We start from the raw sequence: 204,000 nt of genomic DNA on the forward strand, positions 1-204,000 counted from the left end.
AGCACCAGACCGAGGAACTGCGCCTGGACACGAGACGCCCTTCGAGCACATGGCGGTGGTGATGAAGGACGCCCCCGAGGCCAAGGTGCGCGCCCAGCTGGGCCGCTTCGGCTTCAGCAGGACCGCGCCGACGTCAAGGTCTGGTGGAGCTGGGCGGCGAGAAGTCGCGGCTGACTCTTCGCCCTGATGAGCCGCGAGGCCCCCCATCTGATGATTCTGGACGAGCCCACCAACCACCTGGACATCGACGCCCGCGAGGCGCTGGTGGCGGCGCTCAATGCCTATGACAGGGGCGGTGATCCTGATCAGCCACGATCCCCACCTGATCGAGCTGGCCGCCGACAGCCTGTGGCTGGTGGGCGACGGCAAGGTGCGGCCCTTCGACGGCGATCTGGCCGCCTATCGCAGGACTGCTGACTGGAAACAGGCCCGCGACCGCCGGGGCGCCAGGCCCGACAAGGGGGGCGAGGGCAACCAGCGCAAGGCCGACCGCAAGGCCGCCGCCGACCTGCGTGCCCAGCTAGGCGCCGTTGCGCAAGGCCGCTCAGGCGGCGGAAAAGACACTGGAACGGCTGCATGCACGAGCAGAAGGCCCTTGCCGACAGGCTGGCCGACCCCAAGCTCTATCAGGGGCCGCCGGCCAAGGTCACCGAGCTGCGCCGCCAGGAAGCCGATCTCGCCCGCAAGGTGGAGGAAGCAGAACTGGCGTGGCTGAGCGCGCAGGAGGAGTTGGAGGCGGCGCAGGTATAGGGATCATGCCGCTTCCGGCTCTCGACCTTTAGGTATAGTCTGAATGGTGACGTCTTTCGCCAGGGGGATGCCTCGGTGACTGCCCCCGAGACAGCTGCATATGCCGCCCATTCGCCGGGCTCGCACCGGACTCCCGGCGATCTGCGCCGCCGCCTTTACCTGCTGATGGCGGTCATGGCGGTGGTGGTGGTCGGCTCCGCCACCGCCCTCCTGGTGGAATTGCGCGCCGCCGCCTTCGAACAAGGCGGCCTCGGCCACGGCGGGTGCCGCCCATCTTCTCGACGACAGCATGACCCGGACACTCGCCAGCACCAACGCAACGCGCTGGTGCGCCTGGCGCCGTCCGCCCAGGCCTTCCTGGCGGGAAAGGTGCCCAAGGCTGAAATCGAGCGGGAACTGGCGAGCCTGGAAGCGGGGGCTGCCCCGGAGGGGGGCCATGCTGGTGGTCGACGCCAAGGGCGACCCGAGTCGGCCGCCGCCTCGCGGCCGCCCAGGGCCGGCGGGCCGGTCAACTATGCCGGCCGCGACTATTTCGCCGCCCATCGCGACGGAGCGGAAAGGGTAGGATCGGCCCCATGGTCATGGGCTCCTCAGCCTGGTGCCGGTGTTCACCGTCAGCCGTCGCCTCGACGCCCCGGGCGGCGGTTTCGGCGGGCTGGTGGTGGTCGGGGTTCTACGCCAACTTCTTCACCGATTTCTACAACACCCTGGGCCTGGGGGCGTCCTCCTAATAATCGGCGCCAATACCGGCGGGCGGGTGATGCTGCGCCAGCCCGACCCGAGAAATACGTGGGCCGCCCCACTCCCAACAATCCCATCTTCGCGGCGGCGGCGGTCCAAAGGGTGGGAACCATCCGCGTTCAACTCGCCGGTGGATCAGGTGGAGCGGGTGGTCTCGTACCGCAAGCTCACCGAGTTCGAAGTCATGGTCAGCGCCGGCATGGCGGTGGACGACATCCTTGCTCCCTGGCGGCAGACCGCGCTGGTGCTCGGGGCCGTCGTCGGCGCTGGTGCTCCTGGGGCTGGGCGGCATGGCCGCCACCACTTTCCGCTCGCTCGGCCGCGAGGAGCGGGCCATCGCCACCCTGGAGCAGAAAGTGCCGGGCGCGGACCGCCGAGGCGGAACAGCGCGCCGACGAGGCCCGCCAGGCCAACGAGAGCAAGACCCGCTTCCTGGCAGCCGCCTCCCACGATCTGCGCCAGCCGCTGCAGGCCGCGGGCATGTTCGCCGAGGTGCTGGCCGGCCAGTTGGAGGACGACCCGCGCAAGCTGAAGGTGGTGGACCGCCTGCGCCAGAGCATCGAGGCGACCAATTCCCTGCTGGCCACCTTGCTGGACACGTGTCGGCGCTGGAGGCCGGCAAGATCAGGCCCAATGTCAGTTCCTTCCGCCTGATGCCCCTGCTGGCCGGGCTGGTGGACCAGATCGAGCCCGAGGCCAGCGCCAAGGGGCTGGCCATCGGGGCGGTTCCCACCTCGCTGACCATCCGCAGCGATCCGGTGCTGCTGGAACGGCTGCTGCGCAACCTGCTGGTCAACGCGGTCCGCTATACCGAGACCGGTCGAGTGCTGATCGGGTGTCGCCGCCGGGGCGCGATGGTGGCGATTCAGGTGCTCGATTCCGGGATCGGCATTCCCGCCGACAAGGCGCAGGCGGTGTTCGATGATTTCGTCCGCCTGGACAGCCCCGCCGAGCGGGGCGGCGACCGGGGCCTCGGCCTCGGCCTTGGCGTGGTGCGGCGCATGGCCACCTTGCTGGACCATCCCCTCGAACTGCGCTCGATACCCGGAAGAGGCTCGTGCTTTGGGGTGGTGGTTCCCAAGGCGTAGAGCGGGCCTCAGCGCGCGGTATCTTGATACCGCTTGACTAACATGTTGATTTATAATGATTTAATTGCTGTTGACTTGGGCGCGTGCTGTGGCATCTCCGCGCCCTCGACGCCCCGGCTTTTCGGGGCGACGCCAACTGGTTTTGCCGTGGGTGCCATGAAGACCTTTAACGCCAAACCGTCCGAAGTCTCGAGGAGTAGAGGGTCGTGATCGACGCGGACGGCGTCGTGCTCGGCCGCCTGGCCAGCATCGTTTCGATGCGCCTGCGCGGCAAGCATCTGCCGACCTACACCCCGCACGTGGACATGGGCGATAACGTGATTATCGTCAATGCCGAGAAGGTCAAGCTGACCGGCAACAAGCTCGCCGACAAGCGCTTCTACCTGGCATACCGGCCATCCCCGGCGGCATCAAGGACCGTACACATGGGTCAGCTGCTGTCCGGCCGCTTTACCCAGCGGGTCATCGAGAAGGCCGTGGAGCGCATGATCACCCGTGGTCCGCTCGGCCGCCAGCAGATGAAGAACCTGCGCGTCTATGCCGGCCCCGCCCACCCGCACGAGGCCCAGGCCCCCGAGGTGGTGGACGTCGCGTCCATGAACCCGAAGAACAAGAGGTAGTCCCATGGCCGATCTCTCCAGCTTGGCTGACCTGAAGGCCGCCTCGCCGGTCCAGGCTCGCCCCGTGCATGAGCGCAAGGTCGATGCCCAGGGCCGCCCCCCCTCCTACGCCACCGGCAAGCGCAAGAACGCGCGTGCGCCCGCGTCTCGGGTGAAGCCCGGTTCCGGCAAGATCATCGTCAACGGCCGCGAACTGCCGGTGTACTTCGCCCGTCCGGTGCTGCGCATGATCATCAACCAGCCGTTCCAGGCGGCCCGCGTCGAGAACCAGTTCGACGTCCACTGCACCGTCACCGGTGGTGGTCTGTGGGTCAGGCCGGCGCGCTGCGCCACGGCATCAGCCGTGCGCTGACCTTCTTCGATCCGGGCCTGCGCCCGGCGCTGAAGGCCGGCGGCTTCCTCACCCGCGATCCCCGCGTGGTCAAGCGCAAGAAAGTACGGCAAGCACAAGGCCCGTCGTTCGACCCAGTTCTCGAAGCGCTAAACTGGGTTGGCCATCGGCCGCAAGGATCAAGGGCCCGGAGGTTTCCTCCGGGCCCTTTTTCATTTCCGGCGCGTGCCGCCTACTGGTAGCTGGCGGTGGTCTTGTCGGTGTTCTTGTTGTAGCGGATGGTGATCTTGCTCACCGAGCACAGATCGATGTCGTGCCAGACGGCGCTGGAATCATCCTCGGTGTAGACCACCTTAAGATCCCGAACTCGCAGCTCTTTTCCGCGCGCTTGAAGGTGATGTGGACGGATTCCCCGTCCCCCAGCGTGTCGCGGCCCATGACGTCCTCGCCCCACGCGTCGGCGTGGCCGGGCGAGACGAAAACCGCGTTCAACTCGTAGCCCCGGCCTCCTGTTGACCAGGGTGAAATCCTGCTTGGCTTCGGCGGCGAGGGCCGAGGTCGCCACCCCGGACAGCAGAAGCGCGGCAAAAAACCGTCCCATCGATACCCCCTTTGAAAGATGCATTCTATATGACCATTCATATAGAATATGGGTTATGAATGATGATGGCGGTCCGATGTTCCGGGTGTCAATCGCAATGCCGGGCCGTAGAGTGCCGGATTGTGGCGGAATGTATCCCACTGTTTATTGTCCTGTCCGTATGGGATGCGGAGCGGTAAGGGATGAGTGGGCGGGAAAATTGGATCGGCAGGCTTGGCGCCCCCCGTTCTGATGGCGCTGTGGCTGCTGCTGCCCGGGTGGCCCGGGCAGGCAGAGTTGCCGCCCGTGGTCGTGCTGGCCGGGAATGCCGCGTCCCATTCCCTCGATGGCCGGATGGCCGCCCATCCATGACGACGGCTCCGGCACCATCTCCGACATGGTGAACAAGGCGTTTTCCGCGCCTGTTCCCGCCATCACCACCGGTGTGCTGTGGCTCCGCCTCCAGGTGATGCGCGAGGCGGGGCAGCCGGCCGACTGGATCCTTGCGTTCGGCGAGCCCGACATGGATGACGTCCGGTGTCTACGTCCCCGATGCCGCCGGCACCATAGAGCGAGACGCGGCTGGGCCGCCGCATTCCCAATCGCGACCTAGGATCTGGCCGCCGGCCTGCACGCCGCCCGCCTGACCCTGCCCGAAGGCCGGCCGGTCACCATCCATCTGCGCCTGGCCTCCCACCACAAGATCCGGGTGGAACAGGCGGCCCTGTGGCGGCCTTCGGCGCTGATCCAGGAAGAGGCGCGGCGCTCGGCGCTGTACGGCCTGCACATGGGGGCGCTGCTGGTGGTGGTGGTGGTCGCCGCCCTGTTCGGCGCCTGGCTGAAGGATGAGGCTGATTTTGGCCTATGCCGCCTATGTCGCCACCATCTTCTGCCGGGGAATGGTCCATACCGGCCTTGCCCCGCTGATCTTCTCCTCCGTAGGCGCGACACCAACTACCTGCTGGGCGGCATCGGCCTGCTCGGCGGCAGCGCGGCCTGCCGCCTGCTCTTCTTGGGACGCGGCCGACCTCGACCTGCACGCCTTCCTCGTCGCGGCTGTTTGATCGGCGAAGCTCGGGCTGATCCTTCTCGGAATGGCCCTGGTGCTGCATCCGTCCTTTCATCTGGTGGTGCTGCCGACCCAGGCGCTGGCGGCGGCGGGGGACTGGCCGGGATGGTTCCTGGCCGTCCGTCAGGCTGTCCGGCAGCCCGACGACGTGGCGATCCGCATCTACATGCTGGCCTTTCTGCCGGTGGTGATCGCCTGGGGTGTCGAGGTGGCCGCCAGGATGACGCCAGCAGTTCCGCCAATTTGGGGCGGAGCATGGACATCGGCGCCAGCATCCTGCACGTCGCCCTGCTGTGCGCCGCCCTGGCCTATCGGCTGCGCCTCATTCAGCAGGCCCGTCTGCGGGCCGAGGCGGCCCTGGTGGGCGAGCAGGTCACCCGCCAGCGCCTGCGCACCTTCTTCGACATGGTCGCCCACGAGTTCAAGACGCCGCTGGCCATCATCGACAGCGCGGTGCAGGTGTTGGAACTGGATCTGGGCAAGCCGCGGCCCGAGGTGTCGGAACGCTTCACCGCCATCCGCCGGGCGGTGCGCCGGCTGGTCAAGCTGATCGAGACCTGCCTGGCGGGCGAGCGTGACACGGCGCTGGCCATGCGGTTGCAGCCCATGGCGCCGGCCGATCTGCTGGAAGCGGGTGGTGGAGCGCAACCGCGAACCGGACCGGGCCGACATCCTGGTCACCGCCTCGGATCTGCCTGAATAAGCTGCGTCGCCGACGCCGAATTGCTGGGAATCGCGCTGGACGCCCTGATCGACAACGCTGCAGGCGCTATGGCCCCGCCGACCAGCCGCTGGAGATTCACGCCCGGGGAACCCGGGACCGCCTGGAACTTCTGGTGGCCGATCGAGGGCCAGGGAATCGCCGATGCCGAGGCCGAGCGGGTGTTCGAATGACTTCTGGCCGAGCTGGCCACCAGGGGCATTCCCGGCACCGGCATCGGCCTCCATCTGGTCAAGGCCATCGCCGAGATGCATGGCGGCAGCGTCACGTGCCGCCGCCCGCGAGGGGGGCGGCGCCGAATTCGCCGTTTCGGTTCCGCTCAGAGCTTGATGCCGTAGCGGATGGCGCCCCAGTGGCGCTTGCCCACATGGATTCGGGCAGTCGATCTCCTTCAGCACCCCACGAAATTGCCGCCGCCCATGTCGCGGGCGTAGGTCTGCGGGCCAGGTATTCCTTGGTGTTGCGGGCGGCCAGGATGCCGGTGCGGTCGTCGAACATGCGGCGGTTGCGGCAATTGGCGGTGTTCCACACCGGCTCGCCGGGGCGTTGCGGCTGGGAATAATCTTGTTGTGGGTGGCGATGTAGCCGTTGCGGTCGGCGACGCAGCAGAACACCCGCGCGGATCGGATAGCCAGCACGGTGTCGATGATTCCGGGCACCACCTGGTCGGTCAGCGCGCTGTGCGGCGCCAGCATTCTGCTGGGGGTCGGTGTCGGGAATGGGGGTGTACTGGCTTTTCGAACAGATCGGCCAGGCTGATGCGGCCGGCGGCCACCGCCTGCTCGAAGGCCTGGGCGACGTCGGCGGCGGCCTTGCGGGCCGCGTCGATGAAGGGGGTGCTCCCTTGGCCCTGGGCGGCCTCGATGGCCTCGGCCAGCCTCTTCCTGGAATCCGACCCCACCTTCAGGTACTGGCACTGGATGCCGAGCTTGCTGCCCAGGATGGCCTTGGTGGGAATCTCGCCGATGCCGGGGAAGGTGATGGAGCCCGTTTCACCCTCGAGCTTGGGGGCGTTGCCCACCACGAGGAGGGCGCCCATCACCGAGATGTCGCCGGTATGGCCGGTGAAGGTCTGGCCGGCGAAGTTGGCGGTGAATTCCAGCGAGGCCGGGATGCGCTCAACGGAACGGCGGTTGCCGCCGTAGGAGGTGCGCAGGATGACGTTGAGGCGGCGCTGCAGGGCGCCGATGTCGTGGTTGACCAGCATGGACAGCTCGCTGACCTTGCGCGCCGTGACGCCGGTCTGCTCCGACGCCTTCAGCACGTCGGCGGCGGCTTCGGCCACGTCGCGGGTATGGTCGGCGGCCTGGACGGCGCTGGACATGATCTCGCCGGTGGCGGCGCGCTGCTCGTCGGCGGAGGCGGCGATCTGGCCGGCGATCTGCTCCATGTCGCGGATGGTGTCGGCCACCGCCTCGACGGTGGCCACCGCCTGCTGGGTGGTGCTTTCGATGTCGCGGGCCTGGGCGTTGACCCGGCCGATGGCGTCCTCGGTCTGCTCGGCCAGTCCCTTGACCTCGGAGGCGACCACGGCGAAGCCCTTGCCGGCGTCGCCGGCTCGGGCCGCCTCGATGGTGGCGTTGAGCGCCAGCATGCGGGTCTGCCCGGCGATGGTCTGGATCAGGCTGACCACGTCGCCGATGCGCGCCGTGGCCTCGGTCAGGGTTCCGACGCTGGCGCTGGCGTCGTCCACCCGCCGGCGGGCGGCCTCGCTGTGCTCGGAGCTGCGCTGGATGCGCGCCGTGATCTCGCGCGACGAGGCCTCCAGTTCCTCGGTGGCCCCGGCCACGGTCTGAACGTTGCCGCTGGTGATCTCGATGGCGCGGGCCACGGTTTCCGACTTGCCGCGCACCTCCTCGGCGGTGGAGAGCAGGCGGGCGGCCCCTTCCTTCAGGCGCTCGGCCTGGGTGGAGATTTCCGCCACCGTGTTGTCCACCTCGCCTTCCAGCAGCTCGGTGAGGTTGAGCATCTCGCTGCGCAGCTTGTCCTGCGCCTTGCGGGCATTCTCGCCGCGTTCCTGGACGCCGTAGGCCAGCTTGGCCTCCATGGCGCGCAGCATGGCGTTGGAGCGGCGGAACTCGCGCACCGGCTCGCTCGGAATTTCGTGGGTGAAGTCGCCCCGCGCGATGGCGTTGAAGTGGTACTCCAGCGAGCTGATGGGACGGTTGAGGTAACGGACCAGCAGCCAGGCCATCAGCGCGGCGAGGGCCGTGCCCAGAACCAGGGTGACCAGCCCCAGGCGCATGTGGTGGCCGTAATCGTTGCGGGCGCCCTCGGTAAAGCTCGGCCGCCTGGCGCAGCTGCAGGGTGATCAGGTCCTTCTGCACCTCGTGCACCTGCTCGAACAGCGGCTGCACGGTGGTGGCGTTGTGGCGGCCCAGCGCCGGGGCATCGCCTTTTTCCGCCAGTTCGATGGCGGCCAGCAGCCCCTGCTGGATGAAGTCCTTGCGCCGCGTTTCGAAATCGCCGGCCAGTTCGGCCTCGTCGCCGGCCAGCGGGTTGGCGCGATAGGCCTGCCAGACGGCGGAGATGTGCTCGACATTGGCGCGGATGCGCAACGCCCGGCGGGCGACCGCGTCCGGCTGGCCGTTGATCAGGTCGATATGCATCTGCTGGGTGAGCAGCATGTTCTCGCGCATGCGATCGACCATCTCGACGAATTGTCCGGCCGGGACGGTGCGCTGCTCGTAGACCGTCCTGAGGGCGTCGTTGGAATCGGCCATGCCGTCCAGGGTGAACCAGGCGACGGTTCCCATCACCATCACCAGCACGGCGATGATCAGGGCGAGGCGGCCGGCGATGGAGTGAAAGCCCCTTCCGAGGCGGGCGCCCAGGGTGGTGCTGACCACCTGGCCTTCCTCGACCTTGATGTCGCGGGCCCTGCCGGCCCGGATGTCCTCGTAGAGCCGTTCGGCGGCCTCGACCTGGGCGCGGGTGGGGGCGGTGCGGATGGAGATGTAGCCGGTGATCTCGCCGCCTTCCATTTCCGGAGTGGCGTTGGCGCGGACCCAGTAGTGGTCGCCGTTCTTGGCGCGGTTCTTGACGATGCCTTCCCACGGCTTGCCGGCCTTGATGGTGGCCCACAGGTCGGCGAAGGCCGCCGCCGGCATGTGGGGATGGCGGACCAGGTTGTGGGGGGCGCCGATCAGCTCTTCCTCGGAATAGCCGCTGATCTCGACGAAGGCCTGGTTGACGAAGGTGATGCGACCGCCAAGGTCGGTCTTGGACACCAGGATGGTGCCTTCGGGGAGTTCGATCTCGTGGTTGGTGATCGGCTCGTTCACACGCATCTGAAGGTTCACCCCGCCTGACATATACCGGGGGTATGTATGCCCCGCCGAAAGGGCTGCTGTCTACCTGCCCGTTCGTCCGGTCGGGGCTGTAAGCCTCTTATACGCAAGAAACATGATGTTGGGCCGGCTCCGTCATCTCCACGTCGTCCTGGGCGGCGAGAGGCCGCGCCTGCTGCTGGCGCTCATGGTGCCGGCGGTGTGCGCCGGGATGACCGGCGCCCTGGTCCTGCCGCCCGAGGACCCGTTCTCCCTGGATTAATCCAGGAACCGTTCGGCCCCCACCACGCCCAGCTTGGTGACGCCCTGGTGCTGGGCGGCAGCCATCACCCCGGCCACGTGGGCGTAGGCCACGGCCTTGTCCGGGCGGACGTGGACCTCCGGCGGATTGGCGGCGGTGGCCGCCCGGCGCAGCCTGGCCTCCAGGTCGGCGCGGTCGGCGACCAGGTCGCCGTTCCAGCCCACCCGGCCCTCGGCGTCGATGTCGATGCGCACCACCTCGGGCAGGATGGCGGCGGGCGGCGGCGGGCCGTCGGGCATGTCGAGGCGCACCGAATGGGTCTGCAGCGGAATGGTGATGATCAGCATGATCAGGAGCACCAGCATCACGTCGATCAGCGGCGTGGTGTTGATGTCGATCAGCACGTCGGGGTCGTCTGTTTGTTCGTCGAACATGGTGGCCTCAGCGTGGCGGCGGTTCGGTGATGAAGCTGACCTTGGTGATGCCGGCCCGTTGCGCGGCGGCCAGAACGCGGCCCACATGCTCGTAGGCGACGTCGCGATCGCCGCGGATGTGGATTTCCGGCTGGGGAACCTTGGCGGCGGCGGCGTCCAGGCGGGCGGCGAGGTCGGCGCGGGCGGCAAGGCCTTCCTCGTTCCACCACACCTTGCCGGACCGGTCCACCGCCACGGTGACGTTGCCGGGCTGGGTGATCGTGGGCTGGTTGGCCTCCTTGGGCAATTGCAGCGGCACGGTGTGGGTCACCACCGGAATGGTGATGAGGAAGATGATCAGGAGCACCAGCATCACGTCCACCAGGGGCGTGGTGTTGATGGCCGACATCACGCCGTCCTCGTCGTCGCCGTCTCCGGCCGGGCCGAGCGAGATGGCCATCAGCGCACCACCCTGAGGCCGGCATTGCCGCCGGACCCGGCCAGCAGCACGGCGTGAAGGTCGGCGGCGAAGGCGCGGACCTTCTCGGCCACCAGCTTGTTCCTGCGGACCAGCAGGTTGTAGCCCAGCACGGCGGGCACGGCGACGGCCAGACCGAAGGCGGTCATGATCAGCGCCTCGCCCACCGGGCCGGCCACCTTGTCGATGGCCGCCTGGCCGGCGATGCCGATGGCGGTCAGCGCGTGGTAGATGCCCCAGACGGTGCCGAACAGCCCGACGAAGGGGGCGGTGGAGCCCACGGTGGCCAGGACGGCCAGTCCACCCTGCAGGTCCAGACGATCTCGCCCACCGAGCGCTGGATGGACATGGTCACCCAGGTGTGCAGGTCGATCTTCTCGGTCAGCGAGCCTTCGTGGTGGCGGGTGGCCTCGAGGCCGGCGGAGGCGACGAAGCGGAAGGGGCTGTCCTCGGCGAGGGCGCGGGCGCCCTCGGCCACCGAGGCGGCCTTCCAGAACCCGGCCGCCGCCGCCTTGGCGTGGCGCAGCATGCGGGCCTGCTCCACCAGCTTGACCGCCAGGATGTACCACGACGCCATGGACATCAGGGCCAGGATGATCAGGGTGCCCTTGGAGACGAAATCGCCCTGGGCCCACAGGGCGTCCAGGCCGTAGGGATTGTCCACCACCTGCTTGGCGGCGGCATGGGCGTCATCCGCGTGGGCCGCAAGGGCGGGAACGGCCAGCAGCAGGACGGGCAGGGCGGCGAGGGCGATACGGAGCATGGTGTTGGTTCCGGTCATTGCAGTTTCCAGACATAGCGGATGCGGGCCCAGGAGCGTTCGGGGCGGCCGTCGGTGGTGCCGGGCTTGAAGCGGCAGAGCGCCAGGGCGGCGCGCGCCGCCTCGTCCAGGCGCTCGAAGCCGCTGGAGGATTCGACGAGGCTTTCCATCACCGAGCCGTCGGCCTCGATCAGGAATTTCAGCACCACCGCCCCGCTTTCCTCGGCCCGGCGGGCGGCGGGGGGATATTGCGGCGGCTTGCAGGGCCGGCCCTGGTCGAGGGCGGGCTGCACCCTGACGGGCGCCTCGGCCGCCACAGGGGCGATGACCACCGGCGGCGGGGGCGCGACGGGGGCCTCCTGGGTGACGGCGGTGATGGCGGCGGGCGGCGGCGGCGCCTGGGGACGCACCTTGGGGGGCGGCACGTAGGCGGGCGGCGGCGGCTTCACCACCTTGGGCGGCGGCGGCTCGGCCTTGGGGGGCTCGGGCGGCTTGACCAGTTCGGCGACGATCTTGGTCTCCAGCGGCGCCTTGATGAACTCCACCGCCTGATGCCCCAGCCCGTTGACCAGGGCGTAGATGGCGGCGGCGTGCAGCAGGGCGACGACGGTCAATCCCGTCAGTCGGCGTCTGGGCGGTTGGCGGAAGGGGGGGCGTAACTCACGATGCGTGTCTTCCCACGATGACGGCGGTCTTCGATGGTGCGGAATGCCATAGCCGCAGCCGCCGTATTCCCAGCAGCAGGCCGGTGACGCAGAGCACCAGTCCCGCCGCCAGCAGGCCCAGTTCGACGCCGATGCGCAAGGGCTCGGACGTTCTGAGCCCCGGCAGGTCGAAGGTATGCAGCCCGTTGTACAGCCAGCGCTGCAGGCGCCTTTGCGGCCCCATGACGGTGACGATCCGCCCTTCGGCGGCATCCACCTGGACCCAGGTTTCCCCCGAATCGTCCAGGGTGGCGCGCCACAGGGCGTCGTTCCGGCTTCGCGAGACGGCGACCAGATGGGCATGGAAGTCGCCGGGGGGGATGGGGGCGAAGGCCCGCAACCCGTCTCCGGGCCAGGCCGTGCGGATGGCGGCGGCCAGCGCTTCCGGCGGACAGCGGGACGGGCCGGGCGGCGGGATCGTCGGCGGGCACCACGGCCCGTCCTTCCGCCGCCTTGCCCAGCAGCCAGGGCCGGCCGGCCAGGGCCACCACTTCCAGTTCGGCGAAGGGGGCGACGCGCCCCAGATCGGCCAGGGAGATTGTGGAGGCCGCCGCCGCCGGGGACATCCCCCGGAAGGCGTGGACCTCGTGTCCGTGGGGGTGGCCCGAGGGGAAGATCCGGCCCCGGTCCACCGCCAGCAGGCCGCTGAACATCCAGGTCAGGGTGACCAGCCCGGCGCCCAGGCCGAACAGATGGTGAAGGCGGTGATTGCCGCGAAACACCGTGACGGCGCTCCGCCCCGGTATGCGCAGCGCCTTGGCGGAGCGCCAGACGCCCACGGCCATGCCGGTGGCGGTCAGGGCAAGGCCGGCCCACGACACCCACCACAGGATGTCGCCCCACAGCACCGGATGCCGGCGCAGGGGGACGATGTAGACCCAGTGGACGACCGAGCCCAGCCAGTTCCAGGCCCTGGCCGCCCGATCGGTACGCTGGACCACCTCGCCGGTGCGGGCCGAGACGTAAAGCTCGGTTCCCGCCGAATCCACCATCTCCACCCGGTGGAAGGGGCGGCGGGAATCGTAGCGCTGATGCACGGTCCACAGGTCGCGGTCGAGCGGCCCCGCCACCGTCCCGGCGGGACGGCCGGCGAAGGCGGCGGCCACCGCCGCCGCCTCGTGCCCCGAGAGGAGGGGGGCGGGAAGTCCGTCCGTCGCCTGCACCGCCACCACCGGCCCGGTCTCCGGCTCGATGAGGTAGAGCGGAACGCCCGGCCCCGCCGCCAGCCGGATGCGGGCGGGCTCGGCCACGCCCGAGGCGGCGACGGCCCGGGCGGGGGTGACCCCCACCGCCGCCAGATCCACCGCCGGGGCGTGGGCGAGCCGTTCCGCCGGCTGCAGCCGGGGATAGGGGACGAAGATCATCACCGCCCCGCTGACGAACCACAGGGTGAACAGCAGGCACAGGCCCACCCCCAGCCAGCGGTGCGTCAGGGTCAGGATGCGGTTCAGCCGCTTCATCAGAACTTGACCGACACCGAACCCAGGACGGTCAGGGGCTCGCCGGGCATCACCCGCAACGGGCCCAGCGCGCTGGAATAGTATCCCTTGTCCAGCAGGTTGTTGACGTTGAGCGCGAACTTCACCCGGTCGTCCAGCTTGTAATAGCCCAGCAGGTCGATCTTGGCGTATTCCGGCATGTAGACGGTGCTGCCGTCCGCCACCACCCGCTTGCCCACATAGGTGACGCCGCCGCCCAGGCCCAGGCCGGCCAGTTCGCCCTTCTGGAACTCGTAGACCGAGAGCAGGGGAATGGAGTGCATGGGAATGTTCTGCAGGTTGGAGCCCCGGGGCAGGCTGGGGTCCTGCAGGATTTCGGCGTCCACATAGGCATAGCCGCCGGTCACCCGCCACTCGGGCGTGATGTTGCCGGTGACGGCGAGGTCGAAGCCCCGGCTCCGCACCTTGCCCGAGGTCTTGGCGTAATTGGTGTCGTCGGGGTCGGTCACCGAAGCATTGTGCTTGACGATGCGGTAGACGGCGGCGCTCACCGACAGGCTGTCGTCCAGCAGGTCGGCCTTGACGCCGGCCTCGGTGCCCAGGCTCTTTTCCGGCTCGATCATCTTGCCGCTGCGGTCGGTGGCGGCCACGTCCGGGTTCTTGTTGAACGACTTGGAGACGTTGACGTAGGTCGAGACCGTCGGCGTGATCTTGTAAAGCAGGCCGGCGCGGGGGCTGACGGCGCTGCGCGACTGATTCATCTGCGGCCCGAAGGGGGCCAGGGCGCGGTTGCGCTGTTCGTTGTGCTGGTCATAGGCATCCCAGCGCAGGCCCACCTGCAACTGCAGCGCCTTGGTCAGTTCGATCTGGTCCTGGGCGTAGACGGCATATTTGTTGGTGCTGTCGTACGAATCCGAGCGGTTGGTCAGGGCGGGCCGCGCCGTGTTGGTAATGGGCGACCAGATGTTGATGGACGTGGCGGTGGCGTAGTCCCGCCGCTCGGTGGACTGGCTGATTTCCAGTTCCACCCCGGTCAACAGGGTATGGCCCAGGCCGAAGGTGGAAAAGTGCCCGACCGTCTCCACCTGGGCGGCCCCGGCGCTCCAGTAGTAGTCCCGCAGATGGGCGCGCCGGGTCAGCACGCCGGTGGTGGCGTTCAGGGACACCGCGTCGGTGGCGTAGCCCCACATGCTGCCGTTCTTGGCCATCACCAGGGTGCGCAGGGTCCAATCGGCGTTGAGGTCGTGCTCCAGCCGCAGCGACCCCATCAGATTGTCCATGGCGATGCGGTTGTCGTTGGGCTCGCCCAGGAAGCGGTTGGCGGGCAGCGCCTTGACGTCGCCGTTGACCGCCACCACGCCGCGATCGAAGGTCCGTTCGTCGTGCAGGTATTCCAGGTCGAACACCGCGCGGGTGTCGCCGCTGCCCTGCCACGACATGGTGGGCGCGAACAGCCGGCGGTGGGAGCTGACATGGTCGCGGAAGCTTTCCCTGTCCTCGACCGCCAGGTTGACGCGGCCCAGGATGGATTTGTCCGCCTCGGGGGCGATGTTGACGTCGGCGGTGCCGCGATAGGTGTTGAACGAGCCGAACTCGGCCTTGATCTCGGTGAAGGATTCGTTCAGCGGCTTCTTGGTGATGATGTTGTACATGCCGCCGGGATCGCTGCGGCCGTAGATCTGGGCCGACGGCCCCATCAGCACCTCGACCCGTTCCACGTTGGCGGCATCGGAGGAGGAATCGTAGCGCCGGCCGGCGGTGAAGCCGTTGCGCGCCGAGATCGAGGTGCGGAAGCCGCGCATGATGCTGTCATAGGTGTTGAGGCCGCCGAAGGTGTTGCCCTTGGCGGTGCCCGGCACGTATTCCAGCGCCTTGTCGGCGGTGGAGGCGTTGGTGTCCTCCAGCACCGCCTTGGGCACCACCGTGACGCTCTGCGGCGTGTCGATCAGGGGAGTGTCGGTCTTGGTGGCGCTGGCCGAGCGCTTGGCGCGGTAGCCCTGGACCGGGCCGTCGGCGGTTTCCCTGCCGGTGGAGATCACCACCTCGGGCATATCGGGGGCGGCCTCCTGGGCGAGGGCGGGAACGGCCAGCAGAAGGGCGAACAGGGACACGGAGGCGCGCAGCGGCGCGCGGCAATGGAATGCGGCAGGCATGGGAATCCTCGAAAAACCGAACGGGAACCGGGTTCAGGCGATGCGAGGATCGGCGGGAGGCGCGCGGGAGCGGGCGAAGACCGGGCGCGTGGATGCCGGGGTCTGGTCATCGACGGCGGGAAGGCGCGCTTCTTGCGCCCGACCGGGAAGAGGAGTCTGGGGGACGGCCCCGGCGGCGGCCGGCGTTCCCGCCATGGGCAGGCAGAAGATGCAGTGCTTGACCTGGGACGGCGAGGCCGGATCCTGGTCCGGTGCCGCCTCGCTCTTGCCCTCGTGGCACAGCGAGGATTGCAGGTCGGCGCGGAAGGCCGCCTCGCCGGCCTGGGCGGCGATGCCACCCAGGTCGAGCAGCGGCACGGCCAGCTGCAGGCAAAGGGCGAGCATCAGCAGGCGGGCGACGGACGAGGCCCGGCTCCGCAGATGATGCATCACTCCGTACATGCGCAAAGCCATAATATAAAAACACTCTAATTCGCTATTGCGAAAGATTATCGTGTAGGCCTCGCCCTTCCTGGAGTCAATGGCGAAGTGTTCGGGATGAATTGATCCCCTTCCGGCGCCGATACTGACACCGTGAACGGCGCTCCGGCAAACTTCATCTTTTGAGTGCTGACGTCTGAACATTGGAGTCTGGCCGGGCCGGAAGGGAATATAAGTATATTCTTAAGGACGAACGATGGTCAGGGCGGCGGCCATCTGGTCCTTGGCGGCGAGATTGGGAAAGGTTCCCGGCCCCTGGTGCTCGACGAGCAGCACGGTTTCCCCCGGCAGAAGGTCCACGGCGATGAGCCCCCGGCCGTCGGCGGCGACCGTCACCGGCGGGTCCGCCTCGGTCTTGCCGTCGCCGATCTCCACCTTGGCTCCCGCCAGGGGCTTGCCGGCGTAGTCCACCCGCAGCCGCAGCTTCTCGCCGGGCTTCAGGCCATAGGGGTCGGCCAGGGGCACCAGTTCGAGACGGTGACCGGCGGGCCGGGTGCTTCCCGCTCCGTCGAGCAGCAGCTTGGCGTACTTCTCCGACCAGACGCTGCTCAGATTGTCGGGCAGGTTGTGGCGGCTGGTGTTGCGGTAGCCGTCGGCGGTCTTGACCCAAAAGCCGTTGTCGTAGCGGGCGACGACCATGGATGTTCCGGCGGGCAGCGGCACCGACAGGCGGCCGCCGGCCACCTCGAAACGGTCGCGCGGCACGGCGGACTTTCCGCCGCCGCCCATTGCCGACAGCTCGTAAAGGCGGGCCTTTTCCGGCAAGGAAAGGTCGCCGGGATGGCCGTAGCGCACCTCGACGCGTCCGGCCTCGACCCCCAGCCACATCTCGTGGGCCGAGGCCGGGGCGATCCCGGCGAGAAGAATCACCGTCCCCAGGGCGGCGTGGGCACGGACTTTGAACTGGTGAAGGGAAATCTTTCGCATGGTGGACTCCGGGCAAGGATGGGCCTGCTCCGCGGCCAGGGGCGGCCGCGGATGGACCGGACACGCGACGGCGGGCCGGTCAGGACAACGACATTCGATCCGGTCGGAGAGCGGGCGGGCACCCGGAATCCGAACGGGACGACGACAAACACGTCACCACGTTCGGAAGAGACTTCCGTACCGCTGAGACACCCCGCTCGAACGGATGGGCGACGGCGTGAGGCAGGTCTCCTGGCTTGCGGGTCACCGTCTTGGTCCAGCCTTCCCGGGGAATCCCCAGTGGCATCTTCGGACAAAGACTTACCGCTCACAGTTGCGGGGGCAGCCACGGTTTCGGCCCCGATCGGGTCGTCCTCACCGCGTTCCCATTTTAATCCCCAGGACTTTGTCCGGCGGGGAACCAGCACGCGCTTCAAGAGGTACACTCGCCGCGTCGAGACGGTCAAGCCGGCGGATCGGGCATAGACCGAATGGGGCGTGCACGTGGATCCGGCATAGGACTTCGGATGGAGTCATGCCTGAATCCGTCGGACTGCGTCACATGGACTCACAAATCCTTTCGCTTCGAAGCTGGCCTGCCCGATCAATGGGTTCCATCCTGAAGTGGACAGATTCCAACGGACGGCATTCGGGGCAGGACATGAACGGCTCACTCATCGGGATCATCGGCAGCGCCATCGCCGCCGCTCGGCGGATGGGCCTGGATTGCGCCGAGGAGCGCGACGCGGCGCGGGCGGTGCTGCTGGCGCGCGATTCGAGCCTGACCCCGGGTGTCGCCCGTATCCTGGTGGACGAGCTTTATTCCCAGGCCACCGGGGACTGCCCCGCCTCCTGCTAGAGGTCGGCCAGTTCCACCGCCGGCGACGGCCCCATGGCCGGGAACAGCCTGCCCACCATGCGGGAAAAGCGTTCCGGCGCGTCGGTGGAGATCAGCCGCAGGCCGCCGCCGCTTCCCTTGGGAGCCTCGCGCCCCCGCAGCATGCGGACCAGCATGGAGGACGTCGCCTCGGCGCAATCCACCAGGGTAACGTCCGGCCCGGCCAGCCGGGCCAGGGCGGGGGCCAGCAGCGGGAAATGGGTGCAGCCCAGGACCAGGCAATCGCCCTTCTCGCTGCCCTCGAACAGCGATTCCAGGTAGTGGCGGGCCACGCTCTCGACGATGGGGCCGTCGGTCAGCCCTTCCTCGGCCAGGGCGACGAACAGCGGGCAGGGGACGCAGCGGACCCGGGCGTCCCCGCGCCGCCGCGCGATGGCGCGCTCATAGGCCCGCGAGCGGCAGGTTCCTTCGGTGGCGGCCACCACGATGCGCCCTTGGGCCGATGCCCGCGCCGCGCCGTCGGCCCCGGCCTCGACCACGCCGAGGACCGGCAGGTCCGGAAAGCGTTCGGCAATGGCGTCCAGCGCCACCGCCGAGGCGGTGTTGCAGGCCACCACCAGGGCCTTGATCCCCTTCTCAACCAGAAATTCAGCCGCCTGGACCGCGTAGCGGGTCACGGTGCGCGGCGACTTGGTGCCGTAGGGCTGGCGGGCCACGTCGCCCAGGTAAAGCAGGCGTTCATCGGGCATGCTGCGTCGAATGGCTGCGGCGACAGTCAGTCCGCCCACCCCGGAGTCGAAAATTCCGACCGGATATGTCGCTTGTATAGCATCGGATGAGGTGAACACTGTATGCCCTTGTGGTGAAGTCATTGGAATCTTTTGCTCGAGGTTCCATATCATTGGTCAAGGGGAGAAGATTCTCCGAAATTCCTGGGAATTCAGCCCGCCGCGCTCTTGGACGGCTTCGGTAAATATCCTATAAACGGAACCTGCTTCTAATCGCTTCGGCGGCCGGGTTCAACCGTTGCCCGGTGGGAAGGATACGGGTCTTGGAATTGATGGGGCAATCCAGTATCGCGGGCGGAGGTGGCGCCTGCCTTCCTCCGGCGCGTCCCGTGCGCTGGTCGCTGGCGCGCAAGGTGTCGCTGGCCCTGGTCTCCATCCTGCTGTCCACCCTGCTGGTGACCGCCTTCTTCGCCTACTACAAGTTCGAAAGCGTCTATTCCGCCCAGGTGCAGTCGCGCTATTCCTTCGTGGTGTTCACCATCAAGAAGCGGATCGAGGACAGTCTCAACCTGGGGTTCGCCCTGCGTCAGCTGCGTCAGGTTCAGGAGATCATCGAGCGCGAGAAATCCCGCGACGCCCAGATCCTGGCGGTGGAGGTCTACGACCACCGGGGCGAGGTGCTGTTCGACACCGATCGCGGCGCCATCGGCACCAGGGTGCCGGATTCCCTGGCCGAGGCCATCCGCAGCGGCATGCAGCAATCGTTCAGCGTGGTGGACGAGGACAACCTGATCGTCGGCCTGCCCCTGGTCAACAGCCTGGGCAAGGTGGAAGGCGGCGTGGTGCTGCGCTATCCCACCGCCTATGTGGAGAAGGGCGTTTCCGGCCTGCTGGGCCAGTTGCTGAAAAGCATCGCCATGGCGTTGCTGGCGGCCTCGGCGGTGGCGGTGGGCGGGCTTTACATCCTGTTCGGCGTCGTCGGGCGCAAGCTGGGCAGCATGGAGAAGGCCATGGGCGAGGTGCTGTCCGTGGGCGGCCACGCCGTGCCCGAGGCCGGCGGCGATTCCTTCGAGGAACGTTTCGCCGAATTCGTCGGCAAGACCCGCGAGACCATCGACCACGTCAGGGACGCCACCGACGAGGTCGGCCGTCTCGACCGGCTGATGTGAGGGGGCGGCCATGATCCTCGACCGCACCCGGCCCCTGTTCGTCCGCCTGCTGCTGCTGGTGATCCTGGTGCTGGTGCCGCCGGTGGGGTGGGTGGCCCATCAGGCCACCGACGAGTTCAGCCGTGGCCTGGTTCCCGAGATGGACAAGAAGGCCGAGGCCATCGGCCGCGACCTGGAAGCGTCGGTGGAGCGGGCGGTGGGCTACGGCATTCCGCTGGACCAGCTGCGCGGGGTGGGGGAGTTCTTCGCTCCCGTCCTGGCCGCCAATCCGGAGCTGCGCTATCTGGCGATCACCGATCGCGGCGGCAAGGTGCTGTTCGCCGAGGGCGCCGAGCGTTTCGCCCTGGAAGCCGTCTATGGCGGGGCCGATTTCTCCGCCGAGATGGAGCATCCGCGCAAGGTCTCGGTGGGCGGCTTCATCGACATGGCGCTGCCGCTGACGGTCAAGGGCGGGCGCATCGGCCACATCCACGTGGGCATGGACCAGGACTACGTGCGGGGCCGGCTGCAGGAGATTCTCATCGACTTGGGCGTCGTCACCCTGGTGGCGCTGCTGGTGGCGGTGGAAATCCTGCTGTTCGTGGTCACCTTCAACATCACCGGCCCCATGCGGGTGGTGGGGATGGTGATGGACCGGGTGCGGCGCGGCGATTTCAGCTGTTCCGCCGGAGTGACCTCCGACGACGAGGTGGGGCGTTTCGTCCACGGCTTCAACGGCGCCATCCGGCTGGCCGACCAGCTGTTCCGCCGGCTGGAGGCCTACATGGACGAGGTCAAGGCCGCCCATTTCGACCAGGGCGTGGTGGAAAAGGTCAGGGACATCGAATCCCGGGTGCGCTTCCTGTTCCGCTTCGCCCGCAGCGGACAGCCCGAGGTCATCAACGAGCACCAGGCCACCGACATCCGCCTGCCGCTGTTCCTGTTCGTGTTCGCCGAGGAGATCTCGCGCTCGTTCATGCCGCTCTACATCCGCGATCTCTATGCCCCCATTCCCGGCCTTTCGCCCGAACTGGTCATGGGGCTGCCCATCGCGCTGTTCATGCTGGTGATCGCGCTGGCCTCGCCGTCGGCCTCGCTGATGGCCAACCGGCTGGGGGCGCGAAGGGTGTTCCTGATCGGCCTGGTGCCGGCCACCATCGGCTTCGTCATGTCGGCGCTGGCCATGACGGTCTACGACCTGATCCTCTGGCGCCTGGCCACGGCGCTGGGCTATGCCTTCATCACCATGGCCTGCCAGGGCTACATCGCCCAGGTGTCCAGGCAGCAGAGCCGGACCCAGGGACTGGGCGTCTATGTGGGCGCCGTGCTGACCGCCAGCGTGTGCGGCACCGGCATCGGCGGCGTCCTGGCCGAGCGGGTGGGATACCGGGTCACCTTCCTGGTGGCGGCGGCCCTGACCGTCATCACCGCCATCCTGATCTGGCGCCTGCTGGACAGCGCCCAGCCGGTGGGCGAGGGGCCCAGCCCGCGCAAGCGGGACTTCCTGCGCCTGCTTCGCAACTGGCGGTTCTCGGTGCTGGTGGCCTTCGCCGCCATTCCGTCCAAGATGGCGCTGACCGGCTTCCTGTTCTTCCTGGTGCCGCTCACCCTGTCGCGGAACCCGTCGCTGGACCTGGGCGACATGGCGCGGATGATGATGGCCTACCCGGTGGCGGTGGTGCTGCTGTCGCCCCTGGTGGCCCGCTTCGCCGACCGGGTGGGCTGGCGGGCCGGGCTGGTGGCGGCGGGGGGGCTGATCGGCGGCGCCGGGCTGGTGCTGCCCGCCTTCTGGGGCGAACCGGTGCTGGCCATGCAGGCGGCGATCCTGCTGCTGGGCATCTCGCACGGCCTGTCGGCCTCGCCGCAGCTGGCGATGATTCCCGATCTGTGCTGGACCGAATGCCGCGCCATCGGCCAGACCAACGTGCTGGCCTTCCTGCGTCTGGCCGAGCGCATCGGCAGCTTCGCCGGCCCCCTGCTGGCGGCCGCCCTGATTCCCGTCTGCGGCTACGAAGGTTCGGTGGTGGCGCTGGGCTGGGTGGTGCTGGCCATGGCGACGGTGTTCGCCCTGTTGTCCTTCGCCTATCACGCCGGTCCCCACATCGAGGCGGAGTGGGACGCATGAGACGCCTCTTCGCCCCGATCCTGATGCTTTGCGCCCTGCTGCTGGCGGGGGCCGCCCCGGCCGCCGAGCCGCAGGCCAAGCCGTTCCGCATCTACATGGCCCTGTGGCGGGGCTGGGAGGACGCGGCCCAGGGCTTCAAGGACTATTTCGCCAACCAGGGCATTCCGGTGGAGCTGATCGTCCGCGACGCGGCGCAGGACAAGAGCAAGCTGCCGGGCTTCGTCGCCGAGGCCAAGGCGCTGAAGGTGGACCTGGTGTTCACCTTCGGCACCACGGTCAGCGAGGAGATGCTGGGCCGTTTCGACACCGTCGACCCGGCGCGGCACATCACCGACATTCCCGCCGTGTTCCTGGCGGTGTCCCAGCCGGAGGGCGGCGTGGTCCCCAGTCTGTCGTCGTCGGGGCGCAACATCACCGGAACCCTCTATCTGGTGCCCATGGAGACCCAGGTCAACCTGATCCAGTCCTACCGGCCGCTGAAGCGGCTGGGGATGATCTACAATCCGCTGGAGCGCAATTCCCAGGTGGCGGCCACCCAGCTGGAAGGCATCGGCAAGGCCTCCGGCTTCGAGGTGGTGGCGCTGCCGGTGGAGGTGGAGGGCGGCAAGCCCCGGCCCGAGAGCATTCCGGCCAAGGTGGCCGAGATCAAGGCGGCGCGGGTGGATTTCATGTACTTCCCCCCCGACACCTTCCTGACCATCCACCGGGACGTGCTGACCCAGTCGGCGCTGGACCTGGGGCTTCCCATCTTCGCCGCCGCCGAGAACCCGGTGGTCAATTCCAAGGCCATGTTCGGCGGCGTCTACCGCTATTACACGGTGGGCCAGCTGACCGCCTACAAGGCCGAGCAGATCCTGGTCCGCAGGATTCCGCCCAAGGACATTCCCATCGACGCCCCCAAGCGGCTGTCGGTGCTGATCAACATGCCGGTGGTGCGCCAGATCGGTCTCTTCCCCCCCATGAAGCTGATGGGGCTGGCCGAGATCATCGACCGCGCCGAGGCCAAGGAGAACAAGCCTTGATCACCCCCCAGCCGCCGCTCCGCATTCTCGTCTGCACCAAGATGGACCTGGCGGGGGCCTTGATTCTCAACACCCTGCTGCCGCATCTGGCCGGCGACACGGTGACGGTGCTGATGAGCGAGAAGACCCGGCCGGTCGAGAACACCGTTCCCGAACTGGCCGAGATCAAGTTCCACGAGCGCGACCTGCCCATGGACATCCTGTTCCCGCTGATCGACCGGGCGGGAATGGAGGGCGCGCCGCTGCTCACCTTCGCCGGGCTCTCCGCCCGCTACGGCGTCGCCATCCAAAGCATCTCCGACCTCAACGGTCCCGAGGGCGAGGCCCGCATCCGCGCCTTCGCGCCCGATTTGACCATTTCGGCGCGGTTCTCGCTGATCTTCAAGCCCAACACCTACGACATTCCGCGCCTGGGCACCTACAACGTCCATCCCGGCGCCCTGCCGCGCTATGCCGGGCTGTTCGCGCCGTTCCGCTGCATGCTGGACGGCTCGGACTCCATCGGCTGCACGCTCCACCGGGTGGACAAGGGCATCGACACCGGCCCCATCGTCGGCATCGGCTACCTGCCCATCCGGCGCGACCGTTCCCTGCTGTGGCACGTGGTCAACACCTACCGGCCGGGGCTGGACCTGTTCCTTGCCATGCTCGACGGGCTGCGCCAGGGCCGCCTGCCCGAATACGCGCCGCAGGACTTCACCCAGCGCCAGTACGGCTCGCTGCCCGGTTCCGAGCCCTTCGCCGCCTTCAAGGCCAAGGGGCTGAAGCTGTTCGAGCCGGCCGAGTACCTGGAGATCCTGTCGGGCTTCCTGCCGCCCAACATGGCCATGCCCAGCGCGGTGGCCGACGCGGTGGCCAACGGGCGGGGGGATGCATGCTGCTCCGCACCCGCGTAACGCTCATCGTCACCGTCACCTATTCCCTGCTGGTGGCGGGGCTGTTCTTCGCCGGCGTCAAGAACGAGGAGCTGGCCGACGAGCGCTATGTCCAGGCCACCCTCAACGGCCAGCAGATCTTCTGGGACAAGCTGGTGGAGAACACCGTCCAGCGCCTGGAGGCCGCCGCGCCGCTGCTGGCCGCCAACCACGAGATGATCGCCGCCATCGCCCGCAAGAGCCCGAGCGAGGCGCGCGAGGCGATGGCCCCCACCCTGGCCGGGCTGAGCCGGCGCGGCGTGGGACGGGTCGAGATCGTCGGACTGGACGGCGACCTGCTCTTCACCTCGCAGGGATCCCTGCTGGACACGCCGCTGGTGGATGCCGGCACGGTGCGGCAGATCGCCGAAAGCGGCAAGGCGCGCACCGGCATCACCCAGAACAGCGACAAGCAGTTCATCGCCGCCATCACCCTGCCGCTCGCCGGGCTGGACGGGACGGTGGCGGGCGTCGCCACCGTCCTCTCCGACCTGCGGCCGCCGCTGGAGGAGTTCAAGGCCTCCACCGGCTCCGACGTCTTCCTGGTGGACCGCGCCGGAAGCATGACCGACGGCACCAACGACCTGCTGTGGAAGGTGTTCGAATCCAAGATATCGGTGCGCAAGAGCCGGCTGGAGACCTGGCGCGACGGCTCGCGCTTCTATTCCGTGGTGGTGTTCCCGCTGGCCGACGGCGAGGGACGGGTGATCGGCGCCCTGGTCAGCGTGCGCGATTCCACCGACACCCAGGCCCGGCAGCATGAAATCCGCCTGATCGCCATCGGGGCGGTGGGCGTGTTCCTGGTGTTCGTGCTGGCGGTGTTCTCGCTCTATCTGCGCCGCTCGTTCGATCCCCTGGACCAGGCCATCGCCGTGCTCAACGCCCTGTCGCGCGGCGACACCTCGGTGATGCTGGACGTGCGCCACGAAAACGACGAGATCGGCCGCATCGCCAGCACGGTGGGCGTGTTCCGCGAGAACGCCATCAAGATCGACCTGCTGGAGGAGCGGCGCGAGCGCCAGCGCCGCCGCCAGGAACTGTTCATCCGCCTGCAGATGCTGCGCCTGTCCGAGATGCTGGAGCAGGACGCCCGCGAGGCGGTGCTGGACGATCTGCGCCAGATCGAGGCCCTGTCCAACCGGACGCTGTCGGGCGACGAGAGCGGCGACGGCTCCAAGGGCGAGCTGGAGGTGCTGGCGGTGGCCTTCCAGACCATGTCGTCGCGCATCCGCGAGCAGCACGAACGCCTGGAATCGCTGATCGCCGAACGCACCCGCGACGTGGAGATCCTGCGCGAGGCCCTGCGCACCCGCGACCAGCTGGCGGCGCTGCGCCAGGAACTGGATTTCGCCCGCGAGCTGCAGCTGTCGTCCCTGCCCCAGGTGTTTCCGCCCTTCCCCGACCGGACCGAGTTCCAGATTCACGCCTCCATGGTGCCCGCCAAGGAGGTGGGTGGCGATTTCTACGACTTCTTCCTCATCGACCGCCACCATCTGGGCTTCGTCATCGGCGACGCCTCGGGCAAGGGCGTGCCGGCCGCCATGTTCATCGCCATCACCCGCTCGTTGGTCAAGGCGGTGGCGCCGCTGTCGAGCAGCCCCGGGGAATGCCTGGCCTTCGTCAACACCATGCTGGCCCGCGACAATCCCCAGACCCTGTTCGCCACCTGCTTCTACGGCGTGCTCGACACCCGCACCGGCGAGGTGGGCTTCTGCAACGCCGGCCATCCGCCGCCCATGATCGTGCGACGCGACGGCATGGTACAGGCCATCCGCGACGTTTCCGGCGTGGCGCTGGGCGTGCTGGAGGACCTGGAATACGAGACCGGCGGCTTCCGCCTCGATCCCGGCGAGGTGCTGCACCTCTACACCGACGGCGTCACCGAGGCCCAGGATTCCGACGACGTCCTCTATGACGAGCCGCGCCTGATCGCCGAACTGGGCCGCATCGAGGACAGCGACCCCGAGGCGGTGATCGCCGGAATCCTGCGCTCGGTCGAGGCCTTCGTCGGCACTGCGCCACAATTCGACGACATCACCATGTTGACGCTGCGCTTCGATCGGGCTTCCATGGATGCGGATGCGCCCATGGAAGCCCGGCCGAGGCTGATGCTCACCGGCTTCCCGGCGACGGGAGGGAACGACATGGATGGCGGGCCGACGGCCAAGCCGGGACAGGATTTCGTGGCGCCGCCGCCCGCGCCCGCCACTTCGTCCGTTCCCGTGGAGATGGAGCCCGACCGGGTGGCCATGGTCATCGCCAATGACGTCGCCGAACTGGAGCGTCTGGCCGAACTGGTCGACATGTTCATCGAGAAACACGCCCTGCCCGAGAAGCTGGCCTTCAACCTCAACGTCTGTCTGGACGAATTGATCACCAATATTATTTCCTATGGATATGACGACGAGGAGGCCCATGAAATCCAGGTGGAGTTCGTCTACGATGGCCGCGAATTCGTGACCCGGATCATCGATGACGCCAAGGAGTACAATCCCTTCACCGAGGCGCCCATTCCCGATCTCGACCTGGACGTCGAGGACCGCCCCATCGGCGGGCTGGGGGTGTTCCTGGTCAAGGAGTTCATGGACGGCACCGAGTACGCGCACGAGGGCGGGCGCAACACCACCACGCTGCGTAAGGCGATTGCGGCATAGGAGAGTTTTTGCTGATGGAAATCCGTGAAGAGCAGGCTGGCGACGCCACCGTGCTGGTTCCCCTGGCCAGGGTGGACAGTTCGACGGCCAAGGCCTTCGAGGCCCGCGTCCTGGCTGTGGTCAACGCCGGCGCGCCGAAGATTCTGATCGATTTCGGGGAACTGGACTACATCTCCAGCGCCGGATTGCGGGTGGTTCTGGTGGGCGCCAAGATGACGCGCGGCACCCGCAAATTCGCCCTGTGCTCCATGAAGCCCCATATCCGCGAGGTGTTCGACGTCTCCGGCTTCGCCAAGATCCTGTCCATCTACGCCGACCGGGCCGCCGCGCTGGCCGCCCTGTGAGCAGGCGATATCGGATCTGCATCGGGGTGGCTGGAATGTCTTCCTGGTCTGCGCTACCATGGGCAGGTACGCCCCTAACCGGTTCGCATGGATAAGAACCGGCCAGGACGGTTGGCCGAGGAGGGCAAGACAATGAGCGATCCCTATAAGACCATGGTCGAGATGCAGCGGGCCATGCTCGAAGGCTGGATGAATTCAGCCAACCAGATGATGCAGTACTGGCAGCATCTGATCGAGCTGCAGGAGAAGCTGATGCGTCAGGCGACCTTCGGCCGCGACCACGTGGAGATCGACGACGGCCCGTCCTTCACCGGCAAGTACGGCAAGCGCCGCTTCGACATCGACCCTGAACGGGACGTGTGAACGCATTCGAAGAAAAAAGCCCCGTGGCCTCGGCCCGGGGCTTTTTCCATGCCGTCCATTCCTCGGCCGGGGCCGGTCATCGGTAGAGCAGGACGAGGATGATCGCCAGGCCGGCCAGGGCCACGGCCGTCATGAATCCCGAGGACGCGATTCCGGCCAGGTTGCCCCGGGGGCCGTGGAGGGTCCGGAGCCGTTCCATTCCGGCCTGGACGAACGTTCCCACGGCGGCGGCGGCATCCTTGCCGAAAGCGGATATCCCGCCGCCCAGCCACGCCGCCAGGGCGGGGCCCAGACGGCGGTAAACCCAGTCGGTGTCCAGGGTGATGGTCAGGGTGCGCTTCATCTGCGGCAGCAGCAGGAAGAAGGCGAGGCCGGAGAACCCCAGCAATTGCAGCATCTCCACCACGTGGGCCGGGGTATAGGGCTGGTAGGACACCGGGTGCGGCAGCAGGGCGTAGAGCCACTGGGGCGCGACGCCGATCATCACGCACAGCAGCGACAGCAGCACCATGGCCAGACGCATGTTCCACGGTGGATCGGCGGGGCGCAGGCCGGAATCCTTCTGGAAAAACACGAACCAGGGGAACTTGATGCCGGCATGCAGGAACACCCCGGCCGAGGCGGCGGTCAGCAGGAACCAGACCGGGGCCAGCCCGCCATCGGCCGCCGCCTGGCCGATCATCGACTTGGAGACGAAGCCCGACGTCCAGGGAAAGGACGAGATGGCCAGGGCGCCGACGATGCCGCAGACAGTGGTCACCGGCATGGTGCGGAACAGCCCGCCCAGATCGGTGCACAGCCGGCGTCCGGTCATCAGCAGCACCGAACCGGCCGCCATCAGGAGCAGCGCCTTGTAGAGGATGTGGGCGAAGGCGTGGGCGGCGGCGCCGTTCAGGGCCATGTCGGTGCCGATGCCCACTCCGGTGACCATGAACCCCACCTGATTGACGATGCTGTAGGCCAGGATGCGCCGCATGTCGTTTTCCAGAAGGGCGTAGATGATGCCGTAGAACACCATGAACAGGCCGACGAAGATCAGGATCTCGGCGCCGGGAAAGCCCCGGATCAGGGCGTAGACGGCGGTCTTGGTGGTGAAGGCCGACAGGAACACCGTGCCGCTCCACGACGCCTCGGGATAGGCGTCGGGCAGCCAGGCCGAGAAGGGCGGCGCCCCGGCGTTGATCAGGAAACCGGCGAGGATCAGCCAGGTCCCCAGGGTTTCCGGCCGCATGGCCTGGAAGGCGGCGTCGCCGGTGGCGGCCACATGGGCGATGATGCCGATCATCAGCAGCACGCCACCCAGCAGATGGATCTGGGCATAGCGCATGGCCGCCCGCCCCGCCAACGGCGTGCCCGCCGACCACAGCACCAGGGTCGAGCCGATGGCCATGGCTTCCCAGAACACGAACACCGTGATCAGGTCGCCGGCCAGGACCACGCCCACCGCGCTGCCGGCATAGACGAAGGCGGCGACGCCTTCCAGAACCCGGCTCTGGTTGAGGGCGAAAAGGGCGCCCGCCGCCGCCATCAGCAGGAAGATGGTGGCGAACAGCCGGCCCAGGGCGTCGATGCGCACCGGAACCAGACGCTGGTCGAGGAAGGTCAGGGCGGGACCGCTTCCCTCGGGCAGGGTCCAGACCAGGGCGAGGACGGCAAGCGGCAGGACCAGCGCCGCCGCCTTGCGGAGCGGGCTTCCGAGGAACGGCAGCAACAATGCCCCGGCGATCATGACCAGACCCGGCGGTATCGCCTCAACGGTCATAATAGCTGTCCTTTCGCTTGAGGAGGATTCCCAGCGCCTTGGCCGCCACCACCATGGCGGCGCAGGCGGCGAAGCCGTACCAGGCGTTGAAGGCGAACAGGCCGTCGAGGGTGAAATAGGCGTGGCCGTGGACCAGTCCCCCCGCCGCCACCAGCCCGGCCAGCAGGGCGATGCCGCCGATCCACAAGCCCCGGATGGTGGCGGGGCGGACCAGCCAGTGGTCGCCGGATGGGCGTTCGACGTGGTCGCTCATGGCATCCTCCCCACCAGATCGCCGCCCAGGCCGATGGCCCAGCCGGGGGCCAGGAAAAACGCCACCGTCGCCGCCGCCGTGGCCACCACCGCCACCACCGCCGGCCAGGGGGCCTCGCCGTGGCCGTGGTGGTCGTGGCTTCCATCATGCCTTTCCTCGCCGAAGAAGGCGGAATGGATGATGGGCAGGAAATAGGCGGCGTTGAGCAGGGTGCTGACCACCACCACGCCCACCGCCGCCAGATGCCCGGCCTGGATGGCGCCGTTCAGCACGTACCACTTGCTGACGAAGCCGGCGGTGGGCGGCAGGCCGATCATGGACAGCGCCCCGACGGCGAAGGCTCCCATGGTCCACGGCATGCGCCGGCCGATGCCGCCCATCTGGCTGATCTCGGTCTTGTGGCTGGCCACCATCACCGCCCCGGCGGCGAAGAACAGGGTGATCTTGCCGAGGGCGTGGGCGGCGATGTGGACGGCCGCGCCGACGATGGACAGCGGGGCCAGGATGGCGGCCCCCAGCACGATGTAGGACAGTTGCGAAACCGTGGAATAGGCCAGCCGGGCCTTGAGGTTGTCCTTGGTCAGGGCCACCAGCGAGGCGGCGACGATGGTGAACCCGGCCACCCCCGCCAGCCAGGGCACTCCGCCGCCGGCCCCGTTCAGCAGGTCGAGGCCGAAGACGGAGACCGTCACCTTGAGCAGCGAGAACACCCCGGCCTTGACCACCGCCACGGCGTGGAGCAGGGCGCTGACCGGGGTGGGGGCGACCATGGCCGCCGGCAGCCAGCGGTGGAACGGCATCAGCGCCGCCTTGCCGATGCCGAAGACGTAAAGGGCGAACAGCGGCGCCACCGCCCAGTCGGCGACCTTGCCCGCCAGGATGCCGCCCGGGGCGAAGTCCAGGGTTCCGGCGATGCTCCGGGTCCAGACGATGGCCAGCAGCAGGAAGCAGACCGAGGTGCCCACCAGGATGCCGAGATAGACCCGTCCGGCCCGCTTGGCGGCGTGGGTGCCCGAATGGGTGACCAGCGGGAAGGTGCCGATGGTCAGCGCCTCGTAGAACACGAACAGGGTCAGCAGGTTGCCGGAAAAGGCGATGCCCAGTGCGCTGGCGATGGCCAGGGCGAAGAAGACGTAGAAGCGGGTCTGGTTGCCTTCGTGGTGGCCGCGCATGTAGCCGATGGCGTAGAGCGTGGTCACCGGCCACAGGCCCGAGGCGACCAGCGCGAACAGCATGCCCAGCGGCTCGACCCGGAAGGCCAGGGGCAGGCCCGGCAGCATCTCCCACAGGACGATTCCGGGCCGCTCGCCCGCCGCCACGTGCCCGTACAGCAGGGCGACGCAGGCGAAGGTGGCCAGGCCGGCCAGCAGGCTGAACGCCTCGCGCAGGTTGGGCCGGTGGCGCGCCGCCAGGATCGGGACGACGCAGGCTGCCGGAATGGCCAGGGCGAGAAGGATCAGGGACTGGGCGGTCATGGCGTTGCCCCCGCCAGCAGGAGTGCCGCCGCCGAGCGCGCCACCGCCAGGGTGCCCGACGCGTCGATGCCGAACCACAGGGACGCCCCGGCCAGAAGCCAGATGGGCAGCAGCAGGGCGGCCGGGGCCTCCACCACCGAGGCGGCGGCCGGAGACGGCGAGGCGAACCACACGGTCTCCACCACCCGCCAGACGTAGACCACCGCCAGCAGCGAACTGGCCAGCACCAGCACCGCCAGCGGCCACATGCCCTTCTCGAGGATGGCTTCCACCAAGGCCCACTTGCTGACGAAGCCGGTGGTGAGCGGCAGGCCGATCAGGCCGAGGCCGCCCACCAGGAAGGCGGCCATGGTCAGCGGCATGCGGCGGCCCAGTCCGGCCAGATCCTCCAGCCGGGTCGATCCCGACTGGATGGCGGCGGCTCCCAGGGCCAGGAACAGGGCGGACTTCATCACCGCGTGGTTGAACAGGTGGACGATGCCGGCCGCCAGTCCCGCCTGGGTCAGCAGGCTGATTCCGAGGACGATATAGCCGATCTGCGCCACCGACGAATAGGCCAGGGCGCGGCGGACGTCGCTTTGCCAGATGGCCGCCGCCGAGCCGAAGAGCATGCCGAGCACGGCCACCACCATCAACACCTCGGCAATTCCCGAGGAACCGACCAGGGCCGTTCCGCCGAACATGCCGACCACCACCCGCAGGAAGGCGTAGACCGCCACCTTGGTGGCGGTCCCCGCCAGGAAGGCGGCGGCGGCCGATGGCGCCCGGGCATAGGCCTCGGGCAGCCAGAAGTGCAGTGGAAAGACCGCCATCTTGAGGCCGAGTCCGATGATCAGGAAGGCCAGGGCGGCGCGCACCGTGGTGGTGTGGGCCACCCCCGGCAGGCGGGCGGCGAAGTCGGCCATGTTGAGCGTGCCGGTCATCATGTAGGCCAGCCCGATGCCGATGACGTAGAAGGTGGCGCCGATGGTGCCGAGGATCAGGTAGCGCAGGGCGGCGGTCAGGGCGCGGCGGTCGCGCCCCAGGGCGATCATGGCGTAGCTGGCCAGCGACGAGATCTCGAGGAAGACGAACAGGTTGAAGGCGTCGCCGGTGATGGCCATGCCCAGCAGGCCGCTCAGGCACAGGACGGACAGGGCGTGGAACAGGTAGCGGCGCTCGGCGCCGATCTCGTGGGCGATTCCGGTCCGGGCGTACTGGGACACCACGGCGGCGACGGCCGAGACGATCACCAGCATGAAGGCCGAGACGGCATCCACCCGGTATTCGATGCCCCAGGGCGCCGCCCAGCCGCCCATGGCGTAGCTGAACGGCCCCTCGGCCAGAACCCGCGACAGCAGCAGGGCGGACATCACCAGGCAGGCCAGGCAGGCGGCGGCCGCCACCGCCCAGGCCGCCCCTTCCCGCCGCAGCATGACGCAGACCGGTGCCGCCATCAGCGGAACCACCACCACCAGGGCGGGCAGATGTTCCCGCACGCTCATGCCTCGCCCCGCTCGATGTCCTGGATCTCGTCCTCCTCGATGGTGCCGTAGGCCTCGCGGATGCGGACGATCAGGGCGAGGCCGAGGGCGGTGGTGGCGACCCCGACGACGATGGCCGTCAGGATCAGCACGTGGGGCAGGGGATTGGAGAACACCAGCGGGCCGTCGCCGTAGATCGGCGCGGTGCCGCCGGTGACCTTGCCCATGGTGATGTAGAGGACGAAGACCGAGACCTGGAAGACGTTGAGGCCGACGATCTTCTTGACCAGGTTGCCCCGCGCGATGACCGTGTAAAGCCCCGCCATCATCAGGACCACCACCATCCAGTAATTGAAGAGACCGGGAAGCTCCATGGCTCAGTCTCCCGGCGGAGTCTGGGGGGCGCGGCCGGCGAAGACGAAGAAGATGGTCGTCATGGCGGCGAAGACGCACAGCCCGACCCCCAGCTCCACCAGGATGATGCCCAGGTGCTGACCGGCAACCGGGGTCCCGGCGAGGGGGGAATAGTCCAGGTAGTTCCCGCCGGCCAGGGTGCCGGCCACCCCCACTGCGGCATAGATCAGCACGCCGAGCGAGACCGCGACGCGGCGCGCCGACGCCGGCAGGGCGGCGCGGGCGTGGTCCAGGCCGAAGACCAGGGCGTAGAGGATGAAGCCCGAGGCGAAGATCACCCCGGCCTGGAATCCCCCGCCCGGTCCGAAATCGCCGTGGAACTGGACGTAGAGGGCGAACAGCAGGATGAAGGGGGCGAGCAGCTTGGTCCCCACCCGCAGGATCGGCTTTTCCCTCATGGGCTCTTCTCCCTGCCGGCGGTGCTGCCGCCCTTCCGTCCGGAACGTCCGCTCCGGCCCAGAAGAGCCATCACCGCGATGGCGGCGGTGAAGATGACGGTGGTTTCGCCCAGGGTGTCGTATCCCCGATAGCTGGCCAGCACCGAGGTGACGATGTTGGTGGGGCCCACCTCGTCCAGGGAATCCTGCATGTAGCGCGGCGCCACGTGGTGGTGGATGGGCGCTCCGGGATCGCCGAAACGCGGCATGTCGACGGTGGCGTAAAGCAGGAGCAACCCCGCCGCCGCCGTGACCGCCAGCCCGGCCGTCCGGCCCGCCCCCCGGGGGGGCTTTTCGTCGTGGGGCAGCATGGTCAGGGCGCCGAGCATCAGCACCGTGGAAATCCCGGCGCCCACCGCCGCCTCGGTGAAGGCCACGTCCACGGCGTCCAGGGTCACGTAAAGGGTGGCCGCCATCAGGCTGTAGCCGCCCGACAGCATGGCCACGGCGAACAGGTTGCGCAGCCACAGCACCGCCAGGGCGGAAACCGCCATCATGACCAGGAGGGCGATGTCGATCAGCTCGATCATGGCTCGTCCTTCCGGGCCGGCGGCGTCCATGGAACGAGGCCGCCGTGGAGGGCGGCGCTGGCCAGGGCGTAGGAGGTGGTGGGGCTGGTGATGACCAGGAAGATCAGGATCAGGACCAGCTTGACCGCCACCAGCCAGCCGGGGGCCTGGCACAGCATGCCGAGGATCAGCAGGCCGGCTCCCATGGTGTCGGTCATGCCGGCGCCGTGCAGGCGGGTGTAGACGTCCGGCAGGCGGAGCAGGCCCAGGGTGCCGATCAGGATGACCAGCGAACCGGCCAGGATCAGGCCCCAGCTTGCCAGGTCGAGCAGGGTGGCGATCATAGGTCTCCCTCGCTGTCGGGGCCGGCCGGGTGGCCGAGATGGCGGTAGCGGACGTATTTGGTGACCGCCACCGTGCCGATGAAGTTGATCAGGGCATAGACCAGGGCGATATCCAGGAATTCCGGCCGCCCGGTGAGAAACCCCAGCACGGCGATCATCAGCAGGGTCTTGGTGCCGATGGCGTTGACCGCCAGGATGCGGTCGTAGACCGTCGGCCCCAGCAGGGCGCGGACCAGCGCCATGGCCATGGCGGCCAGCAGGGCGAGGGCGGCGGCGGCGAACATCATGCTTCCCCCATCCATCATGCTTCCCCCATCAGGCGCGAGACCCGCCGGTCCATCTCGCCGCTCTCCACCCCCTCGCGCGACGCGCGGGTCAGGGCGTGGATGGTGAGGGTGCCGTCGGCCGTGACGCCCATGGTCACCGTGCCCGGCGTCAGGGTGATGGAATTGGCGTGGATGGTCCGGCCCAGGTCGTCCTTCTGGCCGGCCTTGAAGGTGAAGACGCCGGGGGTGATGGCGGCCGGACCGGCCAGGATCGCCCTGGCCACGTCGATGTTGGCCCTGACGATCTCCACCGCCAGCCAGCCCCAGTACGGCATGCCGCGCCAGGCCAGATGCAGGGGGTGGCCTTCCCGGTCGATGGCCTCCAGCCGGCGGGCCAGCCAGACGGTCAGCGCCACCGAGGCGGCGCCCAGGGCGAGCAGCCAGCCCTCGGTGTGGCCGGACATGATGAACCAGAACCCGAACAGGACGAGGAAGAGGCTGACGGTCCGCTTCATGGCGCCTCCGGTTCCCATGGGACGACGAATGGCGACCGCTTCAGCGGAGCATTGGATAGCGAGGGCGAGATGTGGGCAGGCGGGAAGGAATACGCAACCATCGGCACGAATTGTCCCGTGCGGCGGCCCGACCTGCACGAAACCTGCCTGCGGAAAATGCAGGCACCCGAGATCAGGCTACACATCCCTGGCGGCGGACGCAACCCGTTGATGACGTCCGGCGGGGCCACGGCCTGATGCTATTAGAGCATCGAGCGTCAAATCAGAGACTGATTGTCACCCTGAGCCTCGGCGAAGGGTCTTTCAGGCACCTGCGGCAACCGCCTCCGGCTGAAAGATGCTTCGCTGCGCTCAGCATGACAGTGCGTTTCATATTTGACGCTCGTCGCTCTAGGTCGATTCGCGCGCCGCCCAACCTGCATTTCGCCTCACGGATGGGTGGAATGCCCAGGAAGGGGAAGACGGGATGAAGCGCCCCGGCTATCCTGGCGGACCGGTCGGTGGGGAAAGCTGGAGTCGCTCGGAGTTTGACGTCGTCGTCCTGGTATGAACTGTCCTGGCCGCCGCTCTGGCCGTTCGCGTGGCGCCCCAGCCTGGCCGCCTGGGCCGAGCCGCGCCTGCAGGACGAGATTCTGGCCGGCGCGGCCCTGGCCGTCGCCGCCCTGGTCCTTTGCCTGGCGGCGTGGCGGTGGCGCTGGCTGGTCCTGGGGGCGATTCCCCTGGCCTATCTCGCCTCCACGCGTCTCGACCTGCTGCTGGTGCCGGCGACGCCCTCCAGCTTTCACACCTCGCCCACCGGCTTCACGGCCCAGTCCGTGGTTCGCGGCCAGGGTGTCTACCTCCGGCACTGCCAGGGCTGCCACGGCGCCGAGGGGCGCGGCGACGGTCCCGAGGCGTCCCGCCAGCCGGTGCCGCCCGCCGACCTGACCGCCGACCATCTGTGGGACCACCCCATCGGCGACCTGTACTGGTGGATCAGCCGCGGCATGACCGGAGTGGACGGGCGCACGGCCATGCCCGGCTTCGCCGACAAGCTGTCCGAGGGCGAGCGTTGGGCGGTGATCGACTTTCTCCACGCCAACGCCGCCGGGGCCGAACTGGCGCGCACCGGGCGCTGGCCCCATGATTTCATGGTTCCCGACATGACGGCCAACTGCGCCGACGGCAGCCGGACGCAGCTTTCCGCGCTCAGGGGCAAGGCGGTCCACATCATCGTCGAGGGGGTGGATGGGCTGGCCGAAGGGGGAAGCCTGCCCACCATCCTGGTCGGCGGCCCGCCCCGGGATTCAGGCTGCGCCGTCGAGGAGGGCGAGGCGCGCCGGGCCCTGGCCGTCACCCTGAACCTCGCCCCCGACGACATCGCCGGCAGCCAGTTCCTGGTCAGCCCCGAAGGCTGGCTGCTGGGCCACTGGTACCAGGGCGGCGCTCCCGCCCCGGACACCCTGCCCTTCGTCGCCGAGACCCTGCGCAGCGTCTGCCTGTCGGACCCGCAGGGCAACCGCTTCCGGGGCCATCATTGAATCAATTGATCTTGAAGCCGTACTTGGCGAAGACGCCCTTGGCCTCGGCCCCCTTGACGTAATCCAGCAGCGCCCGGGCGCCGGGGGTTTCCTTGCCGGCGACCAGGGCGAAGGGATAGGTGATGGGGTCGTGCATGGAATCGGGGAACACGCCGACCACCTTGACCTTCTTCGACACCGCCGCGTCGGTGGCGTAGACCACCCCCAGCGGCACCTCGCCGCGCTCGACGAAGGCCAGGGCGGCGCGCACCGAATCGGTGGCGGCGATCCTGGGAGCCACCGTCGCCCACTGCCCGGCCCGTTCCATGGCCTGCTTGAAATAGAGGCCGACCGGCACGGATTCGGGATTGCCGGTGGCGATGCGGCCCGCCCCGGCCAGGGCGGCGATGTCGGTCTTGGGGGAGAGCTCGATCCGGCCCAGCTTGGAATCGGCGGGCGCCACCAGCACCAGGGTGTTGCCCAGCAGGTTGAAGCGGGTCTCGGGGTTGATCAGTTTCCGCTCGGCCAGATAATCCATCCACTTCAGGTCGGCGGAGGCGAAGACCTGACCGGGGGCGCCCTGCTCCACCTGCCGGGCCAGGGCCGACGAGGCGGCATAGGAGGGAAGCATCCTGTGCCCGGTCCTGGCGGTGAAGGACTCTCCGATCTCGTTCAGCGCATTGGTCAGCGATGCGGCGGCGAACACCACCACGTCCTCGGCATGGGCCTGGGACGCGGCCAGAGAGAGGGCGAGGCCGGCGACGGCCCCCAACAGGCGTTTCACGGGCATGGAAATCTCCTGCTCATTCAGATACCGCGCATTTCAGCCGTCAGGCCTTCTTGACGAATTCCGACTTCAGGTTCATGGCGCCGATGCCGTCGATCTTGCACGAGATGTTGTGCCCGTCGGCGCCGTCCACCAGGCGGATGCCCTTGACCTTGGTGCCGCCCTTGACCACCAGGGACGAGCCCTTGACCTTCAGGTCCTTGATCACCGTGACGCTGTCGCCATCGGCGAGCACGTTGCCGTTGGCATCCTTGACCACGAGGTCGTCGCCGGAATCGCCTTCCGCCGTCTCCGGGTTCCATTCATGGGCGCATTCCGGGCAGATCCACAGGCTGCCATCCTGATAGACGTGTTCCGAGCCGCATTTGGGGCAGGTCAATCCGTTGCTCATCATTTTCCTTTCGGGGTTCAGCCGCTCCAGGCCATGGCGTCGCTGGCGTGGCCGGGCGCGGTCCGCCATTGCAGGGCCGGCAGGACGATCACCCGCTGGCCGTCCAGTTCCTCGTAGATCTCCACCACGCCCATCTGCTGCATGCGGGCCAGCGCCGCCAGGGCGCGGCGCGGCGAATGGCTGCCGAAGGCCTGGGTGATCATGGCATCGCTGGGGCAGGGCAGGGATTGGGCGGCGGCCGCGGCCAGATGCAGGTAGATGCCCTGGAACTGCTCCTCCAGCCCATTGGCGATGGCGGCGGCCTTGTCCCAGCCGGGCAGCGCGGCCACGGCGGCGGTGACACCCGCCTGGGCCAGCACCAGCCGGCGGCGGAAATGGGTGATGTCCAGCGCCCGGCCCGGCAGCCTCTGGGCGCGGCAGCGGGCCAGGAAGTCGTCGTAGAGGCTCGACACCGAGCGCCCCAGGGCGCTGCTTTCGCCGAACAGCTGCTCGAGCACGGCATCGATCCCCATGGCGCGATCGGCGGGTTCGGGCAGCGGCGTCACCTCGGCGGCGGGCGCGGGCTCGGGCGCGGGGGCGGGCATGGGCGGCGGCGGAGGCGGCGGCGCGGCGACGGGCGGCTGGGTATGCTCGATGGCGTCGAGCAGAGCCTCGGTCCCCGGCCCCTGTTCCGGCACATAGGGCGGCGGCGGCGGGGTATTGGCCTTGAACAGCAGCCCCCGCGCCTCTTCCTGGGTCAGTTCGGGCAGCGGCACCAGTCCGGCTCCGCCGGCATGGCTGCGGGTCCGGACGTCGCCGATGCGGATGGTGATGGAGCGCCGCGACAGCGCCGGACCCAGCCCGACGAAGCGGCCGCGCTCCAGGTCGCGGAACACCTCGGCCTGACGGCGGTCGATGCCCAGCAGGTCGGCGGCCCGCTGCATGTCGATGTCGAGGAAGGTGCGGCCCATGAGGAAGTTGCTGGCCTCGGCGGCGACGTTCTTGGCCAGCTTGGCCAGGCGCTGGGTGGCGATGATCCCGGCCAGCCCGCGCTTGCGTCCCCGGCACATCAGGTTGGTCATGGCCTCCAGCGAGGTCTTGCGGGCGTCGTCGGCCACCTCTCCCGCCACGGCGGGAGCGAACAGCTGGGCCTCGTCCACCACCACCAGGGCCGGAGTCCAGTACTGGCGGTCGGTGTCGAACAGGCCGTTGAGGAAGGTGCCGGCGTGGCGCATCTGGCGCTCGGTGTCGAGATTCTCCAGGTTGACCACCACCGACACCCGGGTCTGGCGGGTGCGGCTGGCGATCAGGCGCATGCCGTTCTCGCTCTGGGCGGCGGCGTCGATGACGATGTGGCCGAACGCCTGGGCCAGACTGGCGAAATCGCCCTCGGGGTCGATCACCACCTGCTGGACGGCGTGGGCGCTCTGCTCGATCAGGCGGCGCAGCAGGTGCGACTTGCCGCTGCCGGAATTGCCCTGCACCAGCAGGCGGGTGGCAAGCAACTCCTCGAGCGACATGAGGGCGGGGGCGCCGGAAGAAGTCGTGCCGAGTTCGATGTCCACGTCTGGGGAGCCTGTGAAGGTTAAAGGGGGACCATAGACCATAACCGCCCGGCTTTTTCCATGGCGGAGATCACGATGGCGCGGAAGGCGTCAGGCCTTGCGGCCGAGATCGGGCAGAAAGCCGCTCATGGTGTTGTTGGCGGGAGGCGGCGGCGGCGGCGGCGCGGCGGCGGCGACCAATGCGGCCTCGGCGGCGGCGTCCGGAGGGGGCGTTTCGCCCGCGGCGGCCTTGGCGGCGGCCAGGCTGGCCATGGCGGCGTCCAGGGAGGGGTTGCTCCCCTCGGTGATCTGCTTGAACTCGCGGCGGAGGGCGCCCAGCCTGGCATCCATCGCCTTGATCACCTCGCGGTCCTCGTTCAGAGCCTTGGTCCAGTCCAGCCGGTCCTTGCGCAGCATCTCCTCCATGGCTTCGAGGCGCTTGTTGAAGGGCTCGGTCAGTTCGGCGAATTTCTGGGCGTTGGAGGTCTCCATGGCGATCTTGATCTTCTCGATTTCCTCGATCAGGTCGCGCTTGATCCAGCGGCTCTTCTTGTCCAGGTCCTCGGCCATCTTGGTCAGGCGCTCGTCCACCTCCGAATTGATCTGGATCTTCAGTTCATAGGCGTTCTTGACCAGCTGGGCCATGTACATGAGCAGGCCGCCGCCGACGACCAGGATCACTCCCGCCGCAAGGCTGATGATGAGGACGGTCGACATGCTCATGAAACGAAACCGCCGGGGCCGGAGAAAATGGCGAATGCATCAATGTCGTTCAAAGCCGGGGGCGATGCAAGCGCCCCGCCGGTCCGGACGGTTACGTTCATGTTGCTTTGCACTCGGCGGCGGTGCCAAAGTGGTCCGACCACCGCCGTTCCGCCGAGTCCAGTTTCATGTCGTCCGCCGTTCCCCTGCGTTCCGCCCAGGCGTCGCTGGCCTTTTCCTGCGCCGGCCACGCCTATGCCCATATCTTCGAGCCCATCTTCTTCATCGTCGCCCTGGTGCTGCCGGCCGAACTGGGCATGAGCTACGAGGAGGTGCTGGCCCTGATCATCGCCGGCAAGCTGCTCTACGGCCTGCTGGCCCCCCTGGCCGGCTGGCTGGGCGACCGCTGGAGCACGGTGGGCATGATGGCGGTCTATTTCATCGGCCTGGGGCTGTCCGCCATCGGGGTCGGGCTGGCCCAGGGGCCGGTGATGCTGGCGGTGGCGCTGGGCTTCCTGGGAGTGTTCGGCTCCATCTACCATCCGGTGGGCATTTCCTGGCTGATCAGGAACGCCGTGGACAAGGGCAAGGCCATCGGCCTCAACGGCGTGTTCGGCGGCATCGGTCCCGCCCTGGCCGGATTGGTGGCCGGCGGGCTGATCGCGCTGTCGGGCTGGCGCGCCGCCTTCATCGTCCCCGGGATCGTGGTGCTGGGGACGGGATTGCTGTTCCTGGTCATGGTGGCCCGGGGCGTGGTGATCGAGACCAAGGGCGACCGCAAGCCCGAACCGGTGGCCGACCGGGGCGACACGGTGCGGGCCTTCATCGTGCTGTCGGTCACCATGCTGTGCGCCGGCCTGGTCTATCAGGCCACCCAGCCCTCGCTGCCCAAGCTGTTCGAGGAACGCCTGGGCGAGTTCGGCCTTTGGTCCGCCGCCGGCGGCGTGACGGTGGTCTACCTGCTGGCGGGGTTCACCCAGATACTGGCCGGCCATCTGGCCGACCGCTACAGCCCCCGGCGCCTCTACATGCTGGTCGCCGCCGTGCAGGTGCCGCTGCTGCTGGGCATCGCCCATGCCAGCGGGCTGGGATTGCTGGTGATCGCCGTGTTCGCCGTCAGCTTCAACATGGCGGGCATTCCCGCCGAGAACCTGCTGCTGTCGCGCTACACGCCGGCCAAGTGGCGGGGCACCGCGTTCGGCATGAAGTTCATCCTGTCCTTCGGGGTCTCGGGCCTGGGCGTGCCGCTGGTGTCGCTGATCCGTGGGCATGGGGGCGGCTTCGAGACGGTGTTCACCGTGCTGGCCGTCGCCGCCGCCCTGGTCGCCCTGGCCGCCTGGCAATTGCCCACCGAGCGGGAACGGGGCGCCGTTCCGGCCGCGGCGGAGTAATCAGAACCGATTTGTCATCCCGACGCCCGGAGGGTGGAGGGATCTCATCCTGGCACGACATCTCGTAAGCCGGCACCACTGGTCCAGGCGGAGATCCCTCGCATGCGCTCGGGATGACATGAACAAACAGATCAAGGGCCAACTGGAATAGCTACCGCCAGTCCAGCGGATAGCTGACCAGCCCGTCGGCCAGCTTGGGTTCGAACCAGGTGGATTTGGGCGGCATCACCTGGTTGGAATCGGCCACCGCCACCAGATCCTCCATCTGCGTCGGGAACAGGGCGAAGGCGGCGGCCATCTCGCCGGAATCCACCCGACGCTCCAGCTCGCCCAGGCCGCGCTTGCCGCCGACGAAGTCGATGCGCTTGTCCTTTCGGAGGTCCTTGATCCCCAGCACCGGCCCCAGCAGGCGGTCGGACAGCAGGCTGACGTCGAGCCGCGCCACCGGGTCGGCGGGCGGCGGATTCCTGAGGCCCAGCCGGTACCACCGGCCCTCGAGGTAAAGGCCGAACTGGCGGGCCTGGGTGGGACGGGCCTGTTCCGGGGCCGCTTCCACGGTGAACTCGGCCTCCAGCGCCTTCAGGAAAGCGTCGGGCGACAGGCCGCCCAGGTCGGTGACCACCCGGTTGTAGTCGAAGATCTTCATCTCATGGATGGGGAAGGTCACCACCAGGAAGCTTTCATAGGCCTCCTCGCCCGAGGCGCAGCACTTGCGTTCGCGCCGCACCATGGCGACGCGGGACGCGGCGGCCGAGCGATGGTGGCCGTCGGCGATATAGACCGCCTTCATGGAATCGAAGGACTTGGTCACCGCCTTCAGCTGGGCCTCGTCGTCCATCACCCACAAGGTATGCTCGATGCCGTCGGCGGCGGTGACCGCATAGGCCGGCGCGCCCGCCGTCACCGCGGCGATGGCGGCATTGATCTCGGGCGTGTCGCGATGGGCCAGCAGGACCGGGCCGGTCTGGGCGTCGCAGGCATCGATCTGGCGGACGCGGTCGTCCTCCTTGTCCGGCCGGGTGAATTCGTGCTTGCGGATGCGGTTGGCATCATAGGCCGCCACCGAGCCGCCGCCGACGATGCCGGTCTGCACGTGCTCGCCCATCCTGATGCGGTAGACGTAGAAGCAGGGCCTGGCGTCGCGGACCAGCACGCCGGCCGCCACCATGGACCGCAGATTCTCGGCCGCCTTGGCGTAGACGGCGGGGGAGTAGATGTCGGTGCCGGGGGGAAGGTCGATTTCCGGCTTGGAGACGTGCAGGAAGGAGTGCGGCTTGCCCGCCGCCATCTCGCGGGCCTCGTCCGAGGACAGGACGTCATAGGGCGGCGCCGCCACCTGGGGCGCGGTCTCGGGCGTGGGGCGCAGGCCGGGGAAGGGGCGGAGCAGCGGCACGGACACTTGGGGCCTCCTGAATCGATGGGGTCATCCCGAGCGTATGCGAGGGATCTCCGCCTGGGGCAATGGTGCCGGGTCGGCTCGGTCCGTCCAGAACGGGATCCCTCGGTCGCGTTGCTCTCTCGGGATGACAAGAAAGCGGCCCTACAGGTTTATCCCCAGGGAAGGATGCCGCCAAGGGCTTCGTGCTTGCCAATCCGTGCTGCGGTGCAGTAAACGGGACCGTTTTTCTTCTCTCCCCTCAAGGACCCGCCATGATCAACGTTCTGACCCTGATCGCCGGACATGGCGGAGAGGGGCTCGATTCCTCGCTGGTGTTTGAGGTGCGCGGCGCGCTCCGGGCGTTGGGGGCCGAGGTGGGCCATGCCCGCTGGCTGAGCCCGGAACACGCCTGCGACCTGGACTTCTCGGAACTGGCCCCGCGCGAGGCCGATCAGGTGGCCGCCCGCATCCTGGAGGGCTGGAACATCGACGTGGTCGCCCAGAAGGCGGAGGGACGCAGGAAGAAGCTGCTGGTCGCCGACATGGATTCCACCATGGTCACCGGCGAGACCCTGGACGAACTGGCCGATTTCGCCGGGTTGAAGGACCATATCGCGCGGATCACGGCGCGGGCCATGAACGGCGAGATCGGCTTCGAGGCCGCGCTGCGCGAACGGGTCGGCCTGCTGAAGGACCTGCCGGAAGAATGCCTGCAGAAGACCTGGGACCTGATCGAGTTCACGCCGGGCGCCCACAAGCTGGTGCGCACCATGACGAAACACGGGGCCTATGCCGTGCTGGTGTCGGGCGGCTTCAAGTTCTTCACCACCAAGGTCCGCGAAGCCTGCGGCTTCGACCGCGACATCGCCAACGAGCTGATCGTCGAGAATGGCCGACTGACCGGTCAGGTGGGCGACACCATCATCGGCCGCGAGGCCAAGCTGGCGACCTTGAACGCCGTCTCGGCCGAGCTGGGCATCACCCCGGAGCTGGCCGTGGCCGTGGGCGACGGCGCCAACGACCTGGACATGCTGCGCGCCGCCGGCCTGGGCGTCGCCTTCCACGCCAAGCCGGTGGTCGCCGCCGAGGCCCGCGTCCGCGTCGACCACGGCGACCTGGTCACCCTGCTCTACGCCCAGGGCTATAGCGACGACGAGATGGTGGGGTAGGGGAAAGTGATCGGCGGATCAGCCGTCAGTCCTTGATCCAATGACGCTTGAGGTACTCGTCAAACATCGGGACTGTGAATGTGATGTCGCCGTGGGCTGGGCTGTAGATCATCCCTTTTGCGATGATCTGTGCGCGTCGAGGGCCGAGTGTCGTGAGTTTTTCTCCCAAAACGTCGGCCACGTCCGATGATCGGTATGGACCCGCTCCTAGTCGGGCCATGGCGATTACATATTCTTTTTCCTTGGGAGTCAGGCGGTCAATTCGAACCTTGAAAAAGCCCTCATCGAGTCTCCTCAGTGCTTCTTTCTGTGCGGCTTCGATGCAGTTGGCGGAAATTGGAGATTGTGGGGATACATTCCACACTTGATACCCCCATTCTTGCAGGAAATAGGGATAGCCTCTCGTCAGTGTGACTATCTGATCAAGTAGCTCCTCGTCTATAGCCTCGCCTTCATCTTCGATTGGTTGTCGGATTGCATTCGTGGCATCGGCCTTGGAAAGAGCATCGACCCTGGGAAATATGAACAGCCTTTCCGCGTATGACTTCGCATCTCCAGACAGGGCTGCAATTGCGGGAAGACCTGCTCCGAATAAGAGAATCGGCAATGCTTTCTGGTTGACGCGATGGATGGCGACAATCAGTGCGCCTAGTTCCTCAGACGAGAGGTATTGCACCTCATCGATCAGCAGGCACCATCCCCGGCCTGCTACTCTTGCAGCCTCACCAACTTTCAGAAAGAGCTCGGTGAGATCGTACTCAATGTTTCCGCTGTCGGCCACTCCCGGCTCCGGATCGACAGCCATTTCGAAATCACCGACAGTGATTCTGAATGCACTTGCGAAGCTGCGAAGCGCTCGCATAGCGCTATGTGCAGCTCCCCTTGCCGCCTCGATGGCAGACATCTTGCGAAGAACTTGGTGGATTCTCGGATAAACCAGATCGACAAGCTTCTGATTTTCCGGGGCTTCTATAAAAGAAGTCAGATATCCGAGCCCTTCGGCAATCTGCTCGATCCTGTTGAGAAGGACAGTCTTGCCGACACCGCGCAATCCCAGAAGCATTTGCGATTGTGCTGGGCGCCCAATCAGAACGCGTCGCAACGCCGTTTCGGCCGTTGCGATAATCTCTTCTCGGCCGGCCAGTTCGGGCGGCTGAGAGCCCGCACCGGGCGCAAACGGATTTCGAACCGGGTCCATAAATTTATCTCTTTAGGTCAATGTATAGCATAGTATGGCTATAATCGTATATAATTCCCTATTAATCAATGCCCTCGCAGGTGGCTTGCGGTCAGCCTCACGGCTTCTCGGACGGTATCGGGGAGGCCCCCGCGCTACCGTTCCCGGAACGCCTCGTGGCGCAGCTTGATCACCGGCTTGATCAGGAATTCCATGATGGAGCGGGTGCCGGTGTGAATCTCCACCGTGGCCTGCATGCCGGCGCTGATCAGGCGCTTGGCCTTTTCGTCGCCGATGAAGGCTCGGTCGGTCTGCACCACCACGCGGTAATAGGGTTGGGCGTTGGGGGTCTGGGGCACGGTGGTGTCGGGGGCGACCAGGATCACGTCGCCGTCCAGCCCGCCATAGGTGGTGTAGTCGTAGGCGCTGATCTTCACCGTGGCGCGCTGGCCCACCTGGACGTAGCCGCGGTCCATGGGATTGAGCTTGGCGTCCACCTGCAGGCGTTCGTGCAGAGGCACGATTTCCATGATGGGGTCGCCGGGCCGCACCACGCCGCCGATGGTGTTGGAGCGCATGTTCTTGACGATGCCGTCGATGGGGCTGGCGATCAGGGTGCGGCGCTGCTGGTCGGTGGCCTGGATGAACAGCTCGCGGGTGCGCGCGATGTTCAGCTCGGCTTCGCTCATCTCGCTCTGGGCGGTGCGCTGGAAGCGGGCCTTTTCCTCGTCGACGCGGCCCCTGGCCTCCTCCTGGGCGGCCTGGGCGCGGGGGATGGAGGCGCGGATGGAGTCCAGCTGACCCTTCAGGTCCTCCACCTGGGCCTCCATCTGGACGTGCTCCATCTTGGAGGCCAGACCCGACTTGATCAGGTCCTTGGACATGGCGAAGCGTTCCTGGGCCAGGCGCAGGCTGGTGGTGATGGAGCGCTGCTTGGTCTCGTATTCCTGCACCTCCAGGCTTTTCTGGCGGGCCTGGTCGTTGAGCACGGTGAGCGTGGCCTTCAGCGCCTGCCGGCGGGCCTCGAACGAGCGGCGCTCGGATTCCACCAGGGCCGGCTGGCGCCTGGCCTCCTCCTCGGGAAAGACCACCGGCTTGTCGTGCAACTCGGCCTCGAGGCGGGCGCGCTGCAGGACGTAGCCGTCCAGGCGGGCCTGCAGCTCCTCCTTGTTGAGCGAGCTGACCGGCAGGTCCAGCAGGATCAGCGGCGTGCCCTCCTTCACTTCGGCTCCGTCGGTGACCATGATCTCGCGGATGACGCCGCCTTCCAGGTGCTGGATGACCTTGACCTTGCCCTCGGGCACCACCTCGCCCTCGGCGATGGCCACCTCGTCCAGGCGGGCGACGAAGGCCCAGACGATGAAGACGGCCGAGAGCGTCATCACCACCCGGGCCAGCGGCCGCCAGGTGGGCAGCGGATAGGAATTGGCCAGACTGTAAAGGCGCGAGCCGAATTCGGGGGCGTGATACTCCTGCAGCGGCGCCGGGCCGATGGGATTGAGGGGCGGCAGGAACCAGTCGCGGGTGCCGATCAGGACGCGGCGCGGCCAGGCCAGCAGGCCCTTGGGGGCGTTTTCGGGGGTCTCGGGGGCGGCCAGCAGCCAGCGGGTGACCTTCCAGACGGTGCGCAGGCCCCCCATCAGCGACCCGCTGGCCGTGGGGGGAGGCGGCGGCGGTCCGCCGGGTGGTCCGCCGCCGCCCATCATGGCGGCCATGGCCTGCATCAGCTGCTCTTGCGACATCTGGGGCTGGGGCGACATCTGCGCCTGGGGCGGCGCCGGCGTGCCGGGAACGGCCTGATCGGCCGGGACCTGGGCCGGGGTGATCCGGGCCAGCGGTTCCTGCGGTGGCGGCTGGGTCATGGCTTGGCCCCCACCCCGATATGGATGCCGCCGCCCAGGGGCTGGGCCGGCTGGGCCACCACGTGCGGCGGCTGGTGCGGCGGCTGGGCCGGCTGCGGGGGCTGCTGAGGCCGCGCTCCGAACAGGCGCTGCAGCGTCTCGGCGGCCGGGCCGGCGGCGGCGACGGTGCCCTTGTCCAGCACCACCACGTCGCGGCAGATGGGCAGCAGCACCGGCGAATGGGTGACGATGATCACCGTGCGGGTCTTGCCCAGTTCGGCCAGGGTGGCGCGCAGATCCTCCTCGGCCTGGCGGTCCAGGCTGGCCGAGGGCTCGTCCAGCAGCAGGACCGGCGGGTCGCCCAGCAGGGCGCGGGCGATGGCGATGCGCTGGCGCTGGCCCGCCGACAGCCGCGACCCGGCCTCGCCGATGGAGGTGCCGTAGCCGTCGGGCAGATCGACGATGTACTGATGCACGCCCGCCACCTTGGCGGCGGCCAGGATCTGCTCGTCACTGGCGCCGGGGCTGCCGTAGACGATGTTGTCGCGGATCGAGGCGTTGAACAGCACGCATTCCTGCGGCACGTAGCCCATCCATCCCGCCAGCTCGGCGCGGGTGAACTGGGCGATGTCGGCGCCGTCCAGCAGCACGCGGCCCTTGGCCGGGTGATAGAGGCCCAGGATGATCTTCAGCAGCGTGGTCTTGCCCGAGCCGTTGCGGCCCAGCACGGCGGTGATGCCGCCCGGGCGGATTTCCAGGCGGTCGATGGAGGATGCCGCCTGGGATTTCTGGTCATAGGCGAAGGAGATGTCCTCCAGCGTGATCAGCCCGGCGGGGCGTTCGCGGGTGATGGCGCTGTGGCGGCGCTCTTCCTCCTCGGCGAAGATGTCGCCCAGCCGGTCGACGGATTCGCGGAACGAGGAGAAGCTCTTCCAGGCCCCCACCAGCTGGTTGATGGGACCGTAAAGCCTGGACGACAGCATGTTGCAGGCCACCAGGGCGCCCATGGTCAGCTGCTGGTCCATGATGTAGACCGCGCCCACCGTGGTCAGCAGCACGCTGCCCAGCATGGTCAGCATCTGGCCGAGATTGACGTATTCGTCGTTGGTGGCGCCCCGCTGGATGGATTGCTCGATGGCGCCCGCCTGCTTTTCCTCCCAGATGGGGCGGATGGCGCGGTCCAGCGCCACCGCCTTGACCGTGGCGCGCCCGGCGATGATCTCGGCCACCAGATTGTCCCTGGCCTGCTGGACGTTCTTTTCCTTGCCGCTGCTCTCCTTCATGGCGCCGCCGGACTTCCAGGCCAGCACCAGGAAGGCCACGAACAGCAGGATGAACACCATGGCCAGCGGGCGGCCGATGACGAAGATCACGGCCAGGAAGATCAGCACGAAGGGCAGGTCGGTCAGCAGCACGGCGGTGGAGCCCGACACCGTGTTGCGGACGGAATCCACGTCGCGGAACAGGGTCTGCCAGAACGAGGCCGGGCGGCTTTCCAGGGTGCGGAGCGGCAGGTGCATGATCTTGTCGAACAGCCTGGTGCCGATCTCCACGTCGATGCGCAGCGCCGCCGTCTGCATGATCCGTCCGCGGGAAGTGCGGATGATCCAGTCGAAGGCCAGCAGCACGGCCACCCCGATCACCAGCCCCTTGAGCGTGGCGATTCCGTTGTGGCCGATCACCCGGTCGTAGACCTGCATCACGAAGATGGGCACCGCCAGCGCCATCAGGTTGATGAACAGCGAGGCGGCCAACAGCTCGCGCATCACCGGGCGCAGCGGCTCGATGACGGATTTCAGCCAGGATGTCTTCTCTGTGCTCATCGCCGCCGATTGTCGCCTGCCTCGGCCGGGATGCAAAGGGGTAAGTATGGCGCGGAGCGCGTAGGTGGAAACTCATATATGGTGGATTTAAGAATCCACTTTTTGGTAATGTCTTTTGACGTACGTCAACGATTGTTGCCCTTGACGCATCCGTTTGGGCTGGGATGCGGCGGGGCCGTGCATGTGTGAGCGGGGGACAAGGGAATGCGGATCGGAAAGCGGTTGTGGCTGGGCTTCGGTGTTCTGTGCGCGCTGATCGCGGTGGTGACGGGCACCATCATCTTCGAGGCGCTGGGAGTGAACAGGGCGACCGACCGCATGATCGGTCTGCGCATGCCGGTGGCCCAGACCAGCTCTGCCATCGAGGGGCACATGTACGCCTCGCTGGCCGCGCTGCGCGGCTACCTGCTGACCGGCAAGGACTCCTTCAAGTCCGAACGGGCCGAGGCGTGGTCCGACCTCGACGTCAAGATGGCCGAGATGGATCGGCTGGTGGCGCGCTTCACCAATCCGCGCAACCAGGATGCCTGGAAGGAAGCCCGTGCCCTGCTGCTCGAGCTGAAGACGGCTCAGGCCAAGGCCGAGGCGCTGGGCGCCGGCAAGGAGGCCGTCGAGGTGCTGGTCACCGAGGCGGTGCCGCGCGTCAACCGGCTGGTCACCGTGTTCGAGGGCGAGAAGGGCGCCGACGGCAAGCGCACCGGCGGCATGATCGACAATCAGAAGCACATGCTCGACCAGGACGCCAAGGAAGTCTCCGATCTGGTCCAGATGATGATCACCGTGGCGGTGGTGGCGCTTATCGCCGGTCTGGTCGCCGCCATGATCACCGCCCAGCGCACCGCCGCCTCCATCGTGCCGCCGCTGGTGGCCATGACCGGGGCCATGGACAATCTGTCCAAGGGCGACACCGGGGTGGTCATTCCCGCCTCGGGGCGCGCCGACGAGGTGGGCGAGATGGCCGCCGCCATGGAAGTGTTCCGAGCCAACCTGATACGCCAGCGCGAACTGGAGGAAAGGCAGAAGCAGGCCGACGAGGCCGCCCGCCAGCGGGCCCTGCGCATCGAGCGGCTGACCGCCGAATTCGACGCCGCCGCCTCGGCCATGGTGCAGCAGGTGGCCGCCGCCGCCGGCCAGCTGCAGGCCACCGCCGGCGCCATGAGCGCCACCGCCGCCCAGACCAGCCACCAGGCCACCTCGGTGGCCGCCGCCTCGGAGGAGGCCTCGGTCAACGTCCAGACCGTCGCCGCCGCCGCCGAGGAACTGTCGGGCTCCATCAACGAGATCGGCCGTCAGGTGGCCCATTCCTCCTCCATCTCCCAGGATGCGGTGGGCGAGGCCTCCAAGGCCGGCGAGGTGGTCGGGCAACTGGCCGAGACCGCCCAGAAGATCGGCGAGGTGATCAACCTGATCACCGACATCGCCAGCCAGACCAACCTGCTGGCGCTCAACGCCACCATCGAGGCCGCCCGCGCCGGCGAGGCGGGGAAAGGGTTCGCCGTGGTGGCGGGCGAGGTGAAGAACCTCGCCAACCAGACGGCGCGCGCCACCGACGACATCGGCCGCCAGATCGCCGCCATCCAGGACCAGACCCATCGGGTGGTGGAGACCATCGGCGCCATCGTCAAGGTCATCGAGGAGATCGGGCACATTTCCGGCGACGTGGCCGCCGCCGTCGAGGAACAGAGCGCCGCCACCCAGGAGATCGCCCGCAACGTCGAGCAGGCGGCGGCGGGCACCGCCGAGGTGTCGGGCAACGTGGTTCAGGTGCAGGACGCCGCCGACCAGACCGGCGCCTCGTCGCGCGAGGTGCTGGAGGCGTCGCGCACCCTGGCCGAGCAGTCGTCCAGCCTGCGCGCGACCATCGAGACCTTCCTCAAGGAGGTGCGGGCGGCCTGATGGCGGCCTTAAGTCAGCCTCGACGCAGCAGCCCCGGTCGGGTATGAAAGGGCTCCGGCCGGGGAGGGCCGGAAGCCGGCCCGGTCGCGGATGGGGGAAACATGAAGACCTGCGTCGCCATCCGCCATGTGGCGTTCGAGGATCTGGGCAGCTTCGAGGCGCCCATCGCGGCGGCGGGCCATTCCATCCGCTATGTGGAGGCCGGGCTCGACGATTTCGCCGCCCTGGACGATGGCGCCATCGACCTGCTGGTGATCCTGGGCGGCCCCATCGGCGCCTACGAGGACGACAATTATCCCTTTCTCGCCTCCGAGCTGGCGCTGATCGCCGCCCGCCTGCGGGCCGGACGGCCGACCATCGGCATCTGTCTCGGCGCGCAGCTGATGGCCCGCGCGCTGGGGGCGCGGGTCTATCCCAATGGCGGCGTGAAGGAGATCGGCTGGTCGGCGCTGGACCTCACCGAGGCCGGGCGTGCCTCGCCCCTGGCGGCCCTGGACGGCGTTCCGGTGCTGCACTGGCACGGCGACACCTTCGACCTGCCCGACGGCGCGGTCCTGCTGGCCTCGACGCCCATCACCCGCAACCAGGCCTTTTCCTGGGGCAAGGCGGCGCTGGGGCTGCAATTCCACGTGGAGGCCACCGGGGCGGGGCTGGAGCGCTGGTTCATCGGCCACGCTTGCGAGATCGGCGGGGCGCCGGGACTGACGGTTCCGGGCCTGCGCGCCGACACGAAGCGTTGCGCCGCGGGGCTGGAGGCGCGCGCCCCGCAGGTGCTGCGCCGGTTTTTGTCTGATATGATGTAAGTCACTTCCCGGGGGCTTCCCGCCTGTTCAGGGTGAGGGAAGCGTTGTATAGTCCGCCCAAAGGGGCAAGAGAACACAGCCGTGGACCAGAAGCTCAACGAAGACGACGTCAAGCGCCTGCTCTCCAATCCGACCGGGGACGTGCGCGCAGAAATCGCCGACAAGATCGCGTCTCAGCACCAGGGGTTGAGCGATGGCGAGCGCAAGCTCGCCGAGGACATCTTCCGGCTCATGGTCCGCGACGCGGAGGTCCGGGTGCGCGAGGCCCTGGCCCGCCAGCTCAAGGAAAATCCGACGGTCCCCCACGACGTGGCGCTGTCCCTGGCCCGCGACGTCGAGGACGTGTCGCTGCCCATGCTGCAGTTCTCGGACGTCTTGACCGACGAGGACCTGATCGAGATCGTCCGCAGCCAGAGCCCGGAAAAGCAGGTGGCGGTCGCCGGCCGCAGCCACGTTTCCGCCACCCTGGCCGATGCCCTGGTCGACACCGGCAACGAGGCGGCGGTGGCCACCCTGGTGTCCAACGAGGGCGCCGAGCTGACCGAGAACACGCTGACCCGGGTGGTCGACCGCTACGGCGAGTCCGAACGGGTGGGCACCGCCCTGGTGGAGCGCAAGGTGCTGCCCATCACGGTGGCCGAACGCCTGATGACCAAGGTGTCGGAGAATCTGCGCCAGCACCTGATGGCGCGGCCCGACCTCACCCCCGAGGCCGCCGCCGCCATGATGATCCAGGCCCGCGAACTGGCGGTCCTCGGCCTGTCCAATTCCGAGGGCGACGTGGCCCAGCTGGTGGGCCATCTCTACAATGTCGGCCGCCTCACCCCGTCCATCATCCTGCGTGCCGTGTGCATGGGCGACATGACCTTCTTCGAGGTGGCCATCGCCAAGCTGGCCAAGATCAAGGTGGAGAACTGCCGCACCCTGATTCACGACGCCGGCAAGCGCGGCTTCGAGGCGCTGTTCGAGAAGGCGGGCCTGCCCAAGGCCTTCTACGCCGCCATGCGCGCCGCCATCGACGTGTCCTACGAGATGGAATACGACGGCGGACCCAACGATCGCGAGCGTTTCTCCCGTCGCATGATCGAACGCATCCTGACGCAATACGGCGATCTCGGTGTCGATTTCGAGAACGACGACCTGGAGTACCTGCTGTCCAAGATGAATCAGCTGCCGGCCACCATGCTCGGCGACTGAGGAGAGGGGAAAATCATGTCCGGCAGCGCGAAGCCCGCGGCCAAGCCGCTCGACAAGGACGCGGCCAACCGCAAGGAAATCATCACCACCATCAAGGGGCCGGTGACCGCCCGGGTCACCCAGCTGATTCCCGCCCTGGCCGCCTTCCCCAATCCCTATGCCGCCGTGCTGGCCACGCCGGACCTGCTTTACGCCTGCATGCAGCTGGTCAAGACCAAGCGCGACCAGTTCCAGGACCTGCTGGTGGACAAGGACGGCAATCCGGTTACCACCGATACCGATCTGCTGCGCTGCGAGCGCTCGCTGGATCAGGTGATTTCCATGGTGGTGCGCTCGGGCGCCAAGGCATATGCGGAAAAGCGCTTCGGCACCGCCGACAAGCCCGCCGCCCAGGTGGCGGTCAAGAAGGAGCCCAAGACCCTGCTGGAGAAGATCCAGTCCCTGGTCTCGGGCAAGTGGGGCGACATGGAGGTTCCCAAGCCGTCTCCCACCCAGGCCGATCAGTTCTACGGCGCCATCAAGGATTACCTGGATTACGACTGGCAGGTGCCGCTGATCCCCTGCTTCGCCGAATTGCCGGTCAAGCTGATCCGCGAGATGGGCCGGGGCGTCACCACCCTGCGCACCCCCGAAGGCATCGCCGCCCTGGCCGACATCGGCCGCCATTCCATGGACTCGGCCAAGCGCATCCTGTCCGACGAGATGATGCGCGAGATGCTCGACACCCAGCCGCTGGCCGCCAAGGGCGTCGCCTTCCTGGGCAAGGACCGCTACGACTACCTGCACGGCACCGTCTACGACAAGATGGGCGAGAAGTTCTGGGAAATGTGCGTCGATTGCGACCGCCTGGAAGCCATGGAGGTTCAGAACGCCAAGGATCTGGAGCAGTTGGCCAGCCACCTGCACATCCTGTCGGGCGAGGCCATCAACCAGATCGTCCGTTTCCTCAACTACTCGCAGATTCCCATCTTCCTCGAGGTCGGCACGCAGAAGCTGGGCGAGTCGATCTTCGCCGAGATCTTCGGCGTTCCCGGCAACAAGAAGCTGATCAAGATCTTCTGCGAGAAGATCAAGCTGTGGAAGCTGGACCAGGAGGACCCCGACGCCGACCTGCGCGCCAAGCTGCCCGACGTGTTCGGGGCCTATCTGCGGGCGCCGGCGGATTTCGAACGGGGCCTGTAGCGCTCCCTACGCCGTCCTAGAACGGCGAGCGTCGAATATGAAGCGCGCTGTCATGCTGAGCACAGCGAAGCATCTTTCAGCCCGAGGCGGTTGCCGTGGATGCCTGAAAGGCCCTTCGCCTTGCTCAGGGTGACAATCCGTCTCTGATTTAACGCTCGATGCCGTAGCGCATGGCGGCGTCCAGGAAGGCGAACATCCGTGCCGCCGAATCCTCGGTGGTGTTCCGGTCGTAGCGGTAGACGACCTGATTGCCCCGGACATCGACCTTGGAAAAGCCGTTCAACTGGCGGCAATCCCAGCAATGGGTGGCGTCGGGGTAAAGGTGCCACTCCACCGGCGCCCCGGCCGCCTTGGCGGCTTCCAGGCGGGGTTGGCAATCCCTGGGCGGGGTCTCGGTGTCCTCTCCCCCCATCAGAACCAGCAGCGGGGTCGCCACGTCCGATCCGGCGATGTCGAAGGCCGAGGCGTTGCGCGGCCGGATGGTGAAGCAGCCGGGATACATGGAGACCACCGCCCGAAAGCCGTCACCGTCGCCCAGCGGCCCGGACCATGAGGGGCGGGACGCCAGCAGGCCGACCATGGCGCCCCACGACCAGCCGGCCAGCCCCACCCGCCTCGCATCCACATAGGGCAGGCTCCGCAGGTGGCGGGCGGCCTGGAAGGCGTCGCGCACTCCCCGGGCGAAGACCAGGCCGTTCTTGGGACCCATGCAGACCGTGTCCACGTTGCGCTGGTCCAGGGCATCGATCAGCAGCACCACGTAGCCCTTCTCGACGCCGCGCCGCGCCCAGTCCAGCATGGACGTGTTGGCCCGCTTGCTCTGGCCCAGGCCGCCGCACTGGTGGAACAGCACCAGGGCGGGGAAGGGGCCGGGGCCTTCCGGCTTGAACACCGCCATGCGGGGCGCCGCCGCCGGGTCCAGGGCCGAGGCCTCGGCGGGAAAGGTCAGGTCGGGCGCCTGGGCGGCGGCGCCGCGCAATTCGCCGGACGTCGGGATTTCATCCGCCCGGGCGGGCGCGGCCCAGGCCAGAAGCGCGATGAGGACGAGGACGCCTCCGACCATTGCTATCCCTCCGAACCGTTGTCCTTGCGCATGGAGGCCATGAACTGATGCACCTCGCGGTCCAGGGCCTGCGTCTCCGAGGTCAGGCGCCGGGCGATGCCCTGGACGGAATCGGCGCTGGTTCCCGCCGAGGCGGTGGCCGAGGCCAGATGTCCCAGAACGGAGGAGACCTCCTGGGTGCCGGCCGAGGCTTCCTGCACGTTGCGGGCGATCTCGGCGGTGGCGGCGCCCTGCTCCTCGACCGCCGCCGCGATGGCCCCGGCGATCTCGTTGATGCGGCCGATGGTGGCGGCGATGGAGGCGATGGCGTCCACCGCTTCCCTCGTGCGGGTCTGGACCGTGCCCACCTGATTGGAGATTTCCTCGGTGGCCTTGGCGGTCTGGGTGGCCAGATGCTTGACCTCGTTGGCCACCACGGCGAAGCCCTTGCCCGCCTCGCCGGCGCGGGCCGCCTCGATGGTGGCGTTCAAGGCCAGCAGGTTGGTCTGGGCGGCGATGTCGTTGATCAGGGTCACCACCTCGCCGATATGGCCGGCGGCCTCGGCCAGCCCCTTGACCAGGGCGTCGGTGCGCTGGGCCTCGGCCACCGCCCGGCCCGAGGTGTCGGAGGATTCGTGGACCTGGCGGGCGATCTCGTGGATGGAGGCGGACAATTGCTCGGCCGCCGCCGCCACGGTGGCGACGTTGCCGGAGGCCTGCTCGGCGGTGGCGGCGGCCGAGTTGGCCTTGTCCCCGGCCTCGCCCACCGCGCCCGAGACGATGTTGGCGGCGCTTTCCATCTCGCCCACCGCCTGGACCACCACGTCGGTGACCCGCTTGATGGAGGATTCGATGTCGTCGGCCAGTTGCAGCCGGGCCTGCTTGCGCTGGGCGCTGGCCGCCTTGTAGCTCTCCTGCTGGGCGGCGCGGGCCTGGGCGGCGCTGGCCGCCTCGTCGCGCAGCACGGCGATGGCGGCTACCAGGGTGCCGATCTCGTCGGTGCGGCCGGTGGTTTCCACCTGGGCGGAATAGTCCTGGCGGGCCAGGCGCTGGGCCACGTCGGCCAGATGCTTCAGCGGCGTGGCGATGTTGCGGGCCAGGGCGGTGACCAGGGCGAGGGCCGCCAGCACGACGCCCAGCGCGATGGCCGAAAACTCGATGGCGGTGGCGCGGAACTCGGAATCGATGTCGTCGATGTAGATGCCGGTGCCCACCGTCCAGCCCCAGGGCTGGAAGGGCAGGGTGTAGGAGAGCTTCGGCACGGGAACGTCCGAGCCCGCCTTGGGGAACTTGTAGTAGGTGGTGCCGCCGCCGGCCTGGGCGGCCTCGATCAGCTTGCGGATGAACGGCACGCCGTCGGCATCCTTGGCATCGATGAAGTTCTTGCCTTCCCGCTCCGGCCGGGGGGGAACCATCAGGGCGGTGCCGTCGCCGGTATAGATGAAGAAGTATTCCTCGCCCTGGTAGCGCAGATGGCGCAGGGTCTCGATGGCCTGGGCCTTGGCGGTGGCCTCGTCGAACTCGCCGGCCTTGGCGCGGTCGTGGAAGGATTTGATTGTGCCCCGCGCCACCTGGGTCAGGGCGGTGACCTTGCCGATGCGGTCGCTCAGCATGGAGTCCCGCAACTGGCTCAACGCCACCACCGACAGGATGGCGAATCCGACCAGCGCCAGGACGGCGGTGGACATCAGCTTGAGTTGAATTCCCGACCCCTTGGCCATGACAGCCTCCTCTCCCCAATCGGCTTATGCATGCCGTTGGTAAGAGAGAGTATTCCTCTCCGGGCCTCACTTCCAGTAATGAACCGTTACGCTATTCAGCCGGGATTGCGCCGGGCGATCATGTTGACCGCCCGCATGCTGAGGACGATTTCGTTCTTCTGGTTCAAGACCTCGATGAACGACGTCACCACGCCCCGGTCGGGCTTGGACCGGGAGGGAACGGCGTCCTGAACGGTGACCCGCACCGACAGCGTGTCGCCGGGCCGCACCGGGCGCACCCAGCGCAGCTCGTCCACCCCGGGCGAGGCCAGGCTGGCGCATTTGGTCAGGTAGTGCTCGGCATAGAGCCGCATCATCAGGCCGCAGGTCTGCCAGCCGCTGGCGATCAGGCCGCCGAAGACGGTGTCCCTGGCCGCCACCGGGTCGGTGTGGAAGTCCTGGGGGTCGTAGCGTTTGGCAAACGCGATGACCTCGTCCTCCTCCACCGTGATGGCGCCGAATTCGTGCACGGCGCCGGGCACGTAATCCTCGAACCAGCGGTCGGTGATGGGGGAGGCGAAGGTCATGGGATATCCCGATACGCTGAGTTGGCCAAAAGAAGCGCAGCGATCACGCTTCTCCGTCATACCCGGACTTGTGCCGGGTATCCACGCCTGTCTGCCGGTTGCGCCGCTTCATGCGCCATTCCGGTGGATCCGCGTGGATGGCCGGGACAAGCCCGGCCATGACGAAAGAGAAGGAGGAAGGTCTCAGCCCTTGCGCTTGGCCTGCGCCTTGGCGCGCAGCAGGGCGCGTTCGTCCTTCAGCTGCTCGGCGATCAGGAAGGCCAGTTCGAGGGACTGGGTGGCGTTGAGCCGGGGGTCGCAGGCGGTCTGGTAGCGGTCGCCCAGATCCTCCTCGGCCACGCCGGTCATGCCGCCCAGGCACTCGGTGACGTCCTGGCCGGTCATCTCGAAATGGACGCCGCCGGCATGGCTGCCCTCGGCCTTGTGGACGGCGAAGAAGGCGCGCACCTCGGCCAGGATGGCGTCGAAGGGACGGGTCTTGTAGCCGCCGGCCGCCTTGATGGTGTTGGCGTGCATGGGGTCGCACGACCACACCACCTTGCGGCCCTCGCGCTCCACCGCGCGGATCAGGCCGGGCAGCACCTGCTCGACCTTCTCGGCGCCCATGCGGGTGATCACCGTGATGCGCCCCGCCTCGTTCTCGGGGTTGAGGCGGTCGATCAGGCGCAGCAGGTCGTCGGCGCTCATGCCCGGTCCGGCCTTGAAGCCCAGCGGGTTCTGCACGCCGCGCAGGAACTCCACGTGGCCGGCGTCCAGCTGGCGGGTGCGTTCGCCGATCCACAGCATGTGGGCGGAGCAGTCGTACCAGTCGCCGGTGGTGGAATCGATGCGGGTCAGCGCCTGCTCATAGGGCATCAGCAGGGCTTCGTGGCTGGTGAAGAAGTCGGTCTCGCGCAGCTGCGGCGTGGTCTCGCTGGTCATGCCGCAGGCCTCCATGAAGGCCAGGGTCTCGTCCAGACGGTCGCACAAATCCTGGTAGCGGGCGGCCTGCAGGGTGCCGGCGACGCAGCCCAGCGTCCACTGGTGCACCTTGTGCAGGTCGGCGTAGCCGCCCTGGGCGAAGGCGCGCAGCAGGTTCAGCGTGGCGGCCGACTGGTTGTAGGCGCGGATCATGCGCTCGGGGTCGGGGACGCGCGCTTCGGCGGTGAACTCGCTGCCGTTGACGTTGTCGCCGCGATAGCTGGGCAGCGTCACGCCGTCGATGGTCTCGGTGTCGGCCGAGCGGGGCTTGGCGAACTGGCCGGCCATGCGGCCCACCTTGACCACCGGCATGGCGGCGCCATAGGTCAGCACCACCGCCATCTGCAGCAGCACCCGGAAGGTGTCGCGGATGTTGTTGGCGTGGAACTCGGCGAAGCTTTCGGCGCAGTCGCCGCCCTGCAGCAGGAAGGCCTTGCCGTCGGCCACGTCGGCCAGCGACGCCTTCAGGCGCCGCGCCTCGCCCGCGAAGACCAGCGGCGGAAAGTTGCGCAAGCGCTCCTCGACCTCGGCCAGCTTGTCGGCGTCGGGATAGGTGGGGACCTGATGGATCGGCTTCGCGCGCCAGCTTTCCGGCGACCAATTCTCGGACATGGGACTTCGATCTCCTGGCGTTCCGCGCCTCGCGAAACGGAAAGGGGTTCTCTATACGACGCTCCCGGCTATATTTCCAGCCCGGACGACGGGATACGGCCATGAAAAATCCGAGGATCGAAATGAGCGACGCCGCCACCCACTGGCAGAATGTCTGGACCACCAGGCAGCCGGAAGAGGTCTCCTGGCACCAGGAGGATCCGGCTGTGTCGCTCGCCATGATCCGGGCGGCCGGCTTGCGCAAGGACGCGGCCATCATCGACGTGGGCGGCGGGGCCTCGGTGCTGGTGGACCGCCTGCTGGAGCTGGGCTACGTGCACGTGGCGGTGCTCGACATCGCCGGGGCGGCCTTGCAGATCGCGGCGGAGCGCCTGGGGCCGCTGGGCGACGACGTCACCTGGATCGAATCCGGCGTGCTGGACTGGCGGCCGGTGCCGGGGCTGTTCGATCTTTGGCACGACCGCGCCGTGCTGCATTTCCTCACCGACGCGGGCGATCAGGCCCGCTATGTGGAGGTGATGAAGGCGGCACTGGGTCCCGAGGCCACGGTGATCCTCGCCACCTTCTCCCCCGACGGGCCGGAAAAGTGCTCGGGCCTGCCCGTGTGCCGCCATGATTCCGCCAGCCTCGCCGCCCTGCTGGGGCCGGACTTCCGGCTGGTGGAGGAGATCCGCCAGGACCATATGACGCCGGGCGGCAAGGCGCAGAAGTTCCAATGGGCGAGGTTCGTCAGGGTATGTGAATGTTAACCAGTTGGAAGGGGGATTGGCCGTAGATTCATGATTCAACTATTTTTTGAGTCCCGTGGCGGCGGGAGAGGCATGTGAGCACGAATTCAAAAATCGAATGGACCGAGCAAACCTGGAACCCGACGACCGGGTGCACCAAGATCTCTCCTGGCTGCAAGCATTGTTACGCGGAGGTGATGGCGCGTCGTCTGCATGCCATGGGGGCTCCTGGCTATGATTGCGGATTCAATCTGGCGCTTCATCCTGGGCGGATAGACCAGCCAATGAACCGTCGTAAGCCGACGGTCTATTTCGTGAATTCCATGAGCGACTTATTCCATCACGACATTCCAGATTCATTTCTGGATAGCGTGTTCGCTACGATCGACCAGACCCCTCAGCATACATATCAGATTTTAACCAAGCGGGCTGAGCGTTTGCCTGAATACTTCGCCTCTCGCAAATGCCCGCCAAACGTCTGGTTGGGCGTTTCTGTCGAGGATCGCTCCTATGGCGTGCCACGCATCGACCATTTACGGCAAGTGGAAGCAAAAATCAGATTTTTGTCTGTCGAGCCGCTGCTGGAAGATCTTGGGACAGTCGATCTTACAGGCATTCACTGGGTGATCGTTGGGGGGGAATCAGGACACAACGCCCGGCCGATGGAAGAGGCCTGGGTCGAAAACATCAAACGACAGGCGGACAAGGCCAACGTCGCCTTCTTTTTCAAGCAATGGGGGGGCTGGGGCGCTGATGGTGTGAGGCGACACAAGAAGGCTAATGGCCGTGAATTCAAGGGGCGGACCTGGAACGCTTATCCCGAGTTCATCAGTCCTGCGCTTTGATAATGTCATTTGCAATCTTCATCGCAAGTCCGAATGCTTTTGGACTGGGATTCGATGCCGCAAAATATAATGCGAAGAGTGGAGCGCCCGTTGATTGATATAGAATTTTTGGTGTAGATATGGCTGCGAATAGCCTGCCCAGACGCTTCGAGACATAGCTGAGCATATCTTTGTGGCTTGCTGCTCTCGTCTCTCCAGCATCCCCAAGGAGTGACATTTGTTTTGCTGGTTCATAGAATATAGACCTCCACTCGTCTGTGCCTAGGCACCGAGTGATGGCGGCTTCTTTCTTTGGGTCGAGTTTGTCGGCGTTCCTTGCTGCCTGACGGTATAATGCAGAGTATGGAAAAAGGTACCAGACGTCGATAGCTGGACGCCTCCGGAAACTCGATTTCTGACGTTCAGAGACGGTCGGCGTGGGCGCGTTCCGGCCTGGCCGTGATCTGAAGAGGAACTTTTGGTCCAATTCTGAGGTTGAATTGCCTCGGCATTCCCCTTCCTTGGGGTCATGCGGCGGCCGTTTTCTCCAGCCAGCACCACCGTTTCATATTGTAGGCAATATTGACCAGGGTGATCGTCGCCTCGGCCCTGGCCTTGCCGATGGTTCGGATGAAAAGCCCCATGCGGTCCTTCTGCTCGGCAAAGACGTGCTCGACGCGGGCGCGGATTTTGGATTTGACCGCATTGGCTCTCGCCGTGGCCTTGGCCATTGGTTTGCCTCTCGGCTTCTTGCGGTGGATGTGGCTGACGCGGCCATGGTCGGCCAGGAAATCGTCGTTGGCCTGGGAGCGGTAGGCGGTATCGGCCCACACCGGTGAGGCGGTATTGTTCGGATCGATCAGCCCCTCCCGCAGTCGGGCACCGTCCGCCGCCGCCGCGTCGGTCACAATGCAGCGGCGGATGATGCCGTGCAGGCGGTCGATGGAGATATGGCTCTTGTAGCCGAAGACCGGAATGGCGATGTCGATCTGCGGCTTGCCATCCGCCGTCGGCTTAGCCTTGGCGAATTTCACCGTCCAGCGGGCATCTCGATCCTTTTGCCGCAGCTTGGCCGGCTTGTCCGTCCACGCCTCGGGGATCTGACCGGCCTTGATCGCCTCCTTCTCGCCATCGCTGTTGCGCTGCTTGGGCGCCGCTACCAGGGTGGCGTCGATGATCTGGCCGCCCATGGCCAAATAGCCGGCAGCGGAAATCGCCTGGTCGAGCGTGTTGAACAGCCGGTCCAGCGCCTTGGTCTTGATCAGCGCCTCGCGGAAATCCCACAGCGTGTTGGCGTCGGGCACCGCGTCTCCGGGGCGCAGGCCGCAGAACCGCAGCCAGGTCAGGCGATCCCGCACCTGAAACGCCGTCTGCTGCAACGACAGGCCATACAGCCCTTGCAGGACCAGCATCTTGAATTTTAGCACCACGTCGAACCCGGGCCGGCCGCCCTTCGACGGATCGGAGCGCCGAACCGCCTTGGTCAGCGCCGGGCGAAATTGCTCGAAGCGAACCGTCCGCTCCAGTTGCTCCAGCGGATCGCCTTCCGCCGACAGAGCCTCAAGGCTGTGCTCGAAATCCCAGAAACCGGCTTGCCCCTTCATCTCGACCTCCCGGTGATCCCAGGGAGAATCGAATCACAAAACCGTCAGAACCGCCAGTTTCCGGAGGCGTCCAGCTTTGGTCTTTGAAATTGCCTCAAGCGTTGACCATTCTAGATTGAGGCCATATGGGTCAAGAAATAAAACGGCTCTGGTGTTTTTCCAGTCAAATTTTCCGCAAAGCTCTTTTAATGATATGTTTGCATCTCCTTGAATTGTGTCTATGCGCGTATTTTTGTATTGAGATGATAGTGATTGAAGTGCGGATGATTTTTTAGCTGATAATTCAATAAAGCAGCATTGATCAAATGGTGGCGAGGTTTGGAGCGCTATTCGCGCTGATCCGTCAATTGATTCTAAGTCGCCGTCAATTTTTACATCACATCGCCCTGTCCCAGCGAAGGCATCTATATAGACTAATTTAAAATTTTGTTTGCTAAGCGCTCTCGTAAAAGCGGAAAGGTATTTTTCTAAGACAGACAGCTTTAAAAGTGTCCATACTCCTCCGAAATTATGGCGGCCATCTTCAGTGCTTTCATCCATCAGAGAGTATCTCCGTCCATCAGTCGCGATGGCGCCAGAACGTTCGGGGGCGCATCACTGAAAGAGTATTGCTCATCCGCAACTCCGGCAACCAAAAAGATAGTCAATCTCTATAAAAATCTCCTTTCCGATCTTGCGGTGCCCAGGGAACTATGAATTAAATTGTACCGCTCTCGGCCCGCGCCTGCGCTTTGGCCAGTTCCTCGCCCAGGGCCTCGTCCCTTGGACCTTCCCAGCGGTCCAGGGTGACCAGGTCGGCCAGCTTCAGGCGTTCGCGCCAGCCCCGGGTCTCCAGCTCGGGCTGGGCGAAGAAGTGGCTGACGCGCCCCAGGCAGAGATAGGCCACCGGCACCACGCGCTCGGGGATGCCCAGAATCTCCTTCAGCGCCGGTTCCGAGATGATGGAGACCCAGCCCAGTCCCAGGCCCTCGGCGCGGGCGGCCAGCCACAGGTTTTCCACGGCGCAGACGGTGGAGTAGAGGTCCATGGTGGGAATGTGGGTGCGGCCCAGCACCACCGGGCCGACCCGGTCGCGGTCGCAGGTGACGCAGATGTTGAGCGGCGAGTCCAGGATGCCTTCCAGCTTGAGCGAGCGGTAGGTGGCGCGCGCCTCGCCCTCGAACATGCCGGCCGCCTCGTCGTTGGCCCTGGCGAAGGCGGCCTTGATGCGGCCCCGGATTTCGGGCGAGCGCACCAGGATGAAGCTCCACGGCTGCATGAAGCCCACCGAGGGGGCGTAATGGGCGGCGGTCAGCACCCGGGCCAGCACCTCGTCGGGGATGGGATCGGGCAGGAACTGGCCGCGCACGTCGCGCCGGGACAGCAGCACCCGGTAAAGTCCCTGCCGGTCGGCCTCGCTCAGTGTGTCGTCGCCCTGGATGGCGGCGGCCCGATCTGTCATTCTTCGCTCCCTTTCCTCGCCCCGGCAGGGGCGGGGGCTCACTGTAGCGCCACTGTTCTTCCATGACCAAGGATTGCGATCTCTGGGTATTCGGCTACGGCTCGCTGATGTGGCGGCCGGGATTCGATGCCGATGAAACCTGCCGGGCCCGCCTGGACGGCTGGCACCGGGATTTCTGCGTCTATTCCCGCCACTGGCGCGGCACCCCGGAACGGCCCGGCCTGGTGCTGGGCCTGGACGAGGGCGGCTCGTGCCGGGGGATGGCCTTTCGGGTGGCGCAAGCGCGGGCGGCGGACGTGATCGACTACCTCAATGAACGCGAACTGGTCGGATACGCCTATGTGGCACGCTATCTGCCGGTGATCTGTGACGATGGTCGCGTGGTCGAGGCCTATACCTTCGTGGCCGACACCACCCATCACCACTACGCCGGGCAGCTGCCGCTGGAGCGGGCGGCGGCCATCATCATGGATGCCGAGGGCCAGGGCGGGCTGAACCGCGACTATCTGATCAACACCATCCGCCAGCTGGAAGGCGACGGCTTCGCCGAGGCCGAGCTGCACGCCCTGCTGGTCGAGGTGGAGCGCCAGACCGGCATCATCGAGGCCGGCGCGGGCATCTGAGGCGCGGTTCCGGGTATGCGGGCGTCCCGCCCGCATTTGCCGTCCTAGCGGCAGTAGCGCCGGTCCTCGGACTGCACCACGTCGCCCAGGTCGAGGTTGATGCGGAAGGCGCGGCAGGGGCTTGCGTCGCGGGGAAGCTGGCGGACGGTGCCGGCCAGGGTGCCGTGGCGCCACTGCACCGGACGGTCGGGATTGTCCCAGGCCACCTCCAAGGCGCTCTTCACCGCCCATTCGGCCCTGACCGGAATGAAGGCGGGAAAGGCCTCTTCGACGTTGGAAGTGGAATTGCGCCGGTTCCGGCGTGAGCGCCCTGCCTACCTGTAGCTGAATATCCCCTTGTTCGATTAATCCGCTGACCATCCCCTCGTCCCGACCTGCCGTCTGGCAGGCCATCGAGCGGAGCGGTGGTCAGGGATGGCCGCAGGCCACCGCGTCAGCGGCGTGGGACGCGTCCTTGACCGGCGTGAGCACGATGGCACTCTGCGGTGGTCTGGGAGGAGAGGAGATCGACGTGGACGCCAATACGATCATGGCTTTGGGGCTGGGCGTTTCCCCGCCGTGGAAACTGGTCGAGCAGCGACTGGACACGACGGTTCATCCGCACGTGCTGCACCTGGAGATTGCGGTCGATCGCGGCACCATGTTTGCCTGTCCCCAGTGTGGCCGAGCCTGCAAGGCGCACGACTTCGCGGAGTTCACCTGGCGGCACCTCAACTTCTTCCAGCACCATTGCCACATCACCGCCAAGGTGCCGCGCACCGACTGTCCGGAGCATGGTGTGCTTCGGATCGGCGTGCCGTGGGCGAGAGAAGGCAGTCAGTTCACTCTGCTGTTCGAGCAGGTGGCGCTGGTTCTGGTCCGCGAGATGCCGGTGCTGGCGGCGGCTCGCATCATCGAGGTCACTGACAACCGTCTATGGCGGATCGTTCATCATTATGTCCGCAAGGCGGTGGAGCGCCTCGACCTGTCCAAGCTCGCCGCCGTCGGCCTTGATGAAACCGCCGCCAAGCGCGGCCATACCTATGTCACCGTGTTCATCGATCTCGACCGCAAGGACAAGCCGGTGGTCTTCGTCACCCCCGGCCGGGGCAAGGAGACCGTCACCCGGTTCAAGGCGTTCATGATGGACCATGGCGGCCAGCCGGGCCGCGTCGTCGAGGTGGTCTGCGACATGAGCCCCGCCTTCATCGCCGCCATCGGGGAAACCTTCCCCAACGCCGCCGTCACCGTGGACTGGTTCCATGTGGTCCAGTTGTTCACCAAGGCCCTCGACGAGGTCCGACGCGCCGAAGCCAGGAGCAACAAGCTGCCCAAGGCGCTGCGCTGGGCCATCCTGAAGAAGGCCGACGGCAAGATGACCGAGGCACAGGCAGAGGCTCTGGCCGAACTGGAAGCCTCCGACCTGTTGACCGCCATCGCATGGCGGCTCAAGGAGAAACTCCGCTGGGTGCGCAAGGCCGACACCGTCCAGGCTGCCCGCTGGCGGATCACCAACTTTCTGCGCCATGCACTCGAGGTGATCGGCGACAACACCATCCTCGATCCCGTCCGCAAGGCGTTGGGAACCGTCGAGCACCACCGCCAACGCATCCTCGAACGCTGGACATCAACCCACAGCAACGCCCGACTGGAGGGCTTCAACGGCCTCTTCCAGGCGGCACGCGCTCGCGCCAGGGGCTACCGCAATACCACAACCTTCGCGACCATGATCTACCTGATCGCCGCCCCACTCGGGGATCTCTTCAAATCCATTTGAGGCGTCGAAGAACCCGGGAAAGGCGAAGACGGCGCGGCCGTCCTGAATTCTCTTCTCCTGGCCCCGGGGCAGGCTGGGGTCCGAGCCGACCCGGTCGGAGATCAGGGCGAGGATCAGGGCGGCGGCAAGGCCGGCGGCGACCAGCGCGCCGCCCTGCCGCAGAAGCGCGGCGCGCCCAGGCGCGGCCGGCTCGGTCAAGGCCGCCAGGGCCGTCTTCATCTCGAGGCGCAGGTCATCGGTCAGGGGCGTCGCGGCGGGGCGGTCCAGCATGGCGCGCCCCACCCATTCGCCCAGGCGGCCGAGATCGGCGTTGATCAGGACCCGGCGCTCGGCCGAGGCCAAGTCGATGCCCGGCGTGTAGCTGGGCGTGGTGTCGGGCAGGATGTGCAGCAATCCCCGTCCGAACTGATCTGTCCGGTGGCGGTGGCCGGACGGCAGCATGGTCAGCAGGCGGCGTTCGACGATGTCGGCGGCACGCTGCAGGCCGTCGGCGGGGAAGGCGCCGATGAAATAACCGTCATCGCCGCGATGGGTCCAGATCACCCCGGCCGCCGGCGGGGCTAGGACGTCGAGAATGCCGGGGGTGACGGCGATGTGGACGAGACCCGGGGGGCCCAGCACGACGAAATCGGGCGACGGCTCGCCGGCAGGGGGCGCGAAGGCGAACACCGTGTGGTCGTCGGGCAACTGGTCGCGCAGCGCCGCCCAGACCAGCCGCTTGGCCTCCAGGCGGCGTCCGCTGAAAACGGCATCTGTCCTTGGAACCATGATCGCCACGGCGACACGCTTCTCCCCTAGTGCGGGCGGAGAATGCATAAACAATCATGAGAAGAAAAGATGTTATTTTGCCACCCCTGAAGGGCGGCACATGGGTCAGGTCATGGGGCGTTCAAGGTGCAGGATGAAGCGGCAAAGCGCCTCGTGGGCGGTGTCGCCCCACCGGTTCCTGATCCCGGCGGGATCGGCGTGGGCCCGGCCCCCCAGATCGGCGAACAGGGCGCGCATCAGGGCGGCGAAGGCGCGTTCGTCCATGCGCCAGCGTTCATCGTCCGCGCCGCTTCCGGCCGGGCTCAGGCGGGAATTGACCAGATCCATGAACCAGGCGCGGCGCTTCCTGAAATCGGTGAAGGACTGGGCGACGACCATCAGGACGTCGTCGATCAGCCGGCCGGCATCGGCATCGGCGTGCACGGCGCGCCAGTCGTGATGGCCCCGGGCCGTCCTGTGCCGCTCCAGGATGGCGGCGGAGCGGTGGCGGCACTGCTCGAACAGGGTGGGGCCGATCATCTTGTCGATGGCCATGTGGAAACCCGGGATCATCCGCCGCGACAAGATGCCCTCGCCGCCGTCGTCGCCGCTTCGGGGCGGGAACAGATGGGCGAAGCGGCGCATCAGGATGCGTTCGAAGGGCTGGTCGCGCTCGCCCTCCCAGCGCAGAGCCTCGCGCTCGCTGGTGCAATCGTCCCAGGCCCGCTGGTAATAGGCCTTGAAGCGCGGCTGCTCCGCCTCGACGAAGCGCTGGGCCAGGGCACGGATCTGGGCGGCGGTCAGGCTGCCCCCCGCCTTGGCCGCCTCCACCTCGAGGCGGGTGGCGAAGTGGCCGACCATGGTGGAGCCGACCGTCCGGCAGCATCGCGGACCGGAACTGGCCGGTGGGCTCGGGGGCGGGGGCGGCGGGCGGGTGACCATGGCCCAACCATAGCGCGCCCGGCCAGGACAGTGAACCCGCTCTCGCACTTCCGCCGGCAAGGTGCTCAAATGGACCCCTGATCCCGGGAGTGGCGGCGCCATGTTCGAAATGCTCAAATCCATGACCCGCGTGACCAACGTCTTCGAGGACGATTACTACCGGCCGGCGCCCCCCGACTGGCTGGCGGTGTCCACCGACGTCCAGGGCTCGACCGAGGCGGTGGAGGCGGGGCGGCAGAAGACGGTGAACTTCGTCGGCGCCTCGGCCATCGCGGCGCTGCGCAATCTCTGCGCGCCCGCCGACCTGCCCTTCCAGTTCGGCGGCGACGGCGCCATGGCCCTGGTGCCGCCCTCTCATGCGGACAAGGCCCTGGTGGAGCTGGCCCGCGCCCGCGGCTTCGCCAAGCGCGAGTTCGGCCTGTCGCTCAGGGTGGGCGCCGCCCCGGTGGCGGCCATCAGCCGGGCCGGCGGCACGGTGCTGGTGGGGCGTTACGAGCCCTCGCCCGGCAATCCGTTCGGCATGTTCGCCGGCGGCGGCATGGACATGCTGGAACTGGCGGTCAAGGAGCGCGGCGACGCCGGTCTGGCCCGTTCGTGCCGGGTTCCCGAGGATCTGGACGATGGCGAGCCCCCCGACCTCACCGGCCTGTCGTGCCGCTGGGAGCCCCTGGTCTCGCAGCGCGGCGCCGTGGTCGCCCTGCTGGTGGTGGGCGACAGGGACCATTGCCGCCTCTACCGCGACCTGTGCCGGCTGTCCGACAGCGTCGAGACCGGTCTGCGGGTCGCCTCGCCGGCAAATCTCGATCCCGGCTGGCCGGGCGAGGGAACCATGATCGAGGCCCGGCTGGGCCGTGGCCGGGGAGGCGTGTGGCGCCGCTGGCTGGAGGTGGCGGCCCAGACCACGCTGGTCAAGCTGATGTATGTCTTCGGGTTTTCCCTGGGCGGCTTCGACCCGGTGCGCTACCGCGAGGAGACGGCCACCAACACCGCCTTCGTCAAGCACGACGACACCCTGGCGGTGGTGTTCGACTGCCCGTCGGAGCGGGTGGCGGACCTGCGGGCCTATCTGGAGGAACGCGAGGCGGCGGGGGATTTGCGCTTCGGCTTCCATGTTTCCGATCGGGCGCTGATGACCTGCCTGGTGGGCAACGCCGCCGAGGGGCGCCACGTCCACTTCATGGATGGCGGCGACGGCGGCTATACCGTGGCGGCGAAACGGTTGAAGGCGGCGGCAGCGGCGCGTTGACAGGGCCGAATCCGCTCCCTAGTGTGCCTATATATTGTTCACCAGGGCCGAATCGCCTCATGTCCGATACCTTGTCCATTGCCCTTGCCCAGATCAATCCCGTGGTCGGCGACATCGCCGGCAATATGGCGCTGATCCGCGCCGCCCGCGCCAAGGGCGCCGAGTTGGGGGCCGATCTGGTGGTGTTCGGCGAACTGACCATCTGCGGCTATCCGCCCGAGGATCTGGTGCTGAAGGGCGCCTTCCTGGATGCCTGCGAGGCGGCGGTGAACGCGCTGGCCGCCGAGACGGAAATCGGCCCGGCGATGCTGATCGGCGCGCCCTGGCGGGTCAAGGACAAGCTTCATAACGCCGCTCTGCTGCTCGACCACGGGCGCATCGCCGCCACCAGGCTGAAGCATCACCTGCCCAATTACGGCGTGTTCGACGAGATCCGGGTGTTCCAGCCCGGCCCGGCCCCCGGCCCGGTATCGTTCCGGGGCGTGCGCCTGGGCGTCATGATCTGCGAGGACATGTGGTACCAGGACGTGGCCGAGACCCTGGGCGAAAGCGGCGCCGAGATCCTGGTGGTGCCCAACGGCTCGCCCTTCGAGATGGACAAGCCCACCAAACGCCTGGACCACGCCCGCGCCCGGGTCGAGGAAACCGGCCTGCCCCTGGTCTACGTCAATCAGGTGGGCGGCCAGGACGAACTGGTGTTCGACGGCGCCTCCTTCGTGCTGGACGGCGACGGCAAGACCGCCGCCTCTCTCGCCCCCTGGCAGAGCGAGGTGGCGCTCACCAGATGGACGCGCGAGCCCAGCGGCTGGCGCTGCGAGGGGCCCAAGGCCCCGCCCGCCTCCCGCCTGGAGGGCGTCTATCAGGCGCTGGTCACCGGCCTGCGCGACTATGTGGGTAAGAACCGCTTTCCCGGCGTGGTGCTGGGCCTGTCGGGCGGCATCGACAGCGCCATCTGCGCGGCCATCGCCGCCGACGCGCTGGGCTCCGACAAGGTGTGGTGCGTGATGATGCCCTCGCCCTACACTTCCGCCGAAAGCCTGGAGGACGCCGCCGAATGCGCCCGTCTGCTGGGGGTGCGTCTCGATACCGTCAATATCGGCCCGGCCATGGGGGCCTTCGACCAGATGCTGGCGCCGCTGTTCGCCGGCAAGAACTCCGACATCACCGAGGAGAACCTGCAGTCGCGCTCGCGCGGGCTGACGCTGATGGGCATCTCCAACAAGTTCGGCCCCATGGTGCTGTCCACCGGCAACAAGAGCGAGATGTCCTGCGGCTACGCCACCCTTTACGGCGACATGTGCGGCGGCTACGCGGTGTTGAAGGACGTCTACAAGACCACGGTGTTCGCGCTGTCGTCCTGGCGCAACCTCCATCGCCCGCCGGGCTGCCTGGGACCTTCGGGCCGTGTCATGCCCGACCGCGTCATCACCAAGCCGCCCTCGGCCGAGCTCAAGCCCGACCAGAAGGACCAGGACACCCTGCCGCCCTATGACGAGCTGGATGCCATGCTGGAAGCCATGATCGAGGAGGAGAAGAGCGTCGCCGAGATCACGGCCGCCGGCTTCGACGAGGCGGTGGTCAGGCGGGTCTGGCGCATGCTCGACCGCGCCGAATACAAGCGCCGCCAGGCCCCGCCCGGCGTCAAGATCTCGTCCCGCTCGTTCGGCAAGGACCGCCGCTATCCCATCACCAACGCCTTCACGTCGCTGATATGATGGCGGAATTTGTCATGCTGAGCTCAGCGAAGCATCTTTCACGGACGAGCGGCGAAGGGTTGAAGCTGAAAGATCCTTCGGCTTCGCCTCGGGATGACAAGGCATGAGTCCCGTCGTCCGTTTCGCCCCCAGCCCCACCGGGCTGCTGCACGTGGGCAATGCCCGCGTGGCGCTGCTCAACCTGCTGTGCGCCCGGTCCGGCGGCGGCCGTTTCATTCTGCGCCTGGACGACACCGACCTGGAGCGCTCCAAGCCGGAATTCGCCGAGGCCATCCAGGACGATCTGCGCTGGCTGGGCCTGGACTGGGACAGGCTGGAGCGCCAGTCGGCCCGGCTCGACGCCTACGCCGCCGCCGCCGAGCGGCTCAAGGCTTCCGGGCGGCTCTATGCCTGCTACGAGACGCCGGACGAGCTGGAATTGCGGCGCAAGGTGCAGCTGGGACGCGGCCTTCCCCCCGTCTACGACCGCGCCGCGTTGAAGCTCACCCCCGACGATATCGCCCGCTACGAGGCGGAAGGCAGGAAGCCCCACTGGCGCTTCAGGCTGGAGCACGAGGAGGTGCGCTGGGACGATTGCGTGCGCGGCCCCAGCCATTACCACGGCGCCAACCTGTCGGACCCGGTGCTGATCCGGGGCGACGGCTCGTTCCTCTATACCCTGCCCAGCGTGGTGGACGACATCGAGTTCGGCATCACCCACGTGATCCGGGGCGAGGACCACGTCACCAACACCGCGCCGCAGATTCAGCTGTTCCAGGCTTTGGGGGCAAAGCCGCCCGCCTTCGCCCATCTGCCGCTGCTCACGGGGGCGAGCGGGGAGGGGCTGTCCAAGCGGTTGGGCAGCGGTTCGCTCAGGGACCTGCGCGCCACCGGCATCCATCCCATGGCGCTCAGTTCCCTGCTGGCCAAGCTGGGCACCTCGGATGCCATCGAGATCAGGCATTCGCTCGCCGACCTGGCCGCCGAGTTCGCCTGGGACAAGTTCGGACGCGGCACCCCCAAATTCGATTCGGCCGAGCTGGAGCGCCTGGACGCGCGCCTGATGCACACCGCTTCCTTCGCCGAGGTGCGGGACAGGCTGGGCATCGATGGTGCCGACGAGGAATTCTGGCTGGCGGTGCGGCCCAACCTCAACCATCTGGCCGACGCCGCCGAATGGTGGGCCATCTGCCGCCAGACCCTGGTCCCGGTGATCGAGGATGCCGACTTCACCAACGCCGCCGCCGGATTGCTGCCGCCCGAGCCCTGGGACCACGCCACCTGGGGCGCCTGGACCGAAGCGGTGAAGCAGGCGACGGGCCGCAAGGGCAAGGCCCTGTTCCACCCCTTGCGTCTGGCGCTCACCGGCCGCGAGAATGGACCGGAGCTGAAGACGCTGTTGCCGCTGATCGGGCGCGGGCGCGCCGTTTCCCGTCTGTCGGGACAGGCTGCTTGACATCGGTCACTGGTTTGGGCCGTCTTTCACGGCAATATCCACATTCGCCATAGGAGTTCGGCAGGTGCCGCTGGTTCTCTACAACACCCTCACCCGGACCAAGGACGTGTTCGAGCCGCTGGTGCCCGGCCATGTGGGCATGTATGTCTGCGGCCCCACCGTCTATGACCGCGCCCATATCGGCAACGCCCGGCCGGTGATCGTCTTCGACGTGCTCTATCGCCTCTTGAAGACGCTCTATCCGTCGGTGCGCTACGTGCGCAACATCACCGACGTGGACGACAAGATCAACGCGCGGGCAAAGGAAACCGGCGAGCCCATCTCGGCCATCACCGAGCGCACCACCGCCATGTTCCACGAGGATATCGGGGCGCTGAACTGCCTGATGCCCGACGTGGAGCCGCGCGCCACCGCCCATATCGGCCAGATGATCGCCATGATCGAGCGCCTGATCGCCAAGGGCTACGCCTACGAGGCCGAGGGGCACGTACTGTTCTCGGTGGGCGCCATGGCCGATTACGGCATGCTGTCGCGCCGGTCCAAGGACGAGATGATCGCCGGCGCCCGCGTCGAGGTGGCCCCCTACAAGAAGGATGCCGGCGACTTCGTGCTGTGGAAGCCGTCGTCGGACGACCTGCCCGGCTGGGATTCGCCCTGGGGCCGTGGGCGTCCCGGCTGGCACATCGAGTGCTCGGCCATGAGCCTGCAGCACCTGGGCGAGACCTTCGACATCCATGGCGGCGGCCAGGATCTGGTCTTCCCCCACCACGAGAACGAGATCGCCCAGAGCACCTGCGCCAACGGCAAGCCCTTCGCCCGCTTCTGGCTGCACAACGGCTGGCTGATGGTGGAAGGCGAGAAGATGTCCAAGTCCCTGGGCAACTTCTTCACCGTGCGCGACCTGCTGGACCAGGCGCCGGGGGAGGCCATCCGGCTGGCCATGCTGGCCACCCACTACCACCAGCCCTTCGACTGGACGGCGGAGGGATTGAAGCAGGCCAAGGCGACGCTGGACCGCCTCTACACCGCCTTACGCGGTGCCGCCGACATCGACGCCAACGGCTACGAGGAAGAGGCGCCGCTGGAAGTGCTGGCGGCGCTCAAGGACGATCTCAACACGCCGCTGGCCATCAGCCATCTGCACGAGCTGGCCGGCGCGCTGAACAAGGCCACCGGCCTGGAGGACAGGGCGCGCAAGAAAGGCGCGCTGCTGGCGTCCGGTCATCTCCTGGGCCTGCTTTACCAGGACCCCGAGGCGTGGTTCAAGGGAACGGGCGCCGCCGGCGGTCCCGCCGATGCCGAGATCGAGGCGGCCATCATCGCCCGTACCGAGGCCCGCAAGGCCAGGAACTTCGCCGAAGCCGACCGCATCCGCCAGGACCTGGCGGCCAGGGGCGTGGTGCTCGAGGACGGGGCCGGCGGCACCACCTGGAAGCGGGCCTAAATCCATGAGCAGGGTGCCGCTCACCGGCTGGAAGTTGGGGTATCACGCCCTGACCTTCGTGCTGGTGGTGGCCCTGCTGATGGCCCCCGCCCTGTGGAACGGCTATCCGCTGATCTACTTCGACAGCGAGGATTACGTCGAGATGGCGTTTTCCTTCCAGCCGATCATCTGGCGCATCATGACCTACGGCGTGTTCTGCACCATCGCCAAGGCGTTCGGCACCTTGTGGGCCTTGCCCTTGGCCCACGCCATCCTCACCACCTGGGTGCTGCACGAGGCGGTGATGGGCTTCATCGGCCGCTGGCGGCACATGGTGTTCCTCGGCGTCGGGCTGGCGCTCGCCCTGTTCACCGGCCTGCCCTGGGTGTCGTCGCAGGTGCTGGCCGACGTCTTCGCCGGCGTGGCCATCCTGGGCGTCGCCGCCCTGGCCTTCGGCGAGGGGCTGCAGAACTGGCGGCGCTTCGCCCTGGTGGTGATCACCGCCATTTCCGTCTGCGTCCACATGAGCCACGTGGCGGTGGCGGCAGGCCTGTTGCTGGTGCTGGCCATGGTCTGGCTGGGATCGCGTTTCCTGCGGCGGATGCCGAGGCCGCGCATGCTGTGCCCGGTGGCGGCCCTGGTCGGCGGCATCCTGCTGGTGCCGGTGACCCACAAGATCTTCATGGGCCGCTTCGTCTTTTCCGAATCGGGACAGGTGCTGCAGCTGGCCCTGTTCGTCCAGACCGGCATCGCCAAGAAATATCTGGACGAGGTCTGCCCCCAGGGCGCCGAGCTGGAAATGTGCGACCACAAGGACGAGTTGCCGCGCACCGCCGATGAATTCCTGTGGGGGCCGTCGCCCTTCAACGAGATGGGCGGCTGGACCGCCATGCACGACGAATCGGGCCAGATCGTCGCGGGCGCCATGCGCCTCTTCCCGCGCGAGGTGCTGGAATCGGCCCTGATCAACACCTGGGAGCAGCTGGACCTGATCGAGAGCGGCGAGGATCTGGTGCCCATGACCTGGCACTTCGTCAAGACCCAGCTGAAGCGCTATCCGGCCGAGTTCAAGCAGTTCCGCTTCGCCCGCCAGCAGCGGCGCCCGGCCATCGACTTCCACGCCATCAACGCCTTCCAGGTGCCCATCAACCAGGCGGCCGAGGTGGTGACCCTGATCCTGCTGGCGGTGGCGTGGCGCAGGCGCGACCGCACCACCACCGGGCTGGCCATCATCGTGGTGGCCGGATTGCTGGGCAACGCCATCGTCTGCGGCGCGCTCTCCAATCCCCACGACCGCTACCAGAACCGGGTGGTGTGGCTGGCCCTGTTCACCGCCATCGTCGGCGCGGTGCGGCTCGACCAGCGCTTCGCCGGCCAGCGGCGGATTTCCATCCGCATGGAGAACGACGCGCTGGCGGAAGAGGCGGCCCTGGGAAAGAATCTGTCATCCTGAGCAGAGCGAAGGATCATTCACCCTGATACGTCCGCTCTCTGGCCTGAAAGACCCTTCGGCTTCCCCCACTGCCGTCCGGTTTAACAGGCTGCGGAAAAACTCGCCCACCACTCTATTTATTCGTCACCCCCGCGAAGGCGGGGAGATGGACTCACATTTCAAGTGCAACACCGAGATCGATGGCTTTCCCGAGGAAAGCCTCAAGCGGAGTTCGATATCCGAGGCACTTTCGCGGGGTGAGGTTGTAGTCCATGGCCAGGTCGTCCAGATCGGCCTGGGAAACTGCCGCGAGATCTGTTTTTCGCGGCAGTCCCCGCCGCATTCGCCCGATGGCGTTCTCGACGCCGCCCTTCTGCCAGGGGCTATGGGGATCGCAGAAATAGGTTTTCATGCGAAGCCTTGTCTTCAGGCGGCGATGGGCCGCGAATTCAGAGCCGTTATCGAAGGTGATGGTGCGGCGCTGCTCGGCAGGAAATCGCCGCAGCATGGCGGTCAGGCTGTCGGCGATTGGCTCGGCGGCTTTGCTGAGGTGATGCCGGAGCAGAAGCAGGCGCGAGCTACGTTCGTGCGCCACCAGGACGGCTTGGCGATAGCGGGAGAACAGCATCAGATCGGCTTCCCAGTGGCCGGTCTGGCGCCGGTCGGCGACCTCGGCGGGACGCTCGGCTACCGGCACTCGCTGGGGAATGAAATGCACCGAGCTGCCGCCCTTGCGGCCACGCCAGCCACGCTGAAACTTGGCGCGCGGCAGCAGCCGGTGCAGATAGTCCTTGTGGCTGTTCACGCGCCAGTAGATGTAGCGGTAAATTGACTCGTGGCTGATCACCGGCCTACCTTGCTCAAGCTCGAGCCGCCCGGCGATCTGCTCCGGGGACCATCCCATCGCAAGGCCGTCCAAGGTCAGTTTCCTGAGCGCGCTCGAGCGCTCCAGTTTGTAAAGCTTGCGCCGCCGCCGGGCGCGGGCCTGGATCATCGCCCAATCCACCTTGTAGCCGACTTGGGCGCCACTGTTGCGCTCCAGCTCTCGGCTGATTGTTGACGCCGCCCGGCCCAAGGCCCGGGCAATGGCTCGCCGAGATTTACCGTCTGCATGCAGACGGTAAATCTCGCACCGCTCATCCAGACTGAGCTGATTGTATCGTTGTCCCATCGCAGCACCCATTATAGCGGGTGTTGCACTTCGATCGTGAGCTTAGGGGGTCCATGTTGACGCAATTTGGCGACATCAAAACAAGATATAGTTTGCTGATGCATGGATTGTCCGCTCCGCGTTCCCTTCGGTCCCGCTTTCGCGGGAATGACGACGTCTTGGGACGAGTATTTCCGCAGCCTGTTAATTTCGGCCAGCACTGGTCTCTTGCCTTGCCCAGGCTTGGTTTGAGATGGCTCCACCGGAATGGGGATACGGAAAAGCCTCTTCAACCACCAAGACACCAAGGACACCAAGAGGACGGAGCTGATCGCCCCGCCCAACCTCACCGTCATGGCCGGGCATCGTCCCGGCCATCCACGCGGATCCGCTGGAATGCCTCATGAAACAATAGTACTGCCGATGGGCGTGGATGCCCGGAACAAGTCCGGGCACGACGCACCAGAAATGTCCTCTTGGTGTCCTTGGTGTCTTGATGCTGAAAAAACCCGTCCGCCAGCACCCAGGCAATTAAACCGGATGCCCGGAACAAGCCCACGGCTGTCCGGTTTACTTCGGCCAGCACTGGTCTCTTGCCTTGCCCAGGCTTGGTTTGAGATGGCTCCACCGGAATGGGGATACGGAAAAGCCTCTTCAACCACCAAGACACCAAGGACACCAGGAGGACGGAGCTGATCGCCCCGCCCAACCTCACCGTCATGGCCGGGCATCGTCCCGGCCATCCACGCGGATCCGCTGGAATGCCTCATGAAACAATAGTACTGCCGATGGGCGTGGATGCCCGGAACAAGTCCGGGCACGACGCACCTGGAATGTCCTCTTGGTGTCTTGGTGTCTTGATGCTGAAAAAACCCGTCCGCCAGCACCCAGGCAATTAAACCGGATGCCCGGAACAAGCCCACGGCTGTCCGGTTTACTTCGGCCAGCACTGGTCTCTTGCCTTGCCCAGGCTTGGTTTGAGATGGCTCCACCGGAATGGGGATACGGAAAAGCCTCTTCAACCACCAAGACACCAAGGACACCAGGAGGACGGAGCTGATCGCCCCGCCCAACCTCACCGTCATGGCCGGGCATCGTCCCGGCCATCCACGCGGATCCGCTGGAATGCCTCATGAAACAATAGTACTGCCGATGGGCGTGGATGCCCGGAACAAGTCCGGGCACGACGCACCAGAAATGTCCTCTTGGTGTCCTTGGTGTCTTGATGCTGAAAAAACCCGTCCGCCAGCACCCAGGCAATTAAACCGGACGGCAGTGGGCTTCACCTCAGGGTGACAATCAGGCCAGCTCCAGCACCATTTCGACCACGTCGGGGTCCTCCGAGCGCTGCTTCTGGAACCCCGCCTTGGCGGCCAGGCGGATCATGGCGTCGTTCTCGATCATGATCTGGGCATAGATGGCCCTGGTCCCGCGCGCGCGCTGGTAGCGGACGATCTTGTCCATCAGCATGGACCCCAGGCCGGTGCCCTTCATGTCCGAGCGCACCAGCACCGCCAGTTCGGCGCGGCGGTTGTCGGGGTCGGTGACGGTGCGCACCACGCCCAGGGTTTCCGGCTGGCCGTCCCGGTTGGCGCGGGTGGCGATGAAGGCCATCTCGCGCTCGTAATCGATCTGGGTGAGGCGCGCCATCTGGTGATGGTGGATCTGCCGCACCTGGCCGAAGAAGCGCAGGCGCAGGTCCTGCGGCGTCATGCGGGCCATCATCTCGGCATGGGCGACGGTGTCCTCGGGCCGGATGGGGCGAAGGGTGACCGGCGAGCCGTCGTGCAGGCGGGCGGTCTCCTCCAGTTCGGCGGGGTAGGGCAGGATGGAGAAGTGCCGCAGATCGGTGTCCTCCCACGGCGCCACCCGGATGCGGGCGTCCACCGCCAGAGCGCCGTTCTCGTCGGCGAACAGCGGGTTGATGTCGCAGGCGACGATCTCGGGATTGTCGGCCAGCATGCGCGACACCCGCACCAGCACCTCGGCCACCGCGTCGAGATCCACGGCGGGGCGCCGTCCGTGGGCCTTGAGCAGCCGCGACACCCTCGTCCGCCCGATCATGCCGCGGGCCAGCGGCAGGTTGACGGGGGGCAGGCCGACGGTGTGGTCGCGGATCACCTCGACGGCGCGGCCGCCTTCTCCGAAGACCAGGACGGGGCCGAACAGCGGGTCGCAGGCCACGCCGACGATCAGCTGGCGGGCGTTGGGGCGAAACGCCATGCGCTGGATGGTGAAGCCGTCGACCCGGATTTCCGGCCGGGTCTCCTCGACGCGGCGCATGATGCCCTCGGCCGCCGAGCGCACGGCGGCCGCGTCTTCCAGGTTCAGCGCCACGCCGCCCACGTCCCACTTGCGGGCCACGTCGGGGGACGCGATGGTCAGCGCCACGGGATAGCCCACCTGATCGGCGGCGTCCACCGCGCCGTCGATGGTGGCGGCCAGGCGGGTGTCCTGGGTCTCGATGCCGTAGGCCGACAGCAGGGCCTTGGCGTCGGGCTCGGTCAGGTTGCCCCCGGGATCGTTGAGGCCGCGCGCCACGATCAGGCGCGCCGTGCCCTTGGCGGCGGCGAAGCCCTCGATCAGCGACGGCGGCGTTTCCAGCAGCATGTCCTGGTTGCGCTGGTAATTGACCAGATGGCGGAAGGCGCGCACGGCGCGGCCCGGCGTGTCGTAGGTGGGCAGCGCCGCCTCGCCGAACAGCTTGCGGGCGGGCGCCGCCGCCTCCTCGCCGACCCACGAGGTCAGCACCGCGCCGCCATGGCGTTTCTGGGTGTCGATCACCGCCTGGGCCGCCTCCAGCCCGTCGGCCATGGCGTTGGGGGCGTGGATCACCAGGGTGGCGTCCACCTCCTCGGCCTCGATCATCACCCGGGTGATCTCGGCGTAGCGCTTGCCGGTGGCATCGACGCCCAAATCCACCGGATTGCCCGCCTTCCAGCCGCGCGGCATAAGGGCGGAAAGCTTCCTCAGCGTCTCCTCGGACAGCTGGGCCATCTGGCCGCCGCCGGGACCGCCCATCTCGGCCAGCGCCATCATGGCGGTGCCGCCGCCATTGGACAGCACGGCCAGGCGCTGTCCCTTCATGGGCTTGGCCCGGGCCAGGGTCTCCACCGCGCCGAACAGCTCGTCGATGTCGTGCACGCGCAGCGCGCCGGCCCGGCGGATGGCGGCGTCGAAGGAATCCTCGGGCCGGGCCAGGGATTCGGCCAGGAACGGCCCGATGGGATGGTCGTCGGCCTGGGGCACGGCGCGGACCAGCAGCACCGGCTTGTTGCGGGCGGCGGCCCGGGCGGCGGGGATGAAGTTGCGCCGCTCGCCGATGGATTCGATGTAAAGCAGGATCGCCCGCGTCTGGTCGTCGTTGGCGAGGTAATCCATGACGTCGGCGAAATCGATGTCGTGGGCGTCGCCCAGGCTGATGAAGTGGGAAAAGCCGATGCCGCGTGGTCTGGCCCAGTCCAGCACGGCGGTGGACAGCGCGCCGGACTGCGAGACGAAGGCCACCTTGCCCGGCAGGGCGGTGACGTGGGAGAAGCTGGCGTCGAGGCGGATGCGCGGCACCAGCACGCCCAGCGCGCCGCCGCCCAGGATGCGCAGGGACCAGGGCCGCGCCGCCGCCAGCATGGCTTCCCTGTCCACGTCGCCGGCGATGACCACCGCCGCCCGGGTTCCCCGCCGTCCCAGATCATCCAGCAGCCTGGGTACCGTCTCGCCCGGCGTGCACAGCACCGCCAGGTCCGGGGTCAGCGGCATGGAGGCCACGTCCTTGTAGGCCAGCACCCCGGCCACCGCCCGGTGGGAGGGGTGGACCGGCATGATCGGCCCCTTGAAGCCGGCGGCCAGCAGATTGCGCATCACCACGGCACCCGCCGAACGCGGCCGGTCCGAGGCCCCGATCACCGCCACCGAGGTGGGCTCGAACAGGAAGGAAAGGTTGTGAATGCTCATGACCGACGAGTTTCTGCCGCAGGCGCGAAAAAGCAAGGAAGAAGTGGGGGCTTTTAGCCATCTTCCCGGCGGGGCGGGCTTGGTCTATGGTGCCGGGTTCCAGGGGTTCGCCATAAATTCGGGATTGTGTCCAGATGTTCAGAATGGCCGTTGCCGCATTGGTCGTTTCCCTTGCCTGCGCCGTGCCGGTCCTGGCCGCCGACGAGGGACCGGCGCCCTCTCCCCTGGTCCAGCCCCTGCCGCCCGCCCCCCTGGCTCCGGCAGAGGAAACCCCCGGGTTCCAGGCGGTGCGGCCGCTGCCCGCCGCCGAGGCGCCCGCGACGGCGCCCGCCCCCGCTCCGGCTCCGGTTCCGGCTCCCGTGGCTGCTCCGACGCCCGCTCCGGCTCCCATCGCCGCCCCGGCTCCCGTCGTCGCCCCGCCGGTCGTCCCGGCTCCGGCCGAGCCCGGCCCGCTGCCCCTTCTGGTCCAGGCCGGAATCGCCGCGCTGATGATCGCCGTCGGCGCCCTGGTGGCCGGGCTGGTGGGTATCGCCACCGCCAATGCGGGCCGCCGCCGCGAGGAGGCGCTGCGCCGCAAGTCCGCCGCCGCCACCCTGGTGATCGAGCTGGAAGCCCGCATCCAGGCCTTCGAAGCGGTGCCGGTGCCGCCCAACGCCGATGCCGGGGTCTCCTTCGTTTCCGCCACCGTCGCCCTGGCCGACCTGGATTACGGCTGGCGGGCGGTGCAGGCGTCGCTCTATCTGCTGCCCGAGCGTCTGGCCGGTCATCTGGCGGTGCATTACGCCGCCGTCCACCATGTGGCCAAGTTCATCAAGGGCCAGTCCCTGGCCGCCGGTCTGCGCATGCTTCAGGCCAACCGCATCGGCGGCCATCCCTGTCCCGACGCCGGCACCATGCGCGAAGCCCACGTGGAACTGGCCGCCGCCTTCCGGGGGCTCGACAAGATCGTCATGGGTCTGAGGTCGGTTTCCTGACGGCCAATCCCATTGCCTGCCTTTACCGTGCACACTATCTTAGTGCCATGCGACAGGTTCTGACCGATATCGAGGCGGGTAAGCTGACCGAGGAACTGCGGCGACGCGGTATTCCGGCAGGGCAGCGTCTGCGCGTGGTGGTCGAGAGCATCGAACCGGAAGAGCCGTCCGTCACCGCCATGAATGCGGCGGGTGGCGCCTTCGACTGGCTGGCGGATGAGCCCGACCTTTACAGCGATGCCGATCTGGTGGAGCGTTTCCGGCCGTGAGCGGTATCTCCTTCGGAACTATCGTACTCACGGATTTCCCCTTTACCGATCTCACCGCCGCCAAGCGTCGTCCGGCCTTGGTTATCTCCACCGACAACGACCGGCGCACCGATGTGGTGGTCGCCTATATCACGTCGGTGGCCCGCATCGAGTCCGATGCCAAGGTCATGGAGCCGACCAGCGGAAACGGACTCAAGGTGCCGTCCCTGGTGCGATTCGACAAGATCGCGACCATCCACAAGAACATCATCGCCGGGCGACTGGGCGAGGCGGATGCTGCGTGGTTGTTCGATGCGCGTCGGGTGTTTCTCGATGTGTTCGGATTCGAGAATCAGAATAACTGATCGGCCTGTCGCGAATATGGTTTGTGACGCCAACGTCGGTATGGCGTGACAAAAATAAGCAAATCAGTACCGGAATGCATAAAGTCATTCCCGCCGGCGGACTTGGTGTCCGGCGGCCAGTTATGTGTGGCTGATCATTGGCGGGATGGAAGTGATCCTTTCCCGATTCAAGTTGTATCGCTCTTGTTGTGCGATGCATCAAGATCGGGGTTTGGGCAAAGGGCCTGGAACAAGAATTTTGTGGTTATTTCAAGGACATTTCTGCCATGCGGCAAGCTGTCGACCGCTGTCATCTGATACAAAACTTTTGACACAAGCGCTGCGGATGTAATATAACGGAGGAAATCAAAGGGGCGCCGCAACAGGTCCCCGCCATTCATCCGGGAGGGTTTCCTTATGAAGAGCACGCTGGTCGCCGGTCTGACCGCCACCCGCCGCTACGAGGTCGACAAGGGCCGCACCATCGGCTTCATGGGCGACGAGGCGCGGGTCTACAACACCCCGGCGCTGATCTACGACATGGAAGTCACCGCCCGCGACCTGCTGCTGGAGCATTCCGAGGCGAACGAGGATTCGGTCGGCACCCGCGTCGAGGTCGATCACATGGCTCCCACCCTGCTGGGCCAGTGGGTCGAGATCACCGTGACCGTGGAAGAGGTCAAGGGCCCCGGCGTGACCTTCTCGTTCACCGCCAGGGACTCGCTCGACAACATCGGCAAGGGCGTGCACAAGCGGTTCGTGGTCGGCGTCGAGGCCACCAAGGCCCGCCTGCTGGCCAAGGCCGAAAAGGCCCAAGCCCAGAAAGCTGCGAGCGCGTCATGAGCGCCGCCCCGCCCCGTCTTGGGGAACAGGGGGGTGGGGGAAGCAAGGTCGAGAAGGTCCAGACGTACTGCTACCAGTGTGTGGCGGGCCCCGACCTGATGACCGTGAAGGTGGTCGATGGAATCGCCACCGAGATCGAGCCCAATTTCAAGGCGGCCGATACCCACCCGGCCGAGGGCAAGGTTTGCGTCAAGGCGTTCGGACTGATTCAGAAGTCCTATACGCCGCACCGCATCCTGACCCCCATGAAGCGGACCAACCCCAGGAAGGGCAAGGACCAGGACCCCGGCTTCGTGCCCATCTCGTGGGACGAGGCGATGAGCACCATCGCCGAGAAGCTGAACACCATCCGCGCCGAGGGGCTGCTGGACGAACACGGCTATCCCAAGGTGGCCGCCTCGTTCGGTGGCGCCGGCACGCCGACCCAGTACATGGGCTCGCTCACCGCCTTCCTGGCCGCCTGGGGTCCCATCGATTTCGGCTTCGGTTCGGGCCAGGGCGTCAAGTGCTATCACTCCGAGCACCTGTACGGCGAGTTCTGGCATCGCGGCTACGTGATCACGCCCGACACGCCGCGCGTCAATTACATCATCAATTGCGGCGCCAACCACGAGGCGTCGGGCGGCGTCTGCGGCGTCTACCGCCATGCCGAGGCGCGCGCCAGGGGCGCCAAGCGCATCCAGGTGGAGCCCCATCTGTCGGTGACCGGCGCCTGCTCCGCCGAGTGGCTGCCCATCAAGCCCAAGACCGACGCCGCCTTCCTGATGAGCCTGCTGCACGTGCTGGTCCACGAGGCGTCGCGCGACCGGCTCGACCTGGATTTCCTCAAGAACACCACCTCCAGCCCCTATCTGGTCGGCCCCGACGGCTGGTACCTGCGCGATCCCGAGACCAGCAAGCCGCTGCTGTGGGATGAAAAGACGGCAAAGGCCGTGCCCCACGACACCCCCGGCGCGGTTCCCGCCCTGGAAGGCCGCTTCACCGTTTCCCACGCCGTGACCCTGGGTGCCGACGACGAGCGCTGGGAGCACCGGGAGGTGGAGGGCGTCACCGCCTTCACCAAGTTCGTCGATCACGTCCGCACCTATACGCCGGTCTGGGCCGCCAAGGTCTGCGACGTGCCGGAAGCGCGCATCCGCAAGATCGCCAATGAATTCCTCGACAACGCCTGCGTCGGCCAGACCATCGAGATCGACGGGGTGGAGATGCCCTACCGTCCGGTGGCGGTGACCCTGGGCAAGACCGTCAACAACGGCTGGGGCGGCGCCGAGTGCTGCTGGGCCAGGACCATGCTGGCCGTGCTGGTCGGCGCGCTGGAGGTGCCGGGCGGCACCATCGGCACCACCATCCGCATCAACCGCCCGGTGATGAACCGCCTGGAAAGCTTCGACGGCTGCCTGGACGGCTTCATGGAATACCCGTTCAACCCCACCGACAGGGACACCTGGGCGGCCAAGCCCATCATCCGCAACGCCTACAAGATGCTGGTGCCGCTGGTGGGCAATTCGTCGTGGAGCCCGGCGCTGGGGCCGACCCAGTTCTCGTACATGTTCCTGGACGAGCCCCAGGACGAGATTCCGCGCGCCACCTTCCCGGAATTCCTGCTGGTCTACCGCACCAACCCGGTGATCTCGTTCTGGGACACCGACCGGGTGGCCGACGTGGTGGCGCGCATGCCCTTCGTGGTGTGCTTCGCCCATACCCGGGACGAGACCAACCACTTCGCCGACATCCTGCTGCCCGACGCCACCGACCTGGAAGGCATGCAGCTGATCCGCATCGGCGGCACCAAGTTCCAGGAGCAGTACTGGAAGACCCAGGGCTTCGCGCTCAGGCAGCCCAGCGTCAAGCCCCAGGGCGAGGCCCGCGACTTCACCGACATCGCCACCGAACTGGCGGTGCGCACGGGCTTGCAGGAAAAATACGTGGCCGCCATCAACCGCGGCTCCCACGGCGTGCCGCTCAAAGGCGCCAACTGGGATTTCAGCCTGCCCCTGGACAAGGCCCCGACCCTGGAAGAGGTGTGGGACGCCTCCTGCCGCTCGGCTTCGGCCGAATTGACCGGCGGAGCCGAAAGCCATGGCCTGGACTGGTGGAAGCAGAACGGCTTCCGCACCATCCCCTTCCCCGAGGCCAACTGGTTCCTCACCCCGGCGCTGAAGGCCAAGGGCCTGCGCTACGAGCTGCCCTACCAGGAACGCCTGGCCCGTATCGGCCGCCAGCTGGCCAACCGTCTGCGCGAGGCCGGCATCACCTGGTGGGACAACCAGCTGACCGAATACCGGCCTTTGATGGAATGGCACGACTTCCCCGGCTATTGGGAACAGAGCGTGGTGGAGTTCGGCGGCAAGGTGGAGGACTTCCCCTTCTGGGTGGTCACGGCGCGCTCCATGCAATACGCCTGGGGCTCCAACATGCACATTCCGCTGATGCGGGAGGTGTCGGGCAACGTCAAGGGCCATGACGGCGTGATGATGAACCCCGAGGCCGCCCGCAGGATCGGCGTGCGTGAGGGCGAGCGCATCGTCGTCACCGCGCCCACCGGCAAAAGCGTCTCGGGCCGCGTGGTGCTGACCCAGGGCATCCGCCCCGACACCATCCTGATGATGGCCCAGTTCGACCACTGGGCCACGCCGGTGGCCAAGGATTTCGACGTGCCCAGCATGAACCGGCTGACCGCCATGACCATGCAGCTGACCGACGCCACCGGCTCGGCCGCCGACCTGTCGCGGGTCGCCATCCGGAAAGCGCGCCCCGATGAGCAGGGGAGGCGGGCATGACCAAATGGGCCATCGTCGCCGACCTGGGACGCTGCGTCGGCTGCCAGACCTGCACCACCGCCTGCCGCCACGCCAACGCCACGCCCCCCGGCGTGCAGTACCGCAAGGTGCTGGACATGGAGGTGGGCACCTTCCCCGACGTGCGCCGCGTCTTCGTGCCGGTGGGCTGCATGCATTGCGACGAGCCGCCGTGCCGCGACGTCTGCCCCACCACGGCGACCAAGAAGCGCGCCGACGGCATGGTCACCATCGACTACGACATCTGCATCGGCTGCGGCTACTGCATCGTCGCCTGTCCCTACCAGGCCCGCTACAAGGTGTCCAAGCCCACCTTCGCCTTCAAGGACCAGGCCACCCAGAACGAGCGGGCGCGCTACGATGAACGCTTGCTTGGCGTCGCGCAGAAGTGCACCTTCTGCGTCGACCGGGTCGATTACGGGCTGGCCAACGGGTTGACCCCCGGGGTGGCGCCGGAAGCGACTCCCGCCTGCGTCAACGCCTGTCTGTCCAAGGCGCTGACGTTCGGCGATACCGATAATCCTGACAGCAACGTCAGCAAGCTGCTGAAGCGGTACAAATCGTTCCGCATGCACGAGGAACTCGGGACCGGTCCCAACATTCACTATCTGTGGGAGACCGAGGACGAATGAACGCCGGAAACAACAGCGCCACAGCTCTTCTGTCATTCCGAGCCTTGCGAGGAATCTTTCAGGCAAGGACAGCGGGTGAAAGATCCTTCGCTTCGCTCAGGATGACAACTGTCGCGGGAGAGCCGGCATGAGCGACGAGATGGAAGACGCCCCGGCCATGCGCCACCAGGGCCTGGCGCCCTGGCTGCAGACCGCCTGGGACATGCGCGCCGCCGGCAATTTCATCGGCGGCGGCTCGGGGACCGGCCTGCTGATCCTCACCTCGCTGGGGGCTTTCGCCGGACTTTACAGCCCGGTCCTGCTGCTGGCCGGTCTGGCGCTGGTCGGCCTCGGCCTGTTCTCCGTCTTCCTCGAGATCGGCCGCCCGCTTCGCGCCATGAACGTCCTGCTGGGCGGCAAGCGCAGCTGGATGACGCGGGAAGCCTTCGTCGCCGCCGTGCTGTTCCCGCTGGGCGGCGCCGCGCTGATCTGGCCCGATCTCGCCAAGCTGGTGTGGATTCCCGCCGCCGCCTATCTCTACTGCCAGGCCCGCATCCTGGAATCCGCCAAGGGCATTCCCACCTGGCGCTCGCCGCTGATCCTGCCGCTGACCGTGGTCACCGGCCTGGCCGAGGGCGCCGGCATCCTGCTGCTGCTGGGCACCCTGTTCCTGGAGGCGGGCGCGCCGGAATGGGTGGCCGGCACCCTGGTCGCCACCATCGCGGGCCGCATCTTCGTGTGGATGTTCTATCGCCGCCGCATGGTTGGCGGCGAGGCGCCGGTGGAAGCCGCCGCCATGCTGATCCGCCTGTCCATGCCCTTCACCCTGGGCGGCAACGTCATTCCCATCGCCTTCCTGGTGATGGCCGGCATCCAGCCCGACATCCGGGCCGCCGCCCTGGCCGCCGCCGGTCTGGCCGCCATGGCGGGCGGCTGGGCCATGAAGATCGTCATCGTCACCAAGGCGGCCCACAACCAGGGCTTCGCCATCAACCATTCCCCCGCCCGCGGCGGCGGGGAATCCGGTCCGGGCTTCAAGCCGGGCTGGCGTGAGGTCCCCCCCGGGGAGGCCAAGGACCAGGACAAGAAATAAGCACCGCCCGGCCGGGTGGGGAGGCTTCCCCTTTTTCCGAGCACGCGTGCGGGCAAAGAGAGGAGAGGCTTTGATGGTCAAGGAACTGGACGCCGCCCGCCTGGGCATCACGGCGGGCGACAGCGGCGACGACCTGCGCGTCGCCCTGACGAACACCCGGGAATTCGGCATGGTGATCTCGGCCGGACTGGGGGCGCGCGAAGCCGCCCTGGCCGAGGGCGCCTTCCGCAAGGATGGTGCCGCCGTGCATGCCTCGGTGGAGCTGACCGACGGCGCCGGTTTCCTGGACCGTTTCAGGCGCACCTTCGCCTATCGCCGCCTCGCCGCCCGGGGCGACGCCCCCGACGCGGCGCTGGAGAAGTGCTTCGCCGCCCTGATCGATTTCGGCCGCTCCGAGGCCGCCGCCACCACCGGCGAGGTGGTGCTGGACCTTTCCGCCGCCAGGGACGGCCTGAAGGGTTCGGTTTCGACCAAGGCCTGCGAGGCCGCCCCCACCCGTCTGGCCCGGCCCATCGCCAAGATCGACAAGCTGATCCACCCGGAAAAGATCGGCATCATCGGCGTCTCGGCCAGCGGCATGAATTTCGGCCGCATCATCCTGAAGAACCTGATGGGCAGCGGCTGTCCCAAGGAGCGTCTGGTCATCATCCGTCCCGAGGAGACGGAGATCGACGGCGTCAAATGCCTCGCCTCCCTCGCCGACCTGCCGGCCAAGCTGGACCTCTTGATCGTGGCGGTGCCGTCGGGCGCGGTCTACGCCCTGGTGGACGAGATCATCGCCACCGACAAGGTGCACGCGGTGATGCTGATTCCCGGCGGCATGGGTGAGACTGAAATCAGCAAGGAGCCGGCGGCGGCCCTGGCGGCCCGCATCAACGCCGCCCATGGCCATGGCGACGGCGGCCCGGTGTTCCTGGGGGCCAATTGCCTGGGCGTGGTCAGCCATCCCGGCGGCTATGATTCCTGGTTCATCCCCTTGGAGCGCCTGCCCAAGCCGGCCAAGAAGGCCAAGCGCAACTCGGTGATGCTGAGCCAGTCCGGCGCCTTCATGATCACCCGGCTGAGCCGCAATCCGTGGCTGGACCCGGCCTACGCCCTGGCGCTGGGTAACCAGACCGACCTCACCCACGGCGACATGCTGACCTATTTCGCCGCCCGCGACGACATCGAGACCATCGGCGTCTATGTGGAGGGCTTCAAGGACGGCGACGGCCTCGACTTCGTGCGCGCCGTGCGCCGGGCCGTGGCGTCGGGCAAGCAGGTGGTGGTCTACAAGTCGGGCCGCACCGAGGCCGGGGCGGCCGGGGTCATGGGGCACACCGCCTCGGTGGCCGGCGATCCCGCCCTGTTCGAATCCGTGGTGCGTCAGGCCGGTGCCATGGTGGCCGAGGACGTGGACGTCTTCGACGATCTGTTCTACATCGCCGGCGCCTTCCACCATAAGACCATCGGCGGCAACCGGGTGGGCGGCATCTCGGGCGCCGGGTTCGAGGCGGTGGGCATCGCCGATTCCACCGTGACCGAGACCTTCCGCCTGGAGATGGGGCAGCTTTCCCCCGACACCGTGGCGAAAGTCCAGCAGATCCTGGTGGACAAGAAGCTGGATTCCCTGGTCACCGTCAGGAACTCCATCGACATCAATCCCGGCGCCGACGACGAATGCCATCTGGCCATCACCGAGGCCTTCGCCCAGGACCCCAACATCGACGCCGTGGTGGTGGGCATGGACCCCACCGCGCCGTCGGTGATGGGGCTGGTGGAAAGCAAGTTGCGGCCCGGCTGGGACATCAACAATCCCAAGAGCAGCCTTTTCCTGTTCCCGCCCATCGTCGAGCGCAACGCCAAGCCCATCATCGCCATCGTCGACGGCGGGCCGCTCTACGATGCCATGGCCGGCGGGCTGATGGACAAGGGCGTCTGCGTCTTCCGCAACTGCTTCCGCGGCACCAGGGCGCTGGCCCGCTACGTGGAGGCCCGCCTCTACGCCGCCAGCTTGAAGGCATGACGAACCTGTCATCCTGAGGCGGAGCCGAAGGATCTTTCAGCCTGGGGCCGCCGTCATCGGGTGAAAGGCCCTTCGGCGTCGCCTCAGGGTGACAGACCGAGCGAAAGGCGATAGATAAGGCCCCTTAAAGCGGGATGGGAGGGATCAGGCCATGAGTGCGGACTTCATGTATGCGCCCGAGGTGGAGCGTCTGGACCGTGCCGGCCTGAAGCGCCTGCAGCTGGAACGGCTGCGGGCGCTGCTGGCCCATGCCTACGCCAACGTCCCCCATTACCGCGCCGCCTTCGACGCGGCCGGGGTGAAGACCGACGATCTGCGGCATCTGGAGGATCTGGCCCGCTTTCCCTTCACGGTGAAGGCCGATCTGCGCGACAACTACCCCTTCGGCCTGTTCGCGGTGCCCAGGGAGCAGGTGCTGCGCATCCACGCCAGCTCCGGCACCACCGGGCGGCCCACCGTGGTGGGCTATACCAGGGGCGACCTCGACAATTGGGCCGACCTGATGGCCCGCACCCTGGCCGCCGGCGGGGCGCGGCCCGGCGACGTGGTGCACAACGCCTATGGCTATGGCCTGTTCACCGGCGGTTTGGGCTTCCATTACGGCGCCGAGCGCCTGGGCTGCTCGGTGGTGCCCATGTCGGGCGGCAATACGGAAAAGCAGATCACCCTGATCAGGGATTTCGGCGCCCGCGTGCTGACCGCGACGCCGTCCTACGCGCTCAACATCGCCGAGGTGGCCGAGGGCATGGGCGTCGACCTGGCCGAATCCACGCTCCGGGTCGGCTCGTTCGGCGCCGAGCCGTGGAGCGAGACCATGCGGGCCGAACTGGACCGCCGTCTCGGCATCCGCGCCTGCGACACCTACGGATTGTCCGAGATCATGGGGCCGGGCGTCGCCGCCGAGTGTACCCACCGGGTCGGCCTGCACGGCTGGGAAGACCACTTCCTGTTCGAGATCGTCGATCCCGAGACAATGGAGCCGCTGCCCATGGGGGCCGAGGGCGAGCTGGTCATCACCACGCTGACCAAACAGGCTCTGCCCATGGTGCGCTACCGCACCCGCGACATCACGCGCCTCTCCGACGAGCCCTGCGCCTGCGGCCGCACCCATGTGCGCATCCTGCGCGTCACGGGCCGCAACGACGACATGATGATCATCCGGGGCGTCAACGTCTATCCCAGCCAGATCGAGGCGGCCCTGGTGGGCTTCCCCGGCGTGGCGCCCCATTACCTGCTGACGCTGACCCGCCAGGGCTCGCTCGACCACCTGACCGTGGAAGTGGAGGCGGCGGACGGGCGCGGCGAGGACGACCGCGCCCACCTGGCCCGCCAGGCCCGCCATCACCTGAAATCCCTGGTGGGCATCACCGCCGAGGTGATCGTGCGCCTGCCCGGCGAATTGCCGCGTTCCCAGGGCAAGGCGGTGCGGGTGCGGGATTTGAGGAAGCAGGCGGAATAGGTCGCCGCTCGACCCGACACATCATGTCATCCTGAGCGAAGCGAAGGATCTTTCACGCAATGGCGGCAGCCGCCTGCAGATGAAAGATCCTTCCGCCCTGCGGTCGTCAGGATGACACGTCAATTCAATCAATACCGCCCGAACACCTGCGACCCTTCCGGGCCGAAGGTGTGGATGACGTTCTCCTCCTTCGGCCCCCCCATGCCGGGCGAGCCCATGGGCATGCCCGGCGAGGCGATTCCCCGGGTCTTGGGCTTTTCCCGGAGCAGCTTGTCCACCGCCTCGGCCGGCACGTGGCCCTCGATCAGGTAGCCGTCCACCTTGGCGGTATGGCAGGACTGCATGGGACCGGGAATGCCGTAGGCGCGCTTGATCTGGTCGATGTCGTCCACATCGATGGACTTCACCTTGTAGCCCGATTGGCGCATGTGATCGGCCCAGCCCTCGCAGCAGCCGCAGGTGGGCGACTTCCACATGGTGACCTCGCGCTCGGCGGCCATGGCCGGCAGGGCGGCGAGCAGGGTGAGCAGGAAGGCGAACACGGTCTTCATGGTGGTTTGCTCCTCAGTGCTTGTGGCCGGCATGGGGATCGGCGCCCGCCGGCACGCTGCCCAGCCCGTTGGCCGCCTGCATGGCGCGGATATAGGCCAGCACGTCCTTCTCCTGGCCCGGCTTCAGGCCTTCGGGCTTGGGCATGTCGCCGAACCGCCACATATGGGCCTTGGCGCCCTTGGTGATGGCGTCCAAGATGACGTCGTCGCCATGGGCCGAGCCCAGGGCGTAGAAGGGATGCAGCAGCGGCGGGCCGTTGTCGGTGCCGCGCAGGGCCGGGCCGTGGCAGGTGGCGCACACCGCCTCGAACACCTTGCGGCCCGCTTCCGCCTGGACCGGCAGGTTGGTGGGAACGATCAGGCCGGGCTGCTGGAAGCGCAGCGACAGCGGTTTGCCATCGACGGTGAGCCCCAGCACGGCGGCGACCTTGTCGCTGGCCTTGATGGGAATCTCGGCGGCCAGCCCGTCCTCCTTAGGCGCCAGCGTCACCTCCTGCTTCTGGCCGCCCACCAGCAGGGTGGCCTTGCCCTCGGCCTTGACCGGCCTGTCGTTGCGGTCGCGGACCCAGACCTTGACGGCGCCGTCGCGCACCGCGAATTCGGCGCGATAGCCGCCGCTTTCGGTGATCTGGCCGCCGAAGAAGGCGGCGAGGGTGCCTTGGGCCAGGGCCGAGGGCACGGTCAGCAGGAGGGCCAGGGTGAGCAGGCGTGTCTTCATGGTCGGAAACCTCATATCCGTGTCTTTTCGCCAAGTTCGGTCAGGGCCTTGCGGCCCACAAGAAGGACCACCACCGGGGTGACCAGGGTGTCGAGCAGGGTGGACGACATCAAACCGCCGAAGATCACCACCGCCACCGGGTGCAGGATTTCCTTGCCCGGCTCGCCTCCGGCCAGGACCAGGGGCATCAGCGCCAGGGCGGCGACCAGGGCGGTCATCAGCACCGGAGTCAGGCGTTCCAGCGAGCCGCGCACGATCATGGCGGGGCCGAACTCCTCGCCCTCGTGGCGCAGCAGGTGGATGTAATGGGTGATCTTCATGATGCCGTTGCGCGACGCGATGCCGGCCAGGGTGACGAAGCCCACCATGCCCGCCACCGACAGCGGCAGATCGGCCAGCCACAGGGCCGCCACGCTGCCCACCAGGGCCATGGGAATGTTGGCCATGATGATCAGGGCCAAAAGCCCCGAACGGAAATGGGCGTGCAGCAGGGCGAAGATGGCGCCCAGCGACACCAGGGCCAGCAGGCCGATCAGCCTGGCCGCCTCCTGGCGGCTCTGGAACTGGCCCTCATAGGCGATGGAATAGCCCGGCGGCAGTTTCATCCGGCCCAGGGACGTCTGGACCTCCTCCATGATGCTGCCCAGGTCGCGCCCTTGCGAATTGGCGAACACCACCACCCGGCGGCGCAGGTTGTCGCGGTTGATCAGGTTGGGGCCCTGGGTCTCCACCACCTCGGCCACCAGGGACAGCGGCACCTTGCCCGCCGGGGTGTCCACCAGGATCTGGCGGAAGTCCGAGGCCTGGGCGCGCCAGTCCTCGGCCAGGCGCAGAACCAGATTGGTGCTGCGTTCGCCGTCCCTGACCTGGGACACCACCTTGCCCTGCAGCGCCGCCTCCAGGGTCTCGGTCAGCTGGCCGAGGCCCAGGCCGTATTTGCGCGCCTCGGCACGATCCAGCCTGATCTGCACCTGGGGGATGAGGACCAGCTTTTCGATCTGCAGGTCGGCGACGCCCTTGACCTCCTGCATGCGGCCCCGAGCCTCGGCGGCCAGGGTGCGCAGCGTGTCCAGGTCGTCGCCGAAGATCTTGACGGCGATCTCGGCCCTCACCCCCGACAGCAGGTGGTCGAGACGGTGCGAGATAGGCTGGCCGATATTGATGCCGATACCGGGAATCTGGGCGAGGCGGGCGCGGATGTCGGCCAGGATCACCGCGCGCGGACGCTCGGATTGATGCAGGTCCACGTCGATTTCCGAGGTGTGGACGCCCTCGGCGTGCTCGTCCAGCTCGGCGCGCCCGGTCCGCCGCCCGGTGGAGATGGTCTCGGGCACCTGACGGATCAGGGTTTCGGCGATGGTGCCGATGCGGTTGGATTCCGACAGCGAGGTTCCCGGCGGCAGCACCACCGAGATCATCACGGTGCCCTCGTTGAAGCTGGGCAGGAAGGTGCGGCCCAGGAAGGGCACCGAGGCCGCCGCCGCCACCATCAGGGCGACGGCCGGAATGATCACCGCCCTGGGGTTGGCGAAGGACCAGTCCAGCAGCCGGCGGTCCCAGGCCTTGAGACGCCGCACCAGGGCGGAATCGCCATGGCCCACCACCTTGGCGCGGGGCAGCAGCAGGGCCGACAGCGCCGGGGTGACGGTGAGCGACACCGCCAGCGAGGCCAGGATCGACACCACATAGGCCACGCCCAAGGGCGCGAACAGCCGTCCCTCGATCCCCGACAGGGCGAACAGGGGCAGGAAGGCCAGCACCACCACCAGGGTGGCGTAGACGATGGAATTGCGCACCTCGCTCGACGCGTCGCGCACCACGTCGAGGATGGGGCGCGGTTCGGGCAGCGCCGCGTTCTCGCGCAGGCGCCGCAGGATGTTCTCCACGTCCACCACGGCGTCGTCCACCAACTCGCCGATGGCCACCGCCAGGCCGCCCAGCGTCATGGTGTTGATGGACAAGCCCAGCGCCTGGAACACCAGGGCCGCCACCACCATGGACAGCGGAATGGCGGTCAGGCTGATGAAGGTGGTGCGCATGTTGACCAGGAAGGCGAACAGCACGATGGCCACCAGCACGGCGCCGTCGCGCAGGGCCTCGGCCACGTTGGCCACGGCGCGGGCGATGAAGTCGGCCTGGCGGAACAGCACGCGGTCGGCCTCGATGTCGGGCGGCAGGGTGCGGGCGATCTCGGCCAGGGCCTCCTCGACCTTTCGGGTGAGATGGACCGTGTCGGCGCCGGGCTGCTTGGAGACCGCCAGGATCACCGCCGGATGGGCGTCGATGGCGGCGTCGCCGCGCTTGACCCCGGCGCCGATACGCACCTCGGCCACCTGATCGACGGTGACGGGGGCGTTGTTGCGCCACGCCACCACGGTGTTCCTGAGGTCGTCCAGGTCGGTGGTCTGGCCGATGTTGCGGATCAGGAACTCGGCCGAGCGCTGTTCCAGGAAGCCGCCGGTGGTGTTGCGGGCGAAGCCGGCCAGGGCCTTCTCCACGTCGGCGTAGCCCAGGCCCAGGGCCGACATCCGGGACGGCGAGACCAGCACCTGAATCTGGCGCACCTCGCCACCGATGGGAATCACCTGGGCGATGCCGGGAATGGAGAGCAGGCGGGGGCGCAAGACCCAATCGGCCAGGGAGCGCAGTTCCATGGGCGGCGTGGCGCCGGCCTTGGAGCGCACGCCCACCAGCATGATCTCGCCCATGATGGAGCTGACCGGCCCCATGACCGGATTGATTCCGGCGGGCAGCAGGTCGCGGGCCGAGGACAGGCGCTCGGCCACCAGCTGGCGGTTGCGGTAGATCTCGGTGCCCCAGTCGAACTCGACGAAGACGATGGCAAGGCCCACGCCGGAATTGGACCGCACCCGCACCACGCCGGGAGCGCCGTTCATGGCGGTCTCGATGTGGCGGGTGACCATGGTCTCGGTCTCCTCGGGGGCGAGGCCCGGCGCCTCGGTCATGATGGTGACGGTGGGGCGGTTGAGGTCGGGGAAGATGTCGATGGGCAGCCGGGCCAGCACCAGCGAGCCATGGACGGTGAGCGCCAGGGCGGCGGCCAGGACGAACAGCCGGTGACGCAGGCTGAGGGCGATGATGGAATCGAACATGGCGGCTACCTCAGCGCCTTCAGTTGCTCGACACCTTGAATCACCACCTTCTCGCCGGCCTGGACGCCTTCGATCTCGGCCAGGGGGCCGACCACCCGCTCGACCCGGATGGGCCGCGCCTCGAAGATTTCCGGCGCGGCTCGCACGAACACCACCTGACGGCCGCCGGATTCGGCGATGGCCGAGCGCGGCACCGCCATGCGCAGGCGGGTGGCGCCGGTGGCCAGGAAGACGTCCACCGGCATGCCGATGCGCAAGGCGCTGGAATGGTCGGTGGGAACCGAGAAGATGGCGTGGACGCCCTGGTCCAGGGCATCGACCCGAGGGCTCACCCCCAGAAGCGACAGGGGCACCAGATGGTCGGGCAGCAGCTTGGTGGCGGCGGTGGCGGCGCCGATGCGCGGCGCCAGGGCCAGGTCGTGGACCACCGCCTCGACCCGCACGCGGGAGGGATCGACGATCTCGATCATGGCGCGATCGACCGCCACCACCTCGCCGGGAACCACATGCACGTCGGTGATCACGCCGTCGACGGGAGCGCGCACCACTTCGCGGCCCAAGGCGGTGCCCAGCAGCTGGGCGCGCTCGCGCCGCAATTGCTCGAGACGGGTGCGGGTGTCCTCCACCAGCTTGACGGCGACCAGACCTTTCAGCGCCTCCTGGCGGGCGGATTCCCGCTCGGCGATGGCGATCTCGCTTTCCACCCGATAGAGCGAGGCCCTTTTGTCCGACCGCTCCAGGCTGGACAGGGTCGGCTCGAGGACGGCGATCACCTGGCCGCGTTTGACCGGCTGGCCGGGGACTGGCAGGGGGAATTCAGGGTCGGCGACGATGCGGGCCGGCTGCGACGGCTGTACCCTGGCATAGCCGGCGGGATCGGGGACCACGCGGCCCACCACCCGGACGGTTTCGGCGGATTCGGCGGAATCCACCTTCTGGGTGCGGATGCCCAGCAGGAACTGGGTGGGCTTGGCCATCACCAGCATGGCGCCGGGCTGGGCGGTCGGCGCCTCGGCCTCGGCGTGGGCGTGGCCCTCGTGCGCACGGGCGGCGGGAACGGACAGCGCCAGCAGCAGCAGGGCGGGAACCGCCCGGCGGCGACCCAGTCCCCACGCCGCCACCACCAGCACCGCGCCGATGGCGGCGCCGCCGGCCCAATGCCGCCAGTGCTGCTCCGGCGCCGGCGGAGCGGCGGGCGGGGGCAGGGGCGCGACGCCGCGGGCCAGCAGCAGGTCGTCCCGTCCTTGCGCGCCGATCATCAGGGTGAGGTCGGCCCCGGCGGCGGGCGGCGTCCAGGCCAGGGCGTAGACGCCCGGTCCGGCGGCGGGGGCCGCCTTGCCGCTCCACCCCTCGGTCTCGACCTCGATGGCGGCGTCGGCCACGGGGGCGTTGCCATCCAGGTCGGCGAGGTAAAGGAGGGTGCGGCCATCGGTGCCGGGGACCAGCACCACCTGGAAGGCATCGCCTTCGGCGCCGATGCCCGGTGTGGCGGGCTGGGCCAGGACGGCGGGAGCGAGCGCGGCCCAAAAGGCCAGCGCCAGGAAACGAGCGAACATGGGAGATCATCCCCGAAACGGTGAATCCGGACAGACTTCAGGCGTGCGGATTCAGAGTCTGGGAGGTTCGGCGGGCGGGCCGACCAGCGCCTGGGTCTCCAGACGGGCGGCGGGAACGGCCCTCGGCGGGGCCGGGGTGAAGGTCCGCGCCTGGATGCCGGTCATCCCGGGCAGGGCGGCCGAGGCGCAGCCGGCGGACGGGCAGAGGCAGTCGGGACAGCCGTGGTCGCCGGCATCGTGGTGTTCGCCGGGAAGGGCCTCGGCCGCCTGCTCGTGGCAGGGCACGGCATCGGCCCCGGCGTGCATGGCGTGGGTGCCGTCCTGGTGATGCATGTCTCCGCCGGCCGGGGCGCCGGAACTCCACGCCACCAGCCCCACCGCCAGCAGCAAGGCCGGCAGGCACAGTCTCGACAGGCGGGAGAGAAGGTCACGCATGGACCCACTATGCGGGAAGGGGAGGGGAGCGGGCAAGGGGTAAGCGCAGCCGCGCTATCCTTCGGTATAGGACCTTGGATATTTAAGGCTTTCGTTTCCATGTTAAAATATCGGCGTTTGAACAGGTCTGGATCCCAGCCATGCCCGATGACCAAGGACACGAGCGGCGGCGCTATCCCCGCTTCCACGGTCTGCACCTGATGGCCAATATCGGCGGCAAGCTGGTGCGGGTGGCCGAGATCTCCGCCGGCGGCATGACGCTGGAGGCCGGCTTCAAGGTGACGGCCAGCACCCTTCGCTTCACCCTCTACCCCAGCGACAACGGCAAGCTCGACATCAACCACGGCATCGGCGGCAGCTGCCGGGTGGTGCGCGAGGACGGGCAATACGTGGCGCTGCGCTTCGACCCCGCCACCTACAGCCTGGTCAAGTTCATCGCCGAATGCTCGGACGTCGGGCCGGACAAGGATTCCTTCCTGGGGCGTTAACCCTCTTTCCGCCGCCAGCCATCGGCCAGATACAGGCCGATGGCCGCCCAGATGCAGGCGAAGGTGATCTGGTGGTGGGGGCCGGGGCTCTCGCCGTAGACCAGCACCGCCAGCAGGAAATGCCCGGTGGGAGCCAGGTACTGGAAGAAGCCCAGCGTGGTGTAGCGCAGCCGCGCGGCGGCCGCCGCGAACCACAGCAGCGGCAGGGCGGTGACCGGACCGCCGGCCAGCAGGGCGGCGGCCAGGGCCGGCGTGCCGCCCAGGACGGGGGAGCCCTCGGCCATGCGCCAGGCCAGATAGGCCAGGGCCAGCGGGGCCGTCAGCCCGGTCTCCACCGCCAGCCCGGTGAGCGGCGCCACCGGCAGCTTCTTGCGCAACAGGCCGTAGATTCCGAAGGTAACCGCCAGGACCAGCGCCGACCAGGGCGGGGTGCCGGTGGCGACCGCCAGCTGGACGACCCCGACCAGGGCCAGGAGGACGGCGGTCCATTGCAGCGGGCGCAGCCGCTCCTTCAGGACGATGACGCCCAGCGCCACGTTGACCAGCGGGTTGAGGAAGTAGCCCATGCTGGCTTCCAGCACGTTGCCCTCGCCCACCACCCGGATGAACACCAGCCAGTTGGTGCTGATGCAGAGCGTCGAGGCGGCCAGCACCAGGACCCGGCGGCGCGAGGCGAGCAGGACGAAGACTTCGTCCCAACGCTTCGTCCAGCTCAGCATGACCGACACCGCCAGCAGCGACCACACCACCCGATGGGCCAGCACCTCGGCGGGCGGCACGGCGGCCACCAGCTTCCAGAAGGCGGGAAACAATCCCCAGGTGCCGTAACAGGCCAGGGCGAAGAGAACCCCCCGGCGGTGTTCCGCGCTCATGGCGAGGGGGCGGGGGGGAGTGGGAATGCGGGCGGGAGTGGGAATGCGGGCGGGAGTGGGAATGCGGGCGGGACGCCCGCGCTCCAGCGGTCATCGGAGCGCGGGCGTCCCGCCCCGGAATCTTTTTCGGAGCGCGGGCGTCCCGCCCCGGAATCCTTCTCGGAGCGCGGGCGTCCCGCCCGCAGGGGAGTCGTCAGTCGGCGACCAGGGCCTCGTCCGGGTCCTCGGCCCAGTCGTGCTCCGGCTTGGGGGTTCGGGCAATCCATTTTTCCAGTTCCGCCACGTGCTCTGCTTCTTCATCGGCCATCTCGGCGGCCATGGTCCGGACTTCCGCGTCGTCGCTGCCGGCGGCTTCGTCGGCGTAGAAGCGCTGGCCCCGCTTCTCGTTCTCCAGGGCGAAGTCCAGGGCGTGCCAGGCGGTCATCATGTAATGGGCGGCGCCGGGCGTGCCGACTTCCGGCGGCTCGGGGGTGTTCCAGCGGTATTGCCACGACTTCAGCTTGGGCAGGTCGTGCCCGTTGGCACGGGTGGCCACCGACGCCCCGTGCAGGCGCGAGAATTTCGCCATCTGACGGAACAGATCGGCCACTTCCAGGTTGTTGTGGACTTCCATGGTGTCGGCCAGTTCGTCGTAGCGATCCGCCGCTTCATTCTCCATGGCCAAAGCATGGGCCAGGAACAGGGCTACCTTGGTGGTCATGGGCAGTATCCTCCTGCTTGAACCGAGGCGACGGGTGGCGGCGGCACCTCTCCGATGCCGACAGTATGCCCCATGACCACACGTCCGGCCATGCCCCTTCCGCAGGTGGGGGCATGACCGAAAGGTCAGGTTGAACGGAAGGGAGGGACTAACGGGACTCCCGGCCCTTGAGGTAGAAGGCCACCGCCTGGGCGCGGTTGCCGACGCCCAGCTTGTCGTAGAGGTTCTTCAGGTGGAACTTCACGGTGTTGAGCGAGATGTCCAGCTGCCCCGCCATCTGCTGGTTGGTCAGCCCGCCGGCCAGGGCGGCCAGCAATTCGCGCTCGCGCGGGGTCAGGCCGGCGAGCGGGTCGCTGGCCAGGGAGGAGACGTCGATGAAGGGGAAGACCATGCGCCCGGCGGCCACGGCGATGATGGTGTCGAGCAGCTGTTCGGGCGGTTCGCGCTTGGAGCAGAACCCGGCGGCGCCCAGCGTCATGGCCTGGCGCGGCACGTCGGGATTGGGGCTGCCGGTATAGACGATCAGCCGGGGCGCGTCGGTGCGGGTCCGCAGGGTCTGCAGCACGCCACGGCCGTCGAGGTAGGGCATTTCCCACCCGATGACCCCGACGTCGAAGGGGGTCTTGTCCACGGCCTCGACGAAGCGCTCGCCATCGCTGGTCACGGCGGCCACGGAAAAGCGCTCGTCGCCCGAGAACAGCTTGATCAGGCTGCTCTGAAGCAGCGGATTCTTCTCGGCGATGACGATGGTGATCGGTCGGCTCTGCTGCACGGCCATAGATCCAGATCCTTCCCCCAGGAGCCCCAATGGTAAAGCCCTCAGACCCCGCCCTCCTGAGGCCGTGATCTTACCGTTTGTGCGGAAAACCGCAAACCTTGATCGCGAGTTACCCACACTTTTCCTACACCACGGCGGGGGGAAGGGGCCATCCTGCCGCATGCCCCGCCCGCAAAGGAATGAGGCCGGCGCCCCAAGGGATGCCGGCCTCATGGCGTGGGTTTCGGGATCAGGCCTGTTCGGCCCAGGCCCGGGCGTCGAACTTGCCCATGTCGCCGTCGGCGGCGGGAGCGGCGGCGGCCGGCGGCGCGGCGGGAAGCTCGGCCGGGACGCTCATCTTGGCTTCGATCACCGCCGCCGGAGCGGCGGACGGCGCGGGCACCGCGGCGGCGGGAGCCTCGATGGCTACGGCCGGAACGGCGGGGGCCACGGCCGGAACGGCGGGAGCCTCGACCGGAGCGGCGGGAGCCTCGGCCGCCGACGGGGCGGCGGGCTCGGCCTTGCGGGCGGCCTTGGACGGGGCGGGCGCCTCGGTGCGCAGGGAGGCCGGCACCACGGTGTTGCCGGGACGGTAGACAAAGCCCTGGGTCTTGTAGGTGCGGCTGCCGTATTCACGGGACGGCTGGTACCAGACGCGGACCTCGCTCCAGTCGTTCTTGGGCGAAACGTCCAGCACCGGCACCGCCTTGGTCACCTTGCCGCGACCGGCGCTGCGGAAGGGCGCCCAGTTGGCGTGGTCGACCAGCACCACCCGGCTGCCGGCGGTGCCGCGCACTACCGACACGTGGCCGTGGGACATCTTGCCCTGGCGCTTGAACACCAGGACCGAGCCGACCTTGGGGGTGTTGCCGCGGTCATAGACGCCCTGGGCGGCTTCCCACCACTTCCAGGCGTCTCCCTTGAGATTGAGGCCGGTGACTTCGCGGGCGTAGGTCACGCACTGCAGGGTGGCGTTCGCTTCGAAGGGCAGAGCCAGAAACAGCGCCGCCACGAGCAGGATGATCACGTTCCGCACCGGTCTCCCTCCCTCCGGTTATTGGTGATGCCGATTGTGTATATGTGAAAAGCCGATGGCAACCCGATTCGTCGCCATATCGCCAAAATTTTGAAACAAATTGAAACAATACATACGCAAGGCATGGTTACAGGCGGGGCTATCGGAGTGGGCGACGCTTGGCTATGATCCGGGCGGAACCTGGAGGACATGCGAGTGAAGCGGATATTAGTTCCGGCCCTGCTGATTGGATTGGCCTTGGCTTCGCCGGCTGGAGCGGCAGAGCGCCGGACTCTGGTCATCGCGGGCGGCGAGGTCACCGGTTATTACTTTCCCGTGGCCGGAGCGCTGTGCCGGGTGATCAACAAGGATCGTCCCCTGGGCCTGGGCTGCGCGGTGATGCCCAGTTCCGGCTCGGCCGCCAATCTGGCGGCGCTGAAGTCGGGCGACGCCGATCTGGCGCTGGTGCAGTCGCGCGCCGCCCAGATGGCCTCCATCGGGGCGGAGGGGTTCAAGGAATCCGGTCCCATGGCCGATCTGCGCGCCGTCATGGCGCTGCATGGCGAGGTGTCGGTGGTGGTGGCCCGCCCGGGGGCGGGGATCGAGCACCTAGGCGATCTGAAGGGCAAGCGGGTCAACCTGGGCAAGCCCGGCTCGTTCCAGCGGCTTTCGGCCGACATGGTGATCGAGGCCTCGGGCCTGTCCCAGGGCGACCTGTCGGTGCTGGTGGAACTGGATCTGGCCGAACAGGCGGCCGAACTGTGCCAGGGCAACATCGACGCCGCCATCTTCACCGGCATCCATCCCATGCCCGAGGTGCAGGTGGCGGTGGAGGAGTGCGGCGCCTCGCTGGTGCAGATCCGCTCCAAATCCATGGATTCCTTCTTCAAGAAGGTGCCGTGGGCGGCACGCTTCGCCATCCCGAGCGGCACCTATGACGGCCAGAAGGAAGAGGTGGCGGCCATCGGCTTCAGGACCCTGCTGGTGGCGACCCGGCTGACGGCCGAGGAGGTGGCGGCCGTCGCCAGGACCGTCTGGGCCAATTTCGGCGCCTTCACCCGCCTGCATCCCGCCCTGAAGGGCCTGTCCAAGGCCGATGCCCGTGGCGACGGCATTCCCATCCGCCTGCATGACGGGGTCGAGAAGGCTCCGGGGGAACGCTGAGCCATGACAGGCGCGTCCGGGGCCGGCGGGGGCGGACTTGCCGAATGCATCGCCGGACGCGCCGAGTGGCTGCGCGCCAGGGCGGCGGGCGAGCATCTGGCGGCCCTTGCCGCCGGTCTGGGCGGCGATCCCGTCTCGCTGCTGACCCGGGGGCAGGCGGGGGAGGCCTTTCGCCATTACCCCACCGGCGACGTCTACGACCTGTCGTCGCACGCCCAGTTCTACTACCACGGCCACCGCGACGGCGAATTCGGCCACATCCACCTGTTCCAGCGCCCGCGCGGCATGCCGCGTGGTCTGACTCCCGCCGTGGCCACCGATGATCCCGCCGCGCCCTGCCATCTGGTCGCGGTCGGATTCGGGGCCGACGGCGAGGTGACGCAACTGTTCACCACCAACCGCTGGGTGACCGGCGAGGCGTGGTACGCGGCCGGGGCGGTCAAGGCCATGGTGGCCGGATTGCGGCTGGCTCCGTCCGGGCCATGGGGGCCGGTGGCCCGATGGCTGGCGGCGCTGGTGGCCTTCTACCGGCCGCTGATCGAGGTGCTGGTCGACGAGCGCGACCAGGCGGTGGAGGCCTGGCGGCAGGCCCATCCCGGCCGGGACCCGTTGTCCGACGAACGCCTGGAGATCACCTCGTCGCGCGCCATCGACCCGGCCGCCGACCTGGCGGACTTGGTGTAGCTGTCATCCCGGGCGCATGCGAGGGATCTTTCAGCCTGAAGCGGTGGCCGGTCTGGCGTGAAGATCCTTCGCTGCGCTCAGGATGACATCTGCTGCAAAAACAACGCCGCCGCCCCGTTTGCCGGGGCGGCGGCGCCAAGGCCCTGGAAAACCGGAAGTCTTACTTCACGGTCTTCAGATAGGCGATCACGGCGGCCAGGTCCTCGGGCTTCTTGATGCCGGCGAAGGCCATCTTGTTGCCGGGGATCGCGCCCTTGGGATCGGCCAGGTACTTGGTCAGGCCGGCCTCGTCCCAGGTCATGCCCGAGTTCTTCATGGCGTCGGAATACTTGAAGGTGGCTTCGCCGCCGGCCTTGCGGCCGAACACGCCGGCCAGGCTGGGGCCAACGCCGTTCTTGCCGGCTTCGACCTTGTGACAGGCCTTGCACTGGTTGAAAGCGGCCGGGGCCTCCTGGGCGGAAGCGGCAAACGGGGCGGCGAGGAGGGCGGCTCCGAGGACGAGGCCCAGCTTCTTGGTGTTGAGCATCAGAATCTCCAATTGCGCAGGTATGGATGAGTGGCGCGATGCGTCCCTTATCCCCTAGGATTGTGTCGATTTCAAGAGGTTCAGGCCTGCCTTTGGTCTAAAGTTCGGCGGCGCGATCGTATAAGTACGAAAAATGCATGATTTACCCATAGATGCGGTCGTTCCGGAAATCCGTGACGCCCTGGCCTCCTCCCACGGATTGGTGCTGCAGGCCCCGCCGGGGGCGGGCAAGACCACCCGCGTGCCGCTGGTCCTGCTGGACGAGCCCTGGCTGGCGGGAAAGCGCATCCTGATGCTGGAACCGCGAAGGCTGGCGGCGCGGGCCGCCGCCTCGCGCATGGCCGCCTCCTTGAGCGAGCAGCCGGGCGAGACGGTGGGCTGGCGCATCCGCTTCGACTCCCGCATCGGCCCCGCCACCCGCATCGAGGTGGTGACCGAGGGCATCCTGGGCCGCATGATCCAGGACGACCCGTCGCTGGAGGGCGTCGGGCTGGTGATCTTCGACGAGTTTCACGAGCGCTCGCTGTTCGCCGATCTCGGCCTCGCCCTGGCGCTGGAATGCCGTCAGGTCTTTCGCGACGACCTCAAGCTGATGGTGATGTCGGCGACGCTCGACGGCGGCCCGGTGGCCCGGCTGATGGGCGACGTGCCGGTGGTGACCAGCCAGGGACGCGCCTATCCCGTGGAGACCCGTTTCCTCGCCCGGCCCGAGCCCCGCGCCTTCATCGACGCGGTGGCCGCCGCCGTGGCCCGCGCCCTGGACGAGGAGGAGGGCGACGTGCTGGTCTTCCTGCCCGGCGCGGGTGAGATCCGCCGGGTGGAGGCCTTGCTGGCCGAGCACCGGGCGGCGCGCGGCGTGCAGCTCGCGCCGCTTTACGGCGACCTGTCGCAGGAGGCGCAGGACGCCGCCATTCGCCCGCGCCGGGACGGCGGACGCAAGGTGGTGCTGGCGACGGCCATCGCCGAGACCTCGCTGACCATCGAGGGCGTGCGGGTGGTGGTGGATGGCGGGCGCATGCGGGTGGCCCGCTTCGATCCCGGCTCGGGCATGACCCGGCTGGTGACCCTGCCGGTGTCCCGCGCCGGCGCCGACCAGCGAAGGGGCCGCGCCGGGCGGCTGGGGCCGGGGGTGTGCTACCGCCTGTGGTCCGAGGCCGACGACCGCGCCCTGTTGCCGTTCACCGCCCCCGAGATGGCCGAGGCCGACCTCGCCCCCCTGGCCCTCGACCTCGCCCAATGGGGGGCGGGCGACGCAGGCGCCCTGGCCTGGCTCGATCCGCCGCCCGCCGCCCATCTGGCCCAGGCCCGCGAACTGCTGACCGAGCTGGGGGCGCTGGACGGGGATGCGCGGATCACCGCTCACGGCAAGGCCATGGCGCGCCTCGGTCTGCATCCCCGCCTCGCCCACATGGTGCTGAAGGGGCGCGACCTGGGTCTCGGCGGCCTGGCCTCGGACCTCGCCGCCTTGCTGGAGGAGCGCGACGTGCTGCGCCCGGGGCGCGAGGCCCGCGACGGCGACATCCGCCTGCGCCTCGACGCCTTGCGCGGCGAGGAGCGGGGGCTGCCGGTGGATAAAGGTGCGTTGGCCCGCGCCCGGCAGGCGGCCCGCGACGGCCGCCGCCGCCTCGGCCTCAAGGCGGGGGAGCAGCAGGGCGAGCGCGGCGACGCGGGCCTGCTGCTGGCCTTCGCCTATCCCGACCGCATCGCCCGGCGGCGGCCGGGGGGCGAGCCGCGCTACGCCATGACCGGCGGCGGCGGCGCGCAGTTCGCCTCGCACGAGCCCCTGGCCGCCGAGGAGTGGCTGGTCCTGGCCGAGACCGACGGCGACCGGCGCGAGGCCCGCATCTTCCTGGCCGCGCCGCTCACCCTGGCCGACATCGAGACCCAGTTCGAGGCCGACATCCGAGCCGAAACGGTGTGCCGCTGGGACGGGCGGGACGAGGCGGTGCAGGCCCGGGCGCGCCGCGTCCTGTGGTCGCTGGTCATCGAGGACAAACCGCTGAAATCCGCCGATCCCCAGGCGCTGGCCGCCGCCATGGCCGAGGGTGTGCGCCAGATGGGGCCGACCTGCCTGCCCTGGACTCCCGATCTGGAAAGGCTGTGCCAACGCGTCGCCTTCGCGCGTGGGCTGGAGCCGGACGCGGGCTGGCCCGATCTGTCCGAGGCGGCCTTGCTGGACGGGCTGGAGGCGTGGCTGGTGCCCTATCTCGCCGGCATCACCCGGCGCGCCCACCTTACCCGGCTCGACCTGGGGGCCGCGCTTTCCGGCCTGCTGTCCTGGGAGCAGAGGAAGCGCCTGGACGAACTGGCCCCCACCCATGTGGAGGTGCCGTCCGGCTCGCGGGTGCCCATCGACTATTCCGGCGAGGCGCCGGTGCTGGCGGTGCGGCTGCAGGAGATGTTCGCCTGCGCCGAGACGCCCCGCATCGGCGGCGGCAAGGTGCCGCTGCTGCTGCATCTGCTGTCGCCGGCCCGGCGTCCGGTGCAGGTGACCCGCGATCTCGCCAGCTTCTGGGCCAACGCCTACCGGCAGGTGAAGGCCGACCTCAAGGGCCAGTATCCCAAGCATTGGTGGCCCGACGACCCCATGCAGGCCGAACCCACGGCCCGGGCCAAGCCGAGGAAATAGGGGGGGTAAAACGGCGAGCGTCAAATACGAAACGCGATGTCATGCTGAGTGCAGCGAAGCATCTTTCAGTCCAGGGCGGTTGCCGCAAGTGCCTGAAAGGCCCTTCGCTTTGCTCAGGGTGACAATCCGCCTCTGATTCGACGCTCGATGCTTTAACAGGCTGCGGAATAACTCGCCTGCCACTCCATTTACCCGTCACTCCCGCGAAGGCGGGGGTCCATGTTGACACAATTTGGCGGCATCGACACAAGATGCAGTTGGCTGATGCATGGATTCCCTAAGCTCACGATCGAAGTGCAACACCCGCTATAATGGGTGCTGCGATGGGACAACGATACAATCAGCTCAGTCTGGATGAGCGGTGCGAGATTTACCGTCTGCATGCAGACGGTAAATCTCGGCGAGCCATTGCCCGGGCCTTGGGCCGGGCGGCGTCAACAATCAGCCGAGAGCTGGAGCGCAACAGTGGCGCCCAAGTCGGCTACAAGGTGGATTGGGCGATGATCCAGGCCCGCGCCCGGCGGCGGCGCAAGCTTTACAAACTGGAGCGCTCGAGCGCGCTCAGGAAACTGACCTTGGACGGCCTTGCGATGGGATGGTCCCCGGAGCAGATCGCCGGGCGGCTCGAGCTTGAGCAAGGTAGGCCGGTGATCAGCCACGAGTCAATTTACCGCTACATCTACTGGCGCGTGAACAGCCACAAGGACTATCTGCACCGGCTGCTGCCGCGCGCCAAGTTTCAGCGTGGCTGGCGTGGCCGCAAGGGCGGCAGCTCGGTGCATTTCATTCCCCAGCGAGTGCCGGTAGCCGAGCGTCCCGCCGAGGTCGCCGACCGGCGCCAGACCGGCCACTGGGAAGCCGATCTGATGCTGTTCTCCCGCTATCGCCAAGCCGTCCTGGTGGCGCACGAACGTAGCTCGCGCCTGCTTCTGCTCCGGCATCACCTCAGCAAAGCCGCCGAGCCAATCGCCGACAGCCTGACCGCCATGCTGCGGCGATTTCCTGCCGAGCAGCGCCGCACCATCACCTTCGATAACGGCTCTGAATTCGCGGCCCATCGCCGCCTGAAGACAAGGCTTCGCATGAAAACCTATTTCTGCGATCCCCATAGCCCCTGGCAGAAGGGCGGCGTCGAGAACGCCATCGGGCGAATGCGGCGGGGACTGCCGCGAAAAACAGATCTCGCGGCAGTTTCCCAGGCCGATCTGGACGACCTGGCCATGGACTACAACCTCACCCCGCGAAAGTGCCTCGGATATCGAACTCCGCTTGAGGCTTTCCTCGGAAAAGCCATCGATCTCGGTGTTGCACTTGAAATGTGAGTCCATCTTCCCGCTTTCGCGGGAATGACGACGTCTTGAGACGAGTTTTTCCGCACCCTGTTAAAACGGCGAGCGTTAAATACGAAACGCGCTGTCATGCTGAGTGCAGCGAAGCATCTTTCAGTCCGGGGCGGTTGCCGCAAGTGCCTGAAAGGCCCTTCGCTTTGCTCAGGGTGACAATCCGCCTCTGATTCGACGCTCGATGCTTTAAGGCCGGTTGACCGGCAGGCGCATCAGGCCGAACCAGTATTCCAGGATGCCCTGGATGGACTCGAACAGGGCATCCACGTCCACCGGCTTGGTGACGAAGCCCGAGGCTCCGCTGTGATAGGCGGCGGCCACGTCGCGCTCGGCGTCCGAGGTGGTGAGCACCACCACCGGCAGGTCCTTGAGATCGTTGTCGGCCTTCATCTCGGCCAGCACCTCGTGCCCGCTCTTGCGCGGCATGTTGAGGTCGAGAAGGATCAGGTCGGGCAGCGATGGCGCCCCCTCCTGGGCCAGTTCGCGCAGGCGCTTCATGGCCTCGACCCCGTCGGGAATGTGCTCGATGCGGCAGGTGAAGCGGCTGCTGGCGAAGGCGGCCTTGACCAGGCCGGCGTCACCCGGATCATCCTCGACCAGCATGACCTTGAATTGCTGCTCGTTGGCTTCGGTCACAATCACTCCATTCGGACGTTCACGGACTTTGGCGGTGCCGTCGGCAGGATGAGGGAGAAGGTGCTGCCCTCGCCCACGGCCGAACGGACGCGGATGGTTCCGCCCAGATGTTCCACCATCTTCTTGGCGATTGCCAGCCCCATTCCGGTTCCGGGATGGGCCGCCCGCGAGTGAAGGCGCTGGAAGACCCCGAAGATGCGGTCGAAATAGGCCTCCTCGATTCCGATTCCGTTGTCGGTCACCTCGATGATCTGGAAGGCGCCCTCGGCGCGGGCGGACAGGCGGATCACCGGGGGGCGGCCGGGCGAGGCGTACTCGATGGCGTTGCCGATCAGCGCCACGAAGACCTCGGCCAGCCGGTGGTGGTCGGCCCACACCATGGGCAGGGGGGCGGCCTCGATCACGGCGCCGGCCTCGCGGATGCGTCCGTTCAGCTTGCGCCGGGCGATGGTCAGCGCCTCGGCGGCGTCGATCCGGCGCCGGGGCAGGGGGGCGTTGTTCTCGCCCAGATAGACCTGGACGTCGTGCAGCAGGCTCCGCATCAGCCGGGCCGCCGTTCCCAGCCCGGTCAGCCAGTGGCGCTGTTCGTCGGTCAGCTGTGGCGACAGGCCCCGCTCGACCAGCTGGCTGAAGGAGAGGATCGAGCGCAGCGGCTCCTGCAGGTCGTGGGCGACGATGAAGGAAAAGCGCTCCAGTTCCCGGTTGGCGGTGGTCAGGTCGCGGGTGCGGCTTTCCACCAGCCGCTCCAGCGTCTCGCGGCGCCGCAGCGCGATCCAGGCCAGGCTGAGCAGGCCCAGGCCGATGATCAGCAGGCCGAAATAGAGCGCGGTCATTTCCGCCTCTCCCTCCACGGCCGCCTTCCAGCCGCCGGTCGGCGCCAGGGCGAATTCCCAGTGTCCGTCGGGCAGGTCGATACGGACCGCGACCGGATCGCGGTCGAAAGCCGCCCCATCGCCGCCCACCGGGGTTCCCGCCGCCGTGCGCAGCCCCCAGGAATAGCCCTCCAGGACGCCGATGCGGCTGGATTCCAGGATGGGGGGGATGGAAAAGACCATGCCCACCGCGCCCCAGGGCTGCTCGCCCGTGAAGACCGCCTGGCGGGCCAGCAATCCCATGCCGCCCTGGATCATCTCCAGCGGTTCGTGGACCGTCAGTTCGCGCGTCTGGATGGCCCGCCTGACCGCCTCGGCGAAGCCCGGCCGCTTGTCCTCCAGCAGATGGTGGCCCACCACCTTCAGGTTGCCGGGATCGACGGGATGGACCAGGCGCACCACGAAGTCGGGAGCCACCGACATGTTGCGGATGCCGGGAACCTGCTGGTAGGAGGAGGCGGCGAAGACCGGAAATTCCCGCTCGATCTCGCCCGGCTGGTTCTCGGCGATCTTGACGGTGACGAAGGCCGCCAGTCCCCGCACCAGGGCCAGGCGCTGGTTCAGCGCGTTGGTCAGCGCCCCCGCCGAGGAAACCGCCAGGGCCGAGGCTTGGCCCCGCAGCTGGGCCTCGCGGTAATTGCCGTAGACGTCGGCGATCCAGGCGGAGACGGCGGTCCAGGCGGCGACGATCAGCGCCAGGGTGGCCGCGGCCCTGTAGGTCCGGGCCTTCGGCTCGTCCGGAGAGTGCAGTTCCTTGGCGCCGTCTGCGGGCATGGCCGGTCCGTCGGTTCCGGGCTGGATCAGTTTGGAGCGAGTCTAGCCTATTCCCGTCGCCCGCGACACGTCCAAATATGGCCGACGTATTATGACTTGACCGCAATCGGTTGCATCGGGCAGTGTAGCTCCATGATGACCGACGCGAACAACGCCCTGCTGCTGCTATCCACCCTGGAATCGTAAGGACGGTTCCGGGTTTTCGTGGTTTCAGCCTTCGGGTCGGGTTCGCTCACATGTCTCACTCCTCCTCCTCTTCCCCTTCGGTTCGCGCTCCGGCCTTGGCCGGCCTGCTGCTGCTGCGACTAACCTGCGGCCGTCGGGCATAGGTCATTCGCGGCCGCCCGGCGGCCGCAAATCCCGGCCGCGCTTCCCATATCAGCAGCAATGACCGAACAAGGAGGACCAGGCCATGATGCCTGCCGCCAGCACCAAGTACCGCCCCTATCCCGCCATCCGCCTCGCCGCCCGCCGCTGGCCCGACGCCGCCATCACCACTCCGCCGGCGTGGTGCAGCGTCGATCTGCGCGACGGCAACCAGGCGCTGATCGATCCCATGGGCTCGGACCGCAAGATGGCCATGTGGAAGACGCTGGTGGGCATGGGGTTCAAGGAGATCGAGGTGGGCTTCCCCGCCGCCTCGCAGACCGATTACGACTTCATCCGCCTGTTGATCGAGGGCGGCCACATTCCCGACGACGTCACCATCCAGGTGCTGGTGCAATCGCGCGAGGACCTCATCCGCCGCACCTTCGAGGCGCTGGACGGCGCGAAGCGCTGCATCGTCCACATGTACAATTCCACCTCCGAGGCCCAGCGCCGCATCGTGTTCGGCATCGACCGCCAGGGCTGCGTCGAGCTGGCGCTCGGCGGGGTGAGGCTGATCCGTGAACTCTCGGCGGCGCGCAGCGGCGGCGAGGTGGTGTTCCAGTACTCGCCGGAAAGCTTCACCGGCACCGAGCCCGACTTCGCCGTCGAGATCGTCGAGAAGGTGGCCGAGGCCTGGGGCGCCGCGCCGGACCGCAAGATGATCTGCAACCTGCCCGCCACGGTGGAGATGTCGACGCCCAACATCTACGCTGACGTCATCGAATGGTTCTGCGCCACGGTCAGGAACCGCGACTCGCTCATCGTCTCGGTCCATCCCCACAACGACCGGGGCACCGGGGTGGCGGCCGCCGAACTGGCGGTGATGGCCGGGGCCGACCGGGTGGAGGGAACGCTGTTCGGCAACGGCGAGCGCACCGGCAACGTGGACATCGTCACCCTGGCGCTCAACCTCTACACCCAGGGCGTCGACCCGGGCCTCGACCTCTCGGACATCGACACGGTGCGCCGCACCGCCGAGCATTGCACCGGCCTGCCCGTCCATCCCCGCCATCCCTATGCGGGAGAGCTGGTCTACACCGCCTTTTCCGGCTCGCACCAGGACGCCATCAAGAAGGGCTTCACGGCGCGCCGGAAGGGCAACGACCCGGTGTGGGAGGTGCCCTATCTCCCCATCGATCCGGCCGACGTGGGGCGCAGCTACGAGGCGGTGATCCGCATCAACAGCCAGTCGGGCAAGGGCGGCATCGCCGCCGTGCTGGAGCGCGACCACGGGCTGGAAATCCCCCGGCCGCTGCAGATCGACTTCGCCCGCGTGGTCCAGGCCATGGCCGACAAGGCGGGCCGCGAGCTGGATTCGGCCGAGATCATGCAGGCCTTCTCCCAGACCTACTTCCAGGACCGGCCGCTGGAACTGGTGGAATACGAAACCCATTCCGAGGGACGGAACGGCGGGCGGGCGCTGTCCGCCACCATCCGCGACGACGGCGTGGAAAAGCGCATCGAGGGCAAGGGCAACGGCCCCCTGGACGCCTTCATCCACGCCCTGGACAGCGGATTGGGCCGCAAGGTCAAGGTCCGCTCGTACCACGAGCACGCCGTGGGCGCCGGTTCCGAGGCCCAGGCCGCCGCCTATGTGGAGATCGCCGGCGAAGGCGGCGCCTCGGTCCATGGCGCTGCGCTGGATTCCTCCATCACCATGGCCTCGCTGAAGGCGGTGGTGAGCGCGTTGAACAGGGAATGACATTGAACAGCCGGAGCGGTGTGCATTGCCGCTCCGGCGTCTCTTATACAGAAGGTAAATGGTCATTACACGGTGTTTATATGTATTAAGTATGTAAAATCTGTTGACTCTCTCCTTGCATGCGCCCAACCTCAGCCGTGTGAAGGCTTGGGCTGGTTCTCTTAAAGGGTGCCGGCGGCCGCCATACTCGGAAATGGAGGGCCACATGGCGGGACGGTTGCGTATCGGGGTGAAAATCCAGCTCCTCATGGGCGTGATGGCCGCCGTCGCCCTGGGCATCGCCGCGCTGGGCCAGTGGGCCATCGCCACGTACGACGCGCGCACCGACGCCATTCTCGACGCCTCGCGCCGCGCCGATTTTGGACAGAGGGCCGGTTCCGCCATCTACGCCGTGGTGATGGATTCTCGCGGCATCTACATGTCGCGCAGCGCCGACGAGGTGAAGAAATTCGCCACCCCCATGATCAAGAGCCTGGATGCTTTCGAAAAGCTGGCGAAGGACTGGCGGGCGGCGGTGCCCGCATCCCAGTCGGCCGAGTTCGCCAAGCTGGAGCAGGAGCTGACCAGCTTCATCCGTTTCCGGCGTGAACTGATCCGCCTCGGCCTGGAGGAAGGAGCGCCATCCGCCCGGGTTTTCGGGGACAACGACGCCAACCGGACCAACCGGCAAAAGCTGGGCAAGCTGGTGGACGAGTATTCGGCCGCCGCCGGGCGCGAGGTGGAAGAGCACCATCTGGCCATGGACGTCTTCGCCGAACGCCTGAAGTCGGGCCTTCTGCTGGGCGCCCTCGCCACCCTGGTCCTCGGCGGGCTGGTGACCGCCATCCTGGTGCGGCGCTCGGTCACCGGACCGCTGGGCCGGGTGGCGGAGGCCACGAGGCGCATGGCCGAGGGCAATCTCGACGATGCCGTGGCCGGCGCCGATCGCGGCGACGAGACCGGGGAGATCGCTCGCGCCCTCCAGGTGTTCCGCGACAACATGCGCCGGGCCCGCGACCTGGAAGCCGCCGCCCTGGCCGAGCAACGGGGCCGCGCGGAGCGGGCCGAGCAGCTGGAGCAACGCACCGCCGTTTTCGACCGCACCGTCCAGTCGCTGCTGGGCGACGTGGGCGAGGTGGTGCGCACCGTCTCCTCCACCGCCGACAACCTGCATCACAACGTCGACGACGCCGGCCACGAAAGCGCCTCGGTGGCCGCCGCTGCCGCCCAATCGGCCGCCAACGTGCACGAGATGGCGTCGGCCACCGCCCAGTTGCAGTCCTCCAATCACGGCATCACCGAACGCATCCGCGAGACGACGGCCATCGTGCGCGAAACGGTGGACGTGATGGAATGCGCGGGGGCGACCATGGCCACCCTGGACGACGGCGCCAAGCGCATCGGCGAGGTGGTCAGCCTGATCACCGACATCGCCGCCCAGACCAATCTGCTGGCCCTGAATGCCACCATCGAGGCGGCCAGGGCGGGCGAGGCGGGCAAGGGCTTCGCCGTGGTGGCGGGTGAAGTGAAGAACCTGGCCAACCAGACCGCGCGCGCCACCGACGAGATCGGCCGCCATGTGGCGGCCATGCAGGACACGGTGAGCCAGGTGGTCGCCGCCAATCGGCGGGTGACGGATTCCATCACCCGCATGGACGCGGTGGCCGCCTCGGTGGCCTCGGCGGCGGTGGAGCAGGCAAGCGTCACCGATTCCATCCTGCTCAACGCCCAGGAGGCCGCCAGGGGCGGACAGGCGGTCACCGACAGCATCTCCACGGTGTCGCGGCAGGTAGAGGCCAGCGGCGCCCTGGCCGGCGACCTGGCCGGCATGGCCCATGCCCTGTCCGATCGCGCCCAGTCCCTGCGCACCGCCATCACCGGCTTCCTGGCCGACGCCAAGGCCATCTGATACCGGCGGCTCGATGACCGCCTGTGGCGGCAGCGAAGCAGATTGGCCCGCGATCGCCGTTTGCGGAGCGGCGGAGGCCCCCTATACTCGGCCGGTCCCGGGTCGGAAGGGGGAGCGCGTGCACGGTTCGGAAGCGTTGTTCGATATCTTGTCGCTGCTGCTGGCGGCGGTGGTGCTGGTGCCGCTGTTCCAGCGCTTCGGCATTCCCTCGGTGCTGGCCTATCTGGCGGCGGGCATCGTGCTGGGACCCTATACCCCCGGTCCGGTGGTGGACCTGGAGGTCACCCGGCAGCTGGCCGAGTTCGGGGTGGTGTTCCTGCTGTTCGCCATCGGCATGGAATTGCCCCTGTCGCGGCTTCGCACCATGCGGCGTTACATCCTGGGGCTGGGACTGGCCCAGGTGGCGGTCAGTACGGCCCTGATCCTGGCCATCGCCCTCCATTTCGATCTGGACGGCGATGCCGCCCTGGTGATCGGAGTCACCCTGGCCTTCTCGTCGACGGCAACGGTGCTGGCCATCCTGGTGGAGCGGGGCGAGGCGGTGGCCCATCACGGGCGCATCGCCGTGGCGGTGCTGATCTTCCAGGATCTGGCGGTGGTCCCGGTGCTGGTGCTGCTGCCCCTGCTGGTCGGTGACGAGCTCCATGTGGGGGAGGCTCTGCTCCTGGCCGGGGGCAAGGTGATCCTGGTCATGGCGGTCATCTTCCTGATCGGGCGCTTTCTGCTGCGCCCCGCCTACAGTTTCATCGCCAGCGCCCGCAATCCCGAGGTGTTCACCGCCGCCAACCTGCTGCTGGTCCTGGCGGTGGCCTGGGCCACCGGCGAGGCGGGCATGTCCATGGCGCTGGGCGCCTTCCTCGCCGGTCTGCTGCTGGCCGAGTCCCGCTACCGCCATCAGGTCGAGGCGGATATGGAGCCGTTTCGCGGCCTGCTGCTGGGCCTGTTCTTCATGACGGTGGGCATGTCCATCAACCTGCCTTTCGTCGCCGAGCGGCTGGGGCTGGTCCTGGGGCTGACCGTGGGGACAATGGCCGTCAAGGCCGCGGTTCTGGTGCTGTTGTGCCGTGTGATGAAGGTCGGCTGGGCCGACGGGCTGCGGGTGGGCTTCCTGCTGGCCCAGGGCGGCGAATTCGCCTTCGTGGTGTTCGGCCGGGCCATCGAACTGACGATTCTCGACGGCGGGCTGGGCCAGGCCCTGGTGGCCAGCGTGGCGCTGTCCATGGTGCTGACACCGGTCCTGGCCGCCCTGGGCCGGGGATTGGCCCTCCGTCTGGCTCCGGCCGAGCGCGGCGGCGACCCCATTCCCGATTCGGCGAGCCATCTCGCCGACCACGTGATCATCGCCGGCTATGGCCGGGTGGGGCGCGCCATCGCCCGTCTGCTGGCCGAGCACGACATTCCCTTCATCGCGCTCGACATGGATGCCGACCGGGTGGCGGAGGCGCGCGCCGCCGGTATTCCGGTCTATTTCGGCGACGCCGGGCGAACCGGCATCCTGCGCTCGGTGGGGATCGGCCAGGCGCGGGCGGCGGTGATCACCGTCAACGAGGCCCGTCAGGCCGAGCGCGCCATTTCCTGCATCCGCCAGACGGCGCCAACTCTGCCCATCGTCGCTCGCGCCCGCGACCGCGCCCAGGAGCAGGTGCTGGGTGAGATCGGCGCCACCGCCGTGATCCCGGAAACGGTGGAGGCCAGCCTGCAGATGGCGGGATCGGTGCTGCGCCAGGCGGGAATCGACGACGAGGCGGTGGAAAAGAGCCTCAAGGGCTATCGCAGCCGGCGCTACGGCCGGACCCAGGAGTGAGGGGGGCGGGATACCCGCCACCATCCCTCATGTCATGCTGAGCGGAGCGCAGCATCTTTCAGCTTGAGGCGGTTGCCGCAGGTGCGTGAAAGCCCCTTCACTGCGTTCAGGGTGACAGGTCAGGTCCGCCCGCTCACTCCTCCGGCGGGACCTCGGCGGCGCGTTCGCTGGCCCGCAGATAGGGCATCTTGTCGGGATGCAGGCGGGCGATTCCGTGATGGTGCAGCCGCATGGCCTCCACCAGGGCGCCCTGGCGCCCCAGCATGTCGTCGGCCATGCGCACCATGCGCGAATTGGGCCACGAGAAGGGCCGGATGGCCGCCAGATGGGCGAAGGCCTCGGCCTCGCGGCCGGGATTGTCCTGGGCCATCAGGATGATGGCGGTGGCGGTCGAGCGCGAGATGCCCATGTGGCAATGGATCAGCAGATGCTCGACCACGTCGGCCTTCAGCCCGGCGCCGTATTCCAGGATGGCTTCCACGTCGCGGCCGGTGGCGTGGGTCTGCCCCTCCTGCGGATTGACGATGTCGTGGAAGCGCCAGATGGTGCGGGCATGGGGCGGATAGAGGGCGAAGTGCTCGGGGTCCGGCCATTCGGGATCGAGGATGGTGACCACGTGGCTGATACCCGCCCCGGCATGCCGGGGCAGCTCATCGATGCCGCAGATGGTCAGCGGAAAGGGCAGCAGCGGGGATTTGGGGATCACAATTGCCGGATCTCGATGTTGTGCTTCTTCAAGGCATAGCCGATCTGGCGCGGAGTGAGGCCCAGCAGGCGGGCGGCCTTGGCCTGGACCCAGCCGCAGCGTTCCATGGCCTGGACCAGGCGGTCGCGCTCGGACAGGTCGTCATCGTCGGGGGGGGGCTCGGCGGCGACGGGCACCGGCGGCGGCGGGGACGGCGCCGGCGCGGCGGCGGGCGGCGGCACGACCAGGGGGCCGGTGGGGACCGGAATGGGGGCGCTCAAGGTCGGCGCGGCCTTGTCCGTGGGATTGCGCTTGTGCCACAGGGTCGAGGACAGGCAGGTGTCCTGCTTGCACGACAGGTCCATCTCGTCGATGACCTCGCCCTTGGTCATGGTGGCGGTGCGGTAGACGCAGTTCTCCAGCTCGCGCACGTTGCCGGGGAAGTAACATCGCTGCAGCGCCTCGAGGGCATTATGCGAGAAATTCAGGGCGCGGCCGTTTTCCTCGTTGAACTGCTTGAGGAAGTACATGGCCAGCAGCGGAATGTCGCCCGAGCGCTCGCGCAGCGGCGGCAGGAAGATGGGCACCACGTTGAGGCGGTAATAGAGGTCGGCGCGGAACGAGCCGTCGGCCACCCCGGCTTCCAGGTCGCGGTTGGTGGCGGCGATCAGGCGGACGTCCACCTTGACGGTCTTATTGCCGCCGACCCGCTCGAACTCGCCTTCCTGCAGCACGCGCAGCAGCTTGGCCTGGAAGTTGGCGGAAATCTCGCCGATCTCGTCCAGGAACAGGGTGCCGCCGGTGGACAGCTCGAAGCGTCCCTTGCGCTCGGCCACCGCGCCGGTGAAGGCGCCCTTCTCGTGGCCGAACAGCTCGGATTCCAGCACGCTTTCCGACAGCGCGGCGCAATTGACCTTGATGAAGGGCTTCTGGGCGCGGGCCGACAGGATGTGGACGGCGCGGGCCACCAGTTCCTTGCCGGTGCCGCTTTCGCCCCTGAGAAGGATGGTGGCCTTGGTGGGCGCCGCCTGCTGCACCTGGGCGAAGACCCGGGCCATGGCCTCGGAATTGCCCACCACGTCCTCCAGGCCGCGGATGGGCAGGACGGGGCGGACCTCGGCCATGCGCTTCTGCAGCCTGGCCGCGTCGGTCATCAGGGTCTCGCGGTCGTTGGCCAGCTTGCGGTGCAGGCTGGCGGTCTGGCCGATCAGGGTGGCGACCATGGTCAGGAAGCGCAGGTCGTGCTCGAACACGTACTGGGCGCTTTGGTCCCAGGACCGCTCCACCGACAGGGCGCCGAAGGGCTTGTCGGTGGTCTTGACAGGGACGCAGAAGAACGAGACGCGCTCGTCCTCCAGGGCGTCGTCGTTCTCGGCGATGTATTCGGCCAGCAAGGGTTCCTCGGCGGCGTCGGGCACCACCATGGGAATGCCGGTGGAGATCACCTTGTCCACCGCCGCGAACGGATATTTCAGCACCCCTTCCCGCGCCAGGCGCAGCGACATGCCGGTGACGGCGGCCAGATGGGGCTTGCCGGCCTCGTCCTTCAGCACCACGGCGCCGTGGCGCATGTTGAGATAGGAGGACAGGACATTGAGGACGTCGTGGAGCGCCTTGTCGAGATCGAGGGTGGCGCCGAGAATCTTGCTGATCTCGTAGATGCCGATCAGCGGCAGGGCGCTTTCGTCACTCTTTTGGGCCGTCATACGCATTCGTTCCACCAATTGGCCTTCGCACCAGAACAGAGCCGCAGCGACCCGCCGCGCCTCTCTCCCCCCACCTTTTCTTGATTCTAGAGTTAATTCTTAGTCCATCGGCGGGCCGCCGTCCACACCCGCTTGGGCAGCCCGGGCGGGTGGGGCGGCTCATGGCCCCATGCGCAAGGCGCCGATGGGAGCGCGGGCCTGGATGCGGAGAAAATATTCGCCCGCCTCGTCCACCCGCCAATGAATGCGGTTGCCGGCCGGTCCGACGGTGCTTTCCTCGTCCAGCACGATGTCGAAGCTGTCGGCCACCACCTGCAGGCGCAGCCGCTGGGCGGTGCTGAGATTGAGCAAGGCCGAGTGCCGTCCGGGCTCCAAGCGTCCCAGGGGCACGAACAGCCGCTGGCGGTCGGGCAGGGTGACCCGGTCCAGGGCGGCGGACCCCCAGAATCCGCCGGCGGGGATGGCCACCGGCGGGGCGGGCAGGCGGCATTCGGTCTTGAGGCGGCTCATCAGGGTCTTCAGCCGGCTGACCATGCCGTCATCCTGCCGGCCGGCATAACTGGCCACGTGGCCGGCCAGCCCTTCGCCGCCTCGTTCCGTGCGCAGCGCCATGCGGCCGCTGCATTCGCCTTCGTGGCAGGTCAGGCAGACGGCGTCGAACAGGACCACCGTGGCGACGGGCATCTCGTCGGCCGCCGCCGGGGCCGCGACCATCAGGAACAGCAGGCAGAGAAGGGCTTTGATCATGGCGGCTCTCCCCTGGGATGGAGCCATGCCGCCAGGATAAGCCCGGTCGGGGGATGGGCGAAGCCCTGAAAAGGAAGGTCAGCCCCGCTTCTTGCGCGAACGCGGCTTGGACGCCACGGCGGGCGCGCCCTGGGGCGCGCCGTCCTGGGGCGGGGGCAGCAGCATGGGGCGGCGGGGCAGCGAGGCCTCCATCACCTGCTCGATCAGCTGGGCGGTGGCCAGGACCTCGGCAAGCTTGGTCCGCAGGGTGTCGACGGTCAGCTCCTCGGACTTGCGCTTGCGGCTGGTGGTCAGCGCGCCGGCGCCGGCGGCGATGAACTTGTCCACCCATTCGTCCAGCTTGGGGCGGCTGATGCCGATGGCCTGGGCGACGGCCTCGGGGTCCTCGCCGCGCAGCACCCGCATCACCGACTGGCGCTTGAGCGCCTGGGTGATGGGCAGGCGCCGCTTCTGCACCATGGTCAGCTTGGTGACGTTCTCGGCCAGGGCCGGCGGCGGAGCGCCATCGGCCGCCGGGGCCGGCGCCTGGGCGCGGACCGGCGTGACCGCGCGCGGCGGGACGGGAATGGGGGCGGAGGCCGCCGCCGGGACCTTGGCCGCCGGCACCGGCACCGGAGCGGCCGGCTTGACCTGCGCCGGCGCCGGCGCGGGGGCCGCCGGCCGTCCGGGCAGGGCCAGATTGACCCGGCCGGTGACCGGACGCGGCGCCGGCGGGGCGGCGGCGGGCTGCGTCGGGGCCGAGGCCGCGCCGGGAGCGGGCAGGGCCAGATGCGGCAGGCTGGGCGGGATGACGGCGTTGATCGGGCCGGGCAGCCGGTTGGGGCGCAGGCCGGGACGGGTCTGCTCGCTCTTCACCGAGATGGCGGGAACCGGCGCGGCGGTATCGCCTTCGATGGAGAACGTGCGGCCCAGGGGAATTCGGCCGGCCGGGCGCGACGGGATGGTCAGCACCGCGCCGGCGCGGATGTGCTTGGGCTGCAGCCGGATGGTGGCGGGGCGCACGCCTTCGGCCGGCTGAACCGGCGCCGGCGCCAGGGCGGGAACCTGAGCCGCGGGCGCCAGGGGCGCCTGGGGTATCGGCGCCTGGGGTATCGGCGCCTGGGGACGGGGGGGCAGTGGCTGGGCGGCCAGGGGTTGCGGCGCCACCGGCGCCACCGGCGGCGGCGCGGCGTGGGCGGCGGCGATGGCCTGCTCGGCCAGTTCCGAGGCCGGCATCTTGACCGGGGTGATACGGGCCAGGGCCTGGCCCTCGCCCTCGCCGGCGGGACCGGGAAGAGCCGCCGGCTTCAGCTTCTCGAGGACCTTCTCCACCTCCTCCAGGCAGACGGTGGCGGTCTCGACGATGGGGGTGAAGCCGTGGGTGGTGACGATACGGTTGAGATAGGCGCGGGTTCCGGCGGTATAGAGCACCGCCTCGTGCCCGCCGCCCGAATCCTTGACGAACTTGCGGACGCGGTGGGGAATACGCCGCAGGATGCCCTGGCGGCGGTTGGAGAGGACCTTGAAGTTCATCACCTCGAACAGGACGTCCGAATGCCGGCCGGGATGCAGGCATTCGAACAGCCATTCGATCAGGTCGATCTCGCTGAATTCCAGGACCAGGAAGGTCTGCTGGGTCTTCTGCCAGTCGGAGATGAAGGTGCGGATGGCGTCCAGCTGCCCGGCCATCTCGTCTTCGAAGGTGACGGGGTCGAGCATGCGCCAGGCCCGGTCCGCCGCCAGCGGCCGCCGGGTCGGCAGGCCGAATTCCCGCGTCAGGCGCAGCGCCACGCCCAGCAGGGCGCGGCTCTGCACACCCGCGACGCCGTGGGCGGCGAAGCAGTCGCGCACCAGATCCGAAGCCTTGAAATCATCGACCGGCAGCGGATCGGAAAGCAGCAGCGCCAGGGTGGAAAGATCCCGGGGCAGCTCCGGGTCGCCCTTGGCGGGAAGGCCGTCCAGGGCGGCGGCGATGATGGCGCGCGCCGCGTCCTCCGACATGGCCGAGGCGCCCGTCGCGGCGGCGGCGGGCTCCCGCGGCGGGGCATGGAAGGCCATGGCGCCCCGCTGGCGGTCGCCTTCGGCCTTCACCGGGGCGAAGGTCGAGCGGACCTCGTTGACTAGGTAGGATACCCCCACCAGACCGGCCAAACAGCGGGGCAGTCGGGCCAGGCCCGACAGCGACCGCCCGAGGGTGTCGCGGCACCAGCGGATCACGCGTTCGGCCAGCAGCGAGGGGGGCAGATCGGGAGCGGGAAGGACCGAGGGAACGGGCGCCGGGGCGGTGGCGGCCACCGTTGCGGCCGGTCCGCGCCGGTGTCGCGTGGCGAGGAGGGCCAGCCGTTCGAAGGGGGTCAGACGGTGCGGAGGCCGGAATTCAGGACGAGCTTTCCTCCAGCGCGGCAACGAAGCCATGCGCTTGCTGGAAAACTTACCCTTCCGTCCGCCCTTAACCTTCATACAACATATATCCGACTGGAGGTTATTCGAACCCCACCTGTCGATTCCCCCGGGCGAGAATCCGCCGAAGAGGGAATTTCCGTCTCTACACGCTACAACAGAGATTTTAATAGTTTATGTCACGGGTGCAAATATTCCAGCCTATTCCATGAGTCTATATCGATTCCCCGTGGGATGGCGGGTGGTATCCCTGGCCGCCGGGGCGCTCAATTCGTTTGCCGGGTCTTGCGGGCATGCTATGGTTGTCGCTGCGGGCTGGGGGAAACAATGATCCCGGGTTTGGGTCGATTCATCATCACGATTCTGTCGTTGTCGCTGGTCATGGCGCCGCCGGCGCGAGCGGGCGCCGAGGTCAAGGACACCCGCCCCGTCCGAATCGGGCTGCTTCCCACCATCGCGACGCTCAGTCTGCTGAAGCTCTACGATCCCGTGCGCCACCGCCTGCAGCAGGCCCTGGGGCGGCCGGTGGAGCTCTATACCGCCGGGTCGTTCCAGGCCTATCTGGACGACATCCGGGCCGAGGAGTTCGAGATCCTGGTGGCCGCCCCCCATTTCGGGGTGATCGCCTTCGATGTCGGCTACGCGCCGCTGTTTCGCTACAATCAGGAACTGTCGCCGCTGATCGTCGTTCCCCGGCAGAGCACCTTGCGCGAGGCGCAGCAGCTGCGGGGGCGCCGCGTGCTGACCGCCGATCGGCTGGCCGCCCTGTCGGTGGTGGCGGAGACCTGGCTGTCGGTGGATTACGGCATGCGGGCCGGCGAGGATTACGCCCTGGAGGAGGTGGCCAACCACGCCACCGCCATCCGGGCGGTGGCCATCGGTGACGCCGACGCCGCCATCAGCAGCCCGTCGGTGATGCAGCAGCTTCCCGAGGACGTGCGCAACCAGGTGGTGTCCATTCCCTGCCGCCTGCGCATGCCGCACCAGATGTTCCTGGCCCATATCCGGCTGGGGACGGACGCCGTCGAGGCGATTCGCCAGGCGCTGGGGACTTTCGGCGATACCGACGAGGGCCAGGCGTTCTTCAAATCCGGCGGATTCAAGGGGTTGGTTCCCCTGGAAGAGGCCGACATCCGCCAGGCCCGGCCCTATGCCGAGATGGTGGACAGCATCAAGAGCAGGAGGGGTCATTGAGCTTCGGCTATCCGCGGCCGCCCTCGGTCAAGCCGGTCAACTCCCTGCGGCTGCGCCTGCTGGCGTTCAGCGTGGTGGTCGAGGTGGTCATGCTGACCCTGCTGGTGGCCAACGGCGTGCGCCTGATCCAGACCCATCTGGCGGCCAGCACCGAATCCCGGCTGCAGGCCCAGGAGGCGTCCTTCAACATCACCCTGGCGGGACAGCTGGCCGAGCGCGACTACGCCGCCCTGCAGAGCATCGTCGAGGGCTGGGGGGCGTCCAGGAGCATCACCTACATGGTGGTGACCAACAGCGTGGGCAAGGTTGTCGCGGCCTGGGGGCGCGACGCCGACGGACCGCTGCCGTCCGCCGACAAGGTGCTGTCGCCCGATCTGCCCGAATACCGGGGCGCCTTCGACATCGTCTTCCTGGGACAGCGCTACGGCGAGGCCCGCTACGGGGTCGACACCACCTTCCTGGCCAATGCCCGGCGGGAGCTGCTGCACCAGAGCGTGGGCATCGCCGTCGCCGAGGTGGTGCTGACCATCACCCTGCTGGCCGCCATCGGCTATTGGCTGACGCGGCATCTCGACCTGCTGACCCGGGCGTCGCTCAAGGTGGCGGGCGGCGATTTCTCCATCCGCCTCAAGCTGGAAGGCAAGGACGAGGTGGCCGTCCTGACCCAGGCCTTCAACTCCATGTCCAGCGCGGTGGAATCGCGCATCCAGGACCTGGACGAAAGCCAGAAGCGCTTTCGCGCCATCGCCGATTACACCTACGCCTGGGAGAACTGGTTCGACGCCGACGGCCGCCTGCGCTGGGTCAATCCGGCGGTGGAACGCGTCACCGGCCATTCCGTCGCCGAGTGCCACGCCATGGAGGACTTCCCCCTGCCCATGGTGGTCGAGGAGGATCGGGCCCAGGTGCGCGACTTCCTGGCGGCGGCCAGGGACGGACAGTCCGGCAAGGACATGGAGTTCCGGGTGCTGACCAAGGCGGGCGAGGTGCAGTGGGTGGCCATGTCGTGGCAACCCATCTTCGACGAGGCGGGCGTTCCGCTCGGCTCGCGCTCGTCCATCCGCGACGTGACGGTGCAAAAGCACAGCGCCGACATGCTGGTGGAGGCCAAGTCCGAGCTGGAGCGCATGCTGTTCGCCGCCTCCCACGACCTGCAGGAGCCCATCCGCTACATCCTGGCCTATACCCAGCGCCTGGACCGCGAGTTCGGCGAGGACCTGCCCGAGCGGGCCCAGAGCAGCATGAACTTCATCCGCGAGGGCGCCAACCAGCTCAGCCTGCTGGTCAAGGGCCTGGTGGACTACACCCGCTCCAACCGCCCCATGGCGGCTTTCGCGCCGGTGGATTGCCGCCGGGTGGTGGAACAGGCCATCGTCGATTGCCGCGCCATGGCGGCGGGCAGTAACGCCCAGTTCCAGGTGGGCGAGCTTCCCACCGTGCACGCCGATCCCGTCCTGCTGTTCACCCTGTTCGAGAACCTGATCAGCAACGCCATGAAGTTCGTGCGTCCCGACGTCGTGCCGCACATCCGGATCAGCGCCATGGCGGAACGCGACGGCTGGCGCATCGACATCGCCGACAACGGCATCGGCATCGACGCCCAATATCTGCAGACCATCATCCGGCCGTTCTCGCGCCTGCATTCGCGCTCCACCTTCCCCGGCGCCGGGCTGGGGCTGGCCTCGGCGCTCAAGGTGGCCAAGATGCATGGCGGCCGGTTGTGGCTGGAATCCGAACCCGGCCAGGGAACCATCGTGCATGTCTGGCTGCCCACCATGGCCCAGCCGGAAGCGGTGTAGTCAAGGTGCGGGCGCCTTGCCCGCAATCGCTTGTACCGGTCGTCACTTGAACTGACCTGTCATCCTGACGACCAACGGGAGGAAGGATCTTTCATCTTCAAGCGGCTGCCGTTTGCGCGTGAAAGATCCTTCGCCACGGCTCAGGATGACATGAACACTATGGGCGGACGGTATTACTCCGCCGTCCGCAGTTCGACGGGAGCGCGGAAGCTGAACTGAGGGGGGGCGGCCAGCACGGCGGCCCGCGCCCGGGCGAAGGCGGCCTTCAGTCCCTCGGGCAGGCGGTTCTCGCCGCCGGCGGCCCGCGCGATCTCCACCAGGGAGGGCGCCCCCTTCTCGCCGCCGGTCACCTCCATTCCATGGCTCCTGGCGGCGAACAGCAGATCGTGGATCAGGGTGCGCTTGTTGGCCGCCACCGCCTGACGCGCCCCGGCCAGGGCGGCTTCGGCGCCAAGGGCGGCGAACAGGGTGACGCGGTGGTGGGGGTCGATGCCCGAGGGCGACAGGTGGCCGTAGGCCGACAGCTCCACCTCGACGGCGCCCTTCAGCTCGCGGGCCAGGGTGCGGATGGCGGCGCGGTAATCGGCATAGGCCTCCAGCACCGAGACGATGGCACCGGTATCGGCGGGCAGCACGATGTTGATGTCGGTGGAGGTGCTCCACGGCTTGATCATGCCGGGCTGGACGACGCGGGCCCTGGTGCGGGCCAGGTCGGGGGCGCCTTCGCGGATGGCGCGGAAGGTCTCCATCTCGGCGCCCGACGAGAAGCCGACGCCGAAATCGATCATCACGCCACCGATGGTCTCGGTCTCGGGATCCAAGAGGCTCATCAGCACGTCGTCGATGGACAGTTCCGACCAGCCGGTCAGGCAGGCCAGCATGTCGGCGCCGGCGTATTCGCAAGATTGCAGCAGGCCTTGCGCCTTGGAGCGGGCGGGTTCCTCGGCGTGCTCGATGAAGGCCTCCAGCGAGTCGCGGCTGACCAGCTCGATGCCGTTCAGCACCGTCTCGCCGCCCTCGCCGGTGATGCGGCCGCCGGCCTCGTCGGGCAGGGTGACGCGGGTCCAGGGGCGCAGCCAGGCCAGCAGGCCGGCGATGGTGTCCACGTCCGAGCCCTGGACCGGCAGGACCAGCCCGAATTCGCCGGCGGGAACCTCCACGTAGCGGAAGCGGGCGGCGGCGACCATGCCGGTCCAGCCCTGCATGCCCTGGACATCGGCCAGGGCGGCGCCCTCCACCAGACGCGGCGCGTCACCGCCATCGGCCAGGCAGATTGCGTCCAGGGTGCCGAGCGGCGACAGGCGCAGCGGCCCCATGCCGCCGGTGGCCACCACGCCGCCGACGAAGGCCGAGCCGATGCTGGTGAGGTCCACCAGGACGCGGGCGTTGGGGCCGATCGCCTCGGCCAGGGCGGCGTTGACCTGGGTGAAGGTGAGCCCCGCTCCCGCCGATACCGTTCCCTTGGCCGCGTCGATGGCCACCTGATGGGTCTTGATCGCCGCCGGATCGGTGTCGGCGGCGACCATCTCGGCGGCCAGCGCGCCCTTGGGGCGGATGGCGACGATGCCGGCGAAGCCGGCGATGCCCTCGTCGGCATAGTCGTAGGAGCCGATGGCGCTGGTCAGGCCGCCGGCCGGCATCACCGCCCAATTGGCGGCCACCGCCTGGGAAACGGCTTGCGCCACGTCATGGGTGGCGAGCAGCCGGGCCCGCAGAGGCTTGCCGCCGTCGTCGGTCAACTCGGCCAAGGGCAGCGATGAGAAGTCGATGGAAGCGCTCATGATCCGCGAGGTTCGGGTGATGCGGGCCCTCCCATAGCATTTCCGGCACGGGAATTGATACTCCCCGAAGGGGCGGGATGCGTCATGACGGGCATGCGTATCTTGGAATTCTTCCGGAAAGTACTCATCTTCGAGCCATGCCCGATGGAAACCGCGCCCTGACCGTCACGATCCTGTCCGCCGTCTCGGAGGTTGGCGCCGCCGAGTGGGATGCCTGCGCCGGCACCGGCAATCCCTTCATCCGCCACGCCTTTCTCGACGCCATGGAGCGTTCCGGCTCGGCCTCTTCCGTCACCGGCTGGCTGCCCCGCCATATCCTGGTCCGGGACGGCGAGGGGCGGCTGCTGGCGGCGGCCCCGCTTTATCTCAAAAGCCATTCCTTCGGCGAATACGTCTTCGACTGGTCGTGGGCCCAGGCCTACGAGCGGGCCGGCGGCTCCTATTACCCCAAGCTGCAATGCGCCGTGCCCTTCACCCCCGTCACCGGGCCGCGCCTGCTGGTCCGCGCGGGCGAGGACGCGGTTCTGCTGCGCCGCGTTCTGGCGTCGGCCATGGTGGATGTGGCGCGCCGCTCTGGGGCCAGTTCGGTGCATGTCACCTTTCCCACCCGGGACGAGTATGACGGGCTGGGGCAGGCGGGCTACCTCCAGCGCCTGGGCAGCCAGTACCACTGGCGCAACGACGGCTACAAGGACTTCGACGACTTCCTCGGCCGCCTGTCGTCGAGGAAGCGCAAGCAGATCAGGAAGGAGCGCATTGCTGTGGCGCGCTCGGGCGCGCGGATCGAAACCCTGGTGGGCGGCGAGGTCAAGGCGCGGCACTGGGACGTCTTCCACGCCTTCTACCAGGCGGTGGTGGACCGCAAATGGGGGCGCGCCTATGTCAGCCGCGCCTTCTTCGAGGAATTGTCGGCCTCCACCCTGGCGGAGTCCGTGGTGCTGGTCTGGGCCGAGGACGATGGCGAGCCCCTGGGCGCCGCCTTCAACATGCGGGGCGACGACACCCTCTATGGCCGCACCTGGGGGGGAGGGCGGCACGTGGATTTCCTGCATTTCGAGGCCTGTTACTACCGCGCCATCGACTTCGCCATCGCCCACAACCTCGCCCGCGTCGAGGCCGGCGCCCAGGGCGAGCACAAGGTCAGCCGGGGCTATCTGCCCACCGCCACCTATTCCGCCCACTGGATCGCCGATCCCGGCCTGGCCGAGCCGGTGGCCCGCTATCTCGCCCACGAGCGCGCCCTGGTGGCCGAGGACATCGCCGAACAGGCCGAGGAAGGGCCTTTCCGCAAGGGGTGAGTGTTGGTTAGATTGCGGCGTCCAATGCAGGGAGACGAGACTTGGCCGCCGAAGGCCCGACGCCGGAACAGAAAGCCGATTATCTGGTGCGCAAGCTGGAACAGACCATCCGCGACAACCGGACGGTCAAGGGCATGTCGTTCCGCACCTGGCAGGCCATCGCCAAGGAAGAGATCGTCAACGCCATGCGCGAGCATGAAAAGCGCCAGATGCGCTATGACCAGACCATCAACCGGCTGGTTCTGGCCACCGCCTCGTCCCTGGTGACCATCGGCTTCTGGGGCGCCATGGTGGCGGTCAACAGCGCCTATGGCGGGGTGGCGGCCATCATCGTCCTGGTGGCAGGCGCCGCTCTGTTCTTCGTCACCGCCGATTGGGGCATCAAGCGCTTCGTCGCCGGCTACAACAAGGAAAAGCGGGCCGAGCGCCTCGCCCATATCGAGGAACTGGACAAGCGCATCAAGCGCATGGAACACGACATGAAGAAGAAGGCCGACCGCCTGAAGGAAACCCAGGCCAAGCTGGGGGAGATCGAGGTGTGAGGCGCCTCGGCCTTCTGATCCTTGTCTTCGCCGTCATCCTCGGCCTCGTCTCGCCGCCCGGCCGCCGTCTCCTCGATACCATCCGCCTGATGGCCGCCCTGGGCGGGGCGTCCGCTCCCATCGCCGCCGGAGCCCTGGACCATCCCGGCGGCCGCGCCGACCTCTACGGCGTGGCCGGACCGGTGCTGGTGCTGCTGCCCGGCGCCGCCGCCGCCGGCAAGGACGATCCCCGGCTGGTCCGCTTCGCCGGCGCCCTGGTGGGGGCGGGCTGGCGGGTGATGGTGCCCGATCTGGTGGGGGCCAGGGCCCTGACGCTCTCGGCCGCCGATGCCGACGAGGTGGCCCAGGCGGTGCGCCATGCCCCGGGGGAGAAGGTGGCGCTGGCCGCCATCTCCTATGCCGCCGTGCCGGCGGTGCTGGCCGCTCTCCAGCCCGAGGTGGCGGCCAGGGTGGCGGTGATGGTGGCGGTTGGCCCGCCCTATGACGCCCGCCGGGTGATCGGCTTCTTCACCACCGGAACGTGGCAGGGCCAAAGGCTGGAGCCCAATTCCTACGGCAAATGGGTGTTCGTCCTGAGCAACGCTGGCCGTCTCACCGATTCCGGCGACCGCACCCTGCTGGAAGCCATCGCCCGGCGGCGCATGGGCGATCTGAACGCCGCCATCGATGACCTGACCCGACGGCTGGGACCCCAGGGCAGGGCGGTGATGGCGCTGCTGGACAATGCCGATCCGGCGCGGGTGGACGATCTGATCGACGCCCTGCCGCCCGGCATCCGCGACGAGATCGGCCGCCTGGACCTCGCCGCCCGCGACCTTTCCGCCTTCGCGCCGGAAGTGCTGGTCATTCACGGCGGCGACGACCGCATCGTGCCGGTGGGCGAGGGGGAGTCCCTGGCGGCGGCCCTGCCCCATGGCCGTCTCTACCGCCTGGGCAACCTTGCCCACGCCGATCTCACCGTCTCGGGGCTCGGTGATGGTCTGACCCTCGGCCGGGCGGTGTACCGACTGCTGGAGTGGCGCGACCGGATGGGGTAGAAGTCCGGCCATGAGCCTGTCCTCCCCCTTCGACGTGATCGTGATCGGCGCCGGTGCCGCCGGGCTGATGTGCGCCGCAATGGCCTCGGCACGGGGACGGCGGGTGGTGGTTCTCGACCACAACGACCAGCCGGGGCGCAAGATCCTGATCTCGGGCGGCGGCAAGTGCAACTTCACCAACCGCGCCGTCACCCCCGCCCAGTACCTGTCGGCCAATCCCCATTACGCCACCTCGGCCCTGAAGCGCTACGGCCCCGCCGATTTCCTGGAATTGATGAAGCGCTACCGCATCGCCTTCCACGAGCGCGATCACGGCCAGTTGTTCTGCGACAATTCCGCCGCCGACATCGTCGCCATGCTGATGAGCGAATGCGGGGCGGGCGGCGTCGAGATGGTGCTGGAGGCCAGGATCGGCGCCGTCACCGGCGACGGCCCATACCGCGTGGCCACCAGCCGGGGAACCTATGAGGCCGCCGCCCTGGTGGTGGCCACCGGCGGCTTGTCGGTGCCCAAGATCGGCGCCACCGGCTTCGCCCATGCCCTGGCCGGGCGCTACGGGCTGGCGGTGGTGCCGCCCCGGCCCGGCCTGGTGCCGCTGACCTTCACCGGCGCCGACATGGACCTGATGCGGGAACTCGCCGGCATCGCGGTGCAGGCCGAGGTGAGCTTCGGCAAGACCCGGTTCCGCGAGGCGGTGCTGTTCACCCATCGCGGTCTGTCGGGACCGGCCATCCTGCAGATCAGCTCCTATTGGCTGACCGGTCAGTCCATCAGCATCAACCTGCTGCCGGACGTGGACGCCAACGCCCGGCTGCTGGAGCGCAAGGCGGCGCGCCCCAATGCCCAGGTGGAGACGGTGGTGGGCGAGATGCTGCCCGCCCGCCTTGCCCGCGCCCTGGTGGAGCGGGCCGGGCTGCTGGGGCGACCGATCGGTCAGTCCACCAACGCCGCCCTGGCCGGGCTGGCCCGCCTGCTGTCCCAATGGGCCCTGGTTCCGGCGGGCAGCGAGGGCTACCGCACCGCCGAGGTCACCCTGGGCGGCGTCGATACCGCCGGCCTGTCGTCCAAGACCATGGCGGCCAAATCCCATTCCGGCCTGTACTTCGTCGGCGAGGCGGTGGACGTGGCCGGCTGGCTGGGCGGCTACAATTTCCAGTGGGCGTGGTCGTCGGGCTGGGTGGCGGGCATGAGCGTCTGAGGGTCAAATGGGCTTTCGCCCATACCCGATCGGGGTGAACCCCGAACCCCCTTTATTTTCATCGATAAAATCAAAGAGGGTTTGGGGCATCGCCCCAAATGGGCTTGGGCGATAGCCCAATCATCACAGCGCCAGCCCCAGCCGCGTTCCCTCCTCGAACGCCGCCAGGGCATCCAGCCTGGAGGCGTCCCGTGCCCCGCCGATCAGCTGGACGTCGCGGCCCAGGGCCTTCAGCTCGTCGGCCAGATCGCGCCGGGGCTCCTGGCCGATGCAGACGATGATGGTGTCGGCCTCGATCAGCCGGTCTTCCCCGCCCAAGGTGATGTGCAGGCCCCGGTCGTCGATGAAGCGGTAGGTGACGCCGGCCAGCATGTCCACGTGATGGCGCTGCAGGTGGGCCTTGTGAATCCAGCCGGTGGTCTTGCCCAGGCCGGCGCCGGGACGGTCGGCCTTCCTCTGCAGCATGGTGATAGTGCGCCGCGGCGGTGGCGGAGCCACCGGCTCGGTCAGGCCGCCGCGGCCCGAAAAGGCGCGGTCGATGCCCCATTCGGCGTTGAAGTCGGTTTCATGGTCCTCGCCCACCAGATACAGCGCGGTGTCGAAGCCGATGCCGCCCGAGCCCAGGATGGCGACGCGGCCGCCGGCCCGTTTGCGTCCCGACAGGATGTCCTCGTAGCCCACCACTTTTGCGTGGTCGGCGCCGGGCAGGTCCAGCGCACGCGGGCGGATGCCGGTGGCCAGCACGATGCGGGAATAGGCCATCAGGTCGCGGGCGGTGGCGGGGCGGCCCAGATGCAGTTCGACACCGGCCTGCTGCAGTGCCCGGGTGTAATAGCTGGGGGTGGCGAGGTATTCCTCCTTGCCCGGCACGGCGCGGGCCAGGATGAACTGGCCGCCCAGTTCGGGGGCGGCGTCGAACAGGGCGACCTGATGGCCGCGCTTTGCCGCCTCCAGCGCGCAGGCCATGCCGGCCGGTCCGCCGCCCACCACGGCGATGCGCTGGGTCTCGCAGGGGCGGCGCGACATGAACTCGCCCTCGCGCCCGGCGCGGGGATTGACCAGACAGGTGGCGGCGCCGCCGGTGAAGATGGGGTCGAGGCAGCCCTGGTTGCAGCCGATGCAGGCGTTGATGCCCTCCGCCTCGCCCGCCTTGACCTTGGCGGCGAAGGCGGGATCGGCCAGCAGGGGGCGCGCCATGCTGACCAGATCGCACTGACCCTCGGCGATCAGGGATTCGGCCAGATCGGGCGTCTTGATGCGGTTGCTGGCCGCCACGGGAATCCTCACCGCCGCCTTGACCCGGGCGGTGGCCCAGCTCCAGGCGCCTTGGGGGACGGTGTGGGCGATGGTCGGCACGCGGGCCTCGTGCCAGCCGATGCCGCTGTTGATCAGGTCGCAGCCCTCGGCCTCGATGGCTTGGGCGACGGCGACCACCTCGTCGGCGGACAGGCCGTCTTCCACCAGATCGACCATGGACAGGCGCACGCTCATCATCCTGGCCTCGCCCAGGGCGGCGCGCACCGCCCGGACGATCTCCACCAGGAAGCGCATGCGGCCATGCAGATCGCCGCCCCAGCGGTCGGTGCGCTTGTTGGTCCTGAGCGCCAGGAACTCGTTGATCAGGTAGCCCTCGGACGCCATCACCTCGACGCCGTCATAGCCGGCCTGGACGGCCAGCCGGGCGCAATTGGCGTAATCGGCGACGGTCCGCTCGATCTCGGCATCGGTGAGCTCGCGGGGGGTCTGGCTGTTGATGGGGGCGCGGATGGCCGACGGCGCCACGATGTCCCTGGCCCGGGAATAGCGGCCGCAATGCAGGATCTGCATGATCACGCGGCCGCCCTGGGCATGCACGGCCCCTGTTACCAGCCGGTGGCCGCCCAGATCGGCTTCCGAGGTCAGCACGGTGCCGTCGGGGCCGAAGCTGCCCTCCGGGTTGGGCGCCACGCCGCCGGTGACGATCAGGCCGATGCCGCCCCGGGCGCGCTCGGCGTAGAACTCGGCCAGACGCGGCCAGGAATCGGGCAGGCCCTCGAAGCCCAGATGCATGGACCCCATGATCATGCGGTTGGGGAGCGTGATGCCGCGTAGGGTGATCGGCGACAGCAGATGGCGATGGCGCATGGCGGCCCTCATAATGGCATTAAGGTACCATTATGCTGGATATGAGGCGCCGGGCAAGGCCGGATGAACTCCCGTCTCGGGGCGTCTTCCCATCTCACGGATACGATGTATGCTTTCACCATTCCGGTGGAATGGCGGGCGAGGGGGGATGCGCATGCTGCTATTCGGAGTTCGGGTTGCTGCGGTGCTGGCCCTGCTGTGGGGCGGCGTGGCCTGGGGACAGTCGCCCAAGGCTTCGGCGGTGTTGGAATACGCCTATCCCGAGACGCCGCCGCGGGCCTTCACCAACGCCAAAGGAGAAGCTGACGGCTCATACATCAAGCTGCTGCGCGTGCTGTTGGCGCGTGCCGGGCTGGAATGGAGGGCCTCCAGCTTTCCGGCGCCCCGGTTGATGAAGAATCTGGAAAACGGCGAGAGCAATTTTTCCATCCTGGTGCGCAACCCCTCGCTGGACCAGTGCTGCCTGCGCAGCAGTGCTCCGGTATGGAATGACGATTTGCGCGCCTATTTCCTGGGCGGCAAGCCCAGGCCGGCTTCGTTGGGCGATCTGCGGGGCAAGACCTTGATCGTCATTGCCGGCTTCTCCTATGGCGGACTGATCGATACGATCCGCAAGCCGGAAAGCGGAATCGAGCTGGAGGCAGCGCCATCGCGCAAGGCGGGATTCGAGATGCTGCGGGCCGGGCGGGCGGACTATCTGCTCGATTACGCCGAGCCGTCCGAGGCGGACATCCTGTCCAAGGAGCACATTCCCGGACTGGGACACGGCGTGATCGACCGCAGCTACATGCACTTCTACCTGTCACGGTCGTACCCCGACGCGCCGGAGGTGATGGCGCGGCTGGAGCGGCTGTACGAGGTGATGCGGAGCGAAGACACAAGGCGCGAATACACGCGCTGACCGGCATCAGTCCCTGATGCCGAATTCCCGCCACAGCCGGGTCAGGGTGCCGTCCAGGTCCATGGCCGACAGGATCCGGTCCATCTCGGCGGGGGTCAGGGCGATGCCCTTGCGGATCAGGGCGCGGTGGGCGTAGCGCTGGTCGAAGCGCTCGGAGACCAGCAGCTTCTCCTTGGCCTCGGGCCGGGCGCGCAGCCAGCGCTTGAGATAGGCGTCGGTGACCACCGCCACGTCGCCGCGATCCTTGAGGATGGCCTCGATGCTGGCGGAATTGTCGCGCACCAGGGTCATGCGGAAGCGCGAGGTCAGGATGGCGGGGTCGGCCTCGAAACTGGCGAAGCCGTAATGATAGCCCAGCAGGCCCACCATGCGCTTGGCCGCCAGGTCGGCGAAGTACTCCTGTCCCCGCCCGGGCTGGGCCAGCGCCACGTACAGCTCGCCGCCGTCGAGGAACACGCGCGAGGTCTCGACCGGCAGCTTGCGCTCGGTCCAGCCCCAGTCGGGGCTCTCGAACAGGACGACGTCGAACTTTCCCGCCTCGAAATCCTTGTAGCGCCGGTTGGGCGAGGTGGGGACGAACTGGAAGGTGAAGCGGTCCTGATGGGCGTTCAGGGCCTCGATCAGGCGCAATGCCAGTCCGTCCGGCTGGCCTTGAGCGTTGGTTTCGACGAAAGGTGCGAATTCGTAGCCGCCCACCTTGACCACGGTCCGGGCCGAGACGGGCAGAGCCGCCAGCAGGCCCAGGACGACGAGACAAATCCTCAGCATCGGAAAAATCCCCTCTCCGTGACATTTGGGCGCGGAGCGTCACGCCGCGTCACAGTATGGCCGAAGTAGGTGTGATGGAAAAGGGGGTGTCAGCCGGTCACCGGTGCCCAGAGGGTCTGCTCGATGCTCTCGGCTCCGGCCAGCAGCATCACCAGTCGGTCGAAGCCGAGAGCGATGCCCGCCGAATCCGGCATGCCGCATTCCAGGGCGGCGAGGAAATCCTCGTCCAGGGGGTAGCGCTCGCCGTAGAGCCGCTCCTTCAGATCCATGTCGGCGGTGAAGCGGCGGCGCTGCTCGCACGCATCGGTCAGCTCGCCGAAGGCGTTGCACAGCTCCACCCCCAGGGCATAGGCCTCGAAGCGCTCGGCCACCCTTGAATCGGCGGGCGACGGGCGCGACAGCGCAGCCATGGACACCGGATAGGAATGCAGGATGACCGGTCGGTCGAAGCCGAGATGGGGTTCGATGCGATCCAGCATCACCTTGAAGAAGATGTCCTCCCAACTGTCGGACGGGCTGACCGAGATGCCGATGCGCATGGCCTCGGCCGCCATGACCGACCGGTCGGGCGACCAAGGATCGGGGGCGGTGGCCAGCACGTCGATGTCCGCGTACTGGTCGAAGGCTTCGGCCACCGACAGCCGCCGCCAGGGGGCGAAGGCATCGCATTCCCGCCCGTCCCGCCGCAACCGCTCCACCCCGGCGGCCCGGGCGCAGTCTTGGACCAGGGATTCCGTGTCGGTCATCAGATCGTCGACGCTCGCCCCCGCCCGGTACCATTCCAGCATGGTGAATTCGGGATGGTGGGTGGGCGAACGCTCGCCGTTGCGGAACACCCGGGCCAGCTGGTAGAGGCGCGGCACGCCCGCCACCAGCAGCTTCTTCATGGCGAATTCCGGGCTGGTGTGCAGGTAAAGCGGTCGGTCGGGGCCGCCATAGGGATCGGAAAGCGCGGTGGCGAAGGCCTTGAGGTGGGGCTCCAGTCCCGGCGAGATCTGCAGGCAGGGCGTTTCCACCTCGGCGAAGTCCCGCGCGGCGAAGAAGGCGCGGGTGGCGTTGACCACGCGGGAGCGCAGCTCCAGGTTGGCGCGGCGCATGGCGAACATTTCGGGCCGCCACCATTCTTTACCTGCCATGGCCTTTTCCTTTAGAACCGGCATCTCGCCGTGTGCGTCGGCCTTTGCTTAACCACGAAGGCACGAAGACACGAAGAGAAAAGAAGGATATTCCGAATCTTCGCCGTCCTTCGTGCCTTCGCGCCTTCGTGGTGAAATTTCGTCATGACCTCCGTCCACCGTCGTACCCTTCGCACGCCCCAGGACCTGCTCGACGCGGGGCTGATCGCCTCCGCCGGGGCGGTGGAGGAGGTCGCCCGCGCCTATGCCGTGGCGCTGACCCCGGCGGTGGTGGACCTGATCGACCCGGCCGACCCGCTTGATCCCATCGCCCGGCAATACGTGCCCTCGGCCGAGGAGCTGCTCACCGCGCCGGACGAGCGGGCCGACCCCATCGGCGACGCAGCCTACAGCCCGGTGAAGGGCCTCGTCCACCGCTACCCCGACCGGGTGCTGCTGACGCCCTTGCTGGTCTGTCCGGTCTATTGCCGCTTCTGCTTCCGCCGCGCCCGGGTGGGCGACGCCGAGTCCACCATGACCGAGGCCGAGACCGGGACCGCCCTGGCTTATGTGGCGGCGCGGCCGGAAATCCGCGAGGTGATCCTGACCGGCGGCGATCCGCTGATGCTGGGCGAGACGCGGCTGGCGGCGCTGCTGGCGCGCATCCGGGCCATTCCCCACGTGGAGCTGATCCGCATCCATTCCCGCGTGCCGGTCAGCGACCCGGCACGGGTCACCGCCGCCCTGGCCCGCCTGCTGGGGGACGGTGAAAAGCCGGTCTGGCTGGCCGTCCACGTCAACCACGCGCGCGAATTGTCGCCCGCCGCCGCCGCCGGGCTGGCGCGTCTGGCCCGCGCCGGGGTGCCGCTGCTGTCCCAGACCGTCTTGCTGAAGGGGGTCAACGACACGGTCGAGGCGCTGGACGCGCTGTTCCGCGCCCTGGTGCGCAACCGGGTGCGGCCCTATTACCTGCATCACCCCGATCTGGCGCCGGGCACCAGCCATTTCCGCCCGAGCATCGAGGACGGCCGGGCGCTGATGCGAGCCCTGCGCGGCCGCCTGTCGGGCATCGCCCAGCCGACCTATGTGCTCGACATCCCCGGCGGCGCCGGCAAGGTGCCGGTGGGGCCGGAATATTGGGACGGGGAAGTCGTCACCGATCCGGCTGGCGGTGGGCACGCCTATCCTTGACTCCGCCGCCACAAGGTGGCCAGCCAGGGCTGCTGGGCGCGGGGCAGGCCGGTGGGGCGGAAATAGCGAAGGATTTCGCTGAAGCCCGCCTGGGTGACCAGTTCCGCCCATCGCTCCGGCGTGTGATAGACCCCGAAGCGACCGCCGCTGAATCCCTCCTGGCCCTCGCCGTGAGGATTGGAGCTGAACAGCACGCCGCCGGGCTTCAGGGCGGCGCGCAACTGAGCCAACACCCTGGGCAAGGCCTCCAACGGCACATGGAACAGGGAGGCATTGGCGAAAATGCCGTCGAAATGGCCGTCGGGCAGGTTGAGGGCCAGGAAATTCTGGTGCCAGACGGGGCAGCCGCTATGGGCGGCGGCCATCTCGACGAAATTGGCGGCGCCATCCAGGCCGATGGCCCGGTGGCCGCGTTCGCGAAGGGCCTTGAGGTCGCGGCCCGGCCCGCAGCCGAAATCCAGGACGGTGAAGGGAGGCGTTCCCTCCAACCGGGAGAGCAGGGCCTCCAGGTTCTGGCTGACGTCATGATCGCGGGTGCCGGCCCAGAATTGCTCGGCCCGGCTGTTGTAATAGTCCAGGGTCGGTTGGCTGGGATCGGGGATGGAGGGAGTCCGGGGAGGCATCCCATTAAAGTGGACTCTTGGTTCTGGCGGTCAATCCCTTACGGCAGGACACGACCGCAAATGTTGCCTTCCCCAAGGCGACCTGATAGGGTCCGCGCCAATTTCCTTAAGCCCTGTTGGAACTCCCATGAAGATCAACGCCAACCTGATTCGCCCCGGCAACATTCTCGAGCACAACGGCCGCCAGTACGCCGTGCTGAAGATCCAGATCGTCCAGCCCGGCAAGGGCGGCGCCTTCATCACCGTCGAGATGCGCGACATCCGCACCGGCAACAAGACCAACGAGCGCTGGCGCACCGCCGACACCGTCGAGAAGTGCAATGTCGAGGCCAAGGAGTGCACGTTCCTGTTCAAGGACGACTCCATCATGACCTTCATGGATTCCGAGAGCTTCGAACAGTTCACCATGCCCAACGACACCCTGGGCGACACCATCGCCTTCCTGCAGGACGGCATGGTGGTCGAGGTGGATTTCGTCGAGGGTTCGCCCGTCTCCATCACGCTCCCGGAAAAGGTGGTGATGAAGGTGGTCGAGGCCGATCCGGTGGTGAAGGGCCAGACCGCGTCGTCTTCCTACAAGCCCGCCAAGCTGGAGAACGGCCTGAAGATCCTGGTCCCCCCCTTCCTGGAGGAAGGCGAGGTGATCTGGGTGTCCACCACCGACTGCACCTATGTCGAGCGGTTCAAGGGCTAAGCGGTGATCGTCCGTTCGGCACTGCTCAACGTCATGATGGGGGCGGCCCGCAAGGCCGCCCGCAATCTGGTGCGCGATTACGGCGAGGTCGCCCAGCTGCAGGTGTCCAAGAAGGGCCCCGCCGATTTCGTGTCCTCGGCCGACCTCAAGGCCGAGAAGACCCTGCGCGCCGAGCTGAAGAAGGCCCGTCCCGGCTTCGGCTTCCTGCTCGAGGAAGGCGGCGAGATCGCCGGCGACGACAAGAGCCACCGCTGGATCATCGATCCCATCGACGGCACCACCAACTTCCTGCACGGCATTCCCAATTTCTGCATCTCCATCGCGCTGGAGCGTGACGGCGAGCTGTTCGCCGGCGTGGTCTACCAGCCGCTGGGCGACGAGATGTTCCATGCGGAGAAGGGCGCCGGCGCCTTCCTGAACGAGCACCGCCTGCGCGTTTCCGCCCGGCGCAAGCTGGAAGACACCCTGATCGCCACCGGCATTCCCTTTCACGGCCGCCCGGGCCACGAGACCTTCCTCAAGGAGCTGGGCGCGGTGATGGGCCAGGTGGCGGGCATCCGCCGCTTCGGCTCGGCGGCCCTGGACCTCGCCTACGTGGCGGCGGGGCGCTGCGACGGCTATTGGGAAACCGGCATCCAGCCGTGGGACATCGCGGCCGGCATCGTGCTGGTCAAGGAAGCCGGGGGCTACGTCACCGACTTCCAGGGTGGCTCGAGGATGCTCGACAACGGGCAGGTCCTGGCCGCCAACGACCATCTGCACCAGCCGCTGCTGAAACTGCTGAAGGCGGCGCGGGGTTAGGGTTGTGGCCGGACTCGCCTTCGGCTAGAGTCCCGACCATAAGAATATCGAGGGATTCAAGCCGGGAGAGTGGCGTGATGAGCAGGGGGAGAAAGGTCGCGTTGCTGGCGCTGGGAGCGCTTGTTTCCGTCGCGGCCCTGCCCGCATCCGCCCAGGTGGTGGTGGGAGAGTACCGTCCCAGCGTCGACGTCAACTGGGACGTGCTGGACAAGCTGGGGCCTGAGCCCACCCTGCCGGGTCTGGTGACCCGTCCGCCGTCCGCCGCCGTTCCCGGTACCGCGCCGCGCCCCGTCGCCCGCCCGACCGCTCCCGCCAAGGCGACCGGTTTCAAGCCCTATGTCGAGGCGGCGCCCAAGGCCGCCGCTCCCACGGCCGCCGCCGCCAAGCCGAAGCCGGAGCCCAAGGCCGAGGTCGCGGCGACCGCGCCTGCTCCCAGGGCCGCGATTCCGGCGGCCGAACCGCCCAAGGCCCCCGAGCCGGTGAAGGTGGAACCGCCCAAGGTGGTCGAGGCTCCCAAGGCCTCGGGTCCTGCCCCCAAGCCGGCCAGGCCCGATATCGCGGCCGAGGTTCCGCCGCCGCCCGCCAAGTCCCCCGCCAAGGTCGAGGCCCCCAAGCCCGAGACGCCCAAGGCCCCCGAGCCGGTGAAGGTGGAACCGCCCAAGGTGGTCGAGGCTCCCAAGGCTCCCGAGCCGGTCAAGGCGCCGGAGCCTCCCTCGGCGGTGCAGTTCGTCAAGACCCCGCCGCCCGCCGCTGCTCCGGTTCCCGCCGCGCCCGCGCCCATGCCGGTGGTTCCCGCCCCCGTGGTGCAGGCTCCGCCCGTGGCGCCGCCGCTGCCGGTGGCCCCGCCGCCGGTGGTCGCGCCCCCGGTGGCCGCTCCCGCACCTGCTCCCGCTCCCGTGGTCGCTCCTCCGGCTCCGGCGCCCCAGGTGGCGGCCCTGCCGCCCGCCGCGCCCAGCCGCAAGGGCGACAGCCTGACCGTGCCGTTCGCCACCGACAGCTCGCACCTGCCGGAAGCGGCCCGCGCCGAGCTGGACCGCTTTGCCCAGCGCATGGACCGGGACGAGACCCTGAATCTGCAGCTGATGGCCTATGCCGCCGGTGACGAGGCCAACGCCAGCAAGGCGCGGCGCCTGTCGCTGTCCCGTGCCCTGGAAGTGCGCAAGTACCTGATGGAGATGGGGGTGCGCTCCACCCGCATCGAGGTCCGGGCCCTGGGCAACAAGGTCGACGGCGGCGCTCCCGACCGGGTGGACGCCATGCTGGTGGCGCGCTGAACCCTGGCGGTCCCGCTGAATGGATTGGGCCCCGTCCTTGCGGACGGGGCCTTTTTCGTCCCTACAATGTCTTCAGGTATTCCAGCAATTCCTGGCGCTCGGCCGCCGAGAGGCCGCGGCCGATGACGCCGAAGCCCTCGCCCTTGCCCTTGCCGCGGAATTCGTGGCCCGCATTGGAACTGCCGGGGACCGAGGTGTCGAGCGTGAAGGTGCCCTCGGCGCAGTTGGCGACGAAGCCCAGCTTGGCCGGATCATACTGGCGCGCCCCCAGGCAGAAGCTCTTGGGCCGCTCGGCCACGGGCCGCAGCAGATCGTCGATGGTCGGCACCGAGCCGTTGTGCAGGAACGGCGCCGCCGCCCAGATGCCGTCCAGCGGGCGGGCCTTGTAGACCGGCTTGGCCTGCAGGCAATTGGGGCGATAGCCGTTCATGCGGTCCTGTTCCTTGGCCGGAACCTTGTTCTCGTCGTACCAGGTCTTGATGGTCTCCTGCACCACGTAGCCGAGCGCGGCGGCGAACGAGGTCTGCAGCACCGGCGTGGAATCCTTGCCGTCGCACAGCATGCCGGGCGCCACCGCCAGATAGGGCGGCACGTTGACCACCCGGGTCTGCAGGATGTTGGCCTGGCCGGGATCGGTGCCCACCTCGGCGATGGGGATCAGGTTGACCTTGAGATAGCTTTCCCCGGCGGCGTTGGGCGCCGTCCAGTTCTTCTTGTTCCAGAAGGCGGCGGTTCCCACCGGGGCCATGTGGCAGCCCTGGCACAGCTCGGCATAGAGCGCCCCACCCCTGGCCGCCTTGGCGGCATCCACCGCCCCCAGCACGTCGGCCGGCCATTTGGGCGACAGCAGGCCGTTGAAGCCCTTGGGCTTGCCGTCGGGTCCGAAGGGGTTTGGCCCGGCCAGCAGGGATTCCATCTCGAACACGGTCTTGACCTGGACCGAGGACTTGTAGAGCGGCAGGCTGGGATTGGTCAGGTTGACCTTGGCGGCCACACCCAGCGATTCCCCGGCATTGCGTACCATGGGCTGCATGATGGAGCCGTCATACTGCACCCAGTCGAACCACGAGGTGTTCCAGATATGGGGATACTTCACCGGCGCGTTGATGTGCTGGTAATTGGCCAGGGCATCGAACCCGGCCGGGGCGGCGACCATGTTCTCGTAGAACACGGTGTTGCCGATGCGGGTCAGGGCGTCCAGGCGCGAGAAGCCTTCCTCGACGTCCTTGCCGGGCACCGAGGCGGTGGCCTTGTTCATGGCCTCGAGCCCCGCCAGCAACTGATCCAGGGCGGCGCGGATCTGCTCGTCGCTCTGGGGCAGGCCGTTGGCCCGGACCCGCTCGCCGAATCGGGCCAGGCGGCCGGGAACCACCTTGGTGTAAAGCAGGGAAACGCCCAGGGCCTGGGTCAGCTTGCCCAGGTCGGTGACCGCCGGGCCACCGTCGATGCGCAGCGACACCCCCTTGTATTCCAGATGGCCGGTATGGCAGGCGGCGCAGGTCAGGCCGATCTGGTCGGGCAGCGGCTTGCCGGTGTTCGGGTCGGCATAGCCCCTGGTGCGGGCGAAGCCCACCGGCAGCCCGTCTGGGTTGATCTCGGCCTCGGTCTGGCCATAGGCGGCCTTCATGGCCCCCGGCCTGGCGGCGCCGGCGTAGCCGTAGGCCCTGGCCTGTCCCTCGTCACCCACCGAGCGCGGGCTGGTGATGAAGCCGAAGCGCGCCATGTAGGCGGGATCGACCAGTAACCTGGGCTCGCCGAACAGCGACAGGGTGGGCTGCTCCAGCGAGACGAACCAGGCGTAGGGCACCGGGAAGGTGGAGGTTCCCTGGCTGGCGTGGTGGTACCAGTGGCGCTCGGCGGCGCTCCAGTTCTGGTCGAGCCAGCGCGCCGAGGTGACCGGCGGGTCGTCGACCGGCAGCGAGGGTGCGCAGCCGGCCAGAATCAGGCAGGCCAGGGCACCTTTGAACATGAATGATCGCATTTCGTCCCCCGTTGGATGATGAACCGATAACTTGGCAACCTATCGGAATCATTCTAATCATCGAGCATCCGAAAAGGCGAAAGACTATTTGTAACGACACATGAAAGGCTGTCGCCATGGCTTTCGGCGAGGGAGGCTCATTTAGGGCTGTCGCCATCGCCCCGGAATGGCCACAATCGGGGCGCAGAAAAGCTTCGCCCCACCCCGAGAGCCGCCCATGATCCGTCCCACCCGCTACCTGTTGCGCATGGCCGCCTTCCTGGTGCTGGTCGCCGCCCTCGCGGCGCTGCTGCACGAGGGGCTGATGGCGGCCTTCGCCCACAATCCGGCGCTGAACGCCCTGTTGTTCGGGGTGTTCCTGGTGGGAATCGTGCTGAATTTCCGCCAGGTGATGCTGCTCACCCCCGAGGTGGAGTGGCTGGACACCTGGCGCAAGGGCCAGCCGGCCCTGTCCGGGCGGCTGCGCCTGCTGGCTCCCATGGCCGGCATGATGGGCGAGCGGCAGGGCCGCGTCAGCCTGTCGGCCATGGCGCTGCGCTCGGTGCTGGATTCCATCGCCGCCCGCCTGGAGGAACAGCGCGACCTGTCGCGCTACGTGGTCGGCCTGATGATCTTCCTGGGGCTGCTCGGCACCTTCTGGGGCCTGTCGCAGACCGTGGGCTCGGTGGGCGAGGTGATCGCCTCGCTGGCCATCGGCGGGGCGGACCCGGCGGCGGCCTTCGAGGGCCTGAAGGCCGGCATGGCCAAGCCGCTGGCCGGCATGGGCACCGCCTTTTCCACCTCGCTGTTCGGCCTGGCCGGGTCGCTGGCGCTGGGCTTCCTCGACCTCAACGCCGGTCAGGCGCAGAACGCCTTCTACAACGAGCTGGAGGAGTGGCTGGCCGGGCAGACCCGATTGGGGTCGGGCGGCCCGCTGACCTCGGTGGAGGAAGGGGGCTCCGGCCAGTCGGTGCCCGCCTATATCCAGGCCCTGCTGGAACAGACCGCCGACAGCCTGGACAACCTCCAGCGGGTGATCGCCAGGGGCGAGGACAATCGCGGTAGTGTCAACGCCTCGCTGACCCTGCTGACCGAAAAGCTGTCGGCGCTGACCGACCACATGAAGGTGGAGCAGTCGCTGCTCTTGAAGCTGGGCGAGGGGCAGCTGGAGACCCGCGCCCTGATGGCCCGCATGGTCGAGGGCGGCACCGGCGGCGGCATGGACGACGCCAGCCGCAACCATCTGCGCAGCCTGGACGGTTCCCTGAAGCGGCTGGTGGACGAGACGGTGGCCAGCCGCGAGCAGCTGACCGCCGAACTGCGCTCGGAAATCCGGCTGCTGGCGCGCACCATCGCCGCCATCGCCGAGGAACCGCTGGAGCGCTGAGCCATGCCGCTGGCCCGCCGCGCCCGCCGTTCGGTCGACATCTGGCCCGGCTTCGTCGATGCCCTGGCGACGCTGATCATGGTCATCGTCTTCCTGCTGATGATCTTCGTGCTGGCCCAGTTCTTCCTGGGTCAGGCGCTGTCGGGCCGCCAGAAGGCGCTGGACGATCTGGGCCGCGAGATGGCGGCCCTTGCGGAAAAGCTCAACCTGCAGACCAAGGCCAACGCCGCGCTGCAGCTGGAACTGGAGAGCAGCCGGGCGGATAAGGCCAAGCTGGAGGCCTGGGCATCGGGCGTGCAGCAGGACATGGGCAACCTGCTGGCGCTGAAGGACGAGAAGGAGGCCGAGCTGGCCGCCGAGAAGAAGATCTCGGACGAGGGCCGTGCCCAGCTGGCCCTGCTCAACCAGCAGATGGCCGCCCTCAGGGATGAGCTGGCCCGCGTCACCGCCGCGCTGGAGGCCTCGGAGGCCCGCGATCGTGAGCAGAAGGCCCAGATCTCGGATCTGGGCAAGCGGCTCAACGTCGCCCTGGCCGGCAAGGTGGAGGAACTGCAGAAGTACCGCTCGGAATTCTTCGGCCGCCTCAGGAAGGTGCTGGGCGACCATCCCGGCATCCGCATCGAGGGCGACCGCTTCGTCTTCCAGTCGGAACTGCTGTTCGAGACCGGCTCGGCCGATCTCGGCCCCGAGGGGCGCGAGCAGGTGCGCAAGCTGGCCGCCACCGTGCGCGAGATCAATGCCGGCATGCCCAAGGGCCTCAACTGGGTGCTGCGGGTGGACGGCCATACGGACAAGCGGCCCATCACCTCGGGTCGGTTCCCCTCCAACTGGGAGCTGTCCACGGCCCGCGCCATCACCGTGCTGCGCGCCCTGGCCGCCGACGGCGTGCCCCGTGACCGGCTGGCGGCGGCGGGCTTCGGCGAGTTCCAGCCGGTGGATGGCGGCAGCACCGAGGCCGCCTATGCCAAGAACCGCCGGATCGAGATCAGGTTCGATCAGAGGTAGTGTGCCTGAGTATGGTCGAATCGATTGTTCTTTTCGTCACCCTCGGGCTTGACCCGTCGGCGTATACGCCGACCATGGATGGCCGGGTCAAGCCCGGCCATGACGATAAATGAAGGCGCCTTCACCTAAAACGGCGAGCGATAAATCGGAAACAGGTTGTCACCCTGAGGCGAAGCCGAAGGGTCTTTCAGGCGATAGCCCCTGCCGTCCACGGATGAAAGATCCTTCGCTTGTGCTCAGGATGACAGCGTGTCTCACATTTAAGGCTGTACTCTCTAAGTCTGACAGCCGTCGGGGCCGGGACGACCCGCCCCCTTTCCCCTTCACATCCGGGACGGCCCGGGTCATGCGGAGCATTGCGGAATGCCGTGGATTCTTCTTTTGCTGGCCGGATTGCTGGAGATCGGCTGGGCGGTGGGGCTGAAATACGTGGACGGCCTGTCCAGGCCGGTGCCCCTGGTGCTGACCGGGGCGGCCATGGTGGGCAGCGTGGTGCTGCTGGGCATGGCCATGCGTTCGCTGCCTCTCGGCACCGCCTACGCGGTGTGGACCGGCATCGGCAGCGTGGGAACGGTGGTCGCCGGCATCATCCTGTTCGCCGAGCCCGCCGACGCCCTGCGCCTGGCCTGCATCGCCATGATCGTGGCGGGGATCATGGGCCTCAAAATGGCGACGTGATCATACCGCCGGCCTTTGAATTGACCTGTCATCCTGACGACCGCAGGGAGGAAGGGTCTTTCAGCGACAAGCGGCTGCCGCCATCGCGTGAAAGATCCTTCGGCTTTGCCTCAGGATGACATGAAGAGTCGGTTCCATCGGCGAACCGAATCAATCGTCCTCGACCGTGAAGGCGTCCAGGATGTCCTCGAAGCCGCCGTCGATGTTGTCCGGCGCGATCTGGGCGAACAGGTCGAGGATGATCACCGCGTTCAACAGGGCGTCGCGGCTGACCGAGTTGCGCATGCGCTCGGCCAGGTGCGAGTTCATCACCGACAGGTCGTGGTAGTGCTGCTTCAGCCCGTCCAGGGTCACCGGTCCGTCTGTGCCGGTCATGCGCTGCTGCACGATGGCCGACAGCAGCCAGGACGAGAACGAGCGGAACAGCGTCTCCTGCTCGTCGGCGAAGGGCAGGTGGAAACGGGCCATGGGACGCAGGAAGCGGGTCAGGGGGCAGCCCGATGTGGCGCAGACCAGACCGATCAGCGAGCCCAGCCCCGATTGCAGGGTGGTCTTGGCGACGATGGTGCGGTTGTCGGTATCCACCTCGACCACCGCCTTGTCGTGCGAAACGGAATCCTTGAAGGTGGGCAGGAACATGGCGATGCCGAGCGCCGCCGGGCAATAGGCGCAGTCGTCGGACAGGGTGCAGTTGGGGCAGCGGTGATGCTCCAGCCTGGCCCAGTCCGGCTTGGGAGCCGTCGGCGGAATGTCCAGGCGGAAGGTTCTGCGGTCGAAGAACAGATCCGCCTTCAGCGGCGCCTGCGCCCCGGTGAAGAAACGATAGCTGATCTGCTTGCAGCCGATCTTCGAGGTCTGATCCATGGTGCAGTCCAGGGGGGCCATGGCCGTCTCCAATCGCCGGTGAATCCCAAATGCGATGATTGGAGTCTAGGCTTGTTACCGCCTGCTCAACAATCAGGCCGCTCCCTTAATTCGTTCGGGCTATGGCCTATGCGAAGGTATTCAATCCTGGCCTTCCGTCCAGGGTGGAGCAGGTATGGGGAGTCTTTAATGGCTTGAAATAATTGTCATATGACGGTGCGCTAACCTGTAATCGGATGATGTAAACAGGTTGTGACACGATTGACGAATTCTAGAAAATTTATCCGGTGACCGACGGTCCATTGATCAAGCTGCCGAGCAGCAGCGCCACGCCCAGCGCGGTGATGGACAAGGCCCCGGCCAGGGCCAGGACGAAGCGGATGCGTCCGCCCAGGCTGGAGGCGCCGAAGCCCCGCTCCACCAGCCGGTTGAGGCCCAGGGCGCCCAGTCCGATGGCCGCCACGGTGACGGCCACGCCGATTCCCATGGCGAGCGTCGCCAGCACGCCGATCAGGACCATGCCGTTGGCGAAGCAGAACAGCAGGACCAGGATGGCGCCGGAACAGGGGCGGAAGCCCACCGCCGCCGCCATGGCGAACAGGGCGTTGCGCTCGGTCGCCGGAGCGTGGTGATGGTCGTCGTGGTGATGATGGCCGCAGCAGGCGCCGTCATGATGATGGTGGTGGCCATGGTCATGGTGGCCGTGGTCGTGGCCGCAGCCCTTGCCGGTGAGCGTCCGCCAGGTCATCAGGGCGCCGATGGCGGCGATCATGGCGAAGGAGCCCACTTCCAGCCACGCCGCTCCGGCGGTGACGTCGCGGGGGGCGAGGCTGAGGATGCCGGCCAGCACGCCCACGGCGAGGATGGCCGAGCCGGCCTGGACCATGGCGGCGATCAGGCTGGCGGCCAGGCCGTGGACGATGCGGGCGCGTCTTGTCGCGAACCAGCCGCCGATCACCACCTTGCCGTGGCCGGGACCCACCGCGTGGAACACGCCGTAGAGGAAGGCGGCCAGGATGATGGCGGCGGCCGGCTCCCACGATCCGGTCTCCTTCATCACCGCCAGCTGCTCGCGCAACTGTCCGGTCAGCTGCCGTTGCAGGGCGAAGCCCCAGGCGGCGATGGAGCGCAGCGGCTCGGGCAGGTCGGAGCCGGGGGAGGGCGCTCCTCCGCCCGGCACCAGGGCGGCCCAGGCCGAGACGGGCAGCAGCGACAGGACAAGGACGGTCAGCCGCATGTCACCGTCGCCCGCTTGGGCGTCACAGCGCCGCCGAAGATGGTGTTGCCGTGGTCGGGCGCGATCACCGCCTTGCAGCCGGCGGCGCCGTCGCCGTTCAGGGTGACCGCGTTGTCGGTGGGAAAATCCATGTCGATGTAGAAGGTTTCCTCGAAGGTGGTGAAGCTGAAGGATTCCCGGCGCGGGTCCACCGGCCGGGGCAGGGGCAGGCGGAAAGCGTACATCAGGCTGTCCTTGACGGCGATCACCTTGAAGTCGGTGGCGTCCAGCCAGACGACCGGCTCGGTCCCTATGCGGGCATAGGTGAAGTGGCTCTGGGGCTTGGTGTCGCGGAAGGCCTCGCGCTCCAGGTCCTTCAGTTCGTCGGCGTCGAGGCGGTTGTTGCCGTTCTTGTCGAAATCCTTGAGCAGCGAGGCGCTGAACACCGCGTCGAACCTCCAGCCCATGAACAGGCTGACGATCTTGCCGTCCTTGAACTCGGCCAGGGCGTGAACGTCCACCAGCACGTGGGGATGGGCCAGCGCCGGTCCGGGCAGAACCAGGAGAAGGACGGTCAGGATCGCTGCGGCACACCGCCCACGCCAACTGTCATCCCGACGGCCGCAGGACGGAGGGATCTCATCCTGCCCGGGCATTTCCGCCTTGGCACCCTTATGCCAGGCGGAGATCCCTCGCTGGCGCTCGGGATGACATATTGTCTGGATCAGGAGGCGGCGCATGCCAGCCGCCCGAAGCCGCGCTCCAGGTCCTCCAGCAGGTCGTCGGCATCCTCCAGCCCGGCATGGAAGCGGAGCGAGGGGCCGGCGGGGGACCAGTCGGTGGCGGTGCGGATGATGGAATGCCCGGTGGTGGGAATCACCAGGCTTTCGAACCCGCCCCACGAATAGCCCAGCTTGAAGTGGGAATAGCCGTCCAGCATGGCGTCCACCGCCGCCTTGGCCGCCGGCTTCAGGATCACCCCGAACAGGCCGCAGCCGCCGGTGAAGTCCCGCCGCCACAAGGCGTGGCCGGGATCGGAGGGCAGCGGCGGATAGAGCACCCTGTCCACCTCGGGCCGCGCCGCCAGCCAATGGGTCAGGCGGAGCGCCGTTTCCGAATGCTGGCGCAGGCGGACGGGCAGGGTTCTGAGGCCGCGCAGGCCCAGATACATCTCCTCGGTGCCCGGCGAATGGCCGAAGGCGGCGATGGAGGTCTTGACCCGCAGCCACAATTCCGGCGTGGCGGCGGTGATGGTGCCCAGCATGGCGTCGGCATGGCCGACGATGTACTTGGTGGCCGCCTGGATGGAGATGTCGACGCCCTTGGTGAAGGGCTGGAAGTGCAGCACCCCCCAGGTGTTGTCGATCATGACGATGGCGCCGGCGGCGTGCGCCGCCTCGGCGATGGCCGGGATGTCCTGCACCTCGAAGGTCAGCGAACCGGGGCTTTCGGTGAACACCACCCTCGTGTTGGGACGGATCAGCGCCTTGATGCCGGCACCCACCAGCGGGTCGTAATAGGTGGTCTCGATGCCGAGGTCCGCCAGCACGCCGTCGCAGAACTTGCGGGTGGGGAAATAGGCGGTATCGACCATCAGCAGGTGGTCACCGGCCTTGAGGAAGGCCAGCAGCGCGCCGGTGATGGCCGCCAGTCCCGACGAGGTGGCGACGGTGCGGTGCCCGCCCTCCAGTTCCGCCACCGCCTCTTCCAGGGCGAAGGTGGTCGGCGTGCCGAAGCGGCCGTAGCGCACGCCCTCGAACGGCGTCTTGCCGCTCTTCTCCATGGCCGCCACCGAGGGGTGGAGGATGGTGGAGGCGTGGTAGACGGGGGGATTGACGGCGCCGTGGAAGGCTTCCGGCTTGCGGCCGGCATGGAGGATGCGGGTGGATTTCTTCATGTCATTCCGGCCGAGCGAACTGGGACGGGCATGGTGCCGTGCCGGAGCCCCTCAAGCCAAGGAATTTCGCGTATCAGCCTGCCAGGGACAGGGCGGCGGCGGCCAGCAGCGCCAGGGCGGCGAAGGCGGCCAGCACGAGATGGGAGTTATCCTGCGCGGCAACGCGGGCACGAGCCTTACGGTTACGCATGGGACATCTCCTTTTCTTCCGTCCTTTCAAATATGGACGCGAATGGGCCGGGCATCAAGTTGTCATGAACATTCTTTCACCGGCCGCCGTGTCCGCTCCCCATACCGGCGTATAGGCTGGTTGAAATAGGGGGAATCACGCCATAAGTCATAAAATGGTTGGGGTCATTCCAGGGGAGATGTGACCATGCTCCGTATCCGTATTCTGCCGGCCGCCGTGGTGGCGACCGGTCTTTCCGTCTTGGCGGTGTTCCCGGTTCTGGCCGGGGATTCCAAGGCGCAGGTGGCCACCGCCGCCGCCCATGCCGGCATGGCCGCCGCTTCCGGCGAGCTGAAGATGGTCAAGGGCCATCTCCAGCATGTGATCAACTGCCTGGTCGGTCCGGCCGGCGAGGGTTATGACGCCACCCAGGCCAATCCTTGCAAGGACCAGGGCTTCGGGGCCATTCCCGACGCGCCCATGGACAAGATGCCGGCGCTGCAGGCGGTGCTGAAGATGGCCCGGGACGGCGCCGCCGAATCCGATCTGGCCAAGGCGCGCGAGAAGGCCGCCGCGACCCAGGCGGCGCTGGGCAAGATATCCATGTGACCCAGGCAGCAAAAACCCCCGCCGGCGATGGCGGGGGTTTGCCGATACCGGCGGTGCCGGAACGATCACTTCTCGATGGGGGTGTCGTCGCGGTTGCCCCATTCGGCCCACGAGCCGTCATAGACCGCCACGTTCTCGTGACCCAGCAGGTTCAGCGCCAGCGCCACGGTACAGGCGGTGACGCCCGAGCCGCAGGAGATGGCCACCGGCTGCTTGGGCTCGATGCCGGCGGCGTCGAAGCGGGCCTTCAACTGGTCGGCGGGCAGCATGCAGCGGGTCTTCTCGTCGATCAGGTCGGTGAACGGCACGTTGACCGAACCGGGAATATGGCCCTGGTGCTTGGTGGGGCGCGGCTCGGCCGCCTCGCCCTTGAAGCGGGCGGGGGCACGGGCGTCGAGCACCAGCTCGCGCTTGCTTTCCAGATTGGCCTTCATGTGGTCCAGGTCGCGGACCAGCAGGTGGTTGTAGTGGCTGATGAAGTGGCGGGTGCGGGGAACGGGGGGCAGATCCTCCACCGGCAGGCCCTCGCGCAGCCACTTGGGGAAGCCGCCGTCCAGCACCGAGACGTCGCGGTGGCCGAAGGTGCGGAACATCCACCAGGCGCGCGCCGCGGCGCTGGTGAAGCCCGAACCGTCGTAGATCACGATCTTGTTGCCGTTGCCCAGGCCCAGCTTGCGCACCTTGGAGGAGAACTTCTCCGGCGCGGGCAGCATGTGCGGCAGGGTGGACTCCGTGTCGGCGATCTCGTCGATGTCGAAGAACACGGCGCCGGGGATGTGCTCGGAATCGTATTCCTCGCGCGCGTTGCGGTTCTGGGCCGGCGTGTACCAGCTGGCGTCCACGACGCGGACGTCGGGCGCGGAGAGGTGCGAGGCCAGCCACTCGGTGCTGACGAGGGCGTCCGGATTGGGATAGCTCATGCTCTTATGTCCCCCCTTGCGGGTTTGCTCTTGTTTGGTCGCCGTTCAGTCCAGCCAGTCGGGCACCGGCAGATCGCGCTCCCTCAGGAAGGCCGGATTGAACAGCTTGCTTTGATAGCGGGTACCATAATCGCAGAGCACTGTCACCACTGTGTGTCCGGGTCCTAATATGCGCGCCACCTTGATGGCGGCCATCACGTTGATTCCGCTCGATCCTCCCAGAACGAGACCTTCGCGCTTGACCAGATCGAAGATCAGCGGCAGCGCCTCGTGGTCGGTGACCCGCACCTGGTCGTCGATGGGCGCGCCCTCGAGATTCCTGGTGATGCGGCCCTGGCCGATGCCTTCGGTGATGGAGGTGCCCTCGGCCTTCAGCTCGCCATGGGCATAGTGGTTGTAGAGCGCCGAGCCCATGGGGTCGGCCAGGACCACCTTGATGTTCCTGTTGTGCTCCTTCAGCGCCATGCCGGTGCCGGCCAGGGTGCCGCCGGTGCCCACCGCGCAGGTGAAGGCGTCCACCTTGCCGTCGGTCTGGCGCCAGATCTCCTGGCCGGTGGTGTGGAAGTGGCCCATGCGGTTGGCGAGGTTGTCGAACTGGTTGGCCCACAGCACGCCGTTGGGTTCGGTCCTGGCCAGTTCATTGGCCAGGGTCTCGGAATAGCGCACGTAATTGCCGGGATCGGCGTAGGGCACCGCCGGGACCAGGCGCAGATCGGCGCCCACCAGCCGCAGCATGTCCTTCTTTTCCTGGCTCTGGGTCTCGGGCATGACGATGACCGTCCTGTAGCCCAGCGCGTTGGCCACCAAAGCGAGGCCGATGCCGGTGTTGCCCGCCGTGCCCTCGACGATCACCCCGCCGGGCTTCAGCAGTCCCTTCCGCTCGGCGTCCTGGATGATGGCCAGCGCGGCGCGGTCCTTGACCGAGCCGCCGGGATTGAGGAACTCGGCCTTGCCCAGGATTTCGCACCCGGTCTCCTCCGAGGCGCGCTTCAGGCGGATCAGGGGGGTGTTGCCGATGGAATCCAGGAATCCGTCGCGAATGTCCGTCATGGTTTGTGTAGTTTCCGTCTAATTACCATGCGAATAATGTAGCTAGTCGGGTGGCGGACTACAAGGCCCGTCCTGTCATCCTGAGGCGAAGCCGAAGGATCTTTCAGGCAGGAGCGGCAGCCGCCCGTGGTTGAAAGATGCTTCACGTCGTTCAGCATGACAATTCTAGGCTGGCCGCGCCAAAGCATTCCGTACCCGCTCGGGCGTGAACGGCACGGTTCTCAGGCGCACGCCCGCCGCGTCGAACACCGCGTTGGCCAGGGCGGCGGGCACCGGGGTGGCGGCCGCCTCGCCGCCGCCCATGGGCGGCAGGCCGGGCCGCTCGATCAGCTCGATGGCGATGTCGGGCACGCCGCCGAAGGTCAGGATGGGGTAGGTCGACTGGTCGGTCGAGGTGACGCGCGACGCGTCGAAGGTCACCTCCTCCAGCAGGGTGCGGGACAGGGTCTGCAGGATGCAGCCCTCGATCTGCATCTTCAGGGCGTCGGGATTGATCACCAGCCCGCAATCGTGGGCGCAGGCCACCCTTTTCACCGCGATGCGGCCGGTGTCGCGGTCCACCAGGACCTCCATGGCGATGGCCACATAGGTTTCCGAATGCTTGTAATGGACATAGGCGATGCCGCGCCCGCTGCCGTCGGCCTTGGGGTTGGGCATGGGCCGAGGCGCCCAGGCCAGCATGGAAGCCGCCTTGGACAGCACGGTGACGCCCCTCAGGTCCCTCAGTCCGATCAGGCGGGCCACCAGCGGGTCCATGCCGACGCCGGCGCACAGCTCGTCGAAGAAGCCTTCCACCGCGAAGGTGTTGGCGATCTTGCCGGGCGCCCGGATGTTGCTGGGTCGAAGCGGCGCGTCGGCCAGCCAGTGGACCTTGACCTCCAGGTCGGCCACCGCGTAGGGCGGATCGCCGTTCTGACTGATCAGGCCGGTGATCAGGCCCCCGGGCTGGTCGATGCCCGCCGCTTCGGCGCCGAGCAGCGGCACGTTGGGCAGGTTCGCGGTGGCCTTGGGCAGCCACATCTCGGTGCTCCAGGCGGTGAGCAGCCCGGCGTCCGACATGGTTCCCCTGAGGGCGAGAAGCTGCGGCGGCCCCTTGGGGTCCCAGGCCAGCTCGTCGTCGCGGCTCCAGGCGACGCGCACCGGCCTGCCCAAAGCCTTGGCCAGCAAAGCGGCGTCGGCGGCGGCATCGTCGTGGCCGTTCATGCCGTAGCAGCCGGACCCGTCCATGTAGATCAGCCGCACCTTGTCCGCCGGCAGGCCGAGGATGGCGGCGAAGGCGGGACGGAAGCGGTGGGTGGCCTGGGAGGCGGTCCAGATGGTGGCCTTGCCGTCCCTGACCTGGGCGACGGCGCAGCTTGGCCCCAGCGAAGCGTGGGACTGCACCGGCCAGTAATACTCCACCGCCGTGGGCGCGTCGGTCAGGCGGGCGGGGGCGTCGCCCTTGGCCTTCAGCACCTCCTCGGCGGCGAAGGGACCGGATTTCAGCCAGCCGCGCACCGCCCCGTGTCCCATCAGCGGGGCGGAGTCCGACCATTGGGCCTTCAGCATCCGGGCGGCGCGCACGGCATCCCATTCCCGCTCGGCCACCACCGCCAGGAAGTCCCTGATCCGCACCACCCGGGCGCCCTTGACGGCCTTGATCGAGGCTTCATCCACCTTCAGCAGGCGGGCGCCGACACCCGGCGGGCGGATCACCCGGCCGTGCAGCATGCCGGGCAGCTTGAAATCATGGATATAAACATGGGTGCCGCAGACCTTGGCCGGCACATCGGGACGGGGCAGGGGCTTGCCCACCACCCGGTACTCGGCGGGCGGGCGCAGCGGCGCCTTGGGGGCCAGCGCCATCTCGAAGCCCCGTTCCCCCACCAGATCGCCCATGCCGATGGAGCGGCCGCCATCCCTGGGCGCCACCATGCCGTCCTTGAGGTCCAGATCCTCGGGCGGAAGCTCCAGGCGGGCGGCGGCGAGGCGGATCAGCGCCTGGCGCGCCGTGGCGGCGGCCTGACGGATCTGCACGCCGCCCTTGGCCACGCCGGTGGAGCCGGCGGTCGGCCCCTGGTCGGGGGTGAGCATCGTGTCGCCCTCCACCAGGGTGATGGCGCCGGTGTCGAGTCCCAGTTCCTCGGCCGCCATCTGGCGGATGGCGATGCGCAGGCCCTGGCCGAGATCGACCTTGCCGCAAAAGACGGTGACCCGGCCGTCGGCGCCGATGGCGAGGAAACCGTCCACCTCGGCCGGGTCCACGCTCTTGCCCTCCGCCAGGGTGGGGCGGGGCAGACAGAACGCCACCGTCAGGGCGGCGGTACCGCCCAGGAAGGCGCGGCGCGAAAGATCGGGGCTCATGACGGCTCCCTCCCGCCGGCGCGCAGCACGGCGCGCAGCACCCGGTGGTGGCTGCCGCAGCGGCACAGATGGCCGTCCAGGGCGGCCTTGATCCGCTCGGGCTCGGGCTGGGCGTCGCGGGCCAGCAGGGCGGCGCTTTCCACCACCATGCCGGCGGTGCACCAGCCGCACTGGGCGGCCTGCTCGGCGATGAAGGCCGCCTGCACCGGATGGGGGGATTGCGGCGTTCCCAGCCCCTCGACCGTGGTGACGGCGCGCCCGGCGGCCATGGCGAGAGTGGTCTGGCAGGCGCGGGCCGGCTCGCCGTCGATCAGCACGGTGCAGGCGCCGCATTCGCCCTTGCCGCAGCCCATGTGGGTGCCGGTCAGGCCCAGATCGTCCCGCAGCCAGTAGATCAGCGGCATCTCGCCATCGGCCGGCGCGGCGGTGCGGGGCGTGCCGTTGACCGTGAGGGAAAGGGGGGCGGGGGGGGTGGAGCGTGCCGGCTTTGCCGCCATGGAATCCTCGCGCAAGGTGGGGAGGGCAGTATAGGGGCAAATCCCCGGCTTGCCCAAGGCCGCGCTTATCCGCTACACCCAACCCAGACACGGGGGGAGGCCGGTTTGAACCAGCATGCGCCGGGATTTTACGCCAGCTACGCCAGCCACAAGGGCTACGTCACGCCGGCGGTCGGGCCGAAGCAGGCGGCGCGGTTCGATGCCGAGATCTGGGGGCCGGCGCAATGCGCGCCCAGCCAGTCCTTCCTGGAAATCGGCTGCGGCACCGGCGCCTTTCTCGCCTATCTGCGGGGCAAGGGGGTGGGCCGGGTGCTGGGCATCGACCACGACCCCGCCCTGGCCAAGGTGATACCCGAGGCGGCGCGGCGCGATTTCCTGTGCCGCGACGTGTGGGAGGTTCTGGCCGACGATTCCCTGGGCCGCTTCGACCGCATCGTGCTGCTGGACGTGCTCGAGCATTTCGAGGCGGGGGACGCGCTGCGCCTGCTGCAATCCTTGCGCGGACGCCTGGCCGAGAACGGCCGGGTGGTGGTCAAGGTTCCCAATGCCGGCTCGCCCTGGGGATTGGCCTATCAGTACGGCGACCTGACCCACCGCACCGCCTTCGCCCCCATTTCCATGCGCCAGCTGGCCGATGCCGCCGGCTTCGGCCCGCCGCTGCTCTACGGTCAACGCCAGGGCTCGGCCCGGCGCCGGCTCACCGACGCCCTGGTCTGCCGGGTGCTGTCCTGGGCCCTGCTCAATCCGCCGGAAATCTGGAGCGCCAACTTCTATGCCGTCCTGCAGGTGAAACCGTGAAGCGCAATCTCGCCCTCGGGGTCCTGCCGGCCCTGTTCACCGCCCTGCTGTTCGCCATGGGGGCGGCGTCGCAGCCGTTCTGGCAGGTCTTCAACCTGGACCCCGATTACTACTACCTGACCAACGGCCTGCTGCTGGTGGAGGGACTGGCTCCCACCGACATGGGCCATCCCGGCACGCCGGTGCACGTGTTCATCGCCATGGTCTTCCGGCTGATGCATGTGGGCGAGCCCACCGGCGCCATCGTCGATGCCGTCCTGCGCGACCCCGAGCGGCATCTGAGGGTGGTGACCTGGGTGATGTATCCGCTGATCGGCCTGTCGCTGGTGGCGCTGGGCCGGGCCTTCCTGTCGGCCACCGGCCGTCTGGCGCCGGCGCTGCTGGCCCAGGGCGCGCCGTTCATGTCCATGATCATCCCCAAGTTCGGCCTGCACCCCAAGCCCGAGGGCTTCCTGATCATCGCCGTGGCTCTGGTGCTGGTCGCCGCGCTTCGGGTGGTGAGGGCCGAGACCCTGACCGACCGTCATGTGGGGTGGCTGGGACTGGCGCTGGGCTTCGGCATCGCCTGCAAGATCCAGTTCGCGGCCCTGGGATTGATCCCGCTGTTCATCCTGGACCGCCGCCGGCTGTTCCTGGTGCTGCCGCTGACCACGTTGGCGGGCTTCCTGATCTTCTTCTCGCCCGCTCTTCCTTCGCTCGACATCTTCCTGGGCTGGTGGACGAAGGTTCTGACCCATAGCGGAGCCTATGGCTCGGGCGATGCGGGCGTGGTCCAGTCCGGGCGCTACGGCAAGGCGGTGATCGGCCTGTTCGGCTCCAAGATCCTGTTCACCATCGGGGTGGCCCTGTCGCTGTTCGCCCTGGCCGGCTATGTGCGCCTGCGCCGCCGGGGACTCGTCGCGGCGGACCGGCTGGCCGGATTGCTGGCCGGCATGGTGGCCGCCGGGGTGCTCACCATCCTGGCGGTGGCCAAGCAGCCGGCCGCCCATTACCTGGTGCCGGCGCTGCTGCTGACCGGCCCCAGCCTCGCCATCGTCTTCGTGCTGTCGGCCAAGGTGTTCCCGCCCCGGCCCCACCTTCAGGTGTGGAGCGTCCTGGGCCTCGTCCTGGTGGCCATCAGCGCCCAGGCCTCCTGGAAGCAATATGCCGAACTGGCCCGTTGGACCCGCGACGCCCAGGCCTTCGACATGGGGAAATTCAAGGCCTGCGCCAAGATCGACTACGATTCCGCCTCGACGCTGCCCTATGCGCTCCAGCGTGGCGACATGAACTCCCAGGGCCGCTATTCCCCCAGGCTCGCCGAGTTCATGCCCAAGGACCACTACACCTGGTTCATCAACGAGCATTCGTGGTGGAGCAGCGGCTTCATGCAGTGGAACAAGCCCATGGTGGTCGCCGAGGTGGTGGCGGCCTATCCCTGCACCGTGTTCCGGGGCAACCAGCCCAACAACCTGCCGGCCTTCACCCGGTGGGCCCTGCCGGGCTTTCGGCCCGACGACATCTGCGAGGTGGGCGAGGAAACGGTGTTCACCCTGGGAATCCGCTGCGACGGCTCAACGCCCCTTGCAAAATGAGGCCAAAGGGATAGCCTTCTCGCGTCACGTCACGACCAGGGGGACATCATGGCGGCCAAGGCCGTAACCATCGCCCAGCAAAAGGGCGGCGCCGGAAAGACCACCATCGCCGCGCAACTGGCCGTCACCTTCGCGCGCGGCGGATTGCGGGTCGGGCTCTTGGACATCGATCCCCAGGGTTCGCTGGCCGCCTGGTACGACATCCGCAAGGCCCTGGTCGAGGAGGAAGGCGGCGGCATCACCTTCGTTCAGGCCTCGGGCTGGCGGCTGTCCACCGAGCTGGACCGGCTGAAGCGCTCGGTCGATCTCGTGCTGATCGATTCACCGCCCCATGCCGAGACCGAGGTGCGCATCGCCGTGCGCGCCGCCGACCTGATTCTGGTGCCCATGCAGCCCTCGCCCATGGATTTGTGGGCCACCGGCCCCACATTGGATATGGCGCGCAAGGAGAAGTCGCCCGCCCTGATGGTGTTCAACCGCACGCCGCCGCGGGGCAAGCTGGTGGATGCCGTCCGCAAGAAGATCAAGGACGCGGAGGTTCCCGTCGCCCAGGCGGTGCTGGGCAACCGGGTGGCCTTCGCCGCCTCCATGATGGAGGGCAAGGGCGTGGTGGAGAGCAATCCCCGCCACACCGCCTCCAAGGAGATCAAGGCGCTGGCGGTGGAGATCGCCGGCATCCTGGGACTGGACTGAAGGCCATGGACGTGATCCTCGACAACGCCTACGCCATCGCCATGGCGCTGCACACCCTGGCGGCGGTGGTGTGGGTGGGCGGTATGTTCTTCGCCCACCTGATCCTGCGTCCGGTGCTGGTGGAGCGTCCGGCGGCCGAGCGTCTGGCCGTGTGGCGCGGGGTGTTCCCGCGCTTCTTCCTCTGGGTGTGGATCAGTATCTTCGTGCTGCTGGCCACCGGGTATTCCACCCTGCTGCTGGGCTTCAAGGCCGGCTTCACCGGCGGCCCCGGCCATGTGGACATCATGCAGCTGATCGGGCTGGTGATGATCGCCCTTTATTTTCAGCTGTTCTTCGGCCCCTGGCAGGGCTTCAAGCGGGCCTTCGCCAGCGCCGACCACGCCGCGGCGGCCGGCTACATGGTCCGCATCCGCCACATCGTCACCGTCAATCTGATTCTCGGCCTGATCAGCATCATGATCGGGGTGATCGGATCGCTGCTGGGGGTCTGATGGTCATGGACCGGGACAGGGACGTCGAGGTCATCTCCAAGGAGACGGTCTACAAGGGCTATTTCCAGGTGGACCGCTACCGCCTGCGCCACCGTACCTTCGCCGGCGGCTGGACCGACGTGATGATGCGCGAGGTGTTCGAGCGCGGCCACGCCGTGGTGGTGCTGCTCTACGACCCCGAGAGCGACCGGATCGCCCTGATCGAGCAGTTCCGCCCCGGCGCCTACGCCGCCGGCTGGCATCCCTGGCTGATCGAATGCGTGGCCGGCATCATCGAGGACGGCGAGCACCCCGACGACGTCGCCCGGCGCGAAACCCGCGAGGAGGCGGGGTCGGACCCCACCGACATGATCCATATCGGCGATTATCTGGTCACCGCCGGCGGATCCTCGGAAAGCTGCAAACTCTATTGCGCCCGGGTGGATTCGTCTTCCATCGCCGGCACCCACGGCCTGGCCCACGAGGGCGAGGACATCCGGGTGTTCCTCGTCGATCCCGCCGAGGCTCTTGCCATGTGCCGCGACGGGCGCATCAACAACGCCATGGCGGTGCTGGCCATCCAGTGGCTGGCCCTGGAGCGCGACGGCCTGCGGGCCAGGTGGCTGGGCGCCTGATCGCTTCCTGGAGCATCATCATTGACCGTCATGGCCGGGCTTGACCCGGCAATCCAGCCCCCCCCCCGGATCAAGTCCGGGGGGTGACGGCGGAAGGAATGCGATTCAGCTTCGATCGGACGGACCCTACCCCTGGACGTTGCCGGCCAGGACCAGCAACGGCTGCGCCCCATCCCAGATCATGCGCAGCGCCACGATGACGATGATTCCCAGGCCCACATAGGCGATCCAGTGCCAGCGCTTGAGAACGCGGGCCACCACCTCGGACGCCGCGCCGGTCAGCGCCACCGACAGGGCGAGGCCCAGCACCATGATCCACATGTGGTCGCGGGCCGCGCCGGCCACCGCCAGCACGTTGTCCAGCGACATGGAGACATCGGCCAGGATGATCTGCTTGACCGCCTCGCTGAACTTCTTGGGCTCGGCGGGGGAGGCCGCGTCGTCGTCGGGCATGTCGTCGTGGCCGCCGGCCCGAAGCTCGCGCCACAGCTTCCACGACACCCACAGCAGCAAGAGGCCGCCGGCGAACAGCAGGCCGATGATGCCCATCAGCTGCACCGCGAAGATGGAGAACAGGATGCGCAGGCCGGCGGCCGCCGCGATGCCCCACAGGATGGCCTTGCGCCGCTGTTCCGGCGCCAGCCCGGCGGCGGCGATGCCGATCACCACGGCGTTGTCCCCGGCCAGGGTGACGTCGATGGCGATGACCGAGGCCAGCGCGGTGAGCTCGGACGCGAGATCCATTATAGTCCTCCAAACAGCAGACGGCAGACGATGAGTGCGGCGGCCAGGGCGGCCAGATCGGCCAGCAGGCCGACGGCCAAGGCATGGCGGATGCGCCGCACCTGCACCGCGCCGAAATAGACGGCGAGCACATAAAAGGTGGTTTCGGTCGAGCCGTAAAGGGTGGACAGCAGGGCGCCGAGATAGGAATCGGGGCCGATGGCCGGGTCCTTGAGGCTGGCCGCCAGCATGCCGTAGGAGCCCGAGCCCGACAGGGTGCGCATGACGGCCATCATCAGCGCCTCGGCCGGCAGGCCGATCGCCTCGGTCAGGCGGCCCAGCGGACGGATCAGCAGGTCCATGGCGCCCGAGGCCCGCACCATGCCGATGGCCGCCAGGATAGCCACCAGATAGGGGATGATGCGCACCGCCACCTCGAAGCCCTCGCGGGCGCCCTCGATGAAGCATTCATAGAGCCGCACCCGCCGGGCGGCGCCGAACAGCAGCAGACCGACCACCAGGGACGGCATGATCCACGGCCCCAGCGCCTTGCCCCAGACCAGCAGCGCCGCCGACAGGGCCAGCAATGCCGCCAGGGCGAGGGTGCTGGGCCACAGCCGGCCGGCGTCGGCCGCTTCGGCCATGGGCGGCTCGGCGGGGCGGGGCTGCCACAGGCCCTGCAGCCCCCGCGCCGCCAGCACCGCCACGATGGTGGCGGCGATGGTGGCGATCAGGGTGGGGGCGACGATGGCGGCCGGCTCGGCCGAGCCGGTGGCGGCCCTAAGCGCGATGACGTTGGTGGGCAGCAAGGTGATGCCCGCCGTGTTGATGCCCAGGAACAGCACCTGGGCGTTGCTGGCGGTGCCCTTGTCGCGGTTGAGGCTTTCCAGGTGCTCCATGGCGCGGATGCCGAAGGGCGTGGCGGCGTTGCCCAGTCCCAGCAGGTTGGCGGCCAGATTCATCACCATGGCGCCCATGGCCGGATGGCCGGCGGGAATCTCGGGGAACAGGCGGCGCAGCGGCGGCTCCAGCAGGCGGGCCACGGCGTTCAGCATGCCGCCGGCTTCGGCCACCTTCATCAGGCCGAGGAACAGGGCCATGATTCCCACCAGCCCCAGCGCCAGGGGCAATGCGCCCGCCACCGCCTCCATCAGGCCGGCCGACAGCGTCTCCATGGCGCCCGCCTTGCCCGACAGTTCGGCGAAGGCGGCCACCACGAACGAAACCACGACCAGGACCAGGAATACGGCGTTCAAGATGCGAGTCCCACTGCCATGCTGAGCGCCGGCGAAGCATCCTTCAGCCCCCGGCGGACCCGTCACGGCTTGAAAGATCCTTCGGCAGGGCCTCAGGATGACAAGGAATACCAGAAGGAATGTGGTCGCGCATCCTTGCCGCCCGCTTCAGGCCATTGTAAATCTCGGGGAGCAAATATGCGGGAGAAATGAACCATCATGCGCCGTGCCGCGCTCATCCTCGGCCTTGCCGCCCTGTGGGCCTTTCCCGCTTCGGCCGCCGATTCCGTGCCCGCCCGCCTCGACGCCGCCCGCGCCGCCCATGCCAAAGGCGACCTGGCCCGCGCCGCCATGGAACTGGAGGCGGCGGTGGCCGAGCTGCAGGGCCGGCTGGGCAAGCAGCTGGCGGAATTCCTGCCGCAGCCCCCCGCCGGCTGGCAGGCCGAGACGGCCGAGATCCATTCCCTGGGCGGGAGCGGCGGCGGGCTGGAGGTGACCCGGGCCTATGGGCGCGACGACAGCACGCTCAACGTCTCGCTGATCATCGACAGTCCGGCGGTGGCGGCGGCGGCGGCCCAACTGGCCGCCTCTCCCCAGGGCAATGCCCGCAAGGTCAAGGTGGGGGCCGAGGAGGCCACCCTGTACTGGAACCCGCAGGGCCATAACGGCGAGGTGCTGATGGTGCTGGGGCCGCGCGTCCTGCTGCAGATCGAGGGCGACAATCTGGCCAACAGCGAGCCCCTGGAGGCGGCGGCCAGGGGCTGGAACCTGACCGGCATCCGCAAGGCGCTAGCGCAATAGTCCCAGGATCAGGGGCACCATCACGGCGGTGAACAGTCCGACCAGACCGATGGCCAGCCCGCCGAAGGCGCCGGCCTTCTCGCTCATCTGCAGGGCCCGGGCGGTGCCGATGCCGTGCGCCGCGATGCCCATGGCCAGCCCCCGCGCCGCCTGATCCCTGACCCGCGCCAGGTCGAGAATCCACGACCCGGCGATGGCGCCGAAAATGCCGGTCAGCAGCACCATCACCGCGGTCAGCGAGGGGATGCCGCCGATGCGTTCGGCGATGCCCATGGCGATGGGGGTGGTCACCGACTTGGACGACAGCGACAGCAGCACCTTCTCCGAGCCGCCCAGGCTCCAGGCGATCAGCACCGCGCCGCCGCCGGCGATCAGGGCGCCGGTCACCACCACGATCAGCACCACCCCCCACACGCGGCGCAGGATGGGCAGCTGGCGGTAGAGCGGCACCGCCAGGGCGACGGTGGCCGGTCCCAGCAGGAAATGGACGAATTGGGCGCCGTCGAAATAGGTGCGGTACTCTGTGCCGGTGGCCATCAGGAAGGTGACGATCATCGCCACCGACACCACCATTGGGCTGAGGATGGGCGGCCGTCCGTACCTTTCGTACAGCCAGACGGCGGCCTGATAGGCCACCAGGGTGGAGGTCAGCCCCAGCAGCGGCGAGGTGGCGAGGTAGACCCACAGGCCGGCGAAATCGCTCATGGATGGTCTTCCCCCTTGCGGCGCATCAGGAACTGCATCAGCCGCCCCGACACCACCAGGGTCAGCACGGTGCTGACCAGCACGCCGGCGGCGATGGGCAGGGCCTCGGCGGCGATCACCTTGAAATGCACCATCACGCCGACGCTGGCCGGGACGAACAGCAGGGGGAAGTTGGCGAAGATGCCGCGCGTCACCCCCTCCAGCCCGTCCGGCACCCGGCCCCTGGCCACCAGGCCGAGGAACAGGATCACCATGCCCACCACCGGGCCGGGAAGCGGCAGGCCGGAGAGGCGGACCAGCACCTCGCCGGCAAGCTGGCAGAGCAGCAGAACCGTGATATAGGGAAGCACGTTCGCCCTCCTCTCAGGTATGTTCCATGGACTGGCTTTCCCCCATCGACCTGCTCGGCGCCGTCGCGGGCATGCTGACGACCATCTCCTTCGTGCCGCAGGTGGTCAAGACCCTGCGCACACGCCAGACCAGGGACATATCGCTGGCCATGTGGCTGACCTTCTGCGCGGGCGTCGGTCTGTGGACGCTCTACGGCCTGCTGCTGGGGGCCTGGCCCATCGTGGCCTCCAACCTGCCCACCCTGGCCCTGGCCGGCACCATCCTGGTGGTCAAGCTTCGCAACATGGGAAAGGAAACGGGGGGCGACAAGCCCCCCGCTTGAAACATCCCGTGTCATCCTGAGCTTGGCGAAGGACCTTTCAGCCTGAAGCGGCTGGGGTTCTTGCGTGAAAGGCCCTTCGGCATAGCCTCAGGGTGACAGCCGGTATCTGATTTAACGCCTGATCCTCAGGCGCTCCGGCCGCCGTGCAGGGACGACCACTGGACGGGGTCGTGGAGGAACGAGCGCACCGCCTCGATGGCCTTCTTGTCGAACTGGCCCTCTTCCTCGACCACTTCCAGCACGTCCCACCAGTTGCACAGATAGCCCAGGCTGACGCCGATCTCCTCCAGGCTCTTCATGGCGCCGGGGAAGACGCCGTAGAAGAACACCACGAAGGAATGGTCCACCTTGGCCCCGGCTTCGCGCAGGGCATTGACGAAATTGACCTTGGAGGCGCCGTCCGAGGCCAGGTCCTCGACCAGCACGATGCGGTCGCCGTCCCGGAAATCACCCTCGATCTGGGCGTTGCGGCCGAAGCCCTTGGCCTTCTTGCGCACGTAGAGCATGGGCAGGCCCATGCGGTCCGACACCCAGGCGGCATAGGGAATGCCCGCCGTTTCGCCGCCGGCGACGGCCTCGGTGGATTCGTAGCCCACCTCGCGCAGGATGGCGTCGGTCATCAGCCTGCAGATGGTGGAGCGCGCCCGGGGGAACGAAATCACCTTGCGGCAGTCCACATAGACCGGGCTGGCCCAGCCCGAGGTCAGGATGTAGGGCTCTTCCGGACGGAAGTTGATGGCCTTGATCTCCAGCAGGATGCGCGCGACGGTCAGCGCCGCCTGCTTCTGCTCGGGGGTACGCGATTGGGTGGTTGCCATGGGAGAGCCCTCTTGCCTTGCCGATACCGGGGTCTATAGGCACAATCGCGCCTTCCTGCAAGAAGACAGAATAGGGAACCGAGATGTCCGACGTGATCCAGCTTGTCCGCGACGGCGCCGTCGCCACCGTGACGCTGAACCGCCCCGACCGCATGAACGCCCTGAACCTGCCCATGTGGCGCGGGCTGGCGGAGGCGTTCGAGAGCATTTCCGCCGACAAGTCCATTCACGTGGTGATTCTGAGGGGCGCCGGCACCAAGGCCTTCGCGCCGGGCGCCGACATCGACGAGTTCGATACCGACCGGGCCACCCCGGCCCAGGCCAAGGCCTACGATCTGGTGATGCGCAAGGCGCTGGACGCGGTGCGCGCCTGTCCCCAGCCGGTGGTCGCCGCCATCTGGGGGCCGTGCGTCGGCGGCGGGCTGGAACTGGCCTGCTGCTGCGACATCCGCCTTTCGGCCAGGTCGGGCAAGTTCGGGGTGCCCATCAACAAGATCTCGGTGGTGATGGCCTATCCCGAGCTGGCGCAGATCCGTCGGGTGGCCGGTGCGTCGGCGGCGCTGGAAATCCTGCTGGAAGGCCGCATCATGGATGCCGACGAGGCCCTGGCCAAGCGGCTGGTCAACCGGGTCCTCGAGGACGACGCCCTGGAGGCCGAACTGGCCGCCACCGCCAAGCGCATCGCCAGCGGCGCGCCGCTGGCCAACCGCTGGCACAAGGCCTTCATCACCCGCCTGGACGATCCCAGGCCGGTGTCCGAGGCGGAACTGGACGAGTGCTACCGCTTCCTGGAGACCAAGGATTACGCCGAGGGACTGGCCGCCTTCCGTGCCAAGCGCAAGCCGGTGTTCACGGCGGAATAAGGATCAGGGCTTGTCCGATCGAAGCTGAATCGCATTCCTTCCACCGTCACCCCCGGACTTGATCCGGGGGACTGGATTGCCGGGTCGAGCCCACTGCCGTCCGGTTTAATTGCCTGGGTGCTGGCGGGCGGGTTTTTTCACCACCAAGACACCAAGGACACCAAGAGGACATTCCAGGTGCGTCGTGCCCGGACTTGTTCCGGGCATCCACGCCCATCCGCAGGGACTATTGTTTCATGAGGCATTCCAGCGGATCCGCGTGGATGGCCGGGACGATGCCCGGCCATGACGGTGAGGTTGGGCGGGGCGATCAGCTCCGTCCTCTTGGTGTCTTGGTGGTTGAAGAGGCTTTTTCCGTATCCCCATTCCGGTGGAGCCATCTCAAACCAAGCCCGGGCAAGGCAAGAGACCGGTGCTGGCCGAAGTAAACCGGACGGCAGTGGATCAAGCCCGGCAATGACGGCCAATGGAGATGCGTCTTCCTAAGTCGGGCAGGCTTTAACCCCGGAACGCCGCTTCCGTCATCTGGGGAAGCAGCTTGAGGTCGGTGTGGGGGCCGACCTCGCGCTTGTCCAGGCGCTGGGCGATGGCGGCCACCACGGCCGGCTTGCCGGGAATGCCGAACTGGGTGCGGAAGCCGGCGCGGCCCAGCAGCTTGTAGGCGGTGACCATGATCACCGCCGCCTGATTGGTGCCGAGCCGCAGGCGGTTGAACAGGTCGGAATGCACCAGGTCGTTGATCTCGCCCAGGGCGGCGACCAGTTCGCGGGTCTCGGATTCGGGCCGTTCGCCCAGAACCTTGACCACGGCCGGATCGTTCAGCGCCTTCCACCACTGCTGTTCCGGCTGCGGCAGGTCCAGCGCCGACGGCGCATGGCCGGTCATCAGGGAGGGCGCCGCCGCCGCCTCGGCCATGGACTGGAGTATCTCGGCCTCGCGGATGTCAAGGAGGCGCGGCCCCATCTCCTGCACCTTGGCCAGGGGCAGCGGGGCGTAATGGGGGACCAGCTGCACCTGCCAGTCGTGGATCAGGTATTCGTTGATGGCCTTGTACATGGCCCCGGCCCGCGAATTCGGGTCGTTGGGATCGCCGCCCAGGGTGGCCTTGAAATGGCGCTTGGCGTGGGTGCGGACGATCATGGCGATGACGTCGTGCACCGAACGGCCGCAGCGCAGCGCCACGAAATCGTCGTTCACCGGCCGCCCGCGCGCGTCCACCAGCAGATTGCGGAAGGCGGAGCGGTTGCGGCGGAAGATGGCGATGCAGCCGTGCAGCATCTCGGAATTGGTCATGACGATGTCGTAGAATTCCTCGCCCGAGGTATTCTCGAAGGCGGGGATCAGCGAGCGGAACACCGCAGCCACCTTGCTCTTCAGCGTGTCGTTGATGACGCGGACCACATCGTTGTGGGTGTGCAAAGGCCTGGCGGCGTCGCCCATGGACCTCTTCACGCTGGCATCATCCCTCGGCATGTCCGAACACCCCTGGCCATCCGGATATCCGGAGCCAGTTTCAGGTTATCGGGACTTCATTCCGGGGGCAAAGCGCGAATTATGATTCTTTGTAGCGCTATCCCATTGAATTTAATGAGATATCTAACCTTGGGCATAGTCCGGAAGCAGGTGCTCGAGCGCATCGCGCAGATGGGGAAGCTCCACCGGCTTGGAAAGGTATGAATCCATTCCTGCCTTCAGGCAGCGCTCGGCCTCGCCGGCCAGGGCGTTGGCGGTCAGCGCCAGGATGGGGGTGTGGCGGCCTTGGGCATGTTCCTCGGCCCGGATGGCGGCGGTCAGCTGAAAGCCATCCATGATGGGCATGTGGCAATCGGTGAGCACCAGGCAATAGGGACGGGCGCGCCAGGCGGCCAGGGCGGCGGCGCCGTCTGGGAAGACCTCGGCGGGAAAGCCCAGCAATTGCAGCTGTCTGCGGATCACCTGCTGGTTCACCGGGTGGTCCTCGGCCACCAGGATGGGGGCGCCCTCCCAGGGGGTGGCCCGGGTCTCGGGCGGGGGCGCGGGGGCGCAGGCCGGGCGGGCGGGGGCGTAAGGTCCGACGACCCGGTCCACCGCCGCCGAAATCTGGGCGCGGGTGAGGGGACGGCTCAGGAAGCCGTGGCAGGCGGGATGACGTTCCAGCTTGAACCTGTGCCCGCCATCCTGTCCCTCGATGAACAGCATCGGCGTGGCGCCCAGCGGCGTCAGGTCGTCCATGGTGACGGTATCGGCGGTGATCAGGGCCAGGTCGAAGGGGACCTGGGTGGCGGTGGCCTTGCGCGACGCCGCTTCGGCCTCCCGGGGGCCGGGGACGCGCACCACCGCGCCGCCGCCCTGTTCGGTCACCAGGGCGATCAGGGTCCGCTCCTCGGTGTCGGGGTCCACCACCAGGATGCGCAGGCCGATGAAGTCGGTGGTCAGGTCGGTGAGCGGACCGGTGGCGGCGGGGGCGGGCTCGACCATGGGCAGCGGCAGCCGGCACCAGAAGGACGAGCCCTCGCCGGGCCTCGATTCGAAGCCGGCGGTCCCCTCCATCAGATCCACCAGACGCCGGGTGATGGACAGGCCGAGGCCGGTGCCGCCGAAGCGCCTTGTGGTGGAGGTCTCGGCCTGGGTGAAGGGCTGGAACAGGCGTTCCTTGAGCGCGTCGTCGATGCCGATGCCGGTATCGATCACCCGGATGGACAGCATGACGCGGCCCTGGGCGTCCATGCCGCCCTGGCCCAGATGGATGGCGACGCGACCCCGGTCGGTGAACTTGACGGCGTTGCCGGCGAGGTTGAAGAGAATCTGGCGCAGCCGCACCGGGTCGGCCAGCACCGTGGTGGGCAGGCCGGGATCGACGAAGGCCGAGAGGGTGAGCGACTTGGCCGCCGCCGCCGGGGCGACGGTCTGGACGACGCCTTCGACCAGGCGGTCGAGGTGGACGGGGACCCGCTCCAGCTCCAGGCGCCCGGCCTCGATCTTGGAGAAGTCGAGCACGTCGTCCAGGATGCGCAGCAGGGCCAGTCCGGATTCGCGGGTGGTGGCCACCAGGTCGCGCTGGTTGCCGTCCAGTCCGGTATGATCCAGCAGTTCCAGCATGCCGATCACCCCATTCATGGGGGTGCGGATTTCGTGGCTCATGGTGGCGAGGAAGGCCGACTTGGCCTGATTGGCCGCCTCGGCGCTTTCCTTGGCGATGGTGAGCGCGCTGATGGCGGCGTCGCGCCCGCGATTGGCCTCGTCGAACTTGGTCAGCACGCGGTTGAAGGCGGCGGCGATCTCGGCGGCCTCGGTCTCGGGCGCCGCGGCCACCGGCCGGGTGAACGAGGCCGGATGCTCGTGGGCCTCGATCTGGGCCAGCAGGTCCTGCAGGGTCCGGCGGTTGGCCTCCTCCGCCCGCCGTCCGGCCTCCTCGCGTTCCGCCTCCAGGCGCTGCTTCTCCAGGGAGTTGCGCTTGAACACCTCGACGGTGCGGGCCATGGCCGCCAGTTCGTCGTGCAGGTCGCGTCCCTCCACCTCGCGCGACCAGTCGCCCCGGGCGCCGGCCTCCATGGTCTCGCGCAGGCGCTGGAGCGGCGAACGGATGGATTGCCCGATCATCCAGCTGATCCAGGCGCCCACCAGCAGCAGGACCAGGGCGGCGCCCGCTCCCACCACGGCCAGGCGCAGCAATTGGTGGCGCGAGCGGCGCTGAAGCCGTTCCTCGCGGTCGCGGCCCTGGATGATCAGCCGGTCGATGGCCGCCGACATGACGGCCTGGCTGGCGTCCACCTCGTCGGTGAGGATGCGCGACCGCTCGTCGAAGCCCCGCGCGATGGCCTCGATGGCCGCCGACAGGGTGCGCGCCCTGGTGCCGATCACCGCCAGGGCATCGCGCTGCAGGTCGCTGGTGGCCAGGGCGGTCAGGGCCGGGATGGTGTCGATGACCCGCTGCAGGCTGGCATGGGCGTTGATGGCGCCGACCCCCTGGCCGTTGAAGTAGAAGGCATTGATCGAGATCAGGGCCTCGACGAAATTCTCGTGGGACTTGACCAGGGCGGGGCTCAGGGAATCGCCGCTGCGCGACCGGGTGGTGGAGTTGAGGATGGCGTAAAGCCCCGACATCTCGCTGGTGGATTGCAGCACGTCACTTTCATAAAGGCGCAGGATGTCGGCGTTGATGGCCTTCAGCGTCTGGAAGCCCGAGACGAAGCGCCGGGCCGCCTGATGCATGGCGTGGGCGTCGTCGGACAGCGGCTTCTGGTGGGCGGTGGCGTCGCCCATGGCCACGAACAGCTCCTCGGAGCGGCGCATGGCGTCCTTCAGGAGGTCGTCGGTGGGATTGGCCAGGTACTGGCGGATCATGCCCTGGAGACGCGAGGCGCGAATGTCGATCTCGGCCAGGGCGGTGGTGCGGTGCTGTACGGTGCGCAGCTCGTCCAGGTCGGAATCCATCACCGATGCGGCGTGCCAGCCCAGGCCGCCCACCGCCAGGGCCACGCCGACGTTCAGCGCCACCACCAGCGGAATGCGCCAGGCGATGGGCAGGGCCCTGATCCAACGAACGAAGCGCGCATACGCCATGGTCGGCGGCATCCCCCTCCTTCGCCTCTCCACCCGCGATGGTACAAGCGGAGAAGGGGCGGGGGAAGGGCAGTGGCGCCCTCGCGGCCCCGTCCGTGGAAAAAAGTGTGCCGTCGCGCAGGAGACCCATGCCTTCCGGCCGTCTTGACCAAAATCAAATATTATCGCAGCATGTTCAGGGTTCTCACAATTTTCATGTGGATATTCGCCACCATGCGCCTCACCCTGCACACCGATTACGCGTTGCGAGTCCTCGTCCATGTGGGGCGGCACAAGGGCGATCTGGTCACCATCAACGAAATCGCCGAGTGCTACGGCATCTCCAAGAACCATCTGACCAAGGTGGTGCACCAGCTGGGCCGCGCCGGCTATCTGGAGACGGTGCGGGGCAAGTACGGCGGCGTGCGCCTGCTGCGCCGGCCCGAGGACATCAAGCTGGGGCAGTTCATCCGCGAGACCGAGGACGACTTCACCCTGGTGCGCTGCATGCGCTGCGACTCCGCCGCCGAATGCCGCCTGTCGGGCAGCTGCATCGCCCGCGACGCCCTGTCTTCGGGGCTGTCGGCCTTCTTCAAGGTGTTGGACGGCTACACCCTGGCCGACATGCTGGTCGCCGAGCGCCAGGCCGCCGAATAGCCTTTTACAGGGATGGGTTTTCTCTGTGCCGCAAGTGGTGTATCCCTTGGCGGCCACAGTTGTTTGGGGGGGACCATGGCTTCTTTCGATTCCGCCGATAACGAGAACGAACTTCGCGTCATCAACGAGTTCCTCGACGAGCTCAGGGATACCGCCAGCCAGCTGCAGGTGCTGATCGGCAACATGCGCTCCAGGAGCGTTTCCGCCGCCGAGGGCCTGGCCACCCTGAAGCGCGAGGCCAGCAATCTGCGCAGCCATGCCCAGGGCCTCAGCCTGCCCATGATCAAGCTGGTCACCCACCGGTTCGACGAGTACGTGGGCGAACTGAAGGAAGCCGGCCCCGCCGAGCTGGACGAGATTCAGGTGTTCGTCGACAAGATCGAGAAGCTGGCCGATGGCGAGCAGGTCTCCGAGGCCGACGCGCCGGCCGTGGTGCGCGCCCTGCCGGCCAAGCGCACCGCCGACATCGATTTCGGCAAGATCGAGAAGAAGAACGTCGAGATTCTGCTGGTGGTGCCGGAAAAGGCCATGGCGCGCATCGTCGAGCGCGAACTGGCCGCCTGCGGCTACCGCACCTCGACCATCCGCGACGGCTTCGCCGCCATGGAAACCGTGGTGCGCACCCGCCCCGACATGGTGATCGCCTCGGTGGAACTGGGCCTGTTGTCCGGCGTCGACCTGGGATGCGCCCTGGCCGCCATGCCGGTGACCGACTCCATCCCCTTCGCCCTGTTCACCAGCTACGAATGGGGCAATCCCAAGCTCAAGGGCCTGCCGCCGCGTGCCTCGCTGATCCGCAAGGGACCGAAATTCGGCGACGATCTGGCCGAGACCCTGGCGCGATTCAGCATCACCTGAACCTGCATATCACGCCGGCCACCCCAGGTGTTTGCCAGAACCTGGACGTCCTACACGTCCAGATCCGTGGCGAACTTGGCCCGCTCCTGGATGAACTGGAACCGCAGTTCCGCCTTCTTGCCCATCAGGCTTTCCACCAGCCGGGCCACGTCCTTGGCTTCCTCGTGGTCCTCCTCGGTGCGGCCCGACGGGATGGTGACCCGCAGCAGCGTGCGCTTGGCCGGGTCCATGGTGGTTTCCTTGAGCTGGGCGGGGGGCATTTCGCCCAGGCCCTTGAAGCGGCTGATCTCCACGTTCTTCTTGCCGGCGAACAGGGTCTTCAGCAGCTCTTCCTTGTGGGCGTCGTCGCGGCCATAGGCGACGATCTGGCCGTGGGCCAGGCGGTACAGGGGCGGCAGGGCCAGGTACAGGTGGCCGTTCCGGATCAGGTCGGGCATTTCCTGATAGAAGAAGGTCATCAGCAGCGAGGCGATGTGGGCGCCGTCCACGTCGGCGTCCGTCATGATGATGATCTTCTCGTATCTGAGCTTCTCGTCGTCGTAATTGTCGCGCGCGCCGCAGCCCAGGGCCTCCATCAGGTCCTTCAGTTCCTGATTGCCGCGCAGCTTGTCGGTCGACGCCGAGGCGACGTTGAGGATCTTGCCGCGCAGAGGCAGGATGGCCTGGGTCTCGCGGTTGCGGCCCGACTTGGCCGAGCCGCCGGCCGAATCGCCCTCCACCAGGAACAGTTCGGTGCCGACATTGACCGAGCGCGAGCAATCGGCCAGCTTGCCGGGCAGGCGCAGACGCTTGGTGGGCGTCTTGCGGTTGGTTTCCTTGGCGGCGCGGCGGCGCGCCCGGTCCTCGGCCCGTTCGATCAGGCGGGTCAGCAGGGCGCCGGCCGAGGCCTTGTCGCCCGACAGCCAGTGGTCGAAATGATCCTTGACGGCGTTCTCCACCAGACGGGTGGCCTCGGCGCTGGCCAGCTTGTCCTTGGTCTGGCCCTGGAACTGCGGGTCGCGGATGAACAGGCTGACCATGACGCAGGCGCCGCCCATGACGTCCTCGGCGGTGATCTGCCCGGCCTTCTTGTTGCCGGCCATCTCGCCATAGGCGCGCAGGCCCCGGGTCAGGGCGTTCCTGAAGCCCGCCTCGTGGGTGCCGCCCTCGGGGGTGGGCACCGTGTTGCAATAGGTGTTGGTGAAGCCTTCCTCGTCGTCGTCGGGCCAGGCCACCGCCCATTCCACCTGCCCCATGTCGTCGGACAAGGGGGCGGTGCCGTTGAACACGTCCCGGGTGACCAGCGGGCGGTCCTTCAGCACGGCGCGAAGGAAATCGGTGAGGCCGCCGGGGAAGTGCAGCGTGTCCTCGACCGGAATCTCGTCGCCGTCCTTGATCAGGAGCGGGTCGCACTTCCAGCGGATCTGCACGCCCCGGAACAGATAGGCCTTGGATCGCGCCATGCGGTAGAGCGGACCGGGGCGCAAATGGGCGCGCTCGCCGAAGATCTGGGCGTCGGGATGGAAGGTCACGGTGGTGCCGCGCCGGTTCTGCACCGGCCCCACCTTCTCCAACGGCCCCAGGGCCAACCCGCGCGAGAAGCGCTGGCACCACAGCACCCGGTCGCGGGCCACCTCGACGGTGAGCTGGTCGGACAGGGCGTTGACCACCGAGACGCCGACGCCGTGCAGGCCGCCCGACACCTTGTAGGCGTCGCCGCCGAACTTGCCGCCCGAGTGCAGGGTGGTGAGGATCACCTCCAGCGCGCTCTTGTCCGGATATTTGGGATGGGGATCGACGGGAATGCCGCGACCGTTGTCGCGCACCGTGCAGGTGCCGTCGGCGGCCAGCTCCAGCTCGATCCAGCCGGCATGGCCGGCCACCGCCTCGTCCATGGCGTTGTCGAGGACCTCGGCCACCAGATGATGCAGGGCACGGTCGTCGGTGCCCCCGATATACATGCCGGGACGGCGGCGGACGGGCTCTAACCCCTCAAGGACCTCGATGTCCTTGGCGGAGTATTCGGTCGCCTTGGGGGCGAGTTGCTGGAACAGGTCGGACATGGCTGGCATTATAGAAATGCGTGCCCGATGCGCAAGCGCATGCTGTAGCGTCGTCGGAGTTAACCACAAGATATTGTAAGGTCTGGACTTCCCATGAGCGAGAGCATCGAAATCAGCGGCGCGCCGCGCGGCCGCCTGTCCACCCGGGCCATCGCCATGCCCGCCGACACCAACCCGTTCGGTCACGTGTTCGGCGGCTGGCTGATGAGCCAGATGGATCTGGCCGGCGGCACTCATTCCTATCGCCGGGCGCGGGGCCATACGCCCACCGTGGCGGTGGAGGGCATGGAATTCCACCAGCCGGTCTATGTGGGCGACGAGGTCAGCTGCTACACCGAGATCATCCGGGTCGGGCGGACCTCGCTGTCGGTGCGGGTCGAGGCCTGGGTGCGCCGCCATGGCGGGTCGGACGCCCTGGTCAAGGTGACCAGCGCGGTGTTCACCTATGTGGCGGTGGACGACCAGGGCAAGAAGCGGCCGGTTCCGCCGGAGGAATGATCCCAAAAAGAAAGGGCCCCGGATGGGGCCCTTTCCACGAAAACGCACTGGAACGAAGGCCTACTTCTTGGCGGCCGGCTTGTTCCAGGGGCAGTTTTCCTTCTTGGCGCGCGGCTCGCCCAGGTTGCCCTTGGCGTCGGCCTCCTGGTAGAAGGCCACCGAGCCGTCGGGCATGCACACCGGATCGGAAAAGCCGCCGAAGGGCTCCCAGCGGCCCGGACCACAGGCGGTCAGCAGCATCGCGGTGCCCACGACGAGAATGATCTTCTTCATACCCCAATCTCCTCTCTTATGACCAAAACAACTGTGGAAACGATACAAGCGGTTGGGAAAGGAGTCCATCGGTCTAAATGGCCTCTTCCTCCTGATGTCCGGCGAAATCGGACTCGATCACCGCCACCCGGTCGGAGTGCATGCCGTTGTAGCGGGCGGCCATCTCGCGGCCATAGGCGCCGATCAGGTTGAACTCGATGTAATCGCCCTCGGCCACGTCCTGGGGCAGGTCCAGCGGCCAGGGCAGCTTGTCGTTGCCGTCGCAGGTGGGGCCGAAGGCGGTGAAGCGCCCCGCCGGGCCGGTCTTCAACTCGCCGCGGGCATCCAGCAGGCGGAAGGGCAGGGACAGCTGGTCCTTGCCCCAATAGGTCTCGGTCAGGCCGCCGAAGATGCCGTCGTTGAGATAGACGGCGTCCGGCTTCCTCAGGTTCACCCGGGCCAGCAGCGAGCCGCCCTCGGCCATCAGGGCGCGCCCCGGTTCGCAGGCCAGGCGAATGCCGCGCGGAGCGGCCAGCTCGCGCTGGGCCTTGGCGATCACCTCGAAATAGGCGGAAAGGGGTGGGGCCTGGGTCAGGCGGTAATAGGCGGGGAAGCCGCCGCCGATATCCATCCAGTCGATGGCGATTCCCGCCCGGTCGAGGCTGGCGCAGGCCATCTCCATGCCGAGGCGGAAGGCGGCGGGGTCCAGGCATTGCGAGCCCACGTGGAAGGTCGCGGCCGGCTTCAGCCCCATTTCCACCGCCCGGCGCAGGATGGCCTCGAATACCTCGGGCGCGGCGCCGAACTTGGTGGACAGGTCGTAGACCGCCCCCGAGCCCTTGGGGATGGCCAGGCGCACCACCGGCCGCAGGGAGGAACCGGTCAGCCCCGCCACCTTCTCCAGTTCGGCGATGCAGTCCACGGCGAAGAAGCGCACGCCGCATTCCCAGGCCAGCCTGATCTGGCCCGGGGTCTTGGCCGGGTGATGGTAGAACATCACGCCGTCGGGCACGCATTCCACCACCCGTTCGATCTCCATGGGCGAGGCCACGTCGAAATGGCGGATGCCGGCGCGGCGCATGGTCCACAGCACCAGGGGATGGGCGTTGCACTTGACGGCGTAGAGGGTGTCGCCGGGAAAGCCGGCGACGAAGTCCCGCGCCATGGCTTCCAGGCGATGGGGCCGCAGCAGGTGGACGGGAAACTCGGGATGCTCGGCCCGGATGAAGTCGCGGACCGAGGCGAAAGTGTCCGTCACACCGCCCGCCGGCGCGTGGCCCGTCACCTTGCGCCCCGATGAACGCGGGGAAGCTTGCCGGCCAGTTCGGCGAGATAGGCCTTGCCCTCCTGGTTGACCGCCTCGCGCCGTCCGGTGATCCAGCGGCGGCAATGGGACGAACCGCAATTGCAGGGGAACTGCCGGAACAGGGTGTCCTCGGTGACCGCGTAGTCGATGGTCAGAAGTTCGCCCGGCTCGATGTCCAGCAGGGCGAGAATCTCCAGGCGCTGCATGTCCAGCACGCAATTGGGGGCGCAGGAATGGGATAGCAGGCCGACGAAATAGGGATCGTGCAGATGGGTCTCGGGCGAGACCTGCAGGCTGTGCTGGAAGACGGTGTTGGACAGCGTGCCGGCGAATTTGGCGACCCGCGTTCCCCGCTCGAAGCGGATCTTGGCCCGGATACCCCGGCCGACCCGGCCATTCACCGCGGTCACGGCGAACTGATCGGAATCGGGGAGATTTCCATCGACGATCAGGTCGCGGGGGTAGATCTCGGTCATGGCGGGCAGCGCACCTCGATCCAGGAGCCAAAGGAGAGAATTCCCTTATCAAGGTAGTCTCGCGCCCCGGCCTCGTCAACGGACGATACGCCGCCCCAATGATCGAATTAGCCGATTGATTTAATTAGAAAATAAGAATTGCCCCCTACCATGGGGGCGGGCCGTTCCGCTCACCTTTCCCGGGGGACCTTCCGGGGCGGGCCGGCTCATGGTACACAGGTATTCAGACCCATTGGAAAGGCTTGGCCACCTTGGCGGATTCGATCCCGATCAGTGCCGGAGCAAGTGCGCCCCGCAGCCTGTCCGAGTGGGAGAGGATCACCCGCGAGCTGCTGGAGGAGGGCCAGAACTTCCTGGCCCACGACACGGCGCGGGAAGGCCTGAGGCAGTATCCCGACAGCTTCAAGCTGGCCATCTTCGGCGCCGTGGCGCTGTCCCAGACCGGGGCGGTGGACGAGGCGCGCAAGCTGCTGCAGCCGGTGCTCGACGTCATCCTGATCGACGAGGGGCCGTTCCATCGCCTGCACAATTCCTTGCGCCGCGCCGTCGAGGGGCTGGACGAGGCCGACAGCCAGGACACCCTGGCCTCCATGGCCGAACTGGCCGAGGCGCTGGAGCTGGTGCGCGGCAAGAAGCTGGTGGCCAGCGCCGATTCCGAGACCTACACCGCGCTGGCCGGCGTGTTCCGCGAGGCCTGGCTGGCCTCGGGGTCGCGGAGCGATCTCGAGCATTGCCGTGAACTGTTCCTGCGCGCCTTCCACATCAGCAACGCCTCCCGGGACGGCATCGACGCGGCGGTGACCTCGTGGCTGCTGGGCGACCATGACGGCGCCCGCGACCTGGCGCGCCGGGTCCGCGACCGGGTCAGCCACGCCGAGACCGATCTTTCGCTGTCGCCGGAAGAGCGCTACCAGATGCTGGCCACCGTGGCCGAGGCCCACCTGCTGCTGGGCGAGGTACAGGACGCCCTGGCCTCCTTCGCCTGGGCCAGCACGCTGGAAGGCATCCATTACGGCAGCACCGTGGCGGCCTTGAAGCAGCTGGCCCTGCTGCAGGAGGGCGGGCTTTCCGTCCCCGACGCCGTCTTCGACATCATCAAGCCGCCCACCGTGGTGGTGTTCACCGGCCATGCCCTGGACCGGCCGGGCGAGGGGCCGCACTTCCCCGCCGAACTGGAAGGGGCCGTGCGCGCCGAGATCGCCAAGTCCCTGGACGAACTGGGCGCCCAGGTGGGGTATTCCACCGCCGCCTGCGGCTCGGACCTCCTGTTCATCGAGGCCATGCTGGAGCGCGGCGCCGAGGTCAACGTGGTGATGCCCTACGCCATCGACGACTTCATCGCCGAGAACGTGCGCTATGGCGGCTCGCGCTGGGAAATGCGCTTCAGGAACGCGCTGAAGCTGGCCAACACCGTGACCTACGCCACCGAGGAGCGCTTCCTCGGCCACGGCATGCTCTACCGCTTCGCCAACCAGTGCCTGCACGGGCTGGCGACGCTGCGGGCCGATTTCCTGCGCACCGCCCCCTACCTGCTGGCGGTGTGGGACATGATGCCCGGCTCGCTGGCCGGCGGCGCCGCCGACTTCATCGACCAGTGGGAGGACATCTCCCGGCTGCGCATCATCGACCTGGACGGGCTGCTGCAGCGCTACCCCAATCTGGCCGGCGACGCCGTGCCCATGATGCCCGACCTGGACGGCGGCCAGGACGAGGAGCAGGGCGAGGGCCGGGTCATCCGCTCCATGATGTTCTGCGACATCGCCGGCTATTCCAAGCTGAAGGAGGAACACACCCCGGTGTTCCTCGACTTCCTGCGGATCATTTCCGAGGGCATGGCGACGCTCGAGCACCAGCCGCTGGCCATCAACACCTGGGGCGACGCCATCTTCGCGGTGATGGACAAGGCCACGCCCATGGCCGAATACGCCCAGACCCTGCAGGAGATGGTGCTGAAGGCCGACGAGGAACTGGCCGACCGTCTGCCCCATCCGCTCAGCTTGCGCATCTCGCTGCATGCCGGTCCGGTGTTCCAGGCCGTCGATCCCATCTGCGGCCGCCAGAATTTCTACGGCAGCCACATCAACCGCGCCGCGCGCCTCGAGCCGGTGACGGTCATCGGCCACGTCTACGCCACCCAGCAATTCGTCGCCGTGCTGACCGCCGAGCAGAGCGCCATGCGCTCGGAGGCCCAGAACCGGGGCGAGGATTTCGTCGAGCGCTTCGCCTGCGAATACGTGGGCGTCCTGTCGCTGGCCAAGGATTTCGGCAAGCAGACGGTCTATCACATGCGCCGCCGGGTGATGCCCGGGGAGATGGAGCCCGAGGGGGAGGCGCCGGCCGCGCCGCCGCCCGAACCCAACGCCCAGGCCATGCTGTCCACCGAGTTGCTGGCGGTCATGCGCGCCATGCCCGCCGAGGAGGAGCCCGCCCCGGCGCCGGAAGAGCCTTTCGCCGCCGAGCAGGAGCCCGCTGTCGCCGAAGGGACGCTGTCCGACGACGATCTGGCCGCCATCCTGGCCATGGAGGACGTGGCGGACCTCGGCGAGGGGGAGGAGCCGGCCCCGTGCGCCCCCGCCGATCTCGGCGATCTGGGCTCGCCCATCCTGTCCGACGACGACATGGCCGCCCTGCTGGGCGAGGCCGCGCCGCCCCTGTCCGAAGGGACGCTGTCCGACGACGATCTGGCCGCCATTCTGGCCATGGCCGAGGTGGAGGAACTGGGCGAGGAGGAGGAGCCGGCCCCTTGCGCCCCCGCCGATCTCGGCGATCTGGGCTCCACCATCCTGTCCGACGACGACCTCGCCGCCCTGCTGGACGAGGCCGCGCCGCTGGAGGAGGTGGCCGCTCCGCCCGAGGAATCCGGCGGGGTGCTGTCCGACGAGGACCTGGCCGCCATCCTGGCCATGGGCGATGTGGAGGAGGAGGAAGAGGAGGAGGGCGCGCCAGCGGTGGATTCCGCCGACCTCACCTCCACCACCCTGTCCGACGCCGACCTGTCCGCCCTGCTGGCCGAGGCGACGGAGGAAGAGGAATTCAACGCTCAACTGGCCGCCGACGAGAGCGCGGCCAAGCCCGATTTCTCCTTCCACACCGCCATGAGCGACGACGAGATCGCCGCCTTGCTGGAGGACGGCGAGGACGAGGACGCGGCGCCCGTCGGGGATCTGCCCGAGATCGGCTCGGCCTCCGGCTTCTCCGACGAGGATTTGGCGGCCCTGTCGCAACAGGCTGCCCCCTGCGCCCCCGATGGTCCGCCGCCTCCGCCGTTCGATCTGGGCGGGGCCATGAGCGACGACGAGATCGCCGCCCTGCTGGCCGAGGAGGATGAGGATTTCGTCCCCACCGAGGACCTGCCGGAGATCGGCTCGACGACCGGCTTTTCCGACGACGACATGCGGGCCATGCTGGCCGAGGCCGGCGAGGCGCCCGCCGAGTCCGCGAAGGACGACCTGGCCGAGGTGGGCGCCGCCGTCGAGGCGGCCATGACCAGGATGGAGGCCGAGGAGGACGGCATCTCGCTGGCCCCGCCCAAGCCGAAACCCACATTGCGGCCCTTTACCGGCAAGGTGGAGATTTCCCTGGCTCCGCCCAGGAAGTAGGGGGCTGATGGATGCGGGCGGGACGCCCGCGCTCCGCACCGGTTCCTTACCATGGAGCGCGGGCGTCCCGCCCGCCTATCCCTCCAGACCCGGCAGGCTGACCGTCACCCGCAGGCCGCCGCCCGGCCGGTCGGAAAGGGTGATGTCGCCGCCATGGGCGCGGATGGCGGCCCGCGCCACGGCGAGGCCCAGCCCGGTGCCGCCGGTATCCCGCGACCGCGAGGCCTCCAGGCGAACGAAGGGGGCGAACACCCGTTCGCGCGCTTCCGAAGGGATGCCCGGCCCCTGGTCGTCGATGGTGACCAGGGCGTTGCCGCGTTCGGCCGCCAGGGTGACGGCGGCCGAGCCGCCATACTTGATGGCGTTGTCGATCAGGTTGGCCAGCGCCCGCTTCAGCGCCGCCGGGCGGGCCTCGATCACCAGGGATTGCGGCCCGTCATAGGAGCAGCGCGCTCCCAGGTCGTCCAGGTCCTCGACCATGCCCTGGATCATGGCGGCGAGGTCGAGGCGGATACGGGGCTCGCTGGCCGCGTCGTCGCGGGCGAAGGCCAGGGTGGCGGCGATCATCGCCTCCATCTCCTCCAGATCGGCCAGCATCCGGGCGCGCTGGTCATCGTCGTCCATGAACTCGGCCCGCAGGCGGAGCCGGGTGATGGGTGTCTTGAGGTCATGGCTGATGGCCGCCAGCATCTGGGTGCGGTCCTGGACGAAGCGGGTGATGCGGCTTTGCATGACGTTGAAGGCCTGGGCCGCCTGCCTCACCTCGCGCGGGCCGGTCTCGGCCAGCGGCGGGGCGGAAACGTCCACCCCCAGGCGTTCCGCCGCCTGGGCGAAGGTGGCGAAGGGCTTGGTGGCGTGGCGCACCGCCAGCAGGGCCACCAGGGTGACCAGCACCAGGGCGATGACCAGCGGCGCCACGAAGCGCGGCCGCCACAGGGGGTCGCCGAGGTCGAGCGGCGCCAGCACGTTCAGCCATGTCCCGTCCCTGAGGGGGACCGAGATGCGCAAGGCCGGGCCGATCACCCGGCCGCCGCCGGGACCGCCGGGACCGCCGCCCGGGCCATGCATGTGCCGTCCGCCTCGCCCCATGCCGGTGGCGGGGCCGCCCAGCAGCGGGCCGGGACGGGTGGAGACCTTGATGCCGCGCCCGTCCAGCCCTTCCTTCAGGGCCGAGCGCACATGGTTGGCCAGTCCGAAATTCTCGTCGTCCAGGGCGATCGGCTGGGGACCCCAGCCGACGCGGAAATTGGGAGTGTCCTGGCTGTTCAGGGTATCCTGGCGCGACTCGGGCGGCATCTGCTCGGCCAGGGTGACCAGGCCCGCCACCCGCTCGGCGGCGTTGCGGCCGCCGATGACCTTCAGTGCCTCCTGGCGCTGGAGGGCGAACAGCACCACCGCCGCCGCCGCCGAGATCATCAGGGCGGCCACCAGCACCAAAGCGGTGCGGCCCACCACGCTGTCGGGCAGCAGGCGCAGGCGGCGGGGGGATTGGGATAGCGGGCTCATGCCGGCTGCCCTTCGACTTGGCCTGTCATCCCGACGACCAAGGGGAGGAGGGATCTCATCCTGGCATGACCGTTCATAACCGGCACCCTGTTCCAGGCGGAGATCCCTCGCTTGCGCTCGGGATGACAGGGTAAAGCAGGGGGCTCATGGCCGCTCCACTTCCGGAGTGAAGAGATAGCCGCCGCCCCGGACCGTCTTGATGATCTGCGGGTCGCGGGCGTCGTCGCCGATACGGCGTCTGAGGCGGCTGACCTGGATGTCGATGGAACGGTCGAAGGGCACCGCCGAGCGCCCGCGCGCGAAATCCAGCAGCTGGTCACGCGACAGCACCCGGCGGGGATGCTCGACGAACACCTGCAGCAGTCCGAACTCGCCCGCCGACAGCGCCACCATCACGCCCTCGGGCGAGTGCAGGTCGCGGCTGGCCAGATCGAGGGTCCAGCCCAGGAAGCGGACCTTGGTTCCGCCCCGTTCGGAAGGCGTTTCCTCCGCCGTCTGGGTCCGGCGCAGCACCGCCTTGATGCGCGCCAGCAACTCACGGGGGTTGAAGGGCTTGGCGACGTAGTCGTCGGCCCCCATCTCCAGGCCGACGATGCGGTCGGTATCCTCGCCCATGGCGGTCAGCATGATGATGGGCACGCCCGAGCGGGTCTCGCGCAGGCGGCGGCAGAGGCTCAATCCGTCCTCGCCCGGCAGCATCAGGTCGAGCACCACCAGATCGATGCGACGCTCCTCCAGCGTCCTCGTCATTTCGACGCCGTCCTTGGCGACGCTGACCCGAAGGCCGTGGCGCGCCATGAACTTGGCCAGCAGGTCGCGGATTTCACGGTCGTCGTCCACGACCAGGATGTGGGGATTGGTGTTGTCCATGGCTTCCGTTGTCGAAATGCGGCCGGGACCGCCGCGCTCCGGGCAAGATGGCATGTGGAGCGCGGGCATCTTGCCCGCATGAATCCTGGCGGCATTGTAACGCGACCAGCGAGGCGCGTCGGTTGGTTTTCGGTAACCGATGGTAACAGGCGAAAGATTGTTTCTCAGTACTGGAATGGGGGCGCGAAACCGGGTAAACAGGGCTCCCCGGATCATATGAGTTTCCATAGACGTGAGCCCGCAAGACAAACTGGTCATCGCCCTTCCCAAGGGCCGCATCCTCGACGAGGCCATGCCGCTGGTCCGTGCCGCCGGCATTCATCCCGAACCCGCCTTCGACGATCCGAAGACCCGGCTGTTGCGCTTCGCCACCAACCATCCCCATATCGACATCATCCGGGTGCGCTCGTTCGACGTGGCCACGTTCGTGGCCTTCGGGGCCGCCCATCTGGGAGTGGCCGGCAACGACGTGCTGATGGAATTCGACTATCCCGAGATCTACGCGCCCCTGGACCTGGGCATCGGCGCCTGCCGCCTGTCGGTGGCCGAGCCCGACGATCTGGCCGCCTCGGACGATCCGAAGCGCTGGAGCCACGTGCGCATCGCCACCAAGTATCCGGAAGTGACCAAGCGCCATTTCGCGGCGCGCGGCGTCCAGGCCGAATGCGTCAAGCTCAACGGCGCCATGGAGCTGGCCCCCTCGCTGGGCCTGTGCACCCGCATCGTCGATCTGGTGTCGTCGGGCGCGACGCTGAAGGCCAACGGCCTGAAGGAGGTCGAGGTGCTGGCCGAGGTGACGAGCCGCCTGATCGTCAACCGCGCCGCGCTGAAGACCCGTCCCGACGAGATGACCGGCTGGATCGAGGCCTTTCGCAAGGCGTGCGGAGGCTGATGGTGCAGAATCTCGATTCCCGGTCTCCCGGCTTCGAAGCCGCCTTTCTGGCCCTGCTGGCCATGAAGCGTGAGGTGGACGAGGACGTGGATCAGGCGGTGGCCGCCATCCTGGCCGAAGTGCGGACCCGGGGCGACGCGGCGCTGATCGACTACACCCGGCGTTTCGACCGTCTGGAGCTGACCCCCGCCACCCTGCGGGTCACCGCCGCCGAGGTGGAGGCCGCCTATAAGTCGTGCGATCCGGAACTGATCAGGGCGCTGGAACTGGCCGCCGAGCGCATCCGCGCCTTCCATGCCCGCCAGGTGCCGGCCGATGATGCCTTCACCGACGCCGCCGGGGTGCGCCTGGGCCTGCGCTGGAGCCCGGTCTCCGCCGCCGGTCTTTACGTGCCGGGCGGCACCGCCGCCTATCCCTCGTCGGTGCTGATGAACGCCATTCCCGCCAAGGCCGCCGGGGTGCCCCGGCTGGTGATGGTGGTGCCCAGTCCCGACGGCAGGCTGAACCCGCTGGTCCTGGCCGCCGCCAAGGTGGCCGGCGTGGACGAGATCTACCGCGTGGGCGGCGCCCAGGCGGTGGGGGCGCTGGCCTATGGCACCGAGACCATCCGTCCGGTGGACAAGATCGTCGGCCCGGGCAACGCCTGGGTCGCCGCCGCCAAGCGCCGGGTGTTCGGCACGGTGGGCATCGACATGATCGCCGGCCCGTCCGAGATCCTGGTGGTGGCCGACCGCTTCAACGATCCCGCCTGGATCGCCGCCGACCTGCTCTCCCAGGCCGAGCACGACACCGCCGCTCAAAGCATCCTCATCACCGACGACGCCGATTTCGGCGCCCGCGTGGCCGAGGCGGTGGAGTCCCACCTGAAGACCCTGCCGCGCGCCGCCATCGCCCGGGAAAGCTGGGACGATCACGGCGCCATCATCGTGGTGCCCGACCTGGAGGCCTCGCTGCCGCTGATCGACCGCATCGCGCCCGAGCATCTGGAACTGGCGGTGGAAGACCCCGATGCCCTGGCCGCCCGGGTCAGGCATGCCGGCGCCATCTTCCTCGGCCGCTACACCCCCGAGGCGGTGGGCGATTACATCGGCGGCCCCAACCACGTGCTGCCCACGGCGCGCTCGGCCCGCTTCTCGTCGGGGCTGGGCGTGCTGGACTTCATGAAGCGCACCACCCTGCTGGGCTGTGACGCCGACAGCTTGCGGGCCATCGGCCCGGCGGCGGTGCGCCTCGCCGAGGCCGAAGGCTTGGGGGCGCATGGGCTCTCGGTGGCGCTCCGGCTCAACATGGGGGCCGGCTGATGCCGCATCGCCAGAAGCTGGCCAAGATCGAACTGGTGGAGAAGTATCAGGTCCGCCGCGCCGCCGAGGTGGAGCACGAGCGCGCCGTCGCCGTCTACGATCTGCTGGAGGAGAACTATTTCGCCCCCAACGGCGATTTCGTCGGTCCCTATGCGCTGTACATCAAGCTGGAGGACACGCGGCTGATCTTCGACGTGCGCAAGGAGGACGAAACCCCCCTGGTGCAGGTGCCGCTGCCGCTGAAGACCTTCCAGTCCATCGTCAAGGACTACTTCCTGATCTGCGAAAGCTATTTCGCCGCCATCAAGAAATCGACGCCCAGCCAGATCGAGGCCATCGACATGGGCCGCCGGGGGCTGCACAACGAGGGCTCGGAACTGCTGCGCGAGCGTCTGGGGGGCAAGATCGACGTGGATTTCGACACCGCGCGCCGCCTGTTCACCCTCATCTGCGTCTTGCACATCCGAGGGTAGGGGGGAGATGGGGGACCTGCCCTCCGCCGTGCTGTTCTGCTGCACCATGAACGCGGTGCGGTCGCCCATGGCGGAAGGCATCATGAAGCGCATCCACGGCAAGCGCATCTATGTCTATTCCGTCGGCGTGCGCCGCGGCGAGCCCGATCCCTTCGTGGTCCAGGTGATGGACGAGATCGGCATCGACGTCTCCAAGCACCGGCCGCGCCTGTTCGAGGAACTGGAGGACGACAGCTTCGACGTGGTGGTGTCGCTGTCCCCCGAGGCCCAGCACAAGGCGGTGGACCTCACCCGGCACAACGCCTGCGAGGTGGAGTTCTGGCCCACCTTCGACCCCACGCTGATCGAGGGCAGCCGCGAGGTCCGACTCGACGCCTACCGCGCCGTCCGGGACGAATTGGAGCGCCATATCCGCAAGCGCTTCCCGGCCTCCGGCATGGCAAGGGAATAGGCCTGGGAATTGTCATTCCGACGACCATCGGAAGGAGGAATCTCCGTCCGATGCGGCGTTTCAGTATTGGCTCGGGTTGTCCAGGCGGAGATCCCTCGCCACGGCTCGGGATGACAGGGCGGATGCCGCCAACATATTAACCGGGCTTACGCTCGAAAACGCTTGACCAAAACCCTGCCTGCGCTCACTTATCTTCGCGCGCGCAAAACCCAGTTCGGAGGCCAAATGGCGAAAGAGGATGTGATCGAGTTTTCGGGAACGGTGACGGAATTGCTTCCGAACGCCATGTTCCGCGTCAAGCTCGACAATGACCATGAGATTCTTGCCCATACCTCCGGCAAGATGCGCAAGAACCGCATTCGCGTGCTGGCCGGTGACCGGGTGAACGTCGAGATGACGCCCTATGATCTGACCAAGGGCCGCATCACCTTCCGTTATAAGTAACCCCATGGCCGTTCTGGTGCTGGCGTCGGCATCGCCCAGGCGCCTCGACCTGCTTCGCCAGATCGCCATCACGCCCGGTCTCGTCGACCCCGCCCATATCGACGAGACGCCCCTCAAAGGCGAATTGCCGGTTCCCCACGCCCGCCGTCTGGCCGAGGCGAAGGCCTTGGCCGTGGCCGAACGCCATCCGGGGGAATTCGTGCTGGCCGCCGACACGGTGGTGGCCTGCGGCCGGCGCATCCTGCCCAAGGCCGAGGACGAAGCCACGGCGCGCAAGTGCCTGGACCTGCTGTCCGGGCGCCGCCACCGCGTGGTGGGCGGCATCTGCCTGATCGCTCCCGACGGCCGCGTCGGGCGGCGCACGGTGACCTCCTCGGTGACCTTCAAGCGCCTGTCCCACGACGAGGTCGCCGCCTATGTCGCCTCGGGCGAGTGGGAGGGCAAGGCGGGGGGCTACGCCATCCAGGGACTGGCGGCGCGCCACGTGCGCGACATCCAGGGCTCGTATTCCAACATCGTCGGCCTGTCGCTGTTCGAGACGGCGCAGCTGCTGGACGGCTTCGGCTTCCGGCCGTGACCGACTCCCGGAGCGCGGGCGTCTCGCCCGCATACGAGCTCCTGATCTCCACGAGCCCCGGCGAGGCCCGCTATCTGGTGCTGGCCGACGGCCGCCCCCTCGACCTGATCATCGATCGTCCCTCCCTGCTGCGGGATTGTGTCTTCCGGGGCCGTGTCGCCGCCGTGGACAAGGGCCTGGACGCCGCCTTCGTGGACCTGGGACAGGGGGAGCGCCAGGGCTTCCTGCCCGGCGCCAGGGCCCTGGGCCTGTCCGAGGGCGCTTGCGTCGTGGTGCGGGTGCGGGCGGAAGCCAGGGGCGGCAAGGGGCCGCTGCTGGCCGTCCAGGAGGGCTTTGCCGCCCTGGGCGAGGCTCCGGCCCTGCTGCACCGTCCCGATCCGCTGGCGCGCCTCGGCGCCGCCTTTCCCCAGGCCCGCGTGGTGCCCGACGCCCACCACGAGGTGGACGAAGCGCTGGACGCCGCGCTGGACCCGGTGGTGCCCTTGCCGGGCGGCGGGCGGCTGGTCATCGAACCGGCCGCCGCGCTCACCGCCATCGACGTGGATTCGGCCGGCGCCCGTCCCGCCGAGGTCAACGGGGCGGCGGTGGCGGAAATCGCCCGCCAGCTGCGCCTGCGCAACATCGGCGGGCAGGTGGTGGTGGATTTCGTCTCGGGCCGCGACAGGAAGCCGCTGCACCGCCTCGCCGAGGCCTTGAAGCAGGCGGTCGGCGCCGATCCCACCCCTACCCATGTGTTCGGCGTCTCGCCGCTGGGGCTGGTGGAACTGACCCGCGAACGGCGCGGTCCGTCCCTGGCCGAGCTGCTGTGCCGCCGCTCCCGGGCGGCCACCGCCGAAACCCTGGCCCTGGCGGCGCTGCGCCGGCTGCTGGCCGAGGCGCTGGCGGTGCCCGGCCGCATTCTGGTCCTCCGCGCCGCGCCATCCGTGGCCGCCGCCCTGGCCGGCCTGGCGGCCGAGCGCGCCGAGGCCGAGCGCCGGCTGGGCCATCCCCTGTCCATCCGCGAGGACGCGGCCCGCGCCCCCGAGGATATTCTGATCGAGGAAGCGACCCGATGACCGAGCAAGCCGCGCCCGGCTGCCCCATCTGCGGCAAGCCCGCCGAGCCCAAGTACAAACCCTTCTGTTCCGCCCGCTGCGCCGACGTGGACCTGCACCGCTGGCTGACCGAATCCTATCGGGCGCCGGCGGTGGAAGACCCGGAAGGGCTTCCCGAGGAAGATTGAACTTTTTGCCTTGAGGGGGCTTGACCGGTACCCGGAAAGTCGCCTATAAGCGCCTCCTCTTCGCCGCGAGGCGTGCGAGGCCCAGGTAGCTCAGTTGGTAGAGCATGCGACTGAAAATCGCAGTGTCGCTGGTTCGATTCCGGCCCTGGGCACCATTTATTGCCTTGTTATCAAGGAGTTAGGCCCCAGTCAGAAGCTGGGGCCTAAACCTTTTTGGGGCCTTGCCCCACAGTTGCCCCAAATCGAGGTCGAGGCTGAGATCCTTGCCTTCCTTCGAAGGAAGCTCGCTTATCCGCTTGTTCAGGCAGTGCGAGGCCGTGGGAATGGATCGTTCTGGATACCGATTGCTGGATAAACACCTCCATGAGGAGGCCCCATGGATTCCAATCAACCAATTATGCCGCTTACCGGGCGGCTTCCAGCCGACCGTTTACACAAAAACTCCTACACGCCCTTCGACGATTTCCGTATTGGTATATCGTTGACCACGTTGGGGAAGGTCAGCGCTTTGGCGGTTTCCATCCTGCACTGGTGGTGGGCAAAAGGCACCAAGTGGATGGTCGGCTGGGGGTGGCTGGAAAAACCCGCCCGCAAACCAAATGTTGACCAGACGCTCGGTGCCATTGAAGGCTGGCTGAATCCATAGGCGAATGGGTGTTCTACGCCGCCGTGACTTTGATCGTTCTGGCCCTGGTCAAGCGCTTTCCCTATCACCTGTTCGTCAAGACCCACAAATGGCTAGCAGCAGCCTACCTGGCCCTGGCCTATCACTCTGCTGTGCTCACTAAATTCGTCTACTGGACACAGCCGGTCGGCTGGGTGCTGGCAACTTTGCTGCTGGGCGGCAGCGTTGCCGCCGTGCTGACCCTGACAGGCCGCATCGGTGCCGGACGTAAAGTGCAGGGCACCATCGAGTCCCTGATCAACTACCCGGCCCTGCGCGTTCTCGAAACCACAGTCGTGCTGGATGACGGCTGGTGTGGCCATGCCGCCGGGCAATTCGCCTTCGTCACCTCCGACAAGAAAGAGGGAGCCCACCCCTATACCATCGCTTCCGCCTGGAATCCGGCTGATCATCGCCTTACCTTCATCACCAAGGCGCTCGGCGATCACACCAGCCGTTTGCGGGAACGCTTGAAGATTGGCATGCCGGTGACGGTGGAAGGCCCTTACGGTTGCTTCGACTTTGAGGATACGCAGTCACACCAGATCTGGATCGGCGCAGGCATCGGCATCACGCCCTTTGTCGCCCGTCTCAAGCATTGTGCGGCCAATTCGGATAGCAAGACCATCGATTTGTTTCACCCGACAACCGAGTTCGATCAAACTGCCATTGACCGTCTAACAGCCGATGCCACTGCTGCCGGTGTACGCTTGCACCTCCTGGTCGATGGCAAGGGTGGACGACTGAACGGCGAACGCATCCGGGCTGTGGTGCCGGAATGGCAGTCGGCCAGTTTTTGGTTCTGCGGCCCGCCCGGCTTTGGTCAGGCACTGCGAGAGAATTTCGTTGCCAACGGCTTGCCGCCGGAACGTTTCCATCAGGAACTGTTTCAGATGCGTTGATGACAAGCCGCTTGTTCAGGCACTTCGAGGCCGTGGGAATGGATCGTTCTGGATGCCGATTGCTGGATAAATACCTCCTTGAGGAGGCCCCATGGATTCCAATCAACCAATTATGCCGCTTACCGGACGGCTTCCAGCCGATGTAACCATCGAAGACATCCTTGGTCGGATCACGCTGCTGTCACCGTCCCAGATGCCCTCCATACCCTCTGGGTTTTCCGGAGTGGTGGCCTCGATCATCAGAACCCCGTGCCAAGAACCGTGCCTGCATGACGCGGTTTACCTCGGCTACCACCTCATCCCAGAAACCCTGAGATCAAGAGTTCGTCCGGGTTTCGACGTCCATGAACTGCTTTATCTGCTCGAGGCCGCTACGCCCCATGTGCCGATCGGTCGGTGTTCGTGCTGTCATGCTCCTGGCCGGGAAACCACAGGGGTGGATTTCCAAGATCTGGCCTGCCGCCTGGAGATTGATGGGCAATCACCCGATGAAAGCTATGAGAATCTCGGAGTGTGGTCGCTCTTTGCAGGAGATCATCGTTGGACCACGCTCGGCCTTCATTGGAGCGTAAAGGGAGCTGTCAGACGCGGCGATGGGCCAATCGGCTCCAACTAACCGAACTCGGCCATTTGGCGGGGCCGCCCCTCTCATCGACCGGTTGTTCGTCCGTATTGATCTATTGACTCGGCCAAAAGAAATAGGGATGTGCGGGGGATGAAAGATCGGCTGTTCAAAGCTTCGGGAGCGTTTGACCGAAAGATCACCATGATGCGGAATCGTAATTGCATAGCGGCAGACTTTTATGCTGACGCGACTAGGGTTCCGAAAGAAGTAGTAGCCTATGTGCTGCTGATCCATATGGCCGACAGTCTGCCGGTGAAACTGGCGGGGCGACCCGAGGTCACGGCTATAAGAAGGCCGGGGTGATCATGCTCGATCTTGTGCGGCCCGAAGACATTCCCCGCGACCTGTTTTCTCCAACGCCAGAAACTGGCGAGAAACCCAAGGCGCTCATGGCTGCCGTGGACGGTCTCAATAGCAAGCTGGGCAAAGGAGCGGTCGGCTACGGCTTGGCCCCGAAGGGCGCACCCTGGCAGATGCGCTGCGACAATCGAACGCCGAGTTACACGACCAGTTGGGAAGAACTGCCGGTGGTGAAGGCGTAAGACCATTCCATCTTGGACGTAAATGGTGCTTTCGCCCAATACATTAGGGTTCTATAAATCTCCGCATGGATTCCCACCAGGAGGTAACACTATGAAGTTTCTTTCCCGCTGCGCCGTTGCCATCGTTGTTGTGGTCGCTGCGACGGGGGAACGCCTGGTTTTCATCGACGAGACCTGGACGGCCACCAACATGGCCCGCACGCACGGACGTAGCCCAAAGGGCGAGCGGCTGCGGATGGGGTTCCCGCACGGCCATCGCAAAACCACCACCCTGGTCGCAGGTTTGCGGATGACCGGGATGGTGGCGCCAATGGTCCTCGACGGCCCGATCAACGGCGAATGGTTCGAGGCCTACGTGCGCCAAATCCTGGTGCCGGAACTATGCCCAGGCGACATCGTCATCATGGATAACCTGTCCAGCCATAAACGTCCGGCGGTTCGGGAAGCGATCGAGGCCGTCGGGGCGACGGTACTATTCCTCCCGCCCTACAGCCCCGATTTCAACCCCATCGAAAAGGCCTTCGCCAAGCTCAAGGCCCTGCTGCGAAAGGAGGCCGAGCGAACCGTATCCGGCCTTTGGAGCCTCATCGGGAGGCTCGTCGATCTGTTCAAGCCCGCAGAATGCGCCAACTACTTCAAATCATGCGGCTATGAACCGGATTGAATGAAATACGCTCTAACCGGGCTAAAAGAAATAGCCCTATTTCCATAGGGAGGAGATTCGACAGTTCTGTCCCTCACAAGGCCAACTGGGTCGCCTTCGACAGCCACCCGGTCGGTCATCTGCTTTGGATGTGGGGGCGTTATGGGGTACTTTGGACTATCTGCGCCGCCGCCAGTCCGTCGCCGCCCCAAGCCTTGGTTTGCATGGCTGGCAGTGGCTGCCGCTATCGCTGGTGTGGTGGCGGTCTGGGTCCGGTAGGGGCTGCGTGATTTGTCGCGTGTCCCCCAATAGGTCGTCTCATGACGAAATCAATTTTCTGTCTCTCGTTTCTGTATGCGGGGGGGTGACGGGTGAAACTCGACATATCCACCTTGTTCTTCGTCCTTGGCGGAGCGTCAGTTTTGGCGAGCGCCTTTGCGTGGTTCCTATTCATCAACAACAGGGCCATCAACGGCGTCCTGGCTGTTGCCCTGTCTAATTCATTTTTCGCTTTCGGCTTCGGGGCTATAGCATTGCGAGCTGTACTGCCCGGATGGCTTTCATTTGTCGCAGGGAATGTGGCCATATTTTGTGGATATGCGCTGGTTCTTTTTGGTCTTTTACAGTTCACAGGAAGAAGGGCTGACTGGCGCTTGCTACTGGGTGGCTTGGCCATTTACGGCTCTGAATACGCTTATTATTTTTTTATTGATGACAATTTTAAGATGCGACTCTTATGCTATCTACTGGTCTACTCTGTGACATCCCTATGGGCCTTCACTGTGACCATCTCAGAATTTCGTAAGACCAGGATGACTTCGTATCTGGCTGCGTCAGCATTCTTGCTCTTCCTGTCGATTTCATTCCTTGTCAGCGCGGCTCTGTCTAATCCCAGCGACAGGGTTAAGGACATCTATTCGCTGACAGCGATCAACGCATCTGTAGTGTTCGAGCAGATCATCTTTGTCATCGGCTGGATCATTTCGTTTATCTTGATGGTTAACGAACGTTTGATCGACGAAAAAAATCAGGCCCAAAATGCGCTAAATGATAAAAATATGATATTGGAGCAGTCAAACGCTGACCTTGAGCAATTTGCCTATGTTGCATCACACGATCTACAGACTCCACTAAGTAATATGGTTCGATACGCCCAGCTGCTTGAGCATCGATATAGAGGGAAAATTGACTCAGATGCTGACGATTTCCTTCGCTTTATCGCTGAAGGCGGGAAGCACATGACCAATTTGATTCACGATCTTTTGGCATTTTCCCGAACATCGCAACAGTTGGAGCTTTTAAGACCGATACCTGCTGGGGATGCCATAGCACGGGCTTTGAAAAATCTTGAACTGGACCTGCATTCATCCGGAGCAGAGGTTACAGTCGGTGATTTGCCGACGGTTATCGCCGATCAGACCCATCTCGTCAGTTTGTTTCAGAACCTACTCAGTAACGCCATCAAGTATAGTGCGCCAGACCGCAGGCCGGTGCTTTCGGTGAGTGCGGAACGTATGCCCAGCAACGACTGGCGCTTTGCTGTATCCGATAACGGCATTGGTATTGAGTCGCAATATCACGGCAAGATCTTCGAGATATTTCAGCGTCTTGACCCTATGTCCTACAAGGATGGCACTGGCATCGGCCTGACACTTTGTCGGCGAATTGTCCACCGTTTCGGCGGCGAGATTTGGCTAGAGTCTGAGCTGGGCGAAGGCACGACGTTCTTCTTCACGCTCAAGGATGGTGCGGACCAATCCTGATCGCTTCCCAAGGACGACCGGTTGTAGCACATGGGGGCTCTTCGCCGTGAACGACGGGTGTCTGGGTAGAGCGGTCGGCTACAGCTCAGGCTGACCTATCTCAGACGTTTAAACGGTCTGCCGAAGACTGCGGGGCGGCGTGTGGCGTTATGTTAGGAACGATCACCTCGTCCGCGCTCATGATGCCTTGAGCCTTGCCCGACATCTTGGCCTGATACATGCGGGCGTCGGCCAGTTCAATCAGTGCTGGCCAGTCTTGGGCATTATCGGCGATGCGTTCGGCGACACCGATGCTCGCAGTCACTGGTTGGCCGTCGGGGCGAGTGCCCAGCCACTCGTTCACGATGCGCTGGATGGCGATCCGCTGGCCTTCAGCGGAGGCGCTGCCGAGGACCACCACGAACTCCTCGCCACCCCAACGGATGATGGTGTCCGAACTGCGCAGCAGCCGGGTAAGGTTGGTGACTGCGTTCTTGAGCACCCAGTCCCCAGCCTCATGACCATGGGCATCGTTTACGCTCTTGAAGTTATCAAGATCGAGGAAGGCCACGGCGAAAGGAGCATCCCGCTGGCATGACAGTCGGAATTGTGTGTCGATGATTTCGTTGCCGCTGTGGCGGGTGAAGACATTGGTGAGCGGGTCGTGGCTGGCGCGCTGGAGTAGTCTGATCATGTAGTGGAGCTGGATCATGCTCTCCAGAAGATAGACCCCCAAGATCATACCCAACACCCACATGGTGGACAGCTGACCAACCCAGTCGATCCCATTGGCCAGAATCGGGCCGAGCGTCGCCGCCACGATAACAGGCAGTGCGTATGCCAGTCCTTCGGCCACAGTCAGTGGCATAACCCCCAGACCGGCGACGATGATGATCGGTAGGGCAGCATAGAGGCGCGCATCGATTGCGGCAGCATTATCAAGTGGCAGTCCCGACAGCGAGAACTGAGCGGCCAGAAAAAGGGCCAACGGCAACGCCAGAAGTGCTGCCAGCAAAAACAAGGCCCGCTTCAGCGTCACCCCGCGATGGGATGCGACGGCAAGTACGATGAAAACGAGCGACGCAAACAACCTCAACCCGGCCAGCCAGCCCCAGCTTGGCCAAGGCAGCACCAAGCGGTCGAGGGCGATCCATGCCAGGGTCAGAAGAGAGAAGGCACTGGCGACTATTCGTATACGTGAGGCAATGGTTTCGGCGCGATGCCGCGTCAGGTAAGGAGGATGGTCAGATGAAATGACTAATTGGCTGACACGGGCGAAGCCGGTGTCGCGGATTATTGAGGAAAGGCGCTGCTGGATATTGATCATCCGAGCAGCCTACGCGAGCCACGTATTGCGATCAATGGAGTGGCAAGGAGAGCGTTCGAGAGCAAAGGTTGCCCCAGACTGCTTGCCACGAGACCAATGGACCAAGCCGCCGACGCGTTCCGAACCCTTCGCTAAATTCCCGTCACGGGATGGAACAAATTATCACGAAGCTGGACTCGACACTTGTGATCATGGACGTGCTAAATTTGACTTAACCGCAACTTCTTGTCGCCAATCAAGGGGCTGTAGCTAGGCCGAGCGAGGGTCTCGACAGCCATATCGCTCGGCTAACGCGATTGCCTTTGGGGCAGGTGGCCTCGTCACTATGGGTGTCCGCATATATCGGCTGCATAACCACAGTTTTTCAACGCCGTTGCAGCCACAGCAAGGCGTGGCTCTTGTTCTAATTTGCGCTGAACCTGCCACTTTCTAAAGGCTTCTCGATCCACCGTCGCCGGAAACACGACATGCCTGACATGAATGCTCGGAGAAACACCTGCCAGCCCGCAAATGATGCTGATGTTGCTGTTCTGGAGCTAGTGCGTGGCATCTCAGACAATGCAGACGCAAGTGTGGCCGAGGCAGAGGCTGCGTGGGCTGCGCTTACCGACCTTCCTAGGTCTTTCGATGACCTGGGACGTCATGCTGGCGGTGATCCCGGTCCGCATTGGCGGCTTGAGAAGACACGAGCCTGAAGGCAGTGATGACGCTGAACCTATCGTTCTTTGGAAAATCCTGTTTGGTCATTGCCGAGGCTGGCAATCTTCGCCAACTCATCGTTACCGCCCTGCATCAGATCGGCCTCCCCAACGTGGCGAAGGCCGACGACATAGAAGCCGCCATCTATGAGCTTTCCCAGTCGGCCTACGACGCAGTCATCTGCGCCGAAGCCGAGTTTGCTGGTTCGGTGGAGGTGGTCAAACGCATTCGAAGGGATTGTCGCGGGCCAGCGGCGGCGGTGCCGATAATCTACCTAACCGGAAACATGGACCCAGCCCATTTGTCGATGATCCTCAATTCCGGGGCGAACAGCGTCATGACGCTGCCTATCGGTACGCGGAGCCTGTTGAAGAACCTTACTCGCGCCATGACCGACAGTAGGGAGTTTATTGCTCACCATAATTATCGAGGCCCTTGTCGGCGCGGGAAGAACCGCAACGCTAAATATAGCGGCCCGCGTCGGCGGGCGACAGATAGCCAACATTCAAAACCACCGAATCCACCTTCCGGTTCGTCGATGCCAAGAGGGGTGCAGTCTGCTCCGGCCATGAGGGATAATGGGCAGAGACCAGTCCTTCCAAGGGCTGAGGAGATCCCATCCCTGTCTGCACGGGAGGCCACTATCCTTAATGGCGTGAACAAGATCGCGACAAGCATCGAGCGTCTGAGGCAGGACATGCAATCGACTGACAATACCTCGACGCGGCAGCGGTTGCGCGAAGGGTTGCATGAAGCTGCTCACAGGCTGGTCAATTTGCTTTCGCTGGCCGATCTGAGCTATCCCCAAGACGGTCAGAAAGGGAATATCCTGCTTGAGAAACTCGATGCCATCAAAGGCACGTTTCTAAAGGTTTTGGCGGACATTGCCCAGCATAGACTTGAAATTGTTAGTTCCGATATTGACCGCATCATAATGGGAAATGAGTTTCCGCTTGGATGTTCGGAGACGCTTTCCGAAAGGCTTGGCGCGGTTGAGGAAATCGTTATGGTCATGGGCGGGGCGCGAAAATTGGGGGATGGAATGAAACAATCTCTTAGCAGGGCTTGGAGGGATGTTCATCGGATCCAAGAGGCCGAGGGAAATTTCATTCTGGTTGAATTGACACAAGGTAAAAGGGGCTGCGCTACCAAACCCCTGGGCAATAGCCGGTTCATGGATGATGAGTTGCAGGTTGCCGCGAGTCAGGCAGACGTTATGCGGTCTCTGAAAGAGAATGGTTGATACCGTCGGCCAGAAATCCAAGCCCAGTGATAAAAATTTGTCTGAATTTGCCCTGTCGATGGCGATCTGTCCGGTGACCGGCCCCCACGGGCGGCTCCAGATCAAATGTTAGTGAAGCACGGCTGTAATCGCCTGGCCAAGGGGGACGCAGGCTGAGACAAGAGGAAAAAATGCCGGTTGATCGTGCCGGGCGCAGAGAAAATTGCCCATCGCCGTTTTCATCACATGTTGAGGAACTCGAAGCTGCTAGAGATGCTGCCGAGTTGCGCGCTGCTTTGGATCGCGTGGTCGAGTCATGGTTGCCTCGCCGCGAACACAAAGCGCCTTTGCACGAGATGATCCGCCTGTTCTTCACGCATCACGCAAGCGGAAACAACGCGACCACACCAGAAAAGCTTCTTATTTTGCGCCAATTCAGCATGGAAACACTTCGTGCTGTCGCCGAGAAACACAAAATGCTGCTTGCTCGGTCGTCAACCCTAGAGGGCGTCGTCGAGGCCACAGCCATTATTGAGGTTGAGGCACCGAGTTATCCGCCTCACACCTCCTTCGAGGACATTTTTGCCGACGCGATGTGCTGGCGTCCTCGATCAATTTTGTCTTTCTTTCATCGCCGCAACCCAGAGTGCGTACGCACTTTGAAGCCATCTTTTGCTCTCTCCCCGGACTTTTCAGAGAAGTTTGAGGCAGTGGTCCGTGCACACATTGTTCCCGCAATGATGAAAAGCCGCACAGTCAGCATTGTCGGATCATCGTGGAAATGGAATCCAGCAACATCAACAGCAGTCGATCTTTGGTCTTTTATCGAAAACGATCCCAATAGTGCTGAGCGCATACGGCAGAGCTGGAATGGAGCCTGGGAAGCCCTATACCAGCGGAAAGTTACCAAGAAGGTAGGCAATGAAACCAAGGAAGTCCTAGTCGCTTCCAAAGAGCTACAGTCACTTCGGCCATTGCTGGAATCTGACCTCTATGATTTGCCGACCGTGCGCAACCGCGAACTCGATCTATTTCGCTCTCTCCTTTTTGAATATGACACCCTGGTTCTAGAGCGAAGCTGGGTCAAGGTGAGGCAAATTTACGAGCAGGAGATGGACCGGCGCTCCTACCAAGACAAGGCGCGTGAGGGAGCCCTGCGTGACTCTCTGCTTGAGGTGTTTGACCGCTTGTCAGATCGAGCCGGTGAGTTTCTTGTCATGCTTGCCTATTTTGCTTTCCCGAATATCGACGTCGCATTCCTTGAAAAGTTCACCCACAACAAGGGCCGGAACCATGCGGATCGAGAGGATCGGGTTCCTTATTTGATGCGGTTTCTCAATCAGGATGGGGTTGCCGAGGTCAAGCTGCTTGAGTCAAATCTTCGTCGCGCCCGCGAGGAGGCGGCCAAAGCGGCAATAATCGCCAACCGATAAATCGTCGGCATTCTGATGGGGCGGTCATGCGGGAAATGGGCGTCCCAATTTTGATTGGTATTCTCGGGTCGGGATGTACAGAGGTCAAGCGCAGTGCCTGGGTAACTCAACTTAGTTTCCGGTATGACCTCACCGTGTGCCCCGCCGTCGTCAGACGGAAGCCCGCGATGAGAAGCGTCTGGGGCCGCTGTTTGCCGGGTGTCCGGCTCCTGACAAAAGGCACTTTCTATGACACTCCCCAATTTTGAGCATCGCAGAATCTTGATGGAATATATATTTTCATGTACATATGCGATGGTAGAGGTCGGTATATAAGTTATTTTGTCGGATATTTGTGCTTTGTTGTCTGTAAGTTTAAAAAATTAGAAGATGCTACATAAATTGTTTTGCTCGGTTATGGGGTGAATCTTAAATCAAACGCGAATTTGTTGCGGTAAGAGGCTGAGTTGCATGGATGTAAAAGTTGACAGCAAGCCGCATGTGATTGGAATTGGGGCCTCTGCCGGAGGATTGGAGGCCCTTAGCCAGTTTGTAGGGGGGCTGCCCCTGGACCTTGGCTGCATTTACGTCATCGCCCAGCACATGTCGCCAACGCATCGCAGCATGATGGCGGACATTCTGTCTCGTGAAACCCGACTGCCGGTTCGTGAACTCGCCGATGGCGAACGCCCCCAACCGGACGTCATATATATCATCCCGCCCGGTACAAATTTGGTTTTCAAGGACGAGTGTTTCGTCCTCAGCCAGGCGTCTCCTGAAATCTCTCCAAAGCCCTCGATCAATATACTTTTTCAGTCCATGGCCGACGAATTTGAGGAGCGCGCCATTGGAATAATCCTTTCTGGCACCGGATCAGATGGCACGAGGGGGTTGAGGGCAATCAAGTCGGCGGGGGGGATTACCTTTGTCCAAATCCCCGAGACCGCCAAATATGATGGCATGCCGCGTTCGGCTATCGATGCCTGTGTGGCTGATCGTATTGTATCACCAGACCAGATTGGGCGCGAGTTAGAGCGTTTGGTGCGCTTCCCAGGCATGCTGCCGAATCTTGAGAGTGGTGAACAGCGGCCCGCTGAGCTATCAGACCTGTTTGAGCGCGTTCGACTGCGCACTAAGATTGACTTTTCCAGCTACAAACTGTCCACGGTCCAGAGACGTTTACAGCGAAGGATGGCTGCTACCAATACCGGAACCCTCTCTGAATATTTGAGCAAGACGGATAGCGATCCCGACGAGCTCGATGCTCTGGCCAAAGAGACGTTGATTTCCGTAACAGAGTTTTTTCGGGACAAGGATGCCTTTCGCGCCTTGGAGAGGCACGCCCGAGAGATTGTGAGCCGTAAACTTCCTGGTGAAGAAATCCGAGTTTGGGTGGTCGGGTGCGCCACTGGCGAGGAAGCCTATTCGCTGGCAATCATGTTTTCGGAATTAGTTTCCGAGAGAGGCATTGGAAGCCGTCTCCAGGTTTTTGCGACAGACATCGACAACAACGCAATGAGCGTCGCTCGGCGGGGTATCTATAACCAGACCGCCATGGCGGAAATGCCCCAAGAATATGTTTCGAAGTATTTTATTCCCTGTGGCAACGGATTTGAACCGACCAAGGAACTTCGGGACTGCGTCACCTTTGCACGGCAGGACGTCAATGTTGATCCGCCATTCCTGCGGCTGGATTTGGTCACCTGCCGCAACGTGATGATCTATTTCAACTCTGATCTCCAAGCCAAGGTTTTATCGATTCTGCGCTATTCGCTTCGCGAAGACGGTCTGCTGTTTCTTGGGCGCTCTGAAACGGTTACCCAGCAGGAGGCCATGTTTGCGTCAGTGGATCGGCGGGCCAGAATCTTCCGTCCACGGGGGCAGAGCCGTCCTATCACTATGGGAAAGCTGGTAAGGGGACAGCTAAAGGTTCCAAGACATGAGCCGAGAAATCCCGACAGATCGAATGAGCGGCTTTTTCTGAATGCCCTTGCAGACCATTTTGGACCGGCAATGCTGATTGATTCAGGTTGCCGGATATTGCATAGCCACGGACCGGTTTCTCGATTTATCCATTTTCCGACGGGAACGCCGGAAATGAATCTCGCTCAATTAATAGTTCCTGAGTTTTCCAATGAAATCCTGACCACGATGCATCGCGCTCGTCGTCGTCAGGCTAGTTCCTATAGTCGGAAGCGACGGATTTCGTCTTTGGACAAACAGGTATGGCGGTTGGCGGTTCATCCAGTGGGAGAACTGGCTGAAGCAGACACTTTTTTGGTAGTTTTTGAACGTTCTGCACAAGCCGATGCCGCTAACGCCGTCAAGGAAACTGAGCCACAAGACGGTGCTGAAGTTTTCCCCGACGATGAGTTGGCATCGACACGAGAGCACCTCCAAACTTTGATGGAGGAAATGGCTGCCTCCAATGAGGAAATGCAGGCGCTTAATGAAGAAGTCCAGGCATCTAATGAGGAGTTGCAGGCGTCCAATGAAGAGCTTGAGGCCTCCAATGAGGAACTTCAGGCAACAAATGAAGAGCTGGTAAGTGTCAATGAAGAAAGTCTGATAAAGTCAGCCGAGCTTGCCGCGATTAATAGCGATTTTGAGGGTGTTTATAACACAATTGATTTTCCTATTATGGTGTTTGACCCTGAGCTTTTCCTGAAGAGGGCCAATGGCGCTGCAGTCAGGACCTATGACTTGCCACTCTCAGCAAGCGGAATGCATATAGGACGCCTCAAGCTACCAGCTTTCCTCGACAACATCGATAAGAGCCTCACTGCGGCTCTAACCGAGCAACGCAAGGAAAGTTTCCAAATCACGTTTGGAAAAAGGACATTTCAGGTGTTTGTCACGCCATCCATGAGCATGACAGGAACACCACAGAGTGTCGTTCTAGTTGTTGTAGACCATACTGATCTTGTTGAGGCCCAGGAGCAAATACGCGAAAGCCAAGAGCGTCTTCTGTCCATCATGAACCACTCAACATCAGCCGTTTCTCTAAAAGATGCGGCCGGTCGCTATGAGTTTATAAATATGAGGTTTGAGGAGCTATTTGGTCGAGATTCATTTCCGGCGTTCCCGTCGGAAAATGGATAAATCGAGAAACCGGTCCGTGGCTATGCAATATCCGGCAACCTGAATCAATCAGCATTGCCGGTCCAAAATGGTCTGCAAGGGCATTCAGAAAAAGCCGCTCATCTGTCGGGATTTCTCGGCTCATGTCTTGGAACCTTTAGCTGTCCCCTTACCAGCTTTCCCATAGTGATAGGACGGCTCTGCCCCCGTGGACGGAAGATTCTGGCCCGCCGATCCACTGACGCAAACATGGCCTCCTGCTGGGTAACCGTTTCAGAGCGCCCAAGAAACAGCAGACCGTCTTCGCGAAGCGAATAGCGCAGAATCGATAAAACCTTGGCTTGGAGATCAGAGTTGAAATAGATCATCACGTTGCGGCAGGTGACCAAATCCAGCCGCAGGAATGGCGGATCAACATTGACGTCCTGCCGTGCAAAGGTGACGCAGTCCCGAAGTTCCTTGGTCGGTTCAAATCCGTTGCCACAGGGAATAAAATACTTCGAAACATATTCTTGGGGCATTTCCGCCATGGCGGTCTGGTTATAGATACCCCGCCGAGCGACGCTCATTGCGTTGTTGTCGATGTCTGTCGCAAAAACCTGGAGACGGCTTCCAATGCCTCTCTCGGAAACTAATTCCGAAAACATGATTGCCAGCGAATAGGCTTCCTCGCCAGTGGCGCACCCGACCACCCAAACTCGGATTTCTTCACCAGGAAGTTTACGGCTCACAATCTCTCGGGCGTGCCTCTCCAAGGCGCGAAAGGCATCCTTGTCCCGAAAAAACTCTGTTACGGAAATCAACGTCTCTTTGGCCAGAGCATCGAGCTCGTCGGGATCGCTATCCGTCTTGCTCAAATATTCAGAGAGGGTTCCGGTATTGGTAGCAGCCATCCTTCGCTGTAAACGTCTCTGGACCGTGGACAGTTTGTAGCTGGAAAAGTCAATCTTAGTGCGCAGTCGAACGCGCTCAAACAGGTCTGATAGCTCAGCGGGCCGCTGTTCACCACTCTCAAGATTCGGCAGCATGCCTGGGAAGCGCACCAAACGCTCTAACTCGCGCCCAATCTGGTCTGGTGATACAATACGATCAGCCACACAGGCATCGATAGCCGAACGCGGCATGCCATCATATTTGGCGGTCTCGGGGATTTGGACAAAGGTAATCCCCCCCGCCGACTTGATTGCCCTCAACCCCCTCGTGCCATCTGATCCGGTGCCAGAAAGGATTATTCCAATGGCGCGCTCCTCAAATTCGTCGGCCATGGACTGAAAAAGTATATTGATCGAGGGCTTTGGAGAGATTTCAGGAGACGCCTGGCTGAGGACGAAACACTCGTCCTTGAAAACCAAATTTGTACCGGGCGGGATGATATATATGACGTCCGGTTGGGGGCGTTCGCCATCGGCGAGTTCACGAACCGGCAGTCGGGTTTCACGAGACAGAATGTCCGCCATCATGCTGCGATGCGTTGGCGACATGTGCTGGGCGATGACGTAAATGCAGCCAAGGTCCAGGGGCAGCCCCCCTACAAACTGGCTAAGGGCCTCCAATCCTCCGGCAGAGGCCCCAATTCCAATCACATGCGGCTTGCTGTCAACTTTTACATCCATGCAACTCAGCCTCTTACCGCAACAAATTCGCGTTTGATTTAAGATTCACCCCATAACCGAGCAAAACAATTTATGTAGCATCTTCTAATTTTTTAAACTTACAGACAACAAAGCACAAATATCCGACAAAATAACTTATATACCGACCTCTACCATCGCATATGTACATGAAAATATATATTCCATCAAGATTCTGCGATGCTCAAAATTGGGGAGTGTCATAGAAAGTGCCTTTTGTCAGGAGCCGGACACCCGGCAAACAGCGGCCCCAGACGCTTCTCATCGCGGGCTTCCGTCTGACGACGGCGGGGCACACGGTGAGGTCATACCGGAAACTAAGTTGAGTTACCCAGGCACTGCGCTTGACCTCTGTACATCCCGACCCGAGAATACCAATCAAAATTGGGACGCCCATTTCCCGCATGACCGCCCCATCAGAATGCCGACGATTTATCGGTTGGCGATTATTGCCGCTTTGGCCGCCTCCTCGCGGGCGCGACGAAGATTTGACTCAAGCAGCTTGACCTCGGCAACCCCATCCTGATTGAGAAACCGCATCAAATAAGGAACCCGATCCTCTCGATCCGCATGGTTCCGGCCCTTGTTGTGGGTGAACTTTTCAAGGAATGCGACGTCGATATTCGGGAAAGCAAAATAGGCAAGCATGACAAGAAACTCACCGGCTCGATCTGACAAGCGGTCAAACACCTCAAGCAGAGAGTCACGCAGGGCTCCCTCACGCGCCTTGTCTTGGTAGGAGCGCCGGTCCATCTCCTGCTCGTAAATTTGCCTCACCTTGACCCAGCTTCGCTCTAGAACCAGGGTGTCATATTCAAAAAGGAGAGAGCGAAATAGATCGAGTTCGCGGTTGCGCACGGTCGGCAAATCATAGAGGTCAGATTCCAGCAATGGCCGAAGTGACTGTAGCTCTTTGGAAGCGACTAGGACTTCCTTGGTTTCATTGCCTACCTTCTTGGTAACTTTCCGCTGGTATAGGGCTTCCCAGGCTCCATTCCAGCTCTGCCGTATGCGCTCAGCACTATTGGGATCGTTTTCGATAAAAGACCAAAGATCGACTGCTGTTGATGTTGCTGGATTCCATTTCCACGATGATCCGACAATGCTGACTGTGCGGCTTTTCATCATTGCGGGAACAATGTGTGCACGGACCACTGCCTCAAACTTCTCTGAAAAGTCCGGGGAGAGAGCAAAAGATGGCTTCAAAGTGCGTACGCACTCTGGGTTGCGGCGATGAAAGAAAGACAAAATTGATCGAGGACGCCAGCACATCGCGTCGGCAAAAATGTCCTCGAAGGAGGTGTGAGGCGGATAACTCGGTGCCTCAACCTCAATAATGGCTGTGGCCTCGACGACGCCCTCTAGGGTTGACGACCGAGCAAGCAGCATTTTGTGTTTCTCGGCGACAGCACGAAGTGTTTCCATGCTGAATTGGCGCAAAATAAGAAGCTTTTCTGGTGTGGTCGCGTTGTTTCCGCTTGCGTGATGCGTGAAGAACAGGCGGATCATCTCGTGCAAAGGCGCTTTGTGTTCGCGGCGAGGCAACCATGACTCGACCACGCGATCCAAAGCAGCGCGCAACTCGGCAGCATCTCTAGCAGCTTCGAGTTCCTCAACATGTGATGAAAACGGCGATGGGCAATTTTCTCTGCGCCCGGCACGATCAACCGGCATTTTTTCCTCTGTCTCAGCCTGCGTCCCCCTTGGCCAGGCGATTACAGCCGTGCTTCACTAACATTTGATCTGGAGCCGCCCGTGGGGGCCGGTCACCGGACAGATCGCCATCGACAGGGCAAATTCAGACAAATTTTTATCACTGGGCTTGGATTTCTGGCCGACGGTATCAACCATTCTCTTTCAGAGACCGCATAACGTCTGCCTGACTCGCGGCAACCTGCAACTCATCATCCATGAACCGGCTATTGCCCAGGGGTTTGGTAGCGCAGCCCCTTTTACCTTGTGTCAATTCAACCAGAATGAAATTTCCCTCGGCCTCTTGGATCCGATGAACATCCCTCCAAGCCCTGCTAAGAGATTGTTTCATTCCATCCCCCAATTTTCGCGCCCCGCCCATGACCATAACGATTTCCTCAACCGCGCCAAGCCTTTCGGAAAGCGTCTCCGAACATCCAAGCGGAAACTCATTTCCCATTATGATGCGGTCAATATCGGAACTAACAATTTCAAGTCTATGCTGGGCAATGTCCGCCAAAACCTTTAGAAACGTGCCTTTGATGGCATCGAGTTTCTCAAGCAGGATATTCCCTTTCTGACCGTCTTGGGGATAGCTCAGATCGGCCAGCGAAAGCAAATTGACCAGCCTGTGAGCAGCTTCATGCAACCCTTCGCGCAACCGCTGCCGCGTCGAGGTATTGTCAGTCGATTGCATGTCCTGCCTCAGACGCTCGATGCTTGTCGCGATCTTGTTCACGCCATTAAGGATAGTGGCCTCCCGTGCAGACAGGGATGGGATCTCCTCAGCCCTTGGAAGGACTGGTCTCTGCCCATTATCCCTCATGGCCGGAGCAGACTGCACCCCTCTTGGCATCGACGAACCGGAAGGTGGATTCGGTGGTTTTGAATGTTGCTATCTGTCGCCCGCCGACGCGGGCCGCTATATTTAGCGTTGCGGTTCTTCCCGCGCCGACAAGGGCCTCGATAATTATGGTGAGCAATAAACTCCCTACTGTCGGTCATGGCGCGAGTAAGGTTCTTCAACAGGCTCCGCGTACCGATAGGCAGCGTCATGACGCTGTTCGCCCCGGAATTGAGGATCATCGACAAATGGGCTGGGTCCATGTTTCCGGTTAGGTAGATTATCGGCACCGCCGCCGCTGGCCCGCGACAATCCCTTCGAATGCGTTTGACCACCTCCACCGAACCAGCAAACTCGGCTTCGGCGCAGATGACTGCGTCGTAGGCCGACTGGGAAACTTCATAGATGGCGGCTTCTATGTCGTCGGCCTTCGCCACGTTGGGGAGGCCGATCTGATGCAGGGCGGTAACGATGAGTTGGCGAAGATTGCCAGCCTCGGCAATGACCAAACAGGATTTTCCAAAGAACGATAGGTTCAGCGTCATCACTGCCTTCAGGCTCGTGTCTTCTCAAGCCGCCAATGCGGACCGGGATCACCGCCAGCATGACGTCCCAGGTCATCGAAAGACCTAGGAAGGTCGGTAAGCGCAGCCCACGCAGCCTCTGCCTCGGCCACACTTGCGTCTGCATTGTCTGAGATGCCACGCACTAGCTCCAGAACAGCAACATCAGCATCATTTGCGGGCTGGCAGGTGTTTCTCCGAGCATTCATGTCAGGCATGTCGTGTTTCCGGCGACGGTGGATCGAGAAGCCTTTAGAAAGTGGCAGGTTCAGCGCAAATTAGAACAAGAGCCACGCCTTGCTGTGGCTGCAACGGCGTTGAAAAACTGTGGTTATGCGCCGATATATGCGGACACCCATAGTGACGAGGCCACCTGCCCCAAAGGCAATCGCGTTAGCCGAGCGATATGGCTGTCGAGACCCTCGCTCGGCCTAGCTACAGCCCCTTGATTGGCGACAAGAAGTTGCGGTTAAGTCAAATTTAGCACGTCCATGATCACAAGTGTCGAGTCCAGCTTCGTGATAATTTGTTCCATCCCGTGACGGGAATTTAGCGAAGGGTTCGGAACGCGTCGGCGGCTTGGTCCATTGGTCTCGTGGCAAGCAGTCTGGGGCAACCTTTGCTCTCGAACGCTCTCCTTGCCACTCCATTGATCGCAATACGTGGCTCGCGTAGGCTGCTCGGATGATCAATATCCAGCAGCGCCTTTCCTCAATAATCCGCGACACCGGCTTCGCCCGTGTCAGCCAATTAGTCATTTCATCTGACCATCCTCCTTACCTGACGCGGCATCGCGCCGAAACCATTGCCTCACGTATACGAATAGTCGCCAGTGCCTTCTCTCTTCTGACCCTGGCATGGATCGCCCTCGACCGCTTGGTGCTGCCTTGGCCAAGCTGGGGCTGGCTGGCCGGGTTGAGGTTGTTTGCGTCGCTCGTTTTCATCGTACTTGCCGTCGCATCCCATCGCGGGGTGACGCTGAAGCGGGCCTTGTTTTTGCTGGCAGCACTTCTGGCGTTGCCGTGTCCCTTTTCTGGCCGCTCAGTTCTCGCTGTCGGGACTGCCACTTGATAATGCTGCCGCAATCGATGCGCCCTCTATGCTGCCCTACCGATCATCATCGTCGCCGTCTGGGGGTTATGCCACTGACTGTGGCCGAAGGACTGGCATACGCACTGCCTGTTATCGTGGCGGCGACGCTCGGCCCGATTCTGGCCAATGGGATCGACTGGGTTGGTCAGCTGTCCACCATGTGGGTGTTGGGTATGATCTTGGGGGTCTATCTTCTGGAGAGCATGATCCAGCTCCACTACATGATCAACATACCCAGCGCGCCAGCCACGACCCGCTCACCAATGTCTTCACCCGCCACAGCGGCAACGAAATCATCGACACACAATTCCGACTGTCATGCCAGCGGGATGCTCCTTTGCTGTGGCCTTCCTCGATCTTGATAACTTCAAGAGCGTAAACGATGCCCATGGTCATGAGGCTGGGGACTGGGTGCTCAAGAACGCAGTCACCAACCTTACCCGGCTGCTGCGCAGTTCGGACACCATCATCCGTTGGGGTGGCGAGGAGTTCGTGGTGGTCCTCGGCAGCGCCTCCGCTGAAGGCCAGCGGATCGCCATCCAGCGCATCGTGAACGAGTGGCTGGGCACTCGCCCCGACGGCCAACCAGTGACTGCGAGCATCGGTGTCGCCGAACGCATCGCCGATAATGCCCAAGACTGGCCAGCACTGATTGAACTGGCCGACGCCCGCATGTATCAGGCCAAGATGTCGGGCAAGGCTCAAGGCATCATGAGCGCGGACGAGGTGATCGTTCCTAACATAACGCCACACGCCGCCCCGCAGTCTTCGGCAGACCGTTTAAACGTCTGAGATAGGTCAGCCTGAGCTGTAGCCGACCGCTCTACCCAGACACCCGTCGTTCACGGCGAAGAGCCCCCATGTGCTACAACCGGTCGTCCTTGGGAAGCGATCAGGATTGGTCCGCACCATCCTTGAGCGTGAAGAAGAACGTCGTGCCTTCGCCCA

At 66.6% G+C, this 204,000-nt stretch carries 186 protein-coding genes, 1 tRNA gene, 3 pseudogenes and 1 riboswitch; of the genes and pseudogenes, 100 read left to right on the top strand and 90 right to left on the bottom strand.

What is annotated here, in order from left to right; translation table 11 throughout:
• Positions 1-576: 576 nt before the first annotated feature.
• The 10 genes and pseudogenes from ACV4UZ_RS04865 to ACV4UZ_RS04910 all read left to right on the top strand — a co-directional run bounded on the left by ACV4UZ_RS04865 (position 577) and on the right by ACV4UZ_RS04910 (position 6,073).
• Entirely contained in the window at positions 577-750 is a 174-nt protein-coding gene (locus ACV4UZ_RS04865) for a hypothetical protein (RefSeq protein ID WP_491599794.1), read from the top strand.
• 575 nt (positions 751-1,325) lie between these two features.
• Entirely contained in the window at positions 1,326-1,481 is a 156-nt protein-coding gene (locus ACV4UZ_RS04870; RefSeq protein WP_491599795.1) for a hypothetical protein, read from the top strand.
• Positions 1,482-1,539: 58 nt separating this feature from the next.
• Positions 1,540-2,145, top strand: a complete 606-nt coding sequence (locus ACV4UZ_RS04875; protein ID WP_491599796.1) for a histidine kinase dimerization/phospho-acceptor domain-containing protein — start codon at positions 1,540-1,542, stop codon at positions 2,143-2,145.
• Complete coding sequence (locus ACV4UZ_RS04880) at positions 2,091-2,579, top strand: sensor histidine kinase (RefSeq protein ID WP_491599797.1); 489 nt, start codon at positions 2,091-2,093, stop codon at positions 2,577-2,579. The genes ACV4UZ_RS04875 and ACV4UZ_RS04880 overlap by 55 nt, the downstream gene beginning before the upstream one ends.
• A gap of 206 nt (positions 2,580-2,785) precedes the next feature.
• Positions 2,786-3,199 carry a 50S ribosomal protein L13 gene (gene rplM, locus ACV4UZ_RS04885; protein WP_491599798.1) on the top strand — a complete coding sequence of 138 codons (414 nt, stop codon included), beginning with the start codon at positions 2,786-2,788 and terminating at the stop codon, positions 3,197-3,199.
• 4 nt (positions 3,200-3,203) lie between these two features.
• Positions 3,204-3,683: pseudogene (gene rpsI, locus ACV4UZ_RS04890) on the top strand (30S ribosomal protein S9).
• Between the two features lie 661 nt (positions 3,684-4,344).
• Positions 4,345-4,482 carry a hypothetical protein gene (locus ACV4UZ_RS04895; protein ID WP_491599799.1) on the top strand — a complete coding sequence of 46 codons (138 nt, stop codon included), beginning with the start codon at positions 4,345-4,347 and terminating at the stop codon, positions 4,480-4,482.
• Between the two features lie 473 nt (positions 4,483-4,955).
• Positions 4,956-5,174, top strand: a complete 219-nt coding sequence (locus tag ACV4UZ_RS04900; protein WP_491599800.1) for a hypothetical protein — start codon at positions 4,956-4,958, stop codon at positions 5,172-5,174.
• Between the two features lie 260 nt (positions 5,175-5,434).
• Positions 5,435-5,878 (top strand): histidine kinase dimerization/phospho-acceptor domain-containing protein, encoded by a 444-nt coding sequence (locus tag ACV4UZ_RS04905; protein ID WP_491599801.1) that lies wholly within the window; start codon positions 5,435-5,437, stop codon positions 5,876-5,878.
• A 24-nt stretch (positions 5,879-5,902) separates the two neighbouring features.
• Positions 5,903-6,073, top strand: coding sequence for a hypothetical protein (locus ACV4UZ_RS04910; protein WP_491599802.1), 171 nt, complete (start codon positions 5,903-5,905; stop codon positions 6,071-6,073).
• A 497-nt stretch (positions 6,074-6,570) separates the two neighbouring features.
• Here ACV4UZ_RS04910 and ACV4UZ_RS04915 read toward each other — a convergent pair whose 3' ends face one another.
• Together ACV4UZ_RS04915 and ACV4UZ_RS04920 are read right to left on the bottom strand one after the other, a co-directional pair.
• Positions 6,571-8,145, bottom strand: a complete 1,575-nt coding sequence (locus tag ACV4UZ_RS04915) for a methyl-accepting chemotaxis protein (RefSeq protein WP_491599803.1) — start codon at positions 8,143-8,145, stop codon at positions 6,571-6,573.
• Positions 8,146-8,236: 91 nt separating this feature from the next.
• A pseudogene (locus ACV4UZ_RS04920) lies at positions 8,237-9,214 on the bottom strand (Tar ligand binding domain-containing protein); the annotation flags it as partial.
• A gap of 91 nt (positions 9,215-9,305) precedes the next feature.
• On the opposite strand from ACV4UZ_RS04920, the gene ACV4UZ_RS04925 reads away from it, so the two are divergent.
• Positions 9,306-9,452 carry a hypothetical protein gene (locus tag ACV4UZ_RS04925; RefSeq protein WP_491599804.1) on the top strand — a complete coding sequence of 49 codons (147 nt, stop codon included), beginning with the start codon at positions 9,306-9,308 and terminating at the stop codon, positions 9,450-9,452.
• On the opposite strand, the gene ACV4UZ_RS04930 is transcribed toward ACV4UZ_RS04925, so the two are convergent.
• The 9 genes from ACV4UZ_RS04930 to ACV4UZ_RS04970 all read right to left on the bottom strand — a co-directional run bounded on the left by ACV4UZ_RS04930 (position 9,449) and on the right by ACV4UZ_RS04970 (position 16,785).
• Positions 9,449-9,865 carry an ExbD/TolR family protein gene (locus tag ACV4UZ_RS04930; protein WP_491599805.1) on the bottom strand — a complete coding sequence of 139 codons (417 nt, stop codon included), beginning with the start codon at positions 9,863-9,865 and terminating at the stop codon, positions 9,449-9,451. The genes ACV4UZ_RS04925 and ACV4UZ_RS04930 overlap by 4 nt on opposite strands.
• A 7-nt stretch (positions 9,866-9,872) precedes the next feature.
• Entirely contained in the window at positions 9,873-10,304 is a 432-nt protein-coding gene (locus tag ACV4UZ_RS04935) for an ExbD/TolR family protein (protein WP_491599806.1), read from the bottom strand.
• Complete coding sequence (locus tag ACV4UZ_RS04940; protein ID WP_491599807.1) at positions 10,304-10,603, bottom strand: MotA/TolQ/ExbB proton channel family protein; 300 nt, start codon at positions 10,601-10,603, stop codon at positions 10,304-10,306. The genes ACV4UZ_RS04935 and ACV4UZ_RS04940 overlap by 1 nt, the downstream gene beginning before the upstream one ends.
• Positions 10,540-11,103 (bottom strand): hypothetical protein, encoded by a 564-nt coding sequence (locus ACV4UZ_RS04945; RefSeq protein ID WP_491599808.1) that lies wholly within the window; start codon positions 11,101-11,103, stop codon positions 10,540-10,542. The genes ACV4UZ_RS04940 and ACV4UZ_RS04945 overlap by 64 nt, the downstream gene beginning before the upstream one ends.
• A complete protein-coding gene (locus ACV4UZ_RS04950) occupies positions 11,100-11,696 on the bottom strand; it encodes an energy transducer TonB (RefSeq protein WP_491599809.1) in 597 nt (198 codons plus the stop codon). Before ACV4UZ_RS04950 ends, ACV4UZ_RS04945 begins: the two co-directional genes overlap by 4 nt.
• 5 nt (positions 11,697-11,701) lie before the next feature.
• On the bottom strand, positions 11,702-13,246 hold the full coding sequence (locus tag ACV4UZ_RS04955) for a hypothetical protein (protein ID WP_491599810.1): 1,545 nt from the start codon (positions 13,244-13,246) through the stop codon (positions 11,702-11,704).
• The gene (locus ACV4UZ_RS04960; RefSeq protein ID WP_491599811.1) at positions 13,246-15,378 is read right to left on the bottom strand and encodes a TonB-dependent siderophore receptor; all 2,133 of its coding nucleotides are present in this window, start codon (positions 15,376-15,378) and stop codon (positions 13,246-13,248) included. Before ACV4UZ_RS04960 ends, ACV4UZ_RS04955 begins: the two co-directional genes overlap by 1 nt.
• A 33-nt stretch (positions 15,379-15,411) precedes the next feature.
• The gene (locus ACV4UZ_RS04965) at positions 15,412-15,831 is read right to left on the bottom strand and encodes a DUF2946 family protein (RefSeq protein ID WP_491599812.1); all 420 of its coding nucleotides are present in this window, start codon (positions 15,829-15,831) and stop codon (positions 15,412-15,414) included.
• Between the two features lie 210 nt (positions 15,832-16,041).
• The gene (locus ACV4UZ_RS04970; RefSeq protein WP_491599813.1) at positions 16,042-16,785 is read right to left on the bottom strand and encodes a DUF4198 domain-containing protein; all 744 of its coding nucleotides are present in this window, start codon (positions 16,783-16,785) and stop codon (positions 16,042-16,044) included.
• A gap of 204 nt (positions 16,786-16,989) precedes the next feature.
• Positions 16,990-17,206: riboswitch (cobalamin riboswitch) on the bottom strand.
• A gap of 219 nt (positions 17,207-17,425) precedes the next feature.
• On the opposite strand from ACV4UZ_RS04970, the gene ACV4UZ_RS04975 reads away from it, so the two are divergent.
• On the top strand, positions 17,426-17,623 hold the full coding sequence (locus ACV4UZ_RS04975) for a hypothetical protein (RefSeq protein ID WP_491599814.1): 198 nt from the start codon (positions 17,426-17,428) through the stop codon (positions 17,621-17,623).
• Here ACV4UZ_RS04975 and murI read toward each other — a convergent pair.
• Positions 17,620-18,504 carry a glutamate racemase gene (gene murI, locus ACV4UZ_RS04980; protein WP_491599815.1) on the bottom strand — a complete coding sequence of 295 codons (885 nt, stop codon included), beginning with the start codon at positions 18,502-18,504 and terminating at the stop codon, positions 17,620-17,622. The genes ACV4UZ_RS04975 and murI overlap by 4 nt on opposite strands.
• A 215-nt stretch (positions 18,505-18,719) precedes the next feature.
• Here murI and ACV4UZ_RS04985 point away from each other — a divergent pair, with 215 nt between their 5' ends.
• The 7 genes from ACV4UZ_RS04985 to ACV4UZ_RS05015 all read left to right on the top strand — a co-directional run bounded on the left by ACV4UZ_RS04985 (position 18,720) and on the right by ACV4UZ_RS05015 (position 26,900).
• Complete coding sequence (locus ACV4UZ_RS04985; RefSeq protein ID WP_491599816.1) at positions 18,720-19,499, top strand: hypothetical protein; 780 nt, start codon at positions 18,720-18,722, stop codon at positions 19,497-19,499.
• A 10-nt stretch (positions 19,500-19,509) separates the two neighbouring features.
• The gene (locus tag ACV4UZ_RS04990; protein WP_491599817.1) at positions 19,510-21,603 is read left to right on the top strand and encodes an MFS transporter; all 2,094 of its coding nucleotides are present in this window, start codon (positions 19,510-19,512) and stop codon (positions 21,601-21,603) included.
• Entirely contained in the window at positions 21,600-22,625 is a 1,026-nt protein-coding gene (locus ACV4UZ_RS04995) for an ABC transporter substrate-binding protein (protein ID WP_491599818.1), read from the top strand. The genes ACV4UZ_RS04990 and ACV4UZ_RS04995 overlap by 4 nt, the downstream gene beginning before the upstream one ends.
• Positions 22,622-23,521, top strand: coding sequence for a formyl transferase (locus tag ACV4UZ_RS05000; RefSeq protein ID WP_491599819.1), 900 nt, complete (start codon positions 22,622-22,624; stop codon positions 23,519-23,521). The genes ACV4UZ_RS04995 and ACV4UZ_RS05000 overlap by 4 nt, the downstream gene beginning before the upstream one ends.
• Positions 23,500-26,193 carry a SpoIIE family protein phosphatase gene (locus ACV4UZ_RS05005; RefSeq protein ID WP_491599820.1) on the top strand — a complete coding sequence of 898 codons (2,694 nt, stop codon included), beginning with the start codon at positions 23,500-23,502 and terminating at the stop codon, positions 26,191-26,193. Before ACV4UZ_RS05000 ends, ACV4UZ_RS05005 begins: the two co-directional genes overlap by 22 nt.
• Positions 26,194-26,207: 14 nt before the next feature.
• Positions 26,208-26,537, top strand: a complete 330-nt coding sequence (locus ACV4UZ_RS05010; RefSeq protein ID WP_085371936.1) for an STAS domain-containing protein — start codon at positions 26,208-26,210, stop codon at positions 26,535-26,537.
• 132 nt (positions 26,538-26,669) lie between these two features.
• A complete protein-coding gene (locus tag ACV4UZ_RS05015) occupies positions 26,670-26,900 on the top strand; it encodes a hypothetical protein (protein ID WP_491599821.1) in 231 nt (76 codons plus the stop codon).
• A gap of 76 nt (positions 26,901-26,976) precedes the next feature.
• Here the strand turns inward: ACV4UZ_RS05015 and ACV4UZ_RS05020 are convergent, their stop codons facing one another.
• From ACV4UZ_RS05020 to ACV4UZ_RS05065, 10 genes are read right to left on the bottom strand one after another with little or no spacing between them, the layout of a single operon-like run.
• Positions 26,977-28,662, bottom strand: a complete 1,686-nt coding sequence (locus ACV4UZ_RS05020) for a Na(+)/H(+) antiporter subunit D (protein ID WP_491599822.1) — start codon at positions 28,660-28,662, stop codon at positions 26,977-26,979.
• The gene (locus ACV4UZ_RS05025) at positions 28,652-28,915 is read right to left on the bottom strand and encodes a hypothetical protein (protein WP_491599823.1); all 264 of its coding nucleotides are present in this window, start codon (positions 28,913-28,915) and stop codon (positions 28,652-28,654) included. The genes ACV4UZ_RS05020 and ACV4UZ_RS05025 overlap by 11 nt, the downstream gene beginning before the upstream one ends.
• Positions 28,912-30,390, bottom strand: coding sequence for a proton-conducting transporter transmembrane domain-containing protein (locus ACV4UZ_RS05030; protein WP_491599824.1), 1,479 nt, complete (start codon positions 30,388-30,390; stop codon positions 28,912-28,914). Before ACV4UZ_RS05030 ends, ACV4UZ_RS05025 begins: the two co-directional genes overlap by 4 nt.
• On the bottom strand, positions 30,387-31,874 hold the full coding sequence (locus tag ACV4UZ_RS05035) for a monovalent cation/H+ antiporter subunit D family protein (RefSeq protein ID WP_491599825.1): 1,488 nt from the start codon (positions 31,872-31,874) through the stop codon (positions 30,387-30,389). Before ACV4UZ_RS05035 ends, ACV4UZ_RS05030 begins: the two co-directional genes overlap by 4 nt.
• Positions 31,871-32,227 carry a cation:proton antiporter subunit C gene (locus ACV4UZ_RS05040; protein WP_491599826.1) on the bottom strand — a complete coding sequence of 119 codons (357 nt, stop codon included), beginning with the start codon at positions 32,225-32,227 and terminating at the stop codon, positions 31,871-31,873. Before ACV4UZ_RS05040 ends, ACV4UZ_RS05035 begins: the two co-directional genes overlap by 4 nt.
• A gap of 3 nt (positions 32,228-32,230) precedes the next feature.
• Complete coding sequence (locus tag ACV4UZ_RS05045) at positions 32,231-32,665, bottom strand: Na(+)/H(+) antiporter subunit B (protein WP_491599827.1); 435 nt, start codon at positions 32,663-32,665, stop codon at positions 32,231-32,233.
• Entirely contained in the window at positions 32,662-33,234 is a 573-nt protein-coding gene (locus ACV4UZ_RS05050) for a DUF4040 domain-containing protein (RefSeq protein WP_491599828.1), read from the bottom strand. The genes ACV4UZ_RS05045 and ACV4UZ_RS05050 overlap by 4 nt, the downstream gene beginning before the upstream one ends.
• Entirely contained in the window at positions 33,231-33,557 is a 327-nt protein-coding gene (gene mnhG, locus ACV4UZ_RS05055) for a monovalent cation/H(+) antiporter subunit G (protein ID WP_491599829.1), read from the bottom strand. The genes ACV4UZ_RS05050 and mnhG overlap by 4 nt, the downstream gene beginning before the upstream one ends.
• The gene (locus ACV4UZ_RS05060) at positions 33,554-33,844 is read right to left on the bottom strand and encodes an MrpF/PhaF family protein (protein WP_491599830.1); all 291 of its coding nucleotides are present in this window, start codon (positions 33,842-33,844) and stop codon (positions 33,554-33,556) included. The genes mnhG and ACV4UZ_RS05060 overlap by 4 nt, the downstream gene beginning before the upstream one ends.
• A 14-nt stretch (positions 33,845-33,858) precedes the next feature.
• Positions 33,859-34,338 (bottom strand): Na+/H+ antiporter subunit E, encoded by a 480-nt coding sequence (locus ACV4UZ_RS05065; protein ID WP_491599831.1) that lies wholly within the window; start codon positions 34,336-34,338, stop codon positions 33,859-33,861.
• Positions 34,339-34,865: 527 nt separating this feature from the next.
• On the opposite strand from ACV4UZ_RS05065, the gene ACV4UZ_RS05070 reads away from it, so the two are divergent.
• On the top strand, positions 34,866-35,858 hold the full coding sequence (locus tag ACV4UZ_RS05070; protein ID WP_491599832.1) for a c-type cytochrome: 993 nt from the start codon (positions 34,866-34,868) through the stop codon (positions 35,856-35,858).
• 1 nt (position 35,859) lies between these two features.
• On the opposite strand, the gene modA is transcribed toward ACV4UZ_RS05070, so the two are convergent.
• Genes modA through ACV4UZ_RS05090 form a run of 4 tightly spaced genes read right to left on the bottom strand, consistent with a single transcriptional unit; the run spans position 35,860 to position 39,261 of the window.
• Positions 35,860-36,627 (bottom strand): molybdate ABC transporter substrate-binding protein, encoded by a 768-nt coding sequence (modA, locus tag ACV4UZ_RS05075; protein WP_491599833.1) that lies wholly within the window; start codon positions 36,625-36,627, stop codon positions 35,860-35,862.
• A gap of 40 nt (positions 36,628-36,667) precedes the next feature.
• Entirely contained in the window at positions 36,668-37,015 is a 348-nt protein-coding gene (locus ACV4UZ_RS05080) for a zinc ribbon domain-containing protein YjdM (protein ID WP_491599834.1), read from the bottom strand.
• Between the two features lie 17 nt (positions 37,016-37,032).
• Entirely contained in the window at positions 37,033-38,601 is a 1,569-nt protein-coding gene (locus ACV4UZ_RS05085; RefSeq protein WP_491599835.1) for a helicase HerA domain-containing protein, read from the bottom strand.
• A gap of 48 nt (positions 38,602-38,649) precedes the next feature.
• Complete coding sequence (locus ACV4UZ_RS05090; protein WP_491599836.1) at positions 38,650-39,261, bottom strand: hypothetical protein; 612 nt, start codon at positions 39,259-39,261, stop codon at positions 38,650-38,652.
• A gap of 167 nt (positions 39,262-39,428) precedes the next feature.
• Here ACV4UZ_RS05090 and ACV4UZ_RS05095 point away from each other — a divergent pair, with 167 nt between their 5' ends.
• Positions 39,429-40,631, top strand: a complete 1,203-nt coding sequence (locus ACV4UZ_RS05095) for an MFS transporter (RefSeq protein ID WP_491599837.1) — start codon at positions 39,429-39,431, stop codon at positions 40,629-40,631.
• A gap of 151 nt (positions 40,632-40,782) precedes the next feature.
• On the opposite strand, the gene ACV4UZ_RS05100 is transcribed toward ACV4UZ_RS05095, so the two are convergent.
• Positions 40,783-42,030, bottom strand: coding sequence for a DUF1015 domain-containing protein (locus tag ACV4UZ_RS05100; RefSeq protein ID WP_491599838.1), 1,248 nt, complete (start codon positions 42,028-42,030; stop codon positions 40,783-40,785).
• Positions 42,031-42,281: 251 nt separating this feature from the next.
• Here ACV4UZ_RS05100 and serB point away from each other — a divergent pair, with 251 nt between their 5' ends.
• Positions 42,282-43,178: a phosphoserine phosphatase SerB gene (gene serB, locus ACV4UZ_RS05105; RefSeq protein ID WP_491599839.1), complete on the top strand. Its 897-nt coding sequence runs from the start codon at positions 42,282-42,284 to the stop codon at positions 43,176-43,178.
• A 25-nt stretch (positions 43,179-43,203) separates the two neighbouring features.
• Here serB and ACV4UZ_RS05110 read toward each other — a convergent pair whose 3' ends face one another.
• The 3 genes from ACV4UZ_RS05110 to ACV4UZ_RS05120 all read right to left on the bottom strand — a co-directional run bounded on the left by ACV4UZ_RS05110 (position 43,204) and on the right by ACV4UZ_RS05120 (position 48,019).
• Entirely contained in the window at positions 43,204-44,376 is a 1,173-nt protein-coding gene (locus ACV4UZ_RS05110; protein ID WP_491599840.1) for a DUF8462 domain-containing protein, read from the bottom strand.
• Positions 44,377-44,510: 134 nt separating this feature from the next.
• Positions 44,511-46,217 (bottom strand): HlyD family type I secretion periplasmic adaptor subunit, encoded by a 1,707-nt coding sequence (locus ACV4UZ_RS05115; protein WP_491599841.1) that lies wholly within the window; start codon positions 46,215-46,217, stop codon positions 44,511-44,513.
• Positions 46,214-48,019, bottom strand: coding sequence for a peptidase domain-containing ABC transporter (locus ACV4UZ_RS05120; protein ID WP_491599842.1), 1,806 nt, complete (start codon positions 48,017-48,019; stop codon positions 46,214-46,216). The genes ACV4UZ_RS05115 and ACV4UZ_RS05120 overlap by 4 nt, the downstream gene beginning before the upstream one ends.
• 204 nt (positions 48,020-48,223) lie before the next feature.
• Here ACV4UZ_RS05120 and ACV4UZ_RS05125 point away from each other — a divergent pair, with 204 nt between their 5' ends.
• From ACV4UZ_RS05125 to ACV4UZ_RS05140, 4 genes are all read left to right on the top strand, one after another.
• Entirely contained in the window at positions 48,224-49,915 is a 1,692-nt protein-coding gene (locus ACV4UZ_RS05125; RefSeq protein ID WP_491599843.1) for a methyl-accepting chemotaxis protein, read from the top strand.
• A gap of 101 nt (positions 49,916-50,016) precedes the next feature.
• Complete coding sequence (locus ACV4UZ_RS05130) at positions 50,017-50,718, top strand: glutamine amidotransferase (protein ID WP_491599844.1); 702 nt, start codon at positions 50,017-50,019, stop codon at positions 50,716-50,718.
• 81 nt (positions 50,719-50,799) lie between these two features.
• Entirely contained in the window at positions 50,800-51,915 is a 1,116-nt protein-coding gene (spbR, locus tag ACV4UZ_RS05135; protein WP_491599845.1) for a SpbR family protein, read from the top strand.
• Positions 51,916-51,930: 15 nt separating this feature from the next.
• Positions 51,931-53,097, top strand: a complete 1,167-nt coding sequence (locus tag ACV4UZ_RS05140) for a hypothetical protein (protein WP_491599846.1) — start codon at positions 51,931-51,933, stop codon at positions 53,095-53,097.
• Positions 53,098-53,245: 148 nt separating this feature from the next.
• Here the strand turns inward: ACV4UZ_RS05140 and ACV4UZ_RS05145 are convergent, their stop codons facing one another.
• The 4 genes from ACV4UZ_RS05145 to ACV4UZ_RS05160 all read right to left on the bottom strand — a co-directional run bounded on the left by ACV4UZ_RS05145 (position 53,246) and on the right by ACV4UZ_RS05160 (position 57,998).
• Positions 53,246-54,160 carry a dienelactone hydrolase family protein gene (locus ACV4UZ_RS05145; protein ID WP_491599847.1) on the bottom strand — a complete coding sequence of 305 codons (915 nt, stop codon included), beginning with the start codon at positions 54,158-54,160 and terminating at the stop codon, positions 53,246-53,248.
• A 2-nt stretch (positions 54,161-54,162) separates the two neighbouring features.
• Positions 54,163-55,860: a methyl-accepting chemotaxis protein gene (locus tag ACV4UZ_RS05150; RefSeq protein WP_491599848.1), complete on the bottom strand. Its 1,698-nt coding sequence runs from the start codon at positions 55,858-55,860 to the stop codon at positions 54,163-54,165.
• 95 nt (positions 55,861-55,955) lie between these two features.
• Positions 55,956-56,426 (bottom strand): MaoC family dehydratase, encoded by a 471-nt coding sequence (locus ACV4UZ_RS05155; RefSeq protein WP_491599849.1) that lies wholly within the window; start codon positions 56,424-56,426, stop codon positions 55,956-55,958.
• Between the two features lie 183 nt (positions 56,427-56,609).
• Positions 56,610-57,998 (bottom strand): class II 3-deoxy-7-phosphoheptulonate synthase, encoded by a 1,389-nt coding sequence (locus tag ACV4UZ_RS05160; protein WP_491599850.1) that lies wholly within the window; start codon positions 57,996-57,998, stop codon positions 56,610-56,612.
• Between the two features lie 101 nt (positions 57,999-58,099).
• Between ACV4UZ_RS05160 and ACV4UZ_RS05165 the strand changes: the two genes are divergently transcribed.
• Together ACV4UZ_RS05165 and ACV4UZ_RS05170 are read left to right on the top strand one after the other, a co-directional pair.
• Positions 58,100-58,747 (top strand): class I SAM-dependent methyltransferase, encoded by a 648-nt coding sequence (locus ACV4UZ_RS05165; RefSeq protein WP_491599851.1) that lies wholly within the window; start codon positions 58,100-58,102, stop codon positions 58,745-58,747.
• Positions 58,748-58,821: 74 nt separating this feature from the next.
• A complete protein-coding gene (locus tag ACV4UZ_RS05170) occupies positions 58,822-59,571 on the top strand; it encodes a DUF5131 family protein (protein ID WP_491599852.1) in 750 nt (249 codons plus the stop codon).
• On the opposite strand, the gene tcmP (ACV4UZ_RS05175) is transcribed toward ACV4UZ_RS05170, so the two are convergent.
• From tcmP (ACV4UZ_RS05175) to bluB, 4 genes are all read right to left on the bottom strand, one after another.
• Entirely contained in the window at positions 59,555-60,037 is a 483-nt protein-coding gene (gene tcmP, locus ACV4UZ_RS05175) for a three-Cys-motif partner protein TcmP (protein WP_491599853.1), read from the bottom strand. The genes ACV4UZ_RS05170 and tcmP (ACV4UZ_RS05175) overlap by 17 nt on opposite strands.
• A 40-nt stretch (positions 60,038-60,077) precedes the next feature.
• Positions 60,078-61,154: an IS5 family transposase gene (locus tag ACV4UZ_RS05180; RefSeq protein WP_491598929.1), complete on the bottom strand. Its 1,077-nt coding sequence runs from the start codon at positions 61,152-61,154 to the stop codon at positions 60,078-60,080.
• A gap of 33 nt (positions 61,155-61,187) precedes the next feature.
• Complete coding sequence (gene tcmP, locus ACV4UZ_RS05185) at positions 61,188-61,694, bottom strand: three-Cys-motif partner protein TcmP (RefSeq protein WP_491599854.1); 507 nt, start codon at positions 61,692-61,694, stop codon at positions 61,188-61,190.
• Between the two features lie 157 nt (positions 61,695-61,851).
• Positions 61,852-62,595, bottom strand: a complete 744-nt coding sequence (gene bluB / locus ACV4UZ_RS05190) for a 5,6-dimethylbenzimidazole synthase (protein ID WP_491599855.1) — start codon at positions 62,593-62,595, stop codon at positions 61,852-61,854.
• Positions 62,596-62,657: 62 nt separating this feature from the next.
• On the opposite strand from bluB, the gene ACV4UZ_RS05195 reads away from it, so the two are divergent.
• On the top strand, positions 62,658-63,218 hold the full coding sequence (locus ACV4UZ_RS05195; RefSeq protein ID WP_491599856.1) for a gamma-glutamylcyclotransferase: 561 nt from the start codon (positions 62,658-62,660) through the stop codon (positions 63,216-63,218).
• A gap of 44 nt (positions 63,219-63,262) precedes the next feature.
• Here ACV4UZ_RS05195 and ACV4UZ_RS05200 read toward each other — a convergent pair whose 3' ends face one another.
• Positions 63,263-63,442, bottom strand: coding sequence for a hypothetical protein (locus tag ACV4UZ_RS05200; protein WP_491599857.1), 180 nt, complete (start codon positions 63,440-63,442; stop codon positions 63,263-63,265).
• Between the two features lie 287 nt (positions 63,443-63,729).
• On the opposite strand from ACV4UZ_RS05200, the gene ACV4UZ_RS05205 reads away from it, so the two are divergent.
• Positions 63,730-64,974, top strand: a complete 1,245-nt coding sequence (locus ACV4UZ_RS05205; RefSeq protein WP_491599533.1) for an ISL3 family transposase — start codon at positions 63,730-63,732, stop codon at positions 64,972-64,974.
• 873 nt (positions 64,975-65,847) lie between these two features.
• Here ACV4UZ_RS05205 and ACV4UZ_RS05210 read toward each other — a convergent pair.
• Positions 65,848-66,582, bottom strand: a complete 735-nt coding sequence (locus ACV4UZ_RS05210) for a hypothetical protein (RefSeq protein WP_491599858.1) — start codon at positions 66,580-66,582, stop codon at positions 65,848-65,850.
• Between the two features lie 181 nt (positions 66,583-66,763).
• Here ACV4UZ_RS05210 and ACV4UZ_RS05215 point away from each other — a divergent pair, with 181 nt between their 5' ends.
• The 5 genes from ACV4UZ_RS05215 (at position 66,764) to ACV4UZ_RS05235 (ending at position 73,935) form a co-directional block, all read left to right on the top strand.
• Complete coding sequence (locus tag ACV4UZ_RS05215; RefSeq protein WP_491599859.1) at positions 66,764-67,909, top strand: DUF3095 domain-containing protein; 1,146 nt, start codon at positions 66,764-66,766, stop codon at positions 67,907-67,909.
• 59 nt (positions 67,910-67,968) lie between these two features.
• On the top strand, positions 67,969-69,624 hold the full coding sequence (locus tag ACV4UZ_RS05220; protein WP_491599860.1) for an NAD+ synthase: 1,656 nt from the start codon (positions 67,969-67,971) through the stop codon (positions 69,622-69,624).
• A gap of 103 nt (positions 69,625-69,727) precedes the next feature.
• Complete coding sequence (gltX, locus tag ACV4UZ_RS05225; protein WP_491599861.1) at positions 69,728-71,059, top strand: glutamate--tRNA ligase; 1,332 nt, start codon at positions 69,728-69,730, stop codon at positions 71,057-71,059.
• 64 nt (positions 71,060-71,123) lie between these two features.
• Positions 71,124-72,503: a cysteine--tRNA ligase gene (cysS, locus tag ACV4UZ_RS05230; protein WP_491599862.1), complete on the top strand. Its 1,380-nt coding sequence runs from the start codon at positions 71,124-71,126 to the stop codon at positions 72,501-72,503.
• Between the two features lie 4 nt (positions 72,504-72,507).
• Complete coding sequence (locus ACV4UZ_RS05235; protein ID WP_491599863.1) at positions 72,508-73,935, top strand: hypothetical protein; 1,428 nt, start codon at positions 72,508-72,510, stop codon at positions 73,933-73,935.
• A 151-nt stretch (positions 73,936-74,086) separates the two neighbouring features.
• Here ACV4UZ_RS05235 and ACV4UZ_RS05240 read toward each other — a convergent pair whose 3' ends face one another.
• Both ACV4UZ_RS05240 and ACV4UZ_RS05245 read right to left on the bottom strand, forming a co-directional pair.
• Positions 74,087-75,097 carry an IS30 family transposase gene (locus ACV4UZ_RS05240; protein ID WP_491599453.1) on the bottom strand — a complete coding sequence of 337 codons (1,011 nt, stop codon included), beginning with the start codon at positions 75,095-75,097 and terminating at the stop codon, positions 74,087-74,089.
• Between the two features lie 1,266 nt (positions 75,098-76,363).
• Positions 76,364-79,015, bottom strand: a complete 2,652-nt coding sequence (locus ACV4UZ_RS05245) for a bifunctional acetate--CoA ligase family protein/GNAT family N-acetyltransferase (RefSeq protein ID WP_491599864.1) — start codon at positions 79,013-79,015, stop codon at positions 76,364-76,366.
• Positions 79,016-79,158: 143 nt separating this feature from the next.
• Between ACV4UZ_RS05245 and ACV4UZ_RS05250 the strand changes: the two genes are divergently transcribed.
• The 9 genes from ACV4UZ_RS05250 to ACV4UZ_RS05290 all read left to right on the top strand — a co-directional run bounded on the left by ACV4UZ_RS05250 (position 79,159) and on the right by ACV4UZ_RS05290 (position 89,390).
• Entirely contained in the window at positions 79,159-79,989 is an 831-nt protein-coding gene (locus tag ACV4UZ_RS05250) for a hypothetical protein (protein ID WP_491599865.1), read from the top strand.
• A 47-nt stretch (positions 79,990-80,036) separates the two neighbouring features.
• On the top strand, positions 80,037-80,258 hold the full coding sequence (locus ACV4UZ_RS05255) for a hypothetical protein (RefSeq protein ID WP_491599866.1): 222 nt from the start codon (positions 80,037-80,039) through the stop codon (positions 80,256-80,258).
• Complete coding sequence (locus ACV4UZ_RS05260; protein ID WP_491599867.1) at positions 80,255-80,602, top strand: type II toxin-antitoxin system PemK/MazF family toxin; 348 nt, start codon at positions 80,255-80,257, stop codon at positions 80,600-80,602. The genes ACV4UZ_RS05255 and ACV4UZ_RS05260 overlap by 4 nt, the downstream gene beginning before the upstream one ends.
• A 396-nt stretch (positions 80,603-80,998) precedes the next feature.
• On the top strand, positions 80,999-81,424 hold the full coding sequence (locus ACV4UZ_RS05265) for a thioesterase family protein (RefSeq protein ID WP_491599868.1): 426 nt from the start codon (positions 80,999-81,001) through the stop codon (positions 81,422-81,424).
• Positions 81,421-84,204, top strand: a complete 2,784-nt coding sequence (locus tag ACV4UZ_RS05270) for a molybdopterin-dependent oxidoreductase (protein ID WP_491599869.1) — start codon at positions 81,421-81,423, stop codon at positions 84,202-84,204. Before ACV4UZ_RS05265 ends, ACV4UZ_RS05270 begins: the two co-directional genes overlap by 4 nt.
• The gene (locus ACV4UZ_RS05275; RefSeq protein ID WP_068432703.1) at positions 84,201-84,854 is read left to right on the top strand and encodes a 4Fe-4S dicluster domain-containing protein; all 654 of its coding nucleotides are present in this window, start codon (positions 84,201-84,203) and stop codon (positions 84,852-84,854) included. Before ACV4UZ_RS05270 ends, ACV4UZ_RS05275 begins: the two co-directional genes overlap by 4 nt.
• A 127-nt stretch (positions 84,855-84,981) precedes the next feature.
• The gene (locus ACV4UZ_RS05280) at positions 84,982-85,926 is read left to right on the top strand and encodes a phenylacetyl CoA (protein WP_491599870.1); all 945 of its coding nucleotides are present in this window, start codon (positions 84,982-84,984) and stop codon (positions 85,924-85,926) included.
• A 73-nt stretch (positions 85,927-85,999) separates the two neighbouring features.
• A complete protein-coding gene (locus tag ACV4UZ_RS05285; RefSeq protein ID WP_491599871.1) occupies positions 86,000-87,931 on the top strand; it encodes a CoA-binding protein in 1,932 nt (643 codons plus the stop codon).
• A 151-nt stretch (positions 87,932-88,082) separates the two neighbouring features.
• The gene (locus ACV4UZ_RS05290; RefSeq protein ID WP_491599872.1) at positions 88,083-89,390 is read left to right on the top strand and encodes a phenylacetate--CoA ligase; all 1,308 of its coding nucleotides are present in this window, start codon (positions 88,083-88,085) and stop codon (positions 89,388-89,390) included.
• Positions 89,391-89,518: 128 nt separating this feature from the next.
• On the opposite strand, the gene ACV4UZ_RS05295 is transcribed toward ACV4UZ_RS05290, so the two are convergent.
• Genes ACV4UZ_RS05295 through ACV4UZ_RS05315 form a run of 5 tightly spaced genes read right to left on the bottom strand, consistent with a single transcriptional unit; the run spans position 89,519 to position 95,763 of the window.
• On the bottom strand, positions 89,519-89,941 hold the full coding sequence (locus ACV4UZ_RS05295; RefSeq protein ID WP_491599873.1) for a DUF411 domain-containing protein: 423 nt from the start codon (positions 89,939-89,941) through the stop codon (positions 89,519-89,521).
• A gap of 13 nt (positions 89,942-89,954) precedes the next feature.
• Entirely contained in the window at positions 89,955-90,659 is a 705-nt protein-coding gene (locus ACV4UZ_RS05300; RefSeq protein ID WP_491599874.1) for a c-type cytochrome, read from the bottom strand.
• Between the two features lie 11 nt (positions 90,660-90,670).
• Complete coding sequence (locus tag ACV4UZ_RS05305; RefSeq protein WP_491599875.1) at positions 90,671-93,772, bottom strand: efflux RND transporter permease subunit; 3,102 nt, start codon at positions 93,770-93,772, stop codon at positions 90,671-90,673.
• A gap of 5 nt (positions 93,773-93,777) precedes the next feature.
• Positions 93,778-95,328: an efflux RND transporter periplasmic adaptor subunit gene (locus ACV4UZ_RS05310; RefSeq protein WP_491599876.1), complete on the bottom strand. Its 1,551-nt coding sequence runs from the start codon at positions 95,326-95,328 to the stop codon at positions 93,778-93,780.
• 51 nt (positions 95,329-95,379) lie between these two features.
• On the bottom strand, positions 95,380-95,763 hold the full coding sequence (locus ACV4UZ_RS05315; protein ID WP_491599877.1) for a hypothetical protein: 384 nt from the start codon (positions 95,761-95,763) through the stop codon (positions 95,380-95,382).
• Between the two features lie 140 nt (positions 95,764-95,903).
• On the opposite strand from ACV4UZ_RS05315, the gene ACV4UZ_RS05320 reads away from it, so the two are divergent.
• A complete protein-coding gene (locus ACV4UZ_RS05320) occupies positions 95,904-96,251 on the top strand; it encodes a PilZ domain-containing protein (protein WP_491599878.1) in 348 nt (115 codons plus the stop codon).
• On the opposite strand, the gene rarD is transcribed toward ACV4UZ_RS05320, so the two are convergent.
• From rarD to ACV4UZ_RS05340, 4 genes are all read right to left on the bottom strand, one after another.
• Positions 96,248-97,123: an EamA family transporter RarD gene (rarD, locus tag ACV4UZ_RS05325; RefSeq protein ID WP_491599879.1), complete on the bottom strand. Its 876-nt coding sequence runs from the start codon at positions 97,121-97,123 to the stop codon at positions 96,248-96,250. The two genes, ACV4UZ_RS05320 and rarD, sit on opposite strands and share 4 nt — an antisense overlap.
• A gap of 193 nt (positions 97,124-97,316) precedes the next feature.
• Positions 97,317-97,823 (bottom strand): ferritin-like domain-containing protein, encoded by a 507-nt coding sequence (locus tag ACV4UZ_RS05330; RefSeq protein WP_491599880.1) that lies wholly within the window; start codon positions 97,821-97,823, stop codon positions 97,317-97,319.
• Between the two features lie 148 nt (positions 97,824-97,971).
• Positions 97,972-98,601, bottom strand: a complete 630-nt coding sequence (locus tag ACV4UZ_RS05335) for a LuxR C-terminal-related transcriptional regulator (protein ID WP_491599881.1) — start codon at positions 98,599-98,601, stop codon at positions 97,972-97,974.
• Between the two features lie 229 nt (positions 98,602-98,830).
• On the bottom strand, positions 98,831-99,607 hold the full coding sequence (locus tag ACV4UZ_RS05340) for a CHAP domain-containing protein (protein ID WP_491599882.1): 777 nt from the start codon (positions 99,605-99,607) through the stop codon (positions 98,831-98,833).
• Positions 99,608-99,805: 198 nt separating this feature from the next.
• On the opposite strand from ACV4UZ_RS05340, the gene ACV4UZ_RS05345 reads away from it, so the two are divergent.
• Together ACV4UZ_RS05345 and ACV4UZ_RS05350 are read left to right on the top strand one after the other, a co-directional pair.
• Complete coding sequence (locus tag ACV4UZ_RS05345; protein ID WP_491599883.1) at positions 99,806-100,759, top strand: TAXI family TRAP transporter solute-binding subunit; 954 nt, start codon at positions 99,806-99,808, stop codon at positions 100,757-100,759.
• A gap of 3 nt (positions 100,760-100,762) precedes the next feature.
• Entirely contained in the window at positions 100,763-101,443 is a 681-nt protein-coding gene (locus tag ACV4UZ_RS05350) for a DUF6969 family protein (RefSeq protein ID WP_491599884.1), read from the top strand.
• A 160-nt stretch (positions 101,444-101,603) separates the two neighbouring features.
• On the opposite strand, the gene ACV4UZ_RS05355 is transcribed toward ACV4UZ_RS05350, so the two are convergent.
• Positions 101,604-101,969 carry a c-type cytochrome gene (locus ACV4UZ_RS05355; protein WP_491599885.1) on the bottom strand — a complete coding sequence of 122 codons (366 nt, stop codon included), beginning with the start codon at positions 101,967-101,969 and terminating at the stop codon, positions 101,604-101,606.
• A gap of 133 nt (positions 101,970-102,102) precedes the next feature.
• On the opposite strand from ACV4UZ_RS05355, the gene hrpB reads away from it, so the two are divergent.
• Both hrpB and ACV4UZ_RS05365 read left to right on the top strand, forming a co-directional pair.
• The gene (gene hrpB / locus ACV4UZ_RS05360) at positions 102,103-104,598 is read left to right on the top strand and encodes an ATP-dependent helicase HrpB (protein WP_491599886.1); all 2,496 of its coding nucleotides are present in this window, start codon (positions 102,103-102,105) and stop codon (positions 104,596-104,598) included.
• A 311-nt stretch (positions 104,599-104,909) separates the two neighbouring features.
• Complete coding sequence (locus ACV4UZ_RS05365; protein WP_491599453.1) at positions 104,910-105,920, top strand: IS30 family transposase; 1,011 nt, start codon at positions 104,910-104,912, stop codon at positions 105,918-105,920.
• Between the two features lie 207 nt (positions 105,921-106,127).
• Here the strand turns inward: ACV4UZ_RS05365 and ACV4UZ_RS05370 are convergent, their stop codons facing one another.
• Together ACV4UZ_RS05370 and ACV4UZ_RS05375 are read right to left on the bottom strand one after the other, a co-directional pair.
• A complete protein-coding gene (locus ACV4UZ_RS05370) occupies positions 106,128-106,577 on the bottom strand; it encodes a response regulator (RefSeq protein ID WP_491599887.1) in 450 nt (149 codons plus the stop codon).
• 2 nt (positions 106,578-106,579) lie between these two features.
• Positions 106,580-108,223, bottom strand: a complete 1,644-nt coding sequence (locus ACV4UZ_RS05375) for a sensor histidine kinase (protein WP_491599888.1) — start codon at positions 108,221-108,223, stop codon at positions 106,580-106,582.
• A 412-nt stretch (positions 108,224-108,635) separates the two neighbouring features.
• Between ACV4UZ_RS05375 and leuA the strand changes: the two genes are divergently transcribed.
• The 3 genes from leuA (at position 108,636) to ACV4UZ_RS05390 (ending at position 113,986) form a co-directional block, all read left to right on the top strand.
• Positions 108,636-110,294, top strand: a complete 1,659-nt coding sequence (gene leuA / locus ACV4UZ_RS05380; protein WP_491599889.1) for a 2-isopropylmalate synthase — start codon at positions 108,636-108,638, stop codon at positions 110,292-110,294.
• A gap of 205 nt (positions 110,295-110,499) precedes the next feature.
• Positions 110,500-112,182, top strand: a complete 1,683-nt coding sequence (locus ACV4UZ_RS05385; protein ID WP_491599890.1) for a methyl-accepting chemotaxis protein — start codon at positions 110,500-110,502, stop codon at positions 112,180-112,182.
• 118 nt (positions 112,183-112,300) lie between these two features.
• The gene (locus ACV4UZ_RS05390) at positions 112,301-113,986 is read left to right on the top strand and encodes a monovalent cation:proton antiporter-2 (CPA2) family protein (protein WP_491599891.1); all 1,686 of its coding nucleotides are present in this window, start codon (positions 112,301-112,303) and stop codon (positions 113,984-113,986) included.
• A 133-nt stretch (positions 113,987-114,119) separates the two neighbouring features.
• On the opposite strand, the gene ACV4UZ_RS05395 is transcribed toward ACV4UZ_RS05390, so the two are convergent.
• From ACV4UZ_RS05395 to ACV4UZ_RS05410, 4 genes are all read right to left on the bottom strand, one after another.
• Positions 114,120-114,692 (bottom strand): tyrosine phosphatase family protein, encoded by a 573-nt coding sequence (locus ACV4UZ_RS05395; protein ID WP_491599892.1) that lies wholly within the window; start codon positions 114,690-114,692, stop codon positions 114,120-114,122.
• Positions 114,689-116,383 (bottom strand): nif-specific transcriptional activator NifA, encoded by a 1,695-nt coding sequence (gene nifA / locus ACV4UZ_RS05400; RefSeq protein WP_491599893.1) that lies wholly within the window; start codon positions 116,381-116,383, stop codon positions 114,689-114,691. Before nifA ends, ACV4UZ_RS05395 begins: the two co-directional genes overlap by 4 nt.
• Positions 116,384-116,536: 153 nt before the next feature.
• On the bottom strand, positions 116,537-117,124 hold the full coding sequence (locus ACV4UZ_RS05405; protein WP_491599894.1) for a hypothetical protein: 588 nt from the start codon (positions 117,122-117,124) through the stop codon (positions 116,537-116,539).
• 78 nt (positions 117,125-117,202) lie between these two features.
• Entirely contained in the window at positions 117,203-119,398 is a 2,196-nt protein-coding gene (locus ACV4UZ_RS05410) for a helix-turn-helix domain-containing protein (RefSeq protein ID WP_491599895.1), read from the bottom strand.
• Positions 119,399-119,830: 432 nt separating this feature from the next.
• On the opposite strand from ACV4UZ_RS05410, the gene ACV4UZ_RS05415 reads away from it, so the two are divergent.
• Together ACV4UZ_RS05415 and ACV4UZ_RS05420 are read left to right on the top strand one after the other, a co-directional pair.
• Complete coding sequence (locus ACV4UZ_RS05415) at positions 119,831-120,697, top strand: PhnD/SsuA/transferrin family substrate-binding protein (RefSeq protein WP_491599896.1); 867 nt, start codon at positions 119,831-119,833, stop codon at positions 120,695-120,697.
• A complete protein-coding gene (locus ACV4UZ_RS05420) occupies positions 120,694-122,496 on the top strand; it encodes a sensor histidine kinase (RefSeq protein WP_491599897.1) in 1,803 nt (600 codons plus the stop codon). Before ACV4UZ_RS05415 ends, ACV4UZ_RS05420 begins: the two co-directional genes overlap by 4 nt.
• Before the next feature lie 173 nt (positions 122,497-122,669).
• Here ACV4UZ_RS05420 and ACV4UZ_RS05425 read toward each other — a convergent pair whose 3' ends face one another.
• The gene (locus ACV4UZ_RS05425; RefSeq protein ID WP_491599898.1) at positions 122,670-124,277 is read right to left on the bottom strand and encodes an FAD-binding oxidoreductase; all 1,608 of its coding nucleotides are present in this window, start codon (positions 124,275-124,277) and stop codon (positions 122,670-122,672) included.
• Between the two features lie 137 nt (positions 124,278-124,414).
• On the opposite strand from ACV4UZ_RS05425, the gene ACV4UZ_RS05430 reads away from it, so the two are divergent.
• The 4 genes from ACV4UZ_RS05430 to ACV4UZ_RS05445 are packed head-to-tail and all read left to right on the top strand — an operon-like array spanning position 124,415 to position 128,352.
• Complete coding sequence (locus tag ACV4UZ_RS05430; protein ID WP_491599899.1) at positions 124,415-125,575, top strand: GNAT family N-acetyltransferase; 1,161 nt, start codon at positions 124,415-124,417, stop codon at positions 125,573-125,575.
• A 41-nt stretch (positions 125,576-125,616) separates the two neighbouring features.
• Positions 125,617-126,117 carry a hypothetical protein gene (locus ACV4UZ_RS05435; protein ID WP_491599900.1) on the top strand — a complete coding sequence of 167 codons (501 nt, stop codon included), beginning with the start codon at positions 125,617-125,619 and terminating at the stop codon, positions 126,115-126,117.
• On the top strand, positions 126,114-127,154 hold the full coding sequence (locus ACV4UZ_RS05440; protein WP_491599901.1) for an alpha/beta fold hydrolase: 1,041 nt from the start codon (positions 126,114-126,116) through the stop codon (positions 127,152-127,154). Before ACV4UZ_RS05435 ends, ACV4UZ_RS05440 begins: the two co-directional genes overlap by 4 nt.
• A gap of 10 nt (positions 127,155-127,164) precedes the next feature.
• On the top strand, positions 127,165-128,352 hold the full coding sequence (locus ACV4UZ_RS05445; RefSeq protein ID WP_491599902.1) for a BaiN/RdsA family NAD(P)/FAD-dependent oxidoreductase: 1,188 nt from the start codon (positions 127,165-127,167) through the stop codon (positions 128,350-128,352).
• Between the two features lie 123 nt (positions 128,353-128,475).
• Here the strand turns inward: ACV4UZ_RS05445 and ACV4UZ_RS05450 are convergent, their stop codons facing one another.
• On the bottom strand, positions 128,476-130,476 hold the full coding sequence (locus ACV4UZ_RS05450) for an FAD-dependent oxidoreductase (protein WP_491599903.1): 2,001 nt from the start codon (positions 130,474-130,476) through the stop codon (positions 128,476-128,478).
• A 148-nt stretch (positions 130,477-130,624) separates the two neighbouring features.
• Between ACV4UZ_RS05450 and ACV4UZ_RS05455 the strand changes: the two genes are divergently transcribed.
• Complete coding sequence (locus tag ACV4UZ_RS05455; RefSeq protein WP_491599904.1) at positions 130,625-131,377, top strand: substrate-binding periplasmic protein; 753 nt, start codon at positions 130,625-130,627, stop codon at positions 131,375-131,377.
• A 6-nt stretch (positions 131,378-131,383) separates the two neighbouring features.
• Here the strand turns inward: ACV4UZ_RS05455 and ACV4UZ_RS05460 are convergent, their stop codons facing one another.
• Positions 131,384-132,145 (bottom strand): substrate-binding periplasmic protein, encoded by a 762-nt coding sequence (locus ACV4UZ_RS05460; protein WP_491599905.1) that lies wholly within the window; start codon positions 132,143-132,145, stop codon positions 131,384-131,386.
• Positions 132,146-132,234: 89 nt separating this feature from the next.
• Positions 132,235-133,281, bottom strand: coding sequence for an EF-P lysine aminoacylase EpmA (gene epmA, locus ACV4UZ_RS05465; protein WP_491599906.1), 1,047 nt, complete (start codon positions 133,279-133,281; stop codon positions 132,235-132,237).
• Positions 133,282-133,425: 144 nt separating this feature from the next.
• Between epmA and ACV4UZ_RS05470 the strand changes: the two genes are divergently transcribed.
• Entirely contained in the window at positions 133,426-134,451 is a 1,026-nt protein-coding gene (locus tag ACV4UZ_RS05470) for a lysine-2,3-aminomutase-like protein (RefSeq protein WP_491599907.1), read from the top strand.
• On the opposite strand, the gene ACV4UZ_RS05475 is transcribed toward ACV4UZ_RS05470, so the two are convergent.
• Complete coding sequence (locus ACV4UZ_RS05475; RefSeq protein ID WP_491599908.1) at positions 134,442-135,074, bottom strand: class I SAM-dependent DNA methyltransferase; 633 nt, start codon at positions 135,072-135,074, stop codon at positions 134,442-134,444. The two genes, ACV4UZ_RS05470 and ACV4UZ_RS05475, sit on opposite strands and share 10 nt — an antisense overlap.
• Positions 135,075-135,201: 127 nt before the next feature.
• Between ACV4UZ_RS05475 and efp the strand changes: the two genes are divergently transcribed.
• The 3 genes from efp to ACV4UZ_RS05490 all read left to right on the top strand — a co-directional run bounded on the left by efp (position 135,202) and on the right by ACV4UZ_RS05490 (position 137,843).
• Complete coding sequence (efp, locus tag ACV4UZ_RS05480; RefSeq protein WP_491599909.1) at positions 135,202-135,768, top strand: elongation factor P; 567 nt, start codon at positions 135,202-135,204, stop codon at positions 135,766-135,768.
• A 3-nt stretch (positions 135,769-135,771) separates the two neighbouring features.
• A complete protein-coding gene (locus ACV4UZ_RS05485; RefSeq protein ID WP_491599910.1) occupies positions 135,772-136,569 on the top strand; it encodes an inositol monophosphatase family protein in 798 nt (265 codons plus the stop codon).
• Between the two features lie 77 nt (positions 136,570-136,646).
• Positions 136,647-137,843 carry an OmpA family protein gene (locus ACV4UZ_RS05490; RefSeq protein ID WP_491599911.1) on the top strand — a complete coding sequence of 399 codons (1,197 nt, stop codon included), beginning with the start codon at positions 136,647-136,649 and terminating at the stop codon, positions 137,841-137,843.
• A 61-nt stretch (positions 137,844-137,904) separates the two neighbouring features.
• Here ACV4UZ_RS05490 and ACV4UZ_RS05495 read toward each other — a convergent pair whose 3' ends face one another.
• Entirely contained in the window at positions 137,905-139,812 is a 1,908-nt protein-coding gene (locus tag ACV4UZ_RS05495; RefSeq protein WP_491599912.1) for a di-heme-cytochrome C peroxidase, read from the bottom strand.
• A gap of 229 nt (positions 139,813-140,041) precedes the next feature.
• Between ACV4UZ_RS05495 and ACV4UZ_RS05500 the strand changes: the two genes are divergently transcribed.
• From ACV4UZ_RS05500 to sugE, 3 genes are all read left to right on the top strand, one after another.
• Positions 140,042-141,190: a flagellar motor protein MotA gene (locus ACV4UZ_RS05500; RefSeq protein WP_491599913.1), complete on the top strand. Its 1,149-nt coding sequence runs from the start codon at positions 140,042-140,044 to the stop codon at positions 141,188-141,190.
• A gap of 3 nt (positions 141,191-141,193) precedes the next feature.
• On the top strand, positions 141,194-142,195 hold the full coding sequence (locus tag ACV4UZ_RS05505; protein ID WP_491599914.1) for a peptidoglycan -binding protein: 1,002 nt from the start codon (positions 141,194-141,196) through the stop codon (positions 142,193-142,195).
• Between the two features lie 363 nt (positions 142,196-142,558).
• The gene (gene sugE / locus ACV4UZ_RS05510) at positions 142,559-142,873 is read left to right on the top strand and encodes a quaternary ammonium compound efflux SMR transporter SugE (RefSeq protein ID WP_491599915.1); all 315 of its coding nucleotides are present in this window, start codon (positions 142,559-142,561) and stop codon (positions 142,871-142,873) included.
• Positions 142,874-143,023: 150 nt separating this feature from the next.
• Here sugE and ACV4UZ_RS05515 read toward each other — a convergent pair whose 3' ends face one another.
• The 4 genes from ACV4UZ_RS05515 to metC all read right to left on the bottom strand — a co-directional run bounded on the left by ACV4UZ_RS05515 (position 143,024) and on the right by metC (position 146,850).
• Entirely contained in the window at positions 143,024-143,758 is a 735-nt protein-coding gene (locus tag ACV4UZ_RS05515) for a DUF6901 family protein (RefSeq protein ID WP_491599916.1), read from the bottom strand.
• 259 nt (positions 143,759-144,017) lie between these two features.
• A complete protein-coding gene (locus tag ACV4UZ_RS05520) occupies positions 144,018-144,974 on the bottom strand; it encodes a nickel/cobalt transporter (RefSeq protein ID WP_491599917.1) in 957 nt (318 codons plus the stop codon).
• Positions 144,965-145,609, bottom strand: coding sequence for a DUF1007 family protein (locus ACV4UZ_RS05525; protein WP_491599918.1), 645 nt, complete (start codon positions 145,607-145,609; stop codon positions 144,965-144,967). The genes ACV4UZ_RS05520 and ACV4UZ_RS05525 overlap by 10 nt, the downstream gene beginning before the upstream one ends.
• A gap of 68 nt (positions 145,610-145,677) precedes the next feature.
• Positions 145,678-146,850 carry a cystathionine beta-lyase gene (gene metC / locus ACV4UZ_RS05530; protein WP_491599919.1) on the bottom strand — a complete coding sequence of 391 codons (1,173 nt, stop codon included), beginning with the start codon at positions 146,848-146,850 and terminating at the stop codon, positions 145,678-145,680.
• A gap of 376 nt (positions 146,851-147,226) precedes the next feature.
• Between metC and ACV4UZ_RS05535 the strand changes: the two genes are divergently transcribed.
• On the top strand, positions 147,227-147,628 hold the full coding sequence (locus ACV4UZ_RS05535; RefSeq protein ID WP_491599920.1) for a hypothetical protein: 402 nt from the start codon (positions 147,227-147,229) through the stop codon (positions 147,626-147,628).
• A gap of 65 nt (positions 147,629-147,693) precedes the next feature.
• Here ACV4UZ_RS05535 and sseA read toward each other — a convergent pair whose 3' ends face one another.
• The 4 genes from sseA to ACV4UZ_RS05555 form a co-directional block, all read right to left on the bottom strand.
• Positions 147,694-148,548: a 3-mercaptopyruvate sulfurtransferase gene (sseA, locus tag ACV4UZ_RS05540; RefSeq protein ID WP_491599921.1), complete on the bottom strand. Its 855-nt coding sequence runs from the start codon at positions 148,546-148,548 to the stop codon at positions 147,694-147,696.
• A gap of 45 nt (positions 148,549-148,593) precedes the next feature.
• Positions 148,594-149,598, bottom strand: a complete 1,005-nt coding sequence (locus ACV4UZ_RS05545; RefSeq protein WP_491599922.1) for a cysteine synthase A — start codon at positions 149,596-149,598, stop codon at positions 148,594-148,596.
• 165 nt (positions 149,599-149,763) lie between these two features.
• Complete coding sequence (locus ACV4UZ_RS05550) at positions 149,764-151,941, bottom strand: xanthine dehydrogenase family protein molybdopterin-binding subunit (protein ID WP_491599923.1); 2,178 nt, start codon at positions 151,939-151,941, stop codon at positions 149,764-149,766.
• Positions 151,938-152,438: a (2Fe-2S)-binding protein gene (locus tag ACV4UZ_RS05555; protein WP_491599924.1), complete on the bottom strand. Its 501-nt coding sequence runs from the start codon at positions 152,436-152,438 to the stop codon at positions 151,938-151,940. Before ACV4UZ_RS05555 ends, ACV4UZ_RS05550 begins: the two co-directional genes overlap by 4 nt.
• A 105-nt stretch (positions 152,439-152,543) precedes the next feature.
• Between ACV4UZ_RS05555 and ACV4UZ_RS05560 the strand changes: the two genes are divergently transcribed.
• From ACV4UZ_RS05560 to ACV4UZ_RS05580, 5 genes are read left to right on the top strand one after another with little or no spacing between them, the layout of a single operon-like run.
• On the top strand, positions 152,544-153,236 hold the full coding sequence (locus ACV4UZ_RS05560) for a class I SAM-dependent methyltransferase (RefSeq protein WP_491599925.1): 693 nt from the start codon (positions 152,544-152,546) through the stop codon (positions 153,234-153,236).
• Positions 153,233-154,810 carry a hypothetical protein gene (locus tag ACV4UZ_RS05565; protein WP_491599926.1) on the top strand — a complete coding sequence of 526 codons (1,578 nt, stop codon included), beginning with the start codon at positions 153,233-153,235 and terminating at the stop codon, positions 154,808-154,810. Before ACV4UZ_RS05560 ends, ACV4UZ_RS05565 begins: the two co-directional genes overlap by 4 nt.
• A 48-nt stretch (positions 154,811-154,858) precedes the next feature.
• Complete coding sequence (gene parA, locus ACV4UZ_RS05570; RefSeq protein WP_491599927.1) at positions 154,859-155,503, top strand: ParA family partition ATPase; 645 nt, start codon at positions 154,859-154,861, stop codon at positions 155,501-155,503.
• Positions 155,504-155,508: 5 nt separating this feature from the next.
• Positions 155,509-155,994, top strand: a complete 486-nt coding sequence (locus ACV4UZ_RS05575; protein ID WP_491599928.1) for a hypothetical protein — start codon at positions 155,509-155,511, stop codon at positions 155,992-155,994.
• Positions 155,994-156,608, top strand: a complete 615-nt coding sequence (locus tag ACV4UZ_RS05580; protein ID WP_491599929.1) for an NUDIX domain-containing protein — start codon at positions 155,994-155,996, stop codon at positions 156,606-156,608. The genes ACV4UZ_RS05575 and ACV4UZ_RS05580 overlap by 1 nt, the downstream gene beginning before the upstream one ends.
• Positions 156,609-156,734: 126 nt before the next feature.
• On the opposite strand, the gene ACV4UZ_RS05585 is transcribed toward ACV4UZ_RS05580, so the two are convergent.
• Together ACV4UZ_RS05585 and ACV4UZ_RS05590 are read right to left on the bottom strand one after the other, a co-directional pair.
• Positions 156,735-157,352 (bottom strand): YjbE family putative metal transport protein, encoded by a 618-nt coding sequence (locus ACV4UZ_RS05585; protein WP_491599930.1) that lies wholly within the window; start codon positions 157,350-157,352, stop codon positions 156,735-156,737.
• Positions 157,352-158,587, bottom strand: coding sequence for a nucleoside recognition domain-containing protein (locus tag ACV4UZ_RS05590; protein WP_491599931.1), 1,236 nt, complete (start codon positions 158,585-158,587; stop codon positions 157,352-157,354). Before ACV4UZ_RS05590 ends, ACV4UZ_RS05585 begins: the two co-directional genes overlap by 1 nt.
• Before the next feature lie 198 nt (positions 158,588-158,785).
• On the opposite strand from ACV4UZ_RS05590, the gene ACV4UZ_RS05595 reads away from it, so the two are divergent.
• Positions 158,786-159,367: a hypothetical protein gene (locus tag ACV4UZ_RS05595; protein WP_491599932.1), complete on the top strand. Its 582-nt coding sequence runs from the start codon at positions 158,786-158,788 to the stop codon at positions 159,365-159,367.
• Here ACV4UZ_RS05595 and ACV4UZ_RS05600 read toward each other — a convergent pair.
• Both ACV4UZ_RS05600 and ACV4UZ_RS05605 read right to left on the bottom strand, forming a co-directional pair.
• Positions 159,356-160,072: an LrgB family protein gene (locus ACV4UZ_RS05600; protein ID WP_491599933.1), complete on the bottom strand. Its 717-nt coding sequence runs from the start codon at positions 160,070-160,072 to the stop codon at positions 159,356-159,358. The two genes, ACV4UZ_RS05595 and ACV4UZ_RS05600, sit on opposite strands and share 12 nt — an antisense overlap.
• Complete coding sequence (locus ACV4UZ_RS05605; RefSeq protein WP_491599934.1) at positions 160,069-160,422, bottom strand: CidA/LrgA family protein; 354 nt, start codon at positions 160,420-160,422, stop codon at positions 160,069-160,071. The genes ACV4UZ_RS05600 and ACV4UZ_RS05605 overlap by 4 nt, the downstream gene beginning before the upstream one ends.
• Before the next feature lie 26 nt (positions 160,423-160,448).
• Here ACV4UZ_RS05605 and ACV4UZ_RS05610 point away from each other — a divergent pair, with 26 nt between their 5' ends.
• Positions 160,449-160,745, top strand: coding sequence for a SemiSWEET family sugar transporter (locus tag ACV4UZ_RS05610; protein WP_491599935.1), 297 nt, complete (start codon positions 160,449-160,451; stop codon positions 160,743-160,745).
• A 125-nt stretch (positions 160,746-160,870) separates the two neighbouring features.
• Here the strand turns inward: ACV4UZ_RS05610 and ACV4UZ_RS05615 are convergent, their stop codons facing one another.
• The gene (locus ACV4UZ_RS05615) at positions 160,871-161,563 is read right to left on the bottom strand and encodes an orotate phosphoribosyltransferase (RefSeq protein WP_491599936.1); all 693 of its coding nucleotides are present in this window, start codon (positions 161,561-161,563) and stop codon (positions 160,871-160,873) included.
• Positions 161,564-161,646: 83 nt separating this feature from the next.
• On the opposite strand from ACV4UZ_RS05615, the gene ACV4UZ_RS05620 reads away from it, so the two are divergent.
• Positions 161,647-162,426 carry an enoyl-CoA hydratase/isomerase family protein gene (locus tag ACV4UZ_RS05620; protein ID WP_491599937.1) on the top strand — a complete coding sequence of 260 codons (780 nt, stop codon included), beginning with the start codon at positions 161,647-161,649 and terminating at the stop codon, positions 162,424-162,426.
• Positions 162,427-162,924: 498 nt separating this feature from the next.
• On the opposite strand, the gene ACV4UZ_RS05625 is transcribed toward ACV4UZ_RS05620, so the two are convergent.
• On the bottom strand, positions 162,925-163,878 hold the full coding sequence (locus tag ACV4UZ_RS05625; protein WP_491599938.1) for a hypothetical protein: 954 nt from the start codon (positions 163,876-163,878) through the stop codon (positions 162,925-162,927).
• A gap of 144 nt (positions 163,879-164,022) precedes the next feature.
• Positions 164,023-166,968 (bottom strand): hybrid sensor histidine kinase/response regulator, encoded by a 2,946-nt coding sequence (locus ACV4UZ_RS05630; RefSeq protein ID WP_491599939.1) that lies wholly within the window; start codon positions 166,966-166,968, stop codon positions 164,023-164,025.
• Between the two features lie 213 nt (positions 166,969-167,181).
• Between ACV4UZ_RS05630 and ACV4UZ_RS05635 the strand changes: the two genes are divergently transcribed.
• On the top strand, positions 167,182-167,604 hold the full coding sequence (locus ACV4UZ_RS05635; RefSeq protein WP_491599940.1) for an RrF2 family transcriptional regulator: 423 nt from the start codon (positions 167,182-167,184) through the stop codon (positions 167,602-167,604).
• A gap of 75 nt (positions 167,605-167,679) precedes the next feature.
• Positions 167,680-168,462, top strand: coding sequence for a DNA-binding response regulator (locus tag ACV4UZ_RS05640; protein ID WP_491599941.1), 783 nt, complete (start codon positions 167,680-167,682; stop codon positions 168,460-168,462).
• Positions 168,463-168,512: 50 nt separating this feature from the next.
• Here ACV4UZ_RS05640 and parE read toward each other — a convergent pair whose 3' ends face one another.
• Positions 168,513-170,504, bottom strand: a complete 1,992-nt coding sequence (gene parE / locus ACV4UZ_RS05645) for a DNA topoisomerase IV subunit B (RefSeq protein WP_491599942.1) — start codon at positions 170,502-170,504, stop codon at positions 168,513-168,515.
• A 93-nt stretch (positions 170,505-170,597) separates the two neighbouring features.
• Here parE and ACV4UZ_RS05650 point away from each other — a divergent pair, with 93 nt between their 5' ends.
• Positions 170,598-171,002, top strand: a complete 405-nt coding sequence (locus tag ACV4UZ_RS05650) for an acyl-CoA thioesterase (RefSeq protein WP_085371796.1) — start codon at positions 170,598-170,600, stop codon at positions 171,000-171,002.
• 60 nt (positions 171,003-171,062) lie between these two features.
• On the opposite strand, the gene ACV4UZ_RS05655 is transcribed toward ACV4UZ_RS05650, so the two are convergent.
• From ACV4UZ_RS05655 to ACV4UZ_RS05665, 3 genes are all read right to left on the bottom strand, one after another.
• Complete coding sequence (locus ACV4UZ_RS05655; protein ID WP_491599943.1) at positions 171,063-171,275, bottom strand: hypothetical protein; 213 nt, start codon at positions 171,273-171,275, stop codon at positions 171,063-171,065.
• A gap of 73 nt (positions 171,276-171,348) precedes the next feature.
• Positions 171,349-172,512 (bottom strand): type III PLP-dependent enzyme domain-containing protein, encoded by a 1,164-nt coding sequence (locus tag ACV4UZ_RS05660; protein ID WP_491599944.1) that lies wholly within the window; start codon positions 172,510-172,512, stop codon positions 171,349-171,351.
• 23 nt (positions 172,513-172,535) lie between these two features.
• Positions 172,536-173,036, bottom strand: coding sequence for an SET domain-containing protein-lysine N-methyltransferase (locus ACV4UZ_RS05665; RefSeq protein ID WP_491599945.1), 501 nt, complete (start codon positions 173,034-173,036; stop codon positions 172,536-172,538).
• A 251-nt stretch (positions 173,037-173,287) separates the two neighbouring features.
• Here ACV4UZ_RS05665 and ACV4UZ_RS05670 point away from each other — a divergent pair, with 251 nt between their 5' ends.
• Positions 173,288-176,635, top strand: a complete 3,348-nt coding sequence (locus tag ACV4UZ_RS05670) for an adenylate/guanylate cyclase domain-containing protein (protein ID WP_491599946.1) — start codon at positions 173,288-173,290, stop codon at positions 176,633-176,635.
• Between the two features lie 75 nt (positions 176,636-176,710).
• Here the strand turns inward: ACV4UZ_RS05670 and ACV4UZ_RS05675 are convergent, their stop codons facing one another.
• Both ACV4UZ_RS05675 and ACV4UZ_RS05680 read right to left on the bottom strand, forming a co-directional pair.
• The gene (locus tag ACV4UZ_RS05675) at positions 176,711-178,141 is read right to left on the bottom strand and encodes an ATP-binding protein (RefSeq protein ID WP_491599947.1); all 1,431 of its coding nucleotides are present in this window, start codon (positions 178,139-178,141) and stop codon (positions 176,711-176,713) included.
• Positions 178,142-178,285: 144 nt separating this feature from the next.
• Complete coding sequence (locus ACV4UZ_RS05680; RefSeq protein ID WP_491599948.1) at positions 178,286-179,011, bottom strand: response regulator; 726 nt, start codon at positions 179,009-179,011, stop codon at positions 178,286-178,288.
• A 232-nt stretch (positions 179,012-179,243) separates the two neighbouring features.
• On the opposite strand from ACV4UZ_RS05680, the gene hisG reads away from it, so the two are divergent.
• The 16 genes and pseudogenes from hisG to ACV4UZ_RS05760 all read left to right on the top strand — a co-directional run bounded on the left by hisG (position 179,244) and on the right by ACV4UZ_RS05760 (position 189,510).
• Positions 179,244-179,903 carry an ATP phosphoribosyltransferase gene (hisG, locus tag ACV4UZ_RS05685; protein WP_491599949.1) on the top strand — a complete coding sequence of 220 codons (660 nt, stop codon included), beginning with the start codon at positions 179,244-179,246 and terminating at the stop codon, positions 179,901-179,903.
• On the top strand, positions 179,903-181,204 hold the full coding sequence (hisD, locus tag ACV4UZ_RS05690) for a histidinol dehydrogenase (protein WP_491599950.1): 1,302 nt from the start codon (positions 179,903-179,905) through the stop codon (positions 181,202-181,204). The genes hisG and hisD overlap by 1 nt, the downstream gene beginning before the upstream one ends.
• The gene (locus tag ACV4UZ_RS05695) at positions 181,204-181,677 is read left to right on the top strand and encodes a UPF0262 family protein (RefSeq protein ID WP_068436409.1); all 474 of its coding nucleotides are present in this window, start codon (positions 181,204-181,206) and stop codon (positions 181,675-181,677) included. The genes hisD and ACV4UZ_RS05695 overlap by 1 nt, the downstream gene beginning before the upstream one ends.
• A gap of 7 nt (positions 181,678-181,684) precedes the next feature.
• On the top strand, positions 181,685-182,128 hold the full coding sequence (locus ACV4UZ_RS05700) for an arsenate reductase ArsC (protein ID WP_009868957.1): 444 nt from the start codon (positions 181,685-181,687) through the stop codon (positions 182,126-182,128).
• A gap of 225 nt (positions 182,129-182,353) precedes the next feature.
• On the top strand, positions 182,354-182,572 hold the full coding sequence (gene infA, locus ACV4UZ_RS05705; RefSeq protein WP_008617671.1) for a translation initiation factor IF-1: 219 nt from the start codon (positions 182,354-182,356) through the stop codon (positions 182,570-182,572).
• A 4-nt stretch (positions 182,573-182,576) separates the two neighbouring features.
• Positions 182,577-183,149 (top strand): Maf family protein, encoded by a 573-nt coding sequence (locus tag ACV4UZ_RS05710; RefSeq protein WP_491599951.1) that lies wholly within the window; start codon positions 182,577-182,579, stop codon positions 183,147-183,149.
• The gene (locus ACV4UZ_RS05715) at positions 183,146-184,204 is read left to right on the top strand and encodes a ribonuclease E/G (RefSeq protein WP_491599952.1); all 1,059 of its coding nucleotides are present in this window, start codon (positions 183,146-183,148) and stop codon (positions 184,202-184,204) included. The genes ACV4UZ_RS05710 and ACV4UZ_RS05715 overlap by 4 nt, the downstream gene beginning before the upstream one ends.
• Positions 184,201-184,371: a DNA gyrase inhibitor YacG gene (locus ACV4UZ_RS05720; protein ID WP_491599953.1), complete on the top strand. Its 171-nt coding sequence runs from the start codon at positions 184,201-184,203 to the stop codon at positions 184,369-184,371. The genes ACV4UZ_RS05715 and ACV4UZ_RS05720 overlap by 4 nt, the downstream gene beginning before the upstream one ends.
• Before the next feature lie 79 nt (positions 184,372-184,450).
• Positions 184,451-184,526 (top strand) — tRNA-Phe (locus ACV4UZ_RS05725).
• Positions 184,527-184,747: 221 nt separating this feature from the next.
• A complete protein-coding gene (locus ACV4UZ_RS05730) occupies positions 184,748-185,017 on the top strand; it encodes a hypothetical protein (protein WP_491599954.1) in 270 nt (89 codons plus the stop codon).
• An 8-nt stretch (positions 185,018-185,025) separates the two neighbouring features.
• Entirely contained in the window at positions 185,026-185,937 is a 912-nt protein-coding gene (locus ACV4UZ_RS05735; protein ID WP_491599955.1) for a ferredoxin reductase family protein, read from the top strand.
• A gap of 91 nt (positions 185,938-186,028) precedes the next feature.
• A complete protein-coding gene (locus ACV4UZ_RS05740; RefSeq protein WP_491599956.1) occupies positions 186,029-186,553 on the top strand; it encodes a hypothetical protein in 525 nt (174 codons plus the stop codon).
• A gap of 99 nt (positions 186,554-186,652) precedes the next feature.
• The gene (locus tag ACV4UZ_RS05745; protein ID WP_043744971.1) at positions 186,653-186,865 is read left to right on the top strand and encodes a hypothetical protein; all 213 of its coding nucleotides are present in this window, start codon (positions 186,653-186,655) and stop codon (positions 186,863-186,865) included.
• A gap of 2 nt (positions 186,866-186,867) precedes the next feature.
• Positions 186,868-187,104 carry a DUF4113 domain-containing protein gene (locus tag ACV4UZ_RS05750; protein WP_011385694.1) on the top strand — a complete coding sequence of 79 codons (237 nt, stop codon included), beginning with the start codon at positions 186,868-186,870 and terminating at the stop codon, positions 187,102-187,104.
• A gap of 148 nt (positions 187,105-187,252) precedes the next feature.
• Positions 187,253-187,768, top strand: a pseudogene (locus tag ACV4UZ_RS05755) (IS630 family transposase); the annotation flags it as partial.
• A gap of 350 nt (positions 187,769-188,118) precedes the next feature.
• Positions 188,119-189,510, top strand: a complete 1,392-nt coding sequence (locus ACV4UZ_RS05760; RefSeq protein ID WP_491599957.1) for a sensor histidine kinase — start codon at positions 188,119-188,121, stop codon at positions 189,508-189,510.
• 100 nt (positions 189,511-189,610) lie between these two features.
• On the opposite strand, the gene ACV4UZ_RS05765 is transcribed toward ACV4UZ_RS05760, so the two are convergent.
• Positions 189,611-190,816: a GGDEF domain-containing protein gene (locus ACV4UZ_RS05765; RefSeq protein WP_491599958.1), complete on the bottom strand. Its 1,206-nt coding sequence runs from the start codon at positions 190,814-190,816 to the stop codon at positions 189,611-189,613.
• Between the two features lie 703 nt (positions 190,817-191,519).
• Between ACV4UZ_RS05765 and ACV4UZ_RS05770 the strand changes: the two genes are divergently transcribed.
• From ACV4UZ_RS05770 to ACV4UZ_RS05780, 3 genes are all read left to right on the top strand, one after another.
• Complete coding sequence (locus tag ACV4UZ_RS05770) at positions 191,520-192,758, top strand: response regulator (RefSeq protein ID WP_043744968.1); 1,239 nt, start codon at positions 191,520-191,522, stop codon at positions 192,756-192,758.
• Between the two features lie 170 nt (positions 192,759-192,928).
• Positions 192,929-194,170, top strand: coding sequence for a hypothetical protein (locus tag ACV4UZ_RS05775; RefSeq protein WP_491599959.1), 1,242 nt, complete (start codon positions 192,929-192,931; stop codon positions 194,168-194,170).
• A gap of 450 nt (positions 194,171-194,620) precedes the next feature.
• Positions 194,621-197,251 (top strand): chemotaxis protein CheB, encoded by a 2,631-nt coding sequence (locus ACV4UZ_RS05780; RefSeq protein WP_491599960.1) that lies wholly within the window; start codon positions 194,621-194,623, stop codon positions 197,249-197,251.
• Between the two features lie 98 nt (positions 197,252-197,349).
• On the opposite strand, the gene ACV4UZ_RS05785 is transcribed toward ACV4UZ_RS05780, so the two are convergent.
• From ACV4UZ_RS05785 to ACV4UZ_RS05800, 4 genes are all read right to left on the bottom strand, one after another.
• Entirely contained in the window at positions 197,350-198,843 is a 1,494-nt protein-coding gene (locus tag ACV4UZ_RS05785) for a chemotaxis protein CheB (RefSeq protein WP_491599961.1), read from the bottom strand.
• A 450-nt stretch (positions 198,844-199,293) separates the two neighbouring features.
• Positions 199,294-200,535 carry a hypothetical protein gene (locus ACV4UZ_RS05790; RefSeq protein WP_491599959.1) on the bottom strand — a complete coding sequence of 414 codons (1,242 nt, stop codon included), beginning with the start codon at positions 200,533-200,535 and terminating at the stop codon, positions 199,294-199,296.
• 169 nt (positions 200,536-200,704) lie between these two features.
• Positions 200,705-201,292: a hypothetical protein gene (locus tag ACV4UZ_RS05795; RefSeq protein WP_491599962.1), complete on the bottom strand. Its 588-nt coding sequence runs from the start codon at positions 201,290-201,292 to the stop codon at positions 200,705-200,707.
• A gap of 83 nt (positions 201,293-201,375) precedes the next feature.
• On the bottom strand, positions 201,376-201,942 hold the full coding sequence (locus tag ACV4UZ_RS05800) for an ANTAR domain-containing protein (protein WP_491599963.1): 567 nt from the start codon (positions 201,940-201,942) through the stop codon (positions 201,376-201,378).
• A 702-nt stretch (positions 201,943-202,644) separates the two neighbouring features.
• Here ACV4UZ_RS05800 and ACV4UZ_RS05805 point away from each other — a divergent pair.
• Positions 202,645-203,031, top strand: coding sequence for a hypothetical protein (locus ACV4UZ_RS05805; RefSeq protein ID WP_491599964.1), 387 nt, complete (start codon positions 202,645-202,647; stop codon positions 203,029-203,031).
• Between the two features lie 339 nt (positions 203,032-203,370).
• The gene (locus ACV4UZ_RS05810) at positions 203,371-203,844 is read left to right on the top strand and encodes a GGDEF domain-containing protein (RefSeq protein ID WP_491599965.1); all 474 of its coding nucleotides are present in this window, start codon (positions 203,371-203,373) and stop codon (positions 203,842-203,844) included.
• The last annotated feature ends 156 nt before the right edge of the window (positions 203,845-204,000 follow it).

The sequence above is a fragment of the Paramagnetospirillum sp. genome (assembly GCF_058402745.1).

Bases quoted from the DNA above. Each gene is read 5' to 3' on its own strand.
- ACV4UZ_RS04865 (WP_491599794.1), top strand. From the start codon at position 577: ATGCACGAGCAGAAGGCCCTTGCCGACAGGCTGGCCGACCCCAAGCTC.
- ACV4UZ_RS04870 (WP_491599795.1), top strand. From the start codon at position 1,326: ATGGTCATGGGCTCCTCAGCCTGGTGCCGGTGTTCACCGTCAGCCGTC.
- ACV4UZ_RS04900 (WP_491599800.1), top strand. From the start codon at position 4,956: ATGAGGCTGATTTTGGCCTATGCCGCCTATGTCGCCACCATCTTCTGC.
- ACV4UZ_RS04905 (WP_491599801.1), top strand. From the start codon at position 5,435: ATGGACATCGGCGCCAGCATCCTGCACGTCGCCCTGCTGTGCGCCGCC.
- ACV4UZ_RS04915 (WP_491599803.1), bottom strand. From the start codon at position 8,145: ATGCGCCTGGGGCTGGTCACCCTGGTTCTGGGCACGGCCCTCGCCGCG.
- ACV4UZ_RS04925 (WP_491599804.1), top strand. From the start codon at position 9,306: ATGATGTTGGGCCGGCTCCGTCATCTCCACGTCGTCCTGGGCGGCGAG.
- ACV4UZ_RS04930 (WP_491599805.1), bottom strand. From the start codon at position 9,865: ATGTTCGACGAACAAACAGACGACCCCGACGTGCTGATCGACATCAAC.
- ACV4UZ_RS04935 (WP_491599806.1), bottom strand. From the start codon at position 10,304: ATGGCCATCTCGCTCGGCCCGGCCGGAGACGGCGACGACGAGGACGGC.
- ACV4UZ_RS04945 (WP_491599808.1), bottom strand. From the start codon at position 11,103: ATGACCGGAACCAACACCATGCTCCGTATCGCCCTCGCCGCCCTGCCC.
- ACV4UZ_RS04955 (WP_491599810.1), bottom strand. From the start codon at position 13,246: ATGAAGCGGCTGAACCGCATCCTGACCCTGACGCACCGCTGGCTGGGG.
- ACV4UZ_RS04960 (WP_491599811.1), bottom strand. From the start codon at position 15,378: ATGCCTGCCGCATTCCATTGCCGCGCGCCGCTGCGCGCCTCCGTGTCC.
- ACV4UZ_RS04965 (WP_491599812.1), bottom strand. From the start codon at position 15,831: ATGGCTTTGCGCATGTACGGAGTGATGCATCATCTGCGGAGCCGGGCC.
- ACV4UZ_RS04970 (WP_491599813.1), bottom strand. From the start codon at position 16,785: ATGCGAAAGATTTCCCTTCACCAGTTCAAAGTCCGTGCCCACGCCGCC.
- ACV4UZ_RS04975 (WP_491599814.1), top strand. From the start codon at position 17,426: ATGAACGGCTCACTCATCGGGATCATCGGCAGCGCCATCGCCGCCGCT.
- murI (WP_491599815.1), bottom strand. From the start codon at position 18,504: ATGATATGGAACCTCGAGCAAAAGATTCCAATGACTTCACCACAAGGG.
- ACV4UZ_RS04990 (WP_491599817.1), top strand. From the start codon at position 19,510: ATGATCCTCGACCGCACCCGGCCCCTGTTCGTCCGCCTGCTGCTGCTG.
- ACV4UZ_RS04995 (WP_491599818.1), top strand. From the start codon at position 21,600: ATGAGACGCCTCTTCGCCCCGATCCTGATGCTTTGCGCCCTGCTGCTG.
- ACV4UZ_RS05005 (WP_491599820.1), top strand. From the start codon at position 23,500: ATGCTGCTCCGCACCCGCGTAACGCTCATCGTCACCGTCACCTATTCC.
- ACV4UZ_RS05010 (WP_085371936.1), top strand. From the start codon at position 26,208: ATGGAAATCCGTGAAGAGCAGGCTGGCGACGCCACCGTGCTGGTTCCC.
- ACV4UZ_RS05015 (WP_491599821.1), top strand. From the start codon at position 26,670: ATGAGCGATCCCTATAAGACCATGGTCGAGATGCAGCGGGCCATGCTC.
- ACV4UZ_RS05020 (WP_491599822.1), bottom strand. From the start codon at position 28,662: ATGACCGTTGAGGCGATACCGCCGGGTCTGGTCATGATCGCCGGGGCA.
- ACV4UZ_RS05025 (WP_491599823.1), bottom strand. From the start codon at position 28,915: ATGAGCGACCACGTCGAACGCCCATCCGGCGACCACTGGCTGGTCCGC.
- ACV4UZ_RS05030 (WP_491599824.1), bottom strand. From the start codon at position 30,390: ATGACCGCCCAGTCCCTGATCCTTCTCGCCCTGGCCATTCCGGCAGCC.
- ACV4UZ_RS05035 (WP_491599825.1), bottom strand. From the start codon at position 31,874: ATGAGCGTGCGGGAACATCTGCCCGCCCTGGTGGTGGTGGTTCCGCTG.
- ACV4UZ_RS05040 (WP_491599826.1), bottom strand. From the start codon at position 32,227: ATGGAGCTTCCCGGTCTCTTCAATTACTGGATGGTGGTGGTCCTGATG.
- ACV4UZ_RS05045 (WP_491599827.1), bottom strand. From the start codon at position 32,665: ATGAGGGAAAAGCCGATCCTGCGGGTGGGGACCAAGCTGCTCGCCCCC.
- ACV4UZ_RS05050 (WP_491599828.1), bottom strand. From the start codon at position 33,234: ATGATCGAGCTGATCGACATCGCCCTCCTGGTCATGATGGCGGTTTCC.
- mnhG (WP_491599829.1), bottom strand. From the start codon at position 33,557: ATGATCGCCACCCTGCTCGACCTGGCAAGCTGGGGCCTGATCCTGGCC.
- ACV4UZ_RS05060 (WP_491599830.1), bottom strand. From the start codon at position 33,844: ATGATGTTCGCCGCCGCCGCCCTCGCCCTGCTGGCCGCCATGGCCATG.
- ACV4UZ_RS05065 (WP_491599831.1), bottom strand. From the start codon at position 34,338: ATGAAGCGGACCGTCAGCCTCTTCCTCGTCCTGTTCGGGTTCTGGTTC.
- modA (WP_491599833.1), bottom strand. From the start codon at position 36,627: ATGCCCGTGAAACGCCTGTTGGGGGCCGTCGCCGGCCTCGCCCTCTCT.
- ACV4UZ_RS05080 (WP_491599834.1), bottom strand. From the start codon at position 37,015: ATGAGCAACGGATTGACCTGCCCCAAATGCGGCTCGGAACACGTCTAT.
- ACV4UZ_RS05085 (WP_491599835.1), bottom strand. From the start codon at position 38,601: ATGGTCTATGGTCCCCCTTTAACCTTCACAGGCTCCCCAGACGTGGAC.
- ACV4UZ_RS05090 (WP_491599836.1), bottom strand. From the start codon at position 39,261: ATGAGCATGTCGACCGTCCTCATCATCAGCCTTGCGGCGGGAGTGATC.
- ACV4UZ_RS05095 (WP_491599837.1), top strand. From the start codon at position 39,429: ATGTCGTCCGCCGTTCCCCTGCGTTCCGCCCAGGCGTCGCTGGCCTTT.
- serB (WP_491599839.1), top strand. From the start codon at position 42,282: ATGATCAACGTTCTGACCCTGATCGCCGGACATGGCGGAGAGGGGCTC.
- ACV4UZ_RS05110 (WP_491599840.1), bottom strand. From the start codon at position 44,376: ATGGACCCGGTTCGAAATCCGTTTGCGCCCGGTGCGGGCTCTCAGCCG.
- ACV4UZ_RS05115 (WP_491599841.1), bottom strand. From the start codon at position 46,217: ATGACCCAGCCGCCACCGCAGGAACCGCTGGCCCGGATCACCCCGGCC.
- ACV4UZ_RS05120 (WP_491599842.1), bottom strand. From the start codon at position 48,019: ATGAGCACAGAGAAGACATCCTGGCTGAAATCCGTCATCGAGCCGCTG.
- ACV4UZ_RS05125 (WP_491599843.1), top strand. From the start codon at position 48,224: ATGCGGATCGGAAAGCGGTTGTGGCTGGGCTTCGGTGTTCTGTGCGCG.
- ACV4UZ_RS05130 (WP_491599844.1), top strand. From the start codon at position 50,017: ATGAAGACCTGCGTCGCCATCCGCCATGTGGCGTTCGAGGATCTGGGC.
- ACV4UZ_RS05140 (WP_491599846.1), top strand. From the start codon at position 51,931: ATGTCCGGCAGCGCGAAGCCCGCGGCCAAGCCGCTCGACAAGGACGCG.
- ACV4UZ_RS05145 (WP_491599847.1), bottom strand. From the start codon at position 54,160: ATGGTCGGAGGCGTCCTCGTCCTCATCGCGCTTCTGGCCTGGGCCGCG.
- ACV4UZ_RS05150 (WP_491599848.1), bottom strand. From the start codon at position 55,860: ATGGCCAAGGGGTCGGGAATTCAACTCAAGCTGATGTCCACCGCCGTC.
- ACV4UZ_RS05155 (WP_491599849.1), bottom strand. From the start codon at position 56,426: ATGACCTTCGCCTCCCCCATCACCGACCGCTGGTTCGAGGATTACGTG.
- ACV4UZ_RS05160 (WP_491599850.1), bottom strand. From the start codon at position 57,998: ATGTCCGAGAATTGGTCGCCGGAAAGCTGGCGCGCGAAGCCGATCCAT.
- ACV4UZ_RS05165 (WP_491599851.1), top strand. From the start codon at position 58,100: ATGAAAAATCCGAGGATCGAAATGAGCGACGCCGCCACCCACTGGCAG.
- ACV4UZ_RS05180 (WP_491598929.1), bottom strand. From the start codon at position 61,154: ATGAAGGGGCAAGCCGGTTTCTGGGATTTCGAGCACAGCCTTGAGGCT.
- tcmP (WP_491599854.1), bottom strand. From the start codon at position 61,694: ATGGATGAAAGCACTGAAGATGGCCGCCATAATTTCGGAGGAGTATGG.
- bluB (WP_491599855.1), bottom strand. From the start codon at position 62,595: ATGACAGATCGGGCCGCCGCCATCCAGGGCGACGACACACTGAGCGAG.
- ACV4UZ_RS05195 (WP_491599856.1), top strand. From the start codon at position 62,658: ATGACCAAGGATTGCGATCTCTGGGTATTCGGCTACGGCTCGCTGATG.
- ACV4UZ_RS05210 (WP_491599858.1), bottom strand. From the start codon at position 66,582: ATGGTCGGCCACTTCGCCACCCGCCTCGAGGTGGAGGCGGCCAAGGCG.
- ACV4UZ_RS05215 (WP_491599859.1), top strand. From the start codon at position 66,764: ATGTTCGAAATGCTCAAATCCATGACCCGCGTGACCAACGTCTTCGAG.
- ACV4UZ_RS05220 (WP_491599860.1), top strand. From the start codon at position 67,969: ATGTCCGATACCTTGTCCATTGCCCTTGCCCAGATCAATCCCGTGGTC.
- gltX (WP_491599861.1), top strand. From the start codon at position 69,728: ATGAGTCCCGTCGTCCGTTTCGCCCCCAGCCCCACCGGGCTGCTGCAC.
- ACV4UZ_RS05235 (WP_491599863.1), top strand. From the start codon at position 72,508: ATGAGCAGGGTGCCGCTCACCGGCTGGAAGTTGGGGTATCACGCCCTG.
- ACV4UZ_RS05240 (WP_491599453.1), bottom strand. From the start codon at position 75,097: ATGGGTGCTGCGATGGGACAACGATACAATCAGCTCAGTCTGGATGAG.
- ACV4UZ_RS05245 (WP_491599864.1), bottom strand. From the start codon at position 79,015: ATGAGCATTCACAACCTTTCCTTCCTGTTCGAGCCCACCTCGGTGGCG.
- ACV4UZ_RS05250 (WP_491599865.1), top strand. From the start codon at position 79,159: ATGGCCGTTGCCGCATTGGTCGTTTCCCTTGCCTGCGCCGTGCCGGTC.
- ACV4UZ_RS05255 (WP_491599866.1), top strand. From the start codon at position 80,037: ATGCGACAGGTTCTGACCGATATCGAGGCGGGTAAGCTGACCGAGGAA.
- ACV4UZ_RS05265 (WP_491599868.1), top strand. From the start codon at position 80,999: ATGAAGAGCACGCTGGTCGCCGGTCTGACCGCCACCCGCCGCTACGAG.
- ACV4UZ_RS05270 (WP_491599869.1), top strand. From the start codon at position 81,421: ATGAGCGCCGCCCCGCCCCGTCTTGGGGAACAGGGGGGTGGGGGAAGC.
- ACV4UZ_RS05275 (WP_068432703.1), top strand. From the start codon at position 84,201: ATGACCAAATGGGCCATCGTCGCCGACCTGGGACGCTGCGTCGGCTGC.
- ACV4UZ_RS05280 (WP_491599870.1), top strand. From the start codon at position 84,982: ATGAGCGACGAGATGGAAGACGCCCCGGCCATGCGCCACCAGGGCCTG.
- ACV4UZ_RS05285 (WP_491599871.1), top strand. From the start codon at position 86,000: ATGGTCAAGGAACTGGACGCCGCCCGCCTGGGCATCACGGCGGGCGAC.
- ACV4UZ_RS05290 (WP_491599872.1), top strand. From the start codon at position 88,083: ATGAGTGCGGACTTCATGTATGCGCCCGAGGTGGAGCGTCTGGACCGT.
- ACV4UZ_RS05295 (WP_491599873.1), bottom strand. From the start codon at position 89,941: ATGAAGACCGTGTTCGCCTTCCTGCTCACCCTGCTCGCCGCCCTGCCG.
- ACV4UZ_RS05300 (WP_491599874.1), bottom strand. From the start codon at position 90,659: ATGAAGACACGCCTGCTCACCCTGGCCCTCCTGCTGACCGTGCCCTCG.
- ACV4UZ_RS05305 (WP_491599875.1), bottom strand. From the start codon at position 93,772: ATGTTCGATTCCATCATCGCCCTCAGCCTGCGTCACCGGCTGTTCGTC.
- ACV4UZ_RS05310 (WP_491599876.1), bottom strand. From the start codon at position 95,328: ATGTTCGCTCGTTTCCTGGCGCTGGCCTTTTGGGCCGCGCTCGCTCCC.
- ACV4UZ_RS05315 (WP_491599877.1), bottom strand. From the start codon at position 95,763: ATGCGTGACCTTCTCTCCCGCCTGTCGAGACTGTGCCTGCCGGCCTTG.
- ACV4UZ_RS05320 (WP_491599878.1), top strand. From the start codon at position 95,904: ATGCCCGATGACCAAGGACACGAGCGGCGGCGCTATCCCCGCTTCCAC.
- rarD (WP_491599879.1), bottom strand. From the start codon at position 97,123: ATGAGCGCGGAACACCGCCGGGGGGTTCTCTTCGCCCTGGCCTGTTAC.
- ACV4UZ_RS05330 (WP_491599880.1), bottom strand. From the start codon at position 97,823: ATGACCACCAAGGTAGCCCTGTTCCTGGCCCATGCTTTGGCCATGGAG.
- ACV4UZ_RS05335 (WP_491599881.1), bottom strand. From the start codon at position 98,601: ATGGCCGTGCAGCAGAGCCGACCGATCACCATCGTCATCGCCGAGAAG.
- ACV4UZ_RS05345 (WP_491599883.1), top strand. From the start codon at position 99,806: ATGCGAGTGAAGCGGATATTAGTTCCGGCCCTGCTGATTGGATTGGCC.
- ACV4UZ_RS05350 (WP_491599884.1), top strand. From the start codon at position 100,763: ATGACAGGCGCGTCCGGGGCCGGCGGGGGCGGACTTGCCGAATGCATC.
- ACV4UZ_RS05355 (WP_491599885.1), bottom strand. From the start codon at position 101,969: ATGCTCAACACCAAGAAGCTGGGCCTCGTCCTCGGAGCCGCCCTCCTC.
- hrpB (WP_491599886.1), top strand. From the start codon at position 102,103: ATGCATGATTTACCCATAGATGCGGTCGTTCCGGAAATCCGTGACGCC.
- ACV4UZ_RS05365 (WP_491599453.1), top strand. From the start codon at position 104,910: ATGGGTGCTGCGATGGGACAACGATACAATCAGCTCAGTCTGGATGAG.
- ACV4UZ_RS05375 (WP_491599888.1), bottom strand. From the start codon at position 108,223: ATGCCCGCAGACGGCGCCAAGGAACTGCACTCTCCGGACGAGCCGAAG.
- leuA (WP_491599889.1), top strand. From the start codon at position 108,636: ATGATGCCTGCCGCCAGCACCAAGTACCGCCCCTATCCCGCCATCCGC.
- ACV4UZ_RS05385 (WP_491599890.1), top strand. From the start codon at position 110,500: ATGGCGGGACGGTTGCGTATCGGGGTGAAAATCCAGCTCCTCATGGGC.
- nifA (WP_491599893.1), bottom strand. From the start codon at position 116,383: ATGCGTATGACGGCCCAAAAGAGTGACGAAAGCGCCCTGCCGCTGATC.
- ACV4UZ_RS05405 (WP_491599894.1), bottom strand. From the start codon at position 117,124: ATGATCAAAGCCCTTCTCTGCCTGCTGTTCCTGATGGTCGCGGCCCCG.
- ACV4UZ_RS05415 (WP_491599896.1), top strand. From the start codon at position 119,831: ATGATCCCGGGTTTGGGTCGATTCATCATCACGATTCTGTCGTTGTCG.
- ACV4UZ_RS05425 (WP_491599898.1), bottom strand. From the start codon at position 124,277: ATGAGCGCTTCCATCGACTTCTCATCGCTGCCCTTGGCCGAGTTGACC.
- ACV4UZ_RS05430 (WP_491599899.1), top strand. From the start codon at position 124,415: ATGCCCGATGGAAACCGCGCCCTGACCGTCACGATCCTGTCCGCCGTC.
- ACV4UZ_RS05445 (WP_491599902.1), top strand. From the start codon at position 127,165: ATGAGCCTGTCCTCCCCCTTCGACGTGATCGTGATCGGCGCCGGTGCC.
- ACV4UZ_RS05450 (WP_491599903.1), bottom strand. From the start codon at position 130,476: ATGCGCCATCGCCATCTGCTGTCGCCGATCACCCTACGCGGCATCACG.
- ACV4UZ_RS05455 (WP_491599904.1), top strand. From the start codon at position 130,625: ATGCGCATGCTGCTATTCGGAGTTCGGGTTGCTGCGGTGCTGGCCCTG.
- ACV4UZ_RS05460 (WP_491599905.1), bottom strand. From the start codon at position 132,145: ATGCTGAGGATTTGTCTCGTCGTCCTGGGCCTGCTGGCGGCTCTGCCC.
- epmA (WP_491599906.1), bottom strand. From the start codon at position 133,281: ATGGCAGGTAAAGAATGGTGGCGGCCCGAAATGTTCGCCATGCGCCGC.
- ACV4UZ_RS05470 (WP_491599907.1), top strand. From the start codon at position 133,426: ATGACCTCCGTCCACCGTCGTACCCTTCGCACGCCCCAGGACCTGCTC.
- ACV4UZ_RS05475 (WP_491599908.1), bottom strand. From the start codon at position 135,074: ATGCCTCCCCGGACTCCCTCCATCCCCGATCCCAGCCAACCGACCCTG.
- efp (WP_491599909.1), top strand. From the start codon at position 135,202: ATGAAGATCAACGCCAACCTGATTCGCCCCGGCAACATTCTCGAGCAC.
- ACV4UZ_RS05490 (WP_491599911.1), top strand. From the start codon at position 136,647: ATGAGCAGGGGGAGAAAGGTCGCGTTGCTGGCGCTGGGAGCGCTTGTT.
- ACV4UZ_RS05495 (WP_491599912.1), bottom strand. From the start codon at position 139,812: ATGTTCAAAGGTGCCCTGGCCTGCCTGATTCTGGCCGGCTGCGCACCC.
- ACV4UZ_RS05500 (WP_491599913.1), top strand. From the start codon at position 140,042: ATGATCCGTCCCACCCGCTACCTGTTGCGCATGGCCGCCTTCCTGGTG.
- ACV4UZ_RS05505 (WP_491599914.1), top strand. From the start codon at position 141,194: ATGCCGCTGGCCCGCCGCGCCCGCCGTTCGGTCGACATCTGGCCCGGC.
- sugE (WP_491599915.1), top strand. From the start codon at position 142,559: ATGCCGTGGATTCTTCTTTTGCTGGCCGGATTGCTGGAGATCGGCTGG.
- ACV4UZ_RS05515 (WP_491599916.1), bottom strand. From the start codon at position 143,758: ATGGCCCCCCTGGACTGCACCATGGATCAGACCTCGAAGATCGGCTGC.
- ACV4UZ_RS05520 (WP_491599917.1), bottom strand. From the start codon at position 144,974: ATGCGGCTGACCGTCCTTGTCCTGTCGCTGCTGCCCGTCTCGGCCTGG.
- ACV4UZ_RS05525 (WP_491599918.1), bottom strand. From the start codon at position 145,609: ATGCCCGGGCAGGATGAGATCCCTCCGTCCTGCGGCCGTCGGGATGAC.
- metC (WP_491599919.1), bottom strand. From the start codon at position 146,850: ATGAAGAAATCCACCCGCATCCTCCATGCCGGCCGCAAGCCGGAAGCC.
- ACV4UZ_RS05535 (WP_491599920.1), top strand. From the start codon at position 147,227: ATGCTCCGTATCCGTATTCTGCCGGCCGCCGTGGTGGCGACCGGTCTT.
- sseA (WP_491599921.1), bottom strand. From the start codon at position 148,548: ATGAGCTATCCCAATCCGGACGCCCTCGTCAGCACCGAGTGGCTGGCC.
- ACV4UZ_RS05545 (WP_491599922.1), bottom strand. From the start codon at position 149,598: ATGACGGACATTCGCGACGGATTCCTGGATTCCATCGGCAACACCCCC.
- ACV4UZ_RS05550 (WP_491599923.1), bottom strand. From the start codon at position 151,941: ATGAGCCCCGATCTTTCGCGCCGCGCCTTCCTGGGCGGTACCGCCGCC.
- ACV4UZ_RS05555 (WP_491599924.1), bottom strand. From the start codon at position 152,438: ATGGCGGCAAAGCCGGCACGCTCCACCCCCCCCGCCCCCCTTTCCCTC.
- parA (WP_491599927.1), top strand. From the start codon at position 154,859: ATGGCGGCCAAGGCCGTAACCATCGCCCAGCAAAAGGGCGGCGCCGGA.
- ACV4UZ_RS05575 (WP_491599928.1), top strand. From the start codon at position 155,509: ATGGACGTGATCCTCGACAACGCCTACGCCATCGCCATGGCGCTGCAC.
- ACV4UZ_RS05580 (WP_491599929.1), top strand. From the start codon at position 155,994: ATGGTCATGGACCGGGACAGGGACGTCGAGGTCATCTCCAAGGAGACG.
- ACV4UZ_RS05585 (WP_491599930.1), bottom strand. From the start codon at position 157,352: ATGGATCTCGCGTCCGAGCTCACCGCGCTGGCCTCGGTCATCGCCATC.
- ACV4UZ_RS05595 (WP_491599932.1), top strand. From the start codon at position 158,786: ATGCGCCGTGCCGCGCTCATCCTCGGCCTTGCCGCCCTGTGGGCCTTT.
- ACV4UZ_RS05600 (WP_491599933.1), bottom strand. From the start codon at position 160,072: ATGAGCGATTTCGCCGGCCTGTGGGTCTACCTCGCCACCTCGCCGCTG.
- ACV4UZ_RS05610 (WP_491599935.1), top strand. From the start codon at position 160,449: ATGGACTGGCTTTCCCCCATCGACCTGCTCGGCGCCGTCGCGGGCATG.
- ACV4UZ_RS05615 (WP_491599936.1), bottom strand. From the start codon at position 161,563: ATGGCAACCACCCAATCGCGTACCCCCGAGCAGAAGCAGGCGGCGCTG.
- ACV4UZ_RS05620 (WP_491599937.1), top strand. From the start codon at position 161,647: ATGTCCGACGTGATCCAGCTTGTCCGCGACGGCGCCGTCGCCACCGTG.
- ACV4UZ_RS05630 (WP_491599939.1), bottom strand. From the start codon at position 166,968: ATGGCGTATGCGCGCTTCGTTCGTTGGATCAGGGCCCTGCCCATCGCC.
- ACV4UZ_RS05635 (WP_491599940.1), top strand. From the start codon at position 167,182: ATGCGCCTCACCCTGCACACCGATTACGCGTTGCGAGTCCTCGTCCAT.
- ACV4UZ_RS05640 (WP_491599941.1), top strand. From the start codon at position 167,680: ATGGCTTCTTTCGATTCCGCCGATAACGAGAACGAACTTCGCGTCATC.
- parE (WP_491599942.1), bottom strand. From the start codon at position 170,504: ATGTCCGACCTGTTCCAGCAACTCGCCCCCAAGGCGACCGAATACTCC.
- ACV4UZ_RS05650 (WP_085371796.1), top strand. From the start codon at position 170,598: ATGAGCGAGAGCATCGAAATCAGCGGCGCGCCGCGCGGCCGCCTGTCC.
- ACV4UZ_RS05655 (WP_491599943.1), bottom strand. From the start codon at position 171,275: ATGAAGAAGATCATTCTCGTCGTGGGCACCGCGATGCTGCTGACCGCC.
- ACV4UZ_RS05665 (WP_491599945.1), bottom strand. From the start codon at position 173,036: ATGACCGAGATCTACCCCCGCGACCTGATCGTCGATGGAAATCTCCCC.
- ACV4UZ_RS05675 (WP_491599947.1), bottom strand. From the start codon at position 178,141: ATGAGCCCGCTATCCCAATCCCCCCGCCGCCTGCGCCTGCTGCCCGAC.
- ACV4UZ_RS05680 (WP_491599948.1), bottom strand. From the start codon at position 179,011: ATGGACAACACCAATCCCCACATCCTGGTCGTGGACGACGACCGTGAA.
- hisD (WP_491599950.1), top strand. From the start codon at position 179,903: ATGGTGCAGAATCTCGATTCCCGGTCTCCCGGCTTCGAAGCCGCCTTT.
- ACV4UZ_RS05695 (WP_068436409.1), top strand. From the start codon at position 181,204: ATGCCGCATCGCCAGAAGCTGGCCAAGATCGAACTGGTGGAGAAGTAT.
- ACV4UZ_RS05700 (WP_009868957.1), top strand. From the start codon at position 181,685: ATGGGGGACCTGCCCTCCGCCGTGCTGTTCTGCTGCACCATGAACGCG.
- infA (WP_008617671.1), top strand. From the start codon at position 182,354: ATGGCGAAAGAGGATGTGATCGAGTTTTCGGGAACGGTGACGGAATTG.
- ACV4UZ_RS05710 (WP_491599951.1), top strand. From the start codon at position 182,577: ATGGCCGTTCTGGTGCTGGCGTCGGCATCGCCCAGGCGCCTCGACCTG.
- ACV4UZ_RS05720 (WP_491599953.1), top strand. From the start codon at position 184,201: ATGACCGAGCAAGCCGCGCCCGGCTGCCCCATCTGCGGCAAGCCCGCC.
- ACV4UZ_RS05730 (WP_491599954.1), top strand. From the start codon at position 184,748: ATGGATTCCAATCAACCAATTATGCCGCTTACCGGGCGGCTTCCAGCC.
- ACV4UZ_RS05740 (WP_491599956.1), top strand. From the start codon at position 186,029: ATGGATTCCAATCAACCAATTATGCCGCTTACCGGACGGCTTCCAGCC.
- ACV4UZ_RS05745 (WP_043744971.1), top strand. From the start codon at position 186,653: ATGAAAGATCGGCTGTTCAAAGCTTCGGGAGCGTTTGACCGAAAGATC.
- ACV4UZ_RS05750 (WP_011385694.1), top strand. From the start codon at position 186,868: ATGCTCGATCTTGTGCGGCCCGAAGACATTCCCCGCGACCTGTTTTCT.
- ACV4UZ_RS05765 (WP_491599958.1), bottom strand. From the start codon at position 190,816: ATGATCAATATCCAGCAGCGCCTTTCCTCAATAATCCGCGACACCGGC.
- ACV4UZ_RS05770 (WP_043744968.1), top strand. From the start codon at position 191,520: ATGACGCTGAACCTATCGTTCTTTGGAAAATCCTGTTTGGTCATTGCC.
- ACV4UZ_RS05775 (WP_491599959.1), top strand. From the start codon at position 192,929: ATGCCGGTTGATCGTGCCGGGCGCAGAGAAAATTGCCCATCGCCGTTT.
- ACV4UZ_RS05780 (WP_491599960.1), top strand. From the start codon at position 194,621: ATGGATGTAAAAGTTGACAGCAAGCCGCATGTGATTGGAATTGGGGCC.
- ACV4UZ_RS05785 (WP_491599961.1), bottom strand. From the start codon at position 198,843: ATGGATGTAAAAGTTGACAGCAAGCCGCATGTGATTGGAATTGGGGCC.
- ACV4UZ_RS05790 (WP_491599959.1), bottom strand. From the start codon at position 200,535: ATGCCGGTTGATCGTGCCGGGCGCAGAGAAAATTGCCCATCGCCGTTT.
- ACV4UZ_RS05800 (WP_491599963.1), bottom strand. From the start codon at position 201,942: ATGACGCTGAACCTATCGTTCTTTGGAAAATCCTGTTTGGTCATTGCC.
- ACV4UZ_RS05805 (WP_491599964.1), top strand. From the start codon at position 202,645: ATGATCAATATCCAGCAGCGCCTTTCCTCAATAATCCGCGACACCGGC.
- ACV4UZ_RS05810 (WP_491599965.1), top strand. From the start codon at position 203,371: ATGCCAGCGGGATGCTCCTTTGCTGTGGCCTTCCTCGATCTTGATAAC.